The organism is Rhizobium sp. L9 (assembly GCF_002531885.1).
GTDB lineage: Bacteria > Pseudomonadota > Alphaproteobacteria > Rhizobiales > Rhizobiaceae > Rhizobium.
Window position 1 is genome coordinate 1 of the sequence record NZ_NWSZ01000025.1, and the last position, 163,692, is coordinate 163,692.

Below are 163,692 nucleotides of genomic sequence, written 5' to 3' on the forward strand. Positions count from 1 at the left end.
TTATGGCGCATTTGCGCGAAGATGGGTGATCCCCTATCCTGCAAAACAGGCATGATGCACTTGGGTTAGCTTCTCCACCGGGGTGGGTTCAAAGTTGAAGTGTCCTGTTTCTGAGTGTCGCCAGATGATTTTGGACTTCGGTCAAGCACTCTTGGACTGTGACCAATAATTTTGGATTATGACTCTCTTGCCCGAATGCCTGACCTCTCCGCCTGTCAGGCGATGCCGGAACGAACCGGCAGCGGATCGAACATCCGCTGCCCAAGATAATTCAACGAGTGGTCTGCTTATTTTGCCGGAGCTTTGTAGGCAGATGCGATTTTGCCCGCCTTTTCTTGAGCCGCCTTGAATTCCGCACCTGTGTACGCTCGCACGGTTTTGATATTCGATACTGCTCCCGAAGCGCCGACGACAAGAAGCGCGGGGATCAGGTCAACACCGTCGGGGAATTCTGCGATTACCATCCAGTCGGTTTCGCCGGTCGTGACGTAGAAAGAATGCTGCTTCCCGCCTGCTGCTTCCATGATGGCACGGGCCGCCGCTTCCCGGTCCGATGGATCGGCGATCATTCCCTTTGTTGCCGCGGCTGAATAGCACCCTGTGATTATGAACAGTGGCATAGGACATCCTCCTCAACAATCGGGCAGATCGGGCGATCTGCCGCATATTCAGTATCTCACATCCAGGCGTTGACCGCGATTAGGTAAACCGGAGTAAACCCCGGCGTGGGGCGCCCTGTCGCGCATGGTTGCATGTGCTTGATCTGCAACGTCGTTTTCTACCGCACCTCGAATTCCGGATCTGAGGGAACCTGCATGGCGAGAGCGAGATGATTTGTCTGCGCGGCAAGGCCGATGATCGTCAGAAGTTCGCCATGTTGGGCATCGGTCATGCCGCGGGCTCGGGCAGCTGCGGTGTGGGATTGAATGCAATACTGGCAGGCATTGGCCGTCGACACGGCGATGTAGATCATCTCCCGTGTCAACGGATCAATCGCGCCTTCGACGGTCATGACCGATTTGAGCGTCTCCCATACCCGCTTGAGATTTGCCGGATCGTTTGCAAGTGCACGCCAGAAATTGTTGATGAAATCGGTCTTGCGTGTCGCCCTGATGTCGTCGAACACCGCTTGCACGGCTGGAATGGCTGCGGCCTCTTGGTCCGACAGAAGTTTGACTGTTGCCATCGATTTTCCTTTCGGGTTTGCCGATACACGGCCTTGAGCACGATGTTTGCTCCGCGAGCCCATGTTGCCGGCGGAAGATACGAAGAAATGCCAGCGGCCGCCAGCCTCCCTCCCGGCGAGGAAATCGAAGACGGCTGTTTCAGGAAAACAGGCAAAATTAGAAATTATTGTCTACAGATTTTATAGATTATACGGTTCCATAGACCTGTCGACTTTCAGCGATGAGATTTCGAACACCCGAAGAATCCTTTTGCGGGTGCAGGTGACCTGCCGACTCTTCCAACATCAACAGGAGATTTTCATGAGCAATCCGGTTCTCGTCGATCAGATCATACCCGAGTCCGATGTCGTGCCGCTGACCGGCCGCCTCGGCGCCGAAATCAAAGGTGTTCGTCTTGGCGGAGATCTTTCGGACGCAACGGTGGCAGCCATCAACCAGCTTCTGCTCAAACACAAGGTGATCTTCTTCCGCGATCAGGGACATCTTGACGATTCCGAACAGGAAGCCTTTGCACGCCGGCTCGGCGATCTCGTGCCGCATCCAACCCAGGGGCCCGTCGCCGGCACGGCGTCCATCCTCAATCTCGATTCCAGCCGCGGCGGCGGCAGAGCGGACCAGTGGCACACCGACGTCACCTTCGTCGACGCCTATCCCAAATTCTCCGTCCTGCGCGGCGTCGTCATCCCGGCGGCCGGCGGCGACACGATCTGGTCCAACACCCATGCCGCCTACGAAAGCCTGCCGGCGACGCTCAAACTGCTGGCTGACAATTTGTGGGCCATTCACAGCAATGCCTATGATTATGCCGCCGTGCGCCCGCGCGCCACTGCCGAAGAGAAGAAGCATTTCGAGGAAGTTTTCACGTCGACCATCTACGAAACCGAGCATCCGGTCGTGCGTGTCCATCCGGAAACCGGCGAAAGATCGCTGCTGCTCGGCAACTTCGTTCAGCGCCTTGTCGGTCTGTCGAAGAGCGACTCCGTAAAACTCTACGAGGTGTTCCAGTCCTACGTCACCGCCCCGGAAAATACCGTGCGCTGGCGCTGGAGAGCCGGGGATGTGGCGATCTGGGACAATCGCGCCACCCAGCACTATGCCGTCAACGATTATGGCGACCAGCACCGCGTCGTGCGCCGCGCCACGGTCGATGGCGATGTTCCCGTCAGCATCGATGGCCGCCGCAGCATAACGCATGTCAAGGCTGCCAAGCCGCAAGCAAGGGCGGCGTGACCGCGCACATATGAGTGTTGCCCGGCCCATGAAGCGACCAGAGCTTCATGGGCCGGTCTTCGCAAGTGCAAATGAGCCGCATGCCTTATGAGAAGGAAAGCTTCTCACTTGGCCGCGTCAGCGTTTCCGGGCGCAGGACCGCATCGAGATGCTCCTTCTGCATCAGGCCGCGTTCGAGAAGGATTTCATAGACTCCCCGCCCCGAATGATGTGCTTCCAGCGCGACCTCCGTGGCATTGCGATAGCCGATATAGGGGTTCAACGCCGTCACGATGCCGATCGAGTGCTCGACTGTCTGGCGCAGCCGGTCACGGTTGGCGGTGATGCCTTGAATGCAGTTGGCCTCGAGCGTCAGGCAGGCATTGGTCAGGTGGCTGAGACTGCGGTAGAGGCTGTAGAAGATCACCGGCTCGAAAGCATTCAACTGGAGCTGGCCCGCCTCGGCCGCCATGGTGATCGTCACGTCATTGCCGATGACCTCGAAAGCCACCTGGTTGACGACTTCCGGGATGACCGGGTTGACCTTGCCCGGCATGATCGACGAACCCGCCTGGCGCGCCGGCAGGTTGATCTCGTTCAGCCCGGCGCGCGGCCCCGAAGACAGAAGCCGCAGGTCGTTGCAGGTTTTGGACAGCTTGACCGCGACGCGCTTGAGGACGCCCGACAGCTGCACGAAGGATCCGCAATCCTGCGTCGCCTCCACCAGATCCGGCGACGTCACCAGATCGACCCCGACGATCTCAGACAGGCGCTCGCGCACCAGCGCTGCATATTGCGGGTGGGCCGTGATGCCGGTGCCGATGGCCGTGGCGCCAAGATTGATCTCGCGGATCAGCGAGACGGCTTCTAAGAGGCGCGCCTCGTCCTCTGCCAGCATCAGCGCATAGGTTCCGAATTCCTGCCCCAGCGTCATCGGCACGGCGTCTTGCAACTGGGTGCGGCCCATCTTGAGGACGTCGGCAAACTCGATCGCCTTGGCCTCGAACGATCGCCGCAGAATCGCCATGGCGTCGACGAGACGATGAACGCCGATCCATGCAGCGAGCTTCAGGGCCGTAGGATAGACGTCGTTGGTGGATTGCGACAGATTGACATGTTCGTTCGGGTGCAGGTGCTGATAATCCCCTCGCCCATATCCCATGATTTCAAGCGCCCGGTTGGCAATCACCTCGTTGGCGTTCATGTTGGTTGAGGTGCCGGCGCCGCCCTGGATCAGATCGACAACGAAGTGGTCGTGCAGTGCACCGTCGCGGATCTCGATACAAGCCGCAATAATGGCGTCGGCGCGCGCCCGGTCCAGAAGGCCGAGGCTTGCATTGGCCTGGGCCGCCGCCTGCTTGATCGCAGCGAGCGACGCAATCAGGTCCGCCGATTCCCGCAGGGTCTGACCGGTGATCGGAAAATTCTCGACCGCACGCAGCGTATGCACGCCATAATAGGCCGAGGCCGGCACCTCGCGATCGCCGATCAGGTCATGCTCGACGCGGATTTTCGCAATATCGGAGATAGTCATGGCTGGACTTTCGAAAGCGGCGCTGCGGACCTGAAATGCGGCGGCAGGCCGGAGAGATGATCGGTTAAGGCGCGGCAGAATTGCCGCGTCCGGAAGCGTCATTGTATCAAAGCTGCAGGACTGGACTACTCCCCCTCCGGCTCCGGTATGCGCAGCCTGAACGGAAAGGACACGCCACCGGTCGAAACACCCATGGTGTTCACCCGCTTGGGAAGATGGAACGTTGCAAGCTCTCGGCGGAGTTCGGGCGAACCGATGCCGAGCTGATCGAGGATTTCCGTCACAACCGCGTAGAGGATTTCGATGTTGCCATCCTCGACCTTGACCGAAATGCCGAGCGCCCCATCCGCCCCCAATTGCCTGGTGTCATCCGAGGCGCGCACACCGATTGCATAGCTGGCATCGGCGCCGAGCTTGCCGATCAGCGCGCCGTTGAACGCGCGCATCAACACTGTGCAGTAACGCCCCTCGCCCGCGACCATTTCGGGGTGGCGCGCCATCGCCCGGAAAATGCGAGCGAGTGCTGCGTCTCGCCTCGACAAACCCTCCTGCCCCTCGCCCCGATCTGCTGCCGAAGCAAGCTTAGCGTAGAGGCGCGCCAGGCGATCCAACGGAAAAGCGGGCGTCGGCAGATTGCATCCGTCGATCCCCCATTCGACGTCCTGCGGATCAAGATCGCATAGTTCGGCGACTGTACGCTTCACGAGCACCTGCATCGGATGATCCGGCAGGTGATAGTCTTCGACGCCCGCGCCGATGGCCCGGGCGCCTGCAATCATTCCAACGTGTTTTCCCGAACAGTTGCTGCAGACCGCCGTCGGCGTATAGTCCTGCCTGATCCAGGCGCGATTCACGGTTTCGGACAAGGAAGGATGGCCGCCGCAGCGAAGATCGGCCTCTTCTGCCCGGATCTTCGCCAGCATGGTCCGCGTGTGCGCGATATGCAGCTCTTCGCTGCTGTGCGAAGCGCACATTAGCGCGAGATCCGCGTCATCGAAGCCGTAACGCTCGATCCCACTCGTCTCCAGGATGGCGAGCGCCTGGGCCGGCTTGGCGGCAGACCGGGCAAGCGTCAGGCGCGTCGGGTTTCCCAGCGCATAAAGCAGCCGGCCTTCTGCATCAACGACAGCCGCATGGACGCGATGGCGGTTCTCGACGATGCCGCCACGGTCGGTGACGACGAAATCCTCACTCGGGATCATTTCTCTCTCCATTGAAGCGGCCCCGGCGGCATTTGGCGCCGGGGCAAGCCTTGCTGTCGCGCCGGTCAGGCCAGATCGAAACCGCCGCGATCGTCGCCTTGTTCGGCCGCGATCATGTGGATGCGCTCCCGCATCAGAAGCCAGCCGACCACCAGCGCCGGAATGATCAGCAGCAGCGACGCGACCGTGTAGGTGCCGACCGGATAATCCAGCGCCATCAGGATCACGACGACCGCAAGGAAGCCGAGCGTCAGCACGCCGGTATAGGGCGCGCCGAACATCCGGAATTCGGGCCGCACCAGCTTGCCCTGACGCGACAGGTGCCACAGCTTGAGCTGGCACAGAACAATGACTCCCCATGCCGCGATGATGCCGAGCGCGGCGACATTCAAGCCGATCTCGAACGCTTCTGCCGGAACGACGGCGTTCAGCACGACGCCGAAGGCGGTTACGACAGCCGTCACCGCAATGCCGCCATAGGGCACGCCGGATCTGTTCATCTTCGCCAGCGCGGCCGGCGCCGAGCCCGAAATCGCCATGGAATGCAGGATGCGGCCGGTCGAATACAGGCCGGCATTGAGCGACGACAGGACCGCGGTCAGCACGACGAGGTTCATGACGACGTCGGCGCCCTCGACGCCGATCTTGCCGAAGAAGGTCACGAACGGGCTCTCGCCGCCCTTATAGGCGGTATAGGGCAGCAGCAGCGACAGCAGCAGAACCGAGCCCACATAAAAGACCACCAGGCGCAGCACGACCGCTCGGATCGCGCGCGGCATGACCTTGCGCGCGTTTTCGGTTTCGCCCGCGGCGGTGCCGATCAGCTCGATCGAGGCATAGGCGAAAACCACGCCCTGGATCACCACAAGCGCGGGCAGGATTCCGTTCGGGAACATGCCGCCGAAGTCGACAATCGTATTGAGGCCCGGAGCGTGGCCGTCGATCGGCGTGCCGGTCACAACGAAGTAGACCCCGACGAGCAGGAAGACGACCAAAGCGAGAACCTTGACGAGGCTGAACCAGAATTCCAGTTCGCCGAACACCTTTACCGACAGAAGGTTCATGGCGAGAACGAGGACCAGCGCCGCCAGCGCAAAGACCCACTGATCGATCATGGCGATCCATGGGACGTAGGCCTTGAAGAAATTCATGTAGAGAGCCACGGCGGTGACATCGGCGACCGCCGTCATCGCCCAGGTCAACCAGTAGAGCCAGCCGACCGCGAAGGCGAGCTTTTCGCCGTAGAATTCACGGGCATAGGAAACGAACGAACCGGAGGTCGGGCGGTGCACGATCAGTTCGCCGAGAGCCCGGAGAACGAGGAACGCGAAAAAGCCGCACAAGGCATAGACCAGCACAAGCGCCGGACCGGCAGCGGCAAGCCGCCCGCCCGCGCCAAGAAACAGCCCGGTGCCGATCGCTCCGCCGATGGCGATCATCTGGATCTGCCGCGGCTTCAGCGCCTTTTTGTAACCGAGATCCTCCTCGGCGAAAATCTGCCCATCGGCCTCGGTTCTGGTGGATTCCATCACTGTCATTTCTCCTCCCTCTCCTGGGTTCGGCAGCCTCCCCGGCCGCCCTCCGCGCAGCTCCGACAACATGTCAATCTGCTATGCGGTCTGACAGGTTTAGCGAATAAATGGAAACATACACCTCCGTCAAGCTCCTTCGTTCGAGGATGTGCATAAATGGAAGCCGGTTCGCCCACCGGCAGCTACCGATGCGGACGCAACGGTGTGTAGAAGGCTCCGATAGCGTTGGCGCCGCTCAGCGCGGTTCGGCGCCGATGATGCGATTGACCGCCGCCTCCACCTTTTGGAGATGGATTTCCATCGCGGCCCGGGCTTCGATGTCCGAGCCTGCGCGGATGGCCTCGACGATTGCGCGATGCTCATCGTTCGACTCCTGCCGCCGCGGCCCCAACACCGTAAGAAGGCCGGATTGCTGCGCCATCGCCTCCCGAACCTCATCGACGATATCGCGGAAGACGGCATTCTTCGATGCCGCAGCGATCAGTCCATGAAACTCCGAATCCAGCTGGACCCAGGCCTCGGTATTTTCCTCTTGCTCCATCTCGTCGCAAAGCCTGAGCAACCCGGACAGTTCGTCATGGTTTCGACGCAGCGCCGCCCAGCCGGCGGCCGACACCTCGACGTGAGGCCGCGCCTCCCTCAGATCACGCGCCGAATAATCGCCGTAACTGATGTCTCCGTCGCCGGCAGCCGCAAGCACATATGTGCCGCTGCCCGTTCGTGTCTCCGTCAGCCGCAAAATCTGCAGCGAGCGCAGCGCCTCCCGCACGATCGGTCGGCTGACGCCATATTTTGCAGCGAGCTTGGCTTCTGACGGAAGTTTCGAACCGGCGGCAAAACGGCCGGAAAGGATCAGGCTGCGCAATTCCTCGAACACAAGATCCGAGGCGCTTTTGCGACTGAGGGTCGCGGAATCGGACAGCCAGTTTTCTAGATCGTTCATCGCTTGCATTCGATCGGCCGCACGGGATATCCGGGCGTAAATTTGAAATCATGCCTTCTGGGCAGTTCGCCTTTCATCGGAAATCCCGATGATGGAGCGCTTCACCTCCAGCAGGTGCTCCGCCATCGCCGCCCGCGCATCCTGCTCGCTGCCTGCAGCAACTGCTTCAAGAATTCGGCGGTGCTCCGCATTGGACCTTTGGCGCCGCCCGCGAACATGCTCGACCAGTTCCGACTGCGTCGAGAGCGCGCCGCGAACATCGGCGACGACTTTCCGGAAGATCGCATTGCCTGAAGCCTCCGCGATTTCTCCATGAAAGGCCGCGTCCATCCGCACCCATTTCTGGACATCCTCCTCCTCATCCATTCGGTCGCACAAGGATGTCAGCCGGGCCAGCTGCTCGCCCGAACGACGCAATGCCGCCCAGCCGGCTGCCGGGATTTCAATGCAGGGCCGCGCTTCCATCAGGTCGCGGGCGGAATAGGCGCCGCCGCCGAGCTGCCGCGCGGGGCTGTCCGAAACGATGAAGGTGCCCCGGCCGGTTCGGGTTTGCGTGAAGCCCAGCGTCTGCAGGGAGCGAAGCGCTTCACGCACGATCGCCCGGCTGATGCCGTAGCGTTCGGCCAGTTGCACCTCCGAGGGAAGACGGCTTCCGAGCGGCAGTTTCTGATCCACAATGGCCGTGCGGATATCTTCGAAGACCGCTTCGGCAGCGTTTCTTCGGTTGATTTCGTTCTTCTCCGACAGCCATGAATCCATATCCCGCATCGAAGGACGATGCGTGTTAACCGGAGAGCTGTCAAGCAACCGGACAGGTGCGGGCATGCCTCGTGTGCGGCCTATGCGAAGCCGCTTACCAGAGCTTCATATGCCGATTGACATCTTTGTAGAGCAGGTAGCGGAAGCGGCCGGGACCGCCGGCGTAGCAGGCCTGCGGGCAGAAGGCGCGCAGCCACATGAAATCGCCGGCTTCGACCTCGACCCAATCCTGGTTCAGACGATAAACCGCCTTGCCCTCCAGCACATAGAGGCCGTGCTCCATGACGTGCGTTTCCATGAAGGGGATCACAGCACCCGGCTCCAGCGTCACGATATTGACGTGCATGTCGTAGCGCACATCGGCCGGATCGATGAAGCGGGTCGTGCCCCAGCGGCCGTCGGTGTCGGGCATGGCCTGGATCGGGTGATCATCCTCATGCGTAAAAATTGCCGGCGGCGGCTCCAGCCCCTCGACTTCCTGGAATGCCTTCCGGACCCAATGGAAGATTGCCACGGTCGAACCATCATTTTTGAGGCGCCAAGCCGAGCCGGCCGGAAGATAGGCGAAGGAACCGGCGCGCAGCGCATGGCTGACGCCCTCGAGCTCAACCGTCATGCCGCCTTCGACGACGAAGAGCACCGCTTCGGCTCGTTTGTCGGGCTCCGGCCGGTCGCTTCCGCCGCCCGGCTGAACTTCCATCACATATTGCGAGAAGGTTTCGGAGAAACCGGAAAGCGGCCGTGAGAGCACCCATGCCCGCGTTCCCGTCCAATGCGGAAGGAGGCTCGTGACAATATCGCTCATGACGCCGCGGGGGATGACCGCGTAAGCCGTGGTGAAAACGGCCTTACCGGAAAGCAGTTGGGTCTGCGGCGGCAGGCCGCCGAGCGTCGAAAAATACTCTGTCTTGTTCATCGGTGCGGCTTTCCAAGCATTTGTCTCCGCATCTGCTTTATGCGCCGCTGATCCGTTAGGCAACTCCCAGCCCGGACGAGCGCTCGGCCATGACCAGATGGCCCGGCCCGACCTCGCGATAGGAGGCTATCGGAGGGGCGTAGTCGACCGGGCGCATCGGGCTCTTGATCTCGTCGTTCGCCGCCATCCGCTTCTCGTGGCGGCGGTCGGGATCTGGCACCGGCACGGCGGCGATAAGCTTCTTGGTATAGGGATGCTGCGGATTTTCGAAGACGGCGGCGCGTGGGCCGATCTCGACGATCTCGCCGAGATACATCACCGCCACGCGGTGGCTGACCCGCTCGACCACCGCCATGTCATGCGAGATGAACAGGAAGGCGAGGTTGAGACTCTGCTGCAGATCCAGCATCAGGTTGATGACCTGCGCCTTGATCGAGACGTCGAGCGCCGAAACGCTTTCGTCGGCGACGATAACCTTCGGCTGCAGCGCAAGCGCCCGGGCGATGCAGATGCGCTGGCGCTGGCCGCCTGAAAATTCATGCGGATAACGCCCGGCCATATCCGGCGACAGGCCGACCTTCACCAGCAGATCGGCAACGACTTCCTTCGCCTGTCTCACATTGCCCATCCCGTGTTCGAGATAGGGTTCGGCGATCGCAGCCCCCACCGTCATGCGCGGATTGAGGCTGGCGAAGGGATCCTGGAAGATCATCTGCACGGATTTGCGCATCTCGCGCAGCTCCTTCCTGTCGAGGCCGAGCACCTGCCTGCCCTCGACGAGAACGGAACCCGCCTGCGGCTCGATCAGGCGCATGATGGCTCGCCCCGTCGTCGATTTGCCGCAGCCGGATTCGCCGACGAGCGACAACGTCTCGCCGGCATGAAGATCGAAGGAGACGTTTTCGACCGCGTGCACGCGGCTGGTCAGCCGGCCGAAAAGGCCGGAATGGATGTCGAAGCGCTTGGTGAGGTTCTTCACCTGCAGGACGGGCTTCGCCGCGACCGTATCGGCAGCCTCGGCGGGAATGTCCGATTCGCCCGTCGCGGTGTTAACCACGGGAAAGCGCAGCGGCCTCTGCCGGCCCTGCATCGAGCCGAGCACCGGCACGGCTGACAACAGCGCCCTTGTGTAGGGATGTTTGCCGCGGTGAAAGATATCGGCAGTGGCGCCGCTTTCCACCTGTTCGCCGCGATACATCACCACGGTCCGGTCGGCGATCTCGGCGACGACGCCCATGTCATGGGTGATGAAGAGAACAGAAGTCCCCTCCTCTTCCTGCAGCAGCTTGATGAGATCGAGGATCTGCCCCTGGATCGTCACGTCGAGTGCGGTCGTCGGCTCGTCGGCGATCAAGAGTTTCGGCCGGCTGGCGAGCGCCATGGCGATCATCACCCGCTGGCGCATGCCACCGGAAAAACGATGCGGATATTCGTCGAAGCGCGAGGCGGCTGAGGGGATACGGACCTTTTCCAGCAGCCTGATCGTCTCGGCCCTGGCATCGGCCTTGCTCATAGCGGAATGGCAGAGCAGCGCTTCGGAGATCTGATTGCCGATGGTGAAGAGCGGATTGAACGAGGTCATCGGCTCCTGGAAGATCATCGCCACCTCATTGCCGCGCACCTGCCGCATCGCATGTTCCGGCAGGGCCAGCAGGTCGCGGCCGCCGAGCATGACGCGGCCCTCGATGCGGCTCGTCTCCGCCTGCAGCAGCCGCATGATCGACAGCGAGGTGACGCTCTTGCCCGAGCCGGATTCGCCGACGATCGCCACAGTTTCACCGGGCGCGACGGTGAAGGAGACGTCGCGCACGACCGGTTTCCAGGCGCCGTCGACCAGGAAGGACGTAGTCAGCCGGTCGACGGAAAGAACGGGGCTCAATCTCTCGATCGGCTGGGCTTGGGCGTTGGCCATATCGGCTCCTCTTGCGGCGGATGAGAACGGTCGATCAATCCGGCCAGCGCAGCAATCCGTCGAAGCGGTGCCGGCTGCGGTTTTCGATCGGTGTGGCGATGATCTCGTTGGAGGCGCGCGCCTTGTCGAGCTCCTCAGCAAGACGGTTTGCGACGATTATCTCTTCGCCCGGATGCAGGTTGCAGGGGTCGAGATAGAAATAGCGGTGCTCCACCTCATGATCGCGCACGATGATCGGCGGACTGCCCTTGGCGAGCGCATCGGCCAGATCCCAGGCGGTGATATGCGCCTCTTCGGGATCGACGATGAGGCGCAGCCGATCGAGCGGATTGTTGGTCGGGTCGGGCTCGATCAGCGGGGTGACGCCGGGGCGACCGTCGAGCGTCTTCTTCCAAAGATTGAGATAGCCGGTCTCGCGCTCGCGGATGCCGGCATGATCGCGCCTTTCCCACGCCTCCAGCGCCGCCATGACGCCGAAGATACTTTCCTTGCCGACCTTCATGCCGCGGCCGATCCCCATATTCTGCAGGAAGGCGTGCCGCACCAGTTCCTTGCTGCCGGCAACGATACCCGAGGTCGGGCCGCCGAGAAACTTGTGGCCGGAATAGAGCGCGATATCGGCCCCCTGCTCCAGGAAGGTCCTCAGGTCATATTCCGAGGCCGCATCGACGATGACGGGAATGCCCCTGGCATGGGCGATCTCGATAAATTCCTTGAGGTTCAGCAGGCCATAATCGACGACATGATGGGAAACGACAAAGACGGCAGCAGCCGTCTTGTCGGTGATCGCCTTTTCCATGTGGAAACGATGCGTCGAGGTCGCCTGTCCCACAAGCACCACCTTGCCGCCGGCAAGCCGGATCGCCTGGTCGACCGGCGCGCCGTAGCTTACCACATGGCCCATCTGCACCAGGACCTCGTTCCTCTCCGGCACGGCGTCCGGGAGTTTCTCGATCGCCAGCAGATTGTCGCCGGTGATTGCGCCGGCGACGGCAAGCGAAATTCCGGCCGAGCAGGAGGCGGTGACGAAACCCGCCTCGCCGCCGGTCAGCCGGGCGATGATGCTGCTTGCCTTGCGCTGCAAGTCGTTGATTTCGACGAAGTGAGGCAGGATCGCTGCCATCGCCTCGATCGCCTGCGGAACGACGATCGAGGCGCCGAGGCTGGTCATCGTGCCGGACACATTGATGACGGGACGAAGGCCGAGCGAAGGTCTGATATCATCGGGCATGAAGATCTCCGGAAGTCTGGGAGGAAGGGCAGAACATGGCGCGACCATGTGGCAGTGTCGAGCAGCCGGGGGAAGGATGCGTGCTAAAATAGAAAAAAGTCTTCCGAAGACCACTCCAAACACGAAAGCACGTTCAGCAATGCAAGGCGACGATGGCCTCGATCTCAACGGTGATATTGCCGGGCAGCGAGCTGAAGCCGACGGCCGAGCGGGCATGTTCGCCGGCCGCGCCGAAGACGGCGATCAACAGATCCGAGCAGCCGTTGATGACGCTCGGATGATCCTCGAACTCGGGCACGGCATTCACCATGCCGAGCAGCTTGACCACCCGCCTGACGCGGGAGAGATCGCCAAGCGCTTCATGCATGACGGCAAGCAGGTTGATGCCGGTCAGCCGCGCATGTCGGTAAGCTTCCTCGACACCAACTCCGCCGCCGACCTTGCCGGCATGCAGGAAGCCATCGGCCTCGCGCGGGCCCTGGCCTGACAGATAGAGCATGTTGCCTTCTAGCACATGCGTCACGAAATTGGCGATCGGCGGCGGTGGCGGCGGCAGCGTTATGCCGAGCGCGGCTAACCGTTGGTAAGGCGAGTTCTCGACCTTGCCGGCGGCGGCGGGGAACTGATTCACGCGAACTCCTGTCATGCGAATTTCTATTGGCGGATTAGATTGGGCGACCTCTGGTCGGCGGATTAAAGGTCCTTGCGAAGTCTTGGATCGAGCATGTCTCTCAGGCCGTCGCCGACCATCTGCAGCGACAGCACCGAGAGGACGATCGCCACGCCGGGGAAAACGGTCATCCAGTCGGCCTGCCCGATATATTGCCGGCCGGCAGCGATCATCGTTCCCCAGGTCGGGATTTCGGGGCTGACGCCGAGGCCGAGGAAGGAGAGACCGGCTTCGGCAAGCATGGCGCTGGCGAAGAGGAAGGTCGCCTGCACCAGGATCGGCGACAGCAGATTGCGCAGCACGTGCCGCGTCATGATGTGGAAGGTCGAGATGCCGAGCGCCCTCGCCGCCTCGACATAGGGCAGTTCGCGAATGACAAGCGTCGAGGCGCGGACGATACGGGCAAGGCGCGGCGAGTAGACGATCGACAGCGCAATGATGACCGTCGTCAAGGACGGGCCGAGAGCGGCGACGAGGGCGATGGCGAGCAGGATATCCGGAAAGGCCATCATCGCGTCGATCAGCCGGGCGATCGGCGTATCGAGCTTTTGAAAGAAGCCGGCAAGCAGGCCGAGCGTCACGCCGATGGCGGCCGACAAGGCCACAACAGCCGCACCGACGAGCAGCGACAGGCGGCCGGCGAAAATCGTGCGCGAGAAGACGTCGCGGCCGAACTCGTCGGTGCCGAAAAAGAAGGTGCCGCTCGGCGGCTTCAGACGGTTGACGATGGAAAGCTTCGACGGCGAATAGGGCGCGACCACCGGCGCTAACACCGCCAGCAGCACGAAGACCGTCAGGATCAGCAGGCCGAAGGCCACCGTCCTGCGCTTCATCAGGCGGCGGACGAACTTGCTGCCTTCGCTTTCGACGGGTTTGATTGCGGCATCGGCCATCAGTAGCGCACCCTCGGATCGACCAGCAGGTAGAGCATGTCGATCGCAAAATTGATCAGCACGTAGAGGGCGGCGATGACGAGCAGCGCCCCTTGAATGACGGGATAGTCGCGGCGCAGCACCGCCGAAACGACGAGATTGCCGACACCCGGCAGTCCGAAAACGGTTTCGGTGACGACAGCGCCCGAGATCAGCACCGCCGCCGTCAGGCCGAGCACCGTCAGGATCGGGATCAGCGCATTCTTCAGCGCATGCTTGAGGATGACCTTGCGCTCGATTAGCCCCTTGGCGCGCGCCGTGCGGATATAATCGTCGCCGAGCACATCGAGCATAGAGGCACGGGTGAAGCGCAGGATCAGCGCCGAAGAAACGATGCCGAGCGCAAAGGCCGGCAGCGTCAGATGATACATCCGGTCGATGAAAGTCGAGCCCGGGCCGCCATAGCCGGAGACCGGGAAGAGATTGAATCGGACAGCTAAGAACTGCATCAGGATGAGACCGAGCCAGAAGCTTGGAATGCTGGCAGCGAACATGGCAAGCGTCGTTGCCGCCTGGTCAATGAAGGACCCGCGCCGATAGGCGGCATAGATGCCGATCGGCAGGGCGACGGCGCTGGCGATGGCAAGCGAAAACAGCGTCAGGAAGAAAGTCGGCTCGGCCCGGTCGATGAGCGCGGATGTGACCGGCATGTTAAGGAAGATCGACTGACCGAGATCGCCCTTCAGCAGTTCGCCTATGTAATAGACATATTGCAGGCCGAGCGACTGATCGAGGCCGAGCCGGGCCCGGAGATCGGCAATATCCTGCGGCGTCGCATCCGGCCCGAGCATGATAGCGGCCGGATCTCCCGGGGTCACGCGCACGATGACGAAGACGATCGTGACGACCAGGAACATCACGACCATCATGCCGAACAGGCGCTGGAGGATGTAGCGTATCATGAATGCCGGCCTTCAAGCCCTTGCAGATGCGGCAGAAAAGATGACCGGCACCGGTCCCGAAGGGCGGCACCGGCGGTGATGCTTACTTCTTGACCGAGGCGTTCCAAAAATATGGCCACGGAGCCGGATCGACGCCCTCGAGCTTGACCGACTTCGCCGAGACGGCGTTGAAATCGCCGATCTTCATGAAGGGTGCGTCTGTATAAACGGCCTTCTGGACATCGGCCCAGAGCGCCACGCGCTTCTTCGGATCGACTTCGGAGGTGAAGGCATCGACCGCGGCCTTGCGGGCCGGCGTGTCCCACCAGCCGGGCGAACTCGTCGACAGCGAGCCGATGAGCGCCGGCTCCGGCAAGAAGGGGCTGTGGGTAATGTAGATATCCCAAAGCTTCGGATCGGTGCGGCGCTGGGTTAGCGTCGCCCAGTCCACCACCTGCATATCGACAGTGAAGCCGGCAAGTTTCAGATATTCGGCGGCGACCTGCGCCATCTTGTAATGGAACTCGTATTGGCGGCTGGTCAGGATGCGGATCGGCTCGCCATTGTAGCCGGCTTTCTTGGCGGCCGCGGCCGCCCCTTCCGGATCGGCGACGTTATAGGCGCCCTCGGCGCCGGTATCGGTCGACCAGGCGAAGGACTTCGGATAGATGGCGCCGTCGAGCGCATAAAAATCCTTGCTGCCGAAAGCCGCCGCCAGCATGTCTTCCATGCTGAGCGCCTGGCGGATCGCCTTGCGCACCTCGACGTTGGCAGCAGCACCTTCCTTGGTGTTGAAGACGAAGACAGGGTAACCGAAGGGCTTCAGCATGACCGGTTGCGAGGCGGTCGAGGCTTTCAGCTTGTCGTAGGATTCGACAGGAATCGAGTCGACATAATCATACTGGCCGGAAACGGCGGCCTCGACGCGGGTGTTCGGGTCCGGCACCGGCACGAAGCGGATTTCATCAAGATATTGATGACGCGCGCCGCCATAGCCATCGCTCTCGCCGGAGCGCGGCTTATACCCATCGAAGCGGACAAGCTGGATATACTGGTCGGCTTTCCGTTCCTTCAGCATATAGGGACCGGTGCCGATGAACTCCTTCATCGGCTCGTCCTGCTTTTCGGACGGGATGATGATCGCCGCCGAATTGTTGAAGGCGAGCAGCGAGGTCAGCGGCGCATAGGGCTGCTTCAGCGTGATCGTAACCGTCGAAGGATCGGTAGCCGCGATCTTGTCGATAAAGCCGGCAACCTGCTTGCCCCGCGAGGCGATCTTCATCCAGCGGGTAAGCGAAGCGACCACATCCTCGGACGTCATATCGGTATTGTCGTGGAACTTGACGCCAGTCCTGAGCTTGATCGTATAGGTTTTGCCGTCGGCGCTGATCTCGGGCAGGCTTTCAGCGAGAAGCGGCGTGACGTTCCAGCTCTTGTCGAAAGTGTAGAGCGTCTCGAAAATATGCTGCGTGACGATGCCGACGAGATCAGCCGTCGACGACATCGGATCGAGCGTCGGCGGCTCGCCGATCGTCGCGACATTGATGACGCCGCCCTTTTCCTGAGCGAGCAGGGTCGAAGGCAGGGCGACGAGCGCGGTGCCGAGAAGGAATGCGGCGAATGTTTTCATATGAGAGCTCCCGATTTAGTTCCACAATTATGTAATTCATATTTTTGTAAAAGAATAGAAGCTGAAGCTATCGTGTCAAGCATGAGCGGTCGATTATGCAGCCGCGGATGGCGCGTTTCCGGAAAGCACCATCTTCAGCTGCGCTAGTTCTCCGCACGGGGCCTGCGTGATACGCCAAGTGAGACGACTGCCCTGCGGCAAGATTAAGGAAGGGAGAAGCGAATGAGCATCGACTTCAATGACGGGAAATGGCTGAACGAGCCGGCCAGCTGGCACGCCGACGAAACCGGCCTGACGATGACGACAGGCGAAAAGACCGATTTCTGGCGCGAGACCTATTACGGCTTCACCCGCGACACCGGCCACTTCCTCGCCTTTCCCACCGGCGACAGCTTCACCGCACAGATCCGCGTCCAGGGCGAATTCCGCACCCTCTACGATCAGGCCGGCCTGATGGTACGCATCGACGAGAGCCGCTGGGTGAAAACAGGCGTCGAATTCACCGACGGCGAAGCCTTCCTCAGCACCGTCGTCACCGACGGAAAGTCAGACTGGTCGGTGTCGCAGCCCTTCAAGGAATTGGAGGATTTCCGCATCCGTGTGACTGTCGCAAACGGCGCCGTGCGCATCCAGGGCTCCCGCGACGGTAGCCGCTGGCCGTTGCTGCGGCTAGCACCCTTCCCGGCTGCCGATCGCTATGAGGTCGGGCCGACAGCCTGTACGCCGGAGCGGAGTGGTTTGAGGGTTAGATTTTCGGAGTTTTCAATCAGCCAGGCTATTACGACGGGGCTGCATGATTTGAGTTAGGCAAAATTGGATGCCTTCAGGATTGCGCTGGGAAGGCCTCCAGCAATGTCCACGCCCAAGGGCAGCCGCTCCGAAATACCGGAATACTCACTTTCGGAGTGACAGCCGCGCCCTTCTCTGCGAAAAAGAGCGTGATGAGAGACAGGGGCGTTCGTCGACAGACGGGCTGAGAAGAACCCTTCGAACCTGAACCGGATAATGCCGGCGGAGGGAGTCGCTCGGGGCACCGCCGTAAGAGCAGCGCCCCGCGCCCGCCCCCGCCTGAAAGGGGCACCATGCAGAGCAAGATCACGTCGGGAGCCATGCTGAAGGCGATGCGCGAAAAGCCGCCGCTCGTTCAGTGCATCACCAATTATGTCGCGATGAATATCGCGGCCAACGTCCTGCTGGCCGCGGGCGCTTCGCCCGCCATGGTGCATGCCGCTGAAGAAGCCAGCGAATTCGCCGGCATCGCCAATGCTTTGACCATCAACATCGGCACGCTCTCGACGCAATGGCTCGAAGGCATGCAGGGGGCTGCCAAGGCCGCCAATGCGGCCGGCAAACTCTGGGTGCTCGATCCGGTGGCCCATTACGCCACGGGCTTCCGTCGCGCCGCGGTGGCCGACCTTCTCGAGCTTCGCCCGACGATTATCCGCGGCAACGCCTCCGAGATCATCGCGCTTGCCGGCGGCGAGAGCCGTGGTCAGGGCGTCGACAGCCGCGATCCAGTCGAACAGGCGGAGGATTCGGCACGGCGGCTGGCGGAGAGGCAGCGGACCATCGTCGCCGTCACCGGTGCTGTCGATTTCGTCACCGATGGCGCAAGGGCAGTCCGTATTGCGGGCGGATCGGCCCTGATGCCGCAGGTCACCGCGCTCGGCTGCTCGCTCACCTGCCTCGTCGGCGCCTTTGCCGCGACCGCGCCCGAAGATCTCTTCGGCGCGACTGTCGCCGCGCTTGCGACCTTCGCCGTCGCCGGCGAAGATGCAGCGCTCGGCGCCGCCGGCCCGGGCTCCTTTTCCTGGCGCTTCCTCGATGCGCTGGCTGCGATCGACGCCGAAACGCTCGATGCCAGGGCAAGGGTATCGGTCGCATGAAGCGCTTCGACCTTTCGCTCTATCTCGTTCTCGATCCCGATCTCTGCGCCGGAATCGGCATGATCGAGACGGCGCGGCTTGCCGTTGCCGGCGGCGCGACGATGGTGCAGTTGCGCGACAAACATGCCGGCACGGCCAGCATGATCGAGACCGGCCGCGCCTTGAGAGAGGCGCTCGTTGGAACCGGCGCCCTCCTCATCGTTAATGACGATGTCGAGGCTGCGGTCGCGATCGGCGCCGATGGCCTGCATGTCGGCCAGGAGGATATGAATGCGCGCAGGGCACGAGACATGATCGGACCCGAGATGATCCTTGGTCTCTCGGTGGAAACAGCCCGGCTCGCTGCCGCCGTCGACCCTGATATTGTCGATTATGCCGGCGTCGGACCTGTCTTTGCGACGCCGACCAAGGCCGACCACAAGCAGCCGGTCGGCTTTGATGGTCTTGCCAGGCTGGTGAAGGCATCGCCGGTGCCGTCCGTCGCCATCGGCGGCCTCAAGGCGGAGCATGTGGCGGAAGTGTTTGCAGCCGGAGCCGAAGGGCTTGCCGTCGTCTCCGCCATTGCGGGCACGCCGGACCCCGAGGCCGCCGCCCGCCGCATCGCCGCAGAAATCCGAAAGGTCCGCCCATGATCCGCAATGTTCTCTCCATCGCCGGCTCGGATCCCTCCGGCGGCGCCGGCATCCAGGCCGATCTCAAGGCCTTTGCCGCCCGCGGCGTTTATGGCATGGCAGTGCTGACCGCGCTGACGGCACAGAACACGCAAGGGGTGACCGGCGTGCATCTGGTGCCGCCGCAATTCGTCGCCGACCAGATCGATGCCGTCTTCGCCGACGTGCGCGTCGACGCCGTCAAGATCGGCATGATCGCCAATGCCGGCATAGCCGAGGCTGTCGCCGCAGCCCTTGCCGATCGACGGGGAATCCCCATCGTTCTCGACCCGGTGATGATCGCCAAGGGTGGGGCCGCCCTGCTCGCGCCCGAAGCGGTCGACGTGCTGACCCGGCGGCTGCTGCCGCTCGCAACCCTCCTGACCCCGAACCTGCCCGAGGCCGCGGCCCTGTTGCACCTGCCGGTCGCGACCAATCGCGATGAGATGGCGGCGCAGGCCGAGCGGCTGCGCGCGCTTGGCCCCGCCGCCGTATTGGTCAAGGGTGGCCATCTCGGCAGCGACGAGAGCCCAGACGTGCTTGCCACGGCCGACGGCCTGCACTGGTTCGAGGCCAGGCGAGTGCCGACGAAAAATACGCACGGCACTGGCTGCACGCTCTCCAGCGCACTGGCCGCCGAGCTTGCCAAGGGCGCATCGGCCGAGCAAGCCGTCGCCATTGCGAAGGATTACCTTGCCGATGCAGTCGCCGCCGCCAGCAGTCTCACTGTCGGCTCCGGACATGGCCCGGTGCAGCATTTTCATGCGCTTTGGAAGCACGGCGAATAACCGATCCCGCCGAAAGGCGCAGGCTTAGGATTACGAGAGAAAAACGGCCCGGCCTCCCCGGGCCGTTTTTCATTCGCACCAGCTGGCGCTGGTCCGAAGCCGGGCGCACCGCTCCATTTGAAAATCCCTGTTGACAAGCCCAGTTAGATAGCCAAGTCTATGACATTAAACGGATATATATTCCGCTATAAAGGAATATCTGGAGGAGAGACAGGTGCCAGACCTGCTTGTGAGCTTATATTCCAACAGGCTCGCCGACCTGAAAGAGCGGGCCGACAATGTCCGCGCCTCCATTCGTCCGGCTCTTCCTCCGGAACTGCACCTGGTCGTCAACTGGGTTCGCCAACAATTCAGCGAGAACTGGGCAAGCGAGGTCTCGGTTGCTTTTTCCCGCCAACCCGTCGCCTGCCAGATTGCTGTCGACGGCGGCAAGCTGCTCGGCTTTGCCTGCTATGACACGACGGCCCGCGGCTTCTTCGGCCCAACCGGCGTCAATCCCGACGCGCGTGGCAAGGGCATCGGTCTCGCGCTGTTTTCCGCCTGCCTTCAGACGATGAAGACGCTCGGCCATGCCTATGCCTTCATCGGCGATGCCGGGCCTGTCGATTTCTACGCCACCACCGCGGGTGCGATCGCCATCCCTGCCCCCGACAAGGGCATTTACGAAGGCATGCTGCGAAGCGCGCCGAAATGACCAGCTGATACCGGAGTTCCAGAAGTGTCCTCGACCCCGCTCGCCCTTTTTGTCGGTCTCCCGAACCCTGCGATTTCGGATGACGAATTCGCCCTGTTTCGCGAGACCAATCCGCTCGGCCTGTTCGTCGGCCGGCGCAATCAGCGCGAGCCGGAGCAGACAAAGCGGCTGATCGAACGCTTCCGCGAAGCCGTCGGCCGAGAGGATGCGCCCGTCTTCACCGACCAGGAAGGCGGCCGCGTCCAGCATCTCGACGCCGGTCCCTGGCCGCTCTTCCGCAGCTTCGGCCAGTTCGCCGAACTGGCCCGCCGCGATTTCGATCTCGGCAAAAAAGCACTGCGCCTTTCCTCCCAGGCCATGGGCGCGATGATGACGGAACTCGGCCTTTCCAGCGGCTGCTCGCCCGTTCTCGACCTCGTCTTCGAGACGACGAGTGCGGTCATCGGCGCCCGCTCCTTCGGCCCCGATCCCGACTTCATCGCTGCCCTCGGCCGTGAGGTGGTCGACGGGCTGCTAGAGACCGGCAACATGCCGGTCATGAAGCATATTCCCGGCCACGGCCGCGCCACGCTCGACTCCCACAAGGAGCGTCCGGTCGTCGATGCCAGTCGTGAGACGCTCACCGCCACCGATTTCAAGCCTTTCGTCGCACTGAAGGATACGCCCTGGGCCATGGTCGCCCATGTCGTCTACTCGACCTACGATGCCGAATTGCCGGCATCCGTCTCGCCTGTCATGCACGACGTGATCCGCAAAGAGATGGGTTACGAGGGCGTGCTGATCTCCGACTGCATCTTCATGCAGTCGCTCACGGGCACCTTGCCGGAACGCGTCGCCCAAGTCCTCGATGCGGGTTTCGATATCGCCCTCCACAGCCACGGGGACGTCAGGGAAAGCGAAGCCGCCGCCAAGGCCGCCCGCCCGCTCACGGATGCCGCTCTGAAGCGTATCGCCGCCGGCAAGGCTCGCCTCGGCAATCTCAAGATCGACGTCCGCGCCGCCCATGCCGAGGTGGAAGACATGTTTGCCAGCGTGCCGGCCGCCTGACCGGCAGATCATTTTTCACGCATAAGAAAAGGGGAATGGAACATGAAAAAGTATCTATTTGCAGCCGCCGCACTGACGCTGCTTTCGGGATCCGCCATGGCGCAGACGATCCTGACGGCGAATATCGAACCGGCCACGACCTGGGTTCGCAACTTCAACCCGTTCAACCAGACCTCGGCGCGCCAATCGACGCTCGATTTCATCTATGAGCCGCTGGTTATTTTCAATCGCTTCGACAGCAACAAGCCGGTCTATCGCCTGGCCGAAATTTTCAAGCTCTCCGACGACCTGAAGAGCATCGACTTCAAGCTGCGCCCGAACCTGAAATGGTCTGATGGCAAACCGCTGACGGCAGCCGACGTCAAGTTCACCTATGATTATCTGAAAAAGTTCCCGGCGCTCGACTTCGTCAGCATCTGGACCTTCGTCACCGACGTGCAGGCCGTCGACGGCCAGACGGTGCGCTTCGCGCTTGCCAATCCGAGCTCGCTTGCTGCCGAGCAGATCTCGCAGCTGCCGATCGTTCCCGAACATGTCTGGAAGGATGTCGCCGATCCTGTCACCTTCGCCAACGAGAACCCGGTGGGCAGCGGGCCGTTGACCGAGGTGCCGCGCTTCACCGGCCAGACCTACGACCAGTGCCGCAACCCGAATTACTGGGACAATGCGCATCTGAAGGTCGACTGCATTCGCTTCCCGCAGCTTGCCGACAACAACCAGATCCTGACGGCGACCGCCGACGGCACGCTCGACTGGGGCGTCTCCTTCATTCCCGATATCGACAACGTCTATGTCGCGAAGGACCCGGCGCATTTCCATTACTGGTATTCACCGAGCAGCATGGTCGCCTTCCTGTTCAATCTGGAAACGGCGAACGAGAACAATAGAAAGGCCTTCAACGATGTGAAATTCCGCCGCGCCATCGGTATGGCGCTCGATCGCAAAACGATGATCGACGTCGCCGGCTACGGCTATCCGACGCTGAACGAAGACCCCGGCCTGATGGGCGAGCTCTACAGGAGCTGGGCGGATCCGTCCGTCAAGGCCGACTTCGGCAAGTTCGCGACGTATGACGCCGACGCCGCCAAGGCCCTGCTCGACGAGGCCGGCTACAAGGACAAGGACGGCGACGGCTTCCGTGATAATCCCGACGGCAGCAAGATCTCCTTCTCGATCATCGTCCCGAACTCCTGGACGGACTGGGTCGACACGGTCAACATCGCCGTCGAAGGCATGCAGGCGGTCGGCATCGACGCCAAGATCGAAACGCCTGAAGAAGCCGTCTGGACCGGCAACCTCATCGCCGGCAAGTTCGATGCGGCGATCAACAGCCTGCCGGCTTCGGCCTCGCCTTATTATCCCTACAAGCGCGCCTTCAGTGCTTCGGACAAGGGCAAGACCCGCTTCACCGCGCAGCGCTGGTTCAACCCCGATGTCGAGAAACTCGTCACCGAGTTCACCCAGACAGCAGACCTTGCCAAGCAGAAGGAGGCGATGAACAAGGCACAGCGCATCGTTGCCGAAAACATGCCGATGATTCCAGTCTTCAACAATCCGAATTGGTACCAGTACAACACCAAGCGTTTCACCGGCTGGTCGACCAAGGAAAACCCCTTCGTCAATCCGTCGATCTCGCGCACCAATCCGGCACGCCTCTTGAACCTGCTGGCCCTGGAACCTGTGAAGTAAAGCATCATGGTCTCGGGAGCGGTCTTGAAACGCCGCTCCCGTCACGACGGAGTTCCCATGGCTTTCCTGCTTCGCCGCCTCGTCTTCTATATGGCAGCCTTCATCGCGGCAGCGACGATCAATTTCTTTCTGCCCCGGCTGATGCCGGGCGATCCCGTGCAGATCATGTTTTCGAGCGCCGGCACAGAACTGCCGCCGGAAAGCCTGCAGGCGCTGAAGCTCACCTTCGGCTTCGTCGACGGCCCGCTCTGGCAGCAATATCTCACCTATCTCGGCAGCATCTTCACCGGCGATCTCGGCCGCTCGATCAAATATTTCCCGCTGCCGGTCACCTCGGTGCTCGGCCATGCTCTCGTCTGGACCGTCGGCCTGATGGGAACAGCGACGATCGTCAGCTTCGCGCTCGGCACCTTGTTCGGTATCGTCGCCGCCTGGCGGCGCGGCAGCAGGTTCGATGTCGTCGTTTCCGTCGGCGCGATCTTCGCGACCTCGGTCCCAGCCGTCGTTACCTCGCTGATCGTGCTTTTCATCTTCGGTTTCACGCTAGGCTGGTTCCCGAACGGTTATGCCGCCGACCCGTCGCTCGATCCGGCCTTCAGCCTGCACTATATCGGCAGCGTCGCCTATCACGGCATTCTGCCGATGGTGACGCTCTGCACCGTGCTGATCGGCGGCTTCACCGTGACCATGCGCAACAACATGATCAACCTGCTCGGGGAGGACTATATCGTCATGGCCCGCGCCAAGGGCCTTTCCGACCGGCACGTGATGCTGTGGTATGCGGCGCGCAACGCCCTGCTGCCGACCGTCTCCAGCCTTGCCATCGCCATCGGCACCATCCTCGGCGGTTCGCTGGTCACCGAAGTCGTCTATAACTATCCCGGCCTCGGCAATATTCTGTACCAGGCGATCCTCGCCCGCGATTATCCAGTCATCCAGGGCCAGCTCCTCATCATGACCGCGACCATGCTGATCGCCAATTTCATCGTCGACGTCAGCTATATCTTGCTCGACCCGCGGCTGAAGGGAGCTTGAGATGAAAAGCCTGCTTCGAAACCGCAAGGCCCTTGTTGGCCTCATCATCATCGCGTTCATCGTCGTCGTCGCGATCGCAGCGCCGCTGCTGACGCAATACGATCCCGCCGCCCGCACCGGCAGGCCGCATCAGCCGCCGTCGCTCGACCATCTGCTCGGCACCACCCGCATCGGCCAGGATGTTTTCGCCCGGCTGCTCTACGGCGCCCGCACCTCGCTTGCCGTCGGCTTCGGCGCCGGGCTGCTGATCACCCTCGCCGGCACCGCGCTGGGCATCATTTCCGGTTATCGCGGCGGCAAGACCGACGAAGTCATCAGCTTCTTCACCAATATGGTGCTCGTCGTTCCCAACCTGCCGCTGCTGCTCGTGCTCGCCGCCTTCATCGGTCAGGCAAGTCCCGTCGTCATCGCCCTCATCCTCGGCGCCACTTCGTGGGCCTGGGGCGCGCGCGTCACCCGCGCCGAGGCGCTTTCCGTCAAGCAGAAGGATTTCGTCAAATCGGCCGAGATGATGGGCGAGCCGCAATGGCGCATCATGACATTCGAGATCTTCCCCAACGTGATCTCGATCGTCGGCATCAATTTCATCGGCAGCGTCATCTTCGCCATCATCACCGAGGCGACGCTGGAATTCTTGGGCCTCGGCGATCCCAAAGCGATCTCCTGGGGAACGATGCTCTACAATGCCCAGAAGGCCTCGGCCCTTTCGGTCGGCGCCTGGTGGGATATCCTCACCCCCTGCTTCGCGCTCGCCTTCCTCGGGATCGGCATGTCGCTGCTGAACTTCGCCGTCGACGAGATCGCCAATCCGCGTCTGCGCACCGGCAATCAACTGAAGCGCTGGTCCCTGCTCGTCCGTTCCGGGAAGGGTCGCCTGTGACCCAGCCGCTGCTTTCGGTGAGGAACCTCACCATCGACTACATCGGCGAGGAGAAGGATTTCCGCGCCGTCGACGATGTCAGCTTCGATGTCGCACCGGGCGAAGTCTTCGGCCTTGCCGGCGAATCCGGCTGCGGCAAGAGCACCATCGCCTTTGCCATCAGCCGGCTGCACAAGCCGCCGGCATTGATCCGCAGGGAAAGCCGGATCCTGCTCGACGGCCGCGACGTGCTCGGCCTCGACCAGCAGGCGCTCAGCGCGTTCCGTTGGCGCGAGGTCGCCATGGTTTTCCAGAGCGCGATGAACTCGTTGAACCCTGTGCTGCGCATCGAGAGGCAGTTCTACGATGTGCTGCGCACCCACAAGAATATGAGCCGTGCGCAAGCGCGCGAACGCACTGCCGAGATGCTCAAGCTCGTCGACATCGCGCCGGACCGCATGTGCGACTATCCGCACCAGTTTTCCGGCGGCATGCGCCAGCGCATCGTCATCGCCATCTGCATGGCGCTCGATCCGAAGCTGGTCGTCATGGACGAGCCGACGACGGCGCTCGACGTCGTCGTTCAACGCGAAATCCTGCAGCGCATCAACGAGCTACGCCGCAGCTTTGGCTTCTCCGTGCTGTTCATCACCCATGATCTCGGGCTGATGGTGCAGTTCTGCGACCGTATCGGCATCATGCTTGCGGGCAAGCTTGTCGAGCAGAACGGCGCCGAGGCGATCTACAGGACGCCGAAACACGCCTACACGAAGAAGCTGTGGGCCTCCTTTCCCTCGCTTCATGGAGGCGTGCTGCTGTGAGCGATGCCATCCTTGCCCTCGACAATGTGACGAAGACCTTCGGCCACGGCGCATCCGCCGTTCATGCCGCTCGCTCGATCTCCATTTCGCTGCATGCCGGCCGGGCGCTGGCGCTCGTCGGCGAATCCGGCAGCGGCAAGACCACCTGCGCGCGGATGGCGATGCGCGAATATCAGCCGACATCGGGGCAGATCCTCTTTAAAGGCCGCCCGGTGGAAGGGGCGAGAGCAAATGAGATCGCTCGCTATCGCCGCTCGGTACAGATGATCTTCCAGGACCCTTTCGCTTCGCTCAACCCGACGCATACCATCGCCCATCATCTGAGGCGGCCCTTGAAGCTGCACCGGCCGGAGATCAACGGAGCTGAGATCGACATCACGGTCCGCAGACTGCTACAGCGCGTCAGGCTCGATCCCGATCTCGTCGCGCCGAAATATCCGCACGAAATCTCCGGCGGTCAGCGCCAGCGCGTCAATATCGCCCGCGCCATTGCCGTCAAGCCCGAGGTGATCGTTGCGGACGAACCGACCTCGATGCTCGACGTCTCGGTGCGCCTGGGGGTGCTCAACCTGTTGAACGAAATGAAGCAGGATATGAATCTCGGCCTGCTCTACATCACCCATGACATCGCCACCGCCCGCTATGTCGCGGAGGACATCGCGGTGATGTATGCGGGCCAGATCGTCGAATGGGGCAGCACCGCCAGCGTGATCGACAATCCGCTGCATCCCTATACAAGACTGCTGCTTTCGGCCGTGCCCGATCCCGATGTCCGTTTCGAAGACCCGAAAGCCCGGCTGAGGCCCGATGAAGTCGAGGATATCCGCCGCCGTTCTGCCGCGCCACAGGATGATATCGTCGAAGTGGAGCAGGGTCACTTCATCCGGATGGTCTAAGATCGGCTCGCTGGCCTCGCCCTTTGCGCTATGCTAGGGACCGTCCCTTTCATGTGAGGCGAAACCATCATGCTGCCCTGGATCCAGCTCGATTCCGCGACCATTCCCGGCGAAGACGGCGAACTCAGGCTGAAGCGGCGCGGCGGCGAATTCTCGATCATGCTCGGCGCCAACGAGCTGATGAACAGCCGCCTCAGCGGCTCGGAAGAAGCGCTGGCGACCCTTTCCTGGGAGCGGATCAAGGCGCACCCAAAGCCGAAAATCCTGATCGGCGGGCTCGGCATGGGCTTTACCCTGCGCGCCGCCCTTGCCGTCGTTCCCGAAGATGCCGGCGTCATCGTCGCGGAACTGGTGCCCGCTGTCGTCGCCTGGGCGCGCGGACCAATGGCCGAAGTTTTCAAGGGATGTCTAGACGACCCGCGCGTCCACATTCACCAGGGCGATGTTGGCGAGGCGATCCGCGCCGGCAAGGCTGCCTATGACGCGATCCTGCTCGATGTCGATAACGGCCCGGACGGGTTGACCCGCAAATCCAATGACCGGCTCTACGATTTCGCCGGCCTTCGCGCCGCCCGCGACGCGCTTCGCCCCAACGGCGTGCTCGCCGTCTGGTCGTCCGGCCCAGATCCCGATTTCACCCGCCGTCTCAAGGACAGCGGCTTCTCCGTCGACGTGGTCAATACCCGCGCCAACCGCAAGCGCGGCGCCCGCCACGTGATCTGGCTGGCGGCCAAACCGGCTCGCTGAGACGAGCTCAGCCGGCGGAAGCGATCCTGCGCGCAGCGTTGATCGCTCGGCGGGCGCCGGCGCGCAGTTGCACGGTCTCCGCGCCGGCGATGACCAGATCGAATCCGTACTTCAGCAGTTCCCCGGCCCGTTCGCCATCGCCGGCATAGGCGCAGGCGAATTTCCCGTGGGCGCGGCAGCGGGAAACGGCGTGCTGCATAGCGCTGTCGATCTCGGCGGCGTTCGGCGCCACCTGATCGCCGTTCGACAGAGCTATCGAAAGATCGGCAGGGCCGACGAAAATGCCGTCGATGCCGGTAACGCCAAGAATGCCGTCGATCGCATCGAGCGCGGCGCGGGTCTCAACCATGGCGATGGCGACCGTGAGCTCGTTGGCGCTCTTGAGATAGGCATCGGCCGACAGGCCGGTATGGTTCAGCGCCAATGACGGCCCCCAGCTTCGCTCGCCGAGCGGCGGATATTTCGTGGTCCTGACCAGCGCTCGCGCATCTTCTGCCGAATTGATCATCGGCGCGATGATGCCGGAGGCGCCGGCATCGAGCAGGCGCGAGGCGGAAGCGAAATCGCCGACGGGTATGCGGGCGATGGCCGGCTTTCCGGCGAGACGAACCTGAGCGACGGCGTTTGCCGCCGATTGCATATCCCACATGCCGTGCTGCATATCGAGCACGACGGCATCGAAAGCCTCTTGCGCCAAATGGTTGACGAGCATGGCATCGGGGATGCCGACCCAGGCGGAGATCATGCCGCCCTGGTGCTTTCTGATACGGTCGGCAAAACCGTCGATTTCAGCTGCGCTCATGCCATTCTCCTCATTTCGACAGGCCGTCAGCGGCCGGATTTGCCGCCAGACGGCAGCAGCAATTCATCCTCTGCGACGCAGCCGCGAGAGCATGACGATCACCACGATACCCGCTGCGGCCAGAATGGCTCCCCAGAGCATCCAGATCTTTTGAGCGATCATGAAACTGGACGCCGGATAGGGAAAATAGCCGCTTCCCTGCCCGATCCAGATCAGGCCGAGCAAGACCATGAGCAGACCTATGACATATCCGATCGTTCGCATGCTTCAGCTACCTTCGCCATCGATTCGGCCCCACAATGTCGATCGCGATCGCCGATGACAAGGCTTCTCCCGGACAGAACTGCAACCGCCGCTAATCATTTCTCTTCACCTCATCCACCAGCCAGGCGCTGAGCCTCTCGCTGTGAACGTTTGGAGACCGCGGCGGCACCAGCCAGTAACCGTGGTCGGGCGCCTCCAGCGGTGGACCGGCTTCGACGAGCATGCGTGCCGAAAGAAGCGTATCGACGAGGCCCTTCCAGCCGATCGCCACGCCCTGCTCGCTGAGGGCGGCCTGGATGACCAAGGAATAGGTATTGAAGCTGATATCGCCGCGCCCGGCGTTGATGTCGCGCAGGACCGAGAATTCGGCAAAGTAGCTGCGCCAGTCGAACCAGGGCGATGGCAGCGGTCCGTCAAGATGGATCAGCCGCGCCTTTGCGAGCTCTCTTGGATCGTCGAGGGGGCCGTTGCGATCGAGAAATCCGCGCGTGCAGACGGGCACGACCCTCTCCGGCAGCAGGAGCGTACCGACGGCTGCAAATTCCTTACGCGTACCGAAAACCACCGCGACATCGGCTTCATCGCGGAATCCGGCCGCAAGCCTCTGCGTCGCAATGATCTGTATGTCCGTTTCTGGATGCAGAAGGCGAAACCTCTCCATCCGTGGGATCAGCCAAAGTGCCGAGAATGCATAGTCTGTCCTGAGCCTGACGACCGGCCGTTGAGCTTCGACGCGAAAACTGCGGGCGAGTGCATCGATGTCGCCGACCGCTTTGGCCGCCACCGTGAGAAGCCGCTCGCCTTCCGCGGTCAGCTCGACGCCACGATGCTGGCGGCGCAGCAGGCTGACACCGAACTGTTCTTCCAGCCGGCGGATCTGGTAGCTGACGGCGGGCTGGGTCAGCCCGAGTAGCGTCGCAGCCGCCGAAAAACTGCCCAGTCGCGCGACTTCAACGAAAAGGCGCATCCATCCAAGCTCAGGCGGGTGTTGTGCCATAAAAATCCCTTTAGGCAGCTATCGAAAAAAGCTGCCTTTACAGGCGCAATGATAGGCGCTTCAATAAAATCTTCAAATAGCAAAAGGCAAATCATATGGCGCGCCCGAATATCCTCATTCTCATGGTGGACCAGTTGAATGGGACCTTGTTTCCCGATGGTCCGGCCGATTTCCTTCATGCGCCGCATCTGAAATCCCTGGCCGAGCGCTCGGTGCGCTTCGCCAATACCTATACGGCAAGCCCGCTCTGCGCGCCGGCGCGGGCATCCTTCATGTCGGGACAATTGCCGAGCCGAACGCGCGTCTACGACAATGCGGCCGAATTCGCCTCCGACATTCCGACCTATGCCCATCATCTGCGCGCCGCCGGTTACCAGACCGCACTCTCAGGCAAGATGCATTTCGTCGGCCCCGATCAGCTGCACGGTTTCGAGGAACGCCTGACGACGGATATCTACCCGGCGGATTTCGGCTGGACGCCCGACTACACCAAGCCCGGCGAGCGCATCGACTGGTGGTACCACAATCTCGGCTCGGTCACGGGCGCCGGTGTGGCCGAAATCACCAACCAGATGGAATATGACGACGAGGTCGCCTATCACGCCACGCGGAAACTCTATGATCTCTCCCGTGGCCATGACGAGCGCCCCTGGTGCCTGACCGTCAGCTTCACCCATCCGCATGACCCCTATGTCGCGCGCCGCAAATTCTGGGATCTCTATGAGGACTGCCCGGCCCTCGATCCGGCAGTTGCGCCGATCGCTTTCGATGAGCAGGACCCGCACTCGCAGCGCCTGATGAAAGCCTGCGACCAGGATGCTTTCGACATCAGCCGCGAACAGATCAGACGGGCAAGACGCGGCTATTTCGCCAATATCTCCTACGTCGATGAAAAGATCGGCGAGATCCTCGACGTGCTCGAACGCAGCCGCATGGCCGACAATACGATCATCCTCTTCGTGTCCGACCATGGCGATATGCTCGGCGATCGCGGCCTCTGGTTCAAGATGAACTTCTTCGAAGGATCGGCTCGCGTTCCGCTGATGATCGCAGCGCCCGGCTGGGCGCCGAAGCGCATCGACCAGCCGGTTTCCACCCTCGACGTGACGCCGACGCTCGTCGGCCTCGTCGGCATCGATATCGCCTCGTTGAAACCGTGGACCGAGGGCTGGGATCTCGCAGCGCTTGCCCAAGGCACCGGCAGCCGCGGCCCCGTGCCGATGGAATATGCCGCTGAAGGTTCCGAAGCGCCGCTCGTCTGCCTGAGGGATGGGCGATACAAGCTGTCGCTCTGCGAGAAGGACCCGCCGATGCTTTTCGACCTCGAGGCCGACCCGAGAGAATTGAATAATCTGGCGAGCGATCCCTCGCATGCGGAAGGCTTGGCGCGGCTAACCGAGCAGGCAAGCCGGCGCTGGAACCTTGGCGATTTCGACGCAGCCGTGCGCGAAAGCCAGGCGCGACGCTGGGTGGTCTATGCAGCGTTGCGCAACGGCGCCTACTATCCCTGGGACTACCAGCCGCTGCAGAAAGCCTCGGAGCGCTACATGCGCAATCACATGGATCTGAACGTGCTGGAGGAGAGCCAAAGGTTCCCGCGCCAGGAATAAACGTGATTAACCGGTCTTTCGCGTCGGCGCCTCGCGCAGGAAATCCTCGATGAACGCTTTTTGCAGCAGGATGCCGTCCCATTCATCGGGGAAGAAGGGCGAGTCATAGATGAGCGTGAAAGGCCCGGCGTAACCGGCCTTCTCGCACATCTCCAGGCACTTGCGGTAATCGTCAGCATCGAGACCTGCAGGGCCGTAATCGGCCTTGGCGTGGCAGATTTCCGCTCGGCGCATGATATCGGCAAGACCTTCGTACTTGGAGGGTGCCGACCAATTGCCGAGGTCGCCGTTAAGGCCGACCTTGCCGTCCAGCCGCTCCAGCAGCCAGTTCATCTCCACCGGCGACGGCAGCAGGTCGAACCAGTTCTCGACAACGACGCGCACCCCACTGCCTTTGGCCTTGTCGGCCAACCAGTTCAGATGGCGGGCAGCGCGAGCAAGGTTTTCCTCCGTCGGCTTCTGCTTGCCGGCAATGACCCGCATCCGCTCAGCCCCGAGGGCAGCGGATATGTCGATCCAACGCGCCATCCATTCGACGTCGCGTTCGGCCGTTTCGGGATGGCTCGGGTCACCGTCCTCGACCAGCAGCGTCTGGAACAGCACATTGGACGCTGCCATCGCGTCGCGCAGCTCGTGGAGGTAGCCGGTTTCGAGGCTCGGCAGATGGAAGGAACAGATCTCCAGCCGATGGATGCCACGTACCGCCAGCGCCGCCGGAACGTCGATCAGCGCCGCGACACCGGGGCCATACGGTTCTTTGGGGGCAGCACTTTTGCTGGGATCAGGGCTGTAGGCATGGACCGCGCCGAGCAGCCGGTGCAGTGACCACGTCGAAACCGCAAAGCGTCCGTTCTGCAAAAGCTGCATGTGCCTTCCTCCAGAAAGCTTCTCGTTCCATTAATGGCAAAAAAAGCCCGCGCGCTTCAATTGCCGTCAAGCGAAATCGCCACGGATGACTGCCTCGGCGGCCAGGGCAGCCCCCAACAGCGCCTCGTCGCGATGGGCGGTCGCTGAAAGCAGCAGGCCGACAGGCATACCGGCCCCGGCCGTGCCGCAGGGAACGGAAACGCCGCACCAGTCGAGAAAGTTACCGAGCGCGGTGTTGCGCAGCGTCTTGTTGTTGGTCGCGAAGAAGAGCTCGTCGTCGCGCTCCAGCGGGCTGATCGGCGGAGCGACATGGGCAACAGTGGGAAAGACGATGAGGCGGTTACCGACCAGGCGATCGACGTCGGCGATAAGCCGATCGCGCGCCTGCAGGATCGCTATATAGTCGGGCAGCGTCGTCCTGCTTCCCAAGCGAGTGCGCATGACGACGCGGTGGTCCATGCGGTCTGCATCCGGTCCCGCGAGGCGTTCGTGGTGAAGGGCGAACGCCTCTGCCGTCACCAGCGGGCCGTATCTCGTCATCAGATCGAAAATCTCGTTGAACGCTGGGATGACGGTGCGGGATACATGGGCGCCGGCCCTTTGTAGGCGTTGCAACGCTGCCTCGAACGCGGCGACGACACCCGGTTCGGCTTCATCGAAAACGACATTTTCTGGCACAAGCAATTCCAGCCCCGGCAGGTCGGGCTCGCCGACGTCAGGCGCGGTCAAGCCCCGCAGTGCCGCATCGATCCAGACTGCGTCCCTGACGCTGCGGCAGAGCGGCCCCAGCGAATCGAGGCTTTTTGCCAGCGGGTAAACTCCATCCATCGCATAACGGCTGCGTGTCGCCTTGTAGCCGACGATTCCGTTGAACGCAGCGGGAATGCGCACCGAGCCGCCGGTATCCGTGCCCACCGCGACCGGCAGCAGCCCGGCCGCGACCGCGACACCGGCGCCGGAGGAGGAGCCGCCGGGAATACGCGGGAGATCCGTCCCACGCGGATTGACCGGCGTGCCGTAATGCGGATTGATGCCCAGACCGGAAAAGGCAAATTCGCTCATATTGGTTCGGCCTATGGCGACCATGCCAGCCTGCCTGAGAAGACCGACGACCGCCGCATCACGGCTGGCGGGTGCGTCGGAAGCCAGGACGATTGACCCCGCCGTCGTCGGCAGGCCTTCAATGTCGAAAAGATCCTTCCAGGCGATCGGAATGCCGTCCAACAAACCGAGCGAGCGCCCTTCCCGCAAACGTTTGGAGCAGGCGCGCGCCTCCTCCACCGCCCGACCTTCGAGCAGTGTGGTGAAGACCGCCTTGTCGGCATAGTTCGCTATGGATTCGAATACCGTCTCGGCCACATCGACCGGATCGGCGGCGCCGCCTTGGATGAGAACGGAAAGCTGGGCGACCGACATCGCACCGAAGAATTTGCTCATGGGGCGGTCCTTATGAGAGATGCGGTCAATGACTAACCCGGATCATTCCGGCGAGCCAGAGCTTCACGATATTTTGCATCTATTGGTACGAATTTTTGAACACTGAGTTTGAATATTGCCCCTTCAATTGCCACGATTGAAGACACACATGCATGCACGCATGCCGAGCCGGTTCGACGCGAGGGTGAGAGTTTACTCTTCGACCGACCGCATGTGTTGCAGGAGTAATTAAAAATGACAGATTGTGAAACTTTAAGCCGTCGCCAGGACATGGTGACCCTCCACGTGAAAGAGGACGAATCTCTGGGTCCAGGCGAGCGTGACTATGTGGAACATGTCAGCGCGCAGAAACTTTCCGGTTTCGAGCGCATCGTGGTGGTCGCAGCGTTGGTTGTCTTGAGCTTTGTTGGTTTTGCCGCATATTCTTCCAGTGTGACGGATCCGGTGACGACATCGGCCATTGCCGCCACCCCTGGCGATACGCCGCATCATCAGCCTTACGGCCATTGCCGTGACAGCAGCCCTTATGCTGAACGGGTCTGCTGACAGCAAGCCGACTACCCCGGGCGACGTTGTTGTTCGCCCAGGGAGAAGTTTCTTCGCCGGGCATGGAGCCCCTCTGGCTCAAGCTGCGTTGACAGCAAGGGAAAGAACCATGGCCGGCAAGATCGATTACAATCTCGAACGTTTCGTCAATGCCCAAAACGGCGTCTACGAGCAGGCGCTTTCCGAGCTGAAGGCCGGACGGAAAACGTCTCATTGGATGTGGTTCATCTTCCCGCAGATCGCTGGGCTCGGCACTTCTGCAATGGCGGAAAAATATGCCATACGCTCGGCCGGGGAAGCGGCCGCCTACCTCGCCGATCCCACGCTCTCAAGCCGGCTGCTGCGCTGCGTCGAGGCTCTTTTATCGATCGACGGCCGATCGGCCCATGACATCCTCGGCTCGCCTGATGATCTCAAGCTGCGCTCATCGATGACCTTGTTTGCAGCGATCAGCGATCATGACTCGCCCTTCCACCGGGCGATCGACCGTTTTTATCAAGGAAAATTCGACGAGCGGACGATCGAGATCCTCAGCGCCAAGGACTAGAGCGGTTCAGCTTTTCACGGAAGCGCAGAACCGCTCCAAGTTTTTGTTTTTACGCAATTCCCGGCAAAGGCGCTTCGCGCTTTGCCTGGGAAAACCGTTTCACACTTTTCCTGGAATTGCTCTAAGCGGAGCGACATGCGCCGCCAAATTTTTCTATCAGGCCGAGATTTTGGGGCGCACATGTTGCCTACCCCGAGTAGTTGGCGTTTATTGCCCATGGCGCAAGCCAGCGAAGACCGCCTCTGTCGCCTTTTTTGTGAGTATCTGCTTAAATTCTTGAGTTGTTAGCTTTTTTTCACGATGATGCCGGTGAACGCATCCGAGTCTTGGGTAAGAATGTCTGATGGGGATCAAATTGCCAATGCTGCAGATCAGAGCTGGGACTAAATGCATTGCCTTTTTGCTGGCGACCGGAGCCATTTTGGCTGGTTGCCAGTCATCCGGCGTTGATGGTCTGGCTGCTTACGGCGACAGCGCAAAAACTCTCCAGGATGACTCGGCCGTCGCCTTCTACAAGAACGACGAGCTGATAACCAACGGCAAACTGCAGTTTCAGGAAAAGAATTACGGAAAATCCTACGCCATCTACAAGCGAGCGGTTGACGTTTTTCCGGAAGACCCGGCCGCCTGGTTAGGCTTGGCGGCCTCCGCCGATATGGTTGCCCGCTTCGATACCTCCGACCGCGCTTATCAGCAACTCTCGCGGATGATCGGCAACACCCCGGTCTACTACAACAATATCGGCTATTCTCACCTGTTACGCGGTGACCTGCGTACCGCCAGGCGCTATTTCCTGAAAGCCTATGAGCTTGATCCCGGAAACGAAGTCACTGCCCGTAATCTCGAACTGATGAAGAACAGCGTGAAGTATGCTCAGCGGTAATCGATCCTTCAGCGATCGGCAATCTGCGTCGAGATGAGAACGCCCTAGATGTGAGCAGCGGCACGGCGCCCCTGGCGGCGTCCACCGATTGCTTTGGAGATTTCGGCGAGTCGGTGTTTACCGTGCCTTCCGAAGAATGAGCTTGCCTTCCGGCGAGAGTGTGCGTTCGTAACGCGGCAGGTTACTGACGGAAATGCCGCCGGCTTCGATCGACGCAAGGGTGCTATCTGCAGTTTGTGTTTCCGCTGACACGCCACGGGGTGCGAAAAACTGTGCCGGTTCCTTGCCGGGTGCACTGAGGACCAAAGCTGAACCCATGCGTGCACCGCTCATGTCGTTGCGCATTCCTTCGTTGATCGACAGAATGGACTTTTGCAGGCTATCCATCTCCTGGCGGATCAGTGCGACTTCGTCGGCCTTGGCATTCTCCGCGATGTTGCGCGACTGCTTTTCCATTTGTCCTCTCAGGCCATCGATGGACCTTTTAAGCGCAGCGATGGTCTCGCGGCTCTCGCGAACATCGGCCGAGTTCTTGGCCGTATAAATGAGAACGCCGGCATTCACAGGCAGGAGCATGAGGATCAAACCGACGAGCAGCGGGTTTCTTGAGGCTCTCGGCTCTGGCGTTCGCATATGGCTTGGTTTTGCGCCGTCGACTTCGACGTCGATATTCGGGATGCCGGTCATTCGCTTACTCCCCGTAAGTCATCAAATCTGCGTTGGCATTGTCCAGGAACAGGCCGTGATCAGCGCCAAGTCCGCAATCATTCCGACGTAAATACACCTTCCCACGCGCGTTCGAGCATATCAAGCGACGCGATTCGCGCTAAGCCATTAAACTCGCAGTAGGAACCGACGAAATCGAGAAGATATTTCGGATGGTAGCAAGACGCCAGCACATCGCCGTTGTACTTGCGATCGTAGAACAAGTTCAGCTCTGGGTCAGAGACAACCAATCCAGTGCCGCTGGCGTAGGATTTGAAAATTCTGAGATATTCGTCGCGTGACGGAGTGTTGACAAAGATCTTGTATTTGAGGCGCCGCAAGCCCGCCTCGTCGGAGAGGTCCTTCGGTGCGATATTCGTCGAAAACACGACCAGCTCGTCAAAGGGAACCTTGAACTTCTTGCCGGTGTGCAGCGTCAGAAAGTCATATCCGCGCTCGAGCGGCACAATCCAGCGATTGATGAGCGCCTGTGGCGCCACTTGCTGACGCCCGAAGTCGTCGATGATGAACACGCCGCCGGACGCTTTCAAGTGTATGGGTGCTTCATAGACATTTGGCCCGGCGTTGAAGGTGAGATCGAGCTGATCGAGGGTCAATTCCCCGCCCGTCTTGACCACCGGACGGCGGCATTCGATCCATCGTTGATCGGCTTTCGAATGGGAGTCCGTGCCAGCCTCCGACACGGGGTGATGCACGGCCTCGTCATAGAAACTGATGACATGACCGCCGACCTCGATGGCATATGGCACCCAGATCGTTTGCCGAAACAGTTGCGACGTCCGCTCGGCGATGCTGGTCTTCCCGTTGCCGGGCGGTCCGTAAAGCAGGATAGAGCGACCGGAGTTGATGGCCGGGCCGAGTTTTTCGACCAGGGTGTGCGAGAGCACCAGCCCCTCAAGGCTGTCGGTCAGCCGCTCTGGGGTTACGCGCTCGTGATGGATGGACTGCAAACCTATTTGTCGGCAGAACGCGTCGAGCGACACCGGCGCCGGCCCGACATATTGGCATTGGCGCGACGCCGCGTGGGCATATTCGAACCCTTTCATTGACAGCGCATATCGGACATCGGATCTGACATCCTCACCCGCCAGGCCGCGAGCCTCGAGGTATGCGAGTTTCACCAGTTCCTTGATCAGGATATTGACGATCACTTTCGGCAATTTCATGCGTTCAGCGAGATGAGAGGCCGTGGTCGTATCCTGCTCGGCCGCACATTTTGCGGCCAGCCGAAGCAGGAACGACTGATCCAATCCCGCTTGCTCTATGCTTCCCGGTGCCATTGGCATACGCGGATCGAGGGAAATGATCGCGTCACGATTCTGTTCGAGCGAATACTGCATACGACCTCGCTTGGCTTAACCGCCGGGTTTCATGCCGACAAGAAGACTGATGACACGCATAACAACGGGCACGAGTACAATGACGAGGCTTACCGGAAAAAGGAACGCGCCCAGCGGCAGCAGCATCTTGACCGGCAAGGCGTTCGCCTTTTCCTCGGCGCGCACAATACGCAGGTCGCGCATTTCCTTGCTGTAGACCCGCAGCGTCTGCGTGACGCTGGTCCCGAGCTCCTCCGATTGGCGGAACAGAACGGACAGGGCCCGGGCCTCGTCGATTCTCAGGCGGGTGGCCAGGTTAGCGAGCGCCTCACGCAGTCGCCGGCCGCCCCGAACTTCCAGCATCATGATCGAGAGATGGAGGCCGAAGTCCTGCTGCTTGTCCACGAATTCCCGGGCAACACGGTTCGCGGCCGCTTCGATGCTCATCCCTGCATCGAGGCAGACGATCAGCATATCCATGAAATCTGGAAAGAGACGGCGGTATTCCCTCTCCTTGGCGGTGCCACGCCGGTCGATATAAATGTTGACGAGAATAAAGGTCGCGCCCGCAGCAAACATGGCAATGATCAGGGCGCCTATCTGCGGCATGTTTGGCGCGATCCGGTTTAGGGCCCAGACCGCCCCGACCAGCATGCAGATACAAATCACCGCGCGGACCACCTGGAAGGTGGTCACCGCGCCGGCAGCAAAATAGCCCGCCCGAATCAGCCGGTTCTGGGTGGAGTTCAGATTCGTGTCACGTCGCGTAATTTCGAAATAGCGGCGGATCAGGCGGTTTTCCGCCTCGCCGAGATCGGCAATCGTCGTATCGCCAACATGGAACTCGTCGCGCACCGCCGAGCTCTTCGACACCCGAACCGAGACCTCGCGCTGTCGAAAAAACAATTCCGAGGCTGCCGCCGAAAATATCAGCACTGCAAAGAAGACGATGAGGTAGATTCCATACTCGCTCGACATGACCGCCTCAGTACTCGAAGTTGACCATCTTGTAGAGAATGACATTCCCGATCGCCATGATGGCCAGCAGAATGCTCACAACGGCAGGTCCGTGGCCGCTGTCCCAGACGGGATCGAAGTAGGTCGGCGATAACGCCTTGATCATCGCGTAGAGCAAAAACGGATAGATCGACATGAAGATCGCCGTGATGCGTCCTTCAGACGAAATCGCCCTGACCTTTGCCTTGAGCATCGACCGGTCTCGCAGCGTTTTCGAAAGGTTCTGCAAGATCTCCACGAGATTGCCGCCGGTTCCCGCCTGTACGCTCAACGATATCGCAAGCAGATTCAGGTCCTCGACGCCGACCCGATCGGCTAAGTTCACAAGAGCATCGTCCAGCGTCACGCCGTAGGTGAGTTCATCCGAGAGGAGGCCGAACTCGGTGCCGATCGGATCAGGCATCTCGCGTGCCACCAAAGAAATCGCCGCCGGCAGCGGGTGGCCGGCGGCCAGGCTGCGATTGGCGACATCGAGCGCTTCAGGAAGCTTCAGCTCGAATTTCTTCATGCGGCTCGCCCGGGCGCGCCAGACGACCAACGCGGGGATGAGCAGGCAGATCAGCAGAAAGACGGGTATTCTAAACAGAGTGCTCGGCACGAGGAACTGAACTGCCAGCCACGTAAAAAGTGCGCCAGCGATCGCGAAGAGAGCAAATCGCCTGGCATCGAACTTGATTCCCGACTGCGCGTAGAACCGCAGCAGCCGCTGCATCATGGGGGTTTGCCGCCAACCACCGGCGACACCCCGCTCCTTGAGCATATCGCTATAGGTCTTGCGATGATCATCGCTGACCTCGAGCAAGCTCAACCGATGGTTCACGGCGCGGTGGCGTTCGGATGTCTTGAAGTAGCCGCGCATAATCGCTTCAACAGCGACAAGGGCCGCGGTGAAAACGGCAGCGTAAACGAGAGTCAGGGTCATTGAACAGGTCCCGTTTGGAGCGGTTTACCGGGATCAAAAATTGCCACGGGAATCTCGATCCCGAGTTCCGCAAATTCCTCGACGAATCGCGGCCGGATGCCGGTGGCGCGGAATTCGCCATGGATCCGCCCGCCTTCGTCAGTGCCGATTTTCTTGAACTTCATAATCTCCTGCATCTGCACGACTTCGCCCTCCATGCCGGTGATCTCGGAAATCGAGACAACTTTGCGGCTGCCGTCGCTCAAGCGCTGGACCTGCACGATGATGGTGATGGCCGACGAGATCTGTGAGCGAATGCTCAACTGCGACATCGGCATCCCCGCCATGCCGACCATCTGTTCGAGTCGGCCGACGGCGTCGCGGGGCGTGTTGGCGTGGATAGTCGTCATCGACCCCTCGTGACCAGTATTCATCGCCTGCAGCATGTCGAACGCCTCGTCGCCACGGACTTCGCCGACGATGATGCGGTCGGGACGCATGCGAAGAGCATTTTTCAAAAGTTCGCGTTGACGGATCTCGTTGCGTCCGTCGAGTGTCGGCGGTCGGGTTTCCAAACGCCCGACATGGGGTTGCTGCAGTTGGAGTTCGGCCGCATCCTCGATGGTGATCAGGCGCTCCTTTGGAGAAATCTGAGAGGAGAGAGCATTGAGCAAGGTGGTCTTGCCGGAACCGGTGCCGCCTGAAATGACCATGGACACTTTGCCCTTGACGGCGGCGCTGAGAAGGATGCGCATCGCATCGGCCATGGCGCCATATTGCACGAGGCGCTCCAATGTCAGCGGCTTGCGGGTGAATTTGCGGATGGAAACGAGCGGCCCATCGACCGAGATCGGCCTGATGGCGACGTTGACACGCGAGCCATCCTTGAGGCGGGCGTCGACCATCGGCGTCGATTCATCGACGCGGCGGCCGACGGCCGAGACTATCTTGTTAATCACCCGAAGCAGATGGTCCTCGTCCTTGAAACGGACGGCGGTGCTTTCAAGCTTGCCGCTCCGCTCGACATAGACGCTGCTGTAGCCGTTGATGAGAATATCTGCGATCGTCTCGTCGGCCAGCAGCGGCTCGATCGGTCCCAGCCCGAGCATCTCATCGGTGATATCGCGGATCAGATCGTTGATTTCCTTGGCATTCAGCGGAAAGTTGTTACTCCGGATATAGTCCTTGACGAGCGGCCGGATCTCGGTCGCGATCTCCTCATTGTCAAGCGTGTCGAGTATCCCGAGGTTGATACGATCGAGCAGGTAACGGTGCAGATTGACCCGCTCGGAAACCATGTCCGGCCCGAGCGACGCCTCTTCGCCACCCGCCGTGGCGCTGTCAGAGACCGGTCGGGCAGGCATGTTCTGAGCTGCGACGAGAGACAGGTCGGCCGCCTCCGGATGTTCCCGGCTTTCAGGCTCCTGCTGATGCTTGTAGAAACGCCCCATGATGCCGTTCGCCATGCTTCCCACCCCTGAACTATTTTACAATGACCGTGGAACCGACTTTCACCCTCTCATAAAGATCGATGACGTCGGCATTGCTCATGCGAAAACAGCCCGATGAGGCGAAATCGCCGACCGTCGACTGCTCGTTCGTTCCGTGAATGCGGTAGAGCGTGTCGGTCCCGCCCTTGAAGAGATAGATCCCGCGAGCGCCCAAGGGATTGAGCGGTCCGGCAGGTACCAAGTCCGGAAGTCCGGCCGCGCGCGCCTTCATCTCAGCAGGCGGGCGCCAGTCGGGCCACTCGGCCTTGCGCCCAACCTTGACGGTCCCGCTCCAGCGAAATCCGTCACGTCCGACGCCGATCTTGTAACGGATCGCACGTCCTTCAGAGATGACGAGATCCAGCGTTCGGTTCGCGCTGACGATGACGATCGTTCCAGCCGCGTAGCTTTTTTCAATCGTCACCATGGTGCTTGTCGTCGGCCCCAGGGTTCGTGGCACAAGCCCGGCTGCCGCGGCATCCCCGGCAACGGCCAGAACGGCCAGAACCAGAAGGCCGACGCAAGACCTTATGCGGCCACGGTCACTCGCCTTCATCGCACCAATGCTCCAAGTTTACCGACCGCGCCGCAGAAGCGCGCGCGGGAATTCACCTGAGCCGGCAGCACGCCCCGGTTAACCGCCTCGCTCAAAGTATCCCATTCATCCGCAATGACATGCGTCGGGATGCCCTTGAAGATCTTCTCCGTCTGTTGCCGGCGCAGGCCGAGGCCGAAAAGCTTGGCGCGGTATTTGTTGATGACGATGAATATCTGATCCGAACTGCCTCGCAGCCGCGCCAGATTGGTAAACAAATCCTTGGCTTGGGAAAGCGCGGGGATCGTCATTTCGGTGACGATGTAGATGCTGTTGACCGAAGTGAGCACCTCGTACTTCCACGGCGTGTCATAATAGGGGACGTCGACGACCGTGTGGTCGCTCTCGAAGGCGGCCACGTCGAGCATACGCAGCACGAGTTCACCGCCCTTCGGCGACAGAAGGACTGACGGCTGCTTGAAGGAAAGCAGTGAAAAGCCTCCCGGATGCCGCTTTCGGACGAGATCGATGAATTCAAGATCGACCCGGGAAGGATTGGCGATCACCGGTTTCAAGTCATAGTCGTTCACAAGATTGAGATAGTAGCCAAGCGCCCCGGAGCAAAAATCCGTATCGAACAGGTCTACCCGCGGCGTCGAGTTCTTGGTCGGCTGAGCCAGCGAATGCGCAAGCGACGAAGCGATCATGCTGGCGCCCGCGCCACCGACGGCTGAGACCACGGCATGCACCCGGCTGTCGCTGGCCCCGGTGCCTGGCGCATGGGTTGAAATCATGTCGATGAGGGCGCGGCGCTCCAGCGGCTTCTTCAGCCAGTCATTGCCGTTCAGGCGGAAGAGCAGCCGCATCATGTCGTCCGGCAGGTCTTCGGAAACGACGACGAGCGGAATGTCCCGGTAGCTGGTACGAAACGCGAAGAGCTCCGGTTGCTGCAGCAATTCCCCGTTGTCGACATCGAGAACCATCAGGTCGAACTGCGTCGGATCGAGCCGGCCCTTTTCTCCGAGCGCCTTAAGCGAGAAATGGCGGACATCATAACGCGAAAGCGACCCGAACGTATCGAGCATGAAGCTCGCTGCAGCCGCGTCGTCGGAGAGAACCAGGATCTTGGCGGATGCGGCAATGTTCATGTGCGCTGTCATTTTCGCTTTCCTACGCGTTAATTAAGGAATCAGCAGGTTGAGCAGGTCTTCAGGTCTTCCGTCGTGATCGTTACTGGATGGGCCGGGATGGTGACGTCGTTCAATCCCAACAGCCCGCCGAGGATCGGCAGATCGAAGGTGATGTCGCGCACCTCCAGCCGCATCGTCACCACGGGCCCGTCAGGGCGGCCCCAATAGCCAAGTCCCGATCGCTGATAGGTGACAACCAGATTCTCCCGCTTGATGCGCCAGTTAAGGTCACAAATGCCGGGATGCGGATCGGTTCCTACGTTGCAAACGCCATCGCTTCCCAGGACGATGCGGTTCAATGCCGCCATGCTGCAGTTGGCAAGAGCCGGTCCGCAGGTCGACGATATCGTGGCATCGTTCGGAGTGGCTTTGCCGTTGTTGAGCGGATCGGCAGCGTCGGTCGGGAAAACGGCATTGAAATTGGTTGTCAGCGGATCTGATACTGCCGCCAGTCGGGCACCATATTGCAGTGCCTTGACCGTCTGATTCCACTGCGACATGGCATAGCCGAACTCGATGAAGGCGGCGAATACCAGCATGACGATCGGAAAGGTCAGCAACGCTTCGACAAGGCTGACACCACTGCTATCCTGCCAGAATGTCTTGATCTGCCGAAAGATCACCATCCGATATATCTCTCTTCATGGAAGGAACTGAGGGTGATGGCGTCGATTCCAAGAAAGCCGAATACCGGCGAGCTCTGGTAGAGATGCGCAGTGGAAATGGTAATGTTCCCATCGGCATCGGGCGCACTGATGGTAATGTCGGCAGGGTCGTTCCAGCCGGGGACGCGCGGTTGAGCGTTTGCCGCAGGTGTCTGCGTTCCGTAAAAAGCGATCGTCTTTGCCGTTGCCTGATTGCATGTCGGCACATAAGTTCCCGACAGCGGTCGGCATCGCGAGAGGTAACGCCCAGCATCCCGCAGACCTGCGTCGATCTGCATCCGCTGCCAGAAAATGCTGCCGAACTCCAGTATGGCAGCGGCAAAGAGCGTCACAAAGGGGATCGCGAGCAGCGCCTCGGCAAGCACTGCGCCCTCCTCCCGCCGCCAGAAGCCGAGGCAAAGCTGATGCAAGATAAACTTGCGGAGCGCCATCATCTAACCAACTCCGCTTCTTCCCGCAGGAATTCGTCTGCCGTACCGCGACCACCCTTGCCGGTGATGTCGATCATCTCCAGGGAAAGGTAGCGTTCGCTGGAATCCTTTATCGCCGGCTTGGTCAGGAACATGCGCGCGAAGGCCACGGCGCGGGTGGCCTTATGACCGTTCAGATGCCCGACTGAGGCTTCATAGCCACAATTGACGATGGCTGAGAAGATTTCGCGGCGATCACCATATTCAGCCGCGGTATAGTTCGAAAGGTCCGGGCCGGTATAGCACTGGCCGCCGGTTGTCGGTTTGCCGGTTTCGCCATTCGCCGAGGCATGGTTGATCAGAGATGGGTTAGCAAGCTCGTAACGATAAACGTCGTAGGCGGAGGGCTGGCTCGGTGTTCCGGTCGCCTGCGGGGGATAGCTGGAGTAGTTGCTGAGGACCGTGCTCACCGAGGGCGCAGCCGTGCCCTGCGCGACATTCCAATAGGTTGTGTAGTTCCAATTGTTGCCGCTGCTGATCTTGCCGCCGGCAAGCGAGCTCATGGCCGCTCCGTAGCCGAGCGGCAAAGCCTTGGTCGCATCGCCGACAACGTCTCCGACCATGACCGGAGCATAGGTATCGCAGCCCGGCTTTCCCTTGGTGGTTGTCCGAGCGGAGCGTACGTTTCGCGCAGGACGGTAACGATAATCTCCCTTCGCGCTATTGAACGAGGAGGCGTAAAAGCCGAAGCGCGTATTCACCCCGTCCTCGATGGGCCCCGCCATTGCGCCGGTCTCGGTATCAAGATTGTCCTGTGTGTAGCAGGCGCCGGGATTGCCGGTGGCAAGTGCCTCCGCCAGCACGGACGCACCATTGCCCAAGGGGGTTCGCAGGAAGCCGAAATTGCCGGGGCCGGGACTGGACGACGAGGTGCTGTGAAGCTCGATCTGCCGACCGTAGAGATTGCCGGCCGCAAAATTGGTGTGCAAGGCGGCTGCGGCAGCTGCGTCTGCGCTTTCACTGGTGTTGCCAGCAGGCTCGAACGGATTGCAGATAAAGATCGGCGTCACGTCGCATGCGCTGGCGTGGTATACCGCCACGGCGTCGGCGGCAATGTTGATCGTATCGCGGTTGAAGCCGACCGGAATCGGAAAGATCGTCTGCATCGCTTGCGGCTTGGCGATGACCCAGGCATAGGAAGCTTCGCTGGGCTCTGTCGTTTCCATCGAAGCCGGGATGGGCGTATCGTCGTTGGCCGGGATGCTCTTCAGAAAAAGCACGGTAACCGTGCTTCCGGCATCATTGCCGGCGTCATAGCTCACGCTGATATACGAGCCAAGCGACATGCCGGTCCCGCCGCCGGAGAAAGCCGCGCTATTGGCGATTTTCTCGATCGCCGTCTGCGCCCTCGAAATGGCATCATCGCGGCCATCGAGTTCCCGGGCCCCCGCCAACGCCATCGCATCGACCGCGTTCTGGAGATCGGTATGCAGGTTGCTGCTGCGGCCGACATCGATGACCAGCAGCGAAAAGCCGAGAAGCATTGGCATGGCGATGAGCGTCAAGGCGATGACATAGCCACGATGATCATTCCAGAACCGTCTGAGAACCCTGCTGAGCATTGGCGTCCCCCCATCACGGCGCTATCGCCGTGATGACCCCGTTTCGTGCATTTCCCCTGCGGCGCGCTACGCCGTTCATGCCTTCCGCCAGCTACTGGCTGGCGATCGCCCCGTTAGAGGCCCCATTCGCCCCCATGGCCGGCGACGGCTGAACAACGCCCAGCCCGCCGTTCTGATATTGAGTGACCACCCTGCGGATCACCTTGCCGTCGCTTGCGATTCGGGTTCGCTGGGCTTCCGGCGGGAATGGGTCCTCGATCTGGATGGCCTTGTTTGCTTCCACGGCGTTGCCGACCCCGAAGGTGATCGTGTCGCGATGGTTCATGTAGTCGGCGCAGCCGGAAGCGAGGCCGGCGGCCGCAAAGACGAGAAGGACGCGCTTAGCGTTTTGTAGCAACGGCTTGGACTCCCTGGTTCAAGTCGAGACGGTGGCCATAAGGCCCGGTCACACCTACGCCATTTCGAAAGCGTCGGAGCATGTCCTTGTCGACTTCCAGAACCCCGAGCGCGAAGAGCTCGACGTCGTTGGACGAACGCGTCTGATCGAGCGGACTGTAGAGGTCCTCACCCGGGCGGGCCGGGCGCACAATGTGTGGCGTGACGACGATGACGAGGTCGGATTCCTTCTTCTGGAAACTCGTCGAACGGAACAGAGCGCCGAGCACCGGTATCTGCCCGAGTCCCGGCAATTGCTGGATGTCTTTGGCATTGATCGACTGCAGCAGGCCCGCCAAGGCAAAGCTCTGGCCGTCGCGGAGCGCGACTGTGGTGCTGGCAGCGCGCGAGATGAATCCCGGATTGCCGTTGACGTTGATCGACGGATCAATCTCGGAAACCTCAGGCTCGATCTCCAGGTTGATGAGACCATCATCAAGAACCACCGGCTTGAAGGTCAGCCGCACACCGAATGGGCGATAGTCCGTCTCTGTGGCCACCGTCGTGCCGTTGTTCGTCGTCTTCAGGATCGGCACTTCACCGCCGGCATGAAAGCTGGCGGTAGAGCCGCTCATGGCGATGAGGTTCGGCTGAGCCAGGCGGCGCACCAATCCCTTCTGCTCGAGGGCGTTGATCACAACGTCGATGTGGCCGCCGGAGATTTCCAACACCTTGGCGATCAGCTGGCCGAAGGGCAACGCACCCGTTGCCGCACCCTTGGGATCAAGGAGGGTACGGGCCAAGTTGCCGTTGTCATCAACGGTGATCCCCTGGCTGGCCGTTGCCTTGCCGATGCGATTGTTGTTGCCATAGCCGGACCAACCGATCCCGAGGTCACGACCCGTCTGGCGCGAGGCTTCGATGACACGGACCTCCAGCATCACCTGCTGGCTGTCACTGACGCGCAACTGGTTCAGCACTGGCTGGTCGGAATAGGATTGGGCGATTTCCATCACCCGCTGCAGTTCGATGCCGTCACGGACGAAGCCTGTCAGGCGAATGCGATCGTTGGAGTTGATGACCCTGACCCGAGCCGAGGGCGCGGCAGAGCGAATGGCGGAAGCGACTTCGCTGAAATCGCTCGCAACGCGGATGTCGATGACCCCAAGCAGCGACTTGTCGTCGCCATAGACCGAAATATTGGTGGCGCCGGGCTTTTTGCCGCGGATGAACAGCGACTTGTCGGAAAGCGGCACCACGTCGATCATATCGGCGCTGCCGATGACAAGATCACCGAAGGGCTGGCCTGTATTGAGCGTCAGCGTCTCGTTCGGAGGCAAGGTCACATGCTGGACTGATTCGCCTAAAGTGATGGACTTCTCCTGTGCGTTGGCGCGGCCGGCAACTCCGGGGCCCAAACACACACAGGCCGAAAACACTGCCGCTAGTGCCGCAAGGCTTTTCGTCCTCGCGATTTTTCTCTTGCCGTTCGCCATGCCTGCTTTAGCCCCCTCATCCGGCTCGCCGCACCTGCGGCATTCCGCATCAACATCACTGGACCAGGCCGACTCGGTGCTCCTCGCGCTTCGTCGTGTTCCAGACTCCCACTGTCACCCACTTCGGCTCAACCGGCAACACCGGCTCAACCTTTTGTTCCACAATCTGCACTTGTTTTGCCGGTTCTGGCAACTGCTTTTCCAAATCCTTGCCCAGTTCTGTCGCCATCGCCCCGCCACCGAGGTCGGCGACAGTGATCGGCCGGGTCTGCTCGACTGAGGAAGAGGCAACATTGCGAAGCGCCAGGGAGAGCGTGCCGACACTGGAGCCGAGGGTCAGGCGCTGCGCCTCGTCGGTCGTCACCTCAAAGGTCACCGTTTTCACGACGGATGGCTCGTCCTTGCGCTCGTCTGCCGTCTGGTCCACCGCAAGGACCTTGACGCCTTGCAGCAGCACGTCGACGAAGGTCTGATCGTTGCCCGCCTGCCCGCGCACGACCCGCGTCAGAAGCACGTCGACGCGATCGGAAGGCCTAACGAAGCCGGCAACGCCGAGCACATCGTTGACGCGAATGGAAACGGCCTTCATGCCCTGATCCAGCGCCGCCGACAGAGTGGCGCGTTCGCCAGTACCGGTGATTTTCGAGGATAGAACCGGCTCGCCAGGGTCGATCGCCGCCATGGCATAGCGCGGCTGGGCGTCATTGCCGACGACCATCTCGATGCTGACGAATGAGCCTGCGGGTGTTTCATTAGAGGGCCACGGAATGGCTCTGAGGTTTTCGGATCGGATCCGGTCACCGAAGCGCATCGGAGTGGCGGCGACAACAAGTGTCCTTTCCTCGGCCTTTACGCCGCTCATCGCCAGCAGCTTGGCCTTCTGATCGGAGAGATACGCGCGCATGCCGAAAACTGCGGCGGCGGCGAGTACAAATGCAATAACGAGGCTTAAAATTGTTGAAGAACGCATCGCGGTTACTCGCTACACTGGACGGAGCGCATCCATTCATTGATGCTAATTTAGAAGAGAGGGGTTAACAAACCCCTCGCTTCTGCGAATGCCAGCTTCAGGCTGGAGCCGTCAGGTTGGCCGTAAACCAAGCTGCCCAGCCGTTCCACACGGTAGCGAGATTGGTACCGGCCAGTGTCACAGCCCCGATCACTCCACCAACCAGCAAGGCAAGCAGAATAAGGTATTCGGTGAGTGCGACGCCATCTTCTTCCCGCGCGAAAGCGCGTACGCTATTTACAAATGCTTTCATCGAGAATTACCTCCCAGGTAAGTGGTGCGCCGTATTTCCCCCGGCACTAGTCGTCGAGACCGCCCCTTCGACTGGAAATATTAATAATCTGTTAAGTCTAATTTAGTCAATTGTTTTATACGCAGACATTCGACATCTATACTTTATGGTTAAGACGAAAATCGCAGAGCTGGTCGTAAAAGCCGACTCCTGTGGCCGATGTTCAGTGACAATGAGCGTACATGGTAGATTATCATAGCCCAAAAAGGTTGATCCGATGCTGGAAATGGTCGTTGTTATTAATTCTCTTTCAGTATTACTTTTTCTCTGCGCCGCCTGGACCGATTTCCGTACTTGGAAGATTCCCAACACGCTCGTGCTTGCGCTCGTGACACTTTATGCGCTACGCGCGCTGGCCGTGATGCTTGGCTCCGAGGATGTCGGCGCAGCCCTGTTTGCTTCGAGCGGAATTGGTGGCGACCTTGGGGCCGGTCTGCTGATGTTCATGCTTGGGGTGGCGCTCTGGACGTTCCGGCTATTTGGCGCAGGAGACGCCAAGCTTTTTCTGCCGATCGGTCTTTTTATCGGATGGCACGGAATGCTGCCGTTTGCGGTGTTGCTCCTCGCCCTCGGCATTTTGACGCTGCTGGCCCTGCGGCTGCCGGTGCCGCTGTCCGTCGCGCATCTCGCCTTTTTCATGCGCATCGAGGAAATTCGGGTGAGCCGGAAGATACCCTATGGCGTCATCATGGTTTTCGCTACGCTCCTGACCCTGGCTTTGCCCATGATCCGGCAGGACCTGCAGCTACGGTGACCTACCCTGAAAGGGCTCTGGCCGACCTGTTCTCCAACGCGGCGATCTCCTCGGAGACCTCGCTCAATCGCTGACGCAGGTCGCTGTCGGTGCCGTCATCGACCTCTTCCTCGCCAAAACAATAGCGTGCCTCGTGAAGCTCGAGCTTGGCTTCGAGCTCGGCGCGTCTGGCATATAGGCGCTTGAGATAGGCGTAGTTCATCTCCCGGTCTCCACATCGTCCCGGTGATGGAAAAACGGTGTGGAGGCGGTAAGGTTCCGGTCTATCAGGTGAAAGAAGCGATCGCTGCTCGGCAGGCCTTGGCGAAATGGCCGCAACAGCCGGCGGCGCCCATTGCCTGACGGCTGACGCGCGCGCCTTCGAGCAGCAGCGTCAGCGTATCGGCAAGAAGTTGAGGTTCGCGCGCACCGGCTGCCGAACAGAGCGCGGCCAAGCGATCGCGCTGTGCGGCCTTGTGCCTCTCGATCATTTCATGGGCGGGATGCCCTTCTCCCTTGAGCTCGATGGCGGCGTTGGCGAGATCGCAGCCGGCGGGCTCGCCGTTCAGACACTGCGCCCGCATCTCCACCCAGGCGTCGAGCTGGGCGCGGGGATCGCCGGGATGAGCGGCCTCCAGATCGCGCCAAATGCTATCGGCCTTCTCGGAGGCGCGCCGCAGCGTCTCGCAGACGAGTTCGTCCTTCGAGCCGAAATGCCGGTAGAGCGTCATCTTATTGGTCGAGGCGGCATCGGCGATGGCATCGACGCCGATGCCGCGGATGCCGCGCTCGCGGAAAAGCTCCACGGCCGTCGAGACGATGCGCTCCCGCGGCGGGATACGATCTTCTGAAACGGTTGGGGAGATTTCATTCGAAGTTTCTGATTTTTTTGCGGACGAAGTCCTTGACATCAATGTGACCGATCGGTAACAACAGCATTGTTACTTACCGGTAACACCACAGGCCGCGAAAGTCAACGCAGTGGGTTGGCAGCGGATGTGGAACACGGGCGACCGCCCACGAAAGGAGGACAAGCCATGAGACAGACCAGAGACGACCTGACAATATCCGAAGCCCTTCGCGACCCCCTGATCGCCATGGTGTTGCGCGCCGACGGCGTGAAGCTTGAAGACTTCAAGCAACTCCTGGAAACGGCGGCCGGGAAAAGCGAACCACGCCCGACGCCGGTGGGCAAGATGATCGGAGCGCTTACGAGCCGCGCCAATCTGCCGGCTATTCCCTGCTTCGGCTGAAAAAGCCGCCTGAACACCGGGGGATCTCTCCCTGCCCCCGACAAGGGCTGTCGTCATAAAGAGGCGGCGGCCCTTGCTGCTTGATCGTAGTGGCCGGAAAGCGGCGGCGATCAACTTCTCCTTGCCCGCCCGCGCGCCTTTCATGAGGCCGCGCTTTTCGAACTTTCTCCGCTGCGACCAGGCCCTGCCCGCCGCCGGCGACGCCGTGATCGTCACGACGCCGACCGGCGGCGGCTACGGCAAGCCGTGACTGAAGCGCGCATCCTACCAGATCGTGATCACGCGCCTCAGCTCCTGATTTGGTGCATGCCTTCATCCCGGAACCGCCAATTCCGGGCGACATGCATTACAGGATCGGCTTGCCGCCCGTGACCGCGATTGTCGTGCCGGAGACATAGCTCGACAGTGGATCGGCCAGCATGACATAGGCCGTGGCCAGTTCAGCCGGTTGACCCGGCCGTTTCATCGGTACCTGCTTACCGAAATTGCTGACGCTGTCTTCGGGCAGCGTTGAAGGAATGAGCGGCGTCCAGATCGGGCCCGGCGCCACGGCATTGGCGCGGATGCCTTTCTCGGCCAGAAGCTGGGCCAGGCCTGCGGTGAAATTCTGAATTGCGCCCTTCGTTGTCGCATAGGCCAGCAGCGACGGGTTCGGATTGTCCGCATTGATCGAGGCCGTATTGATGATGGCGCTGCCGGGCTTCATATGGGCGACAGCCGCCTTGGTCAGGTAGAACATCGCATGGATGTTGACCTTGAAGGTCAGTTCCCACTCCTCGTCACTGATCTCGTCGATGCTCTTGAAACTTGCCTGGTGCGCGGCATTGTTGACGAGAATGTCGATACCGCCGAGCTCCTTGACCGCCGTCTCGACAATTTGCCGGCAATGGGCGGGATCCTGAATATCGCCGCTGACGAGCACGGCCTTGCGCCCGGCCTGTTCGACGAGCCGCTTCGTCTCGTCGGCATCCTGATCCTCGTCGAGATAGGAAATCAACAGATCGGCGCCTTCCCTTGCATAGGCGATTGCCACTGCGCGGCCGATGCCGCTATCGCCGCCGGTAATGATCGCCCGCTTGCCCTTTAGCCGTTCGGATCCGCGATAGGTTTTTTCGCCATGGTCGGGAACCGGGTCCATCTGGGCGGTGAAACCCGGCATCGGCTGTTTCTGGGACGGGAAAGGGGGTGTTGGATAATGCGTCATTATAGCCTCCTGAGTTGAGGGACAAACTCAGGCTGCGGCTGGTTGTTCCAAAGGCATTGCAGCCACATCGCTTCCCGAATGAAATGACCAGAAGATTGGTCACGGAGACGATATGATGGCACGTGTCAAACTGGCGGAAGCAAAAGCCCACCTGAGCGAGTTGCTCAATAGGGTGGAGGCCGGCGAAACCGTCGAGATATTGCGGCATGGCAAGCCGGTGGCGCAGCTCGTGCCGGTGAAGACGCCGAAACAACCGATCGATGTCGAACGGCTGAAAGCATTGACGGCCTCGATGAAGCCACCGGCCGAGCCGGTCGATTCCGCGACCTTCATTCGCGATCTGCGCGATACCGATCGTTATTGATGCTTTACATCGACACATCAGTCCTCGTCGCCGCATGGACGGTCGAAACCCGCACGGACGACGTGCAGCAATGGCTAGCGGAGCGTCGATCCGAGGAGATCGCCGTCAGCAGCTGGACGATAACCGAATTTTCAAGCGCCATCGGGCTCAAGGCGAGAAACGGACAGATCGATCCGGCCGATCGCAGCAAGGCTTTGGCCTTGTTCAAGGAACTATGTTCGACGACCTTCGAATGCCTGCCGATATCGCGGGCGCACTTCATCAAAGCGGCGCGAATGATCGAACAGTTCAATATCGGTCTTCGTGCCGGTGCTGCGCTGCATCTCGCCGTCGCAATCGATAGCGACGCGACGCTCGACACGCTGGACAAGGGGCTGGCAAAAGCCTGCAGCCTCATCGGAGCGCGTCACCGCTTGTTATGAGGTGGGCGGTATCGGCGGATGCGGAAACCACGCAGTCTCCCGGTTCCACCGCCGCCACATTCGCACCGACGATCAACCTACAAAATGTTGCGATTTGCCACAGCGACCGCTGTACCATAGTAATGTAATATGGTCGCAGTGTTCATGAGGTGCATGAAATTGGACGGAAAGACATCGCCCGCAGTTTACTCCGAAGATGAGAGCCTTGCCGGCGAAGCCGGCGGCAAGAGCGCGCGCCGCGCCCGCGTCAGCGGCATCGACCGCGCTCTTCAGGTGATCGATCATCTCTATGAAACAGGATCGCCGGCCGGCGTCTATGCCATCGCCAAGGCGGTAAAGGCGCCGCTATCGACCGTCTACGTCATCGTCGACGACCTCGTCGAAAAGAATATGCTGACGCGCCAGGCGGATGGCTCGATCTGGCTCGGCGCCCGGCTTTATCATTACGGGCTTGCCTATGCCCGGTCGCTGGATTTCATGAGTATCGCCACCCACGAAATGCACGATCTCTGTCGCCAGGCCGGCGAAACCGTGCAGGTCTGCGGCCGTGACGGCGATTACATGCTGGTGCTTGCCATGGCCGATGGCCCGAGCCACTTCCAGGTGGCGTCTCGCGTCGGCACCCGGGTGCCGCTCAATTGGACGGCGTCGGGCCGCCTGCTCGTCGGCCATCTGCCCGAAGAGGAACGCATCGAGCTTTTCAAACGCTGCGCCCGCTCGTCGCCGACCGGCCGCGCCGAGATCGATCCGCGCACCCTATCGGAAGCGGCCGGCAAGGCCTTCGAGTCGCGCCTGTCGATCCAGGCCGGCGAATCCGATTATGCCGTTGCCTGCATCGCCTCGCCGATCTGCGATCGCGACGGCCAGTGCGTTGCCACCATTTCGATCGTGCTGCCGGAGCAGAAGGCCTTTTCCGACGAGAACCATTATACGGCGCATGTGCGCAATTCTGCGGAGCGGATCGAAAAACTGATGGGTTGGCGCAACCGCTGACGTGAGCTCGAACACGATCCTTGAGGATTGTCCTCTGACTGCATTGCATCTATATTGACGTCACTGACAGCATTTGGGATCTGAATATGGCCGTTCTGACAGTTCGAAACGTGCCCGATGAAGTGCATCGCGCACTGCGTGTCCGGGCGGCGATGCATGGCCGCAGCACCGAGGCGGAAGTTCGCGAAATCCTGGAAAATGCCGTAAAGCCCGAGCAGCGCATTCGCATGGGAGACGCTTTGGCTGAACTCGGCCGGCAATTGGCGCTGACCAATGATGATCTCGAGGTGCTTGATCAGCTGCGCGAAAGGGCGGCGGCGGAGCCCTTGAGGTTTGAATGATCGTACTCGATACGAATGTGCTTTCCGAGACGATGAAACCGACGCCCAGTTCGGCTGTGCGCGCGTGGCTCAATGAGCAAGCCGCGGAAACACTCTATTTGTCGAGTGTGACCTTGGCCGAATTGATGTTCGGCATCGGCGCCTTACCGGACGGTCGACGCAAAGTGGCTCTGACTGAAATGCTCGGCGGCTTACTAGCACTCTTTGGGGATCGGGTATTGCCATTCGATGCCGGAGCGGCCCGACATTATGCCGACCTTGCCGTCAGAGCTAGAACGAACGGCAAAGGCTTCCCGGCGCCGGACGGATATATCGCCGCCATCGCCGCTTCGAAGGGCTTTATTGTTGCGACACGCGATATAGGCCCCTTTGAGGCGGCCGGACTGACTGTCGTAAATCCCTGGAACCATCGATCATCCGAGGCCTCTCAGGAATGATCGAACCCCGCCTCGCGGCAGATTCTATCTGTAGGAATAGCCGTGGCTGTGGCGCACCAGCCTGCGCGCCCGCGGCACGTAGCGGCTGGCGGCGACAGCCTCGGCGCCCATCACCGCATAGCGCGGCTCGAACAGTTTGTTGAGGACCGAGACATCGCCGTTCGAATCCGTCGCCTCGAGCTCGGACTCGACGAGGTCGAAAACAGTGAATTCGGCTTGCGCGCCGACCGCAAGCCAGTTCTCCATCGACAGCTTGATGACCGATGCCGGCGCGTGGGTGACGGCTTCCACCACCTTGTCGAAGGGCATGCCGACGCTCAGCAGCTTCGACATCGTCGTCGCGAGATCCCAGACCGGGAAGTTCATCGAGTGGCCGTGCAGGTCGGTCGAGATCGAAAACGGCAGCAGCCCGCGGGCGATCGCCGCTTCGGCGACCTTGAAGGAGAACGAAGCGCCGCCATGGCCGATGTCGAGCCGAATGCCTTCCGCAGCGCAGCGCTCGGCCAGATTGAAGAGATCCTCGTCCTCCATGATGCTCGAACCGGCCTTGCCGTTGAAGCAATGGGTGACGACATCGCCGGGGCCGAGGATTTCGAGCACTTCGTCATAGAGCGCCGGCGGCTCGCCGACATGCACCATCATCGGCACTTTCAGAATCTTGGCGATCTTCTTGCCGAGCTTGACGGGGGTGACGCCCCAGGAACCGGTGATGACGTGGCTGGCGCGCACCTTGATGCCGACGATGTGCTCGCTGTTTTCAGCGTATACTTGGAGAATGCGGTCGAGATCGATATCTCTGATATCCCTGAGCTCGGCGACGCGGTTGCAGGCGACGAGACCGATCGAGCCCAGGTTCAGGAAGGCCTTGATGCGCTCGCGCGAGGGCTCGATGATATACTCGCGGAAGCCATGGAAATTCGCCTCGCCGGCCGAACCGGCGTCGACCAGGGTGGTGACGCCGCGCTCGAGACCGCATTCGGACGGGCGGATGGAGATGTCGGTGCCGCCATGCCAGATGTGGACGTGCAGATCGATCCAGCCCGGCGAAATGAAAGCCCCCTTGCCGTCAATGCGTGCCACATCCTCAGCGGCTGGAAGCGATGGACCGATCCGGGCGATGCGGCCGTCGGCATTGACGAGAATGTCGATCACCCCCTCGGATGCGCCCGCACCGAAAGCCGTCGGCCTGACATTGGTGAGGAGAAGCGGCTTTTTCGCCTGGTCGCCCGACATGATCATGTTTCAAATTCCATAGTTATGGTATAAGAAGCCTTATAATAGAATAAAGTCGAAGAGACTGCTGTCAAGAGAATGAAGCGCAGTAACCGCACGGGAACGGCGGCAGCGCGCTCGTTCTCAGCCGCACTCGCCGTCAAGGAGCGGCAATTTTTTCCAGCGATTTCAATCCCGTAGGATTGAATATTCAAGCCGTTCGAGGTGGTCTGGATCGGCGATAGCTTCGATTGCCGCAATCCTGTCGCCGGCGATGGTGAACGCCACCACGACGCGGATCTGACCCGCGATGCGCACGACGAAGCCAAGCTCGCCGTCGACGATGGCGATCTCTGCCGCCTGCGCCCGGCCCTTGAACAACTCTGCCACTTCGGATGCGCCGCGTCTTTCGCCGAAGGCGCCGAAACGCGCCGCCGTCGCGTCCGGGCGAAACACGACATCTGGGGCGAGCACGCAATCAGCGCCTGCAGATCGCCGTTGCGCGAAGCCGTCAGAAAGGCCTCCGCAATCGTTCGTTTGCGGCCGAGATCGACATCCGGCGTCTCGTCCGCGCCCTGCACCCGGCGGCGGGCACGGCTCGCGAGCTGACGGGCGGCGGCGGATGACCGGCCGATAATCGGCGCAATTTCGTCGAAGGGAAGATCGAACATGTCGTGCAGCACGAAGGCAACTCGTTCGGCAGGCGCCAGCGTCTGCAACACGACGAGCAGCGCCACGCCCACCGAATCGGCGAAGGCGGCGTCGCGTTCCGGATCCTTGGCCGGATCGGCGATCGCTGCGTGGACCGATGTCTCCAGCGGCTCCTCGCGCCGGGTCTTGCGGGCACGCAGCATATCGAGGCAGATGCGCGCCACCACCGTCGTCAGCCAGCCGGCGAGATTGCCGACGTCAGTCCTATCCGCGCGGGTGAGCCGCAGCCAGGCCTCCTGAACCGCGTCTTCGGCCTCGCTGCGCGACCCCAGCATGCGATAGGCGGCCGCCTTCAGATGCGCCCGGTTGGCTTCGAATTGATCGGCCAGCCAATTATTCTCGTTCATCCGTCACATTCCTTCGCTGCGTTCCGTCACATCAATGACGAATGAAACCGGGCCGGTGTGACAGCGCCGGCGGATCGTCGCACCCTAAACCCATCAAGGAGACCTATCATGCAGGAGAGAATGGGAAATCCCGCGCTCGTGCTTCCAGAAGCCATGCAGGCGCTCAATGCGCTCAGCAAGGTGCCGACCGAAACAGGCCTTTCGCCAAGGCTGCTCGAACTCGTCAATCTGCGCGCCAGCCAGATCAACGGCTGCAGCGTCTGCATCGATGGTCATTGGCGCATTGCCCGCAAACACGGCGAAACGGATGAGCGGCTCTTTGCCGTCGCCGGCTGGCGCGACGCTCCCTATTATAGCGAGGCTGAACGCGCCGCTCTCGCCTTGACCGAGGCGGTGACCCGCACCAGCGACCGCGCCGACCCGGTGCCTGACGAGATCTGGGACGAGGCGACCCGGCATTATGACGGCCGCAGCCTTGCGGCTCTCGTCATCGCCATCGTCAACATCAATGTCTGGAATCGGCTGAACATCGCAACCCGTCAGATCGCCGGCGCCTGGAAACCCTGAGCGATTGCCGGCAGCGTTTCACCCCACGTTGCCGGCGAGCACACTTTTATTCAGCCCGGCAGCTCAGATGATGCCGCCGCCGCCGGCAACCGACGCCGGACGCTCGGCCGCCACCTTTTTGCGGTAGCCGCTGACGCGGTAGGCAGCAATCGGGTCGATCGCGCCGCCGGCCCGGCGGCGGGCCTCGGCAAGGATCGGCTCGACATCGGCGCGGTAGGCGCGCTTCAGTGTTTCCGAGGCCATCAGCGCATCATTGTCCTGCTGATAGCCCTCGAGCGCCTTGCGGTCGACGAGGAGCGCCTGCGCATAGGCGCGGCGGATTTCGTTGGCGCTGTTGATCAGGCTCTCGATCGGATCGGTGACATTGTGCGACTGGTCGATCATGTGGGCCGGATTGAAATCGTTGACGCCGCGCTGCTCGGCATCCACCAGCTCGTTGAACACCAGGAACAGCCGGTAGGGATCGATGACGCCGGCGTCGAGATCATCGTCGCCATATTTCGAATCGTTGAAGTGGAAGCCGCCGAGCTTCCCGAACTGGATCAGCCGGGCGACGATCATCTCGATATTGGTGTTCGGCGCATGGTGGCCGAGATCGACGAGGCACTGGGCTTTGGGGCCGAGGGTCTGGGCGATCAGATAATTGGTGCCCCAGTCCTGAACGATCGTCGAATAGAAGGCCGGCTCGTACATCTTGTGCTCGGAGAAAAGCTTCCAGTCGTCGGGCAGCACCTTGTAAATGTCAGCCATCGAGGCGAGGTAACGCTCGAATGCCTTGGTGAAATTGCTCTGGCCGGGGAAGTTCGACCCATCGCCGATCCAGACGGTCAGTGCCTTGGAGCCGATCGCTTTGCCGATCTCGATGCATTCGAGATTGTGCTCGACCGCCTGGGCGCGTGTTGCCGCGTCGGTGTGGCTAAGCGAGCCGTATTTGTAGGAATAAGCCTGCCCCGGCGCGTCGGAAAAGGTGTTCGAATTCATTGCGTCGAAGCCGAGGCCGACCGCATCACCCTTGGCCTTCAACTCCCGTGCATCCGCTTTGTCCCAGGGAATATGCAGCGACACATTCGGCGTTGCCTGCGTCAGCTGATTGATGACGGCGCAATCGTCGAGCTTGTCGAAGATGCCGCGCGGTTCGCCGGTGCCGGGAAAGCGGGCGAAACGCGTGCCGCCGGTGCCCACGCCCCAGGAAGGAACGGCGACGAAGAACTCCGCCACCCTGCGTGTCACCGCCTCTATATCGACGCCGCGGCGATCAAGCGTCGCGCCCAACGCGTCGTAGTCGGCTTTCAGCGCCGCCGCCCGCTTGTCGTTTTCGCTCGCAACTAGATCCTGCGCGATCCTGAACTCGGCCATTTTTTCCTCCCGATTCTGCAATTTCTACATTGGAACTGCGGTGCGGCCGCCCCTCATCCGCCTGCCGGCACCTTCTCCCCGTTCAGACGGTGAGAAGGGGATATGCCGCACCGTCTCCGTCTCACTCCAACATTTCGTTGGGCAAGTCCCCTCTCCCCGTCTGAACGGGGAGAGGGTCAGGGTGAGGGGCAGACGCATCCGCCCCCAGTCAAAAATCAGCGCGTAAAACTCTGAACGTTGCCGGCGTCGACGTTGATGATGTTGCCGGTCGATTTCGCCGATAGATCTGACGCCAGGAAGTAGACCGCCTCGGCGATATCTTCCGGGAAGACGTTGAGCTTCAGCATCGACCGCTTGCGGTAATGTTCCTCCAGCTCGTCGACCTCGATCTTCGAGGAGGCCGCACGCTGCTCGCGCCACTCGCCGCTCCAGATCTTCGAGCCACGCAGGACGGCATCGGGATTGACGGTGTTGACGCGGATGCCGGCATCGGCGCCTTCCAGCGCCAGGCAGCGGGCAAGATGGATTTCAGCCGCCTTCGCCGTGCAATAGGCGGACGCGTTCGGCGAAGCGGCAAGACCATTCTTCGATGCAATGAAGACGACATTGCCGCCGAGCGCCTGACGGCGGAACAGCCGGAAGGCCTCACGCGAAACGAGGAAATAACCGGTCGCCAGAATGTCGATATTGCGGTTCCACGTCGAAAGTTCCGTCGTTTCAATCGGCGCCGACGAAGCGATACCGGCATTCGAAATGAGGATGTCGATGCCGCCGAATTCCACGGAGGATTCGGCGAAGGAGGCGATCACCGCATCTTCCTTGGTGACGTCGAGCCGGACGCTGCGCACGGCGTCGGCGCCGTATTTCTTGACGAAATCGGCCTCGGTGGCTTCGAGCGCTGCCTGGTCGATATCGGCGAGCACCACGCAGGCGCCCTCGCCGACCAGACGCGCGGCCGTTGCCCGGCCGATGCCGCCGGCGCCGCCGGTGACGAAGGCGACCTTGCCGGCAAGGCTCTTCGGCTTCGGCATGCGCTGCAGCTTGGCCTCTTCGAGTAGCCAATATTCGATGTCGAAGGCTTCCTGCTCCGGCAGTCCCTGATATTCCGAGACCGTCGAGGCGCCGCGCATGACGTTGATGGCGTTGACGTAGAATTCGCTGGCAATGCGAGCCGTCGCCTTGTCGCGGGCGAAGGACAACATGCCGACACCCGGCACCAGGAAGATGACGGGATTGGCGTCGCGCATGGCGGGCGAATTGTCATGTTTGCAGTCGTTGTAATAGCGGGCATAGTCGGCGCGGTAATCCTCCAGCGCCTGGTCGAGACCCGCGACGATCGCGTCGACATCCGGTTTGGCCGGGTCGAAATCGATGATCAGCGGCCGAATCTTGGTGCGCAGGAAATGATCGGGGCAGCTGGTGCCGAGCGCGCCGAGCGGCCGCAGGTCGCGGGAGTTGACGAATTCGAGCACGGCGTCCTGATCGTCGAAATGGCCGAGCTTGCGCTCCTGCTTGCCGATGCGACCGCGAATTTCGGGCATCAGGCGAGCGGCGATAGCCCGGCGTTCGGCAACCGGCAGACTCTGCACGACCGCGCCGCCGAAGATCGTCTTGCCCTCGGTCTGAGCGGCGAACCATTCGATCGCCTTGTTGATGATATCGAGCGTCAGCTCGTAGCAGGCCTTGGCTTCGTTGGCCCAGGTGAAGAGACCATGGCTTTCGAGTACGACGCCCTTGGCGTTCGGGTTCGCCTTGACGAAGGCTTCGAGATCGAGGCCGAGCTGGAAGCCCGGACGGCGCCAGGGCAGCCAGCCGATCTCGTCACCGAAGATTTGCTTGGTCAGCTCCCCGGAATTCTTCGACGCGGCGATTGCGATGATCGCGTCGGGATGCATATGGTCGACATGGGTAAAAGGCACGAAACCGTGCAGCGGCGTATCGATCGAGGCGGCGCGGCCATTCAGGTTGAAGGTGCAGTGCGGCAGGAACCCGACCATGCGGTCCTCGTCCTCGACACCTTTGTAGATGCCCTTCAGCGATTCCAGCTTGTCCTGGTAGAGTGTGGCGAAGCCGTCGAGCTTGATGGTGCCGACATCGCCGCCCGAGCCCTTGACCCAGAGAATCTTGACCTTCTCGCCGGTCAGCGGATCGGTCTCCATGACCTTGGCCGAGGTATTGCCGCCACCGTAATTGGTGATGCGCTTGTCGGCGCCGAGCAGATTTGAGCGATAGAGAAGCTTGCCGGGTTCGTCGAGGCCTGCCGCGTATCCCTCATCCCACCGGTTTTCCAGAAGCCGGACGTTCGCCGCCATGTCATCCTCCCATATGAAATCATTATCGGGACGCGATAGTTCGCGCCCCTTTTCGCTGACCGGTATCGCTCATGAAAATGGAGTTTGTCAATCGAAAACGATCAAATTCGATTATTGTGCAGCGCAATATGAAAATTTATGATCGTTTATGATTGACAGCTTTTAACGGATACGAAATAAATACGACAAGAGGAGGAGCCCAATGCACGAACGCGAACGTCATCGCATCATCTTGAGCGCCGTTCAGGAAAAATCCGTCGTCACGATCCAGGACATTTCCGAGTTGACGGAAGCTTCTGAAGCGACAATCAGGCGCGACATTGCGGCTCTCCATGTGCAGGGCAAGATCCGCCGTGTCCGCGGCGGCGCCGAAGCGGTGCACCCGCCGCAGCTCGGCAATCTCGCCGGCCGCCCATTCCGGGTTTCAGAATCGGTCAACATCGATAAAAAACGCGCAATTGCACGCGCCGCGGTCGATCTCTGCGAGGCCGGCGACGCCATCATTATCAATGGCGGCACCACGACCTTCCAGATGGTGCATTACATGGCCGGCCATCGCATGCAGGTGATGACCAACTCTTTTGCCATCGCCGAACATCTGGTGAAGCATTCCAAGAACACGGTGACGGTGCCGGGCGGCGCGATCTATCGTGAACAGAGCCTCATCCTGTCGCCTTTCGACAATGACGCGATCCGCAATTTTTATGCGCGGCGCATGTTCATCGGCGCGCAGGGCGTCGGTCCGCTCGGCATCATGGAGGCGGATGCCCTCATCATCCAGAGCGAGCAGAAGCTGATGCACCAGGCCGACGAACTCATCGTCATGGTCGATTCAAGCAAATTCAATCGCCGGTCGAGCCTCATTCTCTGCGCGCTCGACCGCGTCTCTGTGGTCATCACCGATGACGGGATTACCGACGAGGCAGCTCGCATGGTCGAGAATGCCGGCGTTCGGCTCGTCGTCGCCAGCCCGGTGACCCAGCTTGTGAAGGAGGATTCCTCGTCGGTCGCATGAGGCGCCGCCGAGGTGTGGAAGTCTAATCTTAATGGGAGGAAAGTGACATGAAATTCGCAAAGACACTGGCGCTCGGCGTAGCGCTCGCCGTCGCCATGATGGCCGGCACCGCCAGCGCCAAGGACATCAAGATCGGCCTCGTCGTCAAGTCGCTCGGCAACGGCTTCTTCGACGCCGCCAACAAGGGCGCGCAAGAAGCAGCCAAGGAACTCGGCGGCGTGGAGGTTATCTACACCGGCCCGACCTCGACGACGGCCGAGGGCCAGATCGAAGTCATCAATTCGCTGATCGCTCAGGGCGTCGACGCCATCGCCGTGTCGGCCAACGATCCGGACGCGCTCGTTCCGGCGCTGAAGAAGGCTACCCAGCGCGGCATCAAGGTGATTTCCTGGGATTCCGGCGTGGCACCAGAAGGCCGCATCCTGCAGCTTAACCCGTCCTCCAACGAGCTGATCGGCAAGATGTGCTTGACGCTCGCCAAGGACCACCTCGAAGGCGGCAAGGGCGACTTCGCCATCCTGTCGGCCACGACCACCTCGACCAACCAGAACATCTGGATCGACCAGATGAAGAAGCAGCTCAAGGATTTCCCGGGCCTCAACCTCGTCACCACGGTTTACGGCGACGACCTCTCGGACAAGTCCTATCGTGAAGCCGAAGGCCTGCTGAAGTCGTACCCGAACGTCAAGGTCATCGTCGCTCCGACGACGGTCGGCGTTCTCGCTGCTTCGAAGGTCGTCGAAGACAAGGGTCTGATTGGCAAGGTCTACGTCACCGGTCTCGGCCTGCCGTCCGAAATGGCCGGCGCGATCAAGTCGGGCGCCACGAAGGAATTCGCCATCTGGAACCCGATCGATCTCGGCTACTCCGCCACCCAGATCGCCTATCGCCTCGTCAAGGGTGAGACCGACGGCAAGCCGGGCAGCGAAATCGAAGCGGGCCGCATGGGCAAGATCAAGGTCGGCGACAACGGCGAAGCCGCCATGGCCGATCCCTTCGTCTACAATGCCTCGAACATCGACCAGTTCTCCAAGGTCTTCTGATCCGAAGCAGCCGTATAAAGCCCGGCGGCCTGATAGCCGCCGGGATTGCTCATTCGACATTGGTAGAAGCTGATGAACGCTGCCTTTCAACAACCCGCCACGGACAGCAAAACCCGCGAAGCGCCCGCCATTCTGGAAATGCGCGGCATCTCCCAGATCTTTCCCGGGGTGAAGGCGCTCGACAATGTCAGCATCGCGCTCCATCCCGGTACGGTGACGGCGCTGATCGGCGAAAACGGCGCCGGCAAGTCGACGCTCGTCAAGATCCTGACCGGCATCTACAGGCCGAACGAGGGCGAGATCCTGGTCGACGGGCGGCCGACGAGCTTTGCCAGCGCCCAGGCCGCAATCGATGCCGGCGTGACCGCCATCCATCAGGAAACCGTGCTGTTCGACGAGCTGACGGTTGCCGAAAACATCTTCCTCGGCCATGCGCCGCGCACGCGCTTTCGCACCATCGACTGGCAGGTGATGAACAGCCGTTCGAAGACGCTGCTGACCGCGCTTGAAAGCAATATCGATCCGACGATCCGGCTGAAGGACCTCTCGATCGCGCAGCGCCACCTGGTGGCGATTGCGCGCGCTTTGTCGATCGAGGCCCGCATCGTCATCATGGACGAGCCGACGGCCGCCCTTTCGCGCAAGGAGATCGACGACCTCTTCCGCATCATCAAGGGCCTGAAGGAGCAGGGCAAAGCGATCCTGTTCATCAGCCATAAGTTCGACGAGCTTTACGAAATCGCCGACGATTTCGTTGTCTTCCGCGACGGCCGCGCCGTCGGCCAGGGGCGGCTGAAGGAAACGCCGCAGGACGAAATTGTCCGCATGATGGTCGGCCGCGACGTCGAAAACGTTTTTCCGAAGATCGAGGTTGCCATCGGCGGCCCGGTGCTCGAAGTCGAAAAATACAGCCACCGCACCGAGTTCCGCGACATTTCGCTGACGCTGCGCAAGGGCGAGATCCTCGGCATTTACGGCCTGATCGGCGCCGGCCGCTCGGAATTGGCGCAATCGCTCTTCGGCATCACGAAGCCGCTCTCGGGGCGGCTGACGCTCGAGGGCCGGGAAATTTCGATCCATTCGCCGCATGATGCCATCAAGGCCGGCATCGTCTATGTGCCGGAGGAGCGCGGCCGCCACGGCCTGGCGCTGCCGATGCCGATCTACCAGAACATGACGCTGCCGTCGCTGACACGGACCTCGCGCAAAGGTTTCCTGCAGGCGGCGGAAGAATTCGCGCTCGCCCGCAAATATGCCGAGCGGCTGGATCTGCGCGCCGCAGCCCTCTCCGTCCCGGTCGGCACCTTGTCAGGCGGCAACCAGCAGAAGGTCGTCATCGGCAAGTGGCTCGCCACCATGCCCAAGGTCATCATCCTCGACGAGCCGACGAAGGGCATCGACATCGGCTCAAAGGCTGCCGTCCACGGCTTCATCAGCGAGCTTGCCGCAGAGGGCCTCTCGATCATCATGATCTCTTCCGAACTGCCCGAGATCATCGGCATGTCGGACCGGGTGCTGGTGATGAAGGAAGGTCTGTCCGCCGGGCTCTTCGAGCGCGATCAGCTTTCGCCGGAAGCGCTGGTGCGCGCGGCGACCGGAAATGCATGAGGTGATGAGCATGGCCAAACTGATCAAAAAACGCGAGAACCTGCTCTTTGCCATCATCGTGGTAATGATTGCCGTCTTCTCGACGCGGGCCGCCGATTTCGCCACACCGGACAATCTCGCCGGCACCTTCAACGACACCGCGATCCTCATCATCCTGGCGCTTGCCCAGATGACGGTGATCCTGACGAAATCGATCGATCTCTCGGTTGCCGCCAACCTTGCCTTTACCGGCATGGCAATCGCGATGATGAACGCGGCCTTTCCGGGCCTGCCGCTGATCGTGCTGATCCTTGCGGCGGTGGTGATCGGCGCGGCCCTCGGCACCATCAACGGCTTCCTCGTCTGGCGCCTCGAAATCCCGCCGATCGTCGTCACCCTCGGCACCCTCACCATCTATCGCGGCATGGCCTTCGTGCTCTCGGGCGGCGCCTGGGTGAACGCACACCAGATGACGCCGACCTTCCTCGCCGTTCCCCGCACGCCGATCCTCGGCCTGCCGGTGCTGAGCTGGGTTGCGATCGTCATCGTCGCGCTGATGTATATGCTGCTGCGCTACAGCCAATTCGGCCGCGCGGCCTATGCGACCGGCGGCAATCCAACAGCGGCCGTCTATGCCGGCATCGATACCGGCCGGACGAAGTTCCTTGCCTTCGTGCTGTCGGGCGCGCTTGCCGGCCTCTCCAGCTATCTCTGGGTGTCGCGTTACGCGGTCGCCTATGTCGATATCGCCAACGGCTTCGAACTCGACAGCGTCGCGGCCTGCGTCATCGGCGGCATTTCGATTGCCGGCGGCGTCGGCTCGGTCGCCGGCACGGTGCTTGGCGCACTCTTCCTCGGCGTCATCAAGAACGCCCTGCCGGTCATCGGCATTTCGCCCTTCACGCAGATGGCGATCTCCGGCACCGTCATCATTCTCGCCGTCGCCTTCAACGCCCGGCGTGAGCGCAACCGGGGCCGCATCATCCTGCGCGACCGCGCCGCAGCCGAAATCAGAACGGAGGCCGCAGCATGAGCGCCGTTTCACCACAGCCCGAAAAGCGCGTCATCCCGGACCGCCTCGGCACACCCTTCCGCCGCATCGTCGCAAGCTGGGAAGTGCTGCTCTTCGGTGTCGCCGTCCTGATCTTCATCTTCAATTCCCTGGCCTCGCCCTATTTCCTCGATGCCTGGAACCTGTCGGATGCCACCTTCAACTTCACCGAAAAGGCGATGATCGCCTTCGCCATGGCGCTGCTCGTCATCTCGGGCGAAATTGATCTTTCGGTCGCCGCCATCATCGCGCTCGCCTCAACTGCGATGGGCGCGGCAGCACAGGCCGGCGTCGGCACGCCGGGCCTGGTGCTGATCGGCATCGGCACCGGCCTTGCCTGCGGCATCTTCAACGGCGTGCTGGTCTCGGTGCTGAAGCTGCCGTCGATCGTCGTCACCATCGGCACGATGAGCCTGTTCCGCGGCATTTCCTATATCGTGCTCGGCGACCAGGCCTATGGCAAGTATCCGGCCGACTTCGCCTATTTCGGCCAGGGTTATGTCGTCTGGGTGATCTCGTTCGAATTCGTGCTGTTCATCGTGCTCGCGATCCTCTTCGCCATCCTGCTGCATGCGACGAATTTCGGCCGGCAGGTCTATGCGATCGGCAACAACGATTTCGCCGCCCGCTTCTCCGGCATTCCGGTCGAACGCGTCAAATTCATTCTCTTCCTGCTGACCGGCATCATGAGCGGCATTGCTGCCGTTTGCCTGACCTCGCGCCTCGGCTCGACCCGGCCGTCGATCGCGCAGGGCTGGGAACTCGAAGTCGTCACCATGGTCGTTCTCGGCGGCATCTCGATCCTCGGCGGCTCCGGCACGATCGGCGGCGTCGTCATCGCCGCCTTCGTCATGGGCCTCGTCACCTTCGGCCTCGGCCTGTTGAACGTGCCCGGCATCGTCATGTCGATTTTCATCGGCCTGCTTCTGATCATCACCATCGCCATCCCGATCCTCGCCCGCCGCATCAAGCTCATGAGCTCCCGATGACCCTGGAAAAACACGCCTTCAAGATGCAGCTCAATCCCGGCATGGAAGCCGAATACCGCAAGCGGCATGACGAGATCTGGCCGGAACTGGTCGATCTCCTGCATCAGTCGGGCGCCAGCGACTATTCCATCCATCTCGACCGCGAGACCAATACGCTGTTCGGCGTTCTGACGCGGCCAACCGATCACACGATGGCGAGCTTGCCGGACCATCCGGTCATGAAGAAATGGTGGGCTCATATGGCCGATATCATGGCGACCAATCCGGATAATTCGCCCGTTCAAAGCGACCTCGTCACCCTCTTCCATATGCCATGACCGCGAGCTCCTACCGCCGCATCGCCGTCCTGGACATCGGCAAGACCAATGCCAAGGTCGTCGTGCTCGACAGCGCGACCGGTGCCGAAATTGCCGTCCTGAAGCGGCCGAACATTGCGATCAAGAAAGGTCCCTACCCGCATTACGACATAGAGGCGCTCTGGGCCTTCGCGCTCGATGCGCTGAAGAGCCTGGCGCGGGAACCGGGTTTCGATGCCATTTCGATTACCACCCACGGCGCCGCAGCCGCACTGCTCGACCGCAATGGCGCGCTCGCCATGCCTGTGATCGATTACGAGCACGAATATCCTGAGGCGATCCGCGATGCCTATACCGCTTTGCGTCCCTCCTTCGCCGAAACCTTCTCGCCGCGCCTGGCGATGGGCCTCAATGTCGGCGCGCAGTTGCACTATCAGAAGAGCGTCTTTCCGCAGCAGTTTGCCGCGGTCGAGACAATTCTCACCTATGCGCAATATTGGGCGGCGCGCTTGACGGGTGTCGCCGCAAATGAACTGACGTCGCTCGGCTGCCATACCGATCTCTGGAATCCGAGAAGCGGCACCTACTCTTCGCTCGTCGACCGGCTCGGCATCCGCGCGCTGATGGCGCCGATCCGCTCGGCCTTCGACGCGCTCGGCCCTGTTCTGCCCGAGGTCGCCGCCGAACTCGGCCTTTCAGCACCTGTCCCGGTCTATTGCGGCATTCACGATTCCAACGCCTCGCTGCTGCCGCACCTCGTCCATCGGGAGGCCCCCTTCGCCGTCGTCTCCACCGGCACCTGGGTCATCAGTTTCGGCGTGGGCGGCGATCTCGATCATCTCGATGCGAACCGCGATACGCTTGCCAATGTCGACGCCTACGGTCGCGCCGTTCCATCGTCGCGCTTCATGGGCGGGCGGGAATTCGAAATGCTTTCGGCCGAGATCGGTCAGGTGGACGACGAAGCCGGCTGGGCAGCGATCGATGCGGTGATCGGCAAGGCCATGATGCTGCTGCCCAACGTCGCCCCAGGCTCCGGACCCTTTCCGGGAAAGGCAGGCCGCTGGGTCGGCGCCGAGGCCGCAAGCCGCGAGAAGCGTTTTGCCGCCGTCTGCCTCTATCTCGCACTGATGACCGACGCATGCCTCGGACTGATCGGCGCCAAGGGTCCTGTCATCGTTGAAGGGCCGTTTGCCCTGAATGAAACCTATCTTAAGCTGCTCGCCGCCCTCACCGGCCGTGTTGTCGTCGCCCATCCAGGCTCCACCGGCACCAGCCAGGGGGCTGCACTTCTGACTGGCATCCGGCCAGTCTCCGGTGCCGAGACACATGTTCCGCCGTCCGAAATTGCCGGGTTGAAGGTCTATCGGGATCGCTGGTTCGCGGAAATGGAATAGGAGCTTTTCCTGTAACGCCCCCTTGTTCCTCACCGGCTTGCGGTTAGTGTGACGCCTCGAAACTCAGGTCGAGGAGACAGCATGACAGAAGCATTCGATCCGCGCGCCCTCGCAGCCAGGCTTTACAGTCTACGGCGGGCCGGCAGACAGGAGGCGACCAGCGCCTTCCTGTCGCCGGCCAATCTCCATCAGGCGATGGAAGCGCAGCACTTTCTCGCCGCGGCCGACGGCATTTCCAGCAATGCATGGAAGGTGACGGTTTCGCCGCAAGGCCACGCCGTCAGCGGTCCGCTGCATCCCTATGCCGAAGCCGTCTCAGGTGCTGAAATCCCCTGGTATCCAGGGCTGAAATTCGAAACCGAGATCGCCGTGCGCCTCGGCAAGGACCTGCCGATCCGCGCGGGCAAGCCGTACAGCCGCGCCGACGTGGTCGAGGCGATCGCCGCCGTCCATCTCGGCGCCGAACTGCTGGTCAGCGCCGTCAGGGAAAGCGGCGGCGTTTCGTTTCTACTGTTCCTCGCCGACCGCCTCGGCAACAGCGGCTACGTGCTCGGCCCGAAGCTGGACAATAGTGCCGTCGACACTGCCGGCGGCACGCCGCTCAAGGTCACCTATGCCGGTCGCACCATCTATGACGGTCCGGCGCGGCATCCAAAGGGTGATGTTCTCACCTGGCTCGCCGATTACGCCAATGATGGGCTGCGCCCTGAAACATCGCTGAAGGCGGGTGCGCTCATCACGACAGGCACGTTGAGCGGCGCGATCGAACTGAGCGAACCCGGCGAGATCGACATCCTGCTCGGCGACAGCAGGCTGAGCTTCTCGGTGTCGCAGGCATGATCTGACTGTAATTTTGGTCTCCGGATTGGTGATTGTCATCCGCTTCCGCCTATTGTAAGTAAACTTGACTATTAATTGAAGGTTTACTCTGGCGCGTGGCCGGAGGCGGAAAATGAAAATGACGTTTCAACCGCGGATGCAGAACAAGATCCAGGGCTTTTCCGTCATGGGCGGCGTGCATCGCCGCCTGTGGAACGGCATCGTCGCCGATGTCTGGGATGTAGAATGCGCCTCTTATGCTGGCGGCTATTATGTCTCACAGGATCCGCGGCTCTTCATCATGCTCGACAAACGCGGACCGGGCAATTCGCGCATCAAGCTTTCGCCGAGAGCGCAAGGCGCCGTTCAGGACACGGAAAAACGGCCGATCTCCTACGTGCCGGCCGGCATGGAAGTCTGGGCCGAGCTGACCGACGTGCACTCGGTGCGCCATCTCGACCTGCATTTCGATGCCGACACCATCAGCCGCCGGTTGACGGAGGATATCGACCCGCGCCGGCTGGAAAGCCCCCAGCTCCTGTTTTCCGATGAACGGGTCCTGGCGCTCGCGCAGCTTGTCGCTGCCGAATGCCTCAATCCGGAGCCGCTGCACGATCTCTATGGCGACGGCCTTGCCTTGGCGTTGATCATCGACGTACTGAAGCTTTCCAGGGCCGTGCCGCGCAAACGCAGCAAACTCGCCGGCTGGCAGCTTCGCCGCGCCACCGACTTCATCGAAGAAAACTGCCTGCGCAATATCCGCCTCGAGGAACTTGCCGACCTGACCGGCCTCTCGCAATCGCATTTCAGCCATGCCTTCAAAGCCTCGACCGGCATCGCTCCCCATCAATGGCAGACCAATGCCCGGCTCGACAAAGCAAAGCGGCTGCTCATCGAGAGCCAATATGCGCTGACGGCCATCGCCGCCGAAACCGGCTTTGCCGATCAGGCGCATTTTACCCGCGTCTTCCGCAAACATGTCGGCACCACGCCGGCAAGCTGGAAGAAGGCTCAAGTTGCCTGACGGCAACGCTCATTGGGCAATTGTTTGCAATGCGGAGAATTGCCCAAGAACGTTCAATTTTCGTCGATCGAGACAAGCCCACCCAATAAAATTGAGTTAGGCACTCATCTTATTCAAGGTTTCGCCGCGTGGTCAGCGTCGCGGCACGAGTGGGGTACAAGACATGCGTGGGCAGACCAGGGGTCCCATCTTCAAGACAAATTTGTTGGCAGGCGTTGCGCTCGCCGGCCTGATGGCGGGCATCGCCTCGGCGCAGGACGCAACCTCGACGGAGCTTGAGCCGATCGTCATCCAGGGCGGCAGCGACACCGCGACCAGTCCGGTCAAAGGTTATGTCGCCAAGAACTCCTCCACCGGCTCCAAGAGCGACACTCCCCTTAATGAAATCCCGCAATCCGTTTCCGTCATCGGCACTGAGGAAATGGAAGACCGCGGCATCACCAACAAGATCGACGAGGCGCTGCTTTATACGCCTGGAGTCACATCGCAGCCCTTCGGCAACGACGGCGATACGGACTGGTTCTACATCCGCGGCTTCGACGCGACGCAGACTGGCGTCTTCTTCGACAATCTGACACTCTTCAGCTACGGCTTCGGAGGCTTCCAGCTCGATCCCTTCATGCTGGAGCGCGTCGAGGTGCTCAAGGGTCCCGCCTCCGTACTTTACGGCGGATCAAACCCCGGCGGCATCGTCAACCTCGTTCGCAAGCGCCCGCTCGACGAGCCGCTCTTCTATACGGAGATCGGCATCAACAGCAACGGCAACGCCTTCACCGGTTTCGATGTCTCCGACAAGATCGGCTCCAGCGGAACGATGAGCTATCGCATCACCGGCAAGGTCGCCAGCGGCGACAACTATTCGGATTTTTCCGAGGATCTGCGCGGCTTCATCATGCCGCAGCTGACGATTTCGCCGGATGACAGCACGAGCTTCACCGTCTGGGGCTATCTCGCCGGCCTCGACCAGGTCCATACCGGCAACGGCTTCTTCCCCTATGTCGGCACGGTCGAGGACGCGCCTTTCGGCAAGATCGATCGCGACGCCTTCTATGGCGAGCCTGACATCGATGACGGCAGCTATGTACAGAAGATGTTCGGCTACGAATTCGAGCATGAATTCGACAATGGCATCAAGTTCTCCCAGAACACCCGCTACGGCCGGCTCGACAAGCATGAAGTCGGGCCCTACCTCAACGGCTGGGTCGGCGGCGTGCCGACAGGACCGGATTATCAGCTGGCGCGCATCGGCTTCGAAGGCCGCTCAGGCGTCGATAGCTTCTCGATCGATAACCGGCTCGAAGGCGAGGCCGAAATCGGCGGCACCACGCATAACCTGCTCGTCGGGCTCGATTATACCTATTACCGCCTCGACAATTGGCAGGCCTGCTGCGGCTCCAATCCGATCAGCGCCACCGATCCCGTCTACGGCACGGCGCAAGGTGCCAATTTTGTCTATGCCGACAATGTCATCACCAAGAACCAGATCGGCGTCTATGCCCAGGACCGTATCCATTTCGGTGATGGCTGGCTGCTGACGCTCAACGGTCGCTACGATTATGTCGACATCAACCAGGATGCCGTGATCGGCACGACCTACAGCACCAACGACAGCGCCGTCAGCGGCCGTATCGGCCTTGCCTATGAATTCGACAATGGCCTGACGCCCTATGTCAGCGCCGGTACCTTCTTCAATCCGCTGATCGGCACAGGCGTCTCGGGCGCGCTGAAGCCGGAGGAAGGCGAACAATTCGAAGGCGGCATCAAATATGAGCCGAGCTTCTTCGACGGCTCGCTGACCGCATCGGTCTTCCACATCACCAAGCGCAACAACACGGTCACCAATCCCGTGACCTTCGCCCAAAGCCAGCTCGGCGAGGTCGTTTCGCGCGGCGCCGAACTCGAAGGCAAGGTCAATATCAACGAGAACTGGAAGGTTCTGGCCTCGCTTGCCTATACGGACATGGAAGTAATGGAAAACGAGGCCAATCCGGCTCTCGTCGGCAATTCGCCCTACATCGTGCCGAAGGTGACCGCCTCCCTGTGGATCGACTATACGCTGACGACAGGTGCCTTCGAGGGCATGAGCTTCGGCGCGGGTGTGCGCCATCAGGGCTGGTCCTGGGCCGATGAAGCCAATACCCAGAAGGTGCCGGCCGCCACCCTCGTCGACGCCGCGATCCGCTACGACAGGCAAGACTGGGGCGCCTCGCTCAACGTCACGAACCTCTTCGACAAGGAATATGTCAAGGGTTGCAGCGCGCTGACCGTCTGCGGTTACGGCGATGCCCGCACCGTCACCTTCAAGCTCAGCAGGAAGTGGTAAGTTGACAATCTGAGTTTAGTTTTGCAGGAACCTGCTGGAGAAGGGAGGGCTTGTCCTCCCGGTCCCATTGCAGCGCCGAACCTGGAGCAGACCATGCCTTCGCCTTTCCTTGCCCTGTCAGGAATAGACTATGCCATCGGGCCGAAATCCATCCTCTCCGGCATTGACGTGACGCTCGAGCGCGGCCGCATTTACGGACTGGTGGGTCCAAACGGTTCCGGCAAGAGCACGCTTCTGAAGATCATCGCCCGCCAGATCACGCCAAAATCCGGCGCCGTCTCCTTCGGCGGCAAGCCGGCAAGCGACTGGGGCGCCCGGGAATTTGCCCGCCACGTCGCCTATATGCCTCAATTCACGCCGGCGACCGACGGGATGAGCGTTCGCGAACTGATCGCCCTCGGCCGTTTCCCCTGGCATGGCACGCTCGGCCGCTTCACCGCCACCGACCGCAGGATGGTCGAGGAGGCGATCGTCCGCACCGAGCTCGAAGATTTTGCCGATCGCCTCGTCAACGCCATGTCCGGCGGCGAGCGGCAACGCGCCTGGATCGCCATGATGCTTGCTCAGGACGCCCGTTGCCTGCTGCTCGACGAACCGACTTCGGCGCTCGATCTCGCCCATCAGGCGAGCGTGCTATCGCTCGTGCAGGGGCTCAGCCACGAGCGCGGGCTGACCGTCGTCATCGTGCTGCACGATATCAATCTTGCCGCGCGCTACTGCGACGCGATCATCGCGCTCAATCGCGGCCGGATCACCGCCGAGGGCACGCCCGCCGAGATCATGCAGGCCGACAAGCTGCAATCGATCTTCGGCGTCGGCATGGGCGTCTTCCCGCATCCGGTTCGAAACGAGCCGGTAAGCTATCTGTTGTAGGTCATGGCTTTTCTGGCCTACTTCTCCCGCAGGCAGTTTCTGGCCGGTGCGGCGGCCTCGCTCTCCGCTCCCGCGTTGTCGCGGGCGGCGGGGAGCGGACGCGTCGCGACGCTCGACTGGGCGCTGCTCGAAACCCTGCTGGCAATCGGCGCCAACGTCGTTGCGGCAACGGAGCTGCGGCAATTCCGCGAGGCGGCCGTCACGCCTAAAGTACCTGCTACGGTATCTGATCTGGGTTTGCGCGGCACGCCGAATTTCGAGGTGCTGCGGCTTGCGCGGCCGGACCTGATCTTCAATTCGAATTTCTATGCCTGGGCGGATGAGCGCATGCGCGCGGTCGCGCCTGTTGAAAGTCATGCGATCTACAAGCCGGGCGAAAGCCCCTTTGTGCTGGCCGAGCAAGTCACGCTTGCGATCGGCGAGCGCCTGCAGCTTGCCGCTGCCAAAGAGCTGACCGAGGAGCTTTCCGCAAGGCTCGATCGGTATAGGTCTCTCTTTGCCGCCGGCGACGGACGCCCGGTCATCCCGATCAATCTCGGCGATACCAGGCATTTCCGCGTCTTCGGCTCCGACAGCATGTTCGGCGAGGTGCTGAAACGCGTCGGCCTCACCAATGCCTGGCAGGGCGCGACCAGCTACTCCGCCGCAGCCCCCATCGGCATCGAGGCCTTGGCATCGATACCCGACGCCTGGATCATCATGATCCCGCCGCATCCGGCCGACGCGATCGCCACACTCTCCGCCAGCAGCTTCTGGAACGCGCTGCCGGCCGTGCGCGAGAAGCGGGTGCTGACGCTCGGCGCGGTTAACCCCTATGGCGCGCTGCCGGCGGCCAGCCGCTTTGCCGATCTGTTGGCGGAGGGGCTTAGCCATGCATGGAATGGTTAGCCGCGCCAGGCCGTCGCGAAGCGCGAGCATGCCGGTTCCCGGGCTGATCCTGGCCGCACTTTGCATTGCTGCCTTTGCGCTCCTCGTCGTGACGCGTCCCGAGGTTCCGCACGGCGATGCCGGCGCAGCCATGCTGAACAGCGTGTTGCTCTGGGATGGCATCATGCCCCGCGCCGTGCTGGCCCTGATCACCGGCGCCGCCCTCGGCCTTTCCGGCACTTTGCTGCAGCGTGTCCTGCGCAATCCGATCGCCGATGCCTCCACGCTTGGCATCGCCTCCGGCGCGGAACTGGCGATGACGGCGACCATGAGCGTCTCGCCCCTGCTCATCGGATTGTCGCGCGAGGTGGCGGCCTTTGGCGGGGGGCTTGCGGCTGTCACCATCGTCCTGGCTTTGAGCTGGCGGCGCGGGCTTGATCCGGTAAGCGTGGCGCTTTCCGGCATGATCGTCAGCCTTATCGCCTCGGCCCTCAGCGTCACGCTGATCCTGGCGCGCGGCGAATATGCCATGTCGATCTATATCTGGGGCGCCGGCTCGCTCAGCCAGCAGGATTGGAACGGCGTCGTCTCGCTCGGCCCCCGGCTTGTCCTCGGCTTCATCGCGGCCCTGCTGCTGGTTCGGCCGCTCCGCATCCTCGCGCTCGACGACGGCGGCGCTCGAAGCCTCGGCCTTGCCCTGCACTCCACTCGCCTCGCGATCGTCGCCCTCGCCGTCTGGCTCGCCGCCTCGGTGACATCAGAGGTCGGCATAATCGGTTTCCTTGGCCTCGCTGCCCCGGCAATCGCAAGGCTTGCCGGGGCGCGCGGCACAGACAGGCTGATCGTGACGGCACCGTTGACCGGCGCCGGACTGCTCTTCCTGACCGATTGCCTTACCCAAATCCTCGGCCCCGGCTTCACCGATCTCGTGCCGACGGGGGCGGCGACCGCCCTGCTCGGCGGGCCACTGCTGCTCTTCCTGCTGCCGCGCATCCACTCCGTTTCAGTCGTTGCCGCCCGGCCGGCCGAAGCCTCAAAGAGGCTGGCAAAGCCGCTTCAAACCCTAGCCATCCTCTTGATTGCGCTCGCCCTGCTGTTTGCCCTCGTCCTCACCGTCGGCCACGCCGATGACGGCTGGCATGTCGCGACCGGCGCACTCCTCATCGACCTCCTGCCCTTCCGCCTGCCGCGGACGACCGTAGCGGCGGCAGGCGCCATGCTGGCGGCGGCAGGCTTCCTCATGCAGCGCATGACAGGCAATCCGATTGCGAGCCCGGAGGTCCTCGGGGTCAGCGGCGGCGCCGGCGCGGGCCTGACGGTGGCGCTCTTCCTCTTCGGTTTTCCCTCGCCTGCCATCATGCTGATTGCAATGGCGATCGGCGCGCTGGCCGCCTTCATCGCCATGATCACCATCTCAGCGTGCGCGCAATTCTCGCCGGAACGCATGTTGCTGGCGGGCGTCGGCATCAGCGCCTTCGCGATGGCGGTCGTAACGATGGTGCTCGCCCAGGGTGACATGCGCGGCTATATCCTGCTCACCTGGCTTTCCGGCTCGACCAACCGCGCCGGCGCCTTCGAAGCCTGGACAGCCGTCATCTCGCTGGTCGCGCTGACCGCGCCGCTGCCTTTCCTCAGCCGCTGGCTGACGATCCTGCCGCTCGGAACCGGCTTGAGCCGCGCCGTCGGCCTTCCCGTCGGAGCGAGCCGTCTGGTGCTCGCCATCTTCGCTGCGCTGATGACGGCGATCGCCTCGTTCCTGGTCGGGCCGCTCAGCCTCACCGGCCTGATTGCGCCGCATCTGGCGCGCCTGGCCGGCTTCCGCGCACCGGGCCACCAACTTGCGGCGAGCCTGATCTTCGGCGCCGGCGTGCTGACGGCGGCGGATTGGCTGTCGCGCGTCGTCATCTACCCCTATCAGGTGCCGGTCGGCCTCTTCGCCGCCCTGATCGGCGGCCCCTATCTGATCTGGCTGCTGTCGCGTCGGAGCGCGGGAGAATAGCGCGCAGCGCTCACGGCTTTTCGCGGAACATCTCGATAATGGCGGAAAAATCCCTGCCGCCATTGCCCTGCTTGTCGAAGAGCGCATAAAGCTGAGCCGCTTCCGCACCGAGCGGCGTCGAGGCGCCGCTTGCGAGCGCCGCCTCCTGCGAGAGCCTCAGATCCTTCAGCATCAGCGCCGCGGCAAAGCCCGGCTTGTAATCGTTATTGGCCGGCGATGTCGGGACCGGCCCGGGCACCGGGCAATAGGTGTTGATCGACCAGCACTGTCCCGATGAGGTCGAGGCGACGTCGAACAGGGCCTGGTGCGAGAGGCCGAGTTTTTCGGCCAGCACGAAGGCTTCGCAGACGCCGACCATCGAAATGCCGAGGATCATATTGTTGCAGATCTTCGCCGCCTGGCCGGCACCCGCCTCGCCGCAATGAACGATCTTCTTGCCCATCGCCTCGAGGATCGGTTTCGCCCGCGCGAAGGCTTCGTCCGAGCCGCCCGCCATGAACGTCAGCGTGCCCGCGCTCGCCCCACCCGTACCGCCGGAGACCGGCGCGTCGAGCGACAGGCAGCCTGCGGCCTTGGCCATCTCATGCGCCTTGCGGCTGCTTTCCACATCGATTGTGGAGCAATCGATGACCAGCGTGCCCTGCGCAGCGGTCTGCAGGATGTCGGTCCACGCCGTCAGCACATGCCGGCCCTGCGGCAGCATCGTGATGATGATCTCCGCGTCCTTGACCGCTTGGCTGGCATTGCTTGCCGGCTTGACGCCGCTTGCCTCGGCCGCCTTCAGCACCGAAGCAGCGAGATCGAAGCCAAGGACCTCGTGGCCTGCCTTGACGAGATTGGCCGCCATCGGGCCGCCCATATTGCCGAGGCCGATGAATGCAATCTTTGCCATGGTCTTCTCCTATCGATTGTCTTCGAGGATCATCGCCGCCGCCTTTTCGGCGATCATGATGGTCGGCGAATTGGTGTTGCCCGAGGTGATCGACGGCATCACCGAGGCGTCGGCGATCCTGAGCTTGCCGAGCGCCCTTAGTTTCAGCCTGGGATCCACGACGCTGTCCCGGTCGGCGCCCATACGGCAGGTACCAACCGGATGAAAGATCGTCGTGCCGATATCGCCCGCCGCCCGCTCCAGATCGGCCTCCGTCTGGTAGTTCGGCCCGGGCTTGAATTCTTCCGGCCTAAAACGGGCGAAGGACGGCTGCGCCACGATCCTGCGCGTCAACCGTATTGAACGGACAGCTATGTCACGGTCGCGCTGCGTCGAGAGGTACTTCGGGCTGATGGTCGGCTGGGTGGCGAAATCCGGGCTCGACAGGTGCACCGAACCGCGGCTTTCGGGCCTCAGATTGCAGACGCTGGCGGTGATCGCCGGGAAAGGATGGACCGGATCGCCGAACTTCTCCAGCGACACCGGCTGCACATGATATTGCAGATCCGGCGTTTCCCGGTCCGGGCCTGACCGGGTGAAGATGCCGAGCTGGCTCGGCGCCATCGCCATCGGGCCGGAGCGGCGGACGAGATATTCGAGCCCGATCGCTGCCTTGCCGATCAGCTTCGTCGCCTTCTCATTCAGCGTCGGAACCCCGGTCACCTTGTAGGCGAGGCGCAGTTGCAAATGATCCTGCAGGTTCTCGCCGACCGCCTTTACCTCGGTGACCACATCGACACCCGCCTGCCGCAGAACTTCGCCCCTGCCAACGCCCGATAGCTCGAGAATATGCGGCGAACCGATCGAGCCGGCCGAAAGCACTGTCTCTTTCGCCGCGTAGGCACGCTTGGCCACGCCTTGATGCTGAAATTCTACACCGGAGACCGCCCCCTCCTCGACCAGCAGCCGCCGCACCTGCGCCTTGGTCAGGACCGTCAGGTTGGAGCGCCGCATTGCCGGGCGCAGAAAGGCCTTCGACGTATTCCAGCGAATGCCGGAGCGCTGGTTGACGTCGAAATAGCCGGAGCCTTCGTTGTTGCCGCGGTTGAAATCCTCTGTCTCCGGAATGCCGGCTTCCCTCGCCGCCTGCTGGAAAGCGTCGAGCACGGCCCAGCGCACACGCGCCTTCTCGATGCGCCATTCGCCGCCAGCCCCATGCATCTCGTCTTCGCCGCGGTAAAAATCCTCTGACTTGCGGAAGAAGGGCAGAACATCGTCCCATCCCCAGCCGGTGCAGCCCATCTGCCGCCAGAGATCGTAATCGCGCGCCTGGCCGCGCATATAGATCATGCCATTGATCGACGAGCAGCCGCCGAGCACCTTGCCGCGGGGATAACTCAGCGACCGGCCGTTCAGCCCCACTTCCGGCGCCGTGGTGAAACACCAGTCGGTGCGCGGATTGTTGATGCAATAGAGATAGCCGACGGGGATATGGATCCAGTGGTAGTTGTCGCTGCCGCCGGCTTCCAATAGCAGCACGCGGCTCCTGCCGTCGGCGGATAGACGATTGGCGAGCACGCAACCTGCGCTGCCTGCCCCGATGATGATGTAGTCGTAACGATCCATGTGCGCCCTGCACGAAATTCCAATGCCTGCCGCTTCCGCCGTCCGCTGCGGAAGAGGAGCTAGCGGCGATAGACGAAGCCCAGCTTCCGGCCCAGTCGCGAAGCGTAGAATTCGCCGATAATGCCGCGGCGGAAGATCAGCACGCAGACCATGAAGACGACGCCGGTGATGATCGTGACCGGGAATTCCGAGGTGGCGAGGTAGTTTTCCAGCGCCACCACCAACCCAGCACCGAAAAGCGGGCCGATCAACGTGCCGATACCGCCGAGCAGTGTCATCAGGATCACCTCGCCCGACATCTGCCAGGCGACGTCGGTGAGCGTCGCGAACTGGAAGACGATCGATTTCACCGCGCCCGCCAGCCCGGCCAGCGCCGCCGACATGACGAAAGCGCCGAGCTTGTAGCGCGCAACCGAATAGCCGAGCGAGATCGCCCTTTGCTCGTTTTCGCGGATCGATTTCAGGATCATGCCGAAGGGCGAATTGATGAAACGCCAGATAATCAGCACGCCGATAATGAACACGGCGAGCACGAAATAATACATGTTGGTCGAGCTGTTGAGATCGATGACGCCGAAGAGATGGCCGCGCGGCACCGACTGGATGCCGTCTTCGCCCTCGGTGAACTTCGCCTGCAGGCAGAAGAAGAAAAACATCTGCGACAGCGCCAGCGTGATCATCGCGAAATAGATGCCCTGGCGGCGGATGGCGAAGAAACCCATGACGAGGCCGAGAAAGGCCGCCCCCGCTACTCCGATCAGAATGCCGAGCTCCGGCGGCAGGCCCCATGATTTCACCGTATAGGCGGTGAAATAGGCCGCACCGCCGAAGAAGCTGGCATGGCCGAAGGAGAGTAGGCCGGTATAGCCGAGCAGCAGGTTGAAGGCGCAGGCAAACAGCGCGAAGCACAGGAGCTTCATCAGGAAGATCGGATAGAAGAAGAACGGCGCCAGCAGCAGGAGCAGCAGTCCCACGAGAAGGAAGCCGGCCTGGACCGAAAGGGCGGTCCGGCTTTTTTCCGTTCGGATGGTTTCGGTGATGTCAGCCATGTCAAGCATCCCGGCCGAAGAGGCCCGCGGGCCTGATGAGAAGCACGATCGCCATGATGACGAAGATCACGATGTTGGAAGCCTCGGGATAGAAAACTTTGGTTAGGCCCTCGGCGATGCCAAGCACATAACCGGTGATGATCGCGCCCATGATCGATCCCATGCCGCCGACGACGACCACGGCGAAGACGACGATGATCATATTCGAGCCCATCAGCGGCGAGACCTGGTAGATCGGTGCGGCCAGCACGCCCGCAAAGGCTGCAAGTCCGGCGCCAAGCGCATAAGTGAGCGTCAGCAGCACTGGCACGTTCACACCGAAGACCTGCACCAGGACGGAATTTTCGGTGGCGGCGCGAAGATAGGCCCCGAGTTTGGTCTTCTCGATCAGAAGCCATGTGCCGAGACAGGCGACGAGCGAGACGACGACCACCCAGCCGCGATAGATCGGCAGGAACATGAAGCCGAGATTGGCGCCGCCGGCAAGGGCTGGGGGCGTCGCATAGGGCTGGCCGGACGAGCCATAGAGATAGCGGAAGGTGCCCTCGACGACGAGCGCCAGCCCGAAAGTGAAAAGCAGGCCGTAGAGCGGATCGAGATCGTAGAGCCGGCGCAGGAACAGCCGCTCGATGATCGCGCCGGCGAGTCCGACGATGATGGGCGCCAGGATCAGCGACGGCCAGTAGCCGATGCCGGCATAAGTCAACAACAGATAGGCGACGAAGGCGCCGAGCATATATTGGGCGCCATGGGCGAAGTTGATCACCCTTAGAAGGCCGAAAATGATCGCGAGGCCGAGGCTGAGCAGCGCATAAAACGAGCCGTTGATCAGGCCGATCAGAAGCTGGCCGAGCAGCGCCTGCAGGGGAATGCCGAAGATCATCGTCATCTGGTCACACTCCCAGAACCTTGTGCAGCGTATCCATGCGCTGCGGCAGTTCGCCGACCGGGAATTCCGACACCATCTGCCCATGATCCATCAGATAGAAGCGATCGGCAATACGGCTGGCGAAGCGGAAGTTCTGCTCGACCAGCAGGATCGTCATGCCGTGCTCCTTGAGTTTCTTCAGCACCTCGCCGATGCGCTGGACGATGACCGGAGCAAGCCCTTCCGTCGGTTCGTCGAGGATCAGCAGCCGCACACCGGTGCGCAGGATACGCGCGATCGCCAGCATCTGCTGCTCGCCGCCTGATAGTTTGGTGCCCGGGCTGCCGCGGCGCTCGTAGAGATTGGGGAAGAGCTCGTAGATCTCCTCGAGCGTCATGCCACCGCTAGCAACGACCGGCGGCAGCAGCAGATTTTCCGAAACGGTGAGCGTCGAAAAGATACCGCGCTCCTCCGGCACGAAGCCCATGCCGCGATGCGCCGTCTTGTGCAGCGGCACATGCATCATGTCGCTGCCGGCAAAGCTGATCCTTCCCTTGCGGGTTCGCACGATGCCGGTGATGGTGCGCAGCGTCGTCGTCTTGCCGACGCCGTTGCGACCGAGAATGGTGATCGTCTCGCCCTCGCCAACATGCATGTCGACGCCGTGCAATATATGGCTTTCGCCGTACCAGGCGTTAAGGCCCTGAACTTCGAGGAGAGCGGCCATCAGTGCTCCTCCGTGCCCATGTAGGCCTCGCGCACGCGCTCATCCTGACTGACCGTGGCATAATCGCCCTCGGCAAGGATCTCGCCGCGCTGCAGCACGGTGACTTGCTGGCAGATATTGGCGACGACGGAAAGATTGTGCTCGACCATCAGCACCGCCCGATCGCGGGCAACATCGCGGATGATCGCCGAGACGACGCCGACATCCTCATGCCCCATGCCGGCCATCGGCTCGTCGAGTAGCAGCACTTTCGGCTCCAGCGCCAGCGTCGTGGCGATCTCCAGCACGCGCTTGCGGCCATAGGAAAGATCGGCGGCGAAATGGTCGCGCTCCTTGGAAAGGCCGACGCTCGCAAGCAGCTGTTCGGCGCGCTCGTTCAGCCGGTCGAGCGCCGACAGTGGCCGCCAGAACTGCGTCGACAGATGGTTCGGCCGCTGCAGCGCCACGCGCACATTGTCGAGGACCGAGAGATGCGGGAAGACCGCCGAGATCTGGAAGGAGCGCACCAGCCCCATGCGCGCCACCCTGTCGGGCGGCGTGTCGGTTATATCGGTATCCAACAGGGTGATGGTGCCAGCCGTTGGCTGCAGGAACTTCGTCAGCAAGTTGAACACCGTGGTCTTGCCGGCGCCGTTCGGGCCGATCAGCGCATGCACGCTTGCGTCGTGCACGTCGAGATCGACATTCTTGACGGCCGTGAAGCCGCCGAAATCGCGGCGCAGGCCGCGGGCGGACAATACCACCCGCGGCTTTGCCTGAGTTTCAATCGCGGAAACCGCCATCGTGCTCACTTCACCAGATCGCAGCCGCTCTTAGCGGGATCGATGTAGGCTTCCTTGCCGGGAATGGTCGCGAGAACGTTGAAGTAGTCCCACGGCTCCTTGCTGTCGGCGGGCTTCTTGACCTGCAGGAGATACATGTCGTGAATCATGCGGCCGTTGGCGCCGACCGTGCCGCCGCGGCCGAAGACGTCGTCAACAGGCATTTGATGCAGCTCTTTGGCGACGGCTTCCGTCTCGTCGGTGCCGGCTTTCTGCACCGCCTTCAGATACTGCGTCACCGCCGAATAGGTGCCGGTATGGACCATGTTCGGCATCTTGCCGGTGCGGTCGAAGAACTTCTTGGCGAAGGCGCGGCTTTCGTCGTCGCGGTTCCAGTAAAAGCCCTCTGTCAGCGTCAGCCCCTGCGCCGCCTCAAGGCCGAGACCATGGACTTCGGCGAGTGTGAAGAGCAGCGCCGCCAGATGCTGGCCACCCTGGGTGATGCCGAACTCGGCCGCCTGCTTGATGGCGTTCGAAGTATCCAGGCCGGCATTGGCAAGACCGATCACCTTGGCGCCGGATGATTGCGCCTGCAGCAGGAAGGAGGAGAAGTCCTGGCTCGACAGCGGATGGCGAACGGCGCCGACGACCGTGCCGCCGCTCGCTTTCACAAAGTCGGTTGTCTGCTGCTCCAGCGAGTAACCGAAGGCGTAGTCTGCGGTCAGGAAGAACCAGCTGTCGCCGCCCTGCTTGACGAGCGCACCGCCGGTGCCGACAGCGAGCGCGTGGGTGTCATAGGCCCAGTGGAAGCCGTAGGGCGAACAGGCCTTGCCGGTGAGATCGGTCGTCGCAGCGCCGGTCACGATATCGATCTTCTTCTTCTCCTTGGCGATCGCCTGCACGGCGAGAGCTACGGACGAGGTCGTCAGTTCCATGATCGCATCCACCTGCTCGGTGTCATACCATTGGCGGGCGATGTTGGAGGCGATATCCGGTTTGTTCTGGTGGTCGGCATCGACGATCTCGATCGGAACGCCGAGCACCTTGCCGCCGAAATCCTCGACCGCCATCTTGGCCGCCTCGACGGAAGACTTGCCGCCGAAGTCGGCATAGACGCCCGATTGGTCGTTCAGGATGCCGATCTTGACCTTGCCGTCGGTCGCGCTCTGCGCGAGCACCGCTGTGCTGCTCGCAAGCAGAAATGCAACTGATGCAACGAGATTCTTACGCATATTCTCTCCTCCCAGAGATGAGCCAGATTGCGGGTCTGTTCAGATTTGGCCAGCCGCACTCCTCAGAGCGGCCGAGCCTTGGCCTACGATCACGGAAATTCCGCATTGAAGCAACGGGTGGTTTACAACTAATTCCAAACAGTATCTGTTCGTTTTTGAACAGATGGGACGGCGATGACCAATCCACCGCAGTTTACTTGGGATGATCTTCAGTTTTTTCTAGCGGTCGCCCGTACCGGACAGCTCTCGACGGCGGCCCGGCAGTTGCGCTCCAGCCATGCCACCGTTTCGCGACGTATCGACCGGCTGGAATTTACCCTCAAGGTCAAGCTGTTCGAGCGCAATCCGCGCGGTTACGTGCTGACTGCGATGGGCACGCGTTTCATCGAGACGGCCGAGCGAATGGAGCAGGAGACCGAGCGGCTGCGCGCCGACCTTGCCGATGGCTCGATGGCGCAGCGCGGCCTGGTGCGCCTCAGCGCGCCCGAGGGCTTTGCCAATTTCTTCTTCGCCACCGTGCTGCCGCGCTTTGCCGCCCAGCATCCGCATCTTTCGCTCGAGCTGGTGACAATCCAGCAGATCATGTCGCTGTCGCGCAAGGAGGCCGATCTTTCCGTTGTGCTCGACGAGCCGAAAGGCGGGCCTTATTACGCTGAAAAGCTGACCGACTATCACCTGCAGATCTACGGCTCGCGCGACTACCTGGCAAAGGCGCCTGATATCACCAGCCGCGAAGATCTGCTTCAGCATCCCTTCGTTAGCTATATCGAGGAAATGATTTTTGCGCCGGGGCTGGATTATCTCAGCGATGTGCATCCGCGCATCAAACCGCAGTTCCAGAGCTCCAGCATTTTCGCGCAGCTCACCGCCACCCGAAACGGCCTCGGCCTATGCATCCTGCCCTATTTCTTCGCCAGCCGCTATCCCGAACTCGTGCGCGTGCTGCCCGAGGAGATCGACCTCAAGCGCCATTACTGGATTACCTGCCATCGCGACCTGAAACAGGCGCCGCGTGTGCGGGCCGTTATCGACTTTCTGCGAGAGGCCGTGCGCGGCGAAGATGCGCGCTTCGTGCCGCCTTTTGTCGCCAACGCCCCGCGCCAACCAGAATCCGAAACGTGATTACTTGAGAAACTCTGCCCGGTGCGGCGTGAAGGTATCGATCAGCCGGCCCTTTTCCAGTGCCTTGACGCCATGGACGAGATTGGGCGGCACGATGAAGCTGCCACCCTGCCGCAGCAGTTCAGTGCGGCCATCGATCGTCACCTCGAAGCTGCCTTCGGCGACATAGCTTGCCTGGATGTGCGGATGCGAATGGGCTGCACCCACGGCGCCGCTTTCGAACGCCACTTCCACCATCATCATCTCGGGCAGATAGGTCATGATGCGCCTGGTGACGCCGGGCTCCGGATTGACCCATTGGGCACCTTCGGCCGATACGAACAGATCGCTTGACGACATTTCCGCCTCCTCATTCCAGAATCGAACGCGGGCAAAGTGGATCATGCCGCGGCGTTTGAAAAGATGGCGCGGCTCGTCTTTTAGACGCGAGCGCCCGCTGTTGACGCGATCGGCCGGGGGGTCTATGGCCAGTTTGAAGGCAAGCCTGATGAATGGTGAGGAGACGCCGCCATGCAGCATACGCGCGAGGTTTTCGACTGGGCCGACCCATTCCGCCTGGTGGAGCAGCTGACCAATGAGGAGCGCATGGTGCAGGATACCGCCCATGCCTATGCGCAGCAAAAGCTCACTCCCCGTGTTCTCGACGCCTTTCGCAATGAAAAGACCGATCCAGCCATCTTCCGCGAAATGGGCGAACTCGGCCTGCTCGGCCCGACGATTTCGCCCGATTATGGAGGCGCCGGCTTGGGTTATGTGGCCTACGGCCTGATCGCGCGCGAGGTCGAAAGGGTCGACAGCGGCTACCGTTCGATGATGAGCGTGCAGTCCTCGCTGGTCATGGTGCCGATCGAAACCTTCGGCTCAGAGGCACAGAAACTAAAATACCTGCCGAAGCTAGCGACCGGCGAATGGATCGGCTGCTTCGGCTTGACCGAGCCGGATCATGGCTCCGACCCCGGCTCGATGGCGACACGCGCCAAGAAGGTCGACGGCGGCTACAGCCTGACCGGCTCGAAGACCTGGATCTCGAATGCGCCGATCGCCGATGTCTTCGTCGTCTGGGCAAAGACCGAGGACGGCCTCATCCGTGGTTTCATCCTCGAAAAGGGCTGGAAAGGGCTTTCCGCGCCGGCCATCCATGGCAAGGTCGGCTTGCGCGCCTCGATCACGGGCGAAGTGGTGATGGATGGGGTCTTCGTGCCCGAGGAAAACCTGCTGCCCGGCGTCACCGGCCTCAAGGGGCCGTTCACCTGCCTCAACTCGGCCCGCTTCGGCATTGCATGGGGCGCACTTGGTGCGGCCGAGGATTGTTATGCCAGAGCCCGGCAATACACGCTGGAGCGCAAGCAGTTCGGCCGGCCGCTCGCTGCCAACCAGCTGATCCAGAAGAAACTCGCCGACATGGCGGCGGAAATCGCGCTCGGCCTTCAGGGCTGCCTGCGGCTCGGCCGGATGAAGGAGGAAGGCCATCCGCCGGTGGAGCTGACCTCGATCCTCAAGCGCAACAGCTGCGGCAAGGCGCTGGAGATCGCGCGTGCTTCCCGCGACATGCTCGGCGGCAACGGCATCTCCGACGAATTCGGCATCGCCCGCCATCTCGTTAACCTCGAAGTGGTCAACACCTATGAGGGCACGCACGACATCCACGCGCTGATCATTGGTCGGGCAATTACCGGCATCGCCGCCTTTGCGAACTAAGTTGCCCGCGCTGGCGAATTGCCACGCGCCTGACAATGTGCGACCTTCCCTGGCTGCGGCACACGGCCGGCAATGAGGGGATCGCGCATGTTTCTGCTTCTTGCATTGCTGATCGGTGTCATCTCTGGCCTTCGCGCCATGACGGCGCCGGCCGCCGTCGCCTGGGGCGCGGCGCTCGGCTGGTTCGACGTGTCGCAGACGCCGCTTGCCTTCATGGGCTACCGGTGGACGCCTTGGATTTTCACCCTTCTCGCGATCGTTGAACTCATCACCGACCAGCTGCCGTCGACGCCGTCGCGCAAGGTACCGGTGCAGTTCTCCGCCCGCATCGTCACCGGAGCACTTGCCGGCGCCACCATCGGCGCGGCGAGCAGCCTGCTCTTCGGCGGGCTGATCGCCGGGGTGATCGGCGCCGTCATCGGCACCTATGGCGGCGCCGCGCTGCGCGCCAGGCTTGCCGCCGCCTTCGGCAAGGATCTGCCGGCCGCCCTCATCGAGGATGCCGTTGCCGTTGTCGGCGCTCTATTAATCGTGGGAGCCGTGTCATGAAGAGCTTCGACGCCATCGTTATCGGCGCCGGCCAGGCCGGCCCGTTCCTCGCCGCCCGCATGGTCGAAAAGGGCATGAAGGTAGCGCTGATCGAACGCAAATTTCTGGGCGGCACCTGCGTCAATGCCGGCTGCATGCCGACCAAGACGCTGGTCGCCAGCGCCCGCGCTGCCCATGTCGCAAGAAGTGGCGCCGCCTACGGTGTCAATATCCCAGGCGAAATCGCTATCGATATGAAGGTGGTGAGAGCCCGGGCGGAAACCGTGACGATGAATGCCCGCAACGGCCTGATCGGCTGGTTTGACAGCATGGAGGGCATGCGCGTGATCTACGGCCATGCCCGTTTCGAGGATGCAAAGACCATCCGCGTCAATGGCGAGACGCTGACGGCGCCGCGCATTTTCCTCAATGTCGGCGCGCGGCCCGTCATCCCCGAACTGCCGGGCATCGACGATATCGATTACCTCACCAGCACGTCGATCATCCATCTCGATACGCTGCCGCGGCACCTTGCGGTGATCGGCGGCAGCTATATCGGTTTGGAATTCGCGCAGATGTATCGCCGCTTCGGCGCCGAAGTCAGCGTCATCGAGCACGGCCCGAAACTCGCGTCGCGCGAGGACGAGGATATATCGGACGCGATCGCCGATATATTGCGCTCCGAAGGCATCGAGGTTCATACCGATGCCGGCGACATCGCCTTTGTCCGAAACGGAAGCGGAGTGAGCGTCACCGCCGGCGCGGCGAAGATTGAAGCAAGCCATGTTCTGATCGCCACCGGCCGCCAACCGAATACCGACGACCTCGGCCTCGATGCCGCCGGCGTGGCGACGGATAAGCGCGGCTACATCACCGTCGACGACAAGCTTGCCACCAATGTCGAAGGTATCTTTGCGCTCGGCGATTGCAATGGTCGCGGCGCCTTCACGCATACCTCCTACAATGATTTCGAGATCGCCGCCGCCAACCTCCTCGATGGCGACGACCGCAAGGTCTCAAGCCGCATCCCGGCCTATGCGCTCTACATCGACCCGCCGCTCGGCCGGGTCGGCATGACGGAGAAGCAGGCGCGCGCCTCCGGCCGCAGGATCATGGTCTCGACCCGGCCGATGAGCCGCGTCGGCCGCGCCAATGAACGCGGCGAGACCAAGGGCTTCATGAAGGTGATTGCCGATGCCGAGACCAAAGAGATCCTCGGCGCGGCGATCCTCGGCATCGAAGGCGACGAGGTGATCCACGGCCTGATCGATGCGATGAATGCCGGAACCACCTATCCCGCACTGAAATGGTCGGTGCCGATCCATCCGACAGTGTCGGAGCTGATTCCGACACTGCTTGGGGATTTGAAGCCGGTTTAAGGCCAGGAACGCGTGTCCATCGAACTCCTGATCGAAAATTATGGGCTGCTGGCGATCTTTCTGGGCGCCGCCTTCGAGGGCGAAACGGCGGCTTTTCTCGGTGGCGTGATTTCCCACCGGGGGCTGCTGTCCTATTGGTCGGCGTCGCTCGCGGCCGTCGCAGGCTCCTTCGCCGGCGATCAGTTCTGGTTCTTCGCCGGCCGCTATGCTGGGCAATGGGCTCCCGTCCGCCGGCTGATGGAACGACCCGCGCTCGCCCGTGCGACACGGCTGCTGGAAAAATATCAGACCGGCTTCATCCTGGCGTTCCGTTTTCTCGTCGGCTTGCGCACGATCAGCCCGATCGTCATTGGCACGACGCGGATAACGACCGGTAAATTCGTCATCCTGAATGCGGTAGCCGCTCTGGTGTGGGGGCAGCTCTTCACAGCACTCGGTTATCTGTTCGGCAACGGCATCCAGCAGATACTGGGCCACCTTCCGTTGCATCGGCATCTGCTGATCGCCGTCGCGGCCGCCGCTGTCGTCGCAGCCGCGGCTCTACTCTTTCGCAGGATGAAACCAAGCGGCAGGCATCCGTAAAGGCTCTGCGGCGCCTATTCCATCACGATCTGCAGCTTCACGTCGCTCGGCCGGGCCTCGACGGCGCGGTCGAAGGCCTTGACCGAATCTTCGAACTTGAACGTCTCGGAGATCAGTGGCTTCAGATCGACCCGGCCCGAACCGAGCAATGCGATCGACCGCTCATATTGGTGAGCATAGCGGAACACGGTTTCGATGCGGATTTCCTTGGTGGAGGCCATCGAGACGTCGAAGCCGATCGGGTTCACCGGCAGGCCGACGGCGACGATGACACCGCCCGGACGCGGCAGTGCCATGATCGTCTCCCAGGCCTTCGGCGACCCGGAGCATTCGAAGACGACATCCGCACCCCAGCAGTCGGTCAGCCGACCGACCTCTTCGGCCAGGTTCTTCTCGCGGATGTTGACCGGGATGACACCCTGATATTGCGCGGATATATCGAGCTTCGGCTGGGCGAGATCGGCAACGATCGCGCGAGCGCAGCCGCCGGCAAGAGCGGCAATCGCGACCATCGTGCCGATCGGCCCGGCGCCGAGCACGACGGCAGTATCGCCGGGTGCGATCTTCGCCTTGGCTGCCGCCTGCATGCCGACGGCAAAGGGTTCCACCATCGCGCCTTCCGCGAAGCTGACATTGTCGGGCAGCTTGAAAGTATAGTTGGCCGGATGCACCACTTCGGGCGTCAGTACGCCATGGATTGGCGGTGTCGCCCAGAAGCTGACGGCAGGATCGATATTGTACATGCCGAGCCTGCTCGCCTTCGAGTTCGGATCGGGAATGCCGGGCTCCATGCAGACACGGTCGCCGATTTTCAGATGTGTCACACCGGCCCCGACCTCGACCACCGTGCCGGCCGCCTCATGGCCGAGCACCATCGGCGCGTTGACGACGAACGGGCCGATCTTGCCGTGGGTGTAATAATGAACGTCCGAACCACAGACGCCAACAGTATGAATCTTGATTCTCACCTGCCCTGGCCCTGTCTCCAGCGGCAGATCGATATCGCGCAACGCAAGCTCATGCTGGCGCTCCAGCACCAGCGCACGGACTTTGGTCATTGTCGGTTTCCTTCCCTATGGCCCCGAAGATTCAGAGGTGCCGTTGAGGCGACTATAAGACCGCAGGGCGCTTCGATTCAACCGCTGAGTAAGCTTTTGCCCATCACGCGACGAAATGCTCACATGCGTAGCCCGAAAGATAAGCGCCGATAAACCTCCGTATGATTCCGGAAGAGCACAGCGCGCGGTACAGTCTTACTCGTGAGCCACGGCAAGGCGGGAAGGCGACAAGTGATGAAGCATGATAACGACAATGTCGGCGGAAGCCGGCTTTCCCAGAGGATGCTTAGACCACTTCGAAAATTCTGGCGCAGACTGGTGGCCGATTTGAACGCCGCCCTTCGCAGAGACAACCCGGGGCAGCCAATGCGCGTCATTCTGCGGACGCGGGATCGAAATCGCCCCCGGCAGCGTTGATAGCATGCAGCCCGCACGGCGTGGCGGGAGCATGACGGCTCCCGGCGCCAATGGCTCGGCAATATAGGAAGGCCATCATGAAGTCGGTCGTGTCATTCTGCCTGTTCGCATCCCTTCTTTTCGCCGGCAACCAGGCGGCCGCGGCCCTCGAACAAGCATCACTGCCCTCGCAGCAGCAGGAAGAAGAGCTCGTGCCGGCCAATGTCGAGCTTACCTTCAGCGGTCCCGTCGATCTTGCCCGCTCGACCGCCACCTTGCTCGATGCCCAAGGCAGGGCGCTCCCCCTCGGCAAGCCGTTCCTCTCCGGCCCCGAAGGATCCATATTCAAGATCCCTCTCGATCCCGCAATGGCGCCCGGCCTCTATACCCTCGACTGGCGCGTTCTCTCGATGGACGGCCGCAGCGCCGAAGGCCGCTACCAGTTCCGGGTCGACCCTTGAATTTCAAGATCGCGCCCTGCTCTCGTCCCCGCTGCAGCCGCCTGAAAGCATTTATAAGATTTTTATATTGATGCGGTTTCGGCCGTCTCGAACCTTTATGCGCTCCGGCTCCATATTGGTGCCCGAGAGATCGAAGGATCCTCTCCACGCCAGAAAGCATAAAAGGCAGTCTCCAACGGCAGCGGCCCTTTGTCTTGTCTGACTCCAACAAGAACAACATGAGTCACGATCATGATGGATACCATTCTGCTCGGCACAGCGATCCTATTCTTCTCGCTGTGCTTTGCCTATGTCGCAGCCTGCGACAAGCTCTAAGGAGAAGCGACGATGACCCTCGATTATGTCCTGAGCGGCGCCGTAACCGTGTTTCTCACCGTTTACCTCACCTACGCTCTCTTACGCCCAGAACGCTTCTGAACCGGCGCTTGCGAGGCCGCGCTGCGCGACCGAGAACCAGCCGGGTATTGAAAGTTTTAGCTCCATGACCCTCAACGGATGGCTTCAGATCCTGCTCTATTGCGGGATCGTCCTTTTGCTCGTCAAACCGCTCGGCGGCTATATGACGCGCGTCTATAATGGCGAGCGAACGTTCCTCTCGCCCGTCCTCGTCCCGATCGAACGCGGACTTTACCGTATGGCCGGCACCGGCGAAGGCGAGGAGCAGCATTGGACCTCCTATGCCTTGGCGATGCTAATGTTCAACCTTCTCGGCGTCCTCCTCCTCTACGCGTTGATGCGCCTGCAGGGCGTTCTGCCCTATAATCCGGCCGGCATGGCCGCTGTTCCGCCCGACCTTTCCTTCAACACCGCCGTCAGCTTTCCCACCAATACCAACTGGCAGAACTACGGCGGCGAAAGCACCATGTCGTATCTGACGCAGATGGCCGGCTTCACGGTGCAGAATTTCCTTTCCGCCGCCACCGGCATGGCCATCGCCGTTGCCTTCATCCGTGCCTTCGCACGGGCGTCTGGCAAGGCGATCGGCAATTTCTGGGTCGATATGATCCGCGGCACGCTCTACATCCTGCTGCCGATCTGCATCGTGCTGACGCTCGTCTTCGTCTATCTCGGCGTACCGCAGACGCTCGGGCCCTATGTCGACGCGACGACTCTCGAAGGCGGCGAGCAGACGATCGCGCTCGGCCCGGTCGCCTCGCAGCTCGCCATCAAGATGCTCGGCACCAATGGCGGCGGTTTCTTCAACGCCAATTCGGCCCATCCGTTCGAAAATCCCGATGCGATTTCCAACCTCATCCAGATGGTTTCGATCTTCGCGATCGGTGCGGCTCTGACCAACGTCTTCGGCCGCATGGTTGGCAACCAGCGCCAAGGCTGGGCGATTCTGGCCTCGATGGGCGCGCTGTTCGTCGTCGGCGTCGGCATCACCTATTGGGCCGAAGCGGCCGGCAATCCGCTGATGCATGGCTTTGGCCTCGCCGGCGGCAATATGGAGGGGAAAGAAGTCCGCTTCGGCGTCGCGCTGTCCTCGCTCTTCGCCGTCATCACCACCGCCGCCTCCTGTGGCGCCGTCAACGCCATGCATGGCAGCTTCACCGCGCTCGGCGGCCTCATTCCGCTGATCAACATGCAGCTCGGCGAAATCATTGTCGGCGGTGTCGGCGCCGGCTTCTATGGCATCCTGCTGTTCATCATCGTCGCCGTCTTCGTCGCCGGGCTGATGGTCGGGCGTACGCCGGAATATCTCGGCAAGAAGATCGAGGCGAAAGAAATGAAGATGGCCGTTCTCGCCATCCTCTGCCTGCCGCTCGCCATGCTTGTTTTTACCGCCATGGCCACGGTGCTGCCCTCCGCTGTCGCCTCGGTCGGCACCCCCGGACCGCACGGCTTCTCCGAGATCCTCTATGCCTATACCTCGGCTGCGGCCAATAACGGCTCGGCCTTCGGCGGTCTTACAGGCAACACGCCCTGGTACAATGTGACACTCGGCATCGGCATGCTTGCCGGTCGGTTCCTGGTCATCATCCCGGCGCTCGCCATTGCCGGTTCGCTCACCGCCAAGAAGACAGTTCCGGCCTCGGCAGGCACCTTTCCGACCGACGGTCCGCTCTTCGTCGGCCTGCTGATCGGCACGATTCTGATCGTCGGCGGCCTGACCTTCTTCCCGGCGCTGGCCCTCGGTCCAATCGTCGAACACCTCGTCGCGATCGCCGGACAGACCTTCTGAGGCGATGCCGTAACCCACATCCCCAGGTTTCCTCGTCGTCCTCGTTTCAAAGCTGGAGTCTCTTATGAGCCAGGCAAAATCCGCGAGCATCATCGATTCTCGCATCCTTATTCCGGCCGTCGGCGCCGCCTTCAAGAAGCTCGACCCACGCGCCCTTGCCAGAAATCCCGTCATGTTTGTCGTGGCCACTGTTTCAGTGCTGACCACCGTGCTCTTCCTGCGCGATCTCATGGCGGGTAACGGCAATCTCGGTTTCTCGTTCCAGATCAATCTCTGGCTCTGGTTCACCGTGCTCTTTGCCAATTTCGCCGAGGCCGTCGCCGAAGGCCGTGGCAAGGCGCAGGCAGATTCGCTGCGCAAGGCGCGCACCGAAACCCAGGCCAAGCTGCTGACAGCCAACGGCGGCGATTACCGCATGGTGCCGGGCACCAGCCTCAAGGTCGGCGATATCGTGCTCGTCGAGGCCGGCGACATCATTCCCTCGGACGGCGAAGTCATCGAAGGTGTCGCCTCCGTCAACGAAGCGGCGATCACAGGTGAATCCGCTCCTGTCATCCGCGAATCCGGCGGCGACCGTTCGGCGGTGACAGGCGGCACGCAGGTGCTCTCCGACTGGATCCGCGTGCGCATCACCGCGGCGGCCGGCTCCACCTTCCTCGACCGGATGATCTCGCTGGTCGAGGGCGCGCAGCGCCAGAAGACGCCGAACGAGATCGCGCTCAACATCCTGCTCGCCGGCATGACGCTGATCTTCGTGCTGGCGACGGCGACGATCCCGAGCTTTGCCATCTATGCCGGCGGCTCGATCCCGATCATCGTGCTCGTCGCCCTCTTCGTCACCCTGATCCCGACGACGATCGGTGCGCTCCTGTCGGCGATCGGCATCGCCGGCATGGACCGGCTCGTCCGCTTCAACGTGCTTGCGATGTCCGGCCGTGCCGTCGAAGCGGCCGGCGACGTCGACACGCTGCTGCTCGATAAAACCGGCACGATCACGCTCGGCAATCGCCAGGCGACGGCCTTCCACCCGGTGCGCGGCGTTTCCGAGCAGGAGCTCGCTGATGCCGCGCAACTCGCCTCGCTTGCCGACGAAACGCCGGAAGGCCGTTCGATCGTCGTGCTCGCCAAGGAGAAATATGCGATCCGCGGCCGCGACATGGCGAGTCTCAAGGCCAGCTTCGTGCCTTTCACCGCCCAGACCCGCATGAGCGGCGTCGATCTCGAAGGCGCTTCGATCCGCAAAGGCGCGGTCGATACGGTGCTCGCCTATGTCAAAGGCGACGCCCCCTCGAAGAATGGCAACGAGCTGTTGCGCGAGCTGCAGTCGATATCGGACGAGGTCGCCAAGTCAGGCGGCACGCCGCTCGCCGTTGCTCGCGACGGCAGGTTGCTCGGGATCATCCAGCTGAAGGACATCGTCAAGGGCGGCATCCGCGAACGCTTCACCGAGCTTCGCCGCATGGGCATCCGCACCGTCATGATAACAGGCGACAATCCGCTGACAGCAGCGGCCATCGCCGCCGAAGCCGGCGTCGACGACTTCCTTGCCCAGGCAACACCCGAGATGAAGCTGGCGCTGATGCGCGAGGAACAGGCCAAGGGCAAGCTCGTTGCCATGTGCGGCGACGGAACCAACGATGCCCCGGCGCTGGCCCAGGCCGACGTCGGCGTTGCCATGAACACCGGCACCGTCGCCGCCCGCGAGGCCGGCAACATGGTCGATCTCGACTCGGACCCGACGAAGCTCATCGAGATCGTCGAAATCGGCAAGCAACTGTTGATGACACGCGGCGCGCTGACGACCTTCTCGATCGCCAACGACATCGCCAAGTATTTCGCCATCATCCCGGCGATGTTCCTGACCTTCTACCCGCAGCTCGGCATCCTCAACATCATGGGGCTTTCGACTCCGCAGAGCGCCATCCTTTCGGCGATCATCTTCAACGCGTTGATCATTATCGCGCTGATCCCGCTGTCGCTGAAGGGTGTGCGTTACCGTCCGATCGGCGCTGGCGCGCTTCTGTCACGCAACCTGCTGATCTACGGCCTCGGCGGCATTGTGGTTCCCTTCATCGGCATCAAGGCGATCGACATGGCCGTCGCGGCCCTCCGTCTCGCCTGACATCTCTAGGAGCTAAGAACAATGTTGAAAGAACTTCGCCCGGCCGTCGTTATGATCGTTGCCACTACAGCCATCACGGGCCTGCTTTATCCGCTCGCCATGACGGGAGCGGCCCAGGCGCTCTTCCCGACCCAGGCGAATGGCAGCCTGATCGAGAAGAACGGTCGGGTGATCGGCTCGAGGCTGATCGGCCAGGCGTTCACCAGCGACAAGTATTTCCACGGCCGTCCCTCGGCCGCCGGCGATGGCTACAATGCCGCCGCCTCCGGCGGCTCGAACCTCGGCCCGACCAGCCAGAAACTGATCGACCGCGTAAAGGGCGACTACGAAACAGCCAAGGCGGCAAACCCAAACGCCAAGGTGCCGGCCGACCTCGTCACCGCGTCCGGCAGCGGGCTCGATTCTGATATTTCGCCGGAGGCCGCCTACTTCCAGGTGGCGCGCGTCGCCAAGGCACGCAACATCGACGAGGCGAAGATCAAGGCGTTGGTCGACGGCGCCGTCCGGGACCGCGAACTCGGATTTTTGGGAGAACCTACCGTCAATGTTCTGGCGTTGAACCAGAGCCTTGATGCTTCTATGACTGAGTGAGTTTGGCAGGTTAGATGCTGTGGTTTGGCGACAAGGCCAACCCCACTCTCCGCCATCCTCGGGCTTGACTCACTGATGTCCGGTTGGCGGTAACGGCTGCCCCTCACCCTAACACTCCCCCCGTTCTGACGGGGAGAGGGGACGTGCCAAGCGAGAGCTAGGCGAGGGACGGAGAGGTCGCGGCGCGTCCCCTTCGCCCCGTTTACGGGGAGAAGGTGGCGGCAGCCGGATGAGGGGCTAATCTCGCGCGTAAACATCGGGAATGCCATCCGCCAGCTGAACCTCGATTGCAGCCATTCGCAGAAAGACAACACGCATGCCAGACGACAACCGCGACCAGGCCGGCAGGCCCTCGCCCGATGCGCTTCTCGAAAAAGCCCGGGCGGAGATGCGCGGCCGTCTGAAGATCTTTCTGGGCGCCGCCCCAGGTGTCGGCAAGACCTATGAAATGCTGGTCTCCGGCCGTGCCAAACTCGCCGACGGCCTCGACGTCGTCATTGGCGTCGTCGAGACCCACGGCCGCAAGGAGACCGAGGCGCTGCTTGCCGGTTTCGAAATCATCCCCCGCGTCAAAATCGACTATAAGGGCCGTCCGCTCGAGGAAATGGACCTCGACGGCATCCTCGCCCGCAGGCCCGATCTCGTTCTGGTCGACGAACTCGCCCATACCAATGCCGAAGGCAGCCGCCATCCGAAGCGCTACCTCGACGTCAAGGAATTGCTCGGCCGCGGCATCGACGTCTACACGACGCTCAACATCCAGCATGTCGAAAGCCTGAACGACGTCGTCTCGCAGATCACCCGCATCCGTGTGCGCGAGACGGTGCCGGATTCGATCATCGACCTGGCCGACGACGTCGAGATCATCGATCTGACGCCGGACGATCTGATCAAGCGTCTGCATGACGGCAAGGTCTATGTGCCCCGCACCGCCGAGCGGGCATTGGCAAACTATTTCACCCCGGGCAACCTGACGGCGCTGAGAGAACTTGCGCTACGCAAAACCGCCCAGCGCGTCGACGATCAGTTGCTCACCCATATGCAGGCTCACGCGATCTCCGGCCCTTGGGCGGCGGGCGAACGTGTCCTCGTCTCGATTGACCATCACCCGCGCTCCGCCTCGCTGGTGCGATATGCAGCTCGTATGGCCTCGCGCCTGCGCGCGCCCTGGGCCGCCGTCTATGTCGAGACCAGCCGTTCGGTCAATCTGACCGAAGCCGAGCGCGACACTGTTGCCGCAACGCTGCGTCTTGCCGAACAGCTCGGCGGCGAGGCGATCACGATTCCGGGCCGCGAGGTCGCCGAAGAGCTCGTCCGTCACGCCACAGCAAACAATGTCACCCACATCGTCATCGGCGCCCCCAAGATGGCGACATGGCGCGACTGGTGGAGCCGTTCAATCACCGACGAACTGATCCGCAAGACCGGCGAGATCAGCGTCCATGTCATTTCCGGCAATGAGAAGGACGGCACCACCGCGCGCGGCATCCGGGCGGCGGCCACGGCCCCTGAATTCGATTTCAGAGCCTATCTGCTGGCGACCGTCTATGTTGTCATCGCGCTTGGCGTCAGCATCGTGCTCGATCAGGTGCTCGACGTGCGTAACCTTGCCCTCGTGTTCCTGATGGCGGTGCTGACCTCTGCCGTGCTGCATGGGTTACGGCCGGCGCTCTACAGCTGCATTCTCGGCGCGCTGTCCTTCAACTTCTTCTTCCTGCCGCCGCGCTATACGCTGACGATCAGCGATCCGGAAAGCGTGCTGGCCCTGTTCTTCTTCCTCGGCGTCGCCATCATCGCCAGCAATCTGACCGCGACCGTGCAGCGGCAGGCGGCCGCCGCCAGGCAGCGGGCCCGCACGACGGAAGATCTCTATCTTTTCTCAAAGAAGCTCGCCGGCACCGGTACGCTCGACGACGTGCTCTGGGCGACCGCCTTCCAGCTCGCCTCCATGCTGAAGGTCCGTGTCGTGCTGCTCTTGCCGGAAGAGGGCACCATCGCCGTCAAGGCCGGTTATCCGCCCGACGACACGCTCGACGATGCCGATATCGCCGCCGCCCGCTGGGCCTGGGAGCACAATCACGCCGCCGGCCGCGGCGCCGATACCCTGCCCGGCGCCAAGCGGCTCTATGTGCCGCTGAGGACCGGGCGCACCGCCGTCGGCGTCATCGGCCTCGACAGCGACCGCCGCGACGGGCCGCTGCTGACGCCGGAGCAGCAGCGGCTGCTCGATGCGCTGGCCGATCAGGCGGCTCTTGCGATCGAACGCGTCCAGCTCGTCGCCGATGTCGACCGGGCAAAGCTTGCGGCCGAAGCCGACAGGCTGCGTTCGGCCCTGCTCACCTCGATTTCGCATGATCTGAAAACGCCGCTTGCGGCTATCCTCGGCGCCGCCGGCACGCTGCGCGACTATTTTGCCTCCATGCCGGAGGAGGACCGCGCCGATCTGCTTTCCACCGTCGTCGACGAATCCGAGCGCCTCAATCGTTTCATCGCCAACCTGCTCGACATGACCAAGATCGAATCCGGTGCGATGGAGCCGAATTTTGCGCTGCATTATGCCGGCGATATCGTCGGCAGCGCGCTGCGCCGCGCCGCAAAGATCCTCGAGCGCCACAAGACCGAGACGAGCATTCCCGCCGACCTGCCGATGGTACGCGTCGATCCTGTCCTGTTCGAGCAGGTGATCTTCAACCTCCTCGACAATGCCGCGAAATATGCGCCCGAGGGATCGGTGGTCCATATTGAGGGCTGGGCCGATGCCGAAAATGTCGTGCTGCAGGTCTCGGACGAAGGCCCGGGCATTCCACCCGCCGACCTTACCCGCGTCTTCGACACCTTCTATCGCGTGCGCAAGGGTGACCAGGTGCGCGCCGGCACCGGCCTCGGCCTTTCCATCTGCCGCGGTTTCGTCGAGGCGATGGGCGGCACGATCACCGCCGCCAACCGAAAGGGCCGCCCGGGCGCCGTCTTCACCATCCGCCTGCCGAAACCCAACGACATACCGAAACTGGATGAACTCAGATGACCGGTTCAGCCGTCAAGATCCTCGTCGTCGACGACGAGCCTCCAATCCGCAAGCTTCTTCGCGTCGGCCTGACCGCGCAGGGCTACGAGGTGCAGGAGGCGCCGAATGCGGCAATCGCCCGCCAATCGGTTGCCGACGGCAGGCCCGACCTCATCCTGCTCGATCTCGGCCTGCCCGACACGCCTGGCCATGACCTCTTGCAGGAGTGGCGCGACGAAGGCCTGTCCCTACCCGTCGTCATCCTCTCCAGCCGCACCGACGAGGCCGGCATCGTCAAGGCGCTGGAAAGCGGCGCCGACGATTATGTCACCAAGCCCTTCGGCATCAACGAACTTGGCGCCCGCATCCGCGTGGCGCTGCGCCATCGCTTGCAGCAGCAGGGCGAAAAGGCGATCTTCCAGACCGGCGGGCTGTCGGTCGACCTCGTCAAACGCATCGTCAAGGTCGACGGCGAGGAAATGAAATTGTCGCCTAAGGAATATGACATCTTGCGCGTGCTCGCCCAGCATGCCGGCAAGGTGCTGACACACCAGTTTCTTTTGAAGCAGGTATGGGGGCCGGCGGCTGACGTGCAATATCTGCGCGTCTATATCAGGCAGCTCAGGCAAAAGATCGAGCAGAGCCCCGACCAGCCACACTATATCACCACCGAAACCGGCGTCGGCTATCGGCTCAGGGAACCGGACTGACATCTCCTCCCTCCCGATGCCGACCACATCGAGCCGCCCACATCGAGAATCACATGAACCTTCCCAACATCACCCGGCCGGAGCACACTTTGATCGGTGTCTCGGCACCGACGAAATGGCGCGCGCTGCAGATCATCGCCGATAAGGCGGCGAAGGCCTTCTCCGTCGACGGCCAGACCATCCTGAAGGCGCTCGAAGCGCGTGAGAGGCTCGGCTCTACGGGGATCGGCAATGGCATTGCCATCCCGCATGCCGCCATAGACGGCATGACGAGCCCTCGCGGCCTTCTCATTCGTTTCGCGCAGCCGCTGGATTTCGAGGCGATCGACGATATCCCGACCGATATCGCCTTCGTGCTCGTCTTCGGGGCGAACAATCGCGCCGAATATCTGAATGTGCTCTCGGCCATCGCCCGGCGGCTGCAATCGGACGGCGTGCTTGCCGCCATGCGCAAGGCAAGGACGGCGGACGAATTCTATTCCGATTTCATCGCTGATTCCCGGAAATAAAAAGGCGCGGCCCGAAGGCCGCGCTCAGACTGCTGACAAACCGCTGGCTTGGTGCAGGGGTTTGTGATTCATTGGGACATGTTGAAGAAACCTGCTGCTGAACAGACGGCGCTCGAGATGGTGACACTCGATCAGCTGGTTCCGAAGGATCACCTGCTTCGCAAGATTGATGCGGTGATCGACTTTTCATTCATCCATGATCGTGTTGCCGGGCTTTACTGCCCCGACAACGGCCGTCCTCCACTTGATCCGACGCTGATGTTCAAGGCGCTGTTCATCGGCTACCTCTATGGGGTGCGCTCGGAGCGCCAGCTGGTGCGAGAGATCGAGGTCAACGTTGCCTATCGCTGGTTCTTGCGACTGAAGCTGACGGATGGGGTGTTTGACGCATCGACGCTGTCGCAGAACCGGCGGAGGCGATTCAATGACACGAGTGTGGCCCAGGATATCTTCGATCATATTGTCGAGCAGGCGATCGCCCACAAACTTGTGGACGGGACGGTGCTTTATACCGACTCGACCCATCTGAAGGCCAATGCCAACAAGGGCAAATATGATCTTGCGATGATTGCCAAGTCGCGGGCCGACTATTGGGCCGATCTCGACCGGGCGATCGAGGCGGAGCGGATGCTGCACGGGCAAAAACCACTGAAGGACAGGGAGCGCGAGCCGCAGGTCAAGGAGACCAAGGTCAGCCGCACCGATCCCGACAGCGGCTATATGGTGCGCGACGGCAAACCGAAGGGCTTCTTCTATCTCGATCATCGCACGGTGGACGGCAAGCTTGCCATCATCACCGATACCCATGTGACGCCGGCCAACGTGCATGACTCGATCGTCTATCTTTCCCGGCTGGACCGGCAGCGCGCCCGCTTCGGCCTCGAGGTCGGCGCCGTCGGCCTAGATGCCGGTTATGCCACAGCAGGCATAGCCAAGGGCCTGGAGGACCGGCACGTCCTCGGTGTTACCGGCTATCGCAATCCGACCCCGCCCAAAGACGGCATGATGCGCAAGTCGAAGTTCGCCTACGAGCCTGACACGGATGGCTATCGTTGCCCCGAGGGCCAATTGCTTGCCTATGCCACCACCGATCGGAACGGCTACAAGCATTACACATCCGATCCCGCCATCTGCCGCACCTGTCCGCTGCTGGCCTCATGCACATCGAACACCAAAGCCATCCGCACCATCACCCGCCATGTCTGGACTGAAGCCCGTGAACGCACTGATGCCCATCGCCTAACACCTTGGGGCAAGGCCATCTACAAGCGCCGCAAAGAGACGGTCGAACGCTCCTTCGCCGACGCCAAGCAGCTTCACGGTCACCGCTATGCCCGCTTCCGAAGTCTCACCCGCGTAGCCTGCCAATGCCTGCTTGCCGCCGCCGCCCAAGACATCAAGAAGATCGCCATGGCGCTCACCAAAGCACCCAAACCAGCCATGACATGAAGGCAAAAGACCGCCAACTTCGCCTGCTTCACAACCAAACTCGAAACAACCAAACCTCCAAAAACAAAACCCGCCGAAAATATCGACGGGTTTGTCAGCAGTCTGAGGCGCGGCCCGAAGGCCGCGCCCGCTCGTCTGAAATCAAACCGACTTAGAAATCGCGCTGGAAGCGCAGGAAGCCGAAGACTTCGTCGTCGCCTTCGTCCTCATCGTGGTACTGCACGCTGAGCTTCGTCCTGAGGTCGTCGACGATGCGGTAGTCAATCGTCACCCCGGTCGTGTAGGCGCTGCCGCCAGTGAAGCCGTTACCGTCAGCCTCGAGGGCGATGTTTTCGAAGTACTGGAACCCCGGGGTTACTGTCCACTTGTCGTTGACCTTCAAGGCGTATTCTGCTGCGATCGTCCATTCGGACTCTTCGTAGTAGTAGTTGGCGCCGCTTGCCCAGACGCCGGCGATGCCGAGCGTGCCCGGACCGATGTCGGCGTAGACGATGCCGCGGACGGCGACTTCGCTGGTGTCGGTGTCATAACCGGCAAGCAGGTAAGCGCTGATGGCGCCGGCCTTGTAGGAAACCTGGCCTGCGACACCGAAGTTGTTCGGGCCTTCGCCCGGCTTGGTGGCATAGTCTTCTTCCAGCTCGTCGACCGAGAGACCGGCGGCGAAAGCGCCATTCTCGTACTGATAACGGATCGAGTTGTGGGTCGTCTCGTTGCTGGCGAGCGTATCGGTCTCGCCGCTCATGTCGTCGTCCCACCAGCTATAGAGCTTACCGACGCGGAAACCGGCGATATCGATGTAGCCCTCGTCCAGCAGCGCTTCCTGATCGGAGGCGTTGTCGGCATTGTAACGCAGCGTCAGGACGCCGGTCAGCGTGCCGTACTCGGTGTCGTTCTTGGCCTGGAAGGTGACCTGACCGCGAGTCCAGAAGTTTACGTCGGAATCGCCGGCAATGTTGTCACCGAAGCGCACTTCGGTACGGATGTAACCGCCGATCGAAAGGCATGTTTCCGTTCCCGGAATATAAAAATAGCCGGTACCGTAAGCGTCGCAAACGCGAACATATTCCACGGGCTCGGGTTCCGCCGCCACGATGGCGTCGGCTGCGCGTGCTCCGGAGGCCGCGGCAAGGGCGGCAACGGAGGCAAAAAGGATAGTTCTGATATTCATTTTGAATGGCCCTAACAGGTTTGAATTGTGAGGCGCATTTCAAGGGATGCCCCCACGTAGCGGCCGGTGAACACGACCGCACGGAGGCCCATATAGGAATCCGCAAGCGTCATCGCGGCAAAACCATCGCAAAAATCGGTTTCACCATGGCGCTTTCGTGGAAGAACTGTGGCTAAAAAAACACGGTCTGCCCCAATTGGCCGCGGCCAACTTCGGCACGCTCATTTCCAAATCAGCCCCGAAATGGAATGACATTCTAAGGCCAAGCCCGGAACCGGAAGAACCTTTGTTTCATTATACGACTGACTTGATAGAGTTAAGACATAACAGGAGAGGGTTCCTCAATGCAGACACAACGGTTCACCCGGCTCATCGCAGCCGCGGTCATGGCAGGCAGCTTTGCGATCGGGGGCATCGCTCCGGCATTCGCCGATCAAACGCTTCTCAACGTTTCCTATGATCCGACTCGCGAATTGTATAAGGATTTCAACGCCGCCTTTGCCGCCAAGTGGCAGAAGGATACGGGTGAAACCGTGACGATCCAGGCCTCGCATGGCGGCTCCGGCGCTCAGGCCCGCTCGGTCATCGACGGTCTCGACGCAGACGTGGTCACCCTGGCCCTCGAAGGCGATATCGACGCCATCGCCAAGAAGACCGGCAAGATCCCGGCCGACTGGAAGACCAAGTTGCCCAACAATTCGACGCCCTATACGTCGACCGTCGTCTTCCTCGTCCGCAAGGGCAACCCGAAGGGCATCAAGGACTGGGGCGACCTGGTCAAGGATGACGTGCAGGTCATCACCCCCAACCCCAAGACCTCGGGCGGCGCACGGTGGAACTTCCTGGCAGCCTGGGCATGGGCCAAGCAGGCAAATGGCGGTGACGATGCCAAAGCGCAGGAATATGTGACGAAACTGCTGCAGCATGTTCCTGTTCTCGACACCGGCGCCCGCGGTGCCACGACCACCTTCGTCCAGCGCGGCCTCGGCGACGTGCTGCTCGCCTGGGAAAACGAAGCTTATCTTTCGCTCGAAGAACTCGGTCCTGACCAGTTCGAGATCGTGACGCCAAGCTTCTCTATCCGCGCCGACCCGCCAGTCGCCGTCGTCGACGGCAATGTCGACAAGAAGGGCACGCGCAAGGTCGCCGAAGCCTATCTCAACTACCTCTATTCGGATGAAGGCCAGAAGATCGCCGCAAAGCACTACTACCGGCCGATCAAGCCTGAAGCCGCCGATCCGGCCGATATCGCCCGCTTCCCGAAGCTGCAGCTCGCCACCATCGACGACTTCGGCGGCTGGAAGGAAGCCCAGCCGAAATTTTTCGGCGATGGCGGGGTATTTGACCAAATCTACAAGCCGGCCCAATAATAGACTTCATGAAAGCACATAGCCCCACGCGGTGGCGGTTCAAGCGACCGAGCGTCATTCCGGGTTTCGGAATGGCGCTCGGTCTTACATTGACCTGGCTCACCCTTCTGATCCTCATCCCGCTCTCCGGCCTTGCCGTCCGGTCGAGCGCGCTCGGCTGGGAGAAATTCTGGTCGATCGCGTTCGATCCGCGCATATTGAACGCGCTACGCATCAGCTTCGGCAGCGCTTTCATCGCTGCGATCATCAACGCCGTCTTCGGCATCATCCTCGCCTGGGTGCTGGTGCGCTACCGTTTCCCCGGCAAGCGCGTCATCGACGCCATGGTCGACCTGCCCTTCGCGCTGCCGACGGCCGTCGCCGGCATTGCATTGGCGGCGCTCTACGCGCCGAACGGCTGGGTCGGCCAGTTGCTGACACCGCTCGGCATCAAGATTGCCTTTACCCCGGCCGGCATCGTCGTGGCGCTGATCTTCGTCGGCCTGCCCTTCGTGGTGCGCACCGTGCAGCCTGTCATGGAGGAAATCGACAAGGAGGTCGAAGAGGCCGCGGCAACGCTCGGCGCCAACCGCTTCCAGACGATTTTCCGCGTGCTGCTGCCGGGGCTGGCGCCGGCCGTGCTGACCGGGTTCGCGCTCGCCTTTGCCCGCGGCGTCGGCGAATACGGCTCGGTCATCTTCATCGCCGGCAACCTGCCGTTCAAATCGGAAATCGCGCCGCTGCTGATCGTCATCAAACTCGAAGAGTATAATTATGCGGCAGCGACCGGCATCGCGGCGATCATGCTGGTGATCTCGTTCGCCTTGTTGCTCGTCATCAATCTCATCCAGAGCTGGAGCAGGCGGAGGTACGGCTATGGCGCTTGATGCGACCGTTCAACCGACGAAACTGCGTTCGGTGACCACCGAACACAGAATGGCGCGATACACGCTGATCGCCGTTTCGCTGCTTTTCCTGCTGCTAATCCTGCTGTTGCCGCTCGCCGCCGTGTTCGTCGAGGCTTTTCGCAAAGGTGCCGGCCCCTTCATCGAGGCGCTTGGCGATGCAGAGACCTTCTCGGCGATCCGCCTGACGCTCGTCGTCGCCGGCATCAGCGTACCGCTGAACCTCGCCTTCGGGGTCGCCGCCGCCTGGGCGATCGCCAAGTTCGAGTTCAAGGGCAAGGCATTCCTCACGACGCTGATCGACCTGCCCTTCTCGGTTTCACCCGTGATTTCGGGCCTGGTCTTCGTGCTCTTGTTCGGCGCCAACACGTGGCTCGGCCATTGGCTCAGCGCAAACGACATCAAGATCCTCTTCGCAGTGCCGGGGCTGATCCTGGCGACGATGTTCGTCACCTTCCCGTTCGTCGCCCGCGAGCTGATCCCGCTGATGCAGGAGCAGGGAACGGCCGACGAGGAGGCAGCCCTGTCGCTCGGCGCCAGCGGCTGGCAGACCTTCTGGCACGTGACGCTGCCGAACATCAAATGGGGCCTGCTCTATGGCGTGCTGCTTTGCAATGCCCGCGCCATGGGCGAATTCGGCGCGGTCTCTGTCGTCTCCGGCCACATCCGCGGCCAGACGAACACCATGCCGCTGCAGGTCGAAATTCTTTATAACGAATATAATTTCACCGGCGCTTTTGCCGTCGCCACGCTTTTGGCCTTGCTCGCGCTCGTGACTCTTGTTTTGAAGACGCTGCTGGAAATGCGCTACAGCGCTGAAATCTCCGCCAGCCGGCGGCACTGAAGGATCTGGAATGGAAGTACGCGTTCAAAACATCCGCAAGGAATTCGATCGTTTTCCGGCGCTCCACGATGTCTCGCTCGACATCCGCTCCGGCGAGCTGATCGCACTGCTCGGCCCTTCGGGCTCCGGCAAGACGACATTGCTGCGTCTGATTGCCGGCCTGGAAAGCCCGACCGAGGGACAGATCTTCTTCGGTGAAGAGGATGCCTCGAAAAAATCGGTGCAGCAGCGCAATATCGGCTTCGTCTTCCAGCATTACGCCCTCTTCCGCTACATGACGGTGCTCGACAACGTCTCCTTCGGCCTGAGGGTCAGAAAGGGTGCCCGGCGTCCCGCGAAGGCCGACATCCGCCGTCGGGCGCTGGAGCTGCTCGACCTCGTGCAGCTTTCCGGCCTCGAAAAACGCTATCCCGCCCAGCTTTCCGGCGGCCAGCGTCAGCGCGTGGCGCTCGCCCGCGCCATGGCCGTCGAGCCGAATGTGCTCTTGCTCGACGAACCCTTCGGGGCGCTCGATGCTCAGGTGCGCAAGGACCTGCGCAAATGGCTGCGCGAGATCCACGACCGTACCGGCCACACCACCGTCTTCGTCACCCACGACCAGGATGAGGCGCTGGAGCTTGCCGACCGCGTCGTCGTGATGAGCCAGGGTGCGATCGAGCAGGTCGGGACGCCCGACGAAGTCTATGATTATCCGAACTCGCCCTTCGTCTTCGGCTTCATCGGCCAATCCAACTGCCTGCAGGTCGAGATTTCGGGCGGCGATATTCTCTTCGAAGGTCGCTCGCTCGGCCTCAATGCCGATGGCGAGCCGGATGGACCGGCGCAGCTCTACTTCCGCCCGCATGATGTCAGGCTCTGCGAATCAGCCGAAAACTGCATTGGCGGCCAGCCGGTCTCCAGCCGCCGCGTCGCCGGTACGCGCCATATCGAACTCGATATCGGCAATGACCGGCCAAATATCGAAATCGAGCTGCCGCCGAGCGAGGCTGACCGGCTCGACCGTCACCGCGTGGCGTTCAAGCCGACCCGCTGGAAGCTGTTCCGCGGCTGATCTCGATTGCGCGCGTCTTTTCTGACGCGCTCACGGCGCCTTGCTTAATAATTCGTTAACCCTGCGCGTTTATCCAGCAGCTGGTCGCAGGCATCGGCCGGAATCGCCCTTGACGGGAGTCCATCCGGCCTTTTGTGATCTCAGGTTGTTTGTGTTTAAGTCATATGACGAGTAAAAGATTTTGCGCGTTAATCATAAAGGGCTGGACTAATCCCATAGGAGGCACCTGGCGTTGAGGGCGGAGATTTCCTTTGGAAAATCCCTGATCGGGATTTTATTCGTAGGACTGGCGGCTGCAAGCTGCACCACAACACCGAAGCCGGCGACGACGCCGGCAAAGACCAAACAGGCTCAAGCGGCGAAAGTCACTTTCAATTATACCGCCAAGGATCGCGACTGCCTGAAGCGCGCGATGTATTTCGAATCGCAGCATTCCGACGAAGATGGTTATCTGGCCGTCGGCACCGTCGTCATGAACAGGCTGACGTCAGGCGCCTACCCCCCATCGATCTGCGGCGTCGTCGCCCAGGAGAGGCAGTTTGCGCCCGGAGTCATGACGCGCGAAGTCAAGGCTCAGGCGGAACCGGAACTTGCCACCGCGGCCGATGCGATCCTCCTGAAGGGTGCGCGCCATCCGGCCGTGAAGGATGCAATGTTCTTCCACACCGACGGTCTGAAATTCCCCTACGACAACATGCATTATGTGACGGTCGCCGGCGGCAACGCCTTCTACGAGAAGCGCGATTCGAACGGCGTGCTGGAAACGCCGCCGCCGCTGCCGTCCTATGAGGTGGCGATGAATTATGTGCCCGGCGAAAGCATGCTGCCACCGCAATTCGAGGCGCTGATACCCTCGGCCGTTCCCGTTCCTCTGCCGGCGCCCGATCCGATGGCGACGGCGAGCACGGCGCCAATGCAGATAACGGCTCCGGTGACCCAACCGGAAACCGCGCCTGCGCCCGAGCCGGCGATGCGGATCGCGATCCCGACCCCCCGTCCCGCCTATGACAGCGTGATGCTGCGCGGCGGGATCCCGGTAAATGGCGGCTAAAACTGGATTTTCCTAGCGGGAGGAGCGCCTTAGGCGCGCTCTTCCCAGATCTTTGCAAGCTCCACGATCGTTGCGACCGCCTTTTCCATATCCTGGCGGCTCACCCATTCGAGCGGCGAGTGGAAGGCATGGCCGCCGGCAAAAATGTTCGGGCACGGCAGCCCCATGAAGGAGAGGCGGGAGCCGTCCGTGCCGCCGCGGATGCTGCCGCGCACCGGCGTCATGCCGGCACGACGCACCGCTTCAAGCGCGTTCTCGACAATCTCCGGATGGCGGTCGAGCACCGTCTTCATGTTGCGATATTGTTCCGTCACCTGGAAATGGTAGGTCGAGCCGGGATAGGCAGACATCACCTGCTTGACGATAGTTTCGAGCATCGCCTCCTTCTCAGCTAGCCCCTCCTCCGTGAAGTCGCGGATGATGAAGCTCAGCGACGCCTTTTCCATCGAGCCGGTCACGCCGACCGGGTGGATGAAGCCCTGCCGGCCTTCCGTCGTCTCCGGCGCCAAATCCTTCGGCAGCCGGTCGATGATGGCGCTGGCGATCTTGATAGCGTTCTCCATACGGTCCTTGGCGAAGCCCGGATGGATCGCCACGCCTGTTATGCCGATCTCGACGCCGTCGGCCGAGAAGGTTTCGTCCTCGATGTGACCCGCCGTCTCGCCGTCCATCGTATAGGCGAAGTCCGCTCCGAGTTTATCCAGGTCGACCTTGTTGACACCGCGTCCGACTTCCTCGTCGGGCGTGAACAGGATCTTGATCGTTCCGTGCCGGATATCGGGATTGTCGACCAGAATCCCGGCCGCGGTCATGATTTCCGCCAGTCCCGCCTTATCATCGGCGCCGAGTAATGTCGTTCCATCGGTCGTGACGATGTCGTTGCCGATCTGGTTTTTCAGCTCCGGATGCTCGGCGACACGGATCACCCGGCTCGAGTCGCCAATGAGCCGGATATCTCCGCCGGCATAATTCCTGACGATCTGCGGCTTGACATCCGTGCCGCTGAAATCGGGCGCCGTGTCCATATGCGAGCAGAAACAGATGACCGGCACCGCCTTGTCGCTATTGGCCGGAATGGTGGCATAGACATAGCCATGTTCATCGAGATGGGCATCGGAAAGCCCGATCTCCAGTAGTTCGTCGACCAGAATCTGGCCGAGATCCTTCTGCTTCTCGGTGGTCGGCTGCGTCGACGAGGAGGGATCGGATTGGGTGTCGATAACGACATAACGGAGGAAGCGGTCGAGAACAGTGTCGGTCATTTCAATCCAATCCAATGAGATCACCAGAGGATATAGCCCTTCCGGGCGAAGCGACAAAAGGATTTTCCGCTCGGCGCATGGTTCTATGACGACGGCCCCTACTGAGGAGCGGGGATGATCTGGCTCGCCCGGGCGCGTCCAGCCGAGGAGCTGTTGCAATCGTTCTCTCGCATCCAACAGCGGCAGGCGGAATTTGTCCTGTAGGCATACCCATTAATGGATTATCGCTGCGGTCTTGAACTACCGGCAGCCATTTCCAATATTTTTAAGGGATCAAGCTGGCATCGAAAGGAGGAGAAGAAAATGCCGCTGAACGATGTGCTCTGGACTCGTCCAGTGACGGTCCGGCTGCAGTGCGGCCTGGAACGAACTTTTACGGGCGTCTATGACGCCTTGGATTTCCTGGAAAACGAATGGCCGTTGGGCCACGGAGAGCGTCACAAGCGCGCGGTCAAGACCTGTCGGGGCGCTCTTAACCGGGTTATTGCCCCTTTGATTGCGCGGGAGGCTTTCATGGCCGCGTGCGTCGAAGCCGGCATGCCCGCGGTCGTGGCTCCCTGGCAGGTGCAGGCTACCAGCCGCCCGGTGCGACCCACGCGTGTCGCTGCTCTTGGCTAAGGGCCAGGCGTGCGCAGTTCACGTCGGGACCCTGACTTCAAGATACCTGTCGCGCGGCCCCGGGAGGAGCCGCGCCAGGTCAAAACCCAAGGCATCTCGATCTCCTTTGCTATCTGGGCTTTCGGAGCTGAAATTGTAGTTGTTTCCCCGTAGAACCGTCGCTGTCGTGCCTACTCAAACGGGGAACGCTGCCGCGGCTGGAACAACGATCACCAATATTTCGTTTGAGGACCGAATGCCCGGGAACAGCCATGGCCAGCGACAAGCTATCAAGCTATCGATCAAAACGCGACTTTCAGAAGACTGCTGAGCCCAGCGGCGAGCGGCCCCTCAAACGGAGCAACCGCCGCCGCTTTGTCATTCAGAAGCACGATGCGACACGTCTGCACTACGACCTGCGGCTTGAACTCGACGGCGTGTTCAAGAGCTGGGCTGTCACGAAAGGTCCCTCGCTCGATCCGCAAGACAAGCGGCTGGCCGTCGAGGTCGAGGACCATCCGCTCGATTATGGCGATTTCGAAGGGACGATTCCGAAAGGCCAGTATGGCGGCGGCACGGTCATGCTGTGGGATCGCGGCTATTGGGAGCCGGAGGGGCGGAAGAGCCCTGAGCAGGCGCTTGCCAAGGGCGATTTCAAGTTCACGCTCGAGGGCGAGCGCTTGCACGGCAGCTTCGTGCTTGTGCGCATGCGCAACGATCGCGACCGCAGCAAGCGTACCAACTGGCTGCTGATCAAGCATCACGACGAGTTCTCCGTGGAGGAAGACGGTGCTGCCATTCTGGAAGAGAACGTCACCTCGGTCGCCTCGGGCCGCAGCATGGAAATGATCGCGGCCGGCAAGGGGCGCAAGCCGAAACCCTTCATGGTGGAAGGCGGCAAGATCGAAGCTGACGCCGTCTGGGACAGCAATCACGGACTGGCCGCCGAGGAGCGGCAGGAGGCGAGAGGCGGAAAGCGCGCCAGCACCGCGACGGCGGTTGATCTTCCGGATTTCATCGCGCCGCAGCTTTGCGAGAAGCTGGAGCGGCCGCCTGGCGGCGACAGCTGGATCCACGAGATCAAGTTCGATGGCTACCGCATCCAGATGCGTGTGCTCGACGGCGAAGCCACGCTGAAAACCAGAAAAGGTCTCGACTGGACGGCCAAATACCCCGAAATCGCCGAGGCGGCGTCAGCGCTTCCAGACTGCATAATCGATGGTGAAATCTGCGCTCTCGATGAGCACGGCGCGCCTGACTTCGCCGCGCTTCAGGCGGCGCTGTCGGAAGGCAAGACCGGCAGCCTCGTCTACTTCGCCTTCGACCTCCTCTATGACGGCGGTGAGGATCTCCGCCTCAAGCCCATCATTGAACGAAAGACGCGACTGCAGGAGCTTCTCGCGGAGGCCGGCAACGACCCTCGCATCCGCTACGTCGAACATTTCACAGGCGGCGGCGACGCCGTGCTCAGGTCGGCATGCAAGCTATCGCTGGAAGGCATTGTGTCGAAAAAGGCAGATGCCCCCTATCAATCCGGTCGAACGGCAAGCTGGGCGAAGTCGAAATGCCGGGCGGGGCACGAGGTGGTCATCGGCGCCTATGCCAAGACCAACGGCAAGTTTCGTTCCCTTCTCGTCGGCGTTTTCGGCGACGATCACTTTGTCTATGTCGGCCGTGTCGGGACCGGCTACGGCGCCAAGAAGATCGAAACACTGCTGCCGAAACTGAAGGCGCTGGAGACGGCGAAGTCGCCGTTCACCGGTATCGGCGCGCCGAAGAAGCAGGCTGACGTCGTCTGGGTGAAGCCCGAGCTTGTCGCCGAGATCGAATTCGAGGGCTGGACCGCGGACGGTCTCGTCCGGCAGGCGGCCTTCAAGGGCTTGCGTGAAGATAAGCCGGCCAAAGAAGTCGAGGCGGAGCGACCGCTAAGATCCTCCAAGGCCGAGATTGCGGAACCGGCTCCCCGGGCCGAACCAAAATCGACGCGCCGCAGGGGTCAGAAGGCCGATGTCATGGGTGTGCTGATTTCAAGCCCGGACAAACCATTGTGGCCGGACGCCAATGATGGTGAGCCGGTAACCAAGGAAGACCTTGCCCGCTATTACGAGGCGGTCGGCGACTGGATGATCGAGCACCTCAAGGGCAGGCCCTGCTCCATCATCCGCGCGCCGGACGGAGTTGGTGGCGAGCAGTTCTTCCAGCGTCATGCGATGCCTGGACAATCCAAACTGCTCGAACTGGTCAAGGTATTCGGCGACAAGAAGCCATACCTCCAGATCGACCGCATCGAAGGGCTCGCCGCAGTCGCCCAGATCGCGGCGGTCGAGCTCCATCCGTGGAACTGTGAACCCGGGCAACCGGAAGTTCCTGGCCGCCTGGTATTCGATCTTGATCCCGGTCCCGATGTTCCCTTTTCCACGGTTGTTGCCGCTGCCCGCGAGATGCGCGACCGGCTGGAAGACCTCGGATTGATCAGCTTCTGCAAGACGACGGGCGGCAAGGGCTTGCATGTCGTGACCCCGCTTGCAGTCAACAAACGAAAACCGTTGTCATGGCCCGAGGCAAAGGCCTTCGCGCATGACGTCTGCCAGCAGATGGCCCGAAACAACCCCGATCTCTACCTTATCAAGATGACCAAGAGCCTGCGGGGCGGTCGCATTTTCCTCGATTACCTGCGCAATGATCGCATGGCGACGGCCGTGGCGCCGCTCTCCCCTCGAGCCCGCCCAGGGGCGACCGTGTCAATGCCTCTGACGTGGACGCAGGTGAAATCGGACCTCGATCCTAAAAGGTTTACGATTCGAACCGTGCCTGCTTTGCTATCGAAGTCATCCGCCTGGAAGGATTATTGCGATGGGCAGCGTCCCCTGGAGCAGGCGATCAAGAGGCTCGGCCGCACCGGCAAACATGCCGCCTGACAGGGGCGAGGATTGGGCACAGGTCGCAGTTGGCCCTTGCAAGATTTCGATCGCAGTGCCGGAGTTCATGGGATCGCGGGGGCATCAGTCATATCGAAGACCGCGGCGTTATCCTGGATCTCGCGGAGGCCCTTGTATGAGGGGTGTCGTAAGCTGCCCTCACGCGTCCAGCCGCGAAACTCGATTTCGGCGATGAGTGTCGGTTGAGAAAAGACGAGGCGCTTTCCTTTGAGCGGCACAACAGGTTTTTTTGTCTGGAGGCGGTTCAACGTCTTGCGCAGATACTCCGCCTCCATTCGGTTGAAGCCTGTGCCGACGGAGCCGACATAGATCCAGTCGTGACCCTTTCGACCCGCAAGCAAAAGACTACCGAGCCCACCGCGGTTGCTGACCGATTCCTCGTACCCGACGATCATGAAACTTTCGCTCTGAACGCATTTGATCTTCTGCCAGTCCCCGAGACGACCACTGCGGTAAGGGCTATCCCTGCGCTTTGCAATGATGCCTTCCAAACCCCGATGGCATGCGTGCTCAAGCAGTTCCTCGCCACCTAGATCCAGGTCTTGCGAGAACCGAATAGCGCCATCGTCGGTCTCAGGGATCAGATCTTCGAGAAGATGGCGGCGGACCGAGAGCTCGGTGCGCGTCAGGTCGTGACCGTCGAGATACAATAGATCGAAGGCGTAGAAGATGGATTCGGTCGAGATTCGTTTGCCGCCCCTTCCGCCGAGCGAGCGCTGCAACGCCCCAAAGTCGGAGCGACCCTCGTCATCAAGGACGACCGCTTCTCCGTCGAGAATGCAGGTCGATACACCGAGTTCTCTTGCCCCTGCGGCGATGTTAGGAAATCGGTGGGTCCAGTCATGTCCGCCACGGGTGAGAATGCGGATGCCCTTTGGCTCAATGTGGAGCGCCAATCGGTAGCCGTCCCACTTCACCTCATAAAGCCAATCCGGCCCTTGCGGCACCGTCTGCTTCAGCAAGGCCAGGCACGGCTCCACTCTCGACGGCATCGCATCGAACGGCAGGTTTGGCTGGTCGGGATCACGCCGACGGAGGGGTCGTGATTGTATGGAATTCGACTCGCGAAGAAGCGGAGCGGAGGGGCCGCGTGGTCTGGTCATCGCTCAATGCCTGTCGGGTCGGTTCTCGGCATCGACGGATTTGCGCAGGGCGTCCATGATGTTGATGACGTTGCTGGGCACCGGCTCCGCCTTCTCCTTGCCCTTGGATTTTGCTCTGACGGGCTTCTTCATTTGTCTCTTCTTGGCCTCGATGATGTCGAGCAGCCTATCCTGCACCGGGTCGGAGACCATCTTCGGGTTCCAGTGCTGCGTCTGCTTCTTGATGAGCTGCTGGACCAGCGGCATCATCTCACTGTCCGCCGGTTGATCGTCCACCCGCTCGAAATAGCTCTCCGCGTCGCGCACCTCGTCCCCGTAACGCAGGGTCCAAAGAACGATGCCTTTGCCGCGTGGCTCCAGCATCACGGCGCGCTCGCGGCGCGCAATCACCAGTCGCGAGATGCCGACCATGTCCTCGGCGGCCATCGCATCGCGGATCACCGAGAACGCCTCCTGGCCGACCGGATCGTCCGGTGAAAGATAGTAGGGCGTGTCGAGCCAGATCCATTCGACGCCGTTGCGCGGCGTAAAGACCTCGATATCGATCGTCTTGGTGCTTTCAAGCGCAACGTTCTCCAACTCCTCGTCTTCAAGCAAGACATATTCGTTCTCGCCACGCTGATAGGCTTTCACCTCGTCTTCATCTTTCACGTCCTTGCCGGTGACGGCATCAACATAGTGGCTAACGACGCGGTTTTGGGTGGCGCGATTGAGCGTGTGAAAACGCACTTTCTCATTTTCGGAAGTGGCCGGCATCATCTGCACCGGGCAGGTGACGAGCGACAGTTTGAGGTAGCCTTTCCAGTAAGGCCGGATCGCCATGGAAACCTCCGATCACCCGGCGCGGCGCTGGTGAGCGCCGGCCGCGCCGCGTGATTTCGTCGTCGACGCGCGCGCGGCCTTCTGTCTGCTCTTTCCGGCATTGGCATTTGCAGCGGTGCGCTTCGTCTTGGCCGGCGTCGCCATGCCGGCGCTTTCGCGTAGAGCCTGTAGCAGGTCGCTCGGTTTGGGAGCCGGCGGCGCCTTTTTCTTCGGAAGGGTGCGGCCTTCGATCTTGGCCTTCACCAGTTCGGCGACGGCCGCTTCATAACGGTCGTCGAACTGCTTCGGGTCGAACTCGCCCTTCTTGGTGTTGATGATGTGCTTGGCAAGATCCAGCATCTCGCCTTGGATCTTGAGATCCGGCATCTCCTCGAATGCCTTCTCGGAGGAGCGAACCTCATAATCGAAGTTCAAGGTTGAGCCGACCAGCCCTTTTCCATGGGGACGGATGAGGAGCGTTCGCAGGCGCCGGAACAGCACCGTTCGGGCAATGGCCGCGACCTTGGCTTTCTTCATACCATCCCTCAGGAGTTTGAAAGCGTCGCTGCCCATCTTGTCGGGAGCCAGATAATAAGGTTTGTCGAAATAGACGTCATCGACCTCGTCAAAAGGAATAAAGGCCTCCACCTTCAGCGTCTTGTCGCTTTCGGGAATGGCGGCCGCGACTTCCTCGGGCTCGAGCACGACATAGCGGCCGTCCTCAATCTCAAAACCCTTGACCTGGTCCTCCCGCTCGACCGGATCGCCGGTCTCGCCGTCCACGAATTCTCGGCGCACCCGGTTGCCGGTCTTCCTGTTCAGCGTATGAAACGCGATCCGCTCGGATGTGGAGGCGGCGGTATAGAGCGCCACCGGGAAAGCCACCTCTCCGAACTTGATAAAACCCTTCCAATTCGCCCTCGGGGCAACCATCTCGCTCGCGCTCCTGACGCAACCTGTGCGAGTCAACCGAATCAGTTTACGATTGGTTCCGAGTCAAAACGAATCAAATTTCAATAGCTTAATCAGAATTACCCACGCTTTTTCCAGGTCTCTTTCATCTCCTTGAATCTGATAGGTGTTTTTCTTGACTAAGTGCTTTTAAGGTGAAAACAACCAGGAGATAAAGCCGCTGACGACCGATTTCCCTGGTGTGACTGCTCATTCGATGCGTTGTCCCTCGCCGTCGAACACATGCAGATATTGGGGCGGGAAGGCGACATTGACCTTCGGCCCCGCCTTCAGCGCTTCGCGGTCCAGAGTGAAGATCTTGAACGGCAGGCCATGCAGGGCGAGGTGCAGGATAATGCCGAAGCCGGTGGGTTCGACGAGTTCCACGTCGGTGGCAAGCCCGCTCCCGTCGTTCGTGATCAGCACATGCTCCGGCCGAATGCCGAGCGTCACCTTCGTGCCGTCTGCAAGCGGCAGCGGCTTTGCCAGCGGCACGATCGTTCCATCCTTCAGCTTGACGCCGCCCGCGGTGTAGCTGGCCTCGAGGAAATTCATTCCGGGCGAGCCGATGAAACCGGCGACGAAGAGATTGGCGGGGCGATCATAGAGTTCCAGCGGGCTGCCGACCTGCTGCACCACGCCGCCATGCATGGCGACGATCCGGTCCGCCAGCGTCATCGCCTCGATCTGGTCGTGTGTGACGTAGATCGAGGTCGCCCTCAGCTCGCCGTGCAGTTTCTTGATTTCGGCGCGCATCTGTTCGCGCAGGCGCGCATCGAGGTTGGAGAGCGGTTCGTCGAACAGGAACGCTTTCGGCTGGCGGACGATGGCGCGGCCCATGGCGACACGCTGGCGCTGGCCGCCGGAGAGCGCTTTCGGCCGTCGTTCAAGCAACGGGTCGAGGCCGAGCTTGGCGGCGGCCGCGGAGACCGCGCTCGCGATCTTCTCCTTCGCCGTTTTCCGCAGCCTCAGACTGTAGCTCATATTGCCGGCGACATTCATATGCGGATATAGCGCATAGGACTGGAACACCATGGCGATGTCGCGGTCCTTGGGATGCAGTTCGTTCACCCGGGCGCCTGCAATACGGATCTCACCTGATGTGACTTCCTCCAGCCCGGCAATCATCCGCAACAGCGTTGACTTGCCGCAGCCGGAGGGACCGACGAGCACGACGAATTCGCCATCTCTGATGTCGAGGTCGACGCCGTGCAGCACCTGCACGTGGCCATAGGCTTTGCGGATATTCTGGATATCGATCGATGCCATTCTGTTTAACCCTTGACCGCGCCGGCCGTCAGGCCCTGGACGAGATAACGCTGGATGAGCAGGAAGAAGAGGCCGGCAGGAATGAGCGCCATGACGCCCGCCGCCATCATCTGCCCGAAATCCACCGAGAATTTCGAAACGAAGGTGAGAAGCCCGACAGGGAAGGTCGCCGCGTCGTTGCCGTTGATCAGCATCAGCGCGAAGAGCAGTTCGCTCCAGGCGGCGGTAAAGACGAAGCCGAGCGTCGCGGCGATGCCGGGCAGCGTCAGCGGCAGGATGATCTGGCGAAACGCGGTGAACTGCGTCGCCCCGTCGATCATCGCCGCCTCTTCGAGATCCTTGGGAATGCCGTCGAAGAAGGACTGCATCAGGAAGGTGGCGAAAGGCACGTTGAAAGCGGTGTAGACGATGACGAGGCCGGTCAGGCTGTTGGTCAGATGCAGAGGCGACAGGATCTTGAAGATCGGCGCGACCAGCATGACGAGCGGGAACATCTGGGTCAGCAGCATCAGCGCGACGATCCAGTATTTCGCCCGAAAATTGAAGCGCGACAGCGCATAGCCGGAAAGCGAGGCGCAGATCGTCACCGTCACGGCCGTCGAGGCCGAGACGATCAGGCTGTTCTTGAAGAAGGTCGGAAAGGCGCTGTGCTGCAGCACGAAAGCATAGTGATCCCAGCTGGTGCGCGACGGCCACATCCGCACGCCCTCGGTATAGAGCAGATCGTTCGGCGTCACCGAGACCTTGAGCAACCAGAACAGCGGGAAGAGCGCGAAAGCGATATAGCAGAGGATCGCCAGACGGTGCGCGATCGTTGGGATGAGCGATCGTTTCATGGCCTCAATCCTTGTTCAGCAACGTCTGCCGCAGCAGGATGATCAGCATCGAATAGGCAAGCAGCAGTGCCAGCAACACCAGCGCGATCGCCGAGGCGTAACCGAAATCGAGCCGCTTGAAGGCCGTGGTGAAGATGTAGCTCGCGACGATCTGCGTCCGGTCGGCCGGCCCGCCATTGGTCATGACGACGATGAGATCGGCGAAGTTGGAGATCCACACGGTGCGCAAGAGCACGGTGATGGCGATCGTCGGCGCGAGAAACGGCAGGGTGATCGAGCGGAAACGCTGGAACCAGCCGGCACCATCGATAGAGGCCGCCTCGTAGAGATCGCGCGGGATGGCCTGCAGCGCCGCAAGCAGGGTGATGGCAAAAAACGGAATGCCCCACCAGACATTGGCGACGATCGGCCCCCACATCGCATGATCGGGATCGGATAGAATGTTGCCCGGCTCATGCATCAGCCCGAGCGCGAAGAGCCAGTGCGGGATCGGCCCGATGACCGGATTGAACAGCCAGGCCCAGTTGAGACCTGCGAGAAAGGACGGCACCGCCCAGGGCAGGAAGACCAGCGCCTGCGCGATTGCGCGGCCCGGGAACGGCTTGTCGAGCAGCAACGCCAGAATGAGGCCGAAGATGAATTGCAAGACGACGGATGCGCCAGTCCACCACAGCGTGTTCCTCAGCGCACCGTAAAAAGCCGCGTCGCTCGACAACTCGCGAAAATGCTCGAGCCCGATGAAGCCGCCGGAAAAGGGGTTGAGCAGCTGAATATCGCGGAAGGCATAGGACAGCCCGAGCGTCAGCGGCACCAGCATCACCGCAATGATCAGGATCAGCGACGGCGCGCTGTAGAGATAGGGCTCCGAAGCATCGGCAAGACGGCGCAGCCACGGCCTGCGGTCGCGACGCATGTCGAGCATATCGGCGGAAATGGTCATCGGATTGCGGTTTCCATTGTCTTGATCAGCGGAGTCTCGCCCGGGTGATACATCTGAAGCAGGAGGTCGAGGCCCCCTCATCCGCCTGCCGGCACCTTCTCCCCGCTGGGGAGAAGGGAATATGCCGCGACGTCTCCGTTCCCTTCTCCCCAGCGGGGAGAAGGTGGCCCGAAGGGTCGGATGAGGGGGCTCCGCACTCAGAGCCCACCAATTACTTTTTGGCCAGGAACTTCTGCTGCGCCTTGGTCAGATAATCCGCCCACTGGTCGGCCAGGTCCTTCGCCGAGATATCGCCGAGCAAGGCCTGTTGCGAGGTCTTGATCGCGAGCGAATCCTTGAAGAAGGCGAACTCCTCCAGATAGGTCGGCATCACGGTCGGCACCGTGTTCGGATCCGCCAGTTCCTCGAACCAGCCCTTGAACTGGTCACCGGCATAGAAGGGATCCTTCTCGGCCACCGTATAGGCCGGCAGGGCGCCGATGCGCTTGTTCCACTCGATATTGCCTTCCGGCCCTTCGAGGGTGGCGATCAGCTTCCAGGAGAGATCCTTGTTGGCGCTCGTCGAAAACATCGACCAGCCGCCATAACCGATGGTCGGGAAGGACTTGCCGTCGGGCCCCTTCGGCAGCGGCGCAACGCCGAAATCGTCCTTCTTCATGCGTTCGGCAATGGCGATCAGCGCATCCGGATCCTGGTCGAGGAAGGCGCAGGTGCCGGAATAGAAGCCGGCGACGACTTCGTTGAAGCCCCAGTTGACGCTGTCCTTCGGCGCATAGCCCTTCTTGTAGAGATCGACCATCCACTCGATGCCCTTTGCCCAGCCGGGGCTGTTCATGGTCGAGGTGCCGTCTTCCTTGAAGTACTTGTTGTCGCCGGCCATCGTGGCGGCAAATATCATCCAGCCATTGAGGCCGCCCGGGCCGCCGCGCATGCAGTAGCCATATTTGCCCGGCAGCTTGGAGACCTTTTCGGACGCGGCAGTAAACTCCTCGAGCGTCTTCGGCGGCGCGGCGACACCAGCCTCCGAAAGCAGCTTCTTGTTGTAGAACATTGCCCTGAGATAGAAGCCATAGGGCAGCATGTAGGCGGTGTTCTTGACGTCGCGGCCGAGCTCGAGCGCGCGCGGCGTCAGCTCCTTGGTGTGCTCCCATTTTTCGAGATAGGGCTCGAGGCTTTCGAGCATGCCGTTATTGGCATAGAGCGACAGCCAGGTATCGGGCATCTCCATCACATCGGGCACGTCACCGGCCGAGACCATGGTCGCGAATTTCTGGAAGGCTTCGTTCCAGGGCAGCGAGATGATATCGACCTTGGTGCCGGGATTGGCGGCCTCGAACTTGCCGACGATTGATTTCAGCGTTTCGGTGCGCTCCGGGCTGGTGATGACTTCGACAAGCTTGAGCGTCGTATCGGCAAAGGCCGTGCCGGCCATCATCGAAGCAAAGAACGTCGAGATTATTAGTTTTTTCATGGCTCAGTTCCCCCTTGTTAGGTTTCTCTCGGGTTTCAGGATTGTGAGGCGGCGGCGAGCGCCTCCTCGATGTCCCTCCACAGAGCCTCGGTTCCTTCGAGGCCGACATGGAGGCGTACGGATCGCGCATGGATGCCGAAGGTTTGCGCGGAGTTCGGCTGTGCCTTCTGCTGAAGCACGACCTCGCCTGGTACGATCAGGCTTTCATGCCCACCCCAGCTTACACCCAGTTTGAACAGCTTGAGATGGTCGGCGAAGGCGCGGATATCGACGCCGTCGCGGAAGATGAACGAGAACAGGCCCGAGGTGCCGTTGAGCCCCGCGGGCAGGCTGTTGGCGAGGGCCGGATGACAGACCGTCTCCACCACCTCGAGCCGCTGCAGGCGCTTGGCGATGTCAAGTGCGGAGGCCTCATGCGCCTTCATGCGCAGCGGCAGCGTGCGCAGGCCGCGGATCAGCAGCCAGGCGTCGAAGGGTGAAAGCTTGCCGCCGAGGTAGGGATAGGCCTCGGCCTTGACGCGCGCGATCATCTCCTTCGAACCGGCGATGACGCCCGCCACCACATCGCTGTGGCCGCCGAGATATTTCGAAGCGGAATGGATGACGAGGTCGACGCCGAGCGTCAGCGGCCGCTGGAAGAACGGGCTCGCCCAGCTGTTGTCGATCATCGAGACGGCGCCGTGATGCCTGGCGAGTGCTGCCAGCGCGCCGACATCATGCGCCTCCATCACCCAGCTCGTCGGACTTTCCAGGTAGAGCAGCTTGGCGCCGGGCAGCGCTCGGGCGACCGCTTCCTCGTCGCGCCCGTCGACATAGGTCACCTCGATCTTCATCCGCTTGAGGATGGTGCCGAACAGGCGGAAGGCATCGGGATAGACATGGCGGACCGCGACGATGCGGTCGCCCGGCTCGACGAAGCTCAGCACCGCCGAGGAGATCGCCGCCATGCCGCTCGCAAAACCCAGCGCATCCTCTGCGCCTTCGAGCTTGGCCAGCATCTCCTCGAAAGCGCGCACCGTCGGGTTCAGGCCGCGCGTATAGATCGGCCGCACCTTCTCGCCGCGATAGGCGGCAATCATCTCGTCATAATCGGAAAAGGTGAAAAGCGAGGTTTGGAAAATCGGCGGCACGACGGCCTCGGCGAAGTTGGCTTCGTCGTGCGCCGTGATGAGGGAGGCAAAATCGAACGGTTCGGCGCCGTTGCTCATTTGGACATTTCCTTGATGTCTTCTTCGACGATATCGAGAATTTTCAGTGTTTCCGCCCGCGCCGCCTCGGCATCCCGCGCAGCGATCGCGTTGAAAAGCGTGCGGTGAAAGGGAAAGGACCGGCGGGCGAAATCCTGCCGGTCGAACGGGTGCTCCCAGAAGCGCTCGAAGGTCTCGCGCATCTGCTCGAGCAGCTGGCGAAACAGCGGATTGTGGGTGGCGTCATAGACGGCGAGATGGAAGGCGAGATCCTCAGGCCCGGATGTGCCTTTTTCCAGATGCACCCGCTCCATCTCGTTGAGCTTCTCCTCGATGACGACGAGATCCTTCTCGGTGCGCCGCCGGGCCGCCACCATGCCCGCCTCGCATTCGATGCCGCGGCGAACCTCCAGCGTCTGCAGCAGTGCGTCGCGCAGATGGACGGCGTCGAACGACAGCGGCATATGGATTGTCGCCCGGGACACCGGCTTCAAAAGATAGGTGCCGCTGCCCTTGCGCGTCTCGATGACGCCGAGCGCCTGGAAATGCCGGATGGCCTCGCGAATGGTCGAACGGCCGACGGCAAGGGCCGCCATCAGCTCCCGCTCGGCCGGCAGCCGATCACCCGCCTGCAACCGCGCTTCCTCCACATAATCCGCCAGCGCATCGGTCACCTGACGCGCCCGGTCCATGACGGGAAGCGGCCGGATCACCGGCCTGTCGCTACGATTTGCCTTCATGGTTCCCCATTTTCTTGCTCAGGCAGTCGACGCCGAAATTGGTCTGACATCTTAGCATTCCGCAAAGATGGGAAGACGTCAAGTCATGTTGTGGGAGTAATCCCGCCCTCCACAACGCCCTTTTGCACTAGCGGAACGGTTCTCGTCACCTCGAGTAAAGAGCCGGCATCGCCTTGCAAGCCGAGCTTCTTCCTCTTGCGCCTGGCCGGGGTCTGTCGGAATATGACCCCGTCGGGGTCGAAGGAATGGTTGGGAAATGGCGGAGGAGCGAATAAGGGGCCTTGATGGCATCCGGGCTCTCGCCATCCTTGGTGTGTTCTATACGCATTTCGTCGATGGAGACTCCTTGCTCGGCGATCTGGCGGTGCGAGCGTTCTTCATTTTGAGTTCCTTCCTGATCACCGGCAACCTGGTCGCGTTGCGCGACTCCGAGGGGCTCGGTTTTGCGGCGCTGCGATTTTTCTACGCGCGAAGAGCGCTCAGGCTCCTGCCGATCTACTACGCCATGGTCCTGGCCCTCGCCGCGATCGGCCTCGTCACGTTCCGGGATGGGCTTTTTTATCATCTCGCCTTTCTGTCGAACGTCTGGTTCGCGATGGGCAAGAATTGGAACCCATGGGTGCTTGCACATACCTGGACCCTGTCCGTCGAATGGCAGTTCTATCTCCTTTGGCCGCTGGTTGTCCTGAACTGCACAAACAGATCGGTGACGCTGGCCGCCGCAGGCGCCATCGCCATTGCGCTGGCATTCTGGCTCGGCTGTTATGTCACGGGCTATTACCCCGACAACGTGGTCTTGTGGCCGCCCTTCTCGCTGGATGCACTGGGCGTGGGAGCCTTGATTTTCTTTTTTTCGGGCATGCTGGTACGCCCGAGCCAAACGCGGCTAATTGCAGCAATCCTGCCGGCAGCATTGTGGGGTGGCCTGCAACTCGTCGAGACAGATGGCCGCCCACAATCCCCGGTGGTCGTCGATTTTCTTCTACAAATTCTTCCGCTTCTGCCGTTGGCAATTGTGATTGCCATAACGGCATCAGGGAACAGCCCGATTCTCAATCGCATCCTTGGAGCCCGGCCCTTGGCCTATCTCGGGCGCATCAGCTACGGATGTTATCTCTACCACTTCCCGATGCTTTGGCTGATAACGGAGATGATGTGGCGGGTGTTCGATTATCCGCTGAAGCGGGGGATCATCCAGCTGGTCGTCGTCGCGATCCCCACAATCGCTTTTTCCGCCCTGAGCTGGGAACTCATCGAACGGCCTATCCAAAAATGGCGGACCGGGAGCCGCCAAAAGGTGGCGCAGACCAAGTTCACCGCATGAGCGGAGAAAGCCTTCTTGGAGGAGCATGACGTAAGATGCCCGAGGGGTTATGAAGCATGCGCGACTACCTGAAAAGCAAGGACTTGCACCGACATATGCGCTCGCTGTTGGCTTCGACGTTTCAGGAGCTCGGCTGGGAATCGCAACCTGGCGGCAAGTGCAGCTTTGCCCGGGGCGGAAGGCATTGTTGGCTCCAGGTATCCCAATCTTCGAACATCCTTATCGGCGCCAAGTTCACGATCAATATGACCGAGCGCTCCGGCTCCGCCGGCGACACAAGAATCCTTCATCGCCTCGACGAGGCGGATCGGACAGTTGGCAAAACCCTGGAAGAAACCATCATCGCCCGCCTTCCGAGGCCCGATCCCGATCCGGAGGTCGAAGTCGTCGGCGACAATGGCCAACTTGTGTTGGTCAAGCTTGGTGACCTGGCTCGAGCAAATTCGCGACAATGGGAGGCTCCCTCCGACATCTGGCTGCCTTATTTCAGCAAAAACGATCTTGACGATTGGGCTGCGTTTCTCTTGCCTCGCCTTGAGCGATTGACCGCGCCGTCTTCATCGGAAAAGATCGATCCGCAGTTTTGGGTTCAGCGATTTCGCCGCCTCACGGGTTTGTTTCGCTCAAAGTGAAAGGCATCCGATCGACCGGGTTCTAACCGGCCACCGGCTTCAGATCGACAAGCGCCTTGATCGGCAGGTGGTCCGAAGCGATGCGGGCGAGCGGCGTATCGTGCGCCTCTACCTCCGAAATGATCCCCTTGCGGTTGGCGATGATGCGGTCGAGCGCCAGCAGCGGCAGGCCGGCGGGAAAACTCGGCACGGCGGGCGGCAGCTCGCCGAAGGCGGATTGGAATGTGTTCAGCGACGAGCGGTCGCCGAGCCGCCATTCGTTGAGGTCGCCGAGCAGGATGGTCGGCATCTCATGCCTGTCGTTGATCAGTTCGACGAGGGTACGGGCCTGCTGGGCTCTGCTGTGGCGCAACAGGCCGAAATGCGCGGCGATGATCCGCAGCGCGCCGCCCTCTTCCAGCTCAATTTCGACGACGAGGGCGCCGCGCGGCTCCAGCCCCGGCAGTTTCACCTGGTGCACGTCATGCACCAGCCCCTTCTTGAACAGCACGACATTGCCGTGCCAGCCATGCGCCTTCGCCATGCCGGCGACCGGCACAGGGATCAGCCCCGTCTCCCGCTCCAGCCGGCCGAGATCGAGTATGCCCGTGCGCTCGCCGAAACGTGTGTCGGCCTCCTGCAGCGCAATCACGTCGGCGCCGATTTCATGGATCACCCGGCTGGTCCGCTCCGGATCGAAGCGGCGGTCGGTACCGACACACTTGTGGACATTGTAGGAAGCGATCAACGTTCCGGCGCTACGCGGCCTTGCCTCCATATGCGCTGCGTCAAGCCGCTTTTTCCTGCTCCTGATCGAGGCGAGAATGCTGGCGGGAAGACTGTCTTTCCTGGCGTGCATTGGGAAGCGCACTTGTTCCGTTGATCAACGAGGCTACTCACTCGGCAGTATAGGCGGCCGCGCGGAACTTGCCATGTCGGAATGCAAAAAATCCGTCAGAGGTAGGGCGAACCAAGCCACAGCACCTTCTCGATCAGCCGCACCGGGAAGGGCCGCGCGCGTAAGCCGTCCAGCGTCACCAGCGTTGCCGATTTCAGGGTTTCTTCGATATGCTCGTCGATCTCGGCGGCAAAGCCCTCATTCAGCACTTCGAGGTCGACCTCGAAATTCAGCCTGAGCGAACGTGGATCGAGGTTGGAGGAGCCGACATAGGCCCAGGTGCCGTCGATCGTCAAAAGCTTCGAATGGCTGAAGCTGCCGGTCGAGCGCCAGATGCGGCAATAATTTTTGAGAATCTGATCGAATTGCGCCGTCATCGCCCGATCGACCAGCATGAGATTGTTGAGAGCCGGTACGACGATATCGACTTCAACGCCGCGCCGCGCCGCCGTCACCAGGGCGCTGATGAGTTCGCGGTCCGGCAGGAAATAGGGCGACATGATGCGGATCGATTGACGCGCAACAGAAAAGGCGCCCATCAGCATCTTATGGTTGGTTTCCAGGCTGCGGTCCGGTCCCGAAGCGACGACGCGCATCAGGATGGGGTCGCCGGGGCTGCGCTGCGGCGGTTCGATACGCCAGGCCTCGTCGTTCAACAGTTCGTCGGTGGTGAACCGCCAGTCTTCGGCGGCAAGATCGAAGAGATCGGCGACAACGGGGCCGGTGACGCTGAAATGCGTATCACGGGCAAAAGTCTCCCCCGTCGCCTCCTCGCTGAATCCCGCCCTGATATTCATCCCGCCTGTCAGCGCAATGCGTCCATCGACGATCAGGATCTTGCGGTGGGTGCGCAGATTGGCATAGGGCAGGCGCAAACCCATGATGACATTGCCGTTGAAGACGGCGACGGTGACGCCGCCCTCCTTGAGATGGCCAAGAATGCTCGGCACCGAATAACGCGCGCCGACGGCGTCGATCAGCACCCGGACCGTCACACCCCGTTTCACCGCGGCAATCAGCGCATCGGCGATGCGCAGGCCGATGACATCACGGTCGAAGATGTAGGTTTCGAGCAGGATGCTGCGCTCCGCTTCATCGATGGCGGATTTCATCGCGGCATAGGCCTCGTCGCCAGTCTCCAGCATATCGATTGTATTGCCTGAGGTCAGCGGGTTGCGTGTGACGCGGTCGCCAAGCGTCTGCAGCGCAGCAAAGCGGCGGCCGAACTGACTGATCACGGTCTCGGCGTCGGCGTCGAACGTCTCCAGCTCGTCGGTCCCGGGAGCGAGCAGCAGAGCGTCCCGACGAATGCTCAGCGATTTGCGGCGGATGCGATTGATGCCGGCAATCGCATAAAGCAGCGCACCGACAACAGGCGAGAGGATGATGACGCCGACCCAGCCGATTGCCGCGCGCACCTCCTCCTTGGTCATGGCGGCATGGATCGCCGCCGCGGCTCCCATGGCGATCGAAACGACAAAGAGGATATGCGGCCAGTAAGTCGACAGGAGATAGAACATCGCTGGCCAATATAGCCGCGAAACGGCGGCGTTCAATTATGCCGCCGCTCCCCCATGGCGCGAATTTCTCCTCGGGATTATTTTGCCGGGAGTGGCGGCCATTCGATCGCCGGAACAATCCTGGTTGAGATCGATTCCTCCTCAGAAGATGAGGATCGCCATCATGAACATCGCCGCAAGCGTCGGTCCTGCCTTGGCGCTCGAAGTCGCGGATGCCGAAAGCATTGCCGAACTCCGGCGTCAGGCCGAGGACTGCACCCGCTGTGACCTCTATCGCAATGCGACGCAGATCGTCTTCGGTGAAGGTCCGGGAAAGGCAGAGATCGTCCTTGTCGGCGAGCAGCCGGGTGACCGGGAAGATATCACCGGCAGGCCCTTTGTCGGCCCGGCAGGCCATCTGCTCGACCTCTGTCTCGATGAGGCCGGTCTGGATCGTCAACGCTGCTACGTCACCAATTCCGTCAAGCACTTCAAGTTCACGCCGCGCGGCAAACGGCGGCTGCATGCGAAACCCAATGCCGGCGAGATAAGGCGTTGCGCCTGGTGGCTCGGCGCGGAGCTCAACATCCTGCAGCCGAAACTCGTGGTGGCGCTGGGCGCAAGCGCGCTTTACGCGCTGCTTGGGCCGAAGGCGAAATTGACGCCCGAGCGCGGTCATGTCCTGCAGCCTGCAAACCACCCGCCGGTTCTGGTGACCATCCACCCCTCCTATCTCCTGAGAATCCGTGATGAAGCCGAGCAGCAAAGGCAGCGCCAGGCATTCGTGTCAGATCTGCACAGGGCGGCGGAATTTCAACTTCGATGAATGCCGATTCTCAACCTTGATATGCTGCAATGCGAAATATTTGCGGTTGCGTTCCGATTTCGCTTGAAACCGCGCCCCTCCTCTGGAACCATCCTGACAGTATCGCGTTCGAACGACGGCAAAATGTGACTGGAGATCAGCGATGGCAGAAACTCGGGAAGAGTGGATCAAAAAACGTGCATACGCCCTCTGGGAAGAAGAGGGCTATCCGACAGGACGGGATTCCATCCATTGGGAACAGGCACGCCACGAGCGCGACGCGCTCGAAGGCTCCTCTTCCAACGGCAAAGAGGCCAAACCCCGGGCCAAGCGCGCCGCAACGACCACGAAGGCCGCCCCAGGAGCCAAGACGAACGGCGTCGTCACGCCGGCGCCCAAGCGGACCGCAAGCCGCAAGACGGCGACCTGAATATTGGAATCCCGATTACATCGTTGAAAGGGCGTCACCGTGGCGCCCTTCGGCCTTTCTTTGTCATATGTCTGAATTAGTTGTGTTTTATAGAAGCTTGCAGACGGGTTTTCCGCGCTGGGGGGTGAACAATGGCCGGATGACGCTGCAAGCTTTGAAGCTTCCAAAGAATTTGAGGCTTCGCCCGCAAGCCGGGAACAAGACCGTACAAAGACTGTTTATGGCGAAACGAGGGAGGCAGCCATGAACGATCGTATCCAAATGCTCTTCGTCACGGCTCTTGCCGCCCGCAGCCACGCTTCCAACGTAATCGTGTGAGCCATGGAAATATCGCTCCTGCTCATCGCCGCTCTGCTTTATCTCGGTCTGGCGCTCGGCTTCATCCTCGTCATCGATAACCTCGTCGGACTGGTTTTCCGCGAGTCCCATACCCCGCTGCAACTGCCGTCCTTCGACATTGGCCGCGCCTTCGCAGCGTCGCAGAAATTCCAGCGGAAATAACGGTTCCCGGCTGGCGCCCACGCACGGTTAAAAAGTAGGGTGGCCTGGCGCATCGGCCCGAAAATCGGAATTGATTTTCGGAAAGCAGGATGAGATCGAGGACAATGGGACAGGCGCGAAGCGTTCAGCCGGCGACTTGGCTTTTTGCGGCGCGCTCGTTACGCGACTTCGGCGACGGTTTCGTGGCCATCCTGTTGCCGGTCTACCTCCTTGCTCTTGGATTTTCGCCCCTGCAGGTCGGTGTCATTGCAACGGCATCCCTCTTCGGATCCGCGCTTTTGACGATCATCATCGGATTTCTCGGCGCGCATCATGATCTCCGCCGCCTGCTTTTGGCAGCCGCCGGCCTGATGGTCGCCACCGGTGTCGCCATGCCCATGATCAACGACTATACCTGGCTGCTCGCCGTCGCCTTTGCCGGCACGATCAACCCGTCGGCAGGCAGCGTGAGCATCTTCGTGCCGCTTGAAAATGCGGTCCTTGCCCGGGAGGCGACCAACGCCGATCGAACGAGAATGTTTGCGCGCTACAGCCTGGTCGGAGCGCTCGCAAGCGCCGGCGGCGCGCTTGCCGCGGCGCTGCCCGACGTCATGACGCGGTTCGGGATGACGCAACTGAGTTCGATCAGGCTGATGTTCGTTCTCTATGCACTCGTTGGCATTCTTGGCGGCCTTCTTTATGCCCGCATACCGCCTCGCCCGGTGACGCACGAAGACCACAAGCCGGCGGCACTCGGACCTTCGCGCGCCATCGTCATGAAGCTCGCAGCCCTCTTCAGTCTCGACGCCTTCGCCGGAGGTTTCGTGGTCCAGTCCTTGCTCGCGCTGTGGCTGTTCGAACGATTCGATCTTTCGCTGTCCGAGGCTGGAGTGTTTTTCTTCTGGACCGGAGTGCTGTCGGCGTTTTCGTTTCCTGTCGCCGCCCGGCTATCGAAGCGGATTGGTCTCGTGAACACCATGGTGTTCACCCACATTCCATCAAGCATAGCTCTCGGCCTTGCCGCATTCGCTCCCACCTTGCCGTTGGTGCTCGCCTTGCTGCTGGTTCGGGCCGCGCTTTCGCAGATGGATGTGCCAACCCGGTCTTCTTACGTGATGGCTGTTGTCACCGAGGCGGAGCGAGCCGCCGCCGCAAGCTTCACATCGGTGCCGCGCAGCCTCGCATCGGCTGCCAGCCCTGCGCTGGCCGGCGCTCTTTTCGCCGCGTCTTATCGGGCCTGGCCGCTTGTCATCTGCGCCGGCCTAAAGATCATATACGACCTCTTGCTGTTGCTGCAGTTCCGCCACCTCAAGCCGCCCGAGGAATCCTGAAGTGCATTGCCTGCCTCCGGCGGAAGTTCATCGGCTACCGCCTGCGGACGCAGCGCTGACGCTGCGCCGGCGGGCGCGGGCAGCGTCAGCTGCAGCGGGCGCATGCCCCCTCAGGTCCGTACTCTGAGAGCTCGTTCCGTTCTGTCGGCGATTTGGGTCACGGCATAGGCGATCACCATGTAGATCACCACGGCGACCAGGAAGGCTTCGAGGTAGTAGAAGTTCAGCGCCGCGGTCAACTGCGACTGTGCGAATATGTCGACCACCTCGATGGCGAAGCCGAGCGACAGCGCCTTCATGATGACCATGAAGGAGTTGGCGAGATCCGGGATGGCGGCGACGATCACCTGCGGCAGCATGACCCGGCGGAAGAGCTGGCTCTTCTTGTAGCCGAGCGAATAGGCGGCGTCCGCCTGCCCCGTGTCGAAAGAATTTAGGGCGCCCTTCACGACTTCGGCCTGGAAGGCTGCGACGCAGGCGGTGAGAGCGACGATCAAGGTCACCCAGTTGGGCGTGGAGTGGCCGTTATAGTCGATGCCGACGAGCGACGTCGTGAACTGCAGAAACGACGGCAGGCCGTAGTAGGCAAGGAAGATAACGATCACCATGGGCACGCCTTTGAAGGCGACCTTGTAGGCGACGACGAGCTGGCGGAGCACCGGGATCTTCCGATACTCGACCATGGCAAACAGGCTGCCGACGATCGTCGATAGGACGAAGATTGCGAGCGCCATGGCAAGCGTCAGCGGCACAGCGCCGAGGATCTCATAAAGGTCGGGGAGAAGAACTTCGCTGTCGAAAATCATGCCTTCCCTCCTCGATCAGACGCTGGCCATCAGCGGGGCACGGATCGTCGCGTCGCCGGGCACATATCTTCCCGACCGACGCTCGAAGGACCTCACGACGGCCCAGGCGATGAGGCAAAGGACCGAGTACAGCACCGCCAGTACGAGGTAGGTCTCGAACTGGTATTGGTTGTAGTCCCGCTCCATCACGAGGTGGGCGGTGGCCATGACGTCGGCCGCGCCGATGTACATGACAAGCGCCACGTTGTGGATCAGGTAGATGATGGAGTTGCCATACCCCGGCAGCGCAATGTGGACGGCCTGCGGAGCGATGACGCGCAATAGCTTTTGGCGGAAGGTGTAGCCCAGGCTGTCCGCCGCATCGTGCTGGCCTCGCTCGACTGCGAGGTACGCCGGACGCATGACCTCCGAAAGATAGCCGCCATGGTAGAGGCTGAGGCCTAGCATGGCGGCTATCGTCGGCGAGACGAAGTCGCCGATACCGAACAGGCCGACGAGCACGGGAAGCCCATAGAAGGCGACGAACAACTGAAGGACGACGGGAACGCTGCGGGCATAGGAGACGTAGAGGTCGGCCAACTGGCTGATCACCGGGATCCTGCGCACCCGGAACGTCGTCGCGATCGATGCCAGCACGAAGCCGGCGGCCATGGCCGTGAATGTGATCGCAAGCGTCAGCGGCAATGCCGAGAGCAACTCGGGGATCATTATGGAAAGGTCCACTTGGGAACGCTCCTTCTTTCAGTCTTTGCCTGGTCGCCGGCTTCGAAGCCTGGGGTTACTTCATGTATGTGGTGATGTCCTCGCCGAACCATTTCTGCGAGAGCTTGGCGAGCGTGCCGTCGGCCTTGAGCTCCTTCAGTGCCTTATCGAAGCCCTCGGCGAGCGCCTTGTTCTCTTCCGAGCGGTGGATCAGCACGAAGGTGTTGTTGATCGCGACCGGCTCGCTCGCCTGAAGGTTCAGCTTCTGCTCGTCGATCACCGTCTGCTCGCCGAGATTGGACGGAAGGACGAGCGCATCGTACTTGCCGTTCTCGACTTCCTTCAGACGGTCCGGATAAGGGATGCCTGCGCTCGAAGCGGTGATCTCGATCTTGTAGTCGGGGTTCTTTTCCTGCCAGGCCGTCGCGAACTTGTAGATGCCGCCGCCTGCCGTCACGGGCACGATCTTCTTGCCGACCAGATCCTTCATTTCCTTGATACCGCTGTCCTTGCGGCTGTAGATCTTGATCAGGCTGGCGCCAATCGGAGCTTCCGGGATGAGGAACTGCTTTTCACGAGCCGGGGCGCGGTAGTAGCCGCCCGTCGCCACGTCGTACTTGCCCGTCGCAAGCCCAGTCTCCTGCGCGATGTCGGCGGCGCCCTCCATCACGAACTTGTACTGGGGAAGCTTGGCGTTGACGGCCTTCAGCACGTCCGGCTCGTAGCCCTGCGGCTCCACGCCGATCGCGCCCCAGGACAGCGGCTTGGATTCGGCCGCGGTGGCGATCTTGATCGTGCGGACGTCCTCTGCGAATGAGGCGGTTGCGAATGCGATCGCGACGCCTGCTACGGCGAGACCGAGACCACGGCGAGAGATTGAACTCATAGAAGTCATGTCAGGCATCCTTTCTTACTGAATCGCGCGTTCGGAATTGAGGAACTGAGCGAGGCGCGGGTTGGAAGGGCTATCGAAGATTTCGGACGGACTGCCGTCGGCTGTGACGACACCCCGGTCCATGAAGACGATGCGGTTCGAGATATTCTTCGCGAACTGCATCTCGTGGGTGACGAGAAGTGAAGTGATGCCCGAGGACGTTACATCCTTGATCACCTTCAGCACCTCGTTCACGAGCTCGGGATCAAGCGAGGATGTAGGCTCGTCGAAGAGCATCACGTCCGGCTTGACCGCGAGTGCTCGGGCAATACCCGTTCTCTGGAGCTGTCCGCCGGAAAGCTGGGACGGATAGTTGTCGAGCTTGTCGGAAAGCCCTACCCGCTCGAGTTCCTGCAGCGCGACGCTGCGAGCCTCTTCCTTCGACTTGCCCTGCACGACGATTAGCGGATCCATGACGTTCTGGATGACCGTCATGTTCTTGAAGACATTGAACTGCTGGAACACCATCGCGGTGCGCAGGCGGATCGCCTGTATGGCCGCCTTGTCCGGGCGTGCGAAGTCCATCCTGATGTCGTCGAAGTCGATCTTCCCGGACTGCGGCTTGACGAGGTGATTTATGCACTTCAAGAGCGTCGTCTTGCCGGTCCCGCTCGGACCGATGATCGAAACTACGTCGCCTCGTTTCACCGAGAGATCCACGCCGTTCAGGATCTGGGTGCTGCCGTAGGACAGCTTCAGGTTCTTGATCTCAAGCATTTCGGGTCTCAGGTCCTTTCGGAGGATAGTTTGGGAAGCGCTTCGGTATCGTCATCGGCCCACTCGTCGCCGAGCAGTTCCGGCGTGTCGAACGCCTGGAGGTTTGCAAAGTGCTTTTCGCGGTCTTCGACGAAGAGTGATCTGACGATCCCGCGTGCCAGGCGGTCTGCACCTTCGCTGATTGCCGGGATGTCGCCCGTCAGCTTGCCGTGGCTGAGCGTTGCCGGGAAATTGAAGCAATGGATCTTCGCCAAGGTCGGGCACGAACCCGGCTCCCTCTCAAGGAACTCGAACGTGTCTCCGAGATCGGGCGACCCTTCGAGCTCTCCATTTTCCATTCCTGATGGCGTCGGGAAACGGTCCCGCCAGAGACGGATGTGTGGTTCGAAGGCGGCCAGTTCTGGCCGATTGGCCAAGTCGATCTTGAAGCCAGTACCGAAGATGAGGAAGTCGAGCGGATAGCTGCCGCGCGGCGTGGTCACGACGACGTGGTCGCCGTCCTGCCGCAGGGCGGTGATCGGGCTCTCGAGATGAAGGTGAGCCTGCTCGAACGAACTCACCCGCAGGACGCTCGGCCGCGGCGGAGGCGTCTGCTGGCCCATGGCATAGTTCAGGAAGCGCCACTTCCATTCGTCTGGCAGCCCGGCAAATCCATGTACCACGCCCTGGCTGCCGATGCCGGTGAACTTGTTGATCCGCGGCAGTTCCTTGCGCCGTACAAACATCTCGAGACGATCGGCCCCGGCTTCGAGAGCGGTCGCGGCATTGTCCATGGCCGATGCACCAGCGCCGATCACCCCTACCCGCTTGCCGCGGAGCGCCGAGAAATCGACTTCGTCGGCGGTATGCGCCCAGAACTTGCGGTCGACTTGGTCCGCGATATCAGGAACGAACGGACCGCCGAGACCATCGCGCCCGGTCGCCAGCACCACATGGCGCGCAATAATCGTGTCCTTAGCACCATCTTGACTGCACACGAGATCAAGCATGCCGTCCTCGCGGGGGAGGATCGCGTGAACCGAAACGCCGTTCCTTACGGGCAGCTCGAGCACCTTCCGGTACCATATGAGATACTCCATCCAGATTTCACGCGGCGCCCGGTCTAGCGCGTCCCACGCCTCGCGGCCGAAGCGCGCTTCGTAGTAGGCGCGGAACGTGAGAGCTGGCAGTCCCATCGCGGGACCGGTGAGCTGCTTGGGAGACCGAAGCGTCCGCATCCGGGCGAATGTGACCCACGGCCCTTCCTGCCCTGCGGCCGCTTTGTCGAGGACAAGATGGTTGGCAACCCCGAGGCGCTTCAGCATTCCGGAGGCGACGAGGCCCGCCATGCCGCCGCCGATGATGACAACGTCGACAACATCCTGGCCATCGGCTTCACGAGCAGGAACCCAGGCCTTGGCGGGCAATTCCAACCATGAGAGGTCCTGGCGCAGGCGCTCCTCGAGGGCATCGAGGGTATCCGGGAATATGGAGAGGTCGCTCATGCCGACGCTCCTTCATCAATGGCGGCCTGCCCGTAGATGGTGTCTGCCAGCGCATCCGAGCCGTTCGCCTCCAGCAGACGGCAGCCGGGCATCGCCAGCGCTTCCGCTCGCGCCGCATCGATCACCGCAGAGACCGTCGGTGTGAGCGGCAGTGCTGCAGCGGAGATCGCGCCAAACAGGAATGGTATGGTCTGGTCAATCGCGCGCATCATGATGCCATCCAATGGCACGCCGCAGACAGTCGCAGGCTCGACGATTGCGACGCCTAGTCCTGCGCGGACGAGGGAAAGCGCTGTCAGCGAAGCATTCACGTCGATGATGCGCTCCGGCGCGACTCCTACCCGATCGAGCGCTTCGTCGATGCGATGACGGAGACGATAGGGATTGGCGAGCGTGATGATCCGTCGATCTGCGAGATCCGCCAAACGAACGACTTCGTCCGCGGCTAAAGGATCGCCAGCACCGATGGCGATGACGCAGGGCGCTTCCGCGATCCAGTGGATGTCGAGGCCGGGATGTTCGAGCGGAAGGCTCGATATCCCGAGATCCGCCGAACGGGCGACCACCGCCTGAACCACATTCTCCGCCGCGAGCGCCTGGACGTGGAGATGACGGGGAATGAGATCGCCTGGGACGGCTGCCAGCGCCTGCGGCAAGATCCCTGCGGCAAGCGACGGCGTCGCGGCGACTGTCAGCGTCGCCGGCTCGTCCCGGCCGATCGCCTCCGCCCGTTCACGGATATGGATGAGGCTGGCAAGATGACGCTCCACCTCGGCATGAAAGCGCAGACCGCGCGATGTCGGCTGGATACGGCCGCTGCTTCTGTGAAGAAGCGCGTAGCCGAGATCGGCCTCGAGGTCCTGGATCAGTCGCGAAACTGCTGGCTGGGAACGCCCGAGCAGGCGAGCCGCGCCGGTTACGCTCCCTGCGGACATTACCGCCGCGAAGGCTTCAAGCTGTCGGATGTCGATCGAGTTTCCATGCATATATGACATCAACCATTGTCCTTCATGTTATTAAAGCATGAGTTTTCCATAAAATCACTGGAGAATAGATAATTATTTCACATAGAATTCCGCCGGCCATGCTAATTTGACATGGACAATGGCGAGGCCTATCTGGTGCTCTCCGCGAGATGCAAAGGAGCCTCTTTTGACACTCATCGAAACCCTCGCCGCCGTCAGACCTGGTTCGGCCCTTGCCGAAGCGATGGAGAAGCGTGCCGAGATTCTGCGCCTGAGCGAGGCCGCCCACGACGCGGTGCTTCTTCCCCGCGATCCGGGCGGACTGTCGCATGGGCTGCGAGCCGCTCTCGCCGCGCGGATGGCCCGTCACAACGGCAACGAAGCGCTTGCCGATCACTATGACGGACTGGTGAAACGGGCTGCAGAAAAGTCAACTGCGTTGCTCGCGCAACCCGGCACGAACGTTGATGACGGCCGGACGGCCGAGATCGTCCGTCACGCCGACCGACTGACCCTGGCGCCGCGCGATTCAACCCGTGGCCACATCGAAGCATTGCGAAGCGTCGGCGTTGGCGACGCCGACATCGTCCGCCTTTCGGAGCTGGCCGCCTTCGTGAACTATCAGGTGCGCGTCATCGCCGGATTGGCGCTGATCGGAGCAAGACAATGAGCGACGTCGTACACAGCTTCACCACCACGGTTCCGCGCTGGCAGCCTTATGTTGTTCCAGTCGATCTTGAGACCGCCACCGAGGAACAGCGCGAAGCGATGCAGGTTACGCCGTCCAACAAGGGCATCTCGACCTATGTCCTGACACTCGCACACGACCCGGAATCGCTTGCGGTCCGCTCCCCACTGTTCAATCTGATCATGTACGGGAAGGACGGGCTTTCATTGGGCGAGCGCGAGTTGGGAGCCACGGCCGCGTCTGTCGTCAATCGCTGTGTCTACTGCGCCGCCGTCCACGCGTCCCGGTTCATCAACTATACCAAGCGGACCGACGTGATCGACGCGATCTTCGCCGATGAACTCGGTGCGGAACTCGACGAGCACCTGCAGGCGATCTTCGACTTCTCTGCACATCTGTCGACGACGCCCCCGAGAGCTACGCAGGTGGATGCCCAGGATCTAGCCAACGTCGGCCTTTCCGAGCTTGAATCCCTGGACCTTGTCCTATCGTCTGCGATCTTTGGCTGGGCGAACCGCCTGATGCATACGCTTGGCGAACCCGTCAAGGATTGAGCGCTGGCGGGTCCACCCGGTTGCGTGCCGCTAATCGCGGAACAGCCCCGGGCGTTCCAACTTGACGTATCCCCTCCAGGAGGATAGGTAGGCGACTATCCCCCTGGAGGTCTGCAATGTTCGCCAACGTCAAGCAATGGTTCGGCTTCGGCCACTCCGATCACGCCCACGGCCATAGCCACGGCTCGCATTCTCACTCGCATGGAGACGAGGGTGGCCATGGCCACACGCACGGCGTCATCGATCCGAGCATCGCATCTTCGGAGCGGGGTATCTGGGCGATCAAATGGTCCTTCGTCATCCTGGCGATCACCGCGTTGCTGCAGCTCGTCGTCGTCTTCACTTCGGGAAGCGTCGCTCTGTTGGCAGATACCATCCACAACATCGGCGACGCCGCCACCGCCATCCCGCTCTGGATCGCCTTCACGCTCGTCCGCCGGAAGCCGACCAGGACTTTCAACTATGGCCTTGGCAGGGTCGAGGACCTTGCCGGGATGGTGATCGTTCTGATCATCCTGTTGAGCGCCATCGTCGCCGGATACGAGGCGATCGACCGCCTTATGGACCCGCAGCCCATCACGCAGCTTCTGGCGGTGGCCCTCGCCGGGGTAATCGGCTTCATCGGCAATGAGGCCGTGGCGGTGTTCCGCATCCGCGTGGGCAGACAGATGAACAGCGCCGCCCTGATCGCCGACGGCTACCACGCCCGCACAGACGGCCTCACGAGCCTGGCGGTAGTGCTCGGCGCCGTCGGGGTCTGGATGGGCTTCCCGCTCGCCGATCCGATCATCGGCCTGCTGATCACCATCGCGATCTTCGGCATCGTTTGGCAGTCGGCGCGGTCCGTCATCACCCGCAGCCTCGACGGCGTGGAGCCGGGAACGGCGGAGGAAGTCCGTCACGCTGCGGAGCACGTCAATGGAATCGACCGGGTCGTCGACGTGAAGGCACGGTGGCTGGGCCACAAGCTGCATGCCGACCTCACGATCTCCGTCGACCCGTCCAAGACGGTCGCCGACGCGAATGCGGTGGTCACCGCTCTCCGGAACGAGATGACCGCCCACCTGCCTGCCCTCGCCACGGCGACCATCCAGCTCGATTCCGCCGGCGTTCCTGCCGCGGCTGATCACGGACACGGACATCACCATGCCCCGGCTCCGTTCACGGTAAGTTCCCGTTTGGCGACCGGACTGCTGGAGATTATCGATACGCCCGGGGGTGAGCGCATGCGGCTTTCGATCTCGAAGCACGCGCATGGACTGGAGGCGGTCGTCGAAATCGCCCGCGAAAGCGGCGTGGAACGGTTGCCGCTTCTTCCCTCGTGCGTGGATCATCATGCGTTGATCAGCACGCTCGCACCCGCCGAACCTCACGAGTTCGACGCTGTGCTGAAGCTGATGGCGGGCATCGAGGTCGATGACCTTCCGTTCCGAATGGAAGAACCGGAAGGGCACCATCATTGACCTTCCCACGGCGGCTCCGGCGGCGTAACGTCCGGCGGGCCGGCGGCGTAACGTCCGGCGGGCCGCGAGGCAATGGAGCTTTCCGGACCGGAAATGGACACGATGACCGAACCGCACACGCATGCCACCCATCCCGAAATCGTCAAGCGCCTCAAGCGTGCAGAAGGCCACCTTCGCAGCGTCATCGCCATGATCGAGGGGGGCAAGCCGTGCCTCGACATCGCCCAGCAGCTCTCTGCCGTGGAGAAGGCGATCGTGAACGCCAAGCGGACGCTGATCCAGGACCATCTCGACCACTGCCTCGAGGAGACGGTCGGCGCCCTGCCGCTCGACAAGCGGCAGTCGATCGACGAGTTCAAGACGATCACGAAATACCTATAGGCCGATGCTTGGTGTCGCCGCATATGGCGGACTGTTCCTCGCCGCATTCGCGGCCGCGACCATCCTGCCGATGCAGTCTGAGGCGGCCCTCGTCGGCCTCATTCTCACGGAACGGCATTCGACGATCCTGCTCGTCACCGTCGCCAGCTTCGGCAACGTCTCTGGATCGGTGGCCAACTGGTTCCTCGGGCGCTGGATCGAACGTTTCAAGGACCGCCGCTGGTTTCCCGTCTCCCCCGCCGCGCTGCAGCGGGCGCAGGAATGGTATCGGCGCTATGGCAAGTGGTCGCTGCTTGCGAGCTGGCTGCCGATAGTCGGCCATCCGATCACCGTCGTCGCCGGTGTCCTCGGGGAGCCTCTCCGGACGTTCGTCCTGCTGGTGGCCGTTGCGAAGGTGGGACGCTATATCGTGCTGGCGGCCGCAACCATAGGACTGACCTAATGCCCTGGCAGCAGATCGTCGAATTCCAGCGGGAGATTTACCTCGCCTTTGCGGACCACATAAAGTCGTTCGCGGGCGGAGGTGGATGGCTCGCATTCCTCGCATTCCTGCCGATGGGAATTGCCTTCGGGGCAGTCCATGCCCTGACGCCGGGGCATAGCAAGTCCGTCCTCGCCACCTATCTGACAGGCTCGTCGATGAAGGCGCATCGCGCCCTCTTCGTGTCCATGGCGCTCTCCTTCACCCACGTTGCGATGGCCGTCCTCATCGCTCTGCTTGCCTTGCCGCTGGTCTCGCACTCCTTCGTTGACGCGGGTTCGGCCCCCGCCCTCCAGGCGCTCAGCCGAGGACTGCTGGGCGTGATCGGTCTGTGGATGCTGGGGAGCGCGCTGTTCCGGCGTGCCCACACCCATTCGAGCGGAGAAGGCATCCTCGTCGGATTCATGGCCGGGCTGATCCCCTGCCCTTTGACGCTCTTCGTCATGACCTTCGCGATGATCCATCAGGTGGTGGTCACGGGCATCCTTTTCGCCGTCTCCATGATGATCGGCGTCGGCGTGACGCTCTCCGCGGTGGCGCTCCTCTCCGTGGCGTTCCGGGAGCAGCTCGCAAGGCTGTTGAGGACGCGTCCCAGACTGTTGGCTGTGACCTCCAAGACCATCGAGGCAGCCGCCGGCGCGATTCTGCTCGCGGTGGCTATCCATGAAATCTTCTTCTAAGAGCGCATCTCACAAGCGAGGGGCGGCTCGGACCGGCGCGGCTGATGCGGAGAGGCTTTCTGGTTGCTGGTCGATCGAAGTGCCCTAAATACGTTGTGAGGACAGATGAAGACGGCGATCCTCGCGGACGCCAGGTGAAGTCCGACGACACGGACACCCAATCCCGCTTCAGATACGCCGCAATCAGACGAAGATGGCACGCGCCACAGCAATCATGGAGTTGGCTTTCCTCTGCCTCGCGTCAGGTTCGCAGGCGGAGGACGGCGGTTCCGTGTTTCGTTTTTTCGATCGCTTCTGCTTGTCGCGCGGACCTGATTATCAGCGCACGGTCGCGATCGCCGAGACGAACCGCTGGTTGCCGCTTCCCACGGAGATGCTTGTCGGGCTTGTTCCTCTCGCTAATCTGGAAGCCGTCGAGGGATGGGCTGTATCTGGCAACGGCCTGCCGCAGCAAATGATCTTGGAGATCAGCAAGCACACCCTGAACGGCAAATCTGTGCATGCCTGCACCATGGTCACGTTCGGTACCGACAGCATCGAATTCGAGAAGGCCTTCTTCCAACGGACGGATGGTGAGGCGATCCAACAAGTTCACAGCGCGACGCATGTTCACAAGCTTTATGATTTAGAGTTGAGCGGCCGCAGCGAACTTGTCACCGTAACTGTGCCTGCGGAATTGAATGGCGCGGATAATCTGATGGCGAGTTCGATCGCGGAAGCGCAATGGGAGAACTGACAGGAGCAATGCCGAGTGCGCGATTGCCTGCCGGCCAGAGGTGAAGGCCTGCCAATAGAATTTGCCGCCGGCCTGGTGCCATGCCCGCTTACGTTGTTCGTGATGACCTTCGCGATGATCCACTAGGTTGTCGTCACCGGGTTGGTGTTCGTCGCCACGAGGGTTGCCCTGCCTTATCCGCCGTTGCTCTTGTGGCTGTGGTTTTCCGGGACGGGATCGATCTTCTATCTGATGAGAAGGCATCCGCAATTGCTTGCCTCCGTCTCGCGCGCGACGGCCGGCCTGGCCGGCCTCGTGCTCGAGATAGCGAATTGGTTGAACGCGCGATGAGGATCAACGCGATGCGAAGACTTCAGAGTATACTTGCTTCGGCAGCAATTGCGTTCGTGCCTTTCACCACCGCCCTTGCGGACGATGGTCTGTCTTCGTTCGACCGTTTCGTCGATCGCTGTCTGGACCGCGGGCCGCAGTATGATCGCGCGGCCGCCCTCGCCCACCGAAACAAATGGCCGGCGCTTGCTGCCGATATGGTGTTGAGCATTCTTCCTCTTTCGGAGCCGGTGGCATTCGACGGCTGGATCACCGGGGCGGGCAGCGCGGCACCCTTCGAAGCCCTGGTCGTTGGAAGGGGTATGGTCGGCGAGAAGCCCGTCGAGAGCTGCACGATGGCCTTCGCCGGGACCGACGCCGCGGGCTTCGAGCACAGTCTTGTTTCGACAAAAGAGGCAAAACCGTCCGGCGAGCAGAACGGTGAAGGACGTATCCGGAAGTTCTTCACGATCGAGCGCGATGGGTTGAAAGAGGCGGTGACGCTCGATCTTCCCGTCTACCCTAACGGCAGCGACGAGGTGCTCGCGAGCGTCGTCGCCGAGCAGCAGACCGAGCACTGAACTTGCCCCGATAACAAAGCGCTGAATACCGAGCGGCAACCATATTTCAACCGAACCCTTTCCCCGCCATCGCAAGCCTCTATGTTGACGGTGGACGAGCTGAATCCTTACGGCGCCGCGCATCTTTTCAGGCGCCCAAGAAATGCTGTAGAACTTTGAATCGCTGCCGCTCGCACCGGCGCGGTGGCGATAGGGAAGCGGTTTTGAATGGGAAGCGTCGGCAACGGCTGGCCGAGAGGCGGCGGGAAAATCGGCGAATTGTTGCGGCATCCGGCCTTTGACGCCGTCGGTCTCGGACCGGCCGAAAGCTGGCCTGCGTCTCTCAAGCATATCGCCGAAATGGTGTTGAATTCGCGTCAGCCGAAATTCGTCGCCTGGGGACCGGATCTCGCCTTTCTCTACAATGATGCCTACGTGCCTGTTTTCCCCGACCGGCATCCTGGCGCACTCGGAAGACCCTTTCGCGAGGTTTGGGCAGATATCTGGGAACAGTTCTCGCCGATCGTCGCCAGTACGCTTGAAGGCAGGCCGCAGCTCTTCAAGGAGCTGCTCATCCCGATGCGCCGGGACGGCCGCACCGAGGATACCTGGTTTACCTTCTCCTATACGCCGCTGCGCGACGATGACGGCGCCATCGCCGGCATCCTTTGCGCGACCCTCGACGTCACCGACCAAGTGGCGGCCAAGCGGGGCGAGAAGCTGGCGCTGGAAGAGCTGCGCGCCAAATCGGAGGCGCTTGCCGTCGTCAACCAGGCGGGCGCCGCTATCACCGTCGAGCCCGATGTCGAACGCCTCACCCAGATTGTCGTCGATGCGGGTGTGACGCTGACAGGCGCCGAATTCGGCGCCTTCTTCTACAATGTCGATGATGGCGAGGGCGGCAGCTACATGCTTTACGCCCTCTCCGGCGTCGACCGGAAGAACTTCGAGAAATTCCCGATGCCACGCAATACGAAGGTCTTTGAGCCGACCTTCAGCGGTGAAGGCATCGTGCGCTCCGACGACATTCTGCTCGACCCGCGCTACGGCCAGAATCCGCCGCATGCCGGCATGCCGAAAGGGCATTTGCCGGTCAGAAGCTATCTTGCCGTGCCGGTGAAATCGCGCGACGGCAGCGTCATCGGCGGCTTGTTTTTCGGCCACGGCGAACCCGGCCGCTTCTCTCAAGCCGCCGAGGCGAGCCTCGTCAGCCTTGCCGGCCAATCGGCGGTCGCAATCGACAATATCCGGCTGTTCCGTGCCGCCAAAATCGAAATCGACCAGCGCCGCCACATGGAAGATCAGCTGCGCAAACTCAACGATATGCTCGAGGTCCGGGTCGCGGCCGAGATCGCGGATCGCCAACAGGCTGAAGCAGCGCTCCGGCAGTCGCAGAAGATGGAATCGATCGGCAAGCTCACCGGCGGCGTTGCCCATGACTTCAATAATCTGCTGCAGGTTATCTCGGGCAATCTGCAGCTTCTCGGCAAGGACGTGGCGGAAAATGGCCGGGCCAGAGAGCGCATTTCGAATGCGCTTGCCGCCGTCGAACGCGGCTCGCGACTGGCAAGCCAGCTGCTCGCCTTCGGCCGCCGCCAGGCGCTGGAACCGAAGGTCGTCAATATCGGCCGGCTGGTCACCGGCATGGATGACATGCTGCGTCGCGCGCTCGGCGAGGAAATCGAAGTGGAGACCATCGTCTCCGGCGGCCTCTGGAACACCTTCGCCGATCCTGCCCAGATCGAGAACGCCCTGCTCAACCTCGCGATCAACTCGCGCGACGCAATGGGTGGTGTCGGCAAGCTGACGATCGAGGTCGGCAACGCCTTCCTCGATGATTCCTACAGCCGCACCCATCCCGAGGTGAAGGCCGGCCAATATGTCGTGCTCGCCGTCACCGATACCGGCTCCGGCATGACGCAAGAGGTGATGGAGCAGGCCTTCGAGCCGTTCTTTTCGACAAAACCGGAAGGCAAGGGCACCGGTCTCGGCCTCTCCATGGTTTACGGTTTCGTCAAACAGTCCGGCGGTCACGTGAAGATCTACAGCGAGATCGGCGAGGGTACGACGGTCAAACTCTACCTCGCCCGCTCGTTGCGCAGCGAGGATCGCGCCGCGGCGGCCGACAACCTTCCGGCAACCGGTGGGACCGAAACCATCCTCGTCGCCGAGGACGACGAGGGCGTTCGCGCCACGGTCGTCGAGATGCTCTCGGATCTCGGCTATTACGTGCTGAAGGCGAAGGATGCGCAAAGCGCCCTCACCGTCATCGAAAGCGGTGCCCACATCGACCTGCTCTTTACCGATGTCGTCATGCCCGGTCCGTTGCGCAGCCCGGAGCTTGCCCGCATGGCGCGACAGCGCCTGCCCGACATCGCCGTGCTCTACACCTCGGGCTATACGGAAAACTCAATCGTTCACGGCGGCAGGCTCGATCCAGGCCTGGAGCTGCTCTCCAAGCCCTATACGCGCGAGGAGCTCGCCCGCAAGATCCGCCAGGTGCTCGCCAACCGGCCGCAACGCCACCAGGCAGAGGCCAATGCGCCGGTGTCCAATGCAAAGCAACCCGATCCAAAGGTTCCCGGCACGGCCCGAAAGCTGAAGCTGCTGCTCGTGGAAGACGATGCATTCATCCGGATGGATACCGCCGAAATCCTGCAGGATCTCGGCTACGCCGTCATCGAGGCGGGCAGCGGCGAACAGGGCATTGATATCCTTGGTCACACGCTCATCAACGTGATCGTCGTCGACGTCGGCCTGCCCGGCATGTCGGGCTCGGCCTTCGCCGCCAAGGCGCGGGAAGCCTTTCCGTCCGTCGGCCTGGTCTTCGCCACGGGCGACAGCGACCCGCCCGACGCCGCTCGCTTCTCCGGCTCGGTGCTGCTGATGAAACCCTACACCAGCGCTGCGCTCGACCGGGCGGTCAAGAGAGCCGTCCAGCTTTCCCAAGCTGAACCGCCCTAACCGCACCGTCGAACTCGGGATATTTGCGCATCAGGTCGACCTCGCTGGTGCAGCTGTCGTCGCGCGCCGTCAATTCGATCGAGATCGTGTCGCCAGGATCGAGGCGGCCGTCGTCATGATGGTCGCCATCGTGATGGCTGCCGCCGTCGTAACGACTACCGTCATTGTGATAGACGGGAATGCGGGCGCCGCTCTGGCTGACAAGCACGGCATCCTTCTTGAAACCCCTCTGTAGCAGCCAGTCGCGCGGCGCCATCAGGCGGATATCGACCTCGTAGGAATGTCCCTTCCCTTCCTTGAAGCTGACCGTGTAGGTGACCGGCGATACCTGGCCGTTCACGTCGATCGTGCCGTTTCCATCGGCTTTGACGATGTGTTTTTCCATGTTCTCGGTTCCTTGCTGCATGCGGGCTTAAGTAGGCTCGCCCATCGAAAACCCGACAAAATCGGCTTTTGTTCCGAAATCTGGGACAATGACCCTATAGGGAACTTTTCCCCTCCCCACCGGTTGGATTCTCTTACAAATCGCGTTCGAGCGCTTTGCAAACCACAGGAGGCGAAGATGCCGCGAGGAGACAAATCCGACTATACCGACAAGCAGAAACGCAAGGCCGAACACATCGAGGAGAGCTACGAGGAGCGCGGCGTCTCTGAGCAGGAGGCCGAACGGCGCGCCTGGGCGACCGTCAACAAGGAAAGCGGCGGCGGCAACAAATCCGGTTCCGGCCGCGGCAAGAAGGATACGCATGAATCCTCCAAAAAGGGCGGCCGGGCCGGCGGCGCTGCATCCGCGGCACGCTCGAAGGAGGAACGCTCCGCTTCCGCCAAGAAGGCGGCCGCGACACGCAAGCGCAACGAGCACCATAGCCACCACTAAACATGTGCCGAAGGGTGTGAGCGGTCTCGGGCGGCACCATGCTCCAACCAATCGAGAAGAGGACGGCAGGCGCCAGTTTGTCGCCAGTCCGTCCGGCAAGGATTTTTGTCATGGCCAATTCGAAGAAGAAATGGTCGCAGGACGTTACCGAACACAGCAACGCGATGGACCTCAAGGAAGGCGTGTCCAAATCGGACGATCCGAAGGAGATCGCCCGCTCGATCGAGCGCTCCGCCGAGGAGAGAGATCGCCGCAAGTCCAGCCCGTTTCGCGCTGCCATGTCGATGCTGACCTTCTACATCAACCGCGCTGGCGAGCAGCTGTCGAAAAAGCGGCGCGGCACCCTTGAAAAGGCCAAAGATGAACTGCGAAAAGACTTCGGTCGTCAATCGAGGCGTTGAGCATGGCATATGAGCTTTATTATTGGGACGGCATCCAAGGCCGCGGCGAATTCGTACGCTTGGCGCTGGAGGAAGCCGGCGCCGACTATGTCGACGTCACGCGTCAACCCGGCCGGGGAACGGGCGCCATGCTCGAAATCATGAAGAGCGAAGGCGAGCCGCACATTCCCTTCGCTCCGCCCTTCCTGAAGGACGGCGACCTCATTATCCCGCATGTCGCCAACATCCTGTTTTACCTCGGGCCGAAGCTAGGCCTTGCGCCGGAGGACGAAAGCCTTCGCTACGTCGCCAACGGCCTGCAGCTCACCATCACCGATTTCGTTGCCGAAGTGCACGATACCCACCATCCGATCGACGTGTCGCTTTATTATGAGGACCAGAGGCAGGAAGCCAAAGCCCGTTCGGCCGCCTTCATCCGCGACCGCATTCCCAAATTCCTCGGTTATTTCGAGCGCGTTCTGAAGCGCAATCCGAAAGGCGCCGATCATATAGTCGGCAATGCGGTCACCTATGTCGACCTCTCGCTTTTTCAGGTGATCGAGGGCCTCACCTATGCCTTTCCCAAGGCCATGAAGAAGAGCAAGGCCGAATACCCCGCTCTCCTTGCCCTTCATGATGCGGTGGCGAAGCGGCCGAACATCGCCCGTTATCTCGCCTCCCCTCGCCGCCTCGCCTTCAACGAGGAAGGGATTTTCAGGCACTACCCAGAACTGGACGCCGCGAGCTGAAGAGATCCCTCGGTCTCGCGTATGAGGAAATCAAGCAGCCTGTTTTCTTCGGCCCGCAAGCCCCGCAGCGGCTCGCTGCCGCCCTCGATCAAAGGATGATCATTGCCCGCCAGCGCGATGATTGCCGGATGGATATAGCTCGAGCGCGAGATCGCCGGCGTATTGTGCAGCGCCTCGGCCGCAGCCTCCGACATTTCCTTCACCGTCGGCCGTCCGCCGCCGACGATCCTTTCGCGGGCGACCCCGAAGGCCGCCAGCGATCCGGCCCAGGTGCGGAAGGTCTTGGCGGAGATCGGAATGCCCGATATTTCGGCCAAATAGGCATTCAGCCGGCCGGAGTCGACCGGTTTCAGCACGCCGCTTTCATCCTTCCAGACGAAGAGCTGGCGGCCGGGAAGGTCGGAAATCTCTTCCAGGATTTTCTGCAGCCTGGGATGCTTGAGACTGCGCTGGACGCGCTTGCCGCCCTTGGCCCGAAATTTGAGCTCGATCCGCCCGTCGACGATTTTCAGATGCCGCTTCAAGAGCGTCGTCGCGCCATAGGTGCCGTTCTCCCTGACATAGGCCTGATTGCCGACCCGCAGATGCGCCTCGTCGAGCAGTGTCGTCAGAGCAGCCAAAACGCCGTTGACATCCTCGGCACCGGTATCGAGATGCCGCAGTACGGTGCGGCGGATCTTCGGCAGCGCCTGGCCGAATTCGATCAGCTGGTAGAACTTCCCGGCGCTGCGGAACGATTGCCAGTCCTTGTGATAGCGGTATTGCTTGCGCCCGCGCGCATCGATGCCGGTCGCTTGCAGATGACCGTTCTCGTAGAGACAGATCCAGACATTCTCGTAGGCTGGCGGCAGTCCGAGCGCGCCGATGCGCGCCCGCTGTGATTCATCGGAAAGCGTTGTACCGTCAGGCATCACATAGCTGAAGCCCTTGCCTTTCCTTCGCCTGCGGATGCCCGGTTCGGTATCGCTGACATAGATTAGGCCAAGTTCGGTAATTGTTTCGGCATTCATGCTGTTGGCGACCTGCTATTTGCCCCAGCGGCCGAGCTGAAACCACCGGCGCCGCTGGGCTTTGGTCGCCCCTTCCGGCGGTTGGGTCTGGCCTGTTGGCGCGAAGACGGCCACGCTCTGGGTATAGACCATGACGGGATTGACCTCGTCGTGTACGTCGAAAGCACCGGTCTCAGCCCCGGTGTCGAGAACCCGTGACCACTGTTTCAGTCCGTTCACGATGGGCAGATGAACTTCGCAATCACCGCCGGCGTTGAAGACGAGGAAGAGGTCATCCATCTTCTCTGTATCGAGTGCGTGCACGCTCTTCGAGAAGTACACGCCGAGGACCTGCAATCCATCGTCGTTCCAGGCCGCATCGTCCATGAAATTACCGTCCGGCTTGTACCAGGCGATCTCGATGCGCCCGTCCTCGGTGGTCTCACCGGTCAGGAACCGCTCCTGGCGCAGGACGGGATGGGCCTTGCGGAAGGCGACCGCCTGCCTGCAGAAATCGAGGAAGGGATCCTCGAGCCCATCCCAACTCGTCCAGCCGATCTCATTGTCCTGGCAATAAGCATTGTTGTTGCCGCCTTGGCTATTGCCGAGCTCGTCGCCGGCCAGGATCATCGGCACGCCCTGCGAAAGCATCAGCGTCGCCATCATGTTGCGGCGGCGGCGTGCGCGTGCCGCGTTAATATCGGCATCATCGGTGGCGCCCTCGAAGCCCATATTGTCGGAATGATTATCCGAATGCCCGTCCCTGTTATCCTCGCCGTTCGCCTCGTTGTGCTTGCCGTCGAAGGAAACCGTATCCATCAGCGTGAAGCCGTCATGAGCCGACAGAAGATTGATCGAGGAGGTCGCGCCCCGATCGGAATGGTTGAATTGCGGCGCCGAACCGGTGATGCGCGCCGCCAGCTCCGAAACCATGCCGCCGTCGCCCTTCCAGAAACGGCGGACGTCGTCGCGGAACTTGTCGTTCCACTCACGGAAGGGGTGCGGGAAACCGCCGACCTGATACCCGCCCGCGCCGACATCCCAAGGTTCGGCGATCAGCTTGACGCCGGCAAGGATCGGATCCTGGCGAATGGCGCCGAAGAACAGCCCCTGGCGGTCGAATTCCAGATCCTGTCGCCCGAGTGTGCTGGCAAGATCGAAACGGAAACCGTCGATATGCATGACGCCCACCCAATAGCGCAGGCTGTCGAGCACCATGCGCATCACCATCGGATTGGCGACATTCAGCGTGTTGCCGGTTCCCGTCGTATCGAAGGTATGGCGGGGATCATCGGGAGAGAGGATGTAATAGCTCGCATTGTCGAGCCCGCGGAAGGACAGCGTCGGCCCTTTCTCGCTGCCTTCGGCCGTATGATTGTAGACCACGTCCATGATGACCTCGATCCCGGCCGCATGGAACCTCTTCACCATGGTCTTGATCTCAGTGATCTTGTCACTCGACAGGTAGCGCGCCTGTGGCGCGAAGAAGCCGAGCGTCTGATAGCCCCAATAGTTCCTTAGCTTCTTTTCAATAAGATAGCGGTCGTCGAGGAAATACTGGATCGGCAGCAGCTCGATCGCCGAAATGCCGAGTTTGACGAGATGATCGATGATCGGATCGCTGCACATGCCGAGAAAGGTCCCGCGCAGCCGGTCGGGCACTTTCGGATGCGTCATCGTCAGGCCGCGCACGTGCGCTTCGTAGATGATGGTATCGGTCCAGGGCCGGCGGATCGCCTCTTCCCCCGCCCAGTCGAAATCAGGATCCTGCACGACGCCCTTGACCATGAAGGGCGCGCTGTCGCGGTCGTCGAAGGTCAGATCGTCCTCACCGATCCGATAGCCGAACAGCGCATCATGCCATTGCAGCTCGCCCGTCACCTGCTTGGCATAGGGATCGAGCAGCAGCTTGTTCGGATTGAAGCGATGGCCGGCGCCCGGATCATAGGGGCCATGGGCGCGATAGCCGTAGACGGTGCCCGGTTCGATACCGGCGATATAGCCCGACCAGATGTCGCCCTCGCGTTTGGGCAGGGGCAGCCGGGCAATCTCATCCTTTCCGTCGGGGGAAAACAGGCAGAGCTCGATCTGTTCCGCATGCGCCGAGAAGACGGCGAAATGAGTGCCGGAACCCGTATACTCCGCCCCCAGCTCCGGCTTGAGGAAGTCGAGTTCCGAAAATGAAAAGCTCATGGCGCCCCGCCTGATGAAAAGACCAAGCGGGAAACGTGAAGGTGGTTCGAAAGTTCCGTAGCCCCGGGGAAAGCGGACGCTGTCGTTTGCCGATCGAGGCGTCTACGGCATCAGCTGGCCGCCGTTGACCTCGATGACCTGGCCGGTGATGTAGCCCGAGAGCGTCGGCGAAGCGAGGAAGAGATAGGCTCCGACGCAATCCTCAGATGCGCCGACGAAGCCCATCGGGATCGATCTGCGCTGCAGCTCCATCTGCTCATCATTGGTATAACGCTCGTGGAAAGGCGTGGCGATGACACCCGGCGCCACCGCGTTGACGCGGATCCTGTCGGCGACGAACTCCTTCGCATGGCCGCGCGTGATGGTCGAGACGAAGCCCTTGGAGGCGGCGTAGAGGACCGCGCCATTGCCGCCGCCGTTGCGGGCGGCGATCGATGTGGTGTTGATGATGAAGCCGCCCTGTTTCTTCAGCCAGGGATGGGCCGCGCGCGTCGCCGCCAGCACCGAGCGGGCATTGAGGTCCATCACCGCGGCATAATGGGCGTCTGTATATTCGGAAGTCGGCTTACGCCCCAGCATGCCGCCGGCATTATTGATGAGCCCGTCGAGATGGCCGAAGGTCTTCGCCGTCTCCTCGACGACACGCTCCGTCTCCCCCTCCCTCGACACGTCGCCCTGGATCAGATGCACGGTGCCGCCGGCGGCGCGGATTTCTTCTGCGAGCTTCTCGGCCGGCTCACGGCTGGCATTGTAATGCACCCCGACCTTGGCCCCTTGAGCCGCAAAGGCGCGGGCGAGCGCCGCGCCGATCCCGGTCGAGGCGCCGGTGATCAGCACGGCCTTGCCGGCGAGATCCGGCAGTCTGATGGATGCGAGCAATTGAGCAAGTTCTGTCATGGCCAAGAAGCCTCCCGAAAAACCAAGGACATAGGTGATGAAACAGACGGGGGAAGTCTATCAGCCGAAATCGGCGAAGGGCAATGCACGAAAGCGGGAGATTTGGCTCGTGGGTGATGACACGGCTAGTGGGTTCGGACGGCTTGGCTGCCCCTAACCCTAACCCTTACCGGGGTCGAGCCACTGGTCTCGACCCGTCCTGTGGACCCCCGTAAACGGGGCGAGGGGACGTGCCACGCGAGAGGTCAGAGGAGAATGGAGAGACTGCGACATGGTCCCTTCGCCCCGCGTGCGGGGGTCCGAAGGACGGGTCGAGACCCGTGGCTCGACCCCAGTCGGTGCCGGCAGGCGGATGAGGGGCGGACCTCGCCGATCTCCACCCTCAAGATGACACGCCCAAGACCGCCTCCTGTTCGCGGCGCCCAAGAGGCGGAAATGCGAGCGCGATCGCCGCAGCCCCAAGCCCGACCATCGCGGAGCCGATGAACAGCCAGGAATAGTTGGCGAAGGTATCGAAGATCCAGCCGCCGATCAGCGGGCCGAAGGCCATGCCGAGGCTGGAGAGCATCGTCGCTGCGCCGAGAACAGTGCCGATGATGCGCTGGCCGAAATATTCCCGCGCCAGCACCGCATAGAGCGGCATTACCCCGCCATAGGCGCTGCCAAAGACGATGGCGAGCGCATAGAACTCCGTCAGCTCGCTAACCAGGAGATAGGTCGCCAATGCGCCCGCCTGCACCAGCAGGCCGGCGACGAGGACCGGCTTCACGCCGAGCCTGTCGGCGAGGCTGCCATAGAGTAGCCGGCCGCCGAGGCCCGCCAGGCCTTCGACACTGTAGATGCTGACGGCCGCCATCGGCGCGACGCCGCAGATCGTCGCATAATTCACCATGTGGAAGATCGGGCCGGAATGCGCCGCACAGCAGGCAAAAAAGGTGAGGCCAAGCACGATGAATTGCGGTGACCGGAAGACTTTCGAGAGCTGTGGCCGGGCGCCCGCCGCGGCAAATTCGGTGCCGGCATCGACGGCTTCGGCAGGAGGGCGCCTGACCAGCAGGGCGGCCGGCACCAGCAGCACCCAGGTGGCAATGCCGATGATCAACATGGCGGGGCGCCATTCATAGGCCGAGAGCAGCCAGCGCGCGAAAGGCGAAATCGTCATCGGCGCTACCCCCATGCCGGCCGAGACCAGCGACACGGCAAGACCGCGGTTCACGTCGAACCAGGCGGTGGTCGCGGCGATCATCGGCGCGAAGAAAGCGCTGGCGGCCAGTCCGACCAGGATGCCGTAGGTCAGCTGGAATTCGATGAGTGTTGCGGCGCGGCTGGCGAGCACCAAGGCCAGGCCGAGCAGCACGGACCCAACCAGCACGACGATGCGTGGGCCGAAACGGTCGCTCGCCGCACCCCAGAGGAAACCGCCGAAACCCATGACGAGGAAATTCAGCGTCATGGCGCTGGCGATCCCGACATGCGACCAGGCGGTGGCGGTAGCGATCGGCTCCTGGAAAATCGCCAACGAGAACATTGCGCCGATGGCGACGCACGACATCAGGGCGCCGACGGCGACGATGACCCAACGATAGGAAACACTCATGGCTTCATACCTCCATGCCGACAGAGTGATCGCGACGCGTGCAGCCGGTCGGCCACTTTCCGCGCCTTGCGATTAAAGACGTTCGAACCGCTGCGATTTCGACAGCGCCGTCACACTTTTTTCCACCGGCCGTTTAGAGCGTGCGGAACATCACCAAGGCGTCAACATAACCCTCGGTTGGATGCAGGAAGACGCCGGGCAGCCGGCCGACGATTTCGAAGCCGAGGGATTGCCACAGCGCGACAGCGCGGCGATTGCTGCTGACGACGAAATTGAACTGCATGGCCCGAAAGCCCCGTGACCGGGCATGCTCGAGCGAATGTTCGTGCATGCGGCGGGCGACGCCGCGGCCGCTCGCGGCGGCATCGGTCATGTAGCCGCAATTGCAGACGTGGCGCCCGCCGCCCGCCTGATTGGCCTTGATGTAATAGGTACCGAGGATGACGCCGTCCTCTTCCGCCACGAAGGTCTCGCGGTCCGCTCCCATCCAATAGGCGAGCGCGTCTGCTTCCGAGAGATCGCGGTCGAGCGCATAGGTCTCACCGGCGCGGATCGTCGGGCCGATGATCCGCCAGATTGCGCTGCGGTCGTCGTTGTTTGCGGGTCGGATCAGCATGCCCGATTTTTACAGAAGCCCGATATGGCGCGCAACAGGCGCTGCGCTCTCACACTCTTTCGAGCGCGATCGCGATCCCCTGCCCGACACCGATGCACATGGTCGACAGCGCATAGCGGCCGCCGGTTTCGGCAAGTTCCAGGGCCGCCGTGCCGGTGATGCGGGCGCCCGACATGCCCAGCGGATGGCCGAGCGCGATCGCGCCGCCATTGCGGTTCACCCGCTGGTCGTCATCGGCGATGCCGAGTTCGCGCAGCACCGCCAGCCCCTGGCTGGCGAAGGCCTCGTTGAGCTCGATCACGTCGAACTGGTCCTGTGTCATGCCGAGCCGCGCCATCAGCTTGCGCGAGGCCGGGATCGGCCCGATGCCCATGACCCGCGGCGGAACCGCGGCGGCAGCACCGCCGAGGATGCGGGCGATCGGCGTCAGACCGTATTTTCGCACCGCCGCTTCCGAGGCGACGATCAGCGCCGCCGCCCCGTCATTGACGCCGGAGGCATTGCCCGCCGTTACCGTGCCACCTTCCTTTTTGAAAGGGGTGGCGAGCTTCGCCAGAGCCTCGATCGTCGTCGCGCGCGGATGCTCGTCCTTGTCGACGACGATGGGCTCACCCTTGCGCTGGGGAATGGTGACCGGGACGATCTCCTTCGCCAGCCGTCCGCTCGCCTGCGCTGCCGCCGCCTTCGCCTGGCTGCGTAGCGCGAAGGCGTCCTGATCCACGCGGCTGACCTGATAGTCCTCGGCGACGTTCTCGCCGGTCTCCGGCATGGAATCGACGCCATACTGCTTCTTCATCAGCGGGTTGACGAAGCGCCAGCCGATCGTCGTGTCGTGAATTTCGGCTGCCCGAGAAAAAGCCGTCTCGGCCTTCGGCATGACGAAGGGCGCGCGCGACATGCTCTCGACGCCACCGGCGAGCATCAGTTCCGCCTCGCCGGCGCGGATGGCGCGCGCCGCCGTCATCACTGCATCCATGCCGGAGCCGCAGAGCCGGTTGATCGTCGTGCCCGGCACCGCGATCGGCAAGCCGGCCAAGAGCGCCGACATGCGGGCGACATTGCGGTTGTCCTCGCCCGCCTGGTTGGCGCAGCCGAAGATCACGTCGTCGACGCCTTCCCAGTCGACGCCGCCGTTGCGCGCCATCAGCGCCCTCAGCGGAATGGCGCCGAGATCGTCGGCGCGCACTTGGGATAGCGAACCGGCGAAGCGGCCGATCGGCGTCCTGATATAGTCGCAGATGAAGGCTTCGGTCATGGCATTTCCCTTAGAGTTTCGGAACGACGAGATCGGCCACCGGGCCGTCGACGTGCAGTCGCGCGCCGGTCATCGCCTGCAGTTCTTCCAGCGAGATGGCTGAGAGCTTCTCGCGCAGGACGAAGCGTCCCTCGACGATGTTGATGACGGCGTGGCTCGTATAGACGCGGGTGATGCAGGCGACGCCGGTCAGCGGGAAGGTGCATTTCTCCACCAGCTTCGGCTCGCCTGTCTTGGTGACGTGCTCGGTGATGACGCAGACCTGCTTGGCGCCATGCACCAGGTCCATGGCGCCGCCGACGGCCGGCACGCCCTTGCTGCCGACCCGCCAATTGGCAAGATCCCCATTCTCCGCGACCTGATAGGCGCCGAGGATCGCGACGTCGAGATGGCCGCCGCGCACCATGGCGAAGCTGTCGGCGTGGTGGAAGAAGGCCGCTCCCGGCTTCAGCGTCACCGCCTTCTTGCCGGCGTTGATCAGATCCCAGTCCTCTTCACCTTCGGCCGGCGGCTCGCCAAAATTGAGGATGCCGTTTTCGGTGTGGAAGATCGCCTGACGGCCGGGCGGCTGATAGCGGGCGACCATTTCGGGAAAGCCGATGCCGAGATTGACATAGGCGCCGTCGGCAATGTCCTGCGCGGCGCGCCAGGCGATCTGCGCATTGGAAAGTTTGATGTCGTCCCTGATATCGACGGTCATACGTAGACCACTCCGGCTCGGATGAGCTCTTCTTCCTGCTGCGGATGGGGCACGGCGACGACGCGATCGACGAAGATGCCGGGGGTGACGACATGCTCGGGATCGATGCCGCCGGCCGGCACGATCGACGAGACCTGGGCGATCGTCCTGGCGGCCGCCATGCACATCAGCGGATTAAAATTGCGGCCTGCCTTGTTGTAGGTGAGGTTGCCGTGGACATCGCCGACCGCAGCCTTGACGATCGCAAAATCGGCTTTCAGCCAGCGCTCCTGCACATAATGGCGGCCGTCGAATTCGGCGATGACCTTGCCTTCCGCGAGTTCGGTGCCGTAGCCGGTCGGCGTATAAAAGGCCGGAATGCCGGCGCCGCCGGCCCGGATGCGCTCGGCGAGCGTGCCCTGCGGCACCAGCTCGAGCTCGATCTCGCCGGCCAGGTATTTTTCGGTGAAGGCGCGCGGATCCGAGGAGCGCGGGAACGAGCAGATCATTTTCCGGACCAGGCCGGCATCGATCATCGCGGCAATGCCGATGCGGCCGTTGCCGGCATTGTTGTTGATCACAGTCAAGTTTTTCGGGCCCTTGTCGATCAGGGCATGGATCAGCTCGATCGGCGCGCCGGAGCCGCCGAAGCCGCCGATCATGACCGTCGCGCCGTCGCCGATCTCGGAGACGGCCTCAGCCGTGCTCGCGATTGTCTTGTCCATGGGGATCTCCTCAGCCCGTCTGCTGTCAGAAGTATACCGCCGCAGGAGCAGCCGCAAGAAATTTTGTGCGATAATTGACATTTGTTCGTATATCGCACATAATGCTGGCGGAGGATCGAATCCATGCGCGAAACGGATTTCGTCAGCGGCTTTGCCCGCGGCCTGAAAGTCATCGAGGCCTTCGGCGAAACGCGGCAGCGGCTGTCTATCGCCGAAGCCGCGAAGCTGACCGCGCTCGACCGCGCCACGGTGCGGCGTTCGCTGCTGACGCTCGCCGATCTCGGCTATGCCGATTATGACGGCAAGTTCTTCACGCTGACGCCGAAGATCCTGCGGCTCGGCCACGCCTATCTCGCCGCAACGCCGCTGCCGGCGCTCCTGCAGCCGCATCTCGACCTTCTCTCGGAAAAGTCCGGCCAGAGCGCCTCGGCCTCGGTGCTCGACGGCACCGAGATCGTCTATATCGCCCGCGCCGCGCAACGCCGGGTCATGTCGATCAATCTGACCCCCGGCAGCCGCCTGCCCGCCTATTGCGCCTCGATGGGCCGGGTGCTGCTTGCGGCCCTATCGGAGACCGAGGCGCGCGCCATCCTGGCCAGGAGCGAGCTGAAGCAGAACACGGCCAATACCAAAACCGATCCGGACGAACTGATCGAAGAATTCCGCCGGGTGCGCGCAGAAGGCTGCGCCGTCATTGATCAGGAGCTGGAGATCGGCCTCTGCTCGATTGCCGTGCCCGTTGAAAACGACCGCGGCGAACCGATCGCGGCGATCAATATCGGCGCCCCGGCCGCCCTCGTCCCGGCCGCCGAGATGAAGGCGCGCTACCTGCCGTTGCTAAAGGAAACACAGGCCGCCTTGCGGCCGCTGCTGCGCCGGTGAAGGCAAGCCCGAAGATGGAACGGCCCCGATCGAAATCGGAGCCGCTCACGGCAAGTCAATGCGGCAGGTCGAGCGCGGCTGTGAGCCCATCGGCGGCTCGCCGTTTTCGCGCAGCGCCCATCGCGGGCGATGATGCCGGGCAGAACAGGCAGATCGTAACGCGCGGTGATCAGTCGAATGATCGAGGTCGTGTCGTACTGGGTGTGATCGACCGTGCCGGCCTTGGCGAGGGCGAGATGATGAAGGCCGGGACGCGGTTGCCCGGGCCCCAGCGGTCGGCCTTCGGCGGCGCGACGTGATCCCAGAAGCCGCCATTCTCGTTCAGCATATGGCTCCATTGCGGGCTCTTCTCGAGATGGGCGACGACATCGGCAAGATGCTGGTCGCCGCTGGCGACATCGGCATAACCGCCATGTTCGTTGAAGTTGCCCTGCGGCTTGTAGAAGGAAACGGCCGGCAGCCTGCCGTCGTCGATATCTTTGAGGAAGGCCTCGCCGCCCAGGCTGCCGTCCCTCAGATGTTCGGCGCGCGCCGGGGTGCCAGGGGCGAAATTGGCGAAATAGTTGAAGGGCTGATGGTGGAACTGGAAGTTCGGCACCGGCGTGGCGTTCTTGCCACTGAGGGCCGCCTCCCAGGCGCCGCTATACCAGCCCAGCTGACACCCTTCAGCGACAGGAGGTCGCCGATGGTGGCCTCGTGCTGCGGCGGCAGCGTCGTCGCCGCATTGGGATCGGCATAGGCCGGATCGCGGTCCTTGGCCGGCGGATTGGCGCTTGGCTCATAGGGCGGCTGCATGGTGTTGACGGCGTAGAAATCGGGCGTCAGCGTGCCGTCGGAGACGAATTTCGGCGCCCCCTCCAGTGCCGATTTCGGGGCATTGTCCGCCACAACAAGCGAGGTGCCGTCGGCATCGACCTTGGCGATGGTGGGCTTGGCCCGGCTCTTGTCGGCATCGGGATAATAGGGCGTGCAGGCGCAGACCAGCGCGGCGACGCCCCTGCCCTCACCGATGCCGAGATCGACGATATCGTAGCATTCCTCCGGACGCTGACGGATGCGGATCTGCTGTCGCAGGCGAGCGGGGATTGAAACAATCGCTGGATGGGCTGAAGTCTACAACGATCTCCTGCTACACCTCAGCAATAGAAGTGTCGTCCATCGGAAGCCACCGCGACGGCTTCATTGGCTGGTCTCAACCGCACATCACGTGATGAGACACATCAGATGTGGCAGCTCACCTTTCCTGCCATCTCGCTCGGCGTTCCCGCTGCGTCTGCGAAAATTCAACACTATCGAATATGAACTGTCCTCTCCTGGGTCATCTACCCTGATCTGACGGATATCCTTGCCGTCGCGGATAGCCCTAATGATGTCTAGCCCCCGAACAGCACGTCTCAGGCTCGACTCGTTCCAAAAATCATTGCTAAGATGGTTGCGGAATCTAGGCTCGCGGCGACCAGCTCCGGAGGCCATGATTTACAACTTCCGCCGCCTGTGAACCGTCATGCCAGTACGGTGAACTTAATATCTGCGAGATCATGTTCGGGCAGCAACAACGTCTCGACAACGGCAGCCGCGCGGCCGCTTGCAGCAGTAGGTTATCGAAGCTCGACCACCCACGAGACCCGACAATCACTATTCATGCTTCCGTGCCTTGTATCATGAAGTTCTTCGAACCCCTTGAACATAGCTGCCACCTCCACATCCAAGCCTTGCTGCTCGTCGAAATATTTCTTGCTCAATGGCCTCGGCCTTCAGGCACATGAATCTGTACGGGGCCGCCGGCCGAGCCGAAATAAAGATCAATGATTTCTGATCCAGTCTTTATAGAAGGAATTGGACCAATCTCGTAAGATTTTGTAGAATTGGGCGGCTTCAATCCGTACCTCTGATATATTTTTTGCCGGAATATCATTGATGAAGCCGATTAATCTTACCACCTTCCCTTCGTCTATTTGGAAAACATGACCTCCGTCATCGAATGCGGCGTCGCCGTCTGGGGCCCAAACAATTTTAGCGCTAAGTATTTCGTCTAATAACTTTCCATCGTGACGACTAATGAAATCATCACCGCCGCTCGCTATTCCATAATTTTCGTACTGAAAGATTTGTATGATCTCGGCCGCCGGCAGCAATCTCGAGAAAATATGCTTTCCCCTGTCTTTTATTCTATTTTTTACCTCATAGTATGAGTTCCCTAGTATTGAAGAATCTTCTTTCCGTACGCCGTATCGAGAAGAGTTTATATATATATTGAAAAAACCAACCGCCATTTGGTTTTCGGATTCTAGGAATTTAGTTGCCTCGCTTTCGATCGCAAATTGTTCTTTGTTCCCAACAATCATTCTCACCTCCTTATGCCAAGTTCGTTTTTGATCTCTTGAGGTATGTTTTGACTTCTAATTGGGTCCGGTCCAGCAGTAGAGCCATTCCAATGTGTTTCTCCGTTACTTGGTCTGCTGAATCTATGGATATTTCCATCTGCGTCTTTGGCCCATCGAACCCCAGTTTTGTCTGCCACTGAGTTCTTGTAGAGCTCTTGGACATTGTTTGGCTCCGGACTCTTCGAATTGGGGTGATGTTTGGGGTTGGAAGTTAGGTTAGCCCGTTCATCCTCCTTGGGTTTGTTGGTTTTTTCATTTTTTCCGTTTTCTCCATCATTGTTTTCCGGATCGCCGCCGGGCGCAACATCCGCAGCGGCGGATGATTCTCTCGAACCGGTATCGCTCCGTTGCCCTGTTGTATGAGAACCGCTCTCTCCGGGACTTTTTGTTGAGTTTAGGCCAAACGCTCCTCCAATCAGACCGCTCAAAAAGCCGCCAAGCGACCAACCAGACCTGAGCTGAACCCGCCTCCACTCCCCCCACGCCCTGTTTCGAGGGTCCGGGAGTTACCTGTGCGATCATATAGATCACGGTAACTCATCATGTGGCCATTCGGATCGCTTTTGTTAACGGGATCATCACCAGAATAAGCGTATCGGTTGGTGCCGACCCCTTCCTTAGTGGGATCCCAATCGTCCGGCGAGATAAACCGCGCATTTGCCGACGATCCAAATGAGACGGTGATGATGCTGCTAATCAGCAGCAGGCTCAGAACGCGGGTCAGAAGCCGCCTTGGAAAAAATTTCATGAACAAGCTCCCGCTTGAGATATATTCGTTATTGGGTCTGGCCCTCATCTGGCCGCCAGCCGAGCGCCTCGGCTTTGGCAAATGCTTCACCGTTCAACCGATACCATCCGTCGGCCTTCGCTCTCAGAGCTGGCGGAACGTCTTCCATACGGGTGTATTTGCCCGCTAACTCACGCTGCAGCAGTCCTCCATAGGCATTGCCCAGCTTGGCGAGAAGATATGCAAAGTTGGGATAGTGCTTGAGGAGGACTTGGCAGATCGCGATGGCGCTTTCAAAGTCGCGATTTTCCAGCGCTTGCTCCACCAACGTGGAAGCGATAAGCGCTACCTCTTCGTCATGTGATAAAGGTTTGAGATAGACACCGTTGGCCACGGCTTGGTCCGTCATCGGGAGTTTTTGTCGATACCAGACATCCCGGGTGAAACCGCCGCCGCTTGTCGCTTCCAGATTCCAGGTCTCGCCGTCATCGTCAGTGTATTTGATGAACACATGCAGAGGCGCTTGGGCCAGTGTCATGTTCAGGCCAAGCCGTTTCCCAAGGAACATCATCAGCATCGGCATGGTGATGCAGTTGCCGCGTCGGGTTTCGAGATAGGTCGACAGCCTGCGGTTTATCGGCCTTGTGCCGAGCGGATCGGTCTGGTCATAGCTGAACGCCGAGCCGCCGTTCCAAGCTCCTGGTTCGTAGAGATAGCGGCGCAAGGTTGCCAGGGTCTCCGCGCCGTCGGCATTTGATGGAAGCGTGGCCTTCACGTCTGCTGCCATCCGATCGATCTCGGCAATGCCTGCCTCGATGCTGACGGACGCATCAATCATGTGGTCGACGGTAAACTTGATATCAGCGAGGTCGCGTGCGGGCATGAACAACGCCTCAACATCGGCAGGGTGCAGGCCCAGCGAACCCGCCTGAGCTGCAAACGCGTACAGATACAGTGCTGCGACCGCAATAATGAGGATACAAATCCTGTTCATTGCGGTGCCGATGCTCCCGCTGAGCTATCGTTGTCTTTGGGAACAAACCGCCCGAACGCCGGATCGTAGTACCTGGCATTGAGATACATCAGCCCGGTTTCAGGATCGAAGCGTTCGCCGATATAGCTCTTCTTGGTCTGGAAGCTGGTGTTGGTGGCTTCGCCATAGGCGGCATAGCCGGTCTGCTCGACACGGTAGCCGCTCTCGTTGGTCACCTGCCGAACCGAGGCGAGATGATCGCGGTGCAGGAAGAACTTGTCCTGCACGGTGCTGCCTGCGGTGACGACGATCTTGGCGTCGGGATGCGGATAGAGTGTGTAGATGTCGGTGCCGGGCGTCGAGCGGTCGATCTCGACATTGGCGTCGGGATAGAGCGTCGTGCCGAAGCCCCAGCTCTTCTTCACCCGGGCGCCGTCCGGGCCATAGGCGAAGCTCACCGTGGCGCCGTCCTGGGTGACGCTCGCCAGCCGGTTGGCGCCGTCCCAGCTCAGCGTGCGGCTGCCGTCCGAGACCATGTTGCCGTTGGCGTCATAGTCGATGGTCTTCGCACCGATCTGCGTTGCCGCATGCGGGCGGATCGCTGATGCCGCGGGATAGACATAGGTGCCGATCCGCGTGCGGGAGAGAAGATTGTGATTGCTGTCGTAGCTGTAGGTCTCGTCGAGCGTGTTTTCGCCGGCATTGTCGGCGCCGGTCAGACGAGAGAGATCGTCATAGGTGTAGGTCCAGTTGTCGTTGGCGGTCAGGCCGGTGATGGTCTTGATCCGGCCGAGTTTGTCACGGCTGCACTGATTGTCCATCAGCACCGTCGTGCCCATCGCCGTCGTCACCCGGTCCAGCCACCGCCGGGTCGGCGAATAGCTGAAGCTGGTCGTCACGCCGTTGATGTAATTGATCGTCTGCGTCTGGCCGTCGGCCTCGTAGCTTGTCGAGTCGATCAGTCCAGGGATCCTGGAAAGCAGGTCAGCATCGTTATAGAGCCAGGGCAAGGTCCTTTTGCCGACGACGATATTGGCAGGCTGATAACCGATCGCCGTGGTCTTGCCGGTCGGCCCGTGTTCGACACTGGTCGTGCTCGCCACCCCGTCGATGACCGCCCGGGTGATGACCTTGTCGCCGACACCGTTATAGAAACGGGTGTAGGTCATAGTCGCATTGGCGTTCTCGGCCGTGGTCAGCATGCCGGCATTGTGCGACTGGCCGGTGGCGGCCGGCTCGTCATAGCTGTTCTCAGCCAGCAGTGTCGGCACCGTCGCTCCCGGCTCCGTCACCTCCTTACGGGTGACCCGGCCCATCTGGTCATAGGCCATCGTCGTCACCCCACCGCGTGCATCCGTCTGGCGGATCAGCCGGCCGGCATCGTCATAGTCATAGGACCAGTTGCCGAGATCCGGATCGCTTGCCGTCAGCCGGTTGCCGAGCAGGTCGTAGGTGTAGGTCCATTGCGCGCCTTTGGGATCACGCACTCCCAGCAGACGGCCGAGCGCGTCGTAGCTGCGGTTTTCGGTGACCCAAGTCGCGCCGAGCTGCGACTGCAGGGCGATGACATTGCCGTCCGCGTCGGCATAGCTGCGATGCGGATGGTTTTCCTCGTCGGTCATGACCGTCAGCGACACCGGCAGCCTGGTGACGTCGGTCACAAGTGCCGACTGCGCCGCATACTGATAGAGCTTCTGGCTGCTGTCGGGGTTGACCTGCTTGATCACCCGGTCCTGCCAGTCATAGCTATTGGTCGTCCACTGCGCAGCATCGGTGGCGAAACGGACAAGGGACGTTTGCTTCACGTTTCCGCGCGTATCATAGACCGTGTCGGTGATGCGAGCCGGACCGGTGGCAGAAGCTCCGGGTGTCTCCACCCGCCAGGGCCGGCCGAGCCCGTCATAATAGGTGCGGCTGAAGACCTCGCCTGTCCCGTTGGTGCGCGGCGACGAGGTCACCACCGCCTGTGTCGTCGGGCTGCCCTCGTTCTCGTAACGGGTGTTGAGGTAATTGCCCGATCCGGCATTCACATAGCCATAGGGCCGGCAATAGGCGTCATAGGTGTAGGTCTCGACGATGCCGTTCCAGTCGGTCTTCGTCGCCGGCAGACCACAGACCAGATCATAGCTGGTCGTGCTGACGAAACGGCTGTCACCCGTCAGGGCGCCATTGGCGAAGTAACGCGGGGCCCGCTCCGCCACCGGATAGAGATGGTAGGTGTCGTCGTAGTCCCATTCGCTGCGGTTGCCGAGCGCGTCGGTTTCGGCGATCCGGTTGCCGTAGCTGTCGTAAGCATAGCTGGTTGGCGACACCCGCGGTGTGCTGCCGACGCTCATATAGGCGAGCTTCTGTGTTAGATTGCCTTTGACCGGCGGCGTCGTAACCGCCGTCGCGTCGTCATAGAGATATTCCTCTTTGCTGCCGACCGGTGATGCGGCATCGACGCCGAAGCGGACCGTCTTGGAGGTCGGCAGCGCGACGATGTAAGCAGAGGTGTTCGGCGCGAAGGTGAAGGTCGTCGTCTTCTCGTCTCCGGTGGTGTTCACATTCTCCGTGCCGGCGGCATCCACCGTGCGGCCGCGATCCTTGATCTCCGTCACATTGCCATAGGCATCGAAGCTGCGCTCCGTCCGCAGGTAGGCCGTCGTCCCCCCTTCCGTCAGCTTCGTCGTGGTCGCAGTATTCCTGGCCTTATAGGGCTTCGAGGCGATACTGGCGTCGTAGGTTTCGGTGATTGTCTTGGATGCCGTATTCGCCGAGTTGCGCAAAACCGTGGTGTCCGGCAACCCGTAACTGGCGAGATCCTGACGATAGGTGGTCACAACGAGGGGAGCGGCGGTGTCTCCAGACAGGATTGGCTTCGTCTCGGTGACGGTGCGATAACTAAGGAACTTTCGGGCCGCGGGATTGTAGAGACCCCCGGAATAAGAATAGCTGCTGGCGGCAGAGTTTCCGCGTCCGTCATTGACGGTCACCTTCGTCACCGGATGCATGACAATCGGCATGAAGCTGTTCGAAAAGCTCGTCGAAGGGGCGTAGTTGATCGAAATCGTCCCACCCGTTTCCAAGGTGACGGTCCGCAAGAGATTCGGATTGCCCGAACCGGCGTTGGAGATCACCGTGTCAGTTTCGGACGCAACAAAGTCGGGCAAGCCGTCACCGTTGAAATCACCCGACAGACCGGAACCACGCTGCAGGAACGGTGAGACGACCAGGCTATTGCCGGAGCCTCCGAACCAAAGGCCATAGGCTCTGAGGTCCTTGAAGGGATCGGTATCCCTGCGATCCTTGGCGGCGACAACGTCGACCTTGCCGTCGTTGTCCATGTCGCGCAGGATCGGCGTGCCCTGAAGGGCAAGGCCGCTGGCGACCTGAACGAAACTGCTGCCGGTTCCGAGCCAGACCGTTGCCACATAGGTCCCCGATCCGGACGGCGTCGCTTTGACAACGTCCGTCGTGCCATCGCCATTCATATCCGCAAGAGCGCAGTAATATAAGGCGGAACTGCAATCGACCCCCATCGCCTGCGTATTCCACGAACCGCCGGCATATTTTAGCTAAAAGAGGTCTTTGCCCCTGACCACGCCTTGACGGCCACCCCCGAGAAAATCGGCAACGCCGCGAATGTAATTGCCGACGTTGAAGAGCTGGTCGTACCCATCGCCGTCCGGATCCACGGGCGCATTCTTGACTGTATTGGAACCGTCGTAATCCGTCGGAATGGCGCCACAGACAGCAGTATTGGCGCCCGGGCACAGCGAAGCCGACACACTCAGCGAGGCATCGGTTGTAATAATACCGCTAACACGGGTCTTGTCGATAATGCTGCATCTGTTCGTGACGTTGTAGGTGAATGCGAGGTCCTTCGTCAGCTTGCCCGACACGAAACGACCCGCGAAATAGTTCGGAACCGGCATTCCCTCGTAACAAGAATTCGTTGGAACGGCGATGGTCGACGTGCCGGCGACAGCGCCGGTGCCGCTAAATTTCATCACCGTAAATTTTATAGGAGCTGGTCTATAAGTCCCCAAATCGGAATTATAGGAATAGGTCAATAGTGAGCCATAAAACTCGTCTCTGCCATCGAAGTTCAGATCGCCGATTTGGCGGGAGAGGAAATAAGAACGCTGCTTGGCGCCATCCCCAGGCGTTAGCGCCGGGAACTGATTATTCAGCCGCGTGTAGCTGTAGGTGATGTTGTCATAGACCATCGACCGTATGGTCTTATGGGTTCCGCTGGTGATGTTGTTGTTATTGGAATCGACGACCAAGTCGCGACCATAACGATCGACCCGCACAAGGCGGGATGCATTGTAAGCGGCAAGCTGAGACCGTTCAGCGCGCGTAATTCCACGGCATGAGTGCATCGAGATCGCTGCTCGACCAGCCG

Annotated in this window: 161 protein-coding genes, 2 pseudogenes and 1 riboswitch; of the genes and pseudogenes, 79 read left to right on the top strand and 84 right to left on the bottom strand. The window is 61.5% G+C overall.

All coding sequences use genetic code 11. The annotated features are described in order from the left end of the window. Positions 1-287: 287 nt before the first annotated feature. Complete coding sequence (locus CO660_RS23620; protein WP_097600749.1) at positions 288-620, bottom strand: GYD domain-containing protein; 333 nt, start codon at positions 618-620, stop codon at positions 288-290. 158 nt (positions 621-778) lie between these two features. Next, positions 779-1,186, bottom strand: coding sequence for a carboxymuconolactone decarboxylase family protein (locus CO660_RS23625; RefSeq protein WP_088674573.1), 408 nt, complete (start codon positions 1,184-1,186; stop codon positions 779-781). A 301-nt stretch (positions 1,187-1,487) separates the two neighbouring features. Here CO660_RS23625 and CO660_RS23630 point away from each other — a divergent pair, with 301 nt between their 5' ends. Continuing rightward, a complete protein-coding gene (locus tag CO660_RS23630) occupies positions 1,488-2,417 on the top strand; it encodes a TauD/TfdA family dioxygenase (protein WP_097600750.1) in 930 nt (309 codons plus the stop codon). 85 nt (positions 2,418-2,502) lie between these two features. On the opposite strand, the gene aspA is transcribed toward CO660_RS23630, so the two are convergent. The 12 genes from aspA to CO660_RS23690 all read right to left on the bottom strand — a co-directional run bounded on the left by aspA (position 2,503) and on the right by CO660_RS23690 (position 16,538). Continuing rightward, positions 2,503-3,930: an aspartate ammonia-lyase gene (gene aspA / locus CO660_RS23635; protein WP_097600889.1), complete on the bottom strand. Its 1,428-nt coding sequence runs from the start codon at positions 3,928-3,930 to the stop codon at positions 2,503-2,505. 125 nt (positions 3,931-4,055) lie between these two features. After that, the gene (locus CO660_RS23640) at positions 4,056-5,132 is read right to left on the bottom strand and encodes an asparaginase (RefSeq protein ID WP_097600751.1); all 1,077 of its coding nucleotides are present in this window, start codon (positions 5,130-5,132) and stop codon (positions 4,056-4,058) included. A gap of 65 nt (positions 5,133-5,197) precedes the next feature. Then, positions 5,198-6,670 carry an amino acid permease gene (locus CO660_RS23645; protein ID WP_176536359.1) on the bottom strand — a complete coding sequence of 491 codons (1,473 nt, stop codon included), beginning with the start codon at positions 6,668-6,670 and terminating at the stop codon, positions 5,198-5,200. A gap of 229 nt (positions 6,671-6,899) precedes the next feature. Beyond that, on the bottom strand, positions 6,900-7,607 hold the full coding sequence (locus CO660_RS23650) for a FadR/GntR family transcriptional regulator (RefSeq protein WP_097600890.1): 708 nt from the start codon (positions 7,605-7,607) through the stop codon (positions 6,900-6,902). A 48-nt stretch (positions 7,608-7,655) separates the two neighbouring features. Then, a complete protein-coding gene (locus CO660_RS23655) occupies positions 7,656-8,375 on the bottom strand; it encodes a FadR/GntR family transcriptional regulator (RefSeq protein ID WP_097600753.1) in 720 nt (239 codons plus the stop codon). 85 nt (positions 8,376-8,460) lie between these two features. Continuing rightward, positions 8,461-9,282 carry a bifunctional allantoicase/(S)-ureidoglycine aminohydrolase gene (locus tag CO660_RS23660; RefSeq protein ID WP_097600754.1) on the bottom strand — a complete coding sequence of 274 codons (822 nt, stop codon included), beginning with the start codon at positions 9,280-9,282 and terminating at the stop codon, positions 8,461-8,463. Between the two features lie 55 nt (positions 9,283-9,337). Next, entirely contained in the window at positions 9,338-11,194 is a 1,857-nt protein-coding gene (locus CO660_RS23665; RefSeq protein WP_097600755.1) for an ABC transporter ATP-binding protein, read from the bottom strand. Positions 11,195-11,228: 34 nt separating this feature from the next. Further along, positions 11,229-12,425, bottom strand: a complete 1,197-nt coding sequence (locus CO660_RS23670) for an aminotransferase class V-fold PLP-dependent enzyme (protein WP_097600756.1) — start codon at positions 12,423-12,425, stop codon at positions 11,229-11,231. 133 nt (positions 12,426-12,558) lie between these two features. Next, positions 12,559-13,071 carry a RidA family protein gene (locus CO660_RS23675; protein WP_097600757.1) on the bottom strand — a complete coding sequence of 171 codons (513 nt, stop codon included), beginning with the start codon at positions 13,069-13,071 and terminating at the stop codon, positions 12,559-12,561. A gap of 47 nt (positions 13,072-13,118) precedes the next feature. After that, positions 13,119-13,988, bottom strand: a complete 870-nt coding sequence (locus CO660_RS23680; RefSeq protein ID WP_097600758.1) for an ABC transporter permease — start codon at positions 13,986-13,988, stop codon at positions 13,119-13,121. After that, complete coding sequence (locus tag CO660_RS23685; RefSeq protein ID WP_176536360.1) at positions 13,988-14,929, bottom strand: ABC transporter permease; 942 nt, start codon at positions 14,927-14,929, stop codon at positions 13,988-13,990. The genes CO660_RS23680 and CO660_RS23685 overlap by 1 nt, the downstream gene beginning before the upstream one ends. 82 nt (positions 14,930-15,011) lie before the next feature. Further along, on the bottom strand, positions 15,012-16,538 hold the full coding sequence (locus CO660_RS23690; RefSeq protein ID WP_097600759.1) for an ABC transporter substrate-binding protein: 1,527 nt from the start codon (positions 16,536-16,538) through the stop codon (positions 15,012-15,014). Between the two features lie 222 nt (positions 16,539-16,760). Between CO660_RS23690 and CO660_RS23695 the strand changes: the two genes are divergently transcribed. The 12 genes from CO660_RS23695 (at position 16,761) to CO660_RS23750 (ending at position 27,650) form a co-directional block, all read left to right on the top strand. Further along, on the top strand, positions 16,761-17,345 hold the full coding sequence (locus tag CO660_RS23695; protein ID WP_097600760.1) for a DUF1349 domain-containing protein: 585 nt from the start codon (positions 16,761-16,763) through the stop codon (positions 17,343-17,345). 133 nt (positions 17,346-17,478) lie between these two features. Continuing rightward, a riboswitch (TPP riboswitch) is annotated at positions 17,479-17,575 on the top strand. Positions 17,576-17,620: 45 nt separating this feature from the next. Further along, complete coding sequence (thiM, locus tag CO660_RS23700) at positions 17,621-18,424, top strand: hydroxyethylthiazole kinase (RefSeq protein WP_097600761.1); 804 nt, start codon at positions 17,621-17,623, stop codon at positions 18,422-18,424. Further along, a complete protein-coding gene (gene thiE, locus CO660_RS23705; protein WP_097600762.1) occupies positions 18,421-19,056 on the top strand; it encodes a thiamine phosphate synthase in 636 nt (211 codons plus the stop codon). The genes thiM and thiE overlap by 4 nt, the downstream gene beginning before the upstream one ends. Then, positions 19,053-19,862: a bifunctional hydroxymethylpyrimidine kinase/phosphomethylpyrimidine kinase gene (gene thiD, locus CO660_RS23710; protein WP_097600763.1), complete on the top strand. Its 810-nt coding sequence runs from the start codon at positions 19,053-19,055 to the stop codon at positions 19,860-19,862. Before thiE ends, thiD begins: the two co-directional genes overlap by 4 nt. Before the next feature lie 214 nt (positions 19,863-20,076). Continuing rightward, on the top strand, positions 20,077-20,556 hold the full coding sequence (locus CO660_RS23715; protein WP_097600764.1) for a GNAT family N-acetyltransferase: 480 nt from the start codon (positions 20,077-20,079) through the stop codon (positions 20,554-20,556). 24 nt (positions 20,557-20,580) lie between these two features. Continuing rightward, a complete protein-coding gene (locus CO660_RS23720) occupies positions 20,581-21,603 on the top strand; it encodes a glycoside hydrolase family 3 N-terminal domain-containing protein (RefSeq protein WP_097600766.1) in 1,023 nt (340 codons plus the stop codon). A 42-nt stretch (positions 21,604-21,645) separates the two neighbouring features. Continuing rightward, positions 21,646-23,292: an ABC transporter substrate-binding protein gene (locus CO660_RS23725; protein WP_097600767.1), complete on the top strand. Its 1,647-nt coding sequence runs from the start codon at positions 21,646-21,648 to the stop codon at positions 23,290-23,292. Positions 23,293-23,349: 57 nt separating this feature from the next. Beyond that, a complete protein-coding gene (locus CO660_RS23730) occupies positions 23,350-24,327 on the top strand; it encodes an ABC transporter permease (protein ID WP_097600768.1) in 978 nt (325 codons plus the stop codon). 1 nt (position 24,328) lies between these two features. Continuing rightward, complete coding sequence (locus CO660_RS23735) at positions 24,329-25,207, top strand: ABC transporter permease (protein WP_097600769.1); 879 nt, start codon at positions 24,329-24,331, stop codon at positions 25,205-25,207. Then, positions 25,204-26,007: an ABC transporter ATP-binding protein gene (locus CO660_RS23740; RefSeq protein WP_097600770.1), complete on the top strand. Its 804-nt coding sequence runs from the start codon at positions 25,204-25,206 to the stop codon at positions 26,005-26,007. The genes CO660_RS23735 and CO660_RS23740 overlap by 4 nt, the downstream gene beginning before the upstream one ends. Beyond that, complete coding sequence (locus CO660_RS23745) at positions 26,004-26,903, top strand: ABC transporter ATP-binding protein (RefSeq protein WP_097600772.1); 900 nt, start codon at positions 26,004-26,006, stop codon at positions 26,901-26,903. The genes CO660_RS23740 and CO660_RS23745 overlap by 4 nt, the downstream gene beginning before the upstream one ends. Before the next feature lie 69 nt (positions 26,904-26,972). Continuing rightward, complete coding sequence (locus CO660_RS23750) at positions 26,973-27,650, top strand: hypothetical protein (protein ID WP_097600773.1); 678 nt, start codon at positions 26,973-26,975, stop codon at positions 27,648-27,650. Positions 27,651-27,657: 7 nt separating this feature from the next. Here CO660_RS23750 and CO660_RS23755 read toward each other — a convergent pair whose 3' ends face one another. From CO660_RS23755 to CO660_RS23765, 3 genes are all read right to left on the bottom strand, one after another. Then, the gene (locus CO660_RS23755; protein WP_097600774.1) at positions 27,658-28,452 is read right to left on the bottom strand and encodes an aldolase/citrate lyase family protein; all 795 of its coding nucleotides are present in this window, start codon (positions 28,450-28,452) and stop codon (positions 27,658-27,660) included. A gap of 63 nt (positions 28,453-28,515) precedes the next feature. Continuing rightward, on the bottom strand, positions 28,516-28,716 hold the full coding sequence (locus tag CO660_RS23760) for a hypothetical protein (protein WP_097600776.1): 201 nt from the start codon (positions 28,714-28,716) through the stop codon (positions 28,516-28,518). Positions 28,717-28,807: 91 nt separating this feature from the next. After that, the gene (locus tag CO660_RS23765) at positions 28,808-29,713 is read right to left on the bottom strand and encodes a LysR family transcriptional regulator (protein ID WP_097600778.1); all 906 of its coding nucleotides are present in this window, start codon (positions 29,711-29,713) and stop codon (positions 28,808-28,810) included. Between the two features lie 95 nt (positions 29,714-29,808). Between CO660_RS23765 and betC the strand changes: the two genes are divergently transcribed. Continuing rightward, entirely contained in the window at positions 29,809-31,323 is a 1,515-nt protein-coding gene (gene betC, locus CO660_RS23770) for a choline-sulfatase (protein ID WP_097600779.1), read from the top strand. Positions 31,324-31,329: 6 nt separating this feature from the next. On the opposite strand, the gene CO660_RS23775 is transcribed toward betC, so the two are convergent. Continuing rightward, complete coding sequence (locus CO660_RS23775; RefSeq protein ID WP_097600781.1) at positions 31,330-32,190, bottom strand: TIM barrel protein; 861 nt, start codon at positions 32,188-32,190, stop codon at positions 31,330-31,332. A gap of 66 nt (positions 32,191-32,256) precedes the next feature. Next, positions 32,257-33,627 (bottom strand): amidase, encoded by a 1,371-nt coding sequence (locus tag CO660_RS23780; RefSeq protein ID WP_097600782.1) that lies wholly within the window; start codon positions 33,625-33,627, stop codon positions 32,257-32,259. Positions 33,628-33,897: 270 nt separating this feature from the next. On the opposite strand from CO660_RS23780, the gene CO660_RS23785 reads away from it, so the two are divergent. From CO660_RS23785 to CO660_RS23795, 3 genes are all read left to right on the top strand, one after another. Beyond that, the gene (locus CO660_RS23785; RefSeq protein WP_176536365.1) at positions 33,898-34,173 is read left to right on the top strand and encodes a hypothetical protein; all 276 of its coding nucleotides are present in this window, start codon (positions 33,898-33,900) and stop codon (positions 34,171-34,173) included. Between the two features lie 109 nt (positions 34,174-34,282). Further along, complete coding sequence (locus CO660_RS23790; RefSeq protein ID WP_097600784.1) at positions 34,283-34,720, top strand: DUF1810 domain-containing protein; 438 nt, start codon at positions 34,283-34,285, stop codon at positions 34,718-34,720. A 361-nt stretch (positions 34,721-35,081) separates the two neighbouring features. Then, positions 35,082-35,603, top strand: coding sequence for a tetratricopeptide repeat protein (locus CO660_RS23795; protein WP_097600785.1), 522 nt, complete (start codon positions 35,082-35,084; stop codon positions 35,601-35,603). 117 nt (positions 35,604-35,720) lie between these two features. Here CO660_RS23795 and CO660_RS23800 read toward each other — a convergent pair whose 3' ends face one another. The 14 genes from CO660_RS23800 to CO660_RS23865 all read right to left on the bottom strand — a co-directional run bounded on the left by CO660_RS23800 (position 35,721) and on the right by CO660_RS23865 (position 48,611). Next, on the bottom strand, positions 35,721-36,290 hold the full coding sequence (locus CO660_RS23800; RefSeq protein ID WP_097600786.1) for a hypothetical protein: 570 nt from the start codon (positions 36,288-36,290) through the stop codon (positions 35,721-35,723). 77 nt (positions 36,291-36,367) lie between these two features. After that, entirely contained in the window at positions 36,368-37,669 is a 1,302-nt protein-coding gene (locus CO660_RS23805) for an AAA family ATPase (RefSeq protein WP_097600787.1), read from the bottom strand. Between the two features lie 15 nt (positions 37,670-37,684). Next, positions 37,685-38,626, bottom strand: a complete 942-nt coding sequence (locus CO660_RS23810; protein ID WP_097600788.1) for a type II secretion system F family protein — start codon at positions 38,624-38,626, stop codon at positions 37,685-37,687. A 7-nt stretch (positions 38,627-38,633) separates the two neighbouring features. Beyond that, positions 38,634-39,587, bottom strand: a complete 954-nt coding sequence (locus tag CO660_RS23815) for a type II secretion system F family protein (RefSeq protein WP_097600789.1) — start codon at positions 39,585-39,587, stop codon at positions 38,634-38,636. Continuing rightward, entirely contained in the window at positions 39,584-41,032 is a 1,449-nt protein-coding gene (locus CO660_RS23820) for a CpaF family protein (RefSeq protein WP_097600790.1), read from the bottom strand. Before CO660_RS23820 ends, CO660_RS23815 begins: the two co-directional genes overlap by 4 nt. Positions 41,033-41,048: 16 nt before the next feature. Continuing rightward, positions 41,049-41,612 (bottom strand): L,D-transpeptidase, encoded by a 564-nt coding sequence (locus tag CO660_RS23825; RefSeq protein ID WP_097600791.1) that lies wholly within the window; start codon positions 41,610-41,612, stop codon positions 41,049-41,051. Beyond that, complete coding sequence (locus tag CO660_RS23830; protein WP_097600792.1) at positions 41,609-42,751, bottom strand: response regulator/pilus assembly protein; 1,143 nt, start codon at positions 42,749-42,751, stop codon at positions 41,609-41,611. The genes CO660_RS23825 and CO660_RS23830 overlap by 4 nt, the downstream gene beginning before the upstream one ends. 29 nt (positions 42,752-42,780) lie before the next feature. Then, positions 42,781-43,407: a TadE family protein gene (locus CO660_RS23835; RefSeq protein ID WP_097600793.1), complete on the bottom strand. Its 627-nt coding sequence runs from the start codon at positions 43,405-43,407 to the stop codon at positions 42,781-42,783. Beyond that, positions 43,401-43,880, bottom strand: coding sequence for a TadE/TadG family type IV pilus assembly protein (locus tag CO660_RS23840; protein ID WP_085781105.1), 480 nt, complete (start codon positions 43,878-43,880; stop codon positions 43,401-43,403). The genes CO660_RS23835 and CO660_RS23840 overlap by 7 nt, the downstream gene beginning before the upstream one ends. Further along, positions 43,877-45,478: a TadE/TadG family type IV pilus assembly protein gene (locus CO660_RS23845; protein WP_097600794.1), complete on the bottom strand. Its 1,602-nt coding sequence runs from the start codon at positions 45,476-45,478 to the stop codon at positions 43,877-43,879. Before CO660_RS23845 ends, CO660_RS23840 begins: the two co-directional genes overlap by 4 nt. Before the next feature lie 91 nt (positions 45,479-45,569). Further along, positions 45,570-45,875 (bottom strand): hypothetical protein, encoded by a 306-nt coding sequence (locus CO660_RS23850; RefSeq protein ID WP_085781103.1) that lies wholly within the window; start codon positions 45,873-45,875, stop codon positions 45,570-45,572. After that, entirely contained in the window at positions 45,859-47,349 is a 1,491-nt protein-coding gene (locus CO660_RS23855; protein ID WP_097600795.1) for a type II and III secretion system protein family protein, read from the bottom strand. The genes CO660_RS23850 and CO660_RS23855 overlap by 17 nt, the downstream gene beginning before the upstream one ends. A gap of 55 nt (positions 47,350-47,404) precedes the next feature. Beyond that, positions 47,405-48,319, bottom strand: a complete 915-nt coding sequence (gene cpaB / locus CO660_RS23860; RefSeq protein WP_088392444.1) for a Flp pilus assembly protein CpaB — start codon at positions 48,317-48,319, stop codon at positions 47,405-47,407. Between the two features lie 97 nt (positions 48,320-48,416). Further along, positions 48,417-48,611 (bottom strand): hypothetical protein, encoded by a 195-nt coding sequence (locus CO660_RS23865; protein ID WP_085781100.1) that lies wholly within the window; start codon positions 48,609-48,611, stop codon positions 48,417-48,419. Positions 48,612-48,867: 256 nt separating this feature from the next. Between CO660_RS23865 and CO660_RS23870 the strand changes: the two genes are divergently transcribed. Next, a complete protein-coding gene (locus CO660_RS23870) occupies positions 48,868-49,404 on the top strand; it encodes a prepilin peptidase (protein WP_097600796.1) in 537 nt (178 codons plus the stop codon). Between the two features lies 1 nt (position 49,405). Here the strand turns inward: CO660_RS23870 and CO660_RS23875 are convergent, their stop codons facing one another. Then, the gene (locus tag CO660_RS23875) at positions 49,406-49,606 is read right to left on the bottom strand and encodes a hypothetical protein (RefSeq protein ID WP_097600797.1); all 201 of its coding nucleotides are present in this window, start codon (positions 49,604-49,606) and stop codon (positions 49,406-49,408) included. 64 nt (positions 49,607-49,670) lie between these two features. Further along, a complete protein-coding gene (locus CO660_RS23880; protein ID WP_097600798.1) occupies positions 49,671-50,294 on the bottom strand; it encodes a TetR/AcrR family transcriptional regulator in 624 nt (207 codons plus the stop codon). A 126-nt stretch (positions 50,295-50,420) separates the two neighbouring features. Here CO660_RS23880 and CO660_RS23885 point away from each other — a divergent pair, with 126 nt between their 5' ends. Then, entirely contained in the window at positions 50,421-50,636 is a 216-nt protein-coding gene (locus CO660_RS23885) for a hypothetical protein (protein WP_097600799.1), read from the top strand. A 73-nt stretch (positions 50,637-50,709) separates the two neighbouring features. Continuing rightward, positions 50,710-50,886, top strand: a complete 177-nt coding sequence (locus tag CO660_RS33410) for a hypothetical protein (protein ID WP_176536361.1) — start codon at positions 50,710-50,712, stop codon at positions 50,884-50,886. Between the two features lie 96 nt (positions 50,887-50,982). Here the strand turns inward: CO660_RS33410 and CO660_RS23890 are convergent, their stop codons facing one another. Continuing rightward, positions 50,983-51,840, bottom strand: coding sequence for an SDR family oxidoreductase (locus CO660_RS23890; RefSeq protein ID WP_097600800.1), 858 nt, complete (start codon positions 51,838-51,840; stop codon positions 50,983-50,985). 115 nt (positions 51,841-51,955) lie between these two features. On the opposite strand from CO660_RS23890, the gene CO660_RS23895 reads away from it, so the two are divergent. From CO660_RS23895 to CO660_RS23915, 5 genes are all read left to right on the top strand, one after another. Continuing rightward, complete coding sequence (locus CO660_RS23895) at positions 51,956-52,204, top strand: type II toxin-antitoxin system prevent-host-death family antitoxin (RefSeq protein WP_097600892.1); 249 nt, start codon at positions 51,956-51,958, stop codon at positions 52,202-52,204. Beyond that, on the top strand, positions 52,204-52,626 hold the full coding sequence (locus CO660_RS23900) for a type II toxin-antitoxin system VapC family toxin (protein ID WP_097600801.1): 423 nt from the start codon (positions 52,204-52,206) through the stop codon (positions 52,624-52,626). The genes CO660_RS23895 and CO660_RS23900 overlap by 1 nt, the downstream gene beginning before the upstream one ends. A 153-nt stretch (positions 52,627-52,779) precedes the next feature. Beyond that, on the top strand, positions 52,780-53,619 hold the full coding sequence (locus CO660_RS23905) for an IclR family transcriptional regulator (RefSeq protein WP_097600802.1): 840 nt from the start codon (positions 52,780-52,782) through the stop codon (positions 53,617-53,619). An 86-nt stretch (positions 53,620-53,705) separates the two neighbouring features. After that, entirely contained in the window at positions 53,706-53,960 is a 255-nt protein-coding gene (locus CO660_RS23910) for a plasmid stabilization protein (RefSeq protein ID WP_097600803.1), read from the top strand. Beyond that, complete coding sequence (locus CO660_RS23915; RefSeq protein WP_097600804.1) at positions 53,957-54,397, top strand: type II toxin-antitoxin system VapC family toxin; 441 nt, start codon at positions 53,957-53,959, stop codon at positions 54,395-54,397. The genes CO660_RS23910 and CO660_RS23915 overlap by 4 nt, the downstream gene beginning before the upstream one ends. 24 nt (positions 54,398-54,421) lie before the next feature. On the opposite strand, the gene CO660_RS23920 is transcribed toward CO660_RS23915, so the two are convergent. Both CO660_RS23920 and CO660_RS23925 read right to left on the bottom strand, forming a co-directional pair. Continuing rightward, on the bottom strand, positions 54,422-55,630 hold the full coding sequence (locus CO660_RS23920; RefSeq protein ID WP_097600893.1) for an amidohydrolase/deacetylase family metallohydrolase: 1,209 nt from the start codon (positions 55,628-55,630) through the stop codon (positions 54,422-54,424). A 168-nt stretch (positions 55,631-55,798) separates the two neighbouring features. Then, positions 55,799-56,667, bottom strand: a pseudogene (locus CO660_RS23925) (sigma-70 family RNA polymerase sigma factor). 108 nt (positions 56,668-56,775) lie between these two features. On the opposite strand from CO660_RS23925, the gene CO660_RS23930 reads away from it, so the two are divergent. After that, positions 56,776-57,234, top strand: a complete 459-nt coding sequence (locus tag CO660_RS23930) for a carboxymuconolactone decarboxylase family protein (RefSeq protein WP_097600805.1) — start codon at positions 56,776-56,778, stop codon at positions 57,232-57,234. A 63-nt stretch (positions 57,235-57,297) separates the two neighbouring features. Here CO660_RS23930 and rhaI read toward each other — a convergent pair whose 3' ends face one another. Continuing rightward, complete coding sequence (gene rhaI, locus CO660_RS23935; protein WP_097600806.1) at positions 57,298-58,590, bottom strand: L-rhamnose catabolism isomerase; 1,293 nt, start codon at positions 58,588-58,590, stop codon at positions 57,298-57,300. Positions 58,591-58,805: 215 nt separating this feature from the next. Beyond that, positions 58,806-60,902 (bottom strand): bifunctional rhamnulose-1-phosphate aldolase/short-chain dehydrogenase, encoded by a 2,097-nt coding sequence (locus tag CO660_RS23940; RefSeq protein ID WP_097600807.1) that lies wholly within the window; start codon positions 60,900-60,902, stop codon positions 58,806-58,808. A 202-nt stretch (positions 60,903-61,104) separates the two neighbouring features. Here CO660_RS23940 and CO660_RS23945 point away from each other — a divergent pair, with 202 nt between their 5' ends. From CO660_RS23945 to fhuB, 13 genes are all read left to right on the top strand, one after another. After that, the gene (locus CO660_RS23945) at positions 61,105-61,917 is read left to right on the top strand and encodes a DeoR/GlpR family DNA-binding transcription regulator (RefSeq protein WP_085781088.1); all 813 of its coding nucleotides are present in this window, start codon (positions 61,105-61,107) and stop codon (positions 61,915-61,917) included. Positions 61,918-61,964: 47 nt separating this feature from the next. Further along, positions 61,965-62,960 carry a rhamnose ABC transporter substrate-binding protein gene (gene rhaS / locus CO660_RS23950; RefSeq protein WP_097600808.1) on the top strand — a complete coding sequence of 332 codons (996 nt, stop codon included), beginning with the start codon at positions 61,965-61,967 and terminating at the stop codon, positions 62,958-62,960. Between the two features lie 72 nt (positions 62,961-63,032). Beyond that, a complete protein-coding gene (locus CO660_RS23955) occupies positions 63,033-64,568 on the top strand; it encodes a sugar ABC transporter ATP-binding protein (RefSeq protein ID WP_097600809.1) in 1,536 nt (511 codons plus the stop codon). A 10-nt stretch (positions 64,569-64,578) separates the two neighbouring features. Then, a complete protein-coding gene (locus tag CO660_RS23960) occupies positions 64,579-65,580 on the top strand; it encodes an ABC transporter permease (protein ID WP_097600894.1) in 1,002 nt (333 codons plus the stop codon). Next, positions 65,577-66,587, top strand: a complete 1,011-nt coding sequence (locus tag CO660_RS23965) for an ABC transporter permease (RefSeq protein WP_097600810.1) — start codon at positions 65,577-65,579, stop codon at positions 66,585-66,587. Before CO660_RS23960 ends, CO660_RS23965 begins: the two co-directional genes overlap by 4 nt. Continuing rightward, on the top strand, positions 66,584-66,904 hold the full coding sequence (gene rhaM, locus CO660_RS23970; RefSeq protein ID WP_097600811.1) for an L-rhamnose mutarotase: 321 nt from the start codon (positions 66,584-66,586) through the stop codon (positions 66,902-66,904). Before CO660_RS23965 ends, rhaM begins: the two co-directional genes overlap by 4 nt. Then, entirely contained in the window at positions 66,901-68,280 is a 1,380-nt protein-coding gene (locus tag CO660_RS23975; RefSeq protein WP_097600812.1) for an FGGY-family carbohydrate kinase, read from the top strand. The genes rhaM and CO660_RS23975 overlap by 4 nt, the downstream gene beginning before the upstream one ends. Before the next feature lie 81 nt (positions 68,281-68,361). Further along, complete coding sequence (locus CO660_RS23980; RefSeq protein WP_097600813.1) at positions 68,362-69,120, top strand: fumarylacetoacetate hydrolase family protein; 759 nt, start codon at positions 68,362-68,364, stop codon at positions 69,118-69,120. Between the two features lie 118 nt (positions 69,121-69,238). Further along, positions 69,239-70,123 (top strand): AraC family transcriptional regulator, encoded by an 885-nt coding sequence (locus tag CO660_RS23985; RefSeq protein ID WP_097600814.1) that lies wholly within the window; start codon positions 69,239-69,241, stop codon positions 70,121-70,123. A gap of 163 nt (positions 70,124-70,286) precedes the next feature. Further along, positions 70,287-72,446 (top strand): TonB-dependent siderophore receptor, encoded by a 2,160-nt coding sequence (locus CO660_RS23990; protein ID WP_097600815.1) that lies wholly within the window; start codon positions 70,287-70,289, stop codon positions 72,444-72,446. A 93-nt stretch (positions 72,447-72,539) separates the two neighbouring features. Beyond that, on the top strand, positions 72,540-73,319 hold the full coding sequence (locus tag CO660_RS23995) for an ATP-binding cassette domain-containing protein (protein ID WP_097600816.1): 780 nt from the start codon (positions 72,540-72,542) through the stop codon (positions 73,317-73,319). Between the two features lie 3 nt (positions 73,320-73,322). Next, positions 73,323-74,207, top strand: coding sequence for an ABC transporter substrate-binding protein (locus CO660_RS24000; protein WP_097600817.1), 885 nt, complete (start codon positions 73,323-73,325; stop codon positions 74,205-74,207). Then, positions 74,200-76,185 carry a Fe(3+)-hydroxamate ABC transporter permease FhuB gene (fhuB, locus tag CO660_RS24005; protein ID WP_097600818.1) on the top strand — a complete coding sequence of 662 codons (1,986 nt, stop codon included), beginning with the start codon at positions 74,200-74,202 and terminating at the stop codon, positions 76,183-76,185. Before CO660_RS24000 ends, fhuB begins: the two co-directional genes overlap by 8 nt. A gap of 10 nt (positions 76,186-76,195) precedes the next feature. Here fhuB and mmsB read toward each other — a convergent pair whose 3' ends face one another. Genes mmsB through CO660_RS24040 form a run of 7 tightly spaced genes read right to left on the bottom strand, consistent with a single transcriptional unit; the run spans position 76,196 to position 83,319 of the window. After that, entirely contained in the window at positions 76,196-77,077 is an 882-nt protein-coding gene (mmsB, locus tag CO660_RS24010; protein WP_097600819.1) for a 3-hydroxyisobutyrate dehydrogenase, read from the bottom strand. Positions 77,078-77,086: 9 nt separating this feature from the next. Continuing rightward, positions 77,087-78,682: a GMC family oxidoreductase N-terminal domain-containing protein gene (locus tag CO660_RS24015; RefSeq protein WP_097600820.1), complete on the bottom strand. Its 1,596-nt coding sequence runs from the start codon at positions 78,680-78,682 to the stop codon at positions 77,087-77,089. Between the two features lie 59 nt (positions 78,683-78,741). After that, on the bottom strand, positions 78,742-79,731 hold the full coding sequence (locus tag CO660_RS24020; protein ID WP_097600821.1) for a branched-chain amino acid ABC transporter permease: 990 nt from the start codon (positions 79,729-79,731) through the stop codon (positions 78,742-78,744). Position 79,732: 1 nt separating this feature from the next. After that, on the bottom strand, positions 79,733-80,620 hold the full coding sequence (locus tag CO660_RS24025; protein ID WP_097600822.1) for a branched-chain amino acid ABC transporter permease: 888 nt from the start codon (positions 80,618-80,620) through the stop codon (positions 79,733-79,735). A 4-nt stretch (positions 80,621-80,624) separates the two neighbouring features. Then, positions 80,625-81,326, bottom strand: a complete 702-nt coding sequence (locus tag CO660_RS24030) for an ABC transporter ATP-binding protein (RefSeq protein ID WP_097600823.1) — start codon at positions 81,324-81,326, stop codon at positions 80,625-80,627. Beyond that, positions 81,326-82,108 carry an ABC transporter ATP-binding protein gene (locus CO660_RS24035; RefSeq protein WP_097600824.1) on the bottom strand — a complete coding sequence of 261 codons (783 nt, stop codon included), beginning with the start codon at positions 82,106-82,108 and terminating at the stop codon, positions 81,326-81,328. Before CO660_RS24035 ends, CO660_RS24030 begins: the two co-directional genes overlap by 1 nt. A 5-nt stretch (positions 82,109-82,113) precedes the next feature. Next, the gene (locus tag CO660_RS24040; RefSeq protein ID WP_097600825.1) at positions 82,114-83,319 is read right to left on the bottom strand and encodes an ABC transporter substrate-binding protein; all 1,206 of its coding nucleotides are present in this window, start codon (positions 83,317-83,319) and stop codon (positions 82,114-82,116) included. Between the two features lie 174 nt (positions 83,320-83,493). On the opposite strand from CO660_RS24040, the gene CO660_RS24045 reads away from it, so the two are divergent. After that, positions 83,494-84,441, top strand: coding sequence for a LysR family transcriptional regulator (locus CO660_RS24045; RefSeq protein ID WP_097600826.1), 948 nt, complete (start codon positions 83,494-83,496; stop codon positions 84,439-84,441). Here the strand turns inward: CO660_RS24045 and CO660_RS24050 are convergent, their stop codons facing one another. Then, positions 84,442-84,780, bottom strand: coding sequence for a cupin domain-containing protein (locus tag CO660_RS24050; protein ID WP_097600895.1), 339 nt, complete (start codon positions 84,778-84,780; stop codon positions 84,442-84,444). A gap of 171 nt (positions 84,781-84,951) precedes the next feature. Between CO660_RS24050 and CO660_RS24055 the strand changes: the two genes are divergently transcribed. From CO660_RS24055 to CO660_RS24070, 4 genes are all read left to right on the top strand, one after another. Beyond that, complete coding sequence (locus CO660_RS24055; protein ID WP_097600827.1) at positions 84,952-86,139, top strand: acyl-CoA dehydrogenase; 1,188 nt, start codon at positions 84,952-84,954, stop codon at positions 86,137-86,139. 87 nt (positions 86,140-86,226) lie between these two features. Beyond that, on the top strand, positions 86,227-86,688 hold the full coding sequence (locus CO660_RS24060; RefSeq protein WP_097600828.1) for a DUF4126 family protein: 462 nt from the start codon (positions 86,227-86,229) through the stop codon (positions 86,686-86,688). Further along, positions 86,685-88,046, top strand: a complete 1,362-nt coding sequence (locus CO660_RS24065) for an FAD-containing oxidoreductase (RefSeq protein ID WP_097600829.1) — start codon at positions 86,685-86,687, stop codon at positions 88,044-88,046. Before CO660_RS24060 ends, CO660_RS24065 begins: the two co-directional genes overlap by 4 nt. Before the next feature lie 12 nt (positions 88,047-88,058). Further along, entirely contained in the window at positions 88,059-88,628 is a 570-nt protein-coding gene (locus CO660_RS24070; protein ID WP_097600830.1) for a DedA family protein, read from the top strand. Between the two features lie 14 nt (positions 88,629-88,642). Here the strand turns inward: CO660_RS24070 and CO660_RS24075 are convergent, their stop codons facing one another. Continuing rightward, positions 88,643-89,686 (bottom strand): NAD(P)-dependent alcohol dehydrogenase, encoded by a 1,044-nt coding sequence (locus CO660_RS24075; protein WP_097600831.1) that lies wholly within the window; start codon positions 89,684-89,686, stop codon positions 88,643-88,645. Between the two features lie 494 nt (positions 89,687-90,180). Between CO660_RS24075 and CO660_RS24085 the strand changes: the two genes are divergently transcribed. The 9 genes from CO660_RS24085 to CO660_RS24130 all read left to right on the top strand — a co-directional run bounded on the left by CO660_RS24085 (position 90,181) and on the right by CO660_RS24130 (position 101,113). Continuing rightward, positions 90,181-90,543, top strand: coding sequence for a copper resistance protein CopC (locus CO660_RS24085; RefSeq protein WP_085781067.1), 363 nt, complete (start codon positions 90,181-90,183; stop codon positions 90,541-90,543). Positions 90,544-90,870: 327 nt separating this feature from the next. Next, positions 90,871-90,960, top strand: coding sequence for a K(+)-transporting ATPase subunit F (locus CO660_RS24095; protein WP_003547774.1), 90 nt, complete (start codon positions 90,871-90,873; stop codon positions 90,958-90,960). Positions 90,961-91,024: 64 nt separating this feature from the next. After that, complete coding sequence (kdpA, locus tag CO660_RS24100; RefSeq protein WP_097600833.1) at positions 91,025-92,728, top strand: potassium-transporting ATPase subunit KdpA; 1,704 nt, start codon at positions 91,025-91,027, stop codon at positions 92,726-92,728. Between the two features lie 64 nt (positions 92,729-92,792). Then, positions 92,793-94,850, top strand: coding sequence for a potassium-transporting ATPase subunit KdpB (gene kdpB, locus CO660_RS24105; protein WP_097600834.1), 2,058 nt, complete (start codon positions 92,793-92,795; stop codon positions 94,848-94,850). A 21-nt stretch (positions 94,851-94,871) separates the two neighbouring features. Further along, positions 94,872-95,441, top strand: a complete 570-nt coding sequence (kdpC, locus tag CO660_RS24110) for a potassium-transporting ATPase subunit KdpC (protein WP_097600835.1) — start codon at positions 94,872-94,874, stop codon at positions 95,439-95,441. Positions 95,442-95,757: 316 nt separating this feature from the next. Then, positions 95,758-98,466: a sensor histidine kinase KdpD gene (locus tag CO660_RS24115; RefSeq protein WP_097600836.1), complete on the top strand. Its 2,709-nt coding sequence runs from the start codon at positions 95,758-95,760 to the stop codon at positions 98,464-98,466. After that, complete coding sequence (locus CO660_RS24120; RefSeq protein ID WP_097600837.1) at positions 98,463-99,155, top strand: response regulator transcription factor; 693 nt, start codon at positions 98,463-98,465, stop codon at positions 99,153-99,155. The genes CO660_RS24115 and CO660_RS24120 overlap by 4 nt, the downstream gene beginning before the upstream one ends. Before the next feature lie 53 nt (positions 99,156-99,208). Then, on the top strand, positions 99,209-99,664 hold the full coding sequence (locus CO660_RS24125; protein ID WP_097600838.1) for a PTS sugar transporter subunit IIA: 456 nt from the start codon (positions 99,209-99,211) through the stop codon (positions 99,662-99,664). Positions 99,665-99,742: 78 nt separating this feature from the next. Continuing rightward, on the top strand, positions 99,743-101,113 hold the full coding sequence (locus tag CO660_RS24130; RefSeq protein ID WP_097600839.1) for an IS1182 family transposase: 1,371 nt from the start codon (positions 99,743-99,745) through the stop codon (positions 101,111-101,113). Positions 101,114-101,264: 151 nt separating this feature from the next. Here the strand turns inward: CO660_RS24130 and CO660_RS24135 are convergent, their stop codons facing one another. After that, positions 101,265-102,281 (bottom strand): porin, encoded by a 1,017-nt coding sequence (locus CO660_RS24135; protein ID WP_097600840.1) that lies wholly within the window; start codon positions 102,279-102,281, stop codon positions 101,265-101,267. A gap of 344 nt (positions 102,282-102,625) precedes the next feature. On the opposite strand from CO660_RS24135, the gene CO660_RS24140 reads away from it, so the two are divergent. The 5 genes from CO660_RS24140 to CO660_RS24160 all read left to right on the top strand — a co-directional run bounded on the left by CO660_RS24140 (position 102,626) and on the right by CO660_RS24160 (position 107,481). Further along, complete coding sequence (locus tag CO660_RS24140) at positions 102,626-103,651, top strand: sulfate ABC transporter substrate-binding protein (RefSeq protein ID WP_097600841.1); 1,026 nt, start codon at positions 102,626-102,628, stop codon at positions 103,649-103,651. A gap of 8 nt (positions 103,652-103,659) precedes the next feature. Continuing rightward, positions 103,660-104,517 carry a sulfate ABC transporter permease subunit CysT gene (gene cysT, locus CO660_RS24145; protein WP_011428112.1) on the top strand — a complete coding sequence of 286 codons (858 nt, stop codon included), beginning with the start codon at positions 103,660-103,662 and terminating at the stop codon, positions 104,515-104,517. Then, positions 104,507-105,379 (top strand): sulfate ABC transporter permease subunit CysW, encoded by an 873-nt coding sequence (cysW, locus tag CO660_RS24150; protein ID WP_097600842.1) that lies wholly within the window; start codon positions 104,507-104,509, stop codon positions 105,377-105,379. The genes cysT and cysW overlap by 11 nt, the downstream gene beginning before the upstream one ends. A gap of 10 nt (positions 105,380-105,389) precedes the next feature. Continuing rightward, complete coding sequence (locus CO660_RS24155; protein WP_097600843.1) at positions 105,390-106,430, top strand: sulfate/molybdate ABC transporter ATP-binding protein; 1,041 nt, start codon at positions 105,390-105,392, stop codon at positions 106,428-106,430. 232 nt (positions 106,431-106,662) lie between these two features. Next, complete coding sequence (locus tag CO660_RS24160; RefSeq protein ID WP_097600844.1) at positions 106,663-107,481, top strand: cell wall hydrolase; 819 nt, start codon at positions 106,663-106,665, stop codon at positions 107,479-107,481. A 29-nt stretch (positions 107,482-107,510) separates the two neighbouring features. Here CO660_RS24160 and pepT read toward each other — a convergent pair whose 3' ends face one another. Next, entirely contained in the window at positions 107,511-108,743 is a 1,233-nt protein-coding gene (pepT, locus tag CO660_RS24165; protein ID WP_097600896.1) for a peptidase T, read from the bottom strand. 303 nt (positions 108,744-109,046) lie between these two features. On the opposite strand from pepT, the gene CO660_RS24170 reads away from it, so the two are divergent. Together CO660_RS24170 and ligD (CO660_RS24175) are read left to right on the top strand one after the other, a co-directional pair. After that, positions 109,047-109,361, top strand: coding sequence for a DUF982 domain-containing protein (locus tag CO660_RS24170; protein ID WP_085781055.1), 315 nt, complete (start codon positions 109,047-109,049; stop codon positions 109,359-109,361). Positions 109,362-109,612: 251 nt separating this feature from the next. Then, positions 109,613-112,258, top strand: a complete 2,646-nt coding sequence (ligD, locus tag CO660_RS24175) for a DNA ligase D (RefSeq protein ID WP_097600845.1) — start codon at positions 109,613-109,615, stop codon at positions 112,256-112,258. Between the two features lie 65 nt (positions 112,259-112,323). On the opposite strand, the gene ligD (CO660_RS24180) is transcribed toward ligD (CO660_RS24175), so the two are convergent. The 9 genes from ligD (CO660_RS24180) to CO660_RS24225 all read right to left on the bottom strand — a co-directional run bounded on the left by ligD (CO660_RS24180) (position 112,324) and on the right by CO660_RS24225 (position 121,577). Continuing rightward, a complete protein-coding gene (gene ligD / locus CO660_RS24180) occupies positions 112,324-113,382 on the bottom strand; it encodes a non-homologous end-joining DNA ligase (protein WP_097600846.1) in 1,059 nt (352 codons plus the stop codon). A 3-nt stretch (positions 113,383-113,385) separates the two neighbouring features. After that, positions 113,386-114,204 carry a Ku protein gene (locus tag CO660_RS24185; protein WP_097600847.1) on the bottom strand — a complete coding sequence of 273 codons (819 nt, stop codon included), beginning with the start codon at positions 114,202-114,204 and terminating at the stop codon, positions 113,386-113,388. Positions 114,205-114,216: 12 nt separating this feature from the next. Then, positions 114,217-115,116: a Ku protein gene (locus tag CO660_RS24190; protein ID WP_097600848.1), complete on the bottom strand. Its 900-nt coding sequence runs from the start codon at positions 115,114-115,116 to the stop codon at positions 114,217-114,219. Between the two features lie 228 nt (positions 115,117-115,344). Continuing rightward, the gene (ugpC, locus tag CO660_RS24195; protein ID WP_097600849.1) at positions 115,345-116,403 is read right to left on the bottom strand and encodes a sn-glycerol-3-phosphate ABC transporter ATP-binding protein UgpC; all 1,059 of its coding nucleotides are present in this window, start codon (positions 116,401-116,403) and stop codon (positions 115,345-115,347) included. 5 nt (positions 116,404-116,408) lie between these two features. Further along, positions 116,409-117,239, bottom strand: coding sequence for a carbohydrate ABC transporter permease (locus CO660_RS24200; protein ID WP_085781049.1), 831 nt, complete (start codon positions 117,237-117,239; stop codon positions 116,409-116,411). 4 nt (positions 117,240-117,243) lie between these two features. Further along, positions 117,244-118,179, bottom strand: coding sequence for a sugar ABC transporter permease (locus CO660_RS24205; protein WP_085781048.1), 936 nt, complete (start codon positions 118,177-118,179; stop codon positions 117,244-117,246). 211 nt (positions 118,180-118,390) lie between these two features. After that, positions 118,391-119,650: a sugar ABC transporter substrate-binding protein gene (locus tag CO660_RS24215; RefSeq protein WP_097600851.1), complete on the bottom strand. Its 1,260-nt coding sequence runs from the start codon at positions 119,648-119,650 to the stop codon at positions 118,391-118,393. A gap of 35 nt (positions 119,651-119,685) precedes the next feature. Continuing rightward, positions 119,686-120,858, bottom strand: a complete 1,173-nt coding sequence (locus CO660_RS24220; RefSeq protein WP_097600852.1) for a PLP-dependent transferase — start codon at positions 120,856-120,858, stop codon at positions 119,686-119,688. Next, positions 120,855-121,577: a FadR/GntR family transcriptional regulator gene (locus CO660_RS24225; protein ID WP_097600853.1), complete on the bottom strand. Its 723-nt coding sequence runs from the start codon at positions 121,575-121,577 to the stop codon at positions 120,855-120,857. The genes CO660_RS24220 and CO660_RS24225 overlap by 4 nt, the downstream gene beginning before the upstream one ends. Positions 121,578-121,833: 256 nt before the next feature. Here CO660_RS24225 and CO660_RS24230 point away from each other — a divergent pair, with 256 nt between their 5' ends. Continuing rightward, positions 121,834-122,901 carry an acyltransferase gene (locus tag CO660_RS24230; RefSeq protein ID WP_097600854.1) on the top strand — a complete coding sequence of 356 codons (1,068 nt, stop codon included), beginning with the start codon at positions 121,834-121,836 and terminating at the stop codon, positions 122,899-122,901. Positions 122,902-122,957: 56 nt separating this feature from the next. Beyond that, positions 122,958-123,533, top strand: coding sequence for a hypothetical protein (locus CO660_RS24235; protein WP_097600855.1), 576 nt, complete (start codon positions 122,958-122,960; stop codon positions 123,531-123,533). A gap of 22 nt (positions 123,534-123,555) precedes the next feature. Here CO660_RS24235 and CO660_RS24240 read toward each other — a convergent pair whose 3' ends face one another. Together CO660_RS24240 and CO660_RS24245 are read right to left on the bottom strand one after the other, a co-directional pair. Then, complete coding sequence (locus tag CO660_RS24240) at positions 123,556-124,371, bottom strand: endonuclease/exonuclease/phosphatase family protein (protein WP_097600856.1); 816 nt, start codon at positions 124,369-124,371, stop codon at positions 123,556-123,558. 95 nt (positions 124,372-124,466) lie between these two features. Then, on the bottom strand, positions 124,467-125,930 hold the full coding sequence (locus tag CO660_RS24245; protein ID WP_097600898.1) for a phosphatidylserine/phosphatidylglycerophosphate/cardiolipin synthase family protein: 1,464 nt from the start codon (positions 125,928-125,930) through the stop codon (positions 124,467-124,469). Positions 125,931-126,093: 163 nt separating this feature from the next. On the opposite strand from CO660_RS24245, the gene CO660_RS24250 reads away from it, so the two are divergent. The 4 genes from CO660_RS24250 (at position 126,094) to CO660_RS24265 (ending at position 128,955) form a co-directional block, all read left to right on the top strand. After that, positions 126,094-126,735, top strand: a complete 642-nt coding sequence (locus CO660_RS24250; protein WP_097600897.1) for a UdgX family uracil-DNA binding protein — start codon at positions 126,094-126,096, stop codon at positions 126,733-126,735. A gap of 142 nt (positions 126,736-126,877) precedes the next feature. After that, positions 126,878-127,144 (top strand): DUF2934 domain-containing protein, encoded by a 267-nt coding sequence (locus CO660_RS24255; RefSeq protein WP_097600857.1) that lies wholly within the window; start codon positions 126,878-126,880, stop codon positions 127,142-127,144. Positions 127,145-127,465: 321 nt separating this feature from the next. Then, complete coding sequence (locus CO660_RS24260) at positions 127,466-127,645, top strand: hypothetical protein (protein WP_097600858.1); 180 nt, start codon at positions 127,466-127,468, stop codon at positions 127,643-127,645. A 104-nt stretch (positions 127,646-127,749) separates the two neighbouring features. Further along, entirely contained in the window at positions 127,750-128,955 is a 1,206-nt protein-coding gene (locus CO660_RS24265) for an MFS transporter (protein WP_097600859.1), read from the top strand. Positions 128,956-129,065: 110 nt separating this feature from the next. On the opposite strand, the gene CO660_RS24270 is transcribed toward CO660_RS24265, so the two are convergent. From CO660_RS24270 to CO660_RS24295, 6 genes are read right to left on the bottom strand one after another with little or no spacing between them, the layout of a single operon-like run. Beyond that, positions 129,066-129,758: an amino acid ABC transporter permease gene (locus CO660_RS24270; protein WP_097600899.1), complete on the bottom strand. Its 693-nt coding sequence runs from the start codon at positions 129,756-129,758 to the stop codon at positions 129,066-129,068. Between the two features lie 18 nt (positions 129,759-129,776). Further along, positions 129,777-130,484, bottom strand: a complete 708-nt coding sequence (locus CO660_RS24275; protein ID WP_097600860.1) for an amino acid ABC transporter permease — start codon at positions 130,482-130,484, stop codon at positions 129,777-129,779. Between the two features lie 55 nt (positions 130,485-130,539). Continuing rightward, the gene (locus CO660_RS24280; RefSeq protein ID WP_097600900.1) at positions 130,540-131,358 is read right to left on the bottom strand and encodes an amino acid ABC transporter substrate-binding protein; all 819 of its coding nucleotides are present in this window, start codon (positions 131,356-131,358) and stop codon (positions 130,540-130,542) included. 15 nt (positions 131,359-131,373) lie between these two features. Then, on the bottom strand, positions 131,374-132,114 hold the full coding sequence (locus tag CO660_RS24285; protein ID WP_097600861.1) for an amino acid ABC transporter ATP-binding protein: 741 nt from the start codon (positions 132,112-132,114) through the stop codon (positions 131,374-131,376). 8 nt (positions 132,115-132,122) lie between these two features. Further along, entirely contained in the window at positions 132,123-133,598 is a 1,476-nt protein-coding gene (locus tag CO660_RS24290) for an NAD(P)/FAD-dependent oxidoreductase (RefSeq protein WP_097600862.1), read from the bottom strand. Further along, entirely contained in the window at positions 133,595-134,593 is a 999-nt protein-coding gene (locus CO660_RS24295; protein WP_176536362.1) for a LysR family transcriptional regulator, read from the bottom strand. Before CO660_RS24295 ends, CO660_RS24290 begins: the two co-directional genes overlap by 4 nt. 157 nt (positions 134,594-134,750) lie before the next feature. Here CO660_RS24295 and CO660_RS24300 point away from each other — a divergent pair, with 157 nt between their 5' ends. The 9 genes from CO660_RS24300 to CO660_RS24345 all read left to right on the top strand — a co-directional run bounded on the left by CO660_RS24300 (position 134,751) and on the right by CO660_RS24345 (position 143,379). Then, a complete protein-coding gene (locus CO660_RS24300) occupies positions 134,751-135,233 on the top strand; it encodes a hypothetical protein (protein WP_097600863.1) in 483 nt (160 codons plus the stop codon). Then, positions 135,230-135,805 (top strand): peroxidase-related enzyme, encoded by a 576-nt coding sequence (locus tag CO660_RS24305; protein WP_097600864.1) that lies wholly within the window; start codon positions 135,230-135,232, stop codon positions 135,803-135,805. The genes CO660_RS24300 and CO660_RS24305 overlap by 4 nt, the downstream gene beginning before the upstream one ends. A gap of 116 nt (positions 135,806-135,921) precedes the next feature. After that, positions 135,922-137,268 carry a cation diffusion facilitator family transporter gene (locus tag CO660_RS24310; RefSeq protein WP_097600865.1) on the top strand — a complete coding sequence of 449 codons (1,347 nt, stop codon included), beginning with the start codon at positions 135,922-135,924 and terminating at the stop codon, positions 137,266-137,268. A gap of 102 nt (positions 137,269-137,370) precedes the next feature. Next, entirely contained in the window at positions 137,371-137,649 is a 279-nt protein-coding gene (locus tag CO660_RS24315) for a metal-sensing transcriptional repressor (RefSeq protein WP_097600902.1), read from the top strand. A 4-nt stretch (positions 137,650-137,653) separates the two neighbouring features. Next, entirely contained in the window at positions 137,654-138,091 is a 438-nt protein-coding gene (locus CO660_RS24320) for a YqaA family protein (RefSeq protein WP_097600866.1), read from the top strand. Then, the gene (locus tag CO660_RS24325) at positions 138,091-138,810 is read left to right on the top strand and encodes a sulfite exporter TauE/SafE family protein (protein WP_097600867.1); all 720 of its coding nucleotides are present in this window, start codon (positions 138,091-138,093) and stop codon (positions 138,808-138,810) included. Before CO660_RS24320 ends, CO660_RS24325 begins: the two co-directional genes overlap by 1 nt. Before the next feature lie 193 nt (positions 138,811-139,003). Then, complete coding sequence (locus tag CO660_RS24330; protein WP_097600868.1) at positions 139,004-139,546, top strand: hypothetical protein; 543 nt, start codon at positions 139,004-139,006, stop codon at positions 139,544-139,546. A 341-nt stretch (positions 139,547-139,887) separates the two neighbouring features. Next, the gene (locus tag CO660_RS24340) at positions 139,888-140,436 is read left to right on the top strand and encodes a hypothetical protein (RefSeq protein WP_097600903.1); all 549 of its coding nucleotides are present in this window, start codon (positions 139,888-139,890) and stop codon (positions 140,434-140,436) included. A 207-nt stretch (positions 140,437-140,643) separates the two neighbouring features. Then, positions 140,644-143,379, top strand: coding sequence for a response regulator (locus tag CO660_RS24345; protein WP_097600869.1), 2,736 nt, complete (start codon positions 140,644-140,646; stop codon positions 143,377-143,379). Here the strand turns inward: CO660_RS24345 and CO660_RS24350 are convergent. Next, the gene (locus CO660_RS24350; RefSeq protein WP_097600870.1) at positions 143,339-143,764 is read right to left on the bottom strand and encodes a hypothetical protein; all 426 of its coding nucleotides are present in this window, start codon (positions 143,762-143,764) and stop codon (positions 143,339-143,341) included. The genes CO660_RS24345 and CO660_RS24350 overlap by 41 nt on opposite strands. 177 nt (positions 143,765-143,941) lie before the next feature. Here CO660_RS24350 and CO660_RS24355 point away from each other — a divergent pair, with 177 nt between their 5' ends. The 3 genes from CO660_RS24355 (at position 143,942) to CO660_RS24365 (ending at position 145,385) form a co-directional block, all read left to right on the top strand. Further along, on the top strand, positions 143,942-144,256 hold the full coding sequence (locus tag CO660_RS24355; RefSeq protein WP_097600871.1) for a plasmid stabilization protein: 315 nt from the start codon (positions 143,942-143,944) through the stop codon (positions 144,254-144,256). 110 nt (positions 144,257-144,366) lie between these two features. After that, a complete protein-coding gene (locus tag CO660_RS24360; RefSeq protein WP_097600872.1) occupies positions 144,367-144,657 on the top strand; it encodes a DUF3175 domain-containing protein in 291 nt (96 codons plus the stop codon). Between the two features lie 2 nt (positions 144,658-144,659). Beyond that, positions 144,660-145,385 carry a glutathione S-transferase gene (locus CO660_RS24365; protein WP_097600873.1) on the top strand — a complete coding sequence of 242 codons (726 nt, stop codon included), beginning with the start codon at positions 144,660-144,662 and terminating at the stop codon, positions 145,383-145,385. Here the strand turns inward: CO660_RS24365 and CO660_RS24370 are convergent. From CO660_RS24370 to CO660_RS24405, 8 genes are all read right to left on the bottom strand, one after another. Next, the gene (locus CO660_RS24370) at positions 145,358-146,395 is read right to left on the bottom strand and encodes a DNA topoisomerase IB (RefSeq protein WP_097600874.1); all 1,038 of its coding nucleotides are present in this window, start codon (positions 146,393-146,395) and stop codon (positions 145,358-145,360) included. The genes CO660_RS24365 and CO660_RS24370 overlap by 28 nt on opposite strands. Before the next feature lie 15 nt (positions 146,396-146,410). Then, a complete protein-coding gene (gene glgX / locus CO660_RS24375) occupies positions 146,411-148,567 on the bottom strand; it encodes a glycogen debranching protein GlgX (RefSeq protein ID WP_097600875.1) in 2,157 nt (718 codons plus the stop codon). 102 nt (positions 148,568-148,669) lie between these two features. Beyond that, positions 148,670-149,464, bottom strand: a complete 795-nt coding sequence (locus CO660_RS24380; RefSeq protein WP_097600876.1) for an SDR family NAD(P)-dependent oxidoreductase — start codon at positions 149,462-149,464, stop codon at positions 148,670-148,672. A gap of 382 nt (positions 149,465-149,846) precedes the next feature. After that, on the bottom strand, positions 149,847-151,061 hold the full coding sequence (locus CO660_RS24385; RefSeq protein WP_097600877.1) for an MFS transporter: 1,215 nt from the start codon (positions 151,059-151,061) through the stop codon (positions 149,847-149,849). Between the two features lie 133 nt (positions 151,062-151,194). After that, the gene (locus tag CO660_RS24390; RefSeq protein ID WP_097600878.1) at positions 151,195-151,677 is read right to left on the bottom strand and encodes a GNAT family N-acetyltransferase; all 483 of its coding nucleotides are present in this window, start codon (positions 151,675-151,677) and stop codon (positions 151,195-151,197) included. Between the two features lie 49 nt (positions 151,678-151,726). Beyond that, entirely contained in the window at positions 151,727-152,932 is a 1,206-nt protein-coding gene (gene pcaF, locus CO660_RS24395) for a 3-oxoadipyl-CoA thiolase (protein WP_097600879.1), read from the bottom strand. Positions 152,933-152,942: 10 nt separating this feature from the next. Beyond that, entirely contained in the window at positions 152,943-153,632 is a 690-nt protein-coding gene (locus CO660_RS24400) for a CoA transferase subunit B (RefSeq protein ID WP_097600880.1), read from the bottom strand. Continuing rightward, entirely contained in the window at positions 153,629-154,336 is a 708-nt protein-coding gene (locus tag CO660_RS24405) for a 3-oxoacid CoA-transferase subunit A (RefSeq protein WP_097600881.1), read from the bottom strand. The genes CO660_RS24400 and CO660_RS24405 overlap by 4 nt, the downstream gene beginning before the upstream one ends. Before the next feature lie 123 nt (positions 154,337-154,459). Between CO660_RS24405 and CO660_RS24410 the strand changes: the two genes are divergently transcribed. After that, the gene (locus CO660_RS24410; protein ID WP_097600882.1) at positions 154,460-155,218 is read left to right on the top strand and encodes an IclR family transcriptional regulator C-terminal domain-containing protein; all 759 of its coding nucleotides are present in this window, start codon (positions 154,460-154,462) and stop codon (positions 155,216-155,218) included. 55 nt (positions 155,219-155,273) lie between these two features. On the opposite strand, the pseudogene acpA reads toward CO660_RS24410, so the two are convergent. The 7 genes and pseudogenes from acpA to CO660_RS24445 form a co-directional block, all read right to left on the bottom strand. Then, positions 155,274-156,205: pseudogene (acpA, locus tag CO660_RS24415) on the bottom strand (acid phosphatase); the annotation flags it as partial. 815 nt (positions 156,206-157,020) lie between these two features. Beyond that, positions 157,021-157,563, bottom strand: coding sequence for an Imm42 family immunity protein (locus CO660_RS24420; protein ID WP_097600883.1), 543 nt, complete (start codon positions 157,561-157,563; stop codon positions 157,021-157,023). Positions 157,564-157,565: 2 nt separating this feature from the next. Further along, a complete protein-coding gene (locus CO660_RS32885; protein ID WP_141504903.1) occupies positions 157,566-158,030 on the bottom strand; it encodes a hypothetical protein in 465 nt (154 codons plus the stop codon). Continuing rightward, the gene (locus tag CO660_RS24430; protein ID WP_097600885.1) at positions 158,027-158,350 is read right to left on the bottom strand and encodes a hypothetical protein; all 324 of its coding nucleotides are present in this window, start codon (positions 158,348-158,350) and stop codon (positions 158,027-158,029) included. The genes CO660_RS32885 and CO660_RS24430 overlap by 4 nt, the downstream gene beginning before the upstream one ends. A gap of 28 nt (positions 158,351-158,378) precedes the next feature. Beyond that, on the bottom strand, positions 158,379-159,323 hold the full coding sequence (locus CO660_RS24435; protein WP_097600886.1) for a transglutaminase family protein: 945 nt from the start codon (positions 159,321-159,323) through the stop codon (positions 158,379-158,381). After that, positions 159,320-162,715: a toxin TcdB middle/N-terminal domain-containing protein gene (locus CO660_RS24440; protein WP_176536363.1), complete on the bottom strand. Its 3,396-nt coding sequence runs from the start codon at positions 162,713-162,715 to the stop codon at positions 159,320-159,322. The genes CO660_RS24435 and CO660_RS24440 overlap by 4 nt, the downstream gene beginning before the upstream one ends. Before the next feature lie 144 nt (positions 162,716-162,859). Continuing rightward, on the bottom strand, positions 162,860-163,692 hold an 833-nt coding region (locus CO660_RS24445), incomplete at its 5' end, for a hypothetical protein (protein WP_176536364.1).

What these genes read in the sequence shown, in the direction of transcription:
- CO660_RS24230 (WP_097600854.1), top strand. Translation starts at nt 121,834, where the DNA reads ATGGCGGAGGAGCGAATAAGGGGCCTTGATGGCATCCGGGCTCTCGCC.
- CO660_RS24295 (WP_176536362.1), bottom strand. Translation starts at nt 134,593, where the DNA reads ATGTCATATATGCATGGAAACTCGATCGACATCCGACAGCTTGAAGCC.
- CO660_RS24040 (WP_097600825.1), bottom strand. Translation starts at nt 83,319, where the DNA reads ATGCGTAAGAATCTCGTTGCATCAGTTGCATTTCTGCTTGCGAGCAGC.
- CO660_RS23755 (WP_097600774.1), bottom strand. Translation starts at nt 28,452, where the DNA reads ATGAGCGCAGCTGAAATCGACGGTTTTGCCGACCGTATCAGAAAGCAC.
- CO660_RS23790 (WP_097600784.1), top strand. Translation starts at nt 34,283, where the DNA reads ATGGCCGGCAAGATCGATTACAATCTCGAACGTTTCGTCAATGCCCAA.
- CO660_RS24035 (WP_097600824.1), bottom strand. Translation starts at nt 82,108, where the DNA reads ATGGCGGTTTCCGCGATTGAAACTCAGGCAAAGCCGCGGGTGGTATTG.
- CO660_RS23880 (WP_097600798.1), bottom strand. Translation starts at nt 50,294, where the DNA reads ATGTCAAGGACTTCGTCCGCAAAAAAATCAGAAACTTCGAATGAAATC.
- CO660_RS23870 (WP_097600796.1), top strand. Translation starts at nt 48,868, where the DNA reads ATGCTGGAAATGGTCGTTGTTATTAATTCTCTTTCAGTATTACTTTTT.
- fhuB (WP_097600818.1), top strand. Translation starts at nt 74,200, where the DNA reads ATGGTTAGCCGCGCCAGGCCGTCGCGAAGCGCGAGCATGCCGGTTCCC.
- CO660_RS23730 (WP_097600768.1), top strand. Translation starts at nt 23,350, where the DNA reads ATGGCTTTCCTGCTTCGCCGCCTCGTCTTCTATATGGCAGCCTTCATC.
- CO660_RS24430 (WP_097600885.1), bottom strand. Translation starts at nt 158,350, where the DNA reads ATGAAATTTTTTCCAAGGCGGCTTCTGACCCGCGTTCTGAGCCTGCTG.
- CO660_RS24260 (WP_097600858.1), top strand. Translation starts at nt 127,466, where the DNA reads ATGGAAATATCGCTCCTGCTCATCGCCGCTCTGCTTTATCTCGGTCTG.
- CO660_RS24135 (WP_097600840.1), bottom strand. Translation starts at nt 102,281, where the DNA reads ATGAATATCAGAACTATCCTTTTTGCCTCCGTTGCCGCCCTTGCCGCG.
- CO660_RS23865 (WP_085781100.1), bottom strand. Translation starts at nt 48,611, where the DNA reads ATGAAAGCATTTGTAAATAGCGTACGCGCTTTCGCGCGGGAAGAAGAT.
- CO660_RS24115 (WP_097600836.1), top strand. Translation starts at nt 95,758, where the DNA reads ATGCCAGACGACAACCGCGACCAGGCCGGCAGGCCCTCGCCCGATGCG.
- betC (WP_097600779.1), top strand. Translation starts at nt 29,809, where the DNA reads ATGGCGCGCCCGAATATCCTCATTCTCATGGTGGACCAGTTGAATGGG.
- thiD (WP_097600763.1), top strand. Translation starts at nt 19,053, where the DNA reads ATGATCCGCAATGTTCTCTCCATCGCCGGCTCGGATCCCTCCGGCGGC.
- CO660_RS23920 (WP_097600893.1), bottom strand. Translation starts at nt 55,630, where the DNA reads ATGTCGGGCGACCAGGCGAAAAAGCCGCTTCTCCTCACCAATGTCAGG.
- ligD (WP_097600845.1), top strand. Translation starts at nt 109,613, where the DNA reads ATGGCCAGCGACAAGCTATCAAGCTATCGATCAAAACGCGACTTTCAG.
- CO660_RS24410 (WP_097600882.1), top strand. Translation starts at nt 154,460, where the DNA reads ATGCGCGAAACGGATTTCGTCAGCGGCTTTGCCCGCGGCCTGAAAGTC.
- CO660_RS23940 (WP_097600807.1), bottom strand. Translation starts at nt 60,902, where the DNA reads ATGGCGGCGAACGTCCGGCTTCTGGAAAACCGGTGGGATGAGGGATAC.
- CO660_RS23820 (WP_097600790.1), bottom strand. Translation starts at nt 41,032, where the DNA reads ATGGCGAACGGCATCATGGGGCGTTTCTACAAGCATCAGCAGGAGCCT.
- CO660_RS23660 (WP_097600754.1), bottom strand. Translation starts at nt 9,282, where the DNA reads ATGAACAAGACAGAGTATTTTTCGACGCTCGGCGGCCTGCCGCCGCAG.
- CO660_RS23895 (WP_097600892.1), top strand. Translation starts at nt 51,956, where the DNA reads ATGGCACGTGTCAAACTGGCGGAAGCAAAAGCCCACCTGAGCGAGTTG.
- cpaB (WP_088392444.1), bottom strand. Translation starts at nt 48,319, where the DNA reads ATGCGTTCTTCAACAATTTTAAGCCTCGTTATTGCATTTGTACTCGCC.
- CO660_RS23650 (WP_097600890.1), bottom strand. Translation starts at nt 7,607, where the DNA reads ATGAACGATCTAGAAAACTGGCTGTCCGATTCCGCGACCCTCAGTCGC.
- pcaF (WP_097600879.1), bottom strand. Translation starts at nt 152,932, where the DNA reads ATGACCGAAGCCTTCATCTGCGACTATATCAGGACGCCGATCGGCCGC.
- CO660_RS23980 (WP_097600813.1), top strand. Translation starts at nt 68,362, where the DNA reads ATGACAGAAGCATTCGATCCGCGCGCCCTCGCAGCCAGGCTTTACAGT.
- CO660_RS23640 (WP_097600751.1), bottom strand. Translation starts at nt 5,132, where the DNA reads ATGATCCCGAGTGAGGATTTCGTCGTCACCGACCGTGGCGGCATCGTC.
- CO660_RS24205 (WP_085781048.1), bottom strand. Translation starts at nt 118,179, where the DNA reads ATGACCATTTCCGCCGATATGCTCGACATGCGTCGCGACCGCAGGCCG.
- CO660_RS24130 (WP_097600839.1), top strand. Translation starts at nt 99,743, where the DNA reads ATGTTGAAGAAACCTGCTGCTGAACAGACGGCGCTCGAGATGGTGACA.
- CO660_RS23665 (WP_097600755.1), bottom strand. Translation starts at nt 11,194, where the DNA reads ATGGCCAACGCCCAAGCCCAGCCGATCGAGAGATTGAGCCCCGTTCTT.
- CO660_RS23985 (WP_097600814.1), top strand. Translation starts at nt 69,239, where the DNA reads ATGACGTTTCAACCGCGGATGCAGAACAAGATCCAGGGCTTTTCCGTC.
- CO660_RS23945 (WP_085781088.1), top strand. Translation starts at nt 61,105, where the DNA reads ATGCACGAACGCGAACGTCATCGCATCATCTTGAGCGCCGTTCAGGAA.
- CO660_RS24330 (WP_097600868.1), top strand. Translation starts at nt 139,004, where the DNA reads ATGGCACGCGCCACAGCAATCATGGAGTTGGCTTTCCTCTGCCTCGCG.
- CO660_RS23965 (WP_097600810.1), top strand. Translation starts at nt 65,577, where the DNA reads ATGAGCGCCGTTTCACCACAGCCCGAAAAGCGCGTCATCCCGGACCGC.
- CO660_RS24075 (WP_097600831.1), bottom strand. Translation starts at nt 89,686, where the DNA reads ATGACCAAAGTCCGTGCGCTGGTGCTGGAGCGCCAGCATGAGCTTGCG.
- CO660_RS24200 (WP_085781049.1), bottom strand. Translation starts at nt 117,239, where the DNA reads ATGAAACGATCGCTCATCCCAACGATCGCGCACCGTCTGGCGATCCTC.
- CO660_RS23825 (WP_097600791.1), bottom strand. Translation starts at nt 41,612, where the DNA reads ATGAAGGCGAGTGACCGTGGCCGCATAAGGTCTTGCGTCGGCCTTCTG.
- CO660_RS24380 (WP_097600876.1), bottom strand. Translation starts at nt 149,464, where the DNA reads ATGACAGAACTTGCTCAATTGCTCGCATCCATCAGACTGCCGGATCTC.
- CO660_RS24435 (WP_097600886.1), bottom strand. Translation starts at nt 159,323, where the DNA reads ATGAACAGGATTTGTATCCTCATTATTGCGGTCGCAGCACTGTATCTG.
- cysW (WP_097600842.1), top strand. Translation starts at nt 104,507, where the DNA reads ATGGCGCTTGATGCGACCGTTCAACCGACGAAACTGCGTTCGGTGACC.
- CO660_RS23645 (WP_176536359.1), bottom strand. Translation starts at nt 6,670, where the DNA reads ATGACAGTGATGGAATCCACCAGAACCGAGGCCGATGGGCAGATTTTC.
- CO660_RS24220 (WP_097600852.1), bottom strand. Translation starts at nt 120,858, where the DNA reads ATGAGCAACGGCGCCGAACCGTTCGATTTTGCCTCCCTCATCACGGCG.
- rhaM (WP_097600811.1), top strand. Translation starts at nt 66,584, where the DNA reads ATGACCCTGGAAAAACACGCCTTCAAGATGCAGCTCAATCCCGGCATG.
- rhaS (WP_097600808.1), top strand. Translation starts at nt 61,965, where the DNA reads ATGAAATTCGCAAAGACACTGGCGCTCGGCGTAGCGCTCGCCGTCGCC.
- CO660_RS24065 (WP_097600829.1), top strand. Translation starts at nt 86,685, where the DNA reads ATGAAGAGCTTCGACGCCATCGTTATCGGCGCCGGCCAGGCCGGCCCG.
- CO660_RS24020 (WP_097600821.1), bottom strand. Translation starts at nt 79,731, where the DNA reads ATGGCTGACATCACCGAAACCATCCGAACGGAAAAAAGCCGGACCGCC.
- CO660_RS23695 (WP_097600760.1), top strand. Translation starts at nt 16,761, where the DNA reads ATGAGCATCGACTTCAATGACGGGAAATGGCTGAACGAGCCGGCCAGC.
- CO660_RS23930 (WP_097600805.1), top strand. Translation starts at nt 56,776, where the DNA reads ATGCAGGAGAGAATGGGAAATCCCGCGCTCGTGCTTCCAGAAGCCATG.
- CO660_RS23915 (WP_097600804.1), top strand. Translation starts at nt 53,957, where the DNA reads ATGATCGTACTCGATACGAATGTGCTTTCCGAGACGATGAAACCGACG.
- CO660_RS24390 (WP_097600878.1), bottom strand. Translation starts at nt 151,677, where the DNA reads ATGCTGATCCGACCCGCAAACAACGACGACCGCAGCGCAATCTGGCGG.
- CO660_RS24095 (WP_003547774.1), top strand. Translation starts at nt 90,871, where the DNA reads ATGACCCTCGATTATGTCCTGAGCGGCGCCGTAACCGTGTTTCTCACC.
- CO660_RS24030 (WP_097600823.1), bottom strand. Translation starts at nt 81,326, where the DNA reads ATGGCCGCTCTCCTCGAAGTTCAGGGCCTTAACGCCTGGTACGGCGAA.
- CO660_RS23875 (WP_097600797.1), bottom strand. Translation starts at nt 49,606, where the DNA reads ATGAACTACGCCTATCTCAAGCGCCTATATGCCAGACGCGCCGAGCTC.
- CO660_RS24310 (WP_097600865.1), top strand. Translation starts at nt 135,922, where the DNA reads ATGTTCGCCAACGTCAAGCAATGGTTCGGCTTCGGCCACTCCGATCAC.
- CO660_RS23960 (WP_097600894.1), top strand. Translation starts at nt 64,579, where the DNA reads ATGGCCAAACTGATCAAAAAACGCGAGAACCTGCTCTTTGCCATCATC.
- ligD (WP_097600846.1), bottom strand. Translation starts at nt 113,382, where the DNA reads ATGACCAGACCACGCGGCCCCTCCGCTCCGCTTCTTCGCGAGTCGAAT.
- CO660_RS23630 (WP_097600750.1), top strand. Translation starts at nt 1,488, where the DNA reads ATGAGCAATCCGGTTCTCGTCGATCAGATCATACCCGAGTCCGATGTC.
- CO660_RS23775 (WP_097600781.1), bottom strand. Translation starts at nt 32,190, where the DNA reads ATGCAGCTTTTGCAGAACGGACGCTTTGCGGTTTCGACGTGGTCACTG.
- CO660_RS24370 (WP_097600874.1), bottom strand. Translation starts at nt 146,395, where the DNA reads ATGAATGCCGAAACAATTACCGAACTTGGCCTAATCTATGTCAGCGAT.
- CO660_RS23845 (WP_097600794.1), bottom strand. Translation starts at nt 45,478, where the DNA reads ATGCTCAGCAGGGTTCTCAGACGGTTCTGGAATGATCATCGTGGCTAT.
- CO660_RS24240 (WP_097600856.1), bottom strand. Translation starts at nt 124,371, where the DNA reads ATGCACGCCAGGAAAGACAGTCTTCCCGCCAGCATTCTCGCCTCGATC.
- CO660_RS23830 (WP_097600792.1), bottom strand. Translation starts at nt 42,751, where the DNA reads ATGACAGCGCACATGAACATTGCCGCATCCGCCAAGATCCTGGTTCTC.
- CO660_RS24285 (WP_097600861.1), bottom strand. Translation starts at nt 132,114, where the DNA reads ATGCTTGAGATCAAGAACCTGAAGCTGTCCTACGGCAGCACCCAGATC.
- CO660_RS23855 (WP_097600795.1), bottom strand. Translation starts at nt 47,349, where the DNA reads ATGGCGAACGGCAAGAGAAAAATCGCGAGGACGAAAAGCCTTGCGGCA.
- kdpA (WP_097600833.1), top strand. Translation starts at nt 91,025, where the DNA reads ATGACCCTCAACGGATGGCTTCAGATCCTGCTCTATTGCGGGATCGTC.
- CO660_RS23840 (WP_085781105.1), bottom strand. Translation starts at nt 43,880, where the DNA reads ATGATGGCGCTCCGCAAGTTTATCTTGCATCAGCTTTGCCTCGGCTTC.
- CO660_RS24085 (WP_085781067.1), top strand. Translation starts at nt 90,181, where the DNA reads ATGAAGTCGGTCGTGTCATTCTGCCTGTTCGCATCCCTTCTTTTCGCC.
- CO660_RS24055 (WP_097600827.1), top strand. Translation starts at nt 84,952, where the DNA reads ATGCAGCATACGCGCGAGGTTTTCGACTGGGCCGACCCATTCCGCCTG.
- thiE (WP_097600762.1), top strand. Translation starts at nt 18,421, where the DNA reads ATGAAGCGCTTCGACCTTTCGCTCTATCTCGTTCTCGATCCCGATCTC.
- CO660_RS23785 (WP_176536365.1), top strand. Translation starts at nt 33,898, where the DNA reads ATGGTGACCCTCCACGTGAAAGAGGACGAATCTCTGGGTCCAGGCGAG.
- CO660_RS24140 (WP_097600841.1), top strand. Translation starts at nt 102,626, where the DNA reads ATGCAGACACAACGGTTCACCCGGCTCATCGCAGCCGCGGTCATGGCA.
- CO660_RS23810 (WP_097600788.1), bottom strand. Translation starts at nt 38,626, where the DNA reads ATGTCGAGCGAGTATGGAATCTACCTCATCGTCTTCTTTGCAGTGCTG.
- CO660_RS24345 (WP_097600869.1), top strand. Translation starts at nt 140,644, where the DNA reads ATGGGAAGCGTCGGCAACGGCTGGCCGAGAGGCGGCGGGAAAATCGGC.
- kdpC (WP_097600835.1), top strand. Translation starts at nt 94,872, where the DNA reads ATGTTGAAAGAACTTCGCCCGGCCGTCGTTATGATCGTTGCCACTACA.
- rhaI (WP_097600806.1), bottom strand. Translation starts at nt 58,590, where the DNA reads ATGGCCGAGTTCAGGATCGCGCAGGATCTAGTTGCGAGCGAAAACGAC.
- CO660_RS24325 (WP_097600867.1), top strand. Translation starts at nt 138,091, where the DNA reads ATGCCCTGGCAGCAGATCGTCGAATTCCAGCGGGAGATTTACCTCGCC.
- CO660_RS23995 (WP_097600816.1), top strand. Translation starts at nt 72,540, where the DNA reads ATGCCTTCGCCTTTCCTTGCCCTGTCAGGAATAGACTATGCCATCGGG.
- CO660_RS24305 (WP_097600864.1), top strand. Translation starts at nt 135,230, where the DNA reads ATGAGCGACGTCGTACACAGCTTCACCACCACGGTTCCGCGCTGGCAG.
- CO660_RS24125 (WP_097600838.1), top strand. Translation starts at nt 99,209, where the DNA reads ATGAACCTTCCCAACATCACCCGGCCGGAGCACACTTTGATCGGTGTC.
- kdpB (WP_097600834.1), top strand. Translation starts at nt 92,793, where the DNA reads ATGAGCCAGGCAAAATCCGCGAGCATCATCGATTCTCGCATCCTTATT.
- CO660_RS24120 (WP_097600837.1), top strand. Translation starts at nt 98,463, where the DNA reads ATGACCGGTTCAGCCGTCAAGATCCTCGTCGTCGACGACGAGCCTCCA.
- CO660_RS23655 (WP_097600753.1), bottom strand. Translation starts at nt 8,375, where the DNA reads ATGCGGGATATGGATTCATGGCTGTCGGAGAAGAACGAAATCAACCGA.
- CO660_RS23910 (WP_097600803.1), top strand. Translation starts at nt 53,706, where the DNA reads ATGGCCGTTCTGACAGTTCGAAACGTGCCCGATGAAGTGCATCGCGCA.
- CO660_RS23675 (WP_097600757.1), bottom strand. Translation starts at nt 13,071, where the DNA reads ATGACAGGAGTTCGCGTGAATCAGTTCCCCGCCGCCGCCGGCAAGGTC.
- mmsB (WP_097600819.1), bottom strand. Translation starts at nt 77,077, where the DNA reads ATGGCAAAGATTGCATTCATCGGCCTCGGCAATATGGGCGGCCCGATG.
- CO660_RS24060 (WP_097600828.1), top strand. Translation starts at nt 86,227, where the DNA reads ATGTTTCTGCTTCTTGCATTGCTGATCGGTGTCATCTCTGGCCTTCGC.
- CO660_RS23805 (WP_097600787.1), bottom strand. Translation starts at nt 37,669, where the DNA reads ATGCAGTATTCGCTCGAACAGAATCGTGACGCGATCATTTCCCTCGAT.
- CO660_RS24340 (WP_097600903.1), top strand. Translation starts at nt 139,888, where the DNA reads ATGCGAAGACTTCAGAGTATACTTGCTTCGGCAGCAATTGCGTTCGTG.
- pepT (WP_097600896.1), bottom strand. Translation starts at nt 108,743, where the DNA reads ATGACCGACACTGTTCTCGACCGCTTCCTCCGTTATGTCGTTATCGAC.
- CO660_RS24155 (WP_097600843.1), top strand. Translation starts at nt 105,390, where the DNA reads ATGGAAGTACGCGTTCAAAACATCCGCAAGGAATTCGATCGTTTTCCG.
- glgX (WP_097600875.1), bottom strand. Translation starts at nt 148,567, where the DNA reads ATGAGCTTTTCATTTTCGGAACTCGACTTCCTCAAGCCGGAGCTGGGG.
- CO660_RS24290 (WP_097600862.1), bottom strand. Translation starts at nt 133,598, where the DNA reads ATGAGCGACCTCTCCATATTCCCGGATACCCTCGATGCCCTCGAGGAG.
- CO660_RS23735 (WP_097600769.1), top strand. Translation starts at nt 24,329, where the DNA reads ATGAAAAGCCTGCTTCGAAACCGCAAGGCCCTTGTTGGCCTCATCATC.
- CO660_RS24355 (WP_097600871.1), top strand. Translation starts at nt 143,942, where the DNA reads ATGCCGCGAGGAGACAAATCCGACTATACCGACAAGCAGAAACGCAAG.
- CO660_RS24215 (WP_097600851.1), bottom strand. Translation starts at nt 119,650, where the DNA reads ATGAAAAAACTAATAATCTCGACGTTCTTTGCTTCGATGATGGCCGGC.
- CO660_RS24050 (WP_097600895.1), bottom strand. Translation starts at nt 84,780, where the DNA reads ATGTCGTCAAGCGATCTGTTCGTATCGGCCGAAGGTGCCCAATGGGTC.
- CO660_RS24225 (WP_097600853.1), bottom strand. Translation starts at nt 121,577, where the DNA reads ATGAAGGCAAATCGTAGCGACAGGCCGGTGATCCGGCCGCTTCCCGTC.
- cysT (WP_011428112.1), top strand. Translation starts at nt 103,660, where the DNA reads ATGAAAGCACATAGCCCCACGCGGTGGCGGTTCAAGCGACCGAGCGTC.
- CO660_RS23690 (WP_097600759.1), bottom strand. Translation starts at nt 16,538, where the DNA reads ATGAAAACATTCGCCGCATTCCTTCTCGGCACCGCGCTCGTCGCCCTG.
- CO660_RS24000 (WP_097600817.1), top strand. Translation starts at nt 73,323, where the DNA reads ATGGCTTTTCTGGCCTACTTCTCCCGCAGGCAGTTTCTGGCCGGTGCG.
- CO660_RS23975 (WP_097600812.1), top strand. Translation starts at nt 66,901, where the DNA reads ATGACCGCGAGCTCCTACCGCCGCATCGCCGTCCTGGACATCGGCAAG.
- CO660_RS24015 (WP_097600820.1), bottom strand. Translation starts at nt 78,682, where the DNA reads ATGGATCGTTACGACTACATCATCATCGGGGCAGGCAGCGCAGGTTGC.
- CO660_RS24400 (WP_097600880.1), bottom strand. Translation starts at nt 153,632, where the DNA reads ATGACCGTCGATATCAGGGACGACATCAAACTTTCCAATGCGCAGATC.
- CO660_RS24280 (WP_097600900.1), bottom strand. Translation starts at nt 131,358, where the DNA reads ATGACTTCTATGAGTTCAATCTCTCGCCGTGGTCTCGGTCTCGCCGTA.
- CO660_RS24185 (WP_097600847.1), bottom strand. Translation starts at nt 114,204, where the DNA reads ATGGCGATCCGGCCTTACTGGAAAGGCTACCTCAAACTGTCGCTCGTC.
- ugpC (WP_097600849.1), bottom strand. Translation starts at nt 116,403, where the DNA reads ATGGCATCGATCGATATCCAGAATATCCGCAAAGCCTATGGCCACGTG.
- CO660_RS23900 (WP_097600801.1), top strand. Translation starts at nt 52,204, where the DNA reads ATGCTTTACATCGACACATCAGTCCTCGTCGCCGCATGGACGGTCGAA.
- CO660_RS23680 (WP_097600758.1), bottom strand. Translation starts at nt 13,988, where the DNA reads ATGGCCGATGCCGCAATCAAACCCGTCGAAAGCGAAGGCAGCAAGTTC.
- CO660_RS23835 (WP_097600793.1), bottom strand. Translation starts at nt 43,407, where the DNA reads ATGGTGATCTTTCGGCAGATCAAGACATTCTGGCAGGATAGCAGTGGT.
- CO660_RS23885 (WP_097600799.1), top strand. Translation starts at nt 50,421, where the DNA reads ATGAGACAGACCAGAGACGACCTGACAATATCCGAAGCCCTTCGCGAC.
- CO660_RS24250 (WP_097600897.1), top strand. Translation starts at nt 126,094, where the DNA reads ATGAACATCGCCGCAAGCGTCGGTCCTGCCTTGGCGCTCGAAGTCGCG.
- CO660_RS24320 (WP_097600866.1), top strand. Translation starts at nt 137,654, where the DNA reads ATGCTTGGTGTCGCCGCATATGGCGGACTGTTCCTCGCCGCATTCGCG.
- CO660_RS23765 (WP_097600778.1), bottom strand. Translation starts at nt 29,713, where the DNA reads ATGGCACAACACCCGCCTGAGCTTGGATGGATGCGCCTTTTCGTTGAA.
- CO660_RS24365 (WP_097600873.1), top strand. Translation starts at nt 144,660, where the DNA reads ATGGCATATGAGCTTTATTATTGGGACGGCATCCAAGGCCGCGGCGAA.
- CO660_RS23620 (WP_097600749.1), bottom strand. Translation starts at nt 620, where the DNA reads ATGCCACTGTTCATAATCACAGGGTGCTATTCAGCCGCGGCAACAAAG.
- CO660_RS23780 (WP_097600782.1), bottom strand. Translation starts at nt 33,627, where the DNA reads ATGAGCAAATTCTTCGGTGCGATGTCGGTCGCCCAGCTTTCCGTTCTC.
- CO660_RS24045 (WP_097600826.1), top strand. Translation starts at nt 83,494, where the DNA reads ATGACCAATCCACCGCAGTTTACTTGGGATGATCTTCAGTTTTTTCTA.
- CO660_RS24235 (WP_097600855.1), top strand. Translation starts at nt 122,958, where the DNA reads ATGCGCGACTACCTGAAAAGCAAGGACTTGCACCGACATATGCGCTCG.
- CO660_RS24350 (WP_097600870.1), bottom strand. Translation starts at nt 143,764, where the DNA reads ATGGAAAAACACATCGTCAAAGCCGATGGAAACGGCACGATCGACGTG.
- CO660_RS23670 (WP_097600756.1), bottom strand. Translation starts at nt 12,425, where the DNA reads ATGCCCGATGATATCAGACCTTCGCTCGGCCTTCGTCCCGTCATCAAT.
- CO660_RS24190 (WP_097600848.1), bottom strand. Translation starts at nt 115,116, where the DNA reads ATGGTTGCCCCGAGGGCGAATTGGAAGGGTTTTATCAAGTTCGGAGAG.
- CO660_RS23685 (WP_176536360.1), bottom strand. Translation starts at nt 14,929, where the DNA reads ATGATACGCTACATCCTCCAGCGCCTGTTCGGCATGATGGTCGTGATG.
- CO660_RS24170 (WP_085781055.1), top strand. Translation starts at nt 109,047, where the DNA reads ATGCCGCTGAACGATGTGCTCTGGACTCGTCCAGTGACGGTCCGGCTG.
- CO660_RS24385 (WP_097600877.1), bottom strand. Translation starts at nt 151,061, where the DNA reads ATGAGTGTTTCCTATCGTTGGGTCATCGTCGCCGTCGGCGCCCTGATG.
- CO660_RS24405 (WP_097600881.1), bottom strand. Translation starts at nt 154,336, where the DNA reads ATGGACAAGACAATCGCGAGCACGGCTGAGGCCGTCTCCGAGATCGGC.
- CO660_RS23795 (WP_097600785.1), top strand. Translation starts at nt 35,082, where the DNA reads ATGCTGCAGATCAGAGCTGGGACTAAATGCATTGCCTTTTTGCTGGCG.
- CO660_RS23955 (WP_097600809.1), top strand. Translation starts at nt 63,033, where the DNA reads ATGAACGCTGCCTTTCAACAACCCGCCACGGACAGCAAAACCCGCGAA.
- CO660_RS24265 (WP_097600859.1), top strand. Translation starts at nt 127,750, where the DNA reads ATGGGACAGGCGCGAAGCGTTCAGCCGGCGACTTGGCTTTTTGCGGCG.
- CO660_RS23815 (WP_097600789.1), bottom strand. Translation starts at nt 39,587, where the DNA reads ATGACCCTGACTCTCGTTTACGCTGCCGTTTTCACCGCGGCCCTTGTC.
- CO660_RS23890 (WP_097600800.1), bottom strand. Translation starts at nt 51,840, where the DNA reads ATGACGCATTATCCAACACCCCCTTTCCCGTCCCAGAAACAGCCGATG.
- thiM (WP_097600761.1), top strand. Translation starts at nt 17,621, where the DNA reads ATGCAGAGCAAGATCACGTCGGGAGCCATGCTGAAGGCGATGCGCGAA.
- CO660_RS23625 (WP_088674573.1), bottom strand. Translation starts at nt 1,186, where the DNA reads ATGGCAACAGTCAAACTTCTGTCGGACCAAGAGGCCGCAGCCATTCCA.
- CO660_RS24360 (WP_097600872.1), top strand. Translation starts at nt 144,367, where the DNA reads ATGGCCAATTCGAAGAAGAAATGGTCGCAGGACGTTACCGAACACAGC.
- CO660_RS23725 (WP_097600767.1), top strand. Translation starts at nt 21,646, where the DNA reads ATGAAAAAGTATCTATTTGCAGCCGCCGCACTGACGCTGCTTTCGGGA.
- CO660_RS23990 (WP_097600815.1), top strand. Translation starts at nt 70,287, where the DNA reads ATGCGTGGGCAGACCAGGGGTCCCATCTTCAAGACAAATTTGTTGGCA.
- CO660_RS24025 (WP_097600822.1), bottom strand. Translation starts at nt 80,620, where the DNA reads ATGACGATGATCTTCGGCATTCCCCTGCAGGCGCTGCTCGGCCAGCTT.
- CO660_RS24245 (WP_097600898.1), bottom strand. Translation starts at nt 125,930, where the DNA reads ATGTTCTATCTCCTGTCGACTTACTGGCCGCATATCCTCTTTGTCGTT.
- CO660_RS24420 (WP_097600883.1), bottom strand. Translation starts at nt 157,563, where the DNA reads ATGATTGTTGGGAACAAAGAACAATTTGCGATCGAAAGCGAGGCAACT.
- CO660_RS23800 (WP_097600786.1), bottom strand. Translation starts at nt 36,290, where the DNA reads ATGACCGGCATCCCGAATATCGACGTCGAAGTCGACGGCGCAAAACCA.
- CO660_RS24315 (WP_097600902.1), top strand. Translation starts at nt 137,371, where the DNA reads ATGACCGAACCGCACACGCATGCCACCCATCCCGAAATCGTCAAGCGC.
- CO660_RS23750 (WP_097600773.1), top strand. Translation starts at nt 26,973, where the DNA reads ATGCTGCCCTGGATCCAGCTCGATTCCGCGACCATTCCCGGCGAAGAC.
- CO660_RS23905 (WP_097600802.1), top strand. Translation starts at nt 52,780, where the DNA reads ATGAAATTGGACGGAAAGACATCGCCCGCAGTTTACTCCGAAGATGAG.
- aspA (WP_097600889.1), bottom strand. Translation starts at nt 3,930, where the DNA reads ATGACTATCTCCGATATTGCGAAAATCCGCGTCGAGCATGACCTGATC.
- CO660_RS23760 (WP_097600776.1), bottom strand. Translation starts at nt 28,716, where the DNA reads ATGCGAACGATCGGATATGTCATAGGTCTGCTCATGGTCTTGCTCGGC.
- CO660_RS24255 (WP_097600857.1), top strand. Translation starts at nt 126,878, where the DNA reads ATGGCAGAAACTCGGGAAGAGTGGATCAAAAAACGTGCATACGCCCTC.